Source organism: Leisingera sp. M658 (assembly GCF_025144145.1).
Classification (GTDB): domain Bacteria; phylum Pseudomonadota; class Alphaproteobacteria; order Rhodobacterales; family Rhodobacteraceae; genus Leisingera.
On record NZ_CP083546.1, the window covers coordinates 1,165,876 to 1,387,904 of the forward strand.

The 222,029-nt window shown below is 62.2% G+C and carries 219 protein-coding genes, 1 other RNA gene, 3 pseudogenes and 1 riboswitch (1 of these 224 running past the window's edge); of the genes and pseudogenes, 122 read left to right on the forward strand and 101 right to left on the reverse strand.

Annotated features, from left to right (window positions below; genetic code table 11):
• On the forward strand, positions 1-361 hold the final stretch of the coding sequence (locus K3724_RS05830) for a 50S ribosomal protein L11 methyltransferase (protein ID WP_409201402.1). The gene continues 872 nt to the left of window position 1, outside the view; the window shows 361 of its 1,233 coding nt (coding positions 873-1,233); its start codon lies beyond the left edge, outside the window; its stop codon occupies positions 359-361.
• A gap of 71 nt (positions 362-432) precedes the next feature.
• Here the strand turns inward: K3724_RS05830 and K3724_RS05835 are convergent, their stop codons facing one another.
• From K3724_RS05835 to trxB, 5 genes are all read right to left on the reverse strand, one after another.
• On the reverse strand, positions 433-2,508 hold the full coding sequence (locus K3724_RS05835; protein ID WP_259990909.1) for a bifunctional sulfate adenylyltransferase/adenylylsulfate kinase: 2,076 nt from the start codon (positions 2,506-2,508) through the stop codon (positions 433-435).
• A 220-nt stretch (positions 2,509-2,728) separates the two neighbouring features.
• Positions 2,729-4,408, reverse strand: a complete 1,680-nt coding sequence (locus K3724_RS05840; RefSeq protein ID WP_259990911.1) for an adenylate/guanylate cyclase domain-containing protein — start codon at positions 4,406-4,408, stop codon at positions 2,729-2,731.
• 75 nt (positions 4,409-4,483) lie between these two features.
• Positions 4,484-5,542, reverse strand: a complete 1,059-nt coding sequence (locus K3724_RS05845) for a Hint domain-containing protein (RefSeq protein ID WP_259990913.1) — start codon at positions 5,540-5,542, stop codon at positions 4,484-4,486.
• A gap of 318 nt (positions 5,543-5,860) precedes the next feature.
• Complete coding sequence (locus K3724_RS05850; protein WP_259990915.1) at positions 5,861-6,199, reverse strand: ribonuclease E inhibitor RraB; 339 nt, start codon at positions 6,197-6,199, stop codon at positions 5,861-5,863.
• A gap of 6 nt (positions 6,200-6,205) precedes the next feature.
• The gene (gene trxB / locus K3724_RS05855) at positions 6,206-7,147 is read right to left on the reverse strand and encodes a thioredoxin-disulfide reductase (protein WP_259990917.1); all 942 of its coding nucleotides are present in this window, start codon (positions 7,145-7,147) and stop codon (positions 6,206-6,208) included.
• A 240-nt stretch (positions 7,148-7,387) separates the two neighbouring features.
• On the opposite strand from trxB, the gene K3724_RS05860 reads away from it, so the two are divergent.
• Positions 7,388-7,888, forward strand: a complete 501-nt coding sequence (locus tag K3724_RS05860) for an Lrp/AsnC family transcriptional regulator (protein WP_027258143.1) — start codon at positions 7,388-7,390, stop codon at positions 7,886-7,888.
• Between the two features lie 89 nt (positions 7,889-7,977).
• Here the strand turns inward: K3724_RS05860 and K3724_RS05865 are convergent, their stop codons facing one another.
• From K3724_RS05865 to lgt, 5 genes are all read right to left on the reverse strand, one after another.
• Positions 7,978-8,757 (reverse strand): Hint domain-containing protein, encoded by a 780-nt coding sequence (locus K3724_RS05865; RefSeq protein ID WP_259990919.1) that lies wholly within the window; start codon positions 8,755-8,757, stop codon positions 7,978-7,980.
• Between the two features lie 328 nt (positions 8,758-9,085).
• Complete coding sequence (locus K3724_RS05870) at positions 9,086-9,232, reverse strand: hypothetical protein (RefSeq protein ID WP_259990921.1); 147 nt, start codon at positions 9,230-9,232, stop codon at positions 9,086-9,088.
• A gap of 289 nt (positions 9,233-9,521) precedes the next feature.
• Positions 9,522-10,277 carry a peptidoglycan editing factor PgeF gene (pgeF, locus tag K3724_RS05875; RefSeq protein ID WP_259990923.1) on the reverse strand — a complete coding sequence of 252 codons (756 nt, stop codon included), beginning with the start codon at positions 10,275-10,277 and terminating at the stop codon, positions 9,522-9,524.
• Positions 10,274-11,341: a class I SAM-dependent methyltransferase gene (locus K3724_RS05880; protein ID WP_259990925.1), complete on the reverse strand. Its 1,068-nt coding sequence runs from the start codon at positions 11,339-11,341 to the stop codon at positions 10,274-10,276. Before K3724_RS05880 ends, pgeF begins: the two co-directional genes overlap by 4 nt.
• Positions 11,338-12,237 (reverse strand): prolipoprotein diacylglyceryl transferase, encoded by a 900-nt coding sequence (gene lgt / locus K3724_RS05885; protein ID WP_259990927.1) that lies wholly within the window; start codon positions 12,235-12,237, stop codon positions 11,338-11,340. Before lgt ends, K3724_RS05880 begins: the two co-directional genes overlap by 4 nt.
• A gap of 97 nt (positions 12,238-12,334) precedes the next feature.
• Between lgt and K3724_RS05890 the strand changes: the two genes are divergently transcribed.
• Positions 12,335-12,580, forward strand: coding sequence for an accessory factor UbiK family protein (locus K3724_RS05890; RefSeq protein ID WP_259990929.1), 246 nt, complete (start codon positions 12,335-12,337; stop codon positions 12,578-12,580).
• A gap of 200 nt (positions 12,581-12,780) precedes the next feature.
• Positions 12,781-13,332, forward strand: coding sequence for a 2OG-Fe(II) oxygenase (locus K3724_RS05895; protein ID WP_259990932.1), 552 nt, complete (start codon positions 12,781-12,783; stop codon positions 13,330-13,332).
• 113 nt (positions 13,333-13,445) lie between these two features.
• On the opposite strand, the gene K3724_RS05900 is transcribed toward K3724_RS05895, so the two are convergent.
• Positions 13,446-13,601, reverse strand: coding sequence for a hypothetical protein (locus K3724_RS05900; protein ID WP_169730796.1), 156 nt, complete (start codon positions 13,599-13,601; stop codon positions 13,446-13,448).
• Between the two features lie 383 nt (positions 13,602-13,984).
• Here K3724_RS05900 and K3724_RS05905 point away from each other — a divergent pair, with 383 nt between their 5' ends.
• The 4 genes from K3724_RS05905 to K3724_RS05920 are packed head-to-tail and all read left to right on the forward strand — an operon-like array spanning position 13,985 to position 16,626.
• Complete coding sequence (locus tag K3724_RS05905) at positions 13,985-14,485, forward strand: YbjN domain-containing protein (protein ID WP_129370222.1); 501 nt, start codon at positions 13,985-13,987, stop codon at positions 14,483-14,485.
• 39 nt (positions 14,486-14,524) lie between these two features.
• The gene (gene proC / locus K3724_RS05910; RefSeq protein ID WP_259990936.1) at positions 14,525-15,340 is read left to right on the forward strand and encodes a pyrroline-5-carboxylate reductase; all 816 of its coding nucleotides are present in this window, start codon (positions 14,525-14,527) and stop codon (positions 15,338-15,340) included.
• Positions 15,333-15,671 carry a tRNA-binding protein gene (locus tag K3724_RS05915; RefSeq protein ID WP_259990937.1) on the forward strand — a complete coding sequence of 113 codons (339 nt, stop codon included), beginning with the start codon at positions 15,333-15,335 and terminating at the stop codon, positions 15,669-15,671. Before proC ends, K3724_RS05915 begins: the two co-directional genes overlap by 8 nt.
• A 1-nt stretch (position 15,672) precedes the next feature.
• Complete coding sequence (locus K3724_RS05920; protein ID WP_259990939.1) at positions 15,673-16,626, forward strand: D-glycerate dehydrogenase; 954 nt, start codon at positions 15,673-15,675, stop codon at positions 16,624-16,626.
• A 28-nt stretch (positions 16,627-16,654) separates the two neighbouring features.
• On the opposite strand, the gene K3724_RS05925 is transcribed toward K3724_RS05920, so the two are convergent.
• Both K3724_RS05925 and K3724_RS05930 read right to left on the reverse strand, forming a co-directional pair.
• Positions 16,655-16,912 carry a hypothetical protein gene (locus K3724_RS05925; protein WP_237456217.1) on the reverse strand — a complete coding sequence of 86 codons (258 nt, stop codon included), beginning with the start codon at positions 16,910-16,912 and terminating at the stop codon, positions 16,655-16,657.
• A gap of 80 nt (positions 16,913-16,992) precedes the next feature.
• Positions 16,993-17,595, reverse strand: a complete 603-nt coding sequence (locus K3724_RS05930; protein ID WP_259990942.1) for a thymidine kinase — start codon at positions 17,593-17,595, stop codon at positions 16,993-16,995.
• Positions 17,596-17,968: 373 nt separating this feature from the next.
• Between K3724_RS05930 and K3724_RS05935 the strand changes: the two genes are divergently transcribed.
• The 3 genes from K3724_RS05935 (at position 17,969) to K3724_RS05945 (ending at position 20,513) form a co-directional block, all read left to right on the forward strand.
• Positions 17,969-18,433 (forward strand): hypothetical protein, encoded by a 465-nt coding sequence (locus K3724_RS05935; RefSeq protein ID WP_129370227.1) that lies wholly within the window; start codon positions 17,969-17,971, stop codon positions 18,431-18,433.
• A complete protein-coding gene (arsH, locus tag K3724_RS05940) occupies positions 18,426-19,154 on the forward strand; it encodes an arsenical resistance protein ArsH (RefSeq protein ID WP_311200211.1) in 729 nt (242 codons plus the stop codon). The genes K3724_RS05935 and arsH overlap by 8 nt, the downstream gene beginning before the upstream one ends.
• A 648-nt stretch (positions 19,155-19,802) precedes the next feature.
• Positions 19,803-20,513 carry a serine protease gene (locus K3724_RS05945; protein WP_259990944.1) on the forward strand — a complete coding sequence of 237 codons (711 nt, stop codon included), beginning with the start codon at positions 19,803-19,805 and terminating at the stop codon, positions 20,511-20,513.
• A 113-nt stretch (positions 20,514-20,626) separates the two neighbouring features.
• On the opposite strand, the gene K3724_RS05950 is transcribed toward K3724_RS05945, so the two are convergent.
• Both K3724_RS05950 and carB read right to left on the reverse strand, forming a co-directional pair.
• Complete coding sequence (locus tag K3724_RS05950) at positions 20,627-21,202, reverse strand: cytochrome P460 family protein (RefSeq protein WP_259990946.1); 576 nt, start codon at positions 21,200-21,202, stop codon at positions 20,627-20,629.
• Between the two features lie 181 nt (positions 21,203-21,383).
• Positions 21,384-24,731, reverse strand: coding sequence for a carbamoyl-phosphate synthase large subunit (gene carB, locus K3724_RS05955; RefSeq protein WP_259990948.1), 3,348 nt, complete (start codon positions 24,729-24,731; stop codon positions 21,384-21,386).
• A 199-nt stretch (positions 24,732-24,930) separates the two neighbouring features.
• On the opposite strand from carB, the gene K3724_RS05960 reads away from it, so the two are divergent.
• The 5 genes from K3724_RS05960 to K3724_RS05980 all read left to right on the forward strand — a co-directional run bounded on the left by K3724_RS05960 (position 24,931) and on the right by K3724_RS05980 (position 31,800).
• On the forward strand, positions 24,931-26,136 hold the full coding sequence (locus tag K3724_RS05960; protein WP_259990950.1) for an aminodeoxychorismate synthase component I: 1,206 nt from the start codon (positions 24,931-24,933) through the stop codon (positions 26,134-26,136).
• Entirely contained in the window at positions 26,079-26,732 is a 654-nt protein-coding gene (locus tag K3724_RS05965) for an aminotransferase class IV family protein (protein WP_259990952.1), read from the forward strand. Before K3724_RS05960 ends, K3724_RS05965 begins: the two co-directional genes overlap by 58 nt.
• A gap of 370 nt (positions 26,733-27,102) precedes the next feature.
• On the forward strand, positions 27,103-28,956 hold the full coding sequence (gene aspS, locus K3724_RS05970) for an aspartate--tRNA ligase (RefSeq protein WP_259992573.1): 1,854 nt from the start codon (positions 27,103-27,105) through the stop codon (positions 28,954-28,956).
• 234 nt (positions 28,957-29,190) lie between these two features.
• Positions 29,191-30,576, forward strand: coding sequence for a DUF1800 family protein (locus tag K3724_RS05975; protein WP_259990954.1), 1,386 nt, complete (start codon positions 29,191-29,193; stop codon positions 30,574-30,576).
• A 15-nt stretch (positions 30,577-30,591) separates the two neighbouring features.
• Entirely contained in the window at positions 30,592-31,800 is a 1,209-nt protein-coding gene (locus tag K3724_RS05980) for a DUF1501 domain-containing protein (protein ID WP_259990955.1), read from the forward strand.
• Between the two features lie 428 nt (positions 31,801-32,228).
• Here K3724_RS05980 and K3724_RS05985 read toward each other — a convergent pair whose 3' ends face one another.
• Together K3724_RS05985 and K3724_RS05990 are read right to left on the reverse strand one after the other, a co-directional pair.
• Positions 32,229-32,369 (reverse strand): hypothetical protein, encoded by a 141-nt coding sequence (locus tag K3724_RS05985; protein WP_259990957.1) that lies wholly within the window; start codon positions 32,367-32,369, stop codon positions 32,229-32,231.
• Between the two features lies 1 nt (position 32,370).
• Positions 32,371-33,090 (reverse strand): response regulator, encoded by a 720-nt coding sequence (locus K3724_RS05990; protein ID WP_259990959.1) that lies wholly within the window; start codon positions 33,088-33,090, stop codon positions 32,371-32,373.
• Positions 33,091-33,266: 176 nt separating this feature from the next.
• Between K3724_RS05990 and mce the strand changes: the two genes are divergently transcribed.
• Positions 33,267-33,671 carry a methylmalonyl-CoA epimerase gene (gene mce, locus K3724_RS05995; RefSeq protein ID WP_134830280.1) on the forward strand — a complete coding sequence of 135 codons (405 nt, stop codon included), beginning with the start codon at positions 33,267-33,269 and terminating at the stop codon, positions 33,669-33,671.
• A gap of 56 nt (positions 33,672-33,727) precedes the next feature.
• Positions 33,728-34,003, forward strand: coding sequence for a DUF1467 family protein (locus tag K3724_RS06000; protein WP_259990962.1), 276 nt, complete (start codon positions 33,728-33,730; stop codon positions 34,001-34,003).
• A 323-nt stretch (positions 34,004-34,326) separates the two neighbouring features.
• On the opposite strand, the gene K3724_RS06005 is transcribed toward K3724_RS06000, so the two are convergent.
• From K3724_RS06005 to K3724_RS06065, 14 genes and pseudogenes are all read right to left on the reverse strand, one after another.
• Positions 34,327-35,016, reverse strand: coding sequence for an EI24 domain-containing protein (locus K3724_RS06005; protein ID WP_259990964.1), 690 nt, complete (start codon positions 35,014-35,016; stop codon positions 34,327-34,329).
• Positions 35,013-35,591: a nitroreductase family protein gene (locus K3724_RS06010; RefSeq protein WP_259990966.1), complete on the reverse strand. Its 579-nt coding sequence runs from the start codon at positions 35,589-35,591 to the stop codon at positions 35,013-35,015. The genes K3724_RS06005 and K3724_RS06010 overlap by 4 nt, the downstream gene beginning before the upstream one ends.
• Positions 35,592-36,209: 618 nt before the next feature.
• On the reverse strand, positions 36,210-37,721 hold the full coding sequence (locus tag K3724_RS06015; RefSeq protein ID WP_259990968.1) for a triacylglycerol lipase: 1,512 nt from the start codon (positions 37,719-37,721) through the stop codon (positions 36,210-36,212).
• Between the two features lie 272 nt (positions 37,722-37,993).
• The gene (locus K3724_RS06020; protein WP_259992730.1) at positions 37,994-38,323 is read right to left on the reverse strand and encodes a hypothetical protein; all 330 of its coding nucleotides are present in this window, start codon (positions 38,321-38,323) and stop codon (positions 37,994-37,996) included.
• Between the two features lie 88 nt (positions 38,324-38,411).
• A pseudogene (locus K3724_RS06025) lies at positions 38,412-38,906 on the reverse strand (DNA cytosine methyltransferase); the annotation flags it as partial.
• Positions 38,851-39,066: a Com family DNA-binding transcriptional regulator gene (locus tag K3724_RS23965; protein ID WP_409201403.1), complete on the reverse strand. Its 216-nt coding sequence runs from the start codon at positions 39,064-39,066 to the stop codon at positions 38,851-38,853. The pseudogene K3724_RS06025 and the gene K3724_RS23965, both read right to left, overlap by 56 nt.
• A 151-nt stretch (positions 39,067-39,217) precedes the next feature.
• Positions 39,218-39,640 carry a DUF4376 domain-containing protein gene (locus K3724_RS06030; protein ID WP_259990970.1) on the reverse strand — a complete coding sequence of 141 codons (423 nt, stop codon included), beginning with the start codon at positions 39,638-39,640 and terminating at the stop codon, positions 39,218-39,220.
• Positions 39,637-39,969: a hypothetical protein gene (locus K3724_RS06035; protein WP_259990972.1), complete on the reverse strand. Its 333-nt coding sequence runs from the start codon at positions 39,967-39,969 to the stop codon at positions 39,637-39,639. Before K3724_RS06035 ends, K3724_RS06030 begins: the two co-directional genes overlap by 4 nt.
• An 11-nt stretch (positions 39,970-39,980) precedes the next feature.
• Positions 39,981-41,042 (reverse strand): pyocin knob domain-containing protein, encoded by a 1,062-nt coding sequence (locus K3724_RS06040; protein WP_259990974.1) that lies wholly within the window; start codon positions 41,040-41,042, stop codon positions 39,981-39,983.
• Between the two features lie 13 nt (positions 41,043-41,055).
• A complete protein-coding gene (locus tag K3724_RS06045; protein WP_259990976.1) occupies positions 41,056-45,234 on the reverse strand; it encodes a DUF1983 domain-containing protein in 4,179 nt (1,392 codons plus the stop codon).
• Complete coding sequence (locus K3724_RS06050; RefSeq protein WP_259990977.1) at positions 45,231-45,647, reverse strand: DUF6950 family protein; 417 nt, start codon at positions 45,645-45,647, stop codon at positions 45,231-45,233. The genes K3724_RS06045 and K3724_RS06050 overlap by 4 nt, the downstream gene beginning before the upstream one ends.
• Positions 45,635-46,228 (reverse strand): hypothetical protein, encoded by a 594-nt coding sequence (locus K3724_RS06055; protein ID WP_259990979.1) that lies wholly within the window; start codon positions 46,226-46,228, stop codon positions 45,635-45,637. Before K3724_RS06055 ends, K3724_RS06050 begins: the two co-directional genes overlap by 13 nt.
• A 2-nt stretch (positions 46,229-46,230) precedes the next feature.
• Positions 46,231-46,884, reverse strand: coding sequence for a hypothetical protein (locus K3724_RS06060; protein WP_259990981.1), 654 nt, complete (start codon positions 46,882-46,884; stop codon positions 46,231-46,233).
• A gap of 242 nt (positions 46,885-47,126) precedes the next feature.
• A pseudogene (locus tag K3724_RS06065) lies at positions 47,127-47,620 on the reverse strand (transposase); the annotation flags it as partial.
• A 2-nt stretch (positions 47,621-47,622) separates the two neighbouring features.
• Here K3724_RS06065 and K3724_RS06070 point away from each other — a divergent pair.
• The 3 genes and pseudogenes from K3724_RS06070 (at position 47,623) to K3724_RS06080 (ending at position 50,708) form a co-directional block, all read left to right on the forward strand.
• On the forward strand, positions 47,623-48,075 hold the full coding sequence (locus tag K3724_RS06070; RefSeq protein ID WP_259990984.1) for a DUF4145 domain-containing protein: 453 nt from the start codon (positions 47,623-47,625) through the stop codon (positions 48,073-48,075).
• Between the two features lie 1,010 nt (positions 48,076-49,085).
• Positions 49,086-50,221, forward strand: a pseudogene (locus K3724_RS06075) (IS5 family transposase).
• A gap of 205 nt (positions 50,222-50,426) precedes the next feature.
• Positions 50,427-50,708: a DUF167 domain-containing protein gene (locus tag K3724_RS06080; protein ID WP_259990986.1), complete on the forward strand. Its 282-nt coding sequence runs from the start codon at positions 50,427-50,429 to the stop codon at positions 50,706-50,708.
• A 3-nt stretch (positions 50,709-50,711) separates the two neighbouring features.
• Here K3724_RS06080 and K3724_RS06085 read toward each other — a convergent pair whose 3' ends face one another.
• Positions 50,712-50,951, reverse strand: a complete 240-nt coding sequence (locus K3724_RS06085) for a hypothetical protein (protein WP_129370243.1) — start codon at positions 50,949-50,951, stop codon at positions 50,712-50,714.
• A 149-nt stretch (positions 50,952-51,100) separates the two neighbouring features.
• On the opposite strand from K3724_RS06085, the gene K3724_RS06090 reads away from it, so the two are divergent.
• The 5 genes from K3724_RS06090 (at position 51,101) to K3724_RS06110 (ending at position 53,137) form a co-directional block, all read left to right on the forward strand.
• Complete coding sequence (locus K3724_RS06090; protein ID WP_259990989.1) at positions 51,101-51,814, forward strand: M48 family metalloprotease; 714 nt, start codon at positions 51,101-51,103, stop codon at positions 51,812-51,814.
• A gap of 2 nt (positions 51,815-51,816) precedes the next feature.
• Entirely contained in the window at positions 51,817-52,209 is a 393-nt protein-coding gene (locus K3724_RS06095) for a YigZ family protein (RefSeq protein ID WP_237457217.1), read from the forward strand.
• Positions 52,210-52,297: 88 nt separating this feature from the next.
• Positions 52,298-52,561 (forward strand): DUF6455 family protein, encoded by a 264-nt coding sequence (locus tag K3724_RS06100; protein ID WP_027258172.1) that lies wholly within the window; start codon positions 52,298-52,300, stop codon positions 52,559-52,561.
• Positions 52,562-52,601: 40 nt separating this feature from the next.
• Positions 52,602-52,862, forward strand: coding sequence for a DUF6455 family protein (locus tag K3724_RS06105; RefSeq protein ID WP_259990994.1), 261 nt, complete (start codon positions 52,602-52,604; stop codon positions 52,860-52,862).
• A 5-nt stretch (positions 52,863-52,867) separates the two neighbouring features.
• The gene (locus K3724_RS06110) at positions 52,868-53,137 is read left to right on the forward strand and encodes a DUF6455 family protein (RefSeq protein ID WP_259992574.1); all 270 of its coding nucleotides are present in this window, start codon (positions 52,868-52,870) and stop codon (positions 53,135-53,137) included.
• A 78-nt stretch (positions 53,138-53,215) separates the two neighbouring features.
• Here the strand turns inward: K3724_RS06110 and K3724_RS06115 are convergent, their stop codons facing one another.
• Positions 53,216-53,458: a CDGSH iron-sulfur domain-containing protein gene (locus K3724_RS06115; RefSeq protein ID WP_259990996.1), complete on the reverse strand. Its 243-nt coding sequence runs from the start codon at positions 53,456-53,458 to the stop codon at positions 53,216-53,218.
• A 198-nt stretch (positions 53,459-53,656) separates the two neighbouring features.
• Between K3724_RS06115 and K3724_RS06120 the strand changes: the two genes are divergently transcribed.
• Positions 53,657-55,009 carry a hypothetical protein gene (locus tag K3724_RS06120; protein ID WP_259990998.1) on the forward strand — a complete coding sequence of 451 codons (1,353 nt, stop codon included), beginning with the start codon at positions 53,657-53,659 and terminating at the stop codon, positions 55,007-55,009.
• Positions 55,010-55,028: 19 nt separating this feature from the next.
• Here the strand turns inward: K3724_RS06120 and rimO are convergent, their stop codons facing one another.
• Positions 55,029-56,447: a 30S ribosomal protein S12 methylthiotransferase RimO gene (rimO, locus tag K3724_RS06125; RefSeq protein WP_259991000.1), complete on the reverse strand. Its 1,419-nt coding sequence runs from the start codon at positions 56,445-56,447 to the stop codon at positions 55,029-55,031.
• Positions 56,448-57,095: 648 nt separating this feature from the next.
• On the opposite strand from rimO, the gene K3724_RS06130 reads away from it, so the two are divergent.
• Positions 57,096-59,006, forward strand: coding sequence for an AsmA family protein (locus K3724_RS06130; protein ID WP_259991002.1), 1,911 nt, complete (start codon positions 57,096-57,098; stop codon positions 59,004-59,006).
• A gap of 251 nt (positions 59,007-59,257) precedes the next feature.
• Here the strand turns inward: K3724_RS06130 and K3724_RS06135 are convergent, their stop codons facing one another.
• Genes K3724_RS06135 through K3724_RS06150 form a run of 4 tightly spaced genes read right to left on the reverse strand, consistent with a single transcriptional unit; the run spans position 59,258 to position 63,986 of the window.
• Positions 59,258-60,754 (reverse strand): phosphomannomutase/phosphoglucomutase, encoded by a 1,497-nt coding sequence (locus tag K3724_RS06135; RefSeq protein WP_259991004.1) that lies wholly within the window; start codon positions 60,752-60,754, stop codon positions 59,258-59,260.
• 21 nt (positions 60,755-60,775) lie between these two features.
• Positions 60,776-61,609, reverse strand: a complete 834-nt coding sequence (gene kdsA / locus K3724_RS06140) for a 3-deoxy-8-phosphooctulonate synthase (RefSeq protein WP_129370252.1) — start codon at positions 61,607-61,609, stop codon at positions 60,776-60,778.
• 15 nt (positions 61,610-61,624) lie between these two features.
• Positions 61,625-63,349, reverse strand: a complete 1,725-nt coding sequence (locus tag K3724_RS06145) for a capsule biosynthesis protein (RefSeq protein ID WP_259991006.1) — start codon at positions 63,347-63,349, stop codon at positions 61,625-61,627.
• On the reverse strand, positions 63,327-63,986 hold the full coding sequence (locus K3724_RS06150) for an ABC transporter ATP-binding protein (RefSeq protein WP_129370254.1): 660 nt from the start codon (positions 63,984-63,986) through the stop codon (positions 63,327-63,329). Before K3724_RS06150 ends, K3724_RS06145 begins: the two co-directional genes overlap by 23 nt.
• 242 nt (positions 63,987-64,228) lie before the next feature.
• Here K3724_RS06150 and K3724_RS06155 point away from each other — a divergent pair, with 242 nt between their 5' ends.
• The gene (locus tag K3724_RS06155; protein WP_409201404.1) at positions 64,229-64,846 is read left to right on the forward strand and encodes a uracil-DNA glycosylase family protein; all 618 of its coding nucleotides are present in this window, start codon (positions 64,229-64,231) and stop codon (positions 64,844-64,846) included.
• A complete protein-coding gene (locus tag K3724_RS06160; protein ID WP_259991010.1) occupies positions 64,843-65,634 on the forward strand; it encodes an SseB family protein in 792 nt (263 codons plus the stop codon). The genes K3724_RS06155 and K3724_RS06160 overlap by 4 nt, the downstream gene beginning before the upstream one ends.
• A gap of 298 nt (positions 65,635-65,932) precedes the next feature.
• Here the strand turns inward: K3724_RS06160 and yghU are convergent, their stop codons facing one another.
• Positions 65,933-66,808, reverse strand: a complete 876-nt coding sequence (gene yghU, locus K3724_RS06165) for a glutathione-dependent disulfide-bond oxidoreductase (protein ID WP_259991012.1) — start codon at positions 66,806-66,808, stop codon at positions 65,933-65,935.
• 272 nt (positions 66,809-67,080) lie between these two features.
• Here yghU and K3724_RS06170 point away from each other — a divergent pair, with 272 nt between their 5' ends.
• Positions 67,081-67,599 carry a YHS domain-containing (seleno)protein gene (locus K3724_RS06170; protein WP_259991014.1) on the forward strand — a complete coding sequence of 173 codons (519 nt, stop codon included), beginning with the start codon at positions 67,081-67,083 and terminating at the stop codon, positions 67,597-67,599.
• Positions 67,600-67,741: 142 nt separating this feature from the next.
• Here the strand turns inward: K3724_RS06170 and K3724_RS06175 are convergent, their stop codons facing one another.
• Positions 67,742-68,341: a GcrA family cell cycle regulator gene (locus tag K3724_RS06175; RefSeq protein ID WP_259991016.1), complete on the reverse strand. Its 600-nt coding sequence runs from the start codon at positions 68,339-68,341 to the stop codon at positions 67,742-67,744.
• Between the two features lie 160 nt (positions 68,342-68,501).
• On the opposite strand from K3724_RS06175, the gene K3724_RS06180 reads away from it, so the two are divergent.
• Positions 68,502-69,314, forward strand: a complete 813-nt coding sequence (locus K3724_RS06180) for an ABC transporter permease (RefSeq protein WP_259991018.1) — start codon at positions 68,502-68,504, stop codon at positions 69,312-69,314.
• Between the two features lie 5 nt (positions 69,315-69,319).
• Here the strand turns inward: K3724_RS06180 and K3724_RS06185 are convergent, their stop codons facing one another.
• Both K3724_RS06185 and K3724_RS06190 read right to left on the reverse strand, forming a co-directional pair.
• Positions 69,320-70,558 (reverse strand): MFS transporter, encoded by a 1,239-nt coding sequence (locus tag K3724_RS06185; RefSeq protein WP_259991020.1) that lies wholly within the window; start codon positions 70,556-70,558, stop codon positions 69,320-69,322.
• A 124-nt stretch (positions 70,559-70,682) separates the two neighbouring features.
• Entirely contained in the window at positions 70,683-71,600 is a 918-nt protein-coding gene (locus tag K3724_RS06190) for a DMT family transporter (RefSeq protein WP_259991022.1), read from the reverse strand.
• Between the two features lie 403 nt (positions 71,601-72,003).
• On the opposite strand from K3724_RS06190, the gene K3724_RS06195 reads away from it, so the two are divergent.
• From K3724_RS06195 to K3724_RS06210, 4 genes are all read left to right on the forward strand, one after another.
• Positions 72,004-73,179, forward strand: a complete 1,176-nt coding sequence (locus K3724_RS06195) for an aspartate aminotransferase family protein (RefSeq protein WP_259991024.1) — start codon at positions 72,004-72,006, stop codon at positions 73,177-73,179.
• Positions 73,180-73,256: 77 nt separating this feature from the next.
• Positions 73,257-74,183, forward strand: a complete 927-nt coding sequence (argF, locus tag K3724_RS06200; protein WP_259991026.1) for an ornithine carbamoyltransferase — start codon at positions 73,257-73,259, stop codon at positions 74,181-74,183.
• Between the two features lie 216 nt (positions 74,184-74,399).
• Positions 74,400-74,975: an isochorismatase family protein gene (locus K3724_RS06205; protein ID WP_259991028.1), complete on the forward strand. Its 576-nt coding sequence runs from the start codon at positions 74,400-74,402 to the stop codon at positions 74,973-74,975.
• 101 nt (positions 74,976-75,076) lie between these two features.
• The gene (locus tag K3724_RS06210; protein ID WP_259991030.1) at positions 75,077-75,796 is read left to right on the forward strand and encodes an SDR family NAD(P)-dependent oxidoreductase; all 720 of its coding nucleotides are present in this window, start codon (positions 75,077-75,079) and stop codon (positions 75,794-75,796) included.
• Positions 75,797-75,862: 66 nt separating this feature from the next.
• Here K3724_RS06210 and K3724_RS06215 read toward each other — a convergent pair whose 3' ends face one another.
• The 3 genes from K3724_RS06215 to hrpB all read right to left on the reverse strand — a co-directional run bounded on the left by K3724_RS06215 (position 75,863) and on the right by hrpB (position 80,662).
• The gene (locus K3724_RS06215) at positions 75,863-77,344 is read right to left on the reverse strand and encodes an inorganic phosphate transporter (RefSeq protein ID WP_129370266.1); all 1,482 of its coding nucleotides are present in this window, start codon (positions 77,342-77,344) and stop codon (positions 75,863-75,865) included.
• Positions 77,345-77,434: 90 nt separating this feature from the next.
• Positions 77,435-77,893 carry an NUDIX hydrolase gene (locus K3724_RS06220; RefSeq protein ID WP_259991032.1) on the reverse strand — a complete coding sequence of 153 codons (459 nt, stop codon included), beginning with the start codon at positions 77,891-77,893 and terminating at the stop codon, positions 77,435-77,437.
• Positions 77,894-78,184: 291 nt separating this feature from the next.
• Positions 78,185-80,662: an ATP-dependent helicase HrpB gene (gene hrpB / locus K3724_RS06225; RefSeq protein WP_259991034.1), complete on the reverse strand. Its 2,478-nt coding sequence runs from the start codon at positions 80,660-80,662 to the stop codon at positions 78,185-78,187.
• 199 nt (positions 80,663-80,861) lie between these two features.
• Here hrpB and meaB point away from each other — a divergent pair, with 199 nt between their 5' ends.
• The 5 genes from meaB to K3724_RS06250 all read left to right on the forward strand — a co-directional run bounded on the left by meaB (position 80,862) and on the right by K3724_RS06250 (position 84,122).
• Entirely contained in the window at positions 80,862-81,839 is a 978-nt protein-coding gene (meaB, locus tag K3724_RS06230; RefSeq protein ID WP_259991036.1) for a methylmalonyl Co-A mutase-associated GTPase MeaB, read from the forward strand.
• Between the two features lie 5 nt (positions 81,840-81,844).
• The gene (locus tag K3724_RS06235) at positions 81,845-82,648 is read left to right on the forward strand and encodes an alpha/beta hydrolase (protein ID WP_259991038.1); all 804 of its coding nucleotides are present in this window, start codon (positions 81,845-81,847) and stop codon (positions 82,646-82,648) included.
• A 150-nt stretch (positions 82,649-82,798) separates the two neighbouring features.
• The gene (gene rpmB / locus K3724_RS06240) at positions 82,799-83,089 is read left to right on the forward strand and encodes a 50S ribosomal protein L28 (protein ID WP_129370271.1); all 291 of its coding nucleotides are present in this window, start codon (positions 82,799-82,801) and stop codon (positions 83,087-83,089) included.
• 153 nt (positions 83,090-83,242) lie between these two features.
• Entirely contained in the window at positions 83,243-83,590 is a 348-nt protein-coding gene (locus K3724_RS06245; RefSeq protein WP_259991041.1) for a hypothetical protein, read from the forward strand.
• 55 nt (positions 83,591-83,645) lie between these two features.
• The gene (locus tag K3724_RS06250) at positions 83,646-84,122 is read left to right on the forward strand and encodes a copper chaperone PCu(A)C (protein WP_259991043.1); all 477 of its coding nucleotides are present in this window, start codon (positions 83,646-83,648) and stop codon (positions 84,120-84,122) included.
• Between the two features lie 101 nt (positions 84,123-84,223).
• Here the strand turns inward: K3724_RS06250 and K3724_RS06255 are convergent, their stop codons facing one another.
• Positions 84,224-84,922, reverse strand: a complete 699-nt coding sequence (locus tag K3724_RS06255; protein ID WP_259991045.1) for an NAD-dependent deacylase — start codon at positions 84,920-84,922, stop codon at positions 84,224-84,226.
• 49 nt (positions 84,923-84,971) lie between these two features.
• Between K3724_RS06255 and K3724_RS06260 the strand changes: the two genes are divergently transcribed.
• On the forward strand, positions 84,972-85,409 hold the full coding sequence (locus K3724_RS06260; RefSeq protein ID WP_259991047.1) for a low molecular weight protein-tyrosine-phosphatase: 438 nt from the start codon (positions 84,972-84,974) through the stop codon (positions 85,407-85,409).
• On the opposite strand, the gene K3724_RS06265 is transcribed toward K3724_RS06260, so the two are convergent.
• The 4 genes from K3724_RS06265 to K3724_RS06280 all read right to left on the reverse strand — a co-directional run bounded on the left by K3724_RS06265 (position 85,410) and on the right by K3724_RS06280 (position 88,594).
• The gene (locus tag K3724_RS06265) at positions 85,410-86,375 is read right to left on the reverse strand and encodes a LysR family transcriptional regulator (protein ID WP_259991049.1); all 966 of its coding nucleotides are present in this window, start codon (positions 86,373-86,375) and stop codon (positions 85,410-85,412) included.
• A 175-nt stretch (positions 86,376-86,550) separates the two neighbouring features.
• The gene (locus K3724_RS06270) at positions 86,551-86,862 is read right to left on the reverse strand and encodes a hypothetical protein (RefSeq protein ID WP_259991051.1); all 312 of its coding nucleotides are present in this window, start codon (positions 86,860-86,862) and stop codon (positions 86,551-86,553) included.
• 166 nt (positions 86,863-87,028) lie between these two features.
• On the reverse strand, positions 87,029-87,211 hold the full coding sequence (locus tag K3724_RS06275) for a hypothetical protein (protein ID WP_259991053.1): 183 nt from the start codon (positions 87,209-87,211) through the stop codon (positions 87,029-87,031).
• A 252-nt stretch (positions 87,212-87,463) separates the two neighbouring features.
• Positions 87,464-88,594, reverse strand: coding sequence for a hypothetical protein (locus K3724_RS06280; protein ID WP_259991055.1), 1,131 nt, complete (start codon positions 88,592-88,594; stop codon positions 87,464-87,466).
• 237 nt (positions 88,595-88,831) lie between these two features.
• Here K3724_RS06280 and lepA point away from each other — a divergent pair, with 237 nt between their 5' ends.
• Positions 88,832-90,631 carry a translation elongation factor 4 gene (gene lepA / locus K3724_RS06285; protein WP_259991056.1) on the forward strand — a complete coding sequence of 600 codons (1,800 nt, stop codon included), beginning with the start codon at positions 88,832-88,834 and terminating at the stop codon, positions 90,629-90,631.
• Positions 90,632-91,093: 462 nt separating this feature from the next.
• Positions 91,094-91,351 (forward strand): hypothetical protein, encoded by a 258-nt coding sequence (locus K3724_RS06290; RefSeq protein ID WP_259991058.1) that lies wholly within the window; start codon positions 91,094-91,096, stop codon positions 91,349-91,351.
• A gap of 59 nt (positions 91,352-91,410) precedes the next feature.
• Here K3724_RS06290 and K3724_RS06295 read toward each other — a convergent pair whose 3' ends face one another.
• Entirely contained in the window at positions 91,411-91,548 is a 138-nt protein-coding gene (locus K3724_RS06295) for an entericidin A/B family lipoprotein (protein ID WP_134830252.1), read from the reverse strand.
• A gap of 234 nt (positions 91,549-91,782) precedes the next feature.
• Here K3724_RS06295 and K3724_RS06300 point away from each other — a divergent pair, with 234 nt between their 5' ends.
• The 4 genes from K3724_RS06300 to K3724_RS06315 all read left to right on the forward strand — a co-directional run bounded on the left by K3724_RS06300 (position 91,783) and on the right by K3724_RS06315 (position 95,769).
• Positions 91,783-92,091, forward strand: a complete 309-nt coding sequence (locus K3724_RS06300) for a TraR/DksA C4-type zinc finger protein (RefSeq protein WP_259991061.1) — start codon at positions 91,783-91,785, stop codon at positions 92,089-92,091.
• A gap of 236 nt (positions 92,092-92,327) precedes the next feature.
• Positions 92,328-92,981 (forward strand): protein-L-isoaspartate O-methyltransferase, encoded by a 654-nt coding sequence (locus K3724_RS06305; RefSeq protein WP_259991063.1) that lies wholly within the window; start codon positions 92,328-92,330, stop codon positions 92,979-92,981.
• A gap of 136 nt (positions 92,982-93,117) precedes the next feature.
• The gene (locus K3724_RS06310; protein ID WP_259991065.1) at positions 93,118-94,542 is read left to right on the forward strand and encodes a TolC family outer membrane protein; all 1,425 of its coding nucleotides are present in this window, start codon (positions 93,118-93,120) and stop codon (positions 94,540-94,542) included.
• 75 nt (positions 94,543-94,617) lie between these two features.
• Positions 94,618-95,769 (forward strand): hypothetical protein, encoded by a 1,152-nt coding sequence (locus K3724_RS06315; RefSeq protein WP_259991067.1) that lies wholly within the window; start codon positions 94,618-94,620, stop codon positions 95,767-95,769.
• Between the two features lie 284 nt (positions 95,770-96,053).
• Here K3724_RS06315 and K3724_RS06320 read toward each other — a convergent pair whose 3' ends face one another.
• Positions 96,054-97,514, reverse strand: coding sequence for a cobyric acid synthase (locus tag K3724_RS06320; protein ID WP_259991069.1), 1,461 nt, complete (start codon positions 97,512-97,514; stop codon positions 96,054-96,056).
• A gap of 199 nt (positions 97,515-97,713) precedes the next feature.
• Complete coding sequence (locus K3724_RS06325; RefSeq protein WP_008556013.1) at positions 97,714-98,031, reverse strand: DUF6280 family protein; 318 nt, start codon at positions 98,029-98,031, stop codon at positions 97,714-97,716.
• Between the two features lie 219 nt (positions 98,032-98,250).
• Between K3724_RS06325 and efp the strand changes: the two genes are divergently transcribed.
• Positions 98,251-98,814, forward strand: coding sequence for an elongation factor P (gene efp, locus K3724_RS06330; RefSeq protein WP_129370286.1), 564 nt, complete (start codon positions 98,251-98,253; stop codon positions 98,812-98,814).
• Positions 98,815-98,958: 144 nt separating this feature from the next.
• On the opposite strand, the gene K3724_RS06335 is transcribed toward efp, so the two are convergent.
• The 3 genes from K3724_RS06335 to K3724_RS06345 form a co-directional block, all read right to left on the reverse strand.
• A complete protein-coding gene (locus tag K3724_RS06335; RefSeq protein WP_259991071.1) occupies positions 98,959-99,504 on the reverse strand; it encodes a hypothetical protein in 546 nt (181 codons plus the stop codon).
• 60 nt (positions 99,505-99,564) lie between these two features.
• Entirely contained in the window at positions 99,565-99,756 is a 192-nt protein-coding gene (locus K3724_RS06340) for a fructosamine kinase family protein (RefSeq protein WP_259991073.1), read from the reverse strand.
• Positions 99,757-100,170: 414 nt separating this feature from the next.
• Positions 100,171-100,905, reverse strand: a complete 735-nt coding sequence (locus K3724_RS06345) for a folate-binding protein YgfZ (RefSeq protein ID WP_259991075.1) — start codon at positions 100,903-100,905, stop codon at positions 100,171-100,173.
• Between the two features lie 88 nt (positions 100,906-100,993).
• Here K3724_RS06345 and K3724_RS06350 point away from each other — a divergent pair, with 88 nt between their 5' ends.
• A complete protein-coding gene (locus K3724_RS06350; RefSeq protein ID WP_259991077.1) occupies positions 100,994-101,674 on the forward strand; it encodes a TIGR04283 family arsenosugar biosynthesis glycosyltransferase in 681 nt (226 codons plus the stop codon).
• A gap of 79 nt (positions 101,675-101,753) precedes the next feature.
• On the opposite strand, the gene K3724_RS06355 is transcribed toward K3724_RS06350, so the two are convergent.
• Positions 101,754-103,613 carry an ABC transporter ATP-binding protein gene (locus tag K3724_RS06355; RefSeq protein ID WP_259991078.1) on the reverse strand — a complete coding sequence of 620 codons (1,860 nt, stop codon included), beginning with the start codon at positions 103,611-103,613 and terminating at the stop codon, positions 101,754-101,756.
• Positions 103,614-103,817: 204 nt separating this feature from the next.
• On the opposite strand from K3724_RS06355, the gene K3724_RS06360 reads away from it, so the two are divergent.
• A complete protein-coding gene (locus K3724_RS06360; protein WP_259991081.1) occupies positions 103,818-105,026 on the forward strand; it encodes an alanine--glyoxylate aminotransferase family protein in 1,209 nt (402 codons plus the stop codon).
• A gap of 30 nt (positions 105,027-105,056) precedes the next feature.
• On the opposite strand, the gene K3724_RS06365 is transcribed toward K3724_RS06360, so the two are convergent.
• Both K3724_RS06365 and K3724_RS06370 read right to left on the reverse strand, forming a co-directional pair.
• Positions 105,057-105,251 carry a histidinol phosphate aminotransferase gene (locus K3724_RS06365; RefSeq protein WP_129370291.1) on the reverse strand — a complete coding sequence of 65 codons (195 nt, stop codon included), beginning with the start codon at positions 105,249-105,251 and terminating at the stop codon, positions 105,057-105,059.
• A gap of 90 nt (positions 105,252-105,341) precedes the next feature.
• Complete coding sequence (locus tag K3724_RS06370; protein WP_259991083.1) at positions 105,342-106,451, reverse strand: pyridoxal phosphate-dependent aminotransferase; 1,110 nt, start codon at positions 106,449-106,451, stop codon at positions 105,342-105,344.
• Between the two features lie 94 nt (positions 106,452-106,545).
• Between K3724_RS06370 and K3724_RS06375 the strand changes: the two genes are divergently transcribed.
• The 4 genes from K3724_RS06375 to K3724_RS06390 all read left to right on the forward strand — a co-directional run bounded on the left by K3724_RS06375 (position 106,546) and on the right by K3724_RS06390 (position 109,380).
• Positions 106,546-107,610 carry an SMP-30/gluconolactonase/LRE family protein gene (locus K3724_RS06375; protein ID WP_259991085.1) on the forward strand — a complete coding sequence of 355 codons (1,065 nt, stop codon included), beginning with the start codon at positions 106,546-106,548 and terminating at the stop codon, positions 107,608-107,610.
• Positions 107,611-107,687: 77 nt separating this feature from the next.
• Complete coding sequence (locus K3724_RS06380) at positions 107,688-108,473, forward strand: crotonase/enoyl-CoA hydratase family protein (RefSeq protein WP_259991087.1); 786 nt, start codon at positions 107,688-107,690, stop codon at positions 108,471-108,473.
• Positions 108,474-108,919: 446 nt separating this feature from the next.
• Positions 108,920-109,117, forward strand: a complete 198-nt coding sequence (locus K3724_RS06385; RefSeq protein ID WP_259991089.1) for a hypothetical protein — start codon at positions 108,920-108,922, stop codon at positions 109,115-109,117.
• Positions 109,118-109,164: 47 nt separating this feature from the next.
• Positions 109,165-109,380 carry a hypothetical protein gene (locus K3724_RS06390; RefSeq protein ID WP_259991091.1) on the forward strand — a complete coding sequence of 72 codons (216 nt, stop codon included), beginning with the start codon at positions 109,165-109,167 and terminating at the stop codon, positions 109,378-109,380.
• Positions 109,381-109,500: 120 nt separating this feature from the next.
• On the opposite strand, the gene K3724_RS06395 is transcribed toward K3724_RS06390, so the two are convergent.
• The 3 genes from K3724_RS06395 to K3724_RS06405 form a co-directional block, all read right to left on the reverse strand.
• Positions 109,501-110,403: a fructose bisphosphate aldolase gene (locus K3724_RS06395; protein WP_259991093.1), complete on the reverse strand. Its 903-nt coding sequence runs from the start codon at positions 110,401-110,403 to the stop codon at positions 109,501-109,503.
• An 80-nt stretch (positions 110,404-110,483) separates the two neighbouring features.
• Positions 110,484-110,816, reverse strand: a complete 333-nt coding sequence (locus K3724_RS06400; RefSeq protein ID WP_259991095.1) for a DUF1992 domain-containing protein — start codon at positions 110,814-110,816, stop codon at positions 110,484-110,486.
• A gap of 41 nt (positions 110,817-110,857) precedes the next feature.
• Complete coding sequence (locus K3724_RS06405; protein ID WP_259992576.1) at positions 110,858-112,228, reverse strand: PLP-dependent aminotransferase family protein; 1,371 nt, start codon at positions 112,226-112,228, stop codon at positions 110,858-110,860.
• A gap of 145 nt (positions 112,229-112,373) precedes the next feature.
• On the opposite strand from K3724_RS06405, the gene K3724_RS06410 reads away from it, so the two are divergent.
• Complete coding sequence (locus tag K3724_RS06410; protein WP_259991097.1) at positions 112,374-112,754, forward strand: DUF983 domain-containing protein; 381 nt, start codon at positions 112,374-112,376, stop codon at positions 112,752-112,754.
• 174 nt (positions 112,755-112,928) lie between these two features.
• Here the strand turns inward: K3724_RS06410 and K3724_RS06415 are convergent, their stop codons facing one another.
• Positions 112,929-114,572: a CTP synthase gene (locus K3724_RS06415; protein ID WP_129370301.1), complete on the reverse strand. Its 1,644-nt coding sequence runs from the start codon at positions 114,570-114,572 to the stop codon at positions 112,929-112,931.
• A 172-nt stretch (positions 114,573-114,744) separates the two neighbouring features.
• Positions 114,745-115,107 (reverse strand): preprotein translocase subunit SecG, encoded by a 363-nt coding sequence (secG, locus tag K3724_RS06420; RefSeq protein ID WP_129370302.1) that lies wholly within the window; start codon positions 115,105-115,107, stop codon positions 114,745-114,747.
• A gap of 172 nt (positions 115,108-115,279) precedes the next feature.
• Here secG and nthA point away from each other — a divergent pair, with 172 nt between their 5' ends.
• From nthA to K3724_RS06445, 5 genes are all read left to right on the forward strand, one after another.
• Entirely contained in the window at positions 115,280-115,906 is a 627-nt protein-coding gene (gene nthA, locus K3724_RS06425) for a nitrile hydratase subunit alpha (protein WP_259991102.1), read from the forward strand.
• Positions 115,903-116,580, forward strand: coding sequence for a nitrile hydratase subunit beta (gene nthB / locus K3724_RS06430; protein ID WP_259991104.1), 678 nt, complete (start codon positions 115,903-115,905; stop codon positions 116,578-116,580). Before nthA ends, nthB begins: the two co-directional genes overlap by 4 nt.
• Positions 116,577-116,909 carry a nitrile hydratase accessory protein gene (locus tag K3724_RS06435; RefSeq protein ID WP_259991106.1) on the forward strand — a complete coding sequence of 111 codons (333 nt, stop codon included), beginning with the start codon at positions 116,577-116,579 and terminating at the stop codon, positions 116,907-116,909. Before nthB ends, K3724_RS06435 begins: the two co-directional genes overlap by 4 nt.
• A 661-nt stretch (positions 116,910-117,570) precedes the next feature.
• The gene (locus tag K3724_RS06440; RefSeq protein WP_259991108.1) at positions 117,571-118,884 is read left to right on the forward strand and encodes an adenylosuccinate synthase; all 1,314 of its coding nucleotides are present in this window, start codon (positions 117,571-117,573) and stop codon (positions 118,882-118,884) included.
• Positions 118,884-119,120 (forward strand): DUF2842 domain-containing protein, encoded by a 237-nt coding sequence (locus tag K3724_RS06445; RefSeq protein WP_259991110.1) that lies wholly within the window; start codon positions 118,884-118,886, stop codon positions 119,118-119,120. The genes K3724_RS06440 and K3724_RS06445 overlap by 1 nt, the downstream gene beginning before the upstream one ends.
• A gap of 136 nt (positions 119,121-119,256) precedes the next feature.
• On the opposite strand, the gene K3724_RS06450 is transcribed toward K3724_RS06445, so the two are convergent.
• Positions 119,257-121,422, reverse strand: coding sequence for a chemotaxis protein CheA (locus K3724_RS06450; RefSeq protein WP_259991112.1), 2,166 nt, complete (start codon positions 121,420-121,422; stop codon positions 119,257-119,259).
• Between the two features lie 119 nt (positions 121,423-121,541).
• On the opposite strand from K3724_RS06450, the gene K3724_RS06455 reads away from it, so the two are divergent.
• Positions 121,542-122,204, forward strand: a complete 663-nt coding sequence (locus K3724_RS06455; RefSeq protein WP_259991114.1) for a thiamine diphosphokinase — start codon at positions 121,542-121,544, stop codon at positions 122,202-122,204.
• Here the strand turns inward: K3724_RS06455 and K3724_RS06460 are convergent.
• The 4 genes from K3724_RS06460 to K3724_RS06475 form a co-directional block, all read right to left on the reverse strand.
• A complete protein-coding gene (locus tag K3724_RS06460; protein ID WP_259991116.1) occupies positions 122,191-123,105 on the reverse strand; it encodes a DMT family transporter in 915 nt (304 codons plus the stop codon). The two genes, K3724_RS06455 and K3724_RS06460, sit on opposite strands and share 14 nt — an antisense overlap.
• Positions 123,106-123,274: 169 nt before the next feature.
• Positions 123,275-124,648 carry an L-serine ammonia-lyase gene (locus tag K3724_RS06465; protein ID WP_259991118.1) on the reverse strand — a complete coding sequence of 458 codons (1,374 nt, stop codon included), beginning with the start codon at positions 124,646-124,648 and terminating at the stop codon, positions 123,275-123,277.
• Entirely contained in the window at positions 124,648-125,355 is a 708-nt protein-coding gene (locus tag K3724_RS06470; protein ID WP_259991119.1) for a glutathione S-transferase family protein, read from the reverse strand. The genes K3724_RS06465 and K3724_RS06470 overlap by 1 nt, the downstream gene beginning before the upstream one ends.
• A gap of 132 nt (positions 125,356-125,487) precedes the next feature.
• A complete protein-coding gene (locus tag K3724_RS06475) occupies positions 125,488-126,264 on the reverse strand; it encodes a methyltransferase domain-containing protein (protein ID WP_259991121.1) in 777 nt (258 codons plus the stop codon).
• 143 nt (positions 126,265-126,407) lie between these two features.
• On the opposite strand from K3724_RS06475, the gene rpiA reads away from it, so the two are divergent.
• From rpiA to K3724_RS06505, 6 genes are all read left to right on the forward strand, one after another.
• Positions 126,408-127,196 (forward strand): ribose-5-phosphate isomerase RpiA, encoded by a 789-nt coding sequence (gene rpiA, locus K3724_RS06480; RefSeq protein WP_027259609.1) that lies wholly within the window; start codon positions 126,408-126,410, stop codon positions 127,194-127,196.
• A 184-nt stretch (positions 127,197-127,380) separates the two neighbouring features.
• The gene (gene gor, locus K3724_RS06485; RefSeq protein ID WP_259991124.1) at positions 127,381-128,736 is read left to right on the forward strand and encodes a glutathione-disulfide reductase; all 1,356 of its coding nucleotides are present in this window, start codon (positions 127,381-127,383) and stop codon (positions 128,734-128,736) included.
• Between the two features lie 80 nt (positions 128,737-128,816).
• The gene (gene hflK, locus K3724_RS06490; protein WP_259991125.1) at positions 128,817-129,971 is read left to right on the forward strand and encodes an FtsH protease activity modulator HflK; all 1,155 of its coding nucleotides are present in this window, start codon (positions 128,817-128,819) and stop codon (positions 129,969-129,971) included.
• Positions 129,971-130,855 carry a protease modulator HflC gene (hflC, locus tag K3724_RS06495; RefSeq protein ID WP_259991127.1) on the forward strand — a complete coding sequence of 295 codons (885 nt, stop codon included), beginning with the start codon at positions 129,971-129,973 and terminating at the stop codon, positions 130,853-130,855. The genes hflK and hflC overlap by 1 nt, the downstream gene beginning before the upstream one ends.
• Positions 130,855-131,049, forward strand: a complete 195-nt coding sequence (locus K3724_RS06500; RefSeq protein ID WP_259991129.1) for a DUF2065 domain-containing protein — start codon at positions 130,855-130,857, stop codon at positions 131,047-131,049. The genes hflC and K3724_RS06500 overlap by 1 nt, the downstream gene beginning before the upstream one ends.
• Positions 131,050-131,347: 298 nt before the next feature.
• Positions 131,348-132,790, forward strand: a complete 1,443-nt coding sequence (locus K3724_RS06505; protein WP_259992577.1) for a Do family serine endopeptidase — start codon at positions 131,348-131,350, stop codon at positions 132,788-132,790.
• A gap of 76 nt (positions 132,791-132,866) precedes the next feature.
• Here K3724_RS06505 and K3724_RS06510 read toward each other — a convergent pair whose 3' ends face one another.
• From K3724_RS06510 to K3724_RS06525, 4 genes are all read right to left on the reverse strand, one after another.
• A complete protein-coding gene (locus tag K3724_RS06510) occupies positions 132,867-133,379 on the reverse strand; it encodes a bifunctional 2-polyprenyl-6-hydroxyphenol methylase/3-demethylubiquinol 3-O-methyltransferase UbiG (protein ID WP_259991131.1) in 513 nt (170 codons plus the stop codon).
• 343 nt (positions 133,380-133,722) lie between these two features.
• Positions 133,723-134,391 carry a Crp/Fnr family transcriptional regulator gene (locus K3724_RS06515; protein ID WP_259991132.1) on the reverse strand — a complete coding sequence of 223 codons (669 nt, stop codon included), beginning with the start codon at positions 134,389-134,391 and terminating at the stop codon, positions 133,723-133,725.
• Between the two features lie 88 nt (positions 134,392-134,479).
• Positions 134,480-135,001: a peptidoglycan-binding protein gene (locus K3724_RS06520; protein ID WP_259991134.1), complete on the reverse strand. Its 522-nt coding sequence runs from the start codon at positions 134,999-135,001 to the stop codon at positions 134,480-134,482.
• A 73-nt stretch (positions 135,002-135,074) separates the two neighbouring features.
• Positions 135,075-135,539 (reverse strand): OB-fold nucleic acid binding domain-containing protein, encoded by a 465-nt coding sequence (locus K3724_RS06525; RefSeq protein ID WP_259991136.1) that lies wholly within the window; start codon positions 135,537-135,539, stop codon positions 135,075-135,077.
• Between the two features lie 165 nt (positions 135,540-135,704).
• Here K3724_RS06525 and K3724_RS06530 point away from each other — a divergent pair, with 165 nt between their 5' ends.
• The 3 genes from K3724_RS06530 to K3724_RS06540 all read left to right on the forward strand — a co-directional run bounded on the left by K3724_RS06530 (position 135,705) and on the right by K3724_RS06540 (position 138,841).
• Positions 135,705-136,028, forward strand: coding sequence for a 2Fe-2S iron-sulfur cluster-binding protein (locus tag K3724_RS06530; RefSeq protein ID WP_259991138.1), 324 nt, complete (start codon positions 135,705-135,707; stop codon positions 136,026-136,028).
• The gene (locus K3724_RS06535) at positions 136,028-136,834 is read left to right on the forward strand and encodes a VCBS repeat-containing protein (RefSeq protein WP_259991140.1); all 807 of its coding nucleotides are present in this window, start codon (positions 136,028-136,030) and stop codon (positions 136,832-136,834) included. Before K3724_RS06530 ends, K3724_RS06535 begins: the two co-directional genes overlap by 1 nt.
• A gap of 84 nt (positions 136,835-136,918) precedes the next feature.
• Positions 136,919-138,841: a DUF1217 domain-containing protein gene (locus tag K3724_RS06540; RefSeq protein ID WP_259991142.1), complete on the forward strand. Its 1,923-nt coding sequence runs from the start codon at positions 136,919-136,921 to the stop codon at positions 138,839-138,841.
• 62 nt (positions 138,842-138,903) lie between these two features.
• Here the strand turns inward: K3724_RS06540 and K3724_RS06545 are convergent, their stop codons facing one another.
• Together K3724_RS06545 and purD are read right to left on the reverse strand one after the other, a co-directional pair.
• Positions 138,904-139,341 carry a GNAT family N-acetyltransferase gene (locus tag K3724_RS06545; protein WP_259991144.1) on the reverse strand — a complete coding sequence of 146 codons (438 nt, stop codon included), beginning with the start codon at positions 139,339-139,341 and terminating at the stop codon, positions 138,904-138,906.
• A 362-nt stretch (positions 139,342-139,703) separates the two neighbouring features.
• A complete protein-coding gene (gene purD, locus K3724_RS06550) occupies positions 139,704-140,969 on the reverse strand; it encodes a phosphoribosylamine--glycine ligase (protein WP_259991146.1) in 1,266 nt (421 codons plus the stop codon).
• 135 nt (positions 140,970-141,104) lie between these two features.
• Here purD and xseA point away from each other — a divergent pair, with 135 nt between their 5' ends.
• The gene (gene xseA, locus K3724_RS06555) at positions 141,105-142,598 is read left to right on the forward strand and encodes an exodeoxyribonuclease VII large subunit (protein WP_259991148.1); all 1,494 of its coding nucleotides are present in this window, start codon (positions 141,105-141,107) and stop codon (positions 142,596-142,598) included.
• Positions 142,599-142,629: 31 nt separating this feature from the next.
• Here xseA and K3724_RS06560 read toward each other — a convergent pair whose 3' ends face one another.
• Positions 142,630-143,016 (reverse strand): hypothetical protein, encoded by a 387-nt coding sequence (locus K3724_RS06560; protein ID WP_409201405.1) that lies wholly within the window; start codon positions 143,014-143,016, stop codon positions 142,630-142,632.
• Positions 143,017-143,207: 191 nt separating this feature from the next.
• On the opposite strand from K3724_RS06560, the gene K3724_RS06565 reads away from it, so the two are divergent.
• From K3724_RS06565 to K3724_RS06580, 4 genes are all read left to right on the forward strand, one after another.
• Positions 143,208-143,840, forward strand: coding sequence for a lysoplasmalogenase (locus K3724_RS06565; RefSeq protein WP_409201415.1), 633 nt, complete (start codon positions 143,208-143,210; stop codon positions 143,838-143,840).
• A 77-nt stretch (positions 143,841-143,917) separates the two neighbouring features.
• Positions 143,918-145,108 (forward strand): signal recognition particle-docking protein FtsY, encoded by a 1,191-nt coding sequence (gene ftsY, locus K3724_RS06570; RefSeq protein ID WP_259991152.1) that lies wholly within the window; start codon positions 143,918-143,920, stop codon positions 145,106-145,108.
• 86 nt (positions 145,109-145,194) lie between these two features.
• Positions 145,195-146,097, forward strand: coding sequence for a DMT family transporter (locus K3724_RS06575; protein ID WP_259991154.1), 903 nt, complete (start codon positions 145,195-145,197; stop codon positions 146,095-146,097).
• Between the two features lie 29 nt (positions 146,098-146,126).
• Complete coding sequence (locus tag K3724_RS06580; RefSeq protein ID WP_259991156.1) at positions 146,127-146,738, forward strand: inner membrane-spanning protein YciB; 612 nt, start codon at positions 146,127-146,129, stop codon at positions 146,736-146,738.
• Positions 146,739-146,885: 147 nt separating this feature from the next.
• Here K3724_RS06580 and K3724_RS06585 read toward each other — a convergent pair whose 3' ends face one another.
• Positions 146,886-147,569, reverse strand: a complete 684-nt coding sequence (locus tag K3724_RS06585; protein ID WP_259991158.1) for a glutathione S-transferase N-terminal domain-containing protein — start codon at positions 147,567-147,569, stop codon at positions 146,886-146,888.
• A gap of 136 nt (positions 147,570-147,705) precedes the next feature.
• Positions 147,706-147,784, forward strand: a riboswitch (SAM riboswitch).
• Positions 147,785-147,843: 59 nt separating this feature from the next.
• Between K3724_RS06585 and metZ the strand changes: the two genes are divergently transcribed.
• Complete coding sequence (gene metZ / locus K3724_RS06590; RefSeq protein WP_259991160.1) at positions 147,844-149,034, forward strand: O-succinylhomoserine sulfhydrylase; 1,191 nt, start codon at positions 147,844-147,846, stop codon at positions 149,032-149,034.
• Between the two features lie 514 nt (positions 149,035-149,548).
• Here metZ and K3724_RS06595 read toward each other — a convergent pair.
• From K3724_RS06595 to dctP (K3724_RS06620), 6 genes are all read right to left on the reverse strand, one after another.
• A complete protein-coding gene (locus tag K3724_RS06595) occupies positions 149,549-149,962 on the reverse strand; it encodes a universal stress protein (RefSeq protein WP_259991162.1) in 414 nt (137 codons plus the stop codon).
• 71 nt (positions 149,963-150,033) lie between these two features.
• Positions 150,034-151,548 carry a malonyl-CoA synthase gene (locus K3724_RS06600; RefSeq protein WP_259991164.1) on the reverse strand — a complete coding sequence of 505 codons (1,515 nt, stop codon included), beginning with the start codon at positions 151,546-151,548 and terminating at the stop codon, positions 150,034-150,036.
• A 15-nt stretch (positions 151,549-151,563) separates the two neighbouring features.
• Positions 151,564-152,808 (reverse strand): malonyl-CoA decarboxylase, encoded by a 1,245-nt coding sequence (locus tag K3724_RS06605; RefSeq protein ID WP_259991166.1) that lies wholly within the window; start codon positions 152,806-152,808, stop codon positions 151,564-151,566.
• On the reverse strand, positions 152,805-154,121 hold the full coding sequence (locus K3724_RS06610; protein ID WP_259991168.1) for a TRAP transporter large permease: 1,317 nt from the start codon (positions 154,119-154,121) through the stop codon (positions 152,805-152,807). The genes K3724_RS06605 and K3724_RS06610 overlap by 4 nt, the downstream gene beginning before the upstream one ends.
• A gap of 5 nt (positions 154,122-154,126) precedes the next feature.
• A complete protein-coding gene (locus K3724_RS06615) occupies positions 154,127-154,669 on the reverse strand; it encodes a TRAP transporter small permease (protein ID WP_259992580.1) in 543 nt (180 codons plus the stop codon).
• A 79-nt stretch (positions 154,670-154,748) separates the two neighbouring features.
• Positions 154,749-155,735, reverse strand: a complete 987-nt coding sequence (gene dctP, locus K3724_RS06620) for a TRAP transporter substrate-binding protein DctP (protein WP_259991170.1) — start codon at positions 155,733-155,735, stop codon at positions 154,749-154,751.
• 137 nt (positions 155,736-155,872) lie between these two features.
• On the opposite strand from dctP (K3724_RS06620), the gene K3724_RS06625 reads away from it, so the two are divergent.
• A complete protein-coding gene (locus K3724_RS06625) occupies positions 155,873-156,529 on the forward strand; it encodes a GntR family transcriptional regulator (RefSeq protein WP_259991172.1) in 657 nt (218 codons plus the stop codon).
• A gap of 598 nt (positions 156,530-157,127) precedes the next feature.
• Here the strand turns inward: K3724_RS06625 and K3724_RS06630 are convergent.
• Positions 157,128-158,561: an FAD-binding oxidoreductase gene (locus tag K3724_RS06630; RefSeq protein WP_259991173.1), complete on the reverse strand. Its 1,434-nt coding sequence runs from the start codon at positions 158,559-158,561 to the stop codon at positions 157,128-157,130.
• A 578-nt stretch (positions 158,562-159,139) separates the two neighbouring features.
• Here K3724_RS06630 and dctP (K3724_RS06635) point away from each other — a divergent pair.
• The 15 genes from dctP (K3724_RS06635) to K3724_RS06705 all read left to right on the forward strand — a co-directional run bounded on the left by dctP (K3724_RS06635) (position 159,140) and on the right by K3724_RS06705 (position 174,120).
• Positions 159,140-160,138, forward strand: coding sequence for a TRAP transporter substrate-binding protein DctP (gene dctP / locus K3724_RS06635; RefSeq protein ID WP_259991175.1), 999 nt, complete (start codon positions 159,140-159,142; stop codon positions 160,136-160,138).
• Positions 160,139-160,270: 132 nt separating this feature from the next.
• Positions 160,271-160,786 (forward strand): TRAP transporter small permease, encoded by a 516-nt coding sequence (locus K3724_RS06640; protein ID WP_259991177.1) that lies wholly within the window; start codon positions 160,271-160,273, stop codon positions 160,784-160,786.
• The gene (locus K3724_RS06645) at positions 160,783-162,072 is read left to right on the forward strand and encodes a TRAP transporter large permease (protein WP_102848410.1); all 1,290 of its coding nucleotides are present in this window, start codon (positions 160,783-160,785) and stop codon (positions 162,070-162,072) included. The genes K3724_RS06640 and K3724_RS06645 overlap by 4 nt, the downstream gene beginning before the upstream one ends.
• A gap of 792 nt (positions 162,073-162,864) precedes the next feature.
• Complete coding sequence (locus K3724_RS06650) at positions 162,865-163,986, forward strand: Xaa-Pro peptidase family protein (RefSeq protein ID WP_259991181.1); 1,122 nt, start codon at positions 162,865-162,867, stop codon at positions 163,984-163,986.
• Positions 163,987-164,024: 38 nt separating this feature from the next.
• Positions 164,025-165,023 (forward strand): TRAP transporter substrate-binding protein, encoded by a 999-nt coding sequence (locus K3724_RS06655; protein WP_259991183.1) that lies wholly within the window; start codon positions 164,025-164,027, stop codon positions 165,021-165,023.
• Between the two features lie 54 nt (positions 165,024-165,077).
• A complete protein-coding gene (locus K3724_RS06660) occupies positions 165,078-165,572 on the forward strand; it encodes a TRAP transporter small permease (protein ID WP_076618349.1) in 495 nt (164 codons plus the stop codon).
• A gap of 2 nt (positions 165,573-165,574) precedes the next feature.
• Positions 165,575-166,885 (forward strand): TRAP transporter large permease, encoded by a 1,311-nt coding sequence (locus K3724_RS06665; RefSeq protein ID WP_259991187.1) that lies wholly within the window; start codon positions 165,575-165,577, stop codon positions 166,883-166,885.
• Positions 166,886-166,888: 3 nt separating this feature from the next.
• Positions 166,889-167,515 (forward strand): TetR/AcrR family transcriptional regulator, encoded by a 627-nt coding sequence (locus K3724_RS06670; protein ID WP_259991189.1) that lies wholly within the window; start codon positions 166,889-166,891, stop codon positions 167,513-167,515.
• A 125-nt stretch (positions 167,516-167,640) separates the two neighbouring features.
• On the forward strand, positions 167,641-168,996 hold the full coding sequence (locus K3724_RS06675) for an aminotransferase class III-fold pyridoxal phosphate-dependent enzyme (protein WP_102873405.1): 1,356 nt from the start codon (positions 167,641-167,643) through the stop codon (positions 168,994-168,996).
• Between the two features lie 3 nt (positions 168,997-168,999).
• On the forward strand, positions 169,000-169,722 hold the full coding sequence (locus K3724_RS06680) for a haloacid dehalogenase type II (RefSeq protein ID WP_102848402.1): 723 nt from the start codon (positions 169,000-169,002) through the stop codon (positions 169,720-169,722).
• Positions 169,723-169,740: 18 nt separating this feature from the next.
• A complete protein-coding gene (locus K3724_RS06685; RefSeq protein WP_014873171.1) occupies positions 169,741-170,232 on the forward strand; it encodes an Lrp/AsnC family transcriptional regulator in 492 nt (163 codons plus the stop codon).
• Positions 170,233-170,354: 122 nt separating this feature from the next.
• Complete coding sequence (locus tag K3724_RS06690; RefSeq protein ID WP_259991195.1) at positions 170,355-171,809, forward strand: NAD-dependent succinate-semialdehyde dehydrogenase; 1,455 nt, start codon at positions 170,355-170,357, stop codon at positions 171,807-171,809.
• 12 nt (positions 171,810-171,821) lie between these two features.
• Positions 171,822-172,886, forward strand: coding sequence for a tartrate dehydrogenase (locus tag K3724_RS06695; RefSeq protein WP_259991197.1), 1,065 nt, complete (start codon positions 171,822-171,824; stop codon positions 172,884-172,886).
• Between the two features lie 11 nt (positions 172,887-172,897).
• Positions 172,898-173,236: a tRNA-binding protein gene (locus tag K3724_RS06700; protein ID WP_014873168.1), complete on the forward strand. Its 339-nt coding sequence runs from the start codon at positions 172,898-172,900 to the stop codon at positions 173,234-173,236.
• Positions 173,237-173,265: 29 nt separating this feature from the next.
• A complete protein-coding gene (locus K3724_RS06705; protein WP_259991199.1) occupies positions 173,266-174,120 on the forward strand; it encodes a DMT family transporter in 855 nt (284 codons plus the stop codon).
• A 718-nt stretch (positions 174,121-174,838) separates the two neighbouring features.
• Here K3724_RS06705 and K3724_RS06710 read toward each other — a convergent pair.
• On the reverse strand, positions 174,839-175,651 hold the full coding sequence (locus K3724_RS06710; RefSeq protein ID WP_259992583.1) for an IS110 family transposase: 813 nt from the start codon (positions 175,649-175,651) through the stop codon (positions 174,839-174,841).
• Positions 175,652-176,115: 464 nt separating this feature from the next.
• Between K3724_RS06710 and rnpB the strand changes: the two genes are divergently transcribed.
• From rnpB to K3724_RS06725, 3 genes are all read left to right on the forward strand, one after another.
• Positions 176,116-176,543, forward strand: an RNA gene (rnpB, locus tag K3724_RS06715) — RNase P RNA component class A.
• Between the two features lie 107 nt (positions 176,544-176,650).
• Positions 176,651-176,818, forward strand: a complete 168-nt coding sequence (gene rpmG, locus K3724_RS06720; RefSeq protein WP_008554190.1) for a 50S ribosomal protein L33 — start codon at positions 176,651-176,653, stop codon at positions 176,816-176,818.
• Between the two features lie 256 nt (positions 176,819-177,074).
• Positions 177,075-177,476 carry a hypothetical protein gene (locus K3724_RS06725; protein ID WP_259991202.1) on the forward strand — a complete coding sequence of 134 codons (402 nt, stop codon included), beginning with the start codon at positions 177,075-177,077 and terminating at the stop codon, positions 177,474-177,476.
• 15 nt (positions 177,477-177,491) lie between these two features.
• Here K3724_RS06725 and K3724_RS06730 read toward each other — a convergent pair whose 3' ends face one another.
• From K3724_RS06730 to K3724_RS06740, 3 genes are all read right to left on the reverse strand, one after another.
• A complete protein-coding gene (locus K3724_RS06730; RefSeq protein WP_259991204.1) occupies positions 177,492-177,953 on the reverse strand; it encodes a GNAT family N-acetyltransferase in 462 nt (153 codons plus the stop codon).
• Positions 177,954-178,039: 86 nt separating this feature from the next.
• Positions 178,040-178,816: a Bax inhibitor-1/YccA family protein gene (locus K3724_RS06735; protein ID WP_259991206.1), complete on the reverse strand. Its 777-nt coding sequence runs from the start codon at positions 178,814-178,816 to the stop codon at positions 178,040-178,042.
• 197 nt (positions 178,817-179,013) lie between these two features.
• Complete coding sequence (locus tag K3724_RS06740) at positions 179,014-179,235, reverse strand: DUF1127 domain-containing protein (RefSeq protein ID WP_259991208.1); 222 nt, start codon at positions 179,233-179,235, stop codon at positions 179,014-179,016.
• Positions 179,236-179,360: 125 nt separating this feature from the next.
• Here K3724_RS06740 and K3724_RS06745 point away from each other — a divergent pair, with 125 nt between their 5' ends.
• Positions 179,361-180,242 carry a LysR family transcriptional regulator gene (locus K3724_RS06745; RefSeq protein WP_129370384.1) on the forward strand — a complete coding sequence of 294 codons (882 nt, stop codon included), beginning with the start codon at positions 179,361-179,363 and terminating at the stop codon, positions 180,240-180,242.
• Positions 180,243-180,292: 50 nt separating this feature from the next.
• On the opposite strand, the gene K3724_RS06750 is transcribed toward K3724_RS06745, so the two are convergent.
• Positions 180,293-181,261, reverse strand: a complete 969-nt coding sequence (locus tag K3724_RS06750; RefSeq protein WP_259991211.1) for an NADPH:quinone oxidoreductase family protein — start codon at positions 181,259-181,261, stop codon at positions 180,293-180,295.
• Between the two features lie 352 nt (positions 181,262-181,613).
• On the opposite strand from K3724_RS06750, the gene K3724_RS06755 reads away from it, so the two are divergent.
• From K3724_RS06755 to K3724_RS06765, 3 genes are all read left to right on the forward strand, one after another.
• Positions 181,614-181,985 (forward strand): helix-turn-helix domain-containing protein, encoded by a 372-nt coding sequence (locus K3724_RS06755; protein ID WP_259991212.1) that lies wholly within the window; start codon positions 181,614-181,616, stop codon positions 181,983-181,985.
• A gap of 97 nt (positions 181,986-182,082) precedes the next feature.
• The gene (hisN, locus tag K3724_RS06760; protein ID WP_259991214.1) at positions 182,083-182,874 is read left to right on the forward strand and encodes a histidinol-phosphatase; all 792 of its coding nucleotides are present in this window, start codon (positions 182,083-182,085) and stop codon (positions 182,872-182,874) included.
• Positions 182,875-182,992: 118 nt separating this feature from the next.
• Positions 182,993-184,333 (forward strand): 8-oxoguanine deaminase, encoded by a 1,341-nt coding sequence (locus tag K3724_RS06765; protein ID WP_259991216.1) that lies wholly within the window; start codon positions 182,993-182,995, stop codon positions 184,331-184,333.
• Positions 184,334-184,355: 22 nt separating this feature from the next.
• Here K3724_RS06765 and guaD read toward each other — a convergent pair whose 3' ends face one another.
• Positions 184,356-185,654 (reverse strand): guanine deaminase, encoded by a 1,299-nt coding sequence (gene guaD / locus K3724_RS06770; protein WP_259991218.1) that lies wholly within the window; start codon positions 185,652-185,654, stop codon positions 184,356-184,358.
• A 144-nt stretch (positions 185,655-185,798) separates the two neighbouring features.
• On the opposite strand from guaD, the gene mgtE reads away from it, so the two are divergent.
• The 4 genes from mgtE (at position 185,799) to K3724_RS06790 (ending at position 190,678) form a co-directional block, all read left to right on the forward strand.
• Positions 185,799-187,187, forward strand: coding sequence for a magnesium transporter (mgtE, locus tag K3724_RS06775; RefSeq protein ID WP_259991220.1), 1,389 nt, complete (start codon positions 185,799-185,801; stop codon positions 187,185-187,187).
• Positions 187,188-187,196: 9 nt separating this feature from the next.
• Positions 187,197-187,760, forward strand: coding sequence for a 5-formyltetrahydrofolate cyclo-ligase (locus K3724_RS06780; RefSeq protein ID WP_259991222.1), 564 nt, complete (start codon positions 187,197-187,199; stop codon positions 187,758-187,760).
• A gap of 113 nt (positions 187,761-187,873) precedes the next feature.
• Positions 187,874-188,686 carry a TIGR00282 family metallophosphoesterase gene (locus tag K3724_RS06785; protein WP_129370392.1) on the forward strand — a complete coding sequence of 271 codons (813 nt, stop codon included), beginning with the start codon at positions 187,874-187,876 and terminating at the stop codon, positions 188,684-188,686.
• Positions 188,687-188,899: 213 nt separating this feature from the next.
• Complete coding sequence (locus K3724_RS06790) at positions 188,900-190,678, forward strand: SLC13 family permease (RefSeq protein WP_259991224.1); 1,779 nt, start codon at positions 188,900-188,902, stop codon at positions 190,676-190,678.
• Between the two features lie 286 nt (positions 190,679-190,964).
• Here the strand turns inward: K3724_RS06790 and K3724_RS06795 are convergent, their stop codons facing one another.
• Positions 190,965-192,740, reverse strand: a complete 1,776-nt coding sequence (locus tag K3724_RS06795) for an SLC13 family permease (RefSeq protein WP_259991226.1) — start codon at positions 192,738-192,740, stop codon at positions 190,965-190,967.
• Between the two features lie 122 nt (positions 192,741-192,862).
• On the opposite strand from K3724_RS06795, the gene K3724_RS06800 reads away from it, so the two are divergent.
• Entirely contained in the window at positions 192,863-193,603 is a 741-nt protein-coding gene (locus tag K3724_RS06800; protein ID WP_259991228.1) for a YebC/PmpR family DNA-binding transcriptional regulator, read from the forward strand.
• 321 nt (positions 193,604-193,924) lie between these two features.
• Here K3724_RS06800 and K3724_RS06805 read toward each other — a convergent pair whose 3' ends face one another.
• The 4 genes from K3724_RS06805 to K3724_RS06820 all read right to left on the reverse strand — a co-directional run bounded on the left by K3724_RS06805 (position 193,925) and on the right by K3724_RS06820 (position 196,690).
• Positions 193,925-194,086: a DUF1036 domain-containing protein gene (locus K3724_RS06805; protein ID WP_259991230.1), complete on the reverse strand. Its 162-nt coding sequence runs from the start codon at positions 194,084-194,086 to the stop codon at positions 193,925-193,927.
• Between the two features lie 85 nt (positions 194,087-194,171).
• The gene (locus tag K3724_RS06810; RefSeq protein WP_259991232.1) at positions 194,172-195,008 is read right to left on the reverse strand and encodes a hypothetical protein; all 837 of its coding nucleotides are present in this window, start codon (positions 195,006-195,008) and stop codon (positions 194,172-194,174) included.
• Between the two features lie 88 nt (positions 195,009-195,096).
• The gene (locus K3724_RS06815; RefSeq protein WP_259991234.1) at positions 195,097-195,789 is read right to left on the reverse strand and encodes a nitroreductase family protein; all 693 of its coding nucleotides are present in this window, start codon (positions 195,787-195,789) and stop codon (positions 195,097-195,099) included.
• A gap of 16 nt (positions 195,790-195,805) precedes the next feature.
• Entirely contained in the window at positions 195,806-196,690 is an 885-nt protein-coding gene (locus tag K3724_RS06820) for a LysR family transcriptional regulator ArgP (protein WP_259991236.1), read from the reverse strand.
• Between the two features lie 89 nt (positions 196,691-196,779).
• On the opposite strand from K3724_RS06820, the gene K3724_RS06825 reads away from it, so the two are divergent.
• From K3724_RS06825 to K3724_RS06840, 4 genes are all read left to right on the forward strand, one after another.
• Complete coding sequence (locus K3724_RS06825; protein ID WP_259991237.1) at positions 196,780-197,382, forward strand: LysE/ArgO family amino acid transporter; 603 nt, start codon at positions 196,780-196,782, stop codon at positions 197,380-197,382.
• An 84-nt stretch (positions 197,383-197,466) separates the two neighbouring features.
• Positions 197,467-198,411, forward strand: a complete 945-nt coding sequence (locus K3724_RS06830; RefSeq protein WP_259991239.1) for a pirin family protein — start codon at positions 197,467-197,469, stop codon at positions 198,409-198,411.
• 50 nt (positions 198,412-198,461) lie between these two features.
• The gene (locus tag K3724_RS06835; RefSeq protein WP_259991241.1) at positions 198,462-199,382 is read left to right on the forward strand and encodes a DMT family transporter; all 921 of its coding nucleotides are present in this window, start codon (positions 198,462-198,464) and stop codon (positions 199,380-199,382) included.
• Positions 199,383-199,448: 66 nt separating this feature from the next.
• Positions 199,449-200,477, forward strand: coding sequence for a DUF1036 domain-containing protein (locus K3724_RS06840; RefSeq protein WP_259991243.1), 1,029 nt, complete (start codon positions 199,449-199,451; stop codon positions 200,475-200,477).
• Positions 200,478-200,480: 3 nt separating this feature from the next.
• Here the strand turns inward: K3724_RS06840 and betI are convergent, their stop codons facing one another.
• Complete coding sequence (gene betI, locus K3724_RS06845) at positions 200,481-201,056, reverse strand: choline-responsive transcriptional repressor BetI (protein WP_259991245.1); 576 nt, start codon at positions 201,054-201,056, stop codon at positions 200,481-200,483.
• 159 nt (positions 201,057-201,215) lie between these two features.
• Here betI and K3724_RS06850 point away from each other — a divergent pair, with 159 nt between their 5' ends.
• From K3724_RS06850 to K3724_RS06870, 5 genes are all read left to right on the forward strand, one after another.
• Entirely contained in the window at positions 201,216-202,424 is a 1,209-nt protein-coding gene (locus K3724_RS06850) for a BCCT family transporter (RefSeq protein ID WP_259991247.1), read from the forward strand.
• A 126-nt stretch (positions 202,425-202,550) separates the two neighbouring features.
• The gene (gene betC, locus K3724_RS06855; protein WP_259991249.1) at positions 202,551-204,059 is read left to right on the forward strand and encodes a choline-sulfatase; all 1,509 of its coding nucleotides are present in this window, start codon (positions 202,551-202,553) and stop codon (positions 204,057-204,059) included.
• Between the two features lie 62 nt (positions 204,060-204,121).
• Positions 204,122-205,579: a betaine-aldehyde dehydrogenase gene (betB, locus tag K3724_RS06860; protein ID WP_259991251.1), complete on the forward strand. Its 1,458-nt coding sequence runs from the start codon at positions 204,122-204,124 to the stop codon at positions 205,577-205,579.
• Between the two features lie 210 nt (positions 205,580-205,789).
• The gene (gene betA / locus K3724_RS06865) at positions 205,790-207,445 is read left to right on the forward strand and encodes a choline dehydrogenase (RefSeq protein ID WP_259991253.1); all 1,656 of its coding nucleotides are present in this window, start codon (positions 205,790-205,792) and stop codon (positions 207,443-207,445) included.
• Between the two features lie 208 nt (positions 207,446-207,653).
• A complete protein-coding gene (locus tag K3724_RS06870; RefSeq protein WP_259991255.1) occupies positions 207,654-207,893 on the forward strand; it encodes a YdcH family protein in 240 nt (79 codons plus the stop codon).
• Positions 207,894-207,983: 90 nt separating this feature from the next.
• Here K3724_RS06870 and K3724_RS06875 read toward each other — a convergent pair whose 3' ends face one another.
• The 4 genes from K3724_RS06875 to K3724_RS06890 all read right to left on the reverse strand — a co-directional run bounded on the left by K3724_RS06875 (position 207,984) and on the right by K3724_RS06890 (position 212,056).
• A complete protein-coding gene (locus tag K3724_RS06875; RefSeq protein WP_259991257.1) occupies positions 207,984-208,592 on the reverse strand; it encodes a class I SAM-dependent methyltransferase in 609 nt (202 codons plus the stop codon).
• A 155-nt stretch (positions 208,593-208,747) separates the two neighbouring features.
• Positions 208,748-209,173 carry a patatin-like phospholipase family protein gene (locus K3724_RS06880; RefSeq protein WP_311200214.1) on the reverse strand — a complete coding sequence of 142 codons (426 nt, stop codon included), beginning with the start codon at positions 209,171-209,173 and terminating at the stop codon, positions 208,748-208,750.
• Positions 209,174-209,380: 207 nt separating this feature from the next.
• Positions 209,381-210,769, reverse strand: coding sequence for a short-chain fatty acyl-CoA regulator family protein (locus K3724_RS06885; protein WP_259991259.1), 1,389 nt, complete (start codon positions 210,767-210,769; stop codon positions 209,381-209,383).
• A 75-nt stretch (positions 210,770-210,844) separates the two neighbouring features.
• Positions 210,845-212,056, reverse strand: a complete 1,212-nt coding sequence (locus K3724_RS06890; RefSeq protein ID WP_259991261.1) for a multidrug effflux MFS transporter — start codon at positions 212,054-212,056, stop codon at positions 210,845-210,847.
• Positions 212,057-212,238: 182 nt separating this feature from the next.
• Between K3724_RS06890 and K3724_RS06895 the strand changes: the two genes are divergently transcribed.
• The 8 genes from K3724_RS06895 (at position 212,239) to K3724_RS06930 (ending at position 220,132) form a co-directional block, all read left to right on the forward strand.
• On the forward strand, positions 212,239-215,013 hold the full coding sequence (locus K3724_RS06895) for a hypothetical protein (protein ID WP_259991263.1): 2,775 nt from the start codon (positions 212,239-212,241) through the stop codon (positions 215,011-215,013).
• Positions 215,010-215,393 (forward strand): hypothetical protein, encoded by a 384-nt coding sequence (locus K3724_RS06900; RefSeq protein ID WP_259991265.1) that lies wholly within the window; start codon positions 215,010-215,012, stop codon positions 215,391-215,393. The genes K3724_RS06895 and K3724_RS06900 overlap by 4 nt, the downstream gene beginning before the upstream one ends.
• A 22-nt stretch (positions 215,394-215,415) precedes the next feature.
• Positions 215,416-216,651, forward strand: a complete 1,236-nt coding sequence (locus K3724_RS06905) for a hypothetical protein (protein WP_259991267.1) — start codon at positions 215,416-215,418, stop codon at positions 216,649-216,651.
• A gap of 167 nt (positions 216,652-216,818) precedes the next feature.
• Positions 216,819-218,351: an acyl-CoA carboxylase subunit beta gene (locus K3724_RS06910; protein WP_259991269.1), complete on the forward strand. Its 1,533-nt coding sequence runs from the start codon at positions 216,819-216,821 to the stop codon at positions 218,349-218,351.
• Between the two features lie 80 nt (positions 218,352-218,431).
• Complete coding sequence (locus K3724_RS06915) at positions 218,432-218,872, forward strand: hypothetical protein (protein ID WP_259991271.1); 441 nt, start codon at positions 218,432-218,434, stop codon at positions 218,870-218,872.
• Positions 218,873-218,985: 113 nt separating this feature from the next.
• A complete protein-coding gene (locus K3724_RS06920) occupies positions 218,986-219,363 on the forward strand; it encodes a DUF6497 family protein (RefSeq protein WP_259991273.1) in 378 nt (125 codons plus the stop codon).
• A gap of 214 nt (positions 219,364-219,577) precedes the next feature.
• Positions 219,578-219,718, forward strand: coding sequence for a hypothetical protein (locus tag K3724_RS06925; RefSeq protein WP_024089507.1), 141 nt, complete (start codon positions 219,578-219,580; stop codon positions 219,716-219,718).
• A 69-nt stretch (positions 219,719-219,787) separates the two neighbouring features.
• Entirely contained in the window at positions 219,788-220,132 is a 345-nt protein-coding gene (locus K3724_RS06930) for a hypothetical protein (protein ID WP_259991276.1), read from the forward strand.
• 95 nt (positions 220,133-220,227) lie between these two features.
• On the opposite strand, the gene K3724_RS06935 is transcribed toward K3724_RS06930, so the two are convergent.
• Complete coding sequence (locus tag K3724_RS06935) at positions 220,228-221,370, reverse strand: DcaP family trimeric outer membrane transporter (RefSeq protein ID WP_259991278.1); 1,143 nt, start codon at positions 221,368-221,370, stop codon at positions 220,228-220,230.
• Between the last annotated feature and the right edge of the window lie 659 nt (positions 221,371-222,029).

A 222,029-nucleotide genomic window follows, 5' to 3' on the forward strand; every position in this document is an offset into this window, starting at 1 on the left:
CATTCATGCGGTCTTTGTCAGTTTTGAGATGGAACTGGCCCCCGGCATTCTGGTGGCAAACGGTTTGCAGTCCGGCGGCCATTGGGGGCGGACGGCGTTTCTGCTGGATCAGCCGGTGATTGCGGAGGCCGGCGCGCAGTTGCGGGTGACCGCGCAGCATGACGCGTCGCAGCTGAGCCTGTCGGTGCACGGATTGGCACCCCGCGCCGGGGATGCGGAATCCGCTGCCCTGTGGATGACCGGGGCACGCAAAGGCGGGTACACTCTGCGTGTCCGCGACCGGCTTACTCCAGTGGAAAGCGCGGTCTGGGCTCCGCAGATTGCCAAAGGTTCCGGCAATCAGGCGCAGTCTTTCCACTAAGCAGGCTGACGGGAAACGGAAGCGGCCCGCCAAATGGCGGGCCGCTTTCTTGTTTCTTTAGGCTGTCCGGATCAGCCGGAGATCAGACCCATGCTTTCCAGCTTGAGCAGCACCTGGTGGGCGCAGTTGTCGACGTCGACGTTTTCAGTCTCGACCGACAGTTCGGGGTTCTGCGGCACGTCGTAGGGGTCGGAAATGCCGGTGAACTCCTTGATCTTGCCTTCGCGGGCCAGCTTGTACAGGCCCTTGCGGTCGCGGCGTTCGCATTCCTCGATCGTGGTGGCGACATGCACTTCGACAAAGGCGCCGAAGCTTTCCACGTCTTCGCGCACGGCGCGGCGGGTGGTGGCATAAGGCGCGATCGGGGCACAGATTGCGATGCCGCCGTTCTTGGTGATCTCAGACGCCACATAGCCGATGCGGCGGATGTTGAGATCGCGGTGCTCTTTCGAGAAACCCAGCTCAGACGACAGGTTTTTCCGCACGATGTCGCCATCCAGCAGGGTCACGGGACGGCCGCCCATTTCCATCAGTTTGACCATCAGCGCGTTGGCGATGGTGGATTTGCCGGAGCCGGAGAAGCCGGTGAAGAACACCGTGAAACCCTGCTTGGAGCGCGGCGGCTTGGTGCGGCGCAGTTCCTTGACCACCTCGGGGAAGGAGAACCACTCGGGGATTTCCAGGCCTTCGGCCAGGCGGCGGCGCAGTTCGGTGCCGGAGATGTTCAGGATGGTGACGTTGTCGCGGTCTTCGATCTCATCGTTCGGCTCGTACTGGGCGCGCTCCTGCACATAGACCATGTGCTTGAAATCAACCATTTCGCAGCCGATTTCGGACTGGTTGGCGCGGTACAGCTCCTGGGCGTCGTAGGGGCCGTAGAAGTCTTCACCAGCCGAGTTTTTGCCGGGGCCTGCGTGGTCGCGGCCAACGATGAAATGGGTGCAGCCGTGGTTGGCGCGGATCAGACCGTGCCAGACAGCCTCGCGCGGGCCGGCCATGCGCATGGCAAGGTTCAACAGCGACATCGAGGTGGTCGCGGCCGGGTATTTGTCCAGCACCGCCTCGTAGCAGCGCACGCGGGTGAAGTGGTCGACGTCGCCCGGTTTGGTCATGCCGACAACCGGGTGGATCAGCAGGTTGGCCTGGGCTTCCTTGGCGGCGCGGAAGGTCAGCTCCTGGTGGGCGCGGTGCAGCGGGTTGCGGGTCTGGAACGCAACCACTTTGCGCCAGCCGACTTTGCGGAAATAGGCGCGCAGCTCGTTCGGGGTGTCGCGGCGGCCGCGGAAGTCATAATGCACGGGCTGCTGGATGCCGGTGACCGGACCGCCGAGATAGATCTTGCCGGCCTGGTTGTGCAGGTAGTTGACAGCCGGGTGCGCGTCGTCATCGGCGCCGAACACCTTTTCCGCTTCGCGCGATTTGTTCGGCTCCCAGCGGTCAGTGACGGTCATGGTGCCCAGGATCACGCCTTCCTGGTCGCGCAGGGCGATGTCCTGGCCGATTTCGATGCTGCCGGCAAAATCTTCGGACACATCCAGGGTGACCGGCATCGGCCACAAAGAGCCGTCGGCCAGGCGCATGTTTTCGACAACACCGTTGTAGTCGTCTTCCGACAGGAAGCCTTTGAGCGGGTTGAAGCCGCCGTTCATCAAAAGTTCCAGGTCGCAGATCTGGCGCGGGGACAGATCCCAGCTGGTCAGGCCGGCTGCTTCGATCTTCAGTTTCTGCGCGCTTTCGTAGGAAACATAGAGCTCTGGAATGGGAGCCAGGTTGCTTTGCATAGGATGAGTCCTGTGTTTGAGAGGGGGCAGGCCGCTTGCCGCGCCTGTAAGTTCCGCGTGCAGCGCGTTGTATTCTGCGAGCTTGCGGGCGAGGAATTGATCGGTGAGACGCATTTTTTCCACCGCGCCCCGGGTGGTCAGCGAATAGGCAAACCGCTGGCGCTTGTCGGGGCCGGAACGGCTGCTGATGGTGATCAGTCCGGTCTCTGCGGCACTGCGCAATTGCGTGTTCAGCCCGCCTAGGGAAATTCCGAGCGCCGCAGCCGTGGCCCGCTGCGACGCATCCGGCGCCGCATCAAGCTGGCGCAGGAGCCGGAAGAGCAGGTCTTCCTCGTCAGGGGTGGATATGGTCTGGGTTTCTGGCACGGCTCAACGGATCAAAGTGTGTTCACGCGTGAACGCATTGCATGGTTTGTCGGCAAAGCAAAGTGCAAATTCCGAAGGATTGGCGATTTTCTGCTGCGTTGTTTTGCTGCAACGGGGCAGGGCGGGCGGCAGGTTATCCGCCTTCGGCTGGCCGATACGGGCAGTCTGTCCGGCAGGGCAGACAGTGAAGGACAGGTGTTTTGCGCAGGGCGCGGCGGGCTTAACGCTGTTCTGCGGCCAGGGTCCGCGGCAGAGCAGCAGCAAAGGCCACGGGCAGGGCCCGGAGCGGTTCGGCAACGCCGCGCAGCTCAAAGGTCTCAAGCGCCAGATGGCCGGAATCGTATCCGGCGGCCTCCAGCACGCGGGCCGAGATCAGCAGTTCGACGCCCAGGTCCTTGGTCTTGGCCTCCAGCCGGCTGGCGGTGTTGACACTGCCGCCGATGATGGTGCGCGGGGCATGGCCGGCGCTGCCGATTTCGCCCAGAACCAGCTCGCCCAGGTGGATGCCGATACCAATGCGGATCTCGGGTTCGCCATCCGCTGCCAGCTGGGCATTGAAGTCCTGAAGCGCATGGCCGATGGCGGTTGCGGCATCCAATGCCGCCCGGGCCGAGCGGGCGGGGGAGCGGGCCTCGAACAAGGCCAGCAGGCCGTCGCCAAGGTATTTGTCCACGGTGCCGCCCGCGCCAGTGACGGCGGGCACGATAGCGTCAAAGAAGCGGTTCAGCAGGAACACCACATCATAGGGCAGCTGGCCGGCGGTGCGGGCGGTAAATCCGCGCATGTCCAGAAACAGGATGGCAAGCTGCTGCTCACTGCCCTGGCTGGCATGGGCGCGGCCCTTTTGCCCGTCGGGGCGGAACATGCGGGTGACGGTCAGCGGCGCCTCTGGCCGGATCTGGCAGGCCAGCCGCATGTTGGCGGGGGCCTTGACCCGTTCCAGGCTGCGGGCCTCGGGCGGGGCGGGCGGCGGCAGGTGATCGCCGCCTTCGTCCACCACCACCCGGCAAGTGGTGCAGCGCCCCTTGCCGCCGCAGAGCGAAGTATGCTGGATCCCGTTGGCCTGGGACATCTGCAGCAGGGTCAGGCCGCGCTCGGCGCGGATTTCGGGACCGAAGGCATAGCGGATCTGCACCGCCCGGCGGCGGCGCAGCAGCCGGGCCAGAAGATGGGCCGCCGCAGTCAGCCCCAAAAGGATGAGGAAACCGGTGAACCAGCGGTTGTCAGTCTGGAACAGTTCGGCAAAAACCTCGCGGCTGGGCCAGTTGAAATCCGCCATCAGTTCGGCACGCCGGCTGCCTTCGACAAACAAGTCATAGATACGGCGGCCTTCGGTCAGGAGGCCGGCCAGGGCAAAGCCGGGAATAAAGACCGCCAGCCCGGCCATCCAGGGGATCAGCGGCCGCCACCAGCGGGTGAGGCGCAGCCAGTAGTGCAGGCCCATGCAGCCGTGGATCCACACCGCCAGCAGCAGCGCGCTTTGCTGCCAGACCTCGGGCGAGGCCCACATCAGCACGATCTGATAGGGGTATTCATCATTAACGCCATAGATTTCGTGCGAATAGCGGGTGAATACCAGATGGCTGAGCAGCTGCAGCGGGATCAACAGGCCCAGCAGGGTTTGCAACCCCTCGCCAAAACGCATCTTGAGGCTGCGGCGGCGGGCCAGGTTCCACAGGGCAAGGCCCGCGTGCAGGATCAGCGAGGTATAAAGGATCAGGCCGCCGGCCCGGCTGCGGGTGATCAGCTGGCGGATGTCCTGGAAGTCATCCATCCATTCGGGCGACAACAGCCCCAGGCCGATGTTTATGAAATGGAAGAAGGCATAGGTAAGCAGCACCAGCCCGGTGATGATCCGGGTGCGGCTGATCCAATTGCCTTGCCAGAGTGCGCTTGCCACCCCGGTCCTCCTGTTTCGCGGTTTCCGGGGTGCAGACTGCGGCGGGCAGGCGCGCCGGTCAAGGCAGCACGGCGTTTACGCCAGGGGCCGGTCTGCCAGCAGGCGGCTTTCCTTTTGTTTCAAAACCCTGCGGGCGGCAGGGTAGCCGCTGCCGTCGTCCAGTGCGAGACCGGGGAACAGCTCCAGGATTTCCTGCCGGGCGGCGGCACCGCCGCCGTCCAGAAGCTGGCTGCCAGGCTGGAAGCTTTCGGTCCAGAGACCATTGGAGAACACCGCCTGATGGCGCTCGAACAGCAGGTGCACATAGGTGGTCCGGGAAACCGGCTGCCGGGTCACGCCGGGATGCGCCTGCAGGTGGGCGGCGGCAGAGAGCACTTCGGGTTCCTCAAACAGCATCTGGCAGGCGGCGCCTTTCAGCAGCAGCCGGTGCTGCGGCGAGATCCAAAGGTCCTGGGCCGGCTGGCCGGGACCAAAGGCATCGGCCGCAACCCGCACCGGCTGCAGATGCGGACAGGCCTGCAACCAGTCAGGCCCGACCTGACGGATGCCAACCCAAAGAACCGGTTGAAAACCGTTGTCGCGGGTCAGCACCCGGTCGCCGGGGCGCAGCCGTTCCACCGGGCGCAGGCCCTGATCGGTGCAGATGGCGGTGCCGGTCACGAAACAAGGCACAAAGCTGTCGTATTGAGAGGTGCCGGTATTGCTGCCGGAGGTTTTCTGGTACCGCGCGCCGTCCTTCAGCGGGGTATCGGTGGAAAACCCCCAGACATCCTGTGTGACGCCGTTCCGGGAAAACACGGTGATGGTGATGACCGGGCCGAACGGATTGCCGCCGGCATCAAGCTGTTGCACGTAGTGGTGCGATTCGGCCTCGACCGGGGTGCCGCTGGCCACCATGGAGCCGCCATCGACGATGGTATGGCCGCCTGACTGGTCATCCTCCATCGTATCAGCATCGCCGGCAGTGTCGTCGAGGGTGACCTGTTCAATGGCGTAACTGGAATCGTAGGTAAAGATTGTGCCGGCCGGGGTGTCCGAATTGTTGATGATCGAACTGCCCGCAGTCATATGGGGGGAGCCGTCATCGACGGTAAAAGCGGCCGCATTGAGCGCGCTTAAAGTTCGTATCGCCATTTCGGCCCCCCGGCAGAACGATCTGATGTGCAGTCGCTTTCGCGAGGGTTTTGCGGTGTTTTGTCTAATGCCGGGTTAAGGCGCCGCAGAATGGCGGATGAATTTTTTCGGATGCCTGTTTGGCAAAGTGCAGCCGCATGTGAAGTGCCGTTTAAATGATGTATTTCAGAGGTTTGACTGATTGGTGGTGGCCTGCGGCGAACCAGCGCAGAGGCACAGGCGGCCCCGCCGCACGGCTGCGCCGGGCCTGCGGTCCTGATTGCCGGCCAAAGGTAAAACAAAACGGGTTGGTTGAGTTTCAGCCTTGCGCAGGCAGGCTCAGCCCTCCAGCCCCCAGCCGTCCGGTGCGAACCCGTGGGACAGGGCTGCGCGGGTGGCCACTTCCTCGCCGATCCAGATGCCGGTGGCGGAAATGATCTGCTCGGGCAGGGTGGCGATCAGAAAGGGCGCGCCGTCTTCGCTGTCCTCTGCGCTGACCCAGCTGCAGAGGTAGCCCTCGCGGCTGAGTTCCTTGGCCAGGGGCTGCCAGTCGGCGCCGTCGCGGGCGGGGACAAAGAAGTAATCAACGTCCGCCGCCTCGGGCAGGCCGTGTTCGGCCTGCAGATCGTTGAATGCCGCAACAGTTCCGGCCCGCTGGGTTTCGAAATCATGCGGCATCCGGGATCAGTCCTGCTCAGCCAGGAAACGTTCGGCGTCGAGTGCAGCCATACAGCCCATACCGGCCGACGTCACCGCCTGGCGGTACTTGTGGTCGGTGAGGTCCCCCGCGGCAAAAATACCGGGAACCGAGGTCTCAGTCGAGCCGGGTTTGACTTGGACATAGCCGCCGTTGTGCAGCTCCAGCACATCCTTGACCAGTTCATTGGCGGGCGCGTGGCCGATGGCGACAAAGACGCCTTTGCAGGGGATTTCCTTCAACTCGCCGGTTTGGACGTTCTTGACCACGATGCCCTCAACCCCCAGCGGGTTTTCGGTGCCCACGACCTCTTCCAGCGTGTGGAACCACAGCGGCTCGATCTTGTCGTTCTTCATCAGGCGGTCGATCAGGATCTTCTCGGCGCGCAGCTCATCCCGGCGGTGAACCAGGGTCACCTTGGAGGCGAAATTGGTCAGAAACAGCGCCTCTTCCACGGCGGTGTTGCCGCCGCCGATCACCACGATCTCCTGGCCGCGGTAGAAAAATCCGTCGCAGGTGGCGCAGGCGGAGACGCCGAAACCTTTGAATTTTTCTTCCGATTCCAGACCCAGCCATTTGGCACGGGCACCTGTCGCCAGGATCACCGCATCGGCAGTGAAGGTTGTACCGCTGTCGGCCTTGGCCACAACCGGGCGCGCGGAAGTGTCGAGCGAGGTGATATAGTCGCCGATGACCTCACAGCCCATCGCCTGGGCGTGCTCCTGCATCTTGATCATCAGGTCGGGGCCCTGCACCTCGGTGAAGCCGGGGTAATTCTCGACCTCGGTGGTAGTGGTCAGCTGGCCGCCGGGCTCAATGCCCTGAACCAGAACCGGCTCCAGCATGGCACGGGCGGCATAAACCCCTGCGGTATAGCCTGCAGGCCCGGAGCCGATGATCAGAACCTTAGTGTGGCGCGTCTCGCTCATGTGTGTTCCCCACGTAATGCAGCCTGGCGGGCGTGCCGCCGTCAGGCAATGCATATAGCGTCAGGACCCGCGGGCTTAAACCCCCAAGGCTTGGCATGCGGCAGGGTGCAAATCTGCCGGGGAGGCGCGCATTGCGGCTTGCGCCCTTGGGGCGCAAAGAATATTGCGCGGCGATGAAACATTATTGCGCGGCCCGGCGGCGGTGCTATAAGAAACGCAAATTCCACAGGAGCATTGAACATGGTCACAACCCGCCTTGATCCGATCGATCGCAAGATTTTGTCGGAGCTTCAGGCCGATGGGCGGATGACCAATGTGGAGCTGGCCAAGCGGGTCGGCATTTCGGCGCCGCCCTGTCTGCGCCGGGTGCGCGCATTGGAGGAGGCCGGGCTGATTCACGGCTACCACGCCGATGTGAATTCCCGCGAGCTGGGGTTTGAGGTGCAGGTCTTTGCCATGGTGGGGCTGGAAAGCCAGGCCGAGGTGGAGCTGAGCGCGTTCGAGGAGAAATGCCGCAGCTGGCCGCTGGTGCGCGAGTGCCATATGCTGAACGGCGAGGTGGATTTCATCCTGAAATGCGTTTCTCCGGATCTCAGCACCTTCCAAAGCTTCCTGACCGGCGATCTGCTGACCACGCCGAATGTGGCCAGCGTCAAGACCTCGCTGGTGATCCGCGGCGCTAAGGATGAGCCGGGCGTGCCGTTTGAGGTGCTGGAAGAGCGGCTGGCCCGCGAGGCATAAGGCGCGAACACGCAGCGGTTTGACATGAAAAAGCCGGGCAAAGGCGTGCCCGGCTTAGGTGTATATGCGGGGCTGGGTGCCCCTTCAGCTTACAGAATGGCCGGGCTGGACCTGTTGCTGCCGGCCCTGGAATAAGCCAGCGGGCCAAAGTCCCGGATGCTGTCGGCATGGGCAAACATGTTCAGAAACAATGTCTTGATCGCGTAACTGGCCAGTTTCAGCGCATCCGGTCCCGGATGGTAGGTCTCAAATTCCAGCCCGCCGATGGTGATTGCTGCGTGGCGCGGCAGGCAGAGGTGGTACATGTCCACCGGCGTCGGCGGGGCGGTTTCAAAGATGCTCATACCGTCCTGAAACTCCGCAACCGGGGTCAGCAGCTGTCCGCTGTCCGCGCTCTGCAGATGCGGCGGGGTGCGCAGCAGCCGTGCTGCAGGTCCGGCCACAAGGCTGGAGGCCGGTTTTTGCAGGCCCAGGCTGTCGGCCATGAAACTGGTCAGGCGGTGGCTGCGGCCGCGGCTGCCGGGGCGTGCGGGTAGAATGCTGGTGCGGCCGATCCAGACCAGCGGCTGACTGCCGCCGCCCTGGGTCAGGATGTCATCGCCGGGCAACAGGTCTTCGATGGCAACCGGGCCGTTGGCGGTTTCAACCAATGAGCCGCGGGAAAATGCGCAAAAGGCGTCTTCGAACAACGGCAGGGCAGGCGCAATGTGGCGGGTTTCGGAAATCGCACCGCTGGGCAGGAGGCTGCTGACCTCATAGCGCCGCAATTGCGGCTTGGTTGCACTGCGCAGCGCTGCTGGATCCTGTAGGAACGCATTGGCTTCAATTGCATTGGCTGCAGCTTTCTGCAGCGAGTGGGCGATGGTCATGCTGCCACCTTTCCTTTCAAACTGCCCGTTTGCATCGGCCCCCACCGGCAACACAGACGTGCTTGAACGTTATGTATGTGCTCTAAATGGCGGGATTTAATTCTAATTGTCAAAAAATCTGAAGCAAACTGGTTAACATCAGGCCGGTCCTGAAACCGTTGCGGGCGGGTTCCGGCGGCAGGCCGGAACGGAGTTAAGACGATTCGGCTAAGGAAGCGTCAAGCGGCCGCTGGAGTTTGCATAGACCGGTTGGATGCCCTGACGGCGGCTGGCCGGGCTGGCGCGTTTGCACCAGGGGAGGCCGCCGGCAGGGCACCCGTCCCCGGCGTTAACCCAGTTTCTGCTTTGCGGCCTGGCGGCGGGGCTGGCTGCAGGTCTGGCCATCGCGGCGGCGCGCGGCGGCCCAAGGCAGAGTCACGGTCTCGCTCTTGGCGGAGCGGATGATGGAGGCAATAAAACGCTTGTTCATCTTCATGGTCTGGTCTGTCCTTCGCCCGGCAGCCGGCCTGGATGCGGGGCCGCTGCTGTTTGTGTTTTTCTGATCTGTTTATGGGTAACATTTGCGCCGCGAATATGACCGGATACGGGCAATTTTACCCTGGCACCGCAGCGGCGCACGGCAGGGGGCCGCCTGGTGAGGTTTTGGTTAAGATATTGGAAAGGCTGACAAGATTTCCATCTTGCTGCGGGGGTGCCGCAGCGGAAGGTAAGAAATGCGGCGGAATTTAATAAAATTCGCCACAATTTCCCTGGTTAACGGGGCCTTAAAGCCGAATGCAGGAGATCAGGCGGCCGTAGTCGGCCTCTTTCGCGTGGGTCGCGCGGCGGTAGGAGTAGAATTTCTCAGGCTCGGAATAAGTGCAGTGACGGGTCCATTCGGCCACGCCTACACCGGCCTGGCGCAGCTTGTGCAGGCCCAGGCCCGGCAGGTCGAACAGGTAGCGGCCGCCTTCGCCATTGGCAAAGAACCGGGCGTAGCCGTCGTCCTGCATCACGAAATCTTCAAAGAACTCCGGGCCGACCTCGTAAGCGCGCTGCGAGATCGCGGGGCCGATCACTGCCGCCGTGTCCTCGCGCCGTGCGCCGAGGCCCTCCATCGCGTCCAGCGTGGCCTCCAGCACCCCGTCCAGAGTGCCGCGCCAGCCCGCATGGGCGGCGCCGATGACGCCGGCCTCCGGGTCGCAAAACAGCACCGGCTGGCAGTCAGCGGTCAGTATGGACAGCGCCAAACCCGGTATATTGGTGACCATGGCATCGGCGCGAGGGCGGTCCTGCGAGGGTTCTGTGACCACCAGCACATCGGCGCTGTGAACCTGATGCACGGCGCTGAGGTTTCCGGCGGGCACGTCCATCGCGGCGGCCACGCGGGCGCGGTTGATCTGCACTGCTTCGCGCTGATCGGTGGAGCCCAGGCCGCAGTTCAGCCCGTGGTAGATACCCGAGGAGGCGCCGCCTCTGCGGGTGAAAAAGCCGTGCCGCACCGGGCCAAGCAGATCGGACGTGAGAATTTCAAGCGTCATGGGTTCAATCCTGGCAAAGGAGCGGCCGTCGAGGGATAGAGGCCGAGCACTTTGAACAGGTTTCCCATTTCATCGGGGTGCGTCAACCGCCGATGTGCAGCGATCAGGGAGTCCAGCGGCTCCCCCTGCAGCGGCGCGGCCAGGGCGCGGGCGCGGTCAGTGATGCCGAGACGCTCCAGAAACACTCCCTGCGGGGTGAGGCGTGTATAGGCGCAACCGGCGGTTTTGGCGGCTGTTGCCAGCACCTCGAAATCCACATGGGCGGTCAGGTCGGCCTCGCCGGGGGCCTGCAGCGGATCAGCGGGTTTATGCGCGTGCAAGGCTTGCAGGGTATCGCCAAGGGCGCGCCAGTCGCCATAATCCACGATCAGAGCCGCGCCGCCATGGGCAGCGATTCGGGATGCGATGGCCTGGGTGACAGGGGCGGCGGCGTCGCAGATCTCAACCAGATCGCCCTCCTGGGTGTCTGGCAGGCGGTGATCCAGGGCGGGCTGCGGCGCGGCGGGGCTGAGGCCGAAGGCCAGCCTGCCGTCTGTCAGGCCGATGCGGCGTTCGCTCCAGTGACCGCCGCTGCGGATGAATTGGCGGATAGGCAGGGCATCGAAAAACTCATTTGCCACCAGCAGCAGCGGCTGATCGGGGAGGGCGTCCACCGTGTCCAGCCACTCGGGGGCGTATGCCTCCAGTGTATTGGCTTGGGTGCGGCGCAGTTTCGGTGAGGCCTCGATCAGTTTGATTTGCATCGCCGCATGGAACCCCGGCACGCCGCGGGTGGCACGCAGCAGATCCGCCATCAGGGTGCCGCGGCCCGGTCCCAGTTCAGCAAGCGTGAACGGGGCCGGGGCGCCTTGGTCAAGCCAGCATTGGGCCAGGGCGAGGCCGATCAGTTCGCCGAACATCTGGCTGATTTCCGGCGCGGTGATGAAATCTCCCTGTGCGCCCAGCGGGTCACGGGTGGTGTAATAGCCATACTGCGGGTGCAGCAGACACTCCCCCATATAGGCGGCAACAGACATCGGGCCATCCGCCTGGATGCGGGCGGCAAGGTGATCTGCCAGGCTCATGCCGGGCTCCGGGCGGCATGGCGGGCGCGCAGCAGGAACCAGAGGCCGATGGCGATCATCGGCAGCGACAGCGCTTGACCCTGAGTGATCCCGAAGCTGTCGATATGCCAAGCAAGCCCCAGCGGGTTGCCGGGAGAGACGAACTGCGCATCCGGCTGGCGGAAGAACTCAACTATGAAACGGGCGAGGCCGTAGCCCGCGAGGAACACGCCCAGCAGGCGGCCCGGGGTGTGAAACGCATTGCGGCGCCAAGCGAGGTACAAGAGCAGGGCGCCGAGGATCAGCCCCTCCATCAGTGCCTCATACAGCTGCGAGGGGTGGCGGGCGCAGAGTTCCCCCAGCGCCTGGCCGCAGTCCTGTGCGGCGGGGCCGGGAAAGGCGACGCCCCAGGGCAGGTCTGTCGGGCGGCCCCATAGTTCGGCATTGATGAAATTCGAAAGCCGCCCCAGCAGCAGGCCCGGCGCCACGGTATGGGCAACCAGATCGGCGATCTGCAGTTTCGGGATATTGTGGCGCGCGGCATAGATCAGCGTCGCCAGAACCACGCCGAGCAGGCCGCCGTGAAAGGCCATGCCGCCCTGCCAGATCTTCAGGATTTCGGCGGGGTTCGCCAGATAATAGGCGGGCTGGTAGAACAGCACAAAACCCAAGCGCCCGCCCAGGATCACGCCGAGGATGATCCAGGTCAGCAGATCCTCGACCTGATCGGGCCGCATCGGCGGCTGCTGCGCGGGCCAAAGTGCCGGACGGCGCAGGGCGGCCACCGCCAGCCGCCAGGCGATGACGATGCCTGCAATATAGGCCAGCGCATACCAGCGCAGGGCGAACTCAAATGAGCCGAGGGAGATCGAGAAAATCTCGGGCGAAAGGTCGGGGAATTGGATCATGGCCTGCATATGCGTCTGAATGCCTCTGGTCTTCGGGAGAAGTCAACGGCTTGCAGCCGCGCGCGCGCTTCCCCATATAGGAGTCAGCCCCGAGACGGAGAAGAGCATGCAGACCCGCAACAAGATCCTGGACGATATTTCCCAGCTGATGACCAATGCGATGGGCGTGGCCCAGGGCGCCAAGGACGAGGCGGACACCGCGCTGAAAAGCATGATCGACCGCTGGCTGGCGGACCGCGATTTTGTCACCCGCGAGGAGTTTGACGCGGTGCGCGCCATGGCACAGAAAGCGCGCGAAGAGAATGAGGCGCTGAAGGCGCGGCTGGATGCGCTGGAGACCGCGCAGAAATAACCCGGCGGCGCTGGCCTGAGAATGAGCCTGCTGCGGCGAGATACTGCGGCGGGTTTTTTTTGCCATGGTGTGAGCGCATGGCAGCATTGCGGTGCCGCAGGGGGAAATACGTCGCTTTCCGCATACCAAGTCGAAAACCGCGCAGTGTTTGCTGCTGCGGTCTGCGCATGCTGCCGCTGCTGCAACAAAAGGATGGTGGCATGGTGTCGGTTTTTTCAGTTCCCAATGCGTTCAGTACACAGGAATGTGCGGAGATTTTGCGGAAATTGAAGGACGAGCCGGACAGCGAAGCACGGCTGGTGGGACGGGCCCGGGATCACAACCTGCGCCGGGCCAGTGTTGTCTGGCTGGACGATGTGCCGGGGACCGGCTGGGTGATGGAACGGCTGATCTCGCTGGTGCGCCGGGCCAACAAGGAACGCTTCGGATTTGATGTCCGTGAGTTCGGCGAGAGCCCGCAGACAGCCAGTTACAAGGCGCACGACGGCGGTCATTTCGCCTGGCATTCAGACATCGGCGACGGGCCGGTGGCGGGTAAGCGCAAGCTGACCTTGACTGTCCAGCTAAGCAAGCCGGGTGCCTATGACGGCGGCGATCTGGAGATCATGCCGGGGGCCCATGTGGTGGCCGCCAGCCGGGCGCAGGGCAGCGCCGCAGTATTTCCCAGCTTCCTGTTGCATCAGGTGACGCCGGTTACCCGCGGCGAGCGCCAGTCGCTGACCGTTTGGGCGCATGGGCCCGCGTTTAGGTAAACATTCGGCCGGGCCGCGGGTGAAGCGGTTTTTGATGCTTCGCGTTCTGCGGCCCGGTCATATTGGACACAGAAAACCGGCGGCGTGTTCACGATATACCGCGTGCGGCGCGATCAGACCGCAATGATCCAGACAGCAATCAGGCTGACGGTCAGGTAGACAAGCGTATTGACCATCCAGCGTATCAGGCCGGCTTCGCCCTCCGGGTCGACGCCCAGGCGTTCACAGACTTTGGTTCCAGGCCATAGAAAAGCTTCTGACAGTGTCATAGGGCGGCTCCTTGATGGGTAGGCGGGGTGCATTGGAAGACACGTAAATGATAAAATGCGCATTGTAAATGCTTAATTGAGGCTTTAGGCTGGAAGCGCCGGTATGACCCGCGCATTGGTGTCAGGATGACAACCGGTGACAGTGCAGGAAGCGGTTTCAATGCCGGGCTGCAAATGCTACGCAGGGGCCGGCATCTAGGGGGCTGTGGATAGTTCATCCACAAGTTATTGCAGATATCCCCAAAATAAAGGTTGCCAGATCATCAATTCAGCCCCACCATATCTTGTATGGGAGCGGGGATGCGTCCCCGGCCCGTAGCAAAGTACGCTAGCTATAGGGAGACTCTGCGCCCGGTAAGCTAGGCAAAGAGAGAGGTGGCAAAATGGCACTATCCGAGCTTCACTTGGAAGAAGACATCCACCCCATCGACATCGTCGAGCATTTGGCGTCGCATCATGATTGGGACTTTGACCGGGTTGGCGATGATCAGATTGCCATGTCGGTCGAAGGGCAGTGGCGCACCTATTCGCTGACGCTGGCCTGGTCGGGCTATGAGGAATGCCTGCGGCTGGTCTGCAGCTTTGAGATGGAACCGCCGGAGGCTGAGCTGCCGCGGCTGTATGAGCTGATCAACAGCATGAACGATCAGTGCTGGGAAGGCTCCTTTACCTATTGGGCGGATCACAAGCTGATGCTGTTCCGCTATGGGCTGATGCTGTCCGGCGGCCAGATGGCCAGCCCGCAGCAGATTGATGCGATGCTGAAAGCCGCCGTCGCCAATGCCGAGCGTTACTACCCGGCGATCCAGCTGGCGGTCTGGGGAAAGCGCAGCACCCAGGACGCGATGCAGGTCGCCATTGCAGAGGCATACGGGCGGGCGTAAACCTTGCCCTGAACCTGGGATTTAGGGGAGGGGCTTAAGATGGATATGCAAGAGATTGCCGCGCGCGGGCTGGTGCTGCTGGGCTGCGGCAAGATGGGATCGGCGATGCTGGCCGGATGGCTGGAGGGCGGATTGCCCGCGGCGTCGGTCTGGGTGATTGACCCGCATCCTTCGGACTGGCTGCAGGGCACCGGCGTTCAGATCAACGCAGAACTGCCCGCGGCGCCGGGCATCGTGCTGATTGCCGTCAAGCCGCAGATGATGGGCGCGACGCTTCCCACGCTGCAAAGCTACGGCAACGGCGCCACCCTGTTCATTTCCGTGGCCGCCGGCACTTCGATTGCCACCTTTGAGGATGTTCTGGGCGCGCAATCGCCGATCGTGCGGGCGATGCCGAATACACCGGCAGCAGTCGGGCGCGGTATCACTGCGATTATTGGCAATACCCATACCAGCGATGAGGATCTGGACCGTGCCGAGGGGCTGCTGCAAGCCGTCGGGCAGGTTGTGCGGCTGGACAACGAGGGCCAGATGGATGCCGTCACCGGCGTCAGCGGCTCGGGCCCCGCCTATGTGTTCCACCTGATCGAGACTTTGGCAGTCGCGGGCGAGGCGCAGGGGCTGCCGGCGGAACTGGCGATGCAGCTGGCCAAGGCGACTGTTGCGGGCGCCGGTGCGCTGGCGGAGGCGGCAGAGGAAAGCCCCGGCCAGCTGCGCATCAATGTAACCAGCCCCAATGGCACCACCCAGGCTGCTTTGGAGGTGCTGATGGATGATGATGATGGCTTCCCGGCGCTGCTGAACCGGGCTGTGGCTGCGGCCACGGAACGTTCAAAGGAGTTGTCGCGTGGCTGAGATCACTTTTGACGACTTCCTGAAGGTCGACGTCCGCGCCGGTGAAATCATCCGTGCAGAGCCGTTTCCCGAGGCGCGCAAGCCGGCAATCAAGCTTTGGGTCGATTTCGGGCCGGAAATCGGCGTAAAAAAGAGCTCAGCGCAGATTACGGCGCATTACATGCCGGAAACGCTGGTGGGCAAGCAGGTTCTGGCCGTCGTAAACTTCCCGCCGCGGCAGATCGGCACGTTCATGTCAGAGATCCTGGTTCTGGGCCTGCCGGATGAAAACGGAGAGATATTCCTGGCCGGGCCTGATGGAAAGGTCCCGCTGGGCGGGAGGATGCACTGAAATGAAAATCTGGATTGCGCGGCCGATGACGGCAGCGGTCACGGCGCGGGCGCGGGAGGCCTTTGCTGATCTGGAAATCCGTGAGACCAACGCGGTGATGAATGAGGCGGAGATGCTGCGCGCGCTCCAGGAGTTCGACATCGTCGTGCCGACGCTGGGCGACAGGTTCTCGGCTGAGATCTTTGCCAAGGCGGGCACGCCCCGCTGCAAGCTGCTGGCTAATTTCGGTGTTGGCTACAACCATATCGACGTGGCGGCCGCGCGCGCCGCGGGTGTCGAGGTGACCAACACGCCGGGGGCAGTGACTGACGCCACCGCCGATATCGCGATGACACTGATCCTGATGTCGGCGCGCCGTGCCTCGGAAGGCGAGCGGATGCTGCGCAAGGGTGATTGGGCAGGCTGGCACCCGACCCAGATGCTGGGGCTGCATGCCACCGGCAAGCGGGTTGGCATCGCGGGCATGGGCCGTATCGGCCAGGCGATTGCGCGGCGCTGCCATTTCGGCTTTGGCATGGATGTGTCTTATGTGGCGCGTTCAGCGAAGGATCTGGACTTTCCGGCGGACCGGGCCGGCAGCCTGATTGATCTGGCGGGGCAGGTGGATTTCCTAGTGGTGGCGGTGCCGGGCGGCGCCGAGACCACGCATCTGATCAACGCCGAGGTTCTGGGTGCGATGCAATCCCATGCGCATCTGATCAACATCGCCCGCGGCGAGGTGGTCGAGGAGGCGGCGCTGATCAACGCGCTGCAGAACCGCCAAATCGGCGGTGCCGGGCTGGATGTATATGAGTTCGAACCCAAAGTGCCGCAGGCGCTGATCGATCTGAATAACGCCACTCTGCTGCCGCATCTGGGCACCGCCACCGAGGAAGTGCGCAGCGATATGGGCCATATGGCGCTGGACAATGTCGCAGCCTATCTGAGTGGCGCGGCGCTGCCCAACCGGGTCTGAAACATGTCAGCCTGAGCCGTGCCCCGGCTCAGGCGTCTTTGGGCTTGTCCCGGCGGTGGTCCCAGGCGGGATCGTCGCGCTTGATCCTGCGGGTGGCATAGGTGCCTGCCGGCCAGGCTAGGATTGCACCAATGGCGGCGCAGACCAGAATGGCCCTGACTGAGTAGTACCCCAGCACAAATGCGGTGATGACGGCTGCTCCGGCGATGCAGGCGCCAATCATGATGGACAGGTGAAAGCGCAGCTTGCCGGCCAGCGGGTCGCCCAGAGGGGCGTGGTTTGTCATGACGGCCTCCTTTGGAAGTGGTCCAAAGGAGTATAGCACAAATCGCGGTGGATTGTTTCAGCCGGATTGTTCGGGGCGGCTTACTCTGCCGTCTTACCGCTGCGCAGATCGCCTGCCGCCTCGCGCCAGTGGCGGCGGCACAGCGACACATAGGTCTCATTGCCGCCGATCTGCACCTGGTCGCCCTCGGTCAGCACCCGGCCCTGATTGTCCTGGCGGACCACCATGGTGGCTTTCTTGCCACAGTGGCAGATGGTGCGCACCTCGCGCATTTCATCCGCCAGCGCCAGCAGGGTGGCGGAGCCGGGGAACAGTTTGCCCTGGAAATCCACCCTGAGGCCGTAGGCCAGCACCGGCACCCGCAGATCATCGACAACGCGGGCCAGCTGCCAGACCTGATCGGGCGTCAGGAACTGCGCTTCATCGACAAAGATCGCCGCCACCGGGCCGCGCGCCAGACGCTGTTCAATGCGGCCATAAAGGTCGTCGCCCGCGGCAAACATATCCGCCGCTTCGCCGATGCCGATGCGCGAGGCGATTCTGCCGGTCCCGGCGCGGTCATCCAGCCGGGCGGTCAGCAGGTAGGTATCCATATGATTTTCGCGGTAGTTATGCGACGCCTGCAACAGCACCGTCGATTTGCCCGCGTTCATGGTGGAGTAGTTGAAATAGAGCTTGGCCATGGGGCCGGGGTTTATCCGTCCCGGCCTGCGGGGAAAACCGGATTCGTGTTGGTTTTTCGAGGTGGAGGCAAAGCCGTGCCGGGAAGGCTCACCGGGGCGGGTATGGCCAGGGAGGAACAAATCCCTAAAACGGCCACGCCGAATGCCCCGGAGAACCCAAGTGCCGGGCAGACCAATTACCCAAACCGCCGAACGTCACTCACCCCGTTCCGCATTGCACTGGACAACAGATGCCAATTGCATCATTCCACTCGCTAAATCCCTGAAAACCTGAGGGATGGATAAGGTATCGCAATTCCTCTACAAGTCAGAAATGGGAAATTAACCGGTTCGTTCCCCCATGGGGGCGGCGGTCAAGCCAGGTAGGATATAAATGGCTGAAATCGGGTCGTATCTGAAGAAACACACCGAAGCGCTGGTCAAGGATGTCGGCATCGAAGCCGCCTGCCAGATCACGGGGAAGTCCAAGGCAACACTGGGGCGCTATTACTCCGACAATGCCGAGCACACGGACCGGTTCATGCCGGTGGATGCAGTGGCCAAGCTGGAAAGTGCTGCGTCCTATCCGCATGTGACCTCGGCGCTGGCGGAGCTGAAGAACATCACCCTGTCTTACAACGGCAACGGCTCTGCCGAGGAGACCGGGCGCAGCGGCGGTGTGAATGCGGATGTGATTGCGCTGAGCCAGCGGTTTGCCCAGCTGATGAGCGAATACCAGGAAGCGATGGAAGATGGCATTATCACCGTGAACGAGGCCAAGCGGCTGCTCAGGGAAACGGTGCTGTTGCAGCAGGTTCTGCTGGATATGAAACTGCACCTGGAGGAAGACAGTGCCTGAGACCGGTGACGGGGGCAGCCTGCCTGCCATTGCGGAAGCTGAATTGCATCCAATTGATGTGGACGCGCTGGCGGCACCTGGCGATCCGCGCCACGCGCCGCGCATTCTGCTGCTGTACGGCTCCCTGCGCGAGGTGAGCTATTCCCGCAAGGCGGCTGAGGAGGCGGCGCAGGTGCTGCGCGCCCTGGGCTGCGAGACGCGGATCTTTGATCCCTCCGGCTTACCGTTGCCTGATGATACAGGTGCGGCGGAGCACCCCAAGGTGGCAGAGCTGCGCAAGCTGGCAGTCTGGTCCGAGGGCATGGTCTGGTCCAGCCCGGAGCGCCATGGCGCGATGACCGGCATCATGAAGCTGCAGATCGACTGGCTGCCGCTGTCGCTGCAGGGCGGCATCCGCACCACGCAAGGCAAGACGCTGGCGGTAATGCAGGTCTCGGGCGGCTCGCAAAGCTTTAACGCAGTCAACCAGATGCGGATCCTGGGCCGCTGGATGCGGATGGTGACGATTCCGAACCAAAGCTCGATTCCCAGGGCCTGGCTGGAATTCGGGGAGGGCGGGCGCCTGCCCGAAGGCCCGTTTTACCGACGTCTGGTGGATGTGATGGAAGAGCTGGTGAAATTCACCTGGCTGGTGCGGGGCCGCAAGGCATATCTGACCGACCGCTATTCGGAGCGGCTGGAGAGCGCCGAAGAAGTGCATCAGCGGGTCTCGCAGAAGTAGCCTTGGCGGGGCGGCGCCCCTTGCACACAGTAGAAAACTCAATCCCAAGCCTCGGCACTTCCGCCGGGGCTTTTTGTTTCAGATCAGCGGTATCACCGGCACGTCGCAAGCAGCCAGGGTCAGAAGGGCAGTCAGAAACAGCGTCAGGCGCATTCAACGGCTCCAGTGTCAGCAATCGGGCCGGGCCACCCTGCAGTGGCAAAGCTGCCGCTGCAAGTCTTAACGATTGCAGGCAATGCGGTTATTGGGAAATGAACTTCCCGCAATGGGTGTGGCGCACAGTTAAACAATTGGGCGGCCTCCAACCCGGTGTTTAGGCGTTTGTTAAGGCTCATTTCCGCCGTAATTGAGCCGCGAAGTTACCGCCAAAGCTGGCTTTTGCGCGGAAACAGCGGGAATCCTGAATTTTTTTCCTAACGAAACCCGGCGGATTTTCCCTTGTTTTTAAGGGGTTTTTTCGAAAATCGCAGGGGTCCGTTAAGAAAATAAGGGGTTTGAGTGCCTCAGCCCAGACAGAACTGCCTCGCGTTAAGGTTTTGTTAATTCTGTCTCATTCTGCCCATGTTTCCGCCTGCGCGGCACCGCAGCAAGCCGCATTCCAGCCTCAGGGCTCACCGACCATAGCAGTGTGGGAACATGGAGTGGGTTATGAGACGATTACTGGCAATTGCAGCTTCCGTATTCATCGGCATAGGCGCCGGACCCGGTTCAGCCGGGCAGCCTGCGCCTGCGCAGTCGGTGCAAGGATGGGAGGCGGTAGGACGCCTGAACATAGGCGGCAGGGCCATGTGCACAGCCAGTCTGATCGCACCGGATCTGGTGCTGACGGCGGCCCATTGCATGTATGACATCCGCAATGGCCGGGCCGTGAACCCGCGGAGTATCAAATTTGAAGCAGGGCTGAACGGCCGCCGCGCCAAGGCGTCGCGCCAAGTGGTCAAGGCTGTTGTCCATCCGGGCTACCGGCATGGCCTGACCGGACAGTTTCAGACCGGAACAGACATTGCTGTGTTGCGCCTGGACAGCCCGATCAGTGCAAATGTGATCCGCCCGCTGGTGCTGGCCGCGGCGCCGGAGCGCGGCATGCGGGTGGATGTGATGTCTTACTCGCACCGCAATGCGACATCGCCCCGGCTGCAAAGCGCCTGCCAGGTGATTGCGGCGCGGCAAAGCTCGCTGATCACCACCTGCCGGGTCGATTTCGGGGCGTCCGGTTCACCTGTGCTGCAAAAGCGTCCGGGCAGGGCGCCGCAGCTGGTCTCGGTGATCTCTTCCAAGGCCCGGATGGGGGGCAGGGGGGTGTCGCTGGCCGCACCGCTGGGGGATGCGCTGCAGGCGCTGATGCGGCAGGCGGGGTGACCGCAGCCGCCGCTGCGGCCCTATAGCCTGCTGCTGAATAAGAGCGGCAGGACGCGAAGCAGCCCCGTTTAGTTCCCCGGGGCTGTTTCCTTTTGCAGCACGCCGTCCTGCGGTTACTGGTTGCTGAGGCGGACCTCTTCTAACGGATAGGCCAGGCTGTCCTGGTCTTCCCAATTCATGTGGCAGCCTGCGCAGAAGCTTTGCTTGATCTTCATTTCCTTGCCGCTTGGCAGAAGGGCTGCATAGAACCAGTCACCGGCCTCGGGCGCGCCGCCATCGGCCAGCTTGGTCATGATGAACAGCGGACCGGGAACGGCGTTGCCCTTCTTGACCTTGAAACTTTCCTTGGCCAGAACCGACCCCGCGGGCATCACAAAGCCTTCTTCGGCGAACTTCAGATATTGTTCAGCGGCAATGCCGTTTGCAAAGGTCTGCAGGAACCGCTCGCCATGCGGGCCGGCAAGGGCCGGGCGGGTTGATGTCACCTGCCAGGAGCGGAAGTCAGACCCCGTTGGATCGCCGTTCTTAGCGTAGCCTTCGGCCATTTTGGCCTCGATGCATTCGTAGACCTTAACAACGGCCTCTGCTGCCAGTTCAGAGGGATCGCCATCCACAGGGCAGTCCTGGGCAATTGCGCCGGCCGGGACAAGCGCCAAAAGTCCTGCGGCAATCTTTGTCGGTAATTTCATGGCCTTTCTCCCTGAGTTGCAAAGCTGCGGGTCGTGTTGTGGCGTTCACGGTCGCACATTTCCGGAATTTGCCGGGTCACAACTCTACACGGCTGTGTGAAAGCACAGCACGCAAAGGAAAAGCCCCGGGCGTTGCCGGGGCTTTAAGAACATAGCGTTGAAACGTCCGGGCAGAGGGCGCTTAGCCCTGGAGCGACTTCACCTCAACATCCCCCTCGGCCTGGGCCTTGATCGCCCGTGCAGCGGCATTGGCGCCGGCTGCGGTGGTGAAATAGGGGATCTTGTCATAGAGCGCGACAGAGCGCATTTCCTTGCTGTCCTCAACGGCTTGCGCGCCCTCAGTCGTGTTCATCAGCAGCTGGACGCCGCCGTCCTTGAGCATGTCCACAACGTGGGGGCGGCCTTCATAGACCTTGTTCACCAGCGCGCACGCCACGCCTTGGGCCTCCAGCCAGGTCTGGGTGCCGCGGGTGGCGACCAGGGTAAAGCCCTGCTCCACCAGGATCTGCGCCGCTTCCAGCATCAGCCGGCCCTTGTCGGCATCCTTGATCGAGACGAAAGCGCGGCCCTGGGACGGCAGTACCATGCCGGCCCCCATCTGCGCCTTGAGGAAGGCGCGGGCAAAGGAACGGTCCCAGCCCATGACTTCGCCGGTGGAACGCATTTCCGGGCCAAGGATGGTATCGACGCCGGGGAAACGGGCAAAGGGCAGCACCGCTTCCTTGACCGAGAACCAGGGCATATCCGGGTCGGCCAGGGTCATCGGGTCGGCCATCGGGGTATTCACGTCATAGCCCGCGTCCGGCTTATAGGGCGCGCGCATCGGGAAGTTCGACAGCGGTTCGCCGGCCATCACACGGGCCGAGATCGAGGCAATGGCGCTGTCGGTGGCCTTGGCCACAAACGGCACCGTGCGCGACGCGCGCGGGTTCACCTCGATCAGATAGATTTCCTCCTCGCCGGCGTCATTGGGTTTGATCGCAAACTGGATGTTCATCAGGCCAACCACATTCAGCGCTTTGGCCAATGCGAATGTCTGTTCCTTGATCTGTTCGATCACCGGTTTGTCGAGCGAGTAGGGCGGCAGGCTGCAGGCACTGTCGCCCGAATGCACGCCGGCCTCCTCAATGTGCTGCATGATGCCTGCCACATGCACGTCTTTGCCGTCGCAGATCGCGTCCACGTCCAGCTCAACCGCGCCGGCCAGGTAGCTGTCGAGCAGCACCGGACTGTCGCCGGAAACCACAACAGCCTCGGCGATGTAGCGCTTCAGCTGGTCCATGTCGCGGACAATTTCCATCGCCCGGCCACCCAGCACATAAGACGGGCGGATCACCAGCGGGAAACCGATTTTCCCTGCGATTTCCAGCGCTTGCGCGTCGGTGGAGGCGATGCCGTTGTTCGGCTGCTTAAGGCCCAGATTGTTGACCAGCGCCTGGAAGCGTTCGCGGTCTTCGGCCAGGTCGATGGCGTCGGGCGAGGTGCCGAGGATCGGGATGCCTTCCTCTTCCAGCGCGTTTGCCAGCTTCAGCGGTGTCTGGCCGCCGAACTGAACGATGACGCCGTGCAGGGTGCCGTTGTCCTGCTCGACCCGCAGGATTTCCATCACATGTTCAAACGTCAGCGGTTCGAAATACAGCCGGTCCGAGGTGTCATAGTCGGTCGACACGGTCTCAGGGTTGCAGTTGATCATGATGGTTTCATAGCCCGCATCGGTCAGCGCAAAGCAGGCGTGGCAGCAGCAGTAGTCGAACTCGATGCCCTGGCCGATCCGGTTCGGGCCGCCGCCAAGGATAACCACTTTCTTGCGGTCAGAGGGGCGCGCCTCGCATTCCACGTCGCCAAAGGCGGGCGCTTCATAGGTCGAGTACATATAGGGGGTCTGCGCCTCGAATTCGGCGGCGCAGGTGTCGATCCGCTTGAAAACGGCGTTGACGCCGGCGGCGCGGCGGGCTTTGCGGATCTCGGCCTCTTTCCGGCCGGTCAGCTTGGCAAGGCGGGCATCGGTGAAGCCCAGCATCTTGAGCGCGCGCAGGCCTTTTTCGTCCGTGGGCAGGCCGCCGTCGCGGACTTCATCTTCGGCCTCGACGATTTCGCGGATGCGGGCCAGGAACCAGGGGTCGAATTTGGTGACGCCAAAGATTTCATCATCCGTCAGCCCGTGGCGCATCGCCTGGGCTATGGTGCGCATCCGGTCGGGGGTCTGCAGGCTGATCGCCTTGAACACTGCGGCCTTGTCGGGCGCGCCGGGGATCTCCACCTCATCAAAGCCGGTGAGGCCGGATTCCATCGACGCCAGCGCTTTTTGCAATGACTCATGGATGGTGCGGCCGATCGCCATGGCCTCGCCCACCGATTTCATCGCGGTGGTCAGGTAGGGTTCAGAGCCGGGGAATTTCTCAAACGCGAATTTCGGAATTTTTGTTACGACATAGTCGATGCTCGGTTCAAACGATGCAGGCGTCACCTTGGTGATGTCGTTGTCCAGCTCGTCCAGGGTGTAACCCACCGCCAGCTTGGCGGCGATCTTGGCAATCGGGAAGCCGGTCGCCTTGGACGCCAGTGCGGACGACCGCGACACCCGCGGGTTCATCTCGATCACCACCATACGGCCGTCAGCGGGGTTCACCGCCCATTGCACGTTGGAGCCGCCGGTTTCCACGCCGATCTCGCGCAAAACGTTGATCGAGTGGGTGCGCATGATCTGGTATTCTTTGTCGGTCAGCGTCAGCGCCGGGGCCACGGTGATCGAATCGCCAGTGTGGACGCCCATCGGGTCGATGTTCTCAATCGAGCAGACGATGATCGCATTGTCCGCCTTGTCGCGGACCACTTCCATTTCGAACTCTTTCCAGCCCAGCAGGCTTTCATCCACCAGGATTTGGTTCACTGGGGACGCGTCCATGCCGGTGCGGCAGAAGTGGATGTAATCTTCGCGGTTGTACGCGACGCCGCCGCCGGTGCCGCCCATGGTAAAGGCCGGGCGGATGATCGCGGGCAGGCCGATGTCGTCCAGTGCCTCCAGCGCGATGCGGATGCCTTCGTCCAGGTCTGCCTTGCCGTCTTCCAGCTTGGGTGCGGTGACGATTGTGGCGCGCGGGTTTTCAATCCCAAGGCGGTCCATCGCTTCGCGGAACAGCTTGCGGTCTTCAGCCATTTCAATGGCATCGCGGGTGGCACCGATCATCTCGACACCAAATTTCTCCAGCACGCCCATTTCTTCCAGCGCCAGCGAAGTGTTGAGTCCGGTCTGCCCGCCCATGGTCGGCAGCAGTGCGTCGGGGCGTTCTTTCTCGATGATCTTGGCGACCACTTCCGGGGTAATCGGTTCGATATAGGTGGCATCGGCCAGGCCCGGATCGGTCATGATGGTGGCGGGGTTGGAGTTCACCAGGATCACCCGGTAACCCTCTTCGCGCAAGGCTTTGCAGGCCTGGGCGCCGGAGTAGTCGAACTCGCAGGCCTGCCCGATGACGATCGGACCGGCTCCGATGATCATGATCGACTGGATGTCGGTTCTTTTGGGCATGGCCATATTCCTTTGATTGACGTGCGGGCAGCTTTGAATCAGGGGCACTGGCGAGTGCCCAAATTGTCCTGCGTTATAGGGACCGCGCTGAAAGGTTCAAGGGGGATCGGAAACGGAATTGGAAATGCCGCATCCACCCCTTTTGTTCGCATAGCGAACGGATATATGTGGAGGCCAAGACCTCGGGGAGTCAATTCCGGTGCGTATTCGCTTTGATCAGGGGCCCAAGGGGGCCGGCACATGTTTCGACCAGCCGCTGCGCGTGATCCGCGCGGACGGGGCCGAAGAGGTGCCTGCTGCGCTGGCGGCGCTGGATGCGGCGCGGGGCGCGGGGCATTGGCTGGCGGGCTATGCCTCTTATGAGCTGGGCTACGCGCTAGAGCCGAAGCTGGCGGGGCGGATGCCAAAGGCGCGGCGGCTGCCGCTGATCTGCTTTGGGGTTTATGACGAACCGCTGCCGCAAGACGCAGAGGGCAGCGTCCGGCCCTGGGAAGGAGCGAAAGCGCCCTCCCGTGGGGAGGGCCGGGCGCTGCCCGGCCTTCAGCCGGACGGCGCAGGTTTGGAAGGCATTACCCCGCGCTGGACCTCTGAGCGCTACACTGAGGCGTTCACTGAGGTGAACCGCAATATCGGCAAGGGCGACATCTATCAGGCCAACCTGACCTTCCCGATTGATGCCGGGGCCTATGGCACCGCAGAAGAACTCTATGCCGCCTTGCAGGCCAAACAGGCGGTGGGCCATGGCGTTCTGGTCGAACAGGACGGCCTGCCGGACCTTCTGTCGCGCTCGCCGGAGCTATTTTTTCGCACCGATGCAGACGGCATGATTGAGACCCGCCCGATGAAAGGCACCCAGCCGCGCAGCGATGACCCGGTCGAGGACGCCCGCCGCCGCGATTTCCTGCGCCAGGATGAAAAGAACCGCGCCGAGAACCTGATGATCGTGGATTTGTTGCGCAACGACATCTCCCGCGTGGCGCAGACCGGTTCGGTGCATGTGCCGGAGCTGTTTGCCGTCGAAAGCTATGCCACGGTGCACCAGATGGTTTCCACGGTGCGGGCAAGGCTGCGGCCTGATGCCGGGCTGGCAGAGGTGTTTGCGGCGCTGTTTCCCTGCGGCTCCATAACCGGCGCGCCCAAGATCCGGTCGATGGAGATCCTGGCGGATCTGGAACCCTGGCCGCGCGACATCTATTGCGGCACCATCGGCTGGGCGGCACCGGACGGGTCGTCGGAATTCAACGTGGCGATCCGCACGCTGATGCTGGAAACGGGCCGCGCGACGCTTAACGTTGGCGGCGGCGTGGTCTGGGACAGCACCGCGGAGTCTGAATATGAGGAAGCGCTATGGAAAGCTCGGTTCGCCCGCGTGACACCCTCCAGAACGATCCCGCTTTCCGCCTGATCGAGACGCTGGGCTGGCACCCGGGAGAGGGGTTCCGGCATCTGGAGCAGCATCTGGCCCGGATGGCGCGCAGCGCGGCTGAATTTGGTATTCCCTTTGAGCCAGAGCAGGCGCGGCGTGTGCTGGTGGCGGCTGCTGGCGACATACCGCTGCGCTGCCGCCTCACTTTGGATGCGGGCGGGCAGCTGGAGCTGACGGCGCCGCCGCTGGGCAGCAGCCCTGCGCAATGGCGGCTGGGCATCGCTGAAACAAGGCTGGATCCGGCGGATGTCTGGCTGCAGCACAAGACCACCCGCCGCGCGGTGTATGACACGGCGCGCGCCAAAATGCCCGGCGGCGTGGATGAGCTGCTGTTTCTGAACCAGCGCGGGGAGCTGTGCGAGGGCACCATTACCAATTTGTTTGTGACCCGCGCGGACGGGCAGGTGGTGACGCCGCCGCTGTCCTGCGGTCTGCTGCCGGGCATTCTGCGGCAAGTGCTGCTGGAGCGGGGGGATTGCTGCGAGGCGGTTCTTGGCTTGCAGGATCTGAAGGCGGCGCAGGCCGTCCGCATGGGCAATTCGCTGCGCGGTTTGATCCCGGCAAGGCTGGTGTGACAGGCAGCACTCCCGCGCGCAAGCGCCCTCTGGCTGACGCCAACCGGCGCTTGCCCTTGGGTCCCGCAGCGCGCCACTGGCGCGCTGCGGCGGCGTCCGGATGCCACCCGCGCCGCGCCGTAGGCGGGGCGCCCGGCCCACTGCTTGCCGTCCTCTCGCGTCAGCGGCGGGGTGGGGAAGGGGCGGGAGCCTGTCTGCACAGGGCGCAGCCTGCGGAAAGGGAGGGTGTGAGGCGCTGAAATTGCCCTGTTTGCTTGACAACCACGCTGCAAACTTGTGTACCACCCCGGACGAATTCCGCGCTTATCTGGCGCATCTCCCGAATGACGGTCCACCCGGACAGACGACCCGAAACACGAAAGGTCCCGCCATGCACGCCTATCGCAGCCACACCTGCGCCGAACTGAACAAATCCAATGTCGGTGATACCGTCCGCTTGTCGGGCTGGGTTCACCGTGTGCGCGACCACGGCGGATTGCTGTTCATCGACCTGCGCGACCACTACGGCGTCACGCAAGTTATGGCCGACCCGGACAGCCCGGTCTTTGCCGAGATTGAAAAGGTCCGCAGCGAGTGGTGCATCCGCATTGACGGAAACGTCAAGGCGCGCGATGAGGCCCTGGTGAACGCCAAAATCCCGACCGGCGAGATCGAAGTCTTCATCCGTGATATCGAAGTGCTTGGTAAATCCGAAGAGCTGCCGCTGATGGTGTTTGGCGAGCAGGAATACCCGGAAGAAACCCGCCTGCGCTACCGCTATTTGGACCTGCGCCGCGAGAAGATGCAGCGCAATATGCTGCTGCGTTCCAACATGATCCAGTCGATCCGCAAGCGCATGTGGGACAAGGGCTTCAACGAATACCAGACCCCGATCATCACCGCGTCGTCGCCCGAAGGCGCGCGCGATTTCCTGGTGCCGTCGCGTCTGCATCCGGGCAAGTTCTACGCCCTGCCGCAGGCGCCGCAGCAGTTCAAGCAGCTGATGATGGTGTCGGGTTTTGACAAATATTTCCAGATCGCGCCCTGTTTCCGCGATGAGGACCCGCGCGCCGACCGCTCGCCCACCGATTTCTATCAGCTCGACCTGGAGATGTCCTTTGTCACCCAGCAGGATGTGTTCGACACCATCCAGCCGGTGATGCAGGGCGTGTTTGAGGAATTCGGGAAGGGCCGCAAGGTCGACAGCGAATGGCCGCAGATTTCCTATAAGGATGCCGCCAAATGGTACGGCACCGACAAGCCGGACCTGCGCAACCCGATCAAGATGCAGGATTGCTCCGAGCATTTCCGTGGCTCCGGCTTTGCCATCTTCGCCAGCCTGCTGGAGAACGAAGGCACCGAAATCCGCGCCATCCCGGCGCCGTCTGGCGGCAGCCGCAAGTTCTGCGACCGGATGAACAAATTTGCCCAGGGCGAAGGCTTGCCGGGTATGGGGTACATCTTCTGGCGCAAGCAATCGGCGGATTCCATCGCTCAGGAGCGCGGGATCACCGTTAAAGACGTCAACGCCATGATCAAATCGGGCGAGATTGTCCTTGGCAATGAGGCCGCTGGCCCGCTGGCCAAGAACATCGGCCCCGAGCGCACCGAGGCGATCCGCCAGCAGCTGGACCTGGGCGTCGGCGATGCGGCCTTCTTCCTTGGCGGCAAGCCGAAGGCGTTTGAAAGCGTTGCAGGCCGCGCCCGCACCGTGATCGGCGAAGAGCTGGGCCTTACCGACAAAGACCGCTTTGCCTTCTGCTGGATCGTGGATTTCCCGATCTACGAGAAGGACGAGGAAACCGGCAAGATCGATTTCGAGCACAACCCCTTCTCGATGCCGCAGGGCGGCATGGACGCGCTGCTGTCCGATCCGCTGGCCGTCAAAGGCTACCAATACGACCTTGCCTGCAACGGCTATGAGCTGGTCTCGGGCGCGATCCGGAACCACAAGCCGGAGATCATGTTCAAGGCCTTTGAGATTGCAGGTTATGGCAAGGAAGAGGTCGAAAAACGCTTTGGCGGTATGGTCAATGCGTTCCAGTACGGCGCCCCGCCGCACGGCGGTTGTGCTGCCGGCATCGACCGCATGGTGATGCTGCTGGCGGATGAGGCCAACATCCGCGAGGTCATCATGTTCCCGATGAACCAGCGCGCCGAGGACCTGATGATGTCGGCCCCCTCCGAGCCGATGAGCGATCAGCTTATGGAACTGGGCCTGCGCGTGATCCCGCAGGATCAGTAATCCGCATTTTGATGTCGAAAGAAGGCCCGGGCGACTGTCCGGGCTTTTTTCGTTGGGGCGAAGGCGGAATTTTTGCAGGGTAACGGTGGTCCGAAAATCTGCAGAACAGGCGACGGAACGCGCGGAGATCTGCGTATTACTTGAAAATCAGCTGTGGACCCGGGCGTGGATGATCTAATCTGCAACCAAGCCAGGCCGTCCGGGGAGATCAGGCCGTCCAGGGAGAACAGGGCGATGCAGTTTGACGGAGATTTGGCGGAGATCCGCTTTGGGGCAGGGTTGTCGCCGCTGGTGCCGCCGCCAGCTTCGGCAGAGGCAATGCTGAGCCGCCTGCAAGGCGCCGATGAGATGGCTCTTAGATTTCCGGTCAGCGGTTTTGACGAAGCCTTTGCACGCGCCAAGGAATTCCGGCGGCTGAGGCGGAACCGCAAGCGGCAGGAAGGCGGGCAAGGGTACGAGGTCGCGGACAAGGCCTTTAAATCGTATCGCCGCGCGCATAATACGGCCCGCTATAAGTGGCACGGCCAAAGACTGCTGCGTCACGTCTTTACCGGCGATGCCTTTCGCGAACGGCTGGTGCTGTTCTGGGCCGATCATTTTACCGCGCAAGGTAAAAACGGTGCGCTGCGCATTCTGTCAGCCCCCTATGCCGAGAGTGTCATCCGGCCGCTTGTGGCGGGCCGTTTCGAGGATATGCTGATCGCCGCAGCCACCAGCCCCTTGATGCTGCATTACCTGGATCAGAACCGCTCGGCCGGGCCGGGCAGCCGGGCGGTGAAGCGGCGCAAGCGGCTGAGCGGGCTGAATGAAAACCTCGCCCGCGAAGTGCTGGAACTGCATACGCTGGGCGTCGATGGGCCTTATGGTCAGGCGGATGTGCGGCAATTGGCCGAGCTGTTCACCGGCTTGACCGCCGCGCAGGACAAGGGCTTTGTGTTCCGCCCAGGAATGGCTGAGCCGGGGGCGGAAACCGTGCTTGGGCAAACCTATGGCGGCGGCAAGCCGGAGCTGGGCCAGGTGCTGGCGGCATTGCGTGATCTGGCACGCCATCCTGCCACTGCGCAGCATCTGGCGTGGAAGCTTGCGGTGCATTTCACCTCTGATCAGCCGGAGCCGGGGTTGGTGTCGCATCTGGCGGCACGCTATCAGGACAGCGGCGGCGATCTGGTGCAGGTCTATGCCGCACTGCTGGAACACCCCGCGGCCTGGCAGCCGGATTTGCAAAATGTTAAACCGCCGTTTGATTATGTGGCTTCTGCCTGCCGCGCACTTGCGGTGCCTGAGGCGCGGTTTTCCGCATTGAAGCCAGGGCAGCTGAACCGGCTGCTGCTGGCACCGCTGACGCCGATGGGTCAACGCTGGGAATTCTCCGGCGGGCCGGATGGCTGGCCGGAAGAGGATATGTCCTGGATCACGCCGCAAGCGCTGGCCGCGCGGCTGCGCTGGGCAATGGCGGCGCCGCGGCGGCTGGCGCAGCCGCTGCCGGATCCGCGTGTCTTTGCCATCGCGGCGCTGGGCCGGTTTGCCAATGAACGGGTCCGGTTTGCGGCCCGCGCCGCTGAAACCCAGCCAGAGGCGGTCGGGCTGATCCTGACCTCTCCGGCCTTTCAGCGCCGCTAACAGGAGGTTTGCTTCATGCAGCTGACACGCCGATCCCTGCTGACCCGTTCTGCCATGCTGGGCTGTTCTCTGGCGGCCAGCCCGCTGGTCACGCCAGTCAGCTTAGCCGCGGCCCCCTGGGACACGCGGCTGGTGGTGATCATTCTGCGCGGCGGCATGGATGCGCTGGATGCGGTGCAGCCTTACGGCGATCCCGCATTGGCCGGCTTGCGGCAGACCCTGTCGGGCGGACCGCAGGCCGGAGCGGCCGATCTTGACGGGTTCTATGCCCTGCATCCAGGCTTGGCGCCGTTGCTGCCGTTGTGGCGTGCAGGTGAATTGGGGTTTGTGCAGGCGGTGTCCACCCCCTACCGCGACCGGCGCAGCCATTTTGACGGCCAGGACATTCTGGAAGCGGGCACCGCGGCATTGGGCGACGCAAGAGGCGGCTGGTTGAACCGTCTGCTGCAGCAGATGCCCGGAGTGGAGGCGCGCACCGCCTTTGCCATCGGTCAGGAGCGGATGCTGCTGCTGGACGGGGCTGCGCCGGTCTCGCAATGGGCGCCGGGGACGGGGCTGGCGCTGAGCCTGCAGGCCGAGCGGCTGGCGGGCTTGCTGATGGAAGAGGATCCGCTGTTCCACAGGGCATTGAATGAGGCGCTGGAGCTGACCCGGCAGGATCTGTCTTTGGGGTCCGAAGAGGCCGGCGGCGGGGACGGCGGCATGATGCAGGCCGCGCCGAAGGGGAGAGCACATACCGAGATTGCCGCTTATGCTGCGGAGCAGCTGCGCGGCGATACCAGGATTGCGGCGTTTTCGATCAATGGCTGGGATACGCATTACCGCCAGGCAAACGGCCTGAAGTCCGCGCTGGGGCGGCTGTCGGAGACCGTCCTGAAGCTGCGCAGCGGCCTGGGGGACGGGATCTGGGGCAAGACGGCGGTGGCGGCTGTGACCGAGTTCGGGCGCACTGTGCGCGAGAACGGCACTGGCGGCACTGATCATGGCACCGGCGGTGCGATGCTGCTGGCAGGCGGGGCGATCCGCGGCGGCAGGGTGCTGGGGCGCTGGCCGGGACTGGCGGAGGCTGATCTTTATGACCGCCGGGATCTGATGCCGACAGCGGATGTGCGCCGGCATCTTGCCTGGCTCATGCATGGATTGGCAGGTGCCCGGAAAAGCGATCTGGAAACAAGCGTGTTTCCAGGACTGGCGATGGCAGAGGATCCCGGTTTGCTATTGTAAGAGCTGTGGCTCTCCCGCCCGCTCAACCCGTTCAGGTAACGGTCTGAGCCGTTGGGCCCGGCACCGCCTGAAAGGCGGTGCCGGGCCCAAGGCCGCCAAGCGGTGCGGCGCAAGCCGCTGAGCTGCGGGCGCGGGAGAACGCCCGAAGAATGTGCGGTATGGGGGAGATTTGCTGATCCGGCTTAGTAAGACGCCGATTGCCGCCCGGCTGGTCCGCAGACGCTTAGCGGGCTGGCATTTCCCAAACTGCAAACAGCGCGTTGTTGCCCGCCGGGGGAAACACATCCTCCGGCTGGGTTCAGCTGGACAAGCGGAGTACCGTCAGCTTTCCGCAGAAGGAGTGCGGGCGGTTATGTCATCAGTGGCAGGCCATCCTGTCCCAGCGGATGCGGCCAAAACCGGCAGGCGGCTATGGGGGCGCGCAGGGCCTACTGATTGCGTGATGAAAGGATCAATGCCCGGCTGCCAGTGCCCCCGCGGTTGCGGCGGATAGCGCGGGCTTCCAGGCGGGTTTGGCCGTAAAGCACAATGACGAGCGTGGCGAGGGCGATGAGAAAAGCTTCGGCCATGTCAGATCGCCGCGCGGCGTTCCAGCCGTTCCTGTACAAGGCCGGCCAGGGTTGCAGCATCCTGGGTCAGCGGTTTGCCCTTGCGCCGGGAACGGGCCAGGCGGTCGGCGGCCTCGGCAAGCGGGTTGTCGCCGGCGCTGCGGGCAACGCCGCCCAGAAACTGCGCCAGGTAAGCCAGGGTCTTTTCTTCCTGGTTCATGTTCAGGACATCGGCGGCATGGGCCATGTCATCGCGGTATGCAAGGAAATCGGGTTCCACTGTTTCGTCATCCAGCGCGCGCGGGCCGGACAATTGGCGGTCGGGCGGCAGATTTGACAGGATTTTCTGCTGGAAAGCGGCAAGCGAGGTAATCGGTTTCTCCAGAAAACCGCCAGCCCCTGCTTCAAGCGCGGCCTCTTCAAGTGTTGGATCGCCTGAGGTGGCCAGAATCACGCCGGGGCGCGGGCTGGCCTCAGCCAGTTCGCGGATCAGATCGAGGCCGGAACCATCCGGCAGGCCGACATCGGCAATCAGCACCGATGGGCGGTAGACCTGCAAATGGCGGCGGGCGGATTTCAGGCAATCGGCCCGGCGGATGCGGGCACCGCTGCGCAGACAGAGCAGGCGCAGCGCCTCGCAGGCAAAGCGGCTGTCCTCGACCACCAGGATAGTCAGCCCCAATAGCGGGCGCCGGGTGGTGGGCAGGCGTTGAGCGGCAGCAAACAGTTCCGAATCGTCCATAACGTATCCTCCTTGCGGGATATGCTCCGACGCTAGGGATTCGAGGCTAATTACTCGTTAACAGCGCGTGCTCTGCCGTTGTGGCAGGCTGCCGTGCGGATTGGCGCACTTGCCGCGGCGCAGCGTCCATCCCATAAGCGGGGCGGAGGAATGTCTGTGAGAGGAGCACATCCGATATGATTGGCCGCTTGAACCATGTTGCCATTGCCGTCCCCGATCTGGAGGCCGCATCCGCCCAGTACCGCAACGCGCTGGGCGCCAAAGTGGGCGAGCCGCAGGACGAGCCGGATCACGGCGTCACTGTGGTGTTTATCGAATTGCCCAATACCAAGATCGAGCTGCTGTATCCCTTGGGGGAGAACTCGCCGATCAACGGCTTCCTGGAGAAGAACCCGGCCGGCGGCATCCACCATGTCTGCTATGAGGTGGAGGACATCCTGGCGGCACGTGACCACCTGCTGGCCGAAGGCGCCCGGGTGCTGGGGTCAGGCGAGCCGAAGACTGGCGCCCATGGCAAGCCGGTGCTGTTCCTGCACCCCAAGGATTTCAACGGCTGCCTGGTGGAACTCGAAGAAGTTTGACGTTATGAGCACCCTGCCCCGGATCCGGGGCAGGGCAAAAACGGAAGGCCGGAGCTATGGGCGTTACATCTGCAATCGTGCTTTATGCAGTAATCTGGTTTCTGACCTTTCTGGTGATCATCCCGATCCGGCTGGAGACCCAGGGCGACAAGGGCGATGTGGTGCCCGGCACCCACGCGGGCGCGCCGGAAAAGCATTTTCTGAAGCAGAAGGCCTGGATCACCACCGGCGTGGCTGCGGTGATTTGGGGCATTACTGCCGGGATTATCCTGTCCGAGCTGATCAGCGTGCGTGATTTCGACTGGATGGGGATGCTGCCTGAGCAGGACTGAACCGCGGGTATCTGTTTCAACAGCACAGGTTCTCCCGCCCGGCTGGGACGCATTGAAATGCGCCGCAGCCCGTTGGGCATGGCGCCGCGCTGATGCGTGGCGCGGTGGCGGCCAGCCCTTGCCGGGCTGGAGCAGGCCGCAACGCGTTGCGAAAATAGGAAGAGACTATTGGAAGTGTTTTTGCTGAGAAGCGCTTGAAAGGCAGGTCTGCCTCTCAAGATGACATTTCCATATCTCAACCCGCGGCAACCGCATTAAGGCTGAACCACGCTGCCGCGCGGCGGCTGCGCCGGCCTTGACCCGGCTGCCGCGGGGGCGGCTGCCTATCTGCGGGACAGCGCGTGGTAGATATGGGTGAAAGTGGCGGCGCCCAGGATTGGGATCACCAGGTTCACCAGCGGCACCGACAGCGGCATCGCCATCAGCGTGCCGGCGGCCCAGATCGTGGTGGCATGTTTACGACGCAGTTTCTTGGCCTCTGCCGTGCCAATGCGGCGGGCGGCGGCGAGGGTAAAGTATTCGCGGCCCAAGAGGAACCCGTTGAGGCCCCAGAAGATGAACAGTGCTGCGGGCGGGAACAGCACATAAAGAAACAGCGCCAGGATGTTGGCGGCAATCAGCAGGCCGAGGAAATTCACCGTGTCCCTGACCGCATCCCAGAACGGCACCTTGGCGGCCGGGGGCAGGGCGGGGTAGTGTTTGTCCTCTACCGCCTGGGCGACCTCCTCCAGGAACATCGAGGTGATGGCTGAGGCAACCGGCACCATCAGGAATACCGACAGCACCAGCATGAAGAACAGGGAGCCGATAGACAGCAGATCATCGACCCAGGTGACGTCACCCAGCAGCGGCAGGGTGGCTTCGGGGCCGACCAGCCATTGGATCAGCATCAAAAAGCCTGCATAGGCGGCAATCAGCAGGGCAATGGTGAGGCCAAGCCCCAGAAACAGCACCTTGCGGAAGCGCGGGTCGCCGGTCTGGCCAAGCGTTTTGAAGAAGGCGGTGAAGATCATGCGCTCACCCAGGTTGTAATGGAGTCCAGGTCAGGGCGCGGGCGCTCGGGCGGGGCGGAGCGTTCGGTGGCGATATGGATGATGCCGGCGATGTGCTCGTTTTCCGCCAGATCAAAAGCCGCCTGGCAGAAACCGCGGTCATGGCTGGCCCAGCCGCTGAGCCAATTGGCGCCCCAGCCCGAGGCCAGGGCGGCATTCAGCAGCGCCAGGCAGACAGCACCGGCGGAGTAGATCTGTTCCCGCGCCGGGATCTTGGTGCTGTGTTTTTGCACCTCGACCACCACCACGGCCAGCTGGCCCAGGTCGAATTGGCTGCGGCCCTTGGCGATGTCCTCTGCAGTTTTGCCCAAGTGCGCACCTGCTGTTTCGGTAAGGGCGGCCAGCCGGGCCATGGCGGATTTCTCTACCACGATGAAACGCCAGGGTTCCAGCTTGCCATGATCAGGCGTGCGGGCGGCGGCGGTCAGGATCGGCAGCAGCTCTTCGCGCGACGGCGCAGGCGCCACCAGCGTTTTGGCCGGGCGAGAGCGGCGCGACAGCAGGAATTCAAGGGCAGCGTCATTGCGTGCGGGCATATGTGAAACCTTTTTACATCTATTGCCGCCTATTTCGGCAAGCAGTGGCGTTTTTTCAAGATCCAACGGGTGTAGCGGGACACTTCGCGTTGCAGTGCGGGACACTTCCCGTTGCAGCAACTCATTTTCGCGAATTCCCTGATTTTTAGGCGCAAAACCGGGGTTTAGCCAGCCCGGATTTGCGCCGGTCCCGCGTTTCGGCGCCGGAATTTTGGGACACTTCGCATTGCAGTACGGGACACTTCCCGTTGCAATACCCGGAAATCCGCCACCCAAAACCGCAAAAAAACGGGGGCGGAGGAGGGTTTTTAAGGGGTGTTTAAAGGGTGTTTTAGGGAAGGCACGGGACCTGTCCACCCTTCGTCACACGGTTTGTCGCTTCATTGCAGCTTCACCAGACCCGCCGTTCGCGCTTTGCGCAGAACTTTCGATAGGCGAGTGACGGCTCCGCGGGACATTCCCGACGTTCCCCCTATCACTGTGAGCAACTGCAAGTTCCTCACTGCGGACGTCCGCGCGACGTGTCGGAAACCGAGTGCGGGAGCAACATCGAACGAGACGACCTTCGATATCGTCAAAGCTCCGTTTCCGGAAACACTCATCAGTTTCTGGAATCACTCAGCAGTCTGATTGCAGCAACTTCCGAACCACGTCCTTGAAGTTAGCCTCAAACTCGCCTCTTTGCTCTTCATTCTTGATAACAGAGGAAACTGACAGCATCCTCGGACAATCTGACTCAAAATATGCCTCTCGAATAGGCCTCAGCTTTTTATCAGGTATCTTGCCCCGGTTCGTGTCCGGGTAGAATCGGTATCCAGGAGATCCGTCAGCTTTCACAACGTCCTGCGAACTAGCTCCAACGAATGCTTTGGAAAAAAAGACAACTTTCGTTCCAGTCGGTATCAGTGAATTGAGGAATTCGGCGTTGTCCCAATACCGCTCATACCAACCTACTTCATCTTCAGCTCCCTCTTGGAAGCAAGAATAGTGCAATACCAGAATTGAAGGTTCTGAATTACCTGAAGGCCAAAGGTAATCTAAATATGGATCGCGCCAATCTTCCGGTAATACCCTAGAAAACCTCACTCTGGATGAATTTGAACCGGAAAGGTCGCTCAGATATTCCTGCATTAGTGCATACTCGTGGTCCGCATAAAAGTCCGTGCTGCATTGAACCAACACGACATCTCCCGGCCTCTCAGCTTCTAGTTCTTGGCCAAGATCAGGAAAAGCATCCAAGTACCAACTGATCAGCAACGATTGACCCAGCCAACCATCTGCAGGCTTGACAATATAGTTGTGCGCTCCCCACAACGGATTAGTGCGATTACAAAGAACCAGTGCATCACGTTCTTCTACCACAATTTTTCCGAAACCTAACGCCTCAGTCGGAAGTGTTTCATACGCACAATAGCTCTTAATAGTTTCCAGATATCCACTTGCCCTCCAACCTTTCCGCAAATCGTGCAGGAAAGAACTTGAAACCGCCTCGGGCACGCCTTCGTCATTGAGCCTGTATTGAAGTTGAAACTCGCGCTTTAAGTCATCAAGTGATTGGCTGCTTGATAGTATCGATAGCCAGTTTGCAAGCTGACTTCCGCCGGTTGGGGTGGCGAAAGTAAAAAGGGCCTTGGTGCGTTGCGCCAGTTCCTCGTCCTCGAGCAATGCTTGTCTGACGATTAGCCCACCCATACTGTGAGCGACGAACAAAACGTCTTGGTATCTATCGGCACCGTTCCCGTCTTTGCTCAGTGCTTTGTTTTCTCGAATCTCAGCCGCAAATCCCGAAGCCAACTCAGTGATATCGGGGCTTTGCCCCCACTTCGTCGAAAAGTAATCTGACACGAAGATGTCGGCATCCTTAAACAAACCGTCGCTTGCAATGAGTTCAGGCCAGGTGACCTGCTGCCCTTCGATGACGCCGTCCCAAGTCTCCTTGCCGCTTCCGTCAATTCCGTGAACGAAGACGATTAGCTTTGACGAAGAGGCCTCTAATCTGATCCAGCAGCTCTCCGCATAACTGTTGTCAATGCACCTTTCTGCAAAGGCGGCAGCTGAAGTAGAAAGAAAAACAGTGCCTAATGCAAACTGAACGATAACACCAATTATCACTTTAAGCTTGAGCGCCATCTTTTACACCTACAAACTGCTGAAGACGTCAATATATGCTCCATGGTAGCCACGCGCTCGCAACAACGCAACAAGCGTGAAAGGGGCTCCTCTCGCTCGCTTGTGTCGTTGGACACCAAGGACCGCTTCATCGGCATTCTATCAGTTCGTGCAGAACGCAGAACCTGACAAAGTGGGCTCATTGCAACCCTTCTCTGCATGAAGGATCAAAGACTGGTTTAAGGTTCCTACTGGGAAAGGGGGAGCCCCGGACTAAGCCGGGAACTCCTTCTTCAATTCGAGATACGCGCGTGCTGCAGCCATTGGGACCACCCCGTTACCGGCTGCAGCGGATCGGTCCACCCCGCAGGCCAGCCCATTATCCAGTCGGTGAAGGCAGGGTTCTGCTGCAGCAGGGCCGCCCCCTTCGAGTGCGCGTCCCCAGCCAGCAAGGTCACCAGGCATCGGGGGGAAGAGGCCAGCGGCCCCGGCGTCCAGCCGGTGGCCTTCATCAGATCCCACATCACCGTCCAGCACAGCCCCGCTGTTCTTAGCGAGACCTGGCCCCCGGCCGGTTTCTGATCCGCCACAAACAGGAAGCTGCCGGGCCCCATCCGGATCAAGGTCCGGTTGCCGCCCTGCTTGTACGTCGGCGTGGGCCAGAATGAAGAGCCTTTGCCTGATATGAGACCCGCCGACTTCAGCCGCCGATTGCACGCGCGCTGCAACCCGGTAGCCCATGCCTTGAAGGTCGCCGACGACGTCCTGCAGGCCAAGGGTGAGATGGCCGGCGACGTTCTCAAAGAAGCACCATTCCGGCTGCACTTCGCTGATAATGCGGGCGGCGTCCGGCCAGAGGTGCCGGGGGTCCTGGTCGCCCTTGCGGTCTCCGCAGAAGGTAAAGGGCTGGCAGGGATAACCGGCAGAGAGGAGATGAACGCGGCCGCGCCACGGTTTGCCGTCGAAGGATTTGATATCGTCCCAGACAGGAGCCGCAGCCAGGGACGTGTCCGCCATCCGCGCCACGAGAGCGGCCGCGGAGAAACTGTTCCGCTCGACATAACACACAGTTCGGTATCCGGGTTCAGCGAGGTGAAGGCCAAGGTCAAGTCCTCCGACACCGGCGCAAAGGCTGATGCCGAGAAGGCCGTTAGATCGGTTGGGGGTACAAAGAGCCACACTGTGGGTCCTTTCCATCGCGCTCATTGGATTGATCCGGGCGCTTTGGTGAAGGGCTCTGCGGCCTCAGGGAATTATGTGCCTTGCATCTTGGGCACTTGATGGCGAGCGTGCCGCTGAGGGCGCCAGGCTCAATTTTGAATAACAATCTGCGGCATTCACCGCAACGCTGGTCTTGCAGCTTCAAGTGGAATCACTCCAAAGAGGCCGGGTCCTCGAGGACAGGGAGCGGCCAAGAGTGTTGTGTGGTCGGCGGGGTCAGGTGTGAGAACGTTGGCCCCGAGTTTGGGGGGTGATGGTACACCCCCCGGCCTCCCGTTACCGGGAGGCGGGTTGTTTCAGGCTTCAGCCGCAGGGGCGGCCATGGCGGCATCAAAAGCAGCCCGCACATCAAACGCGGCCAGATCCGCATCGCTGAGTGCGGCGATCTGCGCCTCCACGGCTTCTTCCGCATCAAAGCAGCTCTGCACATGGGCCGCGACGGCCGCGGTGATCTGCTCCAGGTCTGCGCGTTTCAGCTTGATCCAGCCGTCGGGGGCCTTCCAGGAGAACGGCTCGCTCTTGATGCCCAGTTGCAGAGCAAACAGCGCCTCAGTGAGGTCTTCGCGGGTTGTGCGGTCGGTGCGGGCGTGGAACCCGCTGGGCAGCGTGATGCCGCCGTTTTGGATCTGCCACCGGGTTCCGGCCAGATCGGCCAGGAGCGCCGCGCGGGCCGCCGCTGCGACCTGCTCAGCCGTGGTGATTTTCAGGGAGAACGTCATGCTTTGGCCTCGCTGGTCTGGGGTTTGCGGACAATCGGGTCAGGCACGGGGCCGCTGGCGACGGTGAACGTCGGCGGAACAGCAGGCTGGTCCGGCTCTGCGGTTACCTTGAAAAAGAACCACCGCAGCTGAACATGCAGCTCCCCATTGATCCGCTCGATGCGCCCTATGAACGGATGGTTTTCGCCTTCTGGTTCTGCAAAGCCGCCATCGGGCACATCGGACAGATCAAAGGACACGCCGCCCACAGTGATCACATCGCCGCTCACGCTGGCGGTGGTTTCAGGCTGGCCGGGCAGACCGGCCACGCAGATGCAAGTTACTTTCATGATGATCCCCTTTAATACCAGCGGCCTTCGGCCCTGAGGCTGCAAGGCGTTGCAGTTCGCACGCCAGCAGTGTCGTGTGCGTTCCAGGACACGGCCAAAACAGACGGCGCCCGTGCGCCACCAATGATGGCATTTGCAGAGGACCGGGCAGTGATATGAACGGTAAGATTTGTCGTCGTAGAGAAAGCTGCCGGGAAGTCCCAAACAGAGTCAGCGCCACTGTCCGCAGTGATGGCCTTAGTGCAGATCTGCGTCCCATCGGGGAAGCGCACATACTCGCCATTAGGGCCGCTGCCACGATCCGGATCCATCCGCCGCCAAGCCTCGAAGGAGACCGGACCCGCCCCGTCCTGAACGCGGATCCACATCTCGCCGTTGTTGCCGAACGCAATCTGAACCATGCCACCGGCAGCACTGCTGGGGATCCGGTTCAGATGCATCACCACGCCCGCGGTGCTGGGCGCATCGGTGTGCGTGCTGGCATACCGGTAAAGGCCGGTGACAGTGATCGCCGAAAGCTCTGTGCCCGCAGCCAAGTTTGCCGATCCATTGGCGGCATCGTGACCCCAGCCGAAAGCGCCGGCAGTCAACAGCTTTCCAATTGCCGCATCGAGCCAATGGTCCTGCACCGCCGCGCCGCTGGCCTTGCTATCCTTGAGGCGGAGCTGCCAATCGCCCCCGGCTTTCAGCGCCACCTCATTGCTGGACGGCCAGCCGAGGCCGGTGTCTTCATCGCCCAGCTTGACCACATCGGTGCTGAATTTGCCCTGTCCGGGGCCGTCTGCAATCGCCTGGAACGTGCCGGTCAGCGCCTGCACGCTGGCCACCACATCATGCGCCAGCGACATAGTGGGGAACAGCGCATAGATCTGCCCGGCCGCCGTGGCGCCCTGGTAGGCGGGGGTGATTGTCAGGAGCGTGCCGCTGCTGACCGCCAGCACCTCATAGACCCGCCCGTCCGGGCCGACAAAGCCCCAGCCCGCCTGCGCGCTGCCAAAGAAGCTGGTGCCGGTTCCGGTGACGATTGCGCTGCCGTTCACAACGCTGACTGTTCCTGCCTTTGGCCATGCCATAGGGCTGCTCTCCTTATGTTACCTGGAACACTGTCCATTCGATTTTCGGGTTGTTGAAATAGACGCCGCCCTGGGCCTCCAGATCGATTGCCAGGAACACCCGCTGATCGCTGCCGCTGGCCCAATGCGGATCCACCAGGGCGGAAGGGTCCTTGCTCCAAGACGCTGCCGGAGCGGGGTTGGCGCCGCCGAAACCATTCCAGCGCGCCCCTGGCTGGATCGATGTATTGAGGGTCCAGAATGTGTTGTTGGGGTCCATGCCGCCCGGTGCGGTGCCGGTGGTGGTGACCGATGCGGCAGCGGCCAGGGCAAACCGCTGCGCCTGCCAGACGTCCAGTTTGCCGACCCGGATGCCGGTATTCACAAAGGCCCAGCGGGCGCCGTTGCCAACCGCCCCCGAAACCGTGAACGAGCCTTGCGCCAGGACCATGGGCCGGGACAGAACCACCCCCGCCGCCTTGATCCGCCCGGTGTCAAAGTTGATCTTTATTCCAGCGGTCGGAATGCCGTTGCCGTCTTGTGCGTAATCGTCGCTCTTGATCACATCCGCGATTTCAGCGCGCCCGATGGATGCCGCCCCAAGGAAGGCATTTTCCATGTAGGCACCCGCCGGATACACACGGCCATTGATCGTGCGCTCCTGAGTGTAGAGCGTGAACGGCACAGTTTCGTTTGACCCGTCCGGCGAGACAATTGCGAACATGTCAGCCTGAAACGCAATCCGCGCAATCGGCGCGTCGTCCTCGTCGAGTTCAGACCGCACCACCATGCCCGCCACATGGCCGTTGTTGTCGATGCGCAGGGTGTATTCGCCCATCACGCCGTCCACAGTGTTGGCGGTCGTTTCGATGGTGGTCTTTTTGCCCTCGAACTCGCTCGCTAGCGCCATGTGCGCCTGCACCAGTGCCGAGGTGCTGGACACATCCACCGTGTTCAACTGAGTGATTTCCCCACGAGCCGCCACCAGCCCCGTATCAGGATCGTTGACGGTGCCCTCCAGGTTGAGGTGGGATTGCACCAGCGCCGAGCCGCTGGACACATCCACCGTGTTCAGCTGGGTGATCTCCCCGTGAGCCGCTGCCAGCCCCGTATCAGGATCGTTGACCGTTCCCTCCAGGTTGAGGTGGGACTGCACCAGCGCCGAGGTGCTGGACACATCCACAGTGTTCATCTGGGTGATCTCCCCGTGCGCCGCCGCCAGCCCCGTATCAGGATCGTTGACGGCGCCCTCCAGATTGAGGTGGGACTGCACCAGCGCCGAGGTACTGGAAACGTCCACTTTGTTCACCTGAGTGAGGTCGCCCTCTGCGCTTTCCACCCGTCCGCTCAACTGCTCATAGGACTGAGACAGGGCAGAGGTCGCATCTGCGCGCACCAGCTTTTCTGATTCAATCAGCGCCACGCTGTTTTCAATCGCCACACCAAGGCTTGCAGTGATGGCCGCTGTTGCGCTGCGGTCATCATCCACCCGCGCCCGGATGTCCTGAGTGGCATAGGCAATCTGGGTTTTCAGGGCTTCGCGCTGTTCATAAGCCAGCAGCAATTGCTCCAGGGTGGCAACATCCTGCAGCGCCATCTGATCATGCAGGTTGCGCACGTCGCTCACCGACTGGGTGATTGCCGGGCCGTCCAGGGTGCTGATCTGCACCTCTGCCGAGGACAGGCGGCTTTCGGCGGCGTCAAAATCCGCCTGATCCACCTTCAGGGTGATGGCCTCTTGTGCAGCGTCGATATCCACTTCCGCCGAACTCAGGCGGGCGTCCATCCCGTCCACTTCGGTTTGCGTGGCCTTGAGGGCGATTGCCGCCTCCGCCGCGTCCAGATCCGCCTCAACCTGATTGACCCGCACCTGCAGCCCTTCAAACACCGGGAACTGGCTTGGATCTGTCAGCGCAATAGAAACCTGCTGGTTGACGTAGGCCTCTGTGGCAGTCAGGGAAATGCGGGCTTCTGCGGCGGACAGCCGGATTTCCGCCTCGCTGATCCGTTCCGCTTCCGCAACCACGCCATAGATCCGCACCGTGCCGGTGTCCGGGTCCTGATAAATCCCGGCGTCTGCCATGCGGGCGTCGATTTCAGACAGCCTGGTCAGCGCCCAAAGCACTTTATCCCCGATGACCCCCAGCGCTTCGGCAGCATGGAAACTCTGCACGTCGCGGATTTCCAGATCCCGCTTCACCGCGCCTTCCAGCGGCGCGATCTTGTCCAGGACAAGCTGGTCATCCAGCGCGGCAGCGGCGGCATTGGCATCATCGGAAATTGCCTGCCAGGTCTCATCGGCCAGCATGTCCGGCTGCAGCTTGAACGCGGGCGTGGTGACCGGCAGCCAGGCGGTCCACTTGGTGTCCCTGGTCTTTGAGATTGCCTTGCCGCGGGCCTCGTATTCGGTGCCGCCCTGCATCGGCTCCAGGCGGAAGGTGCCCAGCTCCAGATCGGCGGTGCTGGCGCTGAAGCGCTCGTCGTCGCCGTCCTTGACCCGGACCTGGAAAGAAACGCCGTCCGCCGTGAAGGCAAGGGAAGGGGTCCAGACGGCGCGGATACCAACGCCGCGGACAATGCCGTTTGCGTCCTTGATTTCAATGCCGGAGACGCCAAAGCCCGGCACCCCGGCGTCCTGGGTGACGATGGGCGCGGTGACCTGCGGCAGGTCCGGGGTTTCCAGCGCCAGGTCCGGATCAAAATCGCTGTGGTCCCATTCCCGCAGGCTGACCGAAACATTCAGCTTCAGCAGGTCAAAGGCCATTTCAGTGATGGTGAAGGTCTTGCCTTCATAACCGTACCAGGCAGAAGTGAAACGGGTCTTCTGCAGAGGCCGCAGATTGGAATACTCCGGCGGCAGCGGCAGCCGGTGGGTACGGAAGCGGCGGTTTTCCTTCAGCAGCGCATTGCCGATCTGGCGCGCTTGCGGGGTGTTGAACACCATCGGCAGCTTCAGATCGAAGACACGCTCGCCGCCGTCTTCCGCTTCCCATTCCGGCCGGGTCAGCGTGACCGGCGCGGACGGGTTCCAAAGCGCATTGGGGGACGGATGGGTGATTGTGACGGCGTTGAAGGCTTTTTCCAGGCCGGGAAAAGGGTCATGCTTCCAGCCTTCAGAGACCAGCAGGTCGTCTTCGGTCAGATCGGCCGCATAGGTATCGACTGATCCCACCAGCGGATACCAATAGCCGCCCAGCTCGACAATCTCGGCATTTGCGGCGGCAAAGATCTCCTCAAGGAAATCAGCCGGCGGTTCTTCAAAGCGGATCTCCATGCCGCCGCGGAACTGAGGCCGGTTGTTGCTGCCCACGCCCAGGTCGCAGGCGTCCAGTGCGGCCGCCCATTCGGTGTAAGGCATGTCCCCGGCCGGAAAGCCGCCGCCCCAGACAGAACCGCAGGGCAGGGTAATGCCGCGCATGACGGTATAGGCCATGGCCATCAGGTTCTCGGTGGGCTGCCAGGTGGTTTGATCGTCCCAGCGCTGAGGCCCGTTGCCCCCGGCGGTGCTGTCCTGGCGCACGTCATAAAAGCCCGGTCCGTTCAGCTCAAAGCGGACCTGCGGCCTGCCGTTCGGATATTGCTTGTCGCTGCGGTAGAAGGTCAGAACCGCATAGTTAAGGCCGGTCAGGATGTGGTCTTCGGTCCAGGACCGGTCCGGGTCCGCGCCATACAGCGCCACCAGGCGCGGATCTGCCGCCAGTTGGCTGCCGTCATAAAACCGGATCCAGCCGTATCCCCAGCCGTCATCCGCGACTTTGTTCAGGATCTGGTAGCCGACGTTCGGGTCCCAGTCGGTGCCGATCTCCGAGTATTCGCCGTCGATGATCAGGCGGCGCAGGCTTGCGCCGGGGAGGTCGCCCAGCTCAATCACATGGGTCAGATAAACCCGGTTGCCGCCATGGCTGTTCTGATAGACCAGATGGCCTGCAGTGGCGAAACGGCCAACAACCGAGCCTTGCGGGTCCGTCCCGCCGGTCGTGGTCGCCGAGGTCTGAATGCCGGGGCGGCGCTGTTTGCGCTGCTGGAACTTCTTCAGCAGCAGCGAAATGCCGGTGGAAACCAGCGTCCGCAGCGCAAAGGCCGCGATTGCATTGGCGGCAACATAGGCCTTGAAGGCGGTGCCAAGTGCCACCAGGACAGCCCCGACCGAGGCGGCTTCGGCGGGCTGGCACAGCACCAGCAGGAGCAGCAGGGCATAAGACAGCAGCTTCATGGCCGGAACACCCGTTTCGCCCGGTCAAGGTGCAGGTAGTCCAGCCCTTTGAGGCCCAGAACATGGATCTGCGGGCCGCCGATGATCCCCAGCGCCGTGTGGCCGCCTTCGCTGATTGCGGCAATGTCGCCCGGCCGGGAACTGCCCCAGCCGTCGATTTCCGCCAAATGGGCCGCGGCCAGGTCGTCCAGATCCCGGTAGCCGGCGCCCTTCAGCATGGCGCGGCCTTTATCAAGGCTGCGGTACTGGCCGCGCCAGGCGCTGGCCGGATCAACGCCCGTGCAGGCTTTCACCCAGCCTGCCGCAAAGAACGCGCAGTCGAATTGCGACGGCTTCAGCACGCGCTTGGCGACCCGGATGTCGCTCAGATAATCCAGCAGGAGTTCCGCCCGGTTCTGCATCAGGTTCCCCATGGCACCGGCCATTCACCGGCCACATCGCTGTATTCGCGGCCCCGGTCATCTGCGTTGCGGCGCTGCAGTTCGGCGTTTGAACGCTTCAGCGGCAGGCCCTGAGTCAGCTTGCGGGCGGGGGAAACCAGAACTAGCTGGGTAAAGCTGGGTCTGCCCTTGCCGCCCAGCTCCTCCGGCGCCTCGTTTAAAACGCCCTTAAATATGCGTTTAACGGGGGGCATCAGATTGCCGGTGTCCAGGTCGAAGACAGCGGAATGGATCTGCACTTCAGCGTGGCGGGGGTCATACTGCTGCAGGAGCTGCTTCACCTCGTCCAGCATCGGCGGCAGCTTGACCCGGTACTGCCGCACCTGGAACCCCGGCGCCGCGATGATCGGGGGCACATCGATCACGGCACCCGCGCCGTAATAGGTGCGGATCCCGCCGTCGATCAGGAATTCCTGATGATCATCGCCGGTCCAGAACCCCAGGGTTTCCGGGGCGCCGGTGGTGCGGTTCCTGGCCTGAAACCACAGAAGGACGCGGGCGTCGGTGCCGCGGCGTTCTGCGAGCTGCTGCTGTGCCTGTGCGGAATAGCTCATGGTTACCTCAGCGTCTGCAGCCAGTTGAACGAGCCGCCTTCGGTCACAGCCGAACGGCCCTCGCCGTACTGGGCGGTGGTGAGGGTGGCCTTCAGAACCGGGTTGCCCAGCGTGACGGCGGTGCCAAGGGCAGCGCCCGGCCGGATGAACGGGGTGACCTCGATGTCTGCGGCAACACCGGCACCAGAGGCCACCGCGCCGGTCGCAATGCGGTGGTAGGCGTAGCGGGTTGGATTGGCGCCATAGGTGAAGCCCAGCAGGTCGCCGCGGCTGAGGATGTAACCCGCAGGCAGGCCGGAAATATCCAACTCGCGGTTGTTCGGGTTCAGCGCCTCGATGACAGGCGTGGAGCTGCCAAGGATGAATTTCTCCGGGTCGGCCGCCGGGTGCGGCTGGCGGGTGTCCCACAGCAGAAAGGACGCGCCGGGTTCGTCCAGCAGCGACAGGCGCGCCTCGATGGCGGCAATGGCGCTGTGGTGGTCCTTGTCCAGGACAATGCGCCCGCCCCACAGGCGGCTGCCGAGCCGGTGCTTGATCACGTCGCCGCCGTGGGTTTCCGACGTGGTATTGGCGGCACCCGGCCGGGAGGTGATCCGGGCGATGGGCAGGGTGTCAAAAAACTCGCTGAGGGGGAGGGGCCAGGCCAGTGCCATCATCAAACCTTGTATGGATCTTCAAGAGTGTCTTTCACGGTCGAGCGGGCGGGGCCTTGGTCATAGTCCCGGACCACCTCGACGCTGATTTCCGAGGCGCGTTCTTCCACCACCGCCTCGAACATCGGTGAGGGCAGAAGGCGGACTGTCATGGTCGGGCGGGCTTGCCCGGCCGCCGCCAACGGAGGCGCACTGGCGGCGGCGCCGGGAACAATTCCGCTCGCAAAACCGGGGATTTCCACGCCGTCATTCATCGCCTGCAGGATCGGGCGGTAGCCGTATCGGCCGTATTGACGTGTCAGCTCGATCATATCGGCGACCAGGCGTTCCTCATCAGCACGCCCTTGAGGCAATTGCCGCTGTGTGGACCGGTGCTGGCCCAGAACGCGGCAAACGCGACGCTCGGAAACCTTCATTTGGCTGCGCACATGATCAATGCAGGACCAGCGGCGGGAGGGGCTCAGAAGTTTCCCTTTGCGGCCTCGGACAGGATCAATTTGTCCAGTGTCAGGTCCGAAACCGCCCGGCGAAGCCGCTCGTTTTCCTTCTGCAGCCGCTTTAGTTCTTTAAGCTGTTCCGTGCCCATTCCGCCGTACTTCTTCTTCCAGCGATAGTAGGTCTGTTCCGTAACGCCGATCTGACGGATCGCGTCTATGCGGGGCATGCCTTGCCCCATCAAGACTTCAACCTGCCGTAACTTCACGACAATCTCTTCAGGCTTGGGCCTCTTGGTCGCCATCTATGGTCCTCCGTTTCCTAATCATAGGGGCGGACCACTTCTTTGGGGGAGACTCATTTCCCACAAGTGTTCAGGAAGAACTTAAGCTTGCGTTCCAGCTCTATTGGGCAGACCTATCAGCTTCAACATCAAGGCTGCGCACGAGTTTGGAGCGTGTCCTCGATGAAGAGGGCATTCCGAGGCACGTTAAGGACAACAAAGGAAAAGAAAAGCGATGCTCGCTGTTTCAGCGAATAGATATCTTCGAGCAGACAAAGAAAGATGCCGATATTGCAGAGTCTATGAATGCTTTACGCGTCGTGGGAAATCTCGGGACACATGGTGATGCTGTAACTGCCGACGACTATTTTGATCTATTGGATGTTTATGAAGACGCGCTGGCAGAGATATATGATAAGAAAACTGAAGCACTCAAAGCCAAGAAGGCTGGGCTTATAGCTTTGGGTAAAAAGTAAAAATGTTCAGCGTCTAGCATTTCTTGGGAAGATCAAGTCACTTGGGATACGGGCCAACGGTGCGGTCACTCAGTACAAAATTTTGTAAGCAGGTATGCCAGTTCAAATTCCGTTCCAAGTTCGAAACTCGCCTTCCAAGCCTAAGTTTTGTCTAAAATATTGATTTTTCTCATGGAATGCGGTTCTAAGAAGCGCCCGTGAGTTTTTGGGACTAGTTCCAAGTTCGGGAATGCGATTTCAGGTGGTTGCCCGACGCCGGCACTGCTTTAAAGCCCTGTTTTAAGGGTCTTTCAGGGCCGTTGGAGAGTTTGCAACAGGAAGTGTCCCAAAATCTGCTGAGCGCGCTGTAGGGGCCATTTTTCCGGGTATTGAAGGACAAACGCCCCAAGCCACTTTCCAGGTTTAGACCTTCCAGAATGCCCTTTTTTATATGGCTCCATCCGGGTTCTTCCGGCTTTGTCCGGCCTCTTCCGGTTACTGCAATATCAAGTGTCTCCTAACAGCGGGACACTTCGCGTTGCAGTGCGGGACACTTCCCGTTGCAGCAACTCATTTTCGCGATTTCCCTGATTTTTAAGCCTGAAACGGGGGTTTAGCCAGTCCGGATCTGCGCCGGTTCCGTGATTTGACGCCGGAATTTTGGGACACTTCGCGTTGCAGTACGGGACACTTTCCGTTGCAATACCCGGCAATCCGCCGCCCAAAACGTAAAAAAACGTCGGGCGGCAGAGGGTTTTAAAGGGTGTTTAAAGGGCTGTTGTAGGGGCTGGCGGGACCAACCGGACTTTCGCCGCGGATGCAAGTTTGCCGCCCGACACTGCAACTTACCTTGTTGCTCAACGTCCGCATTTTAAGAGGCGGACGGATAGCCATTGCTGATCCGAATTCATCAAAAGTTAAATGCCGCAATCTAGACGAGGCACTTTAGTAATTTAGGTTGGAGTGGCATTGTTGCAGAACTCTGACCGCTAAGGATTCACATCACGAATCCATGCGGTTAGACGGGTTAGATGAGCAAGCCCGCACCTGCCCGCTACCGCACGACGAATTGGTCCAGCTACAACGATGCGCTCAGGAAGCGCGGGTCGCTTCTGATCCGGTTGGACAAAGAGATGACCTGGCTCGCGCCGCATGAAGGGCGACCGGGGCGTCCACCAGTCTTCTCGAACTCGGCGATCCAGTTCTGCCTGTCGATCAAGGTTCTGTTCAAGTTGCCACTCCGGCAGACCGCCGGGATGGTCGCCAGCCTTTTGCACCTGGCGGGGTTGGACTGGCCCGTTCCCGATTTCTCTACACTGTGCCGCCGGCAGAGTGAGATGGGACCGTGGCCCCAGTGGGGCCGCGTAAGCCCATAGAACGCTGGCCGTCCAGATCCCGTATCGCCGCGCCGATGGTCCGCTGAACCTGCGTCCCCTCTCGGGACATTGCTATGCAATGCCCTGCCGGGCAACGGACAGCACCGGGATCAAGTTCCTTGGCGATGGTGAGTGGCAGGCCCGCAAGCACGGCGTTCAGGGGCGACGCCAATCGCTGCCCGGCAGTTGATTGCAGAGCAATCAATGAGAGGGGCGCAAGGTGCATCTTGCGATGGATGCTGCCACGTCTGACATCCGTGCTGTCCCTTGTCCGGCAGGCGATTTGCAAAGCAAATCTGACGAGAGGGAATTCACCCCCAGCCGCGACGGCCCCTCTCGTGGTTATGCTGCGCAAACCACTGCCGGGCAGTGGACAGCCCGGTCCTGCCGGAACTGCGCGACCAGAGTCCGAAGGACGAAGAGATCGGCAGCGTGACTGCAGACGGGGCCTATGACACGCGCCGTTGCCACTCCGCCATCATCAAGCGTGGGCCGTCCCGATTATCCCTATCCGCAAGAATGGCCAGCCGTGGAAAGAAAACTGCCCGGCGGCACAGGTCAGAAACGAAACCTTGCGCGCCACCCGGCACTACGGCCGGGCCTTCTGGAAACGCTGGACAGGATACCACGCCCGGAGCCGGGTCGAGGCAAAGATGCGCTGCTTGAAGGCATTCGGCGAACGCATCGCCGCAAGAGACCCTGGTAGCCAAACCGCTGAAATCCACATCCGCATCGCCCTCATCAATCGCTTCAATGCACTCGGCACCGCCGAGATCGTCCGCGTCGCCTAAGTTCAGAGGGGAAAGGGGTAGTCAGGCCTCAAGAGGGAGTTTTGCAACAACGCCGATACTGCAACCCGAAGTGTCCCCTAACACTGCTGCACCTGTGCTGCAAAGGCAGCAGGCGGCGGGGCTGGGCTTCGTTGACCCGGTGGTAGCTGCGGGGCAGCGGAAAAGTCTATGGTTTTTGCCGCCCGCACAGGGCAAATGTGGTGCTATGGGAAAGCCGAAAAAGAAAGACCTGCCGGATCTGAGCCAACTGTGTGTTCCGGGGATGGAAATCGCGGTGCGGGCCGCGCCCAAGGCGGCGCGCAATGCGATTGTGCCGGCAGAGGGCGTGCTTAAGATTTCGGTTACCGCGGCACCGGAGAACGGCAAGGCCAACGACGCCGTCCGCAGCCTGCTGGCCGCGGCAATGGGCACTGCGGCGTCCAATCTGGTCCTGCGCCGCGGTGCAACCTCGCGCGGCAAGGCTTTTGTCTACAACGGCCCGGCCTGACGCCTAGTCATCACCTGGCACAAGCCTGTAGACGCCTTCCGGCAGGTCCAGCGCTGCGGCCAGATCCCGCACCTGCAAATGGGACAGGGTGATTGTCTGCACTTTGTCGGTGCGCGGGTCGTATTGTTCGACCGTCACGCATTCGGTGAAGGAATTGATGGTCACATCCTCGGTGAGCGGGGTTCCGTCCTCATCCACCAGGGTAATAACCGTCGAGTCGAATTCATGCTCTATGGTAAACATAAGTCCAGCCTGCACTGCCGCCTGGCTGCTGGCAAGGCCTTGCAATCACAGACTATCACATGGATCTGGCAGCAAGGTTCCGCTGCCGGGCGATTGCCTTCCGACATCCTTGCGCGATAAAGTAGCCCGGAACTGCAAAAGGAAGTGCCATGCGCCGTTTACTGTGTCTCATTGCTCTTGCCGTCGGCGCCTGTGATGTGGCGATTGAGCCTGCGCCGCAATCTGCGCCGGTTGCTCGGACACCGCGGGTGCAGGGGATGGCGCCAGGGGAGGCGCGCACCGCCTTTGCGTCGGTGTCCCGGCGGGTGGAGCCGGTGGCTGAACGCGCGTGCCGCAGCCGGACCCAGGGGCTGAACTGCGATTTTCTGATCCGCATCGACCCGAACCCCAACGCGGCCCCCAATGCTTATCAAAGCCTCGACCGTTCCGGCCGGCCCATCATAACCTTCACACAGCGGATGCTGGGGCAGATCGCCAACCAGGACGAGCTGGCCTTTGTGATGTCGCATGAGGCCGCCCACCATATTCGCGGCCATCTGGCGCGGCAGGCGCAGAACTCGGCGCTGGTCAGCGCCGGTGCAGGGCTGATCACAGCCCTTGCGGGCGGCAGCGCGGCAACAGTTTCCACCGCACAGGATGTGGGCGGTTATGTCGGCGCGCGCACCTATTCCAAGGATTTTGAGCTGGAGGCCGATGAGCTGGGCACCCTTATTACCCATCAGTCCGGTTTCCGGCCCAGCATCGGCGTGCGCTTCTTCAACCGGCTGCCGGATCCCGGCGACCGTTTCCTGGGCACCCATCCCGCCAACCCGGACCGGGTGCGGGTGGTGCAGGCCACCATCGACCGCCACGGGCTGAACTGAGCATGACTGCCAAGGATCAGGCTGCGCCCGCGCTGGAGATGCTGGGTGTGGTGCTGACCGACCGCGGCTCGCGCTATGCAGTGACGGGGGCGCGGGTTGCCTCACGCGCGGAGGTCGACGCGGTGCTGGCTGAGCTGAAGTCTGACCGCGCCTATGCCAAAGCGACCCACAACACCTGGGCTGCGATGCTGCCCGCGGGCGGGCTTAAGGCTGATGACGGCGAGAGCGGCGCGGGCATGGTGATCCTGCGGATGATGGAGCGCGAAGGCCTGAAGGATCATGTGATCATCGTTACCCGCTGGTATGGCGGCAAGAAACTGGGCGGCGACCGGTTCCGCCGGGTGCAGGATGCGGTGCGCGCGTATCTCGGCCACCTGGGCGGGAAATCCGCCTGAACCCGGTCCCGTTTGACCTGCATCAAATCGGCACCTGCGCCCTGCCGCTAAGCTGTACCCGAAATGAATGATTCCGGGGGACTGCGCGATGACCACCCATGCCGATTTGAAAAAGCACGCCGAGCTGTTTGACCGGATGGCCGGCACCGTCGGGCTGGATCTTGAGGAAGAGGCGGTTGCCGGAACTCTGCGCTTTGACGAGATCGCCGAGGCAGTGCTGCGCTGCAGCCGTTGCGGCGGCGTCGGGGCTTGCCGCAAGTGGCTGGCCGAAGGGCCGCGCCCCGGTGCCGAGGCGCCTGATTTCTGCCGCAACCGCGACCTGCTTGGCTATTTGAACGAGCAGCAGGCCTGATGGCTCCGGATTTCTTCCGGTCTCTTTAAGGAGTTCGAACATGCAGCCATTGGGGGACCCCTTGTATCATTTCCGGCTGATGGCCCGGATGGGCCAGGCTGTGGGGGCGGATCTTACATCTGCCTTTGCCGCGGGGGATATCAGCCACGCGGACTGGGCCGAGATGATCACCCGCTGCCGCGGCTGCGGCGCGACGGATCAATGCGAGGCTTTTCTGTCCGCCCATGACCACGCTGAAGCACCGATGCCCGGCTGCCGCAATGCGGATGTGCTGATGCAGTTGAAGGGCCGCAGCGCGTGAAGGACATGGATGCGGAGGCCCGGAGCCTCGGCAATATCTTCCGCCACCTGTGGCTGTTGCGCGCCGTGGCCAAGGCCGCGGGCGTCGATCTCGATCATGCGGTGAAAACCGGGCAGCTCAACGGTTTGGACTATGCCCGGATGGTGACCGCCTGCCGCGGTGCGGGCTGCAGCCAGTCCTGCGCGCTGTGGATCTCCACCCGCCGCGATGACGGCACCCCTGCGGTTCCAGAGTTTTGTCCCACCGGGGATGTATTCCAACGGCTGATGCCTTAGGCCGCAGCATGGCCTGCCAGGCGTGATCTGCCCGGCGGGCTTGGCAGGCCTGGCGTGCTTGGCGTGCGGGATGGTCTGTTACAGCTTTGAGTGGCTGCCGTCGCATAAGGGCTTTTTGCCAGAGTGCTTGCAGCCGCAAAAGAACAGCTTGCCGTCCTTTTCTGCTTTGTATTTCACCGGCTCGAACGCCGTGCCCTTGTGCGAGGCATCGCAGAACGGCTGCTTTTGCGACTTGCCGCAGGCGCACCAGAAATAGGTCTTTCCCTCAGTCACTTCGACGGGGAAGGGGGCTTTCTGGGCGATTTCCGGAGTGTCTGTCATGGCTGGGGGCTCTCCCTGGCTGGTTGCGGTTGGGGGAGAGCGTAGCAGACAGGGAGCGAAATGTTAGCTGGTAGACTTCGGCAATGATGATCCGTGCTGCTTCAACCTTTGCAATGTCTTATAAGTTGTGCAAAATCATTCTAGGATTGTATATCCATAGGGCTTTACTGAATTTGCGAGAGGGGCTTGGAGGGCATCATGGACAGACCAGAATATCTAAAGCAGGGGGAGCCTGCGCGCCTTTTTCCGGTGTTGTCCAATAACTCCAAAGAGGGACGGACGACCTCAATTCTTTTGGCGTGCCTTTCCAAAGTTGAGGAACTTGCATCAGAGTTGTTAGCGTCATTGGGGCAACGAACCGGGAAGCGCACAACCGTGGAGACATTCACAGAAGTAGTCTTTGACGGTCAGAAAGAGGGAGGCAAAGATCGCCCTGACGGGCTGATTGTCGTGGGAAACGGCTCTCGAGAATGGCGCGCCATGGTGGAGGCCAAGATTGGCAATAATCCCCTGACTGCAGAGCAAATAGAAAAATACCGCAGCCTGGCAAAGGACAACAGGATTGACTGCGTCATTACAATTTCCAACCAATTTGCGACATTGCCCGCCAGCCATCCGCTGGAGGATGTCCGTAGAAGCCGCTCGAAGGTCCCAGTTTTCCACTGGTCATGGATGTTCGTCCTGACAACGGTTGACTTACTGATCAGCAACGACGGTGTTGCCGACGATGATCAGCGTGTGTTGCTGAATGAATTGAGGCGCTTTTTAACGCATGAAAGCGCAGGTATTCGCGGTTTCGACCGCATGCCGCCAGATTGGGGCGAACTGAACAAGCTTGTTTCGGCAGGAGGCAAGATACTTGCTAAGTCTCCAGAAGCGATTGCGGTATTGGAAGCTTGGCATCAGGAAACCAAAGATTTGTCATTAATCTTGAGCAGGCAGACGGAAACAAACGTAAGAGAGCGTTTAAACCGGAAACATGCAAAGAATCCTGCTGACCGGCACAAAGATGAACTGAACCAACTAAGGGAAGATCACCAACTGCAGGTCAGCTTTGAAATACCAGATGCTGCGGCAAATTTGGAGATCGTGGCGGATCTAAATCGCCGGACGATTGAAGCAGGTATGACGCTCAGAGCACCCGAAGACAAGAAGTCTTCTAAGGCACGATTGAATTGGCTGCTTCGCCAATTGAAGAGCGAAGTCAATGATGATCTCTTTGTTCGAATGACTTGGCCCGGCCGCAGTGAAGACACTCAATTCTCTTTGGTGGAACTGTTCGCTGATCCTGATCTCTGTGAAAAAGACAAAAACGGGCTCCAAGTCGTCAGTTTTCATATCTATGTGGCAAAGCGGTTGGGGGCAAAATTCACTCAGCAAACGAACTTTATTGCGGAACTTGAAGAGATTGTTCCAAAGTTCTATCGCGAGATTGGCCAAGACCTTTCTTCTTGGAGGAAACCTGCACCAAGAATCCGAGAGCCACAGACGGACGCCAGTGTCCAATCAATAGAAGAGGAAGCTGAGGTAGAGGCGCTGCGGGCGCAGTGAAAATGCTGCGCGTTGTGCCTTAGGCGGTTCTCACACCCCAAAGGTCGTACTCCCCGGCCTCATCAACCTCAACGGTGACCATATCGCCGACTTTCAACTCTTCAACCCCATCATCAATGAACAGGTTGCCGTCGATCTCCGGCGCGTCGGCTTTGGTGCGGCAGGTGGCGATGCCGTCTTCGTCGATGTCGTCGACAATGACCTGCATCGTCTGGCCGACTTTCGCCTCAAGTTTCGCCTCGGAGATCGCCTGGGCCTTCTCCATGAAGCGTTCCCAGCGTTCCTGCTTCACTTCTTCCGGTACATGGTCCGGAAGGTCGTTCGAGCGCGCACCATCGACGTTTTCGTATTTGAAACAGCCAACACGATCCAGCTGCGCCTCGTCCATCCAGTCGAGCAGGTGCTGGAACTCACCCTCGGTCTCGCCGGGGAAGCCAACGATGAAGGTGGAGCGCAGGGTGATATCCGGGCAGGCCGCGCGCCAGGCGCGGATTTCGTCCAGCGTCTTGGCTGCCGCCGCGGGGCGGGCCATGCGGCGCAGCACATCCGGGTGAGCGTGCTGGAAGGGGATGTCCAGATAGGGCAGCAGCGCGTTGTCCGGGTCCGCCATCAGCGGGATCAGGTCGCGCACAAAGGGGTAGGGGTAGACATAGTGCAGCCGCACCCACAGGTCCTCTGCCGGGGCCAGCCTGCCCAGCTCGCGGCTGAGGTCGAGGATATGGCTGCGCACCTCCTCCCCCTTCCAGGGGTGGCTGGAATACTTGCGGTCCAGCCCATAGGCAGAGGTGTCCTGGCTGATCACCAGCAGTTCACGGACCCCGGCCCCGACCAGCTTTTCCGCCTCGCGCAGCACCGCGTGGACGGGGCGGGAGGCCAGCTTGCCGCGCATATCCGGGATGATGCAGAACTTGCACTTGTGGTTGCAGCCCTCGGAAATCTTCAGATAGCTGAAGTGCCGCGGGGTGAGCTTGACGCCGGCCGCAGGCAGCAGGTCCACGTAAGGGTTCGGGGAAGGCGGCACTGCGGAATGCACCGCGTCCAGCACCTGTTCGTACTGATGCGGGCCGGTGACCGCGTGGATGCGCGGGTGGTGCTCGCGGATATAGTCCGGCTCGGCGCCGAGGCAGCCGGTGACGATGACTTTGCCGTTTTCCTTCAGCGCCTCACCGATCGCCTCAAGGCTTTCCGCCTTGGCGCTGTCCAGGAAGCCGCAAGTGTTGACGATTACGGCGTCGGCGCCGGCGTAGTCGGGCGAGATGCCGTAGCCTTCGGCGCGCAGCCGGGTCAGGATGCGCTCACTGTCCACCAGCGCTTTGGGGCAGCCGAGCGACACCATGCCGAGCGTCGGCTGGTCCGGGCGCGGCGCATCACCGAACTGCGGGCGGGGGGCAAGGTCGGGGCGGAGGCTGGGCGGGTTGCTGGACGGGGTACTGGTCATTCGCGCGCATATATCAGGAATGCGGTAAGAGGCAAGGAAAACGGGGGTGTCAGGTGTGACCCCCCTCTGCACACCTCCTGTGCACCCGGCGGCTGCATTTTCCCTTTGCACGGCCGCAAGGCCGGGCAACGCCTGCCCTTCGTTTGGTGTTGAAGGCGGAGCGCCAAAGCCCGTAGCCAGCGGGCGCAAAATTCTGCAACGACGCCAATGTAGCGTTTGAAGGTGCCGCCGGTTTTCGGGGTTTTGTGTGTCCTAGTGCATATCCGGTGTCTTCTGGAACTGTGTCTGCCAAGGTTGCTCTCTTCACCGCTGAGGCGAAGAAATGGCGGTCTCAAGCCAAGCAGATGCCTCTAACCGCGCGCGAAGCCTGAACCACCGTCCGCCATATCCTCGCCAAACAAGGCCTCCCCGTAGACGAGCACTTCTTTTTCCGCCGGGAGATGCATTTTGCCGGAAAGATCGGCTCCATCTGGCAGCGGCTGCCCTATCTGCTGTTCGGCCTGTTCTCCGGAAACGGCTATCCTGCGGTCAAAACGCGCGAAGCTTTGATGCAGGAAGCGGCTTCCTGCATTGCACCCGCTCCACCAGACGGTAAGCTGGCAAAAAGACCCTTGGACTACAGGGGGGCAAGACATGAGGAGTGGGCTGATGAAGCTGATAATCCGGGTTGTGACCGCGCTGGTGCTGACGGTGGTGGTGCTGGCGGGGCTGGTGCTGCTGCTGCCGGGCGAGAAAATCGCGCGGCTGGCGGCTGATCAGCTGGAGACGCAGACGGGCCGCAAGCTGGCGTTCGGCGGCAAGGTGCGCTTTACCTTCTGGCCGACGCTGGGGGTCAAGGCGGACGCGGTGACGCTGTCCAATGCAGACTGGGCGGGACCCGAGCCGATGCTGCAGGCCGAGCGTCTGACCATCGGCGTGGCGGCGGCAGAGCTGTTGCAGGGCGATGTGCGGGTCACGGAAATTTCGGCGATCCTGCCGCATCTGAACCTGGCCACCAACGAGGACGGCATCGGCAACTGGGTCTTTGGCAGCGGCGCCCCAGCCTCTGGCGGTCCGGCCGCAAGCAGCAGCGGTGCGCTGCCGCTCAGGATTGAAGCGGTCGATCTGACCGGGGCCTCGCTGCGCTACGCCGCATATGGCGAAGCGCCGGTGGAGATGAAAAACATCGACCTTAGCCTGCTGTGGCCGGAACCCGATGGCACCGTGAACGCCAGGGCGACCCTGCGCCCGGCGGGGGAGCCGGTGGAGGTGGATGCCGAGATCGGCACCTTTGCAGCGTTTCTGGCCGGTAAGGTGTCCTCGATCGGGGCAACGGTGACGGCACCGGGCGGCAAGGGGCGGTTTGACGGCCATGCCGATATCAACGGCGAGGCCAGCGGGCGGCTGACCTTTGGCGCTGATGATGCGTTGCAAACGGGTGTCGCGCTGGGGCTGGCCCTGCCGGATGCCTTGGCGCAAAAGACCGTGTTCGGCGCCGATGTGACCTATACCGCCGACGGACGGCTGTCGATGCGTGATCTGGCGGTTGAGCTGGGCGGCAACAAGCTGACCGGCGCCGCGGATGCAGAATTCAACAAGCGGCCGGAGATTACTGCGCAACTGCGCGGCGGCGCGCTGGATTTCTCCGCGTTGGCTGGCGGGACGGGCAGCTCTGGCAGCGGCGGGGCAGCCGCGGCGGGCTGGCCGAAGGGCGCGATTGATGCCTCGGCGCTGGGGCTGGCGGATGCTGTCATTGACCTGTCCTTTGACAGCTTGAATACCGGCGGTGTGATCCTGGGAGCCAGCACGCTGAACCTGACGGTTGAGCGCAGCCGCGCGGTGCTGAAGTTCCTGCCGGCCTCCATGTTCGGCGGCCAGGTGCGGGGGCAGCTGGTTGCCAACAACCGCAATGGCCTGTCGGTGGGCGGCAAGCTCTCGTTCAACGGCATCAGGCTGGAGCGGGCCCTGGGCGAAACCGCGGGCTACAGCCGGCTGAACGGCGAGGCGCTGGGGGAGCTGGAGTTCCTGGGGGCCGGAAACTCAGCAGACGCTATCATGCGCTCGCTCAACGGCAAGGGCTGGCTGGAAGCGGGCAAAGGGTTCTTTACCGGTTTCGATCTGGAGCAGCTGATGCGCTCGGGCGGTAATGGCGGCAGCACCGTGTTTGATCAGATGACGGCCAGTTACATAATTGACGGCGGCAACCTGCGCAACCAGGATCTTCTGGTTCTGCTCAAGGGGTTCCGCGCCGAAGGCAAGGGCCGGATCGGGCTGGGCGCGCGGGATCTGGATTATCTGTTTATTCCCCAGTTGGTGCGGGCAGGCAGTGATCAGGTGCTGACCATCCCGGTGCGGATCACCGGTCCTTGGGAAAACCCGGATATCCGTCCGGACCTGAGCCAGGCGCTGCAGCCGAAAATCGACGAGATCGAGCAGGAAGCCAAGGACCGCGTGCGCCAGAAGCTGAGTGAAGAGCTGAACACCGAAATTGCGCCGGAGCAGGACCTGAACGACGTGCTGAAACAGCGCATCGAACAAGAAGCGCGGGACCAGTTGCTGAAACTCCTGGGCGGCGATTGATCTGCCCCGCCGGAGGCCGGGTCAAGGAGGACCGCAGCCCGGCCTGTCCTTGACGCGGCTGCAGGCGCCTTACACTTGGTATGGCGCAGCTAAGGGCAGGGCTTCGCCCATTCGGGCCTGAATTGATCACCCGGATCAATTCCAAGACGGCCTTCACCCCTTACACCGCTTCTCAGCAGAAAGAAGCGCCCGCCGAAGGCGGGCGCCGGTCGCCTGCGTCAGCAGGCGAAACCACTCAAGTGCCTCTGGGATCAGATTGTTTGGTCGTAATCGCCGACCTGCGGCTCGGTGCGGATCACCGCGTCGATATCCGCGAAAATCGCCCGCATCTCGTCTTCGCTTTCGGAGCTTTCGCAGACCACCACCAGGTTCGGCGTGTTGGACGACGCGCGCACCAGCCCCCAGGAGCCATTGTCCAGGATCACCCGCGCACCATTCACGGTGACAACTTCTTTGATCGCCCGGCCGGCAAGGCTGTCGCCCGCCTCATGCTTGGCCACCAGTTTCTGCACCAGCCGCTCCAAAACGCCGTATTTTTCGGTATCTGCGCAATAGGGCGACATGGTCGGGGTGGACCAGGTCTTGGGCAGGGCCTTGCGCAGGTCCGACATCGACTGATCCGGATTGCGGTCCAGCATCTTGCAGACTTCAACCGCCACCCGCATGCCGCAGTCATAGCCACGGCCGATGGGTTCAGCCAGGAAGTAGTGGCCGGATTTCTCGAACCCGGCCAGGGCGCCGATTTCCTTGACCCGCCGCTTCATGTGGCTGTGGCCGGTTTTCCAGTAATCCGCCGTCACACCGTTCTTTTGCAGCTCGGGGTCAGAGGCAAACAACCCGGTGGATTTCACATCCGCCACAAAGGTGGAGTTCGGATAGATTTTGGACAGATCGCGCGCCATGATCACACCCACCTTGTCGGCAAAGATCTCCTCGCCCTCGTCATCCACCACGCCGCAACGGTCGCCGTCGCCGTCAAAGCCAAGCGCCAGATCGGCGCCCGAGGCTTTCACCGATGCCGACATGTCATGCAGCATTTCCATGGCTTCGGGGTTGGGGTTGTAATGCGGGAAGGTGTAGTCCAGCTCGTTGTGGCTCTCAACCACCTCAACCCCCAAACGCTTGAACAACTCGGGCGCAAAGGCCGAGGCGGTGCCGTTGCCGGTGGCGCAAACCACCTTCAGCGGGCGGGACATTTTGAAATCTCCTACCAGATCGTCAAGGTAGGCCTCTTTCACGCCATCCACGAACTCGTAAGAGCCGCCCGGAGCGGGCTGGCCTTCGCCGTTCAGCACGATGTCACGCAGCTCGTCCATCTCGTCCGGGCCGTGGGTCAGCGGGCGCTCAAAGCCCATCTTGACGCCGGTCCAGCCGTTGGGGTTGTGCGAGGCGGTGACCATGGCGACGGCAGGCACATCCAGGTGGAACTGCGCGAAATAGGCCATTGGCGACACGGCGGGTCCAATGTCCTTCACTTGGATACCGGCCTGCATCAGGCCGAGGATCAGGGCGTTTTTGATCGCCAGCGAATAATCCCGGTAATCGTTGCCGACCGCAATCACCGGCTCGATCCCGCGTTTGCGCATCTGGGTGCCCAGCCCCAGGCCCAGGGCGGTCATGCCGGGCAGGTTGATCTCCTCCGGGTACTTCCAGCGTGCGTCATATTCGCGGAAACCCGTGGGCTTGATCATCGCGTCGCGCAGAAAGCTCCAGGTGTTCGGGGTCACCTCGGACTGGGGTTTTGTCATCTCTGAAATCTCTTTGCTGGTTCAAATACGGATGGGATCGGCCTTGGCCAGCGCATCAAAGCGCATCAGGCTGCCGATAAGCTGCGGCATCTGATCCAGATAGATCATGTTCGGCCCGTCGGACGGCGCGGTGTCCGGGTCCTCATGGGTTTCGATGAACACCGCTGAAATACCGAGAGAGACAGCCGCGCGCGCCATCAGCGGGGCAAACTCGCGCTGGCCGCCGGTGGAGCCGCCCTTGCCGCCGGGCTGCTGAACCGAATGGGTGGCGTCCATCACCACCGGGTAGCCGCCCTGCGCCATCTGCGGCAGCGACCGCATGTCGGCGACCAGGGTGTTGTAGCCAAAGGAGGTGCCGCGTTCGGTCAGCAGGATATTGGTGTTGCCGGTGCTTTCCACCTTGGCAACCACATTGGCCATGTCCCAGGGTGCCAGGAACTGGCCCTTTTTGATGTTCACCGCCTTGCCGGTATTGCCTGCCGCCAGCAGCATGTCGGTCTGGCGGCACAGAAAGGCGGGAATTTGCAGGATATCAACGGCCTCGGCCGCCACCGCGCATTGCGCTTCGGTGTGCACATCGGTCAGCACCGGCACGCCGAATTCGCGGCGGATGGTGTCCAGCACCTTCAGTCCTTCGTCCAGCCCCAGGCCGCGCTTGCCGGACAGCGAGGTCCGGTTGGCCTTGTCATAGGAGGCTTTGAACACAAACTGGGCGCCGGCCTTGTCGCAGGCCTCTTTCAGCTGCCCGGCAATCATCCGGGCATGGTCTGCGGTTTCCAGCTGGCAGGGGCCGGCGATGAATGTCAGCGGACAATCATTGCCGATAGTGAGGCCGGCGATATCGATGTTTTTCATGAGCTTCCGATGGCTTTATGATGAGACCTGTTCCCGCAGGATAGACGCGGTAAGCGAGCACATCAGATAAATACCGGAAAAGATCAGGAAAGCCAAAACGGTATTCTCGAACTTGCGCGGATAAGACGGTTCCTGGCTGGGAACAGGCTCCACCGCGGTGGTCAGATAGCGGACCTGGCGATTGGCCTCCAGACGGGTGGTTTCCACTTGCTGCAAGGCCGATTGCAGCATCAGATCGCGGGTCGCCAGATCGGCCTGGGCCATCTGAATCTGGATCCGCAGATTGGCCAGCGAGTTTTCGCCGGCCGAGGCGTCGACCATCCGGTTGTTGAGGCTTGCGATCACTGCTTGCAGCCGCCGGATGTCGGCCTCGGCGCCGGACACCTTTGCCCGGTTGGGCCGGGCATTGTCCTGAAGGGCGGCCAGTTCCAGCCGTTTTTCCTCCAGCTGGATTTCAAAGGTGCTGATCTGCTGGCGCAGCGATACCACCACCCCTTCGGGGTCCAGAACCGAACCTTGCTGCTGCAGCAGCACAAGCTGTTCCTGCGCTGCCCGGCGCTGGCCTTCGGCGTCTGACAGGGCGGATGCGGCTTCCGACATCTGGTCGGCACGCTTTTGCTGCGACAGGTTGTTCACCTTCTCCTGCGCATAGGAAATCAGCTTGCTCGAAAACTCTGCCGCGGCTTCGGGATCGGCGGCAGAGACTTCCATCCGCACCACGCCCTCGGTCGGGTCATAGCCGATCTTCACGTTGCGGCTGTAGGTGGCATAGGCTTCCTCGTTTGTCGGGTCGCTCTGCAGCCGCTGGATCGGGTCCAGCCAGGCTTGGGTGAAATGCGCCTTGAAACCTGCCTCGCGGTCCAGCCGCAGCATCGCCTCCTTGGACATCAGGTAGCTTTGCACTGCAATCGAGTCCTGGCTGGTGGCGAACTGAGTGCCCGACAGCAAGCCGCCGACACCGCCGCCCGCGCTGTCGGCCTTAAGCACCAGGAACTCGGATTTGGAGGAATACATCGGCGTCGCCACCGAATAGAAGTAAAACCCCGCGGCCAGTGTCGGCAGCAGCACGAAAAAGGCCAGCCGGGCTGCCAGCAAGGTCAGTTTGCGGCGGCGGCGGCGGGCGATATCGCGCTGGATTTCCTGGATTTCACGGGTGCGCCGCTCTGCCGGGCTCAGCTCGGTCGAGGGCAGGGTGGTTTTGCCCGCGGGCACTGTTTGCGGCAGCTGGACCGAACCGGGTGCAGGCGGGGTGCCTGCGGGCTGCGCCTTGTTTTGCGGCACCACCAGTTCCAGCATATTGGCGCGCTTGAACGGGTCGATGCCGCGTTCGCGCAGCATCTGCACGGCTTCAAAATCCGAGGTAGGGGCAAGATTGTGTTTCTGCGCCATCCGGCGGGCCAGGCGCAATTGACGGCCGGTCAGGCCTTCGTGGCGGATCGCATTGATATCGGTTTCCTGCTGGGTCTCGCGGGCCGAGCTGACCATGCCGGACAGCGGCGCGGCGCGGGTCTGCGTTTCAGCCGGATGTGCTGCGCCCGGATTTGCCGGGGCTGCCTGGGCTGCCGATGCTGCTGCAGGCGCCGCGGGCCGGGCGGCAGCGGCTGTTCGGGGCTGGGAATGCCCGGCCGCCGGGCTTGCAGCTGCGCCGGCCGCCTGAGGCTGATCCCCGGCGCCGCTGGCTCCGGCTGCAGCGGGACTGCGGCGGATGCGGAACTTTTTAGCTCTCGGTTTCGTAGTCATAGAGCTGTTTCGCTTCTTCCAAAGTGTCAAAAATGTGCAACTGGCCCTGCAGCAGGACCGCAGCTGAACGGGCAAATTTCTCCAGCGTCTTGGCTTGGTGGGAGACGATGATGATTGTGGTTGTCTCCAGCCGCTCCTGCAGGATTTCGCCGGCCTTGCGGTTGAACTCCACATCCGTGGTGCTGGGCATGCCTTCATCGATCAAGTAGATGTCAAAGTCCAGCGCCAGCATCAGCGAGAAGCTGAACCGTGCCCGCATCCCCGAAGAATAAGTGCCGATCGGCTGGTCGAAATATTCGCCCAGACCGCACAGCCAGCGGCAATAGGCCTCCACATAGTCGGGATCCAGGCCATACAGTTTGGCGATGTAGCGGCAGTTTTCCATTGCGGACAGGCGGCTGATCACCCCGCCCATGAATCCCAGCGGAAAGGAAATCTTGCAATTGCGGCGGATCTCACCCTCATCCGGTTTTTCCAGGCCGGCCATCATGTTGATCAGCGTAGTCTTGCCGGTGCCGTTCGGAGCCAGCACGCCCAGCGATTTGCCCGGCTCGACGCGGAACGACACGCGGTCAAGGATCACCTTGCGCTGGGTCCCTGTCCAGAAGGACTTGCTGACGTTTTCAAACTCAAGCATTGCTGGTTCCGGTGCTGCTCGTGCGGCCCTCTTGCGGGCTCTGTCTGCCTCGTGTTCACAATGGCGCACTGACGCGCCCGTGGCTCTTTGGTATCAAAAGAGTGTTAATGGCCTACGCCGCGAATTTGGCTTTATTATGTCGAATTGTACCATAATTGATCAATGAAGTTTTAACCAATTCAGCCCCGATCCGGGGTGCGGGACGGGTTTTTTGGCGGCAGGATGGCAAGGCGGGGCGAGAGATGACTGTTTCCAAGGGCGGGACAATGAAGTCCGGGCAGCAATTGAAGGCGGAGATTCGGGGCTGCCGGATCTGTTCGGACCGCTTTGCCGCCACCGCCACCGCGCATGAGCCGCGCCCGGTTGTGTGGTTCCGCCCCTCAGCGCGGATCCTGATTGCCGGCCAGGCGCCGGGTGCGCGGGTACATGAAAGCGGCCGGCCCTTTACTGACCCGTCCGGTGACCGGCTGCGGGCCTGGCTGGGCCTCACTGAGGCGGAATTCTATGACAAGGACCGGGTGGCGGTGGTGCCGATGGGGTTCTGTTTTCCCGGCTACAACGGCAAAAAGGCGGATCTGCCACCGCCTGCCATTTGCAGTAAAACCTGGCATGCCCAAGTGATGGCGCAGCTGCCGGATGTCCGCCTCAAGGTGCTGGTCGGCGCGCATGCGCAGCGCTATCACCTGGGGGTGAAGGGGCCGCTGACACCGCTGGTTCAGGGCTGGCGGGATCATGCGCCGCAGGTCTTCCCCTTGCCGCATCCGTCCTGGCGTAATACCGGATGGCTGAAGAAAAACCCCTGGTTCGAGGCCGAACTGCTGCCAGTGCTGCAGGCCCGGGTGAAGGAGCTGATGCGATGACAGAAGAAACCCCGCTGGATCTGGCCCATGCGGCGATGGAGGCGGCCCCTGCAGACGATGCTGCCCGGCTGCGGTTCTACGAGCGGCTGGCTGACAGCGAACTGTTCCTGATGCTGACCGAAGAAGCCGCCGGCGGGCAGATCTCGCCTGAGCTGTTTGAGACACCTGAGGGTGCCTTTGTGCTGGTGTTCGACCGCGAAGAGCGCTTGGCGCAGTTTGCGGGCCGGGCGGTGCCTTATGCGGGGCTTTCCGGCCGCGTCATCACGCAGATGCTCGCCGGGCAGGGGATCGGGCTGGGCCTGAACCTGGAGGTGGCGCCCTCTGCCATTCTGATCCCTGCCGGCGCGGTCGGCTGGTTGCATCAGACCCTTGGCCACACCCCGGACGAGGTGGAAGCCGGCATTGCGGAGTTTACGCCGCCAACCGGGTTGCCGGAGGTGCTGCTGACGTCGCTGGACGCCAAGCTGGCTACTGCCGGCGGGCTGGCGGCTGCGGCCTATCTGGCGGGGGTGCGGTATGCCGGCGGGGGGCAGGGGCATCTCCTGGGGTTTGTCGGCGCCAAGGAGGCTGCGCAACCGTCGCTGGCCAAGGCCGCGGGCGAAGCGCTGACCTTTTCCGGAATTGAGGCGGGGGCGATGGATGTGGCCTTTTTTGCGGCAGAGGATCCGGTCGCGGCCAGCCTGGCCCGGGTCGGGTTGCGGTTCGATCTGCCGCAGCCGCCGGAACCGGACGCCCTCCAGCCGGAGATCCCGGGCAGCAACCCGGACAAGCCGCCGCGGTTGGTCTGACTGCAGCTGTCACGGTAGGCTCCCGCCTGCTCCGGCACATTTTGCAAATGTGCCTCACAGTTGGGCGTGGCGCTGTGCTGTGCACAGCGCGGCCCTTTCTGCTGAGAAGCGCTTACAGAGAAATTTGCCCCGTTAAGCGCTTGTTCGAGAATGTGCCAGCCCTTGACCCGGCAAAGGTTGAAAGGCTGCTTGCAATCGGTGGCGCGCCGCGCGTCAGCGCGGCGCCGGGCCCAAGGCCGCAAAAGGAAGCCCAGGCATTGCCTGGGCTATCGCGGGCGCGGGAGGGCTTGGCAGGCGGTTACTCCGCTGCCGGTTCCAGCTTGTCCTGGGTGCGGGTGGCGAAATCGCTTGCGTCGTGGCGCTCGTGCAGCTGCATGTGCAAATCGCCGAATGACCGGTTCACCATGCGGCCGCGCTGCACTGCCGGGCGGGCGTCGATCGCCTTGGCCCAGCGGACCACATTGGTGTAGCTTTCCACGTCCAGGAACTCTGCCGCATCATAAAGACGGCCCAGAACCAGCTGGCCGTACCAGGACCAGATTGCCATATCGGCAATGGTGTATTCCTCACCCGCAATGTAAGTCCGCTCCGCCAGCTGCCGGTCCAGCACGTCAAGCTGGCGTTTGCTCTCCATCGCAAAGCGGTCGATCGGATACTGCCACTTTTCCGGCGCATAGGCATAGAAATGGCCAAAGCCGCCACCCAAATACGGGGCGCTGCCCATCTGCCAGAACAGCCAGCTCAGGGTCTCGGTGCGCGCAGTGCCGTCCTTGGGCAGGAATTCTCCGAATTTCTCGGCCAGATGCATCAGGATCGAACCGCTTTCGAACACCCGCACCGGTTCATCGCCGCTGCGGTCCAGCAGCGCCGGGATCTTGGAGTTCGGGTTGATCCCAACAAAGCCGGAACCGAACTGGTCGCCGTCGCCGATCTTGATAATCCAGGCGTCATATTCGGCGCCCGCATGGCCCTTGGCCAGAAGCTCCTCCAGCATCACTGTGACCTTTACCCCGTTCGGGGTCGCCAGAGAGTAAAGCTGCAGCGGGTGCTTGCCAGCCGGCAGTTCCTTGTCATGCGTCGCACCGGCAACGGGGCGGTTGGTGGAGGCAAACTCGCCGCCGTTTTCTTGCTCCCACTTCCAGACTTTCGGCGGGGTATAGAGGGTGTCGCTCATCTGTCGGGCCTTGCTTTGATTGTTTCCGTTTTGCGGTCAATCGCACGCGCTGCGGCAATTGGCTGTGGCAGAGATAAGAGGGGATTTGGAAATTCCAATGACTGGAAGGTACGGAGGCGGAAATTTTACAAAATGCTCACGGGGTCTCGTCTGTGCACACAGCCGCGTGAACCCCCCTTCGCATTTGCGCCGGGACCTATAGTGTCTGACACGAAGCCGGTTAAGATGCCGGTGCCCGAATTGAAGCGATCACCGATGAAAGGGATGATTTCATGAAGCGTTTTGCATTTGCTGCCGTGGCAGCGCTGTCCTTTGCCCTGCCGGCCTTTGCAGGCGAGCAATATGTCGATGGAACCGGATTTGCCGTCTCCGGCTATGACGTGGTGGCCTACCGCAGCCTGGACATGAACCCGGTGGGCACCGCGCAGCCTGAACCGGTCCGGGGGCACGCGGATTTTACAGCCGAACACAACGGCGCGACCTGGGCGTTTTCAACCGCGGCCAACCGCGACGCGTTTTTGGAAAATCCGGCCCATTATGCGCCGCAATATGACGGCCACTGCGCCTATGGTGTGTCGCGCGGCGGTAAAGTGCCCGCTAATCCGAACCTGTGGCGCATTGTGGATGACAAGCTGTATCTGAACATCACTGACGTTGTCGTCGGTTTCTGGGAAGAGGACATTCCGGAAAACATCAACCTGGCCGAAGGCAACTGGCCGGGGATTGAGCCGGACGCGGCCTCGGGCAGTGTGATCCCGAAATTCACCTCCGAAGGTCCGGTGGCAAACTGATTTAGCGCTCAGTTACCCGGTGCCCTGCTCCTGAGCCGTCTACCGGGCAAACGGACCGCAGAAATGAAAAACCCGCGCGGCAAGGCGCGGGTTTGATTTGATGCAGAAGCGTTCGCGCAGGCAGCGAGTGCTTGCCCGATCCTCAGCGGCGGCGGTCGCGGCGCGAGGACATCGGCTGGAACGCCACGCCCACATGCGCTTCGCAATAGGGTTTGCCTTGCTGGGAAGGCAGGCCGCAGAACCAGAAATCCTCGGTCGCGGGATCGCCCACCGGCCATTTGCAGGTGCGTTCGGTCAGATCCATCAGGCTCAGCTTCTTGGCCTTCTTTTCGATCTCGTTGACCTTGGCCAGTGCTTCGGGGCTGATTTCATTGGCCGAAGGCTGCGGCGGCAATGGCTGGCCGGCCGGGATGATCTGGCGGCGTGCAGGCGTCGCGGGCCGGGCTTCGGCTGCCGCGGGCTGGACCGCTGCGGGGCGGGCCGGCTCGGTCTTGGGCTGCGGCTTGGGTTTGGCTGCGGCCGCAGGTTTCGGTGCCGCAGCGGCGGGGGCTGCTGCGGGCTTTTCCTTGGGCTCGGCGGCCTTGGTTGTGCCGCTGTTGCGGTTGGACAGGCCGAGGCGGTGCACCTTGCCGATCACCGCGTTGCGGGTGACGCCGCCCAGTTCTTTGGCGATCTGGCTGGCCGACTGACCCTCGCCCCACATTTTCTTGAGCAGTTCGACGCGCTCGTCTGTCCAGGACATCTGTTGCCTTTCCAAGCTAATAGCGGCCCCAGGGATTCTGCGGCCGCCATCATATTCCGTGTGATCGCCCTATTCTAATCACTGCTGGCGGAGTTACAAGGCATCTTGCGCCCCTTGCCGCAGCCGTTATGCAGGCAAAGCAGCGAAAAACGGGGGCAGCATGGCGGATCAGGGGTATCAGGTTGAATTGGGCGCACGCCGGTTCGGGCGGGTGAACTGGCTGGGGCTTAAGGCGCTGGCCTGGCGCGAGGTGAAGCGGTTTCTGGCGGTCTGGACCCAGACTCTGCTGGCGCCGCTGATGACCGCGGCGCTGTTTCTGATGATCTTCAACATTGCCATCGGCCCTCAGCGCGGTGATGTGATGGGGGTGCCGTTCCTGACCTTCCTGGCGCCGGGCATCATGATGATGACGGTGATTCAGAACGCTTTTGCAAACACGTCCTCTTCCATCGTGATTGCCAAGGTGCAGGGTAACATTGTCGACACGCTGATGCCGCCCTTGTCAGGGCTGGAGATCCTGCTGGGCTATTTGGCCGGGGCGGTGGCGCGCGGCACGCTGGTGGCGCTGGCCATCGGGCTGGGGCTGATGGCAGTGCTGCAGATCGTGCCGGCGCATCCGCTGACAGCGCTGGTGTTCATCGTGCTGGGTGCGGCGTTTCTGGGCGGCTTGGGCATCGTTGCGGGCGTCTTTGCTGACAAATTCGATCAGATGGCGGCGATCACCAATTTCATCGTCACTCCGCTCGCCTTTCTGTCGGGCACCTTCTATTCGGTTGAGGCATTGCCGCCGGTTCTGAAGGTGATTTCGCATCTGAACCCGGTCTTCTACCTGATCGACGGCGTGCGATTCGGGGTGATCGGCACCTCCGACAGTCCGCCGCTGCTGGGGCTGGCGGTTTGCAGCGGTGCCACCTTTGTGGTGTGCCTGTTGGCCTGGGCCATGCTGCGCTCCGGCTACCGGCTGAAACCCTGACGCTGCTATTCTGCCGGAACCGGATCTTCGCCTGACGGCTGAACTTGTTTCCTGCGTCCAAGCCGCGGGTGCAGGTTTCCGGCCAGCAGTACCGCCCCCGCGGTGGCTGCCGCACCTGCCGCAAAAATCCCCGCAACCGGCGCAGCCAGCAGAACCAGCCAGGCAACGCCAGGGGTCAGAATGCCGGAAATGTCGCGGTAGCTGGAGTAAACCGCCGACATCTCAGTGCGCTCGGATGGTTTCACCGCCATCAGAAACGGCAGACCCGCACAGATATCCAACAGGATCAGTGCGGCCGAACCAGCCACCAGCAAGGTGATCGACACAGCAGGCCAGCCCTGGGCAACACATGCGGCGCCAAAACAGGCGGTTACCCCCAAAAAGCCGGCCTGCACCGCAAGCCGGATCGAATGCTGTTGCACCCAGCGCTGCAGCAGCGGTGCGCCGAACAGGGCGGCATTGGTAACGGACAGCAAGATACCGCCCAGCTCCTCGCCCAGGCCCTTTTCGATGGCAAAGATCGGCAGGTAGACCACATAGATCCACCACCCGGCCGAGCGGATCACCGCAAACAGCCAGCCAGCGACCAAACGCGGCTGTGCCAGAAAACGCGGCACGTAGGTCAAGGGATTAGAGGCCGGGCCGCGGGCGCGGGCGATCTGCTTGCCGTTGCCCATGCGCATCCACCAGAAGGCCGCCAGCATCACCAGTGCCGCAGCGCCAGAGATCAGAAACGGGGCGGGCGCCCAGACCTCCAGCAGCAGCACGCCCGCCACTGGCCCGGCGGTCCAGCCAAGGGCCGAATAGAACATCCGCGAGGTTTCGCATTGCCCGAGTTCCATCCGGGAGATGTAGTCCAGCACATAAGCGTTGAAGCAGATGAAAGTGGTCACCGCCGCCACTGTGTTCAGTGCAAGGGCAGCAAGCACCGAAACCGGGCTGCCCTCGATGGCAAAGCCGGCAGAGGCAACAAACATCAGCGCCCCAAGCGAATAGGCCCAGCGGCGCGGCACCGCCTGGATCAGGGCAGGGACCATCAGCCCGGCCAGCAGCGATAGGATGCCGACCGCGAAATAGGAGGCGGAAACCATCCCGGCATCACCCAATGCCCGGTACATGATCAGCGGAAAGACAGAGATCAAAGTGCCGCGCACCACGGCCTCCAGCCCGGCCAGAACGCCAAAGTCCCGCACCGAAGGCACCGGCGCATGGCGCAGCCATTCGGGAATTCGCCTCTCGTGCATCTGCGTCCTCCTGTTCTGTCAAAGGACAGCGTGGCGCGGAAGATGCAGGGAAAATGCCGTTTTTCGACGCAAGGGTCGCATGCGGGCCTGGCGCCGGAAATAACTTCTCGTGATGGCCGGGCGGCTAAGGCTTGTGCGCCGCTGCAGCCGCGCGGCCCGCCGGGGGACTGGGCCGCCCTTCCCGCCAGGCAAGGATGGCGGCGCCCGCCAGAATGATAAAGGCGCCAAGGAAAGAAATGGCATCCGGCACCACGCCAAAGCCAATAAAGTCATAAAGGGCTGCAAAGACAAGCGTTGCATAGCTGAACGGCGCCACAAAAGAGGCATCAGCACGGGCCATGCCATTGATGAAACAGGCCTGGGCACAGGCCATCAGCAGCCCCAGTGCGGCCAGCGCGCCCCATTGTGCAAGGCTGGGCATTTGCCAGACCGGCAGCACGGCGCAGCTGGCAATCATCACGCCCAGCAGGTTGTTGAACCACAGAACTTGCAAAGGCCCTTCGCGGCCCGCGAGCTTTTTGATGAATATCAGCTCCAGCCCCATGATCGCTGCTGCCCCAAGTGCGAGCAGCGCCGCAGGCTGAAAGCTGGCAGGTGCCGGCCGCAGCAGGATCATCGCGCCGATCATGGCAATCAGCGCCGCGCCCCAACGCCAGGGACCGACCCGCTCGCCCAGCAGCGGGATCGCCAGCAGCATGCCGAAAACCGGGTTCAGGAAGGCTATCGCGGTAGCATCGGCCAGCGGGATATAGGCAACCGAGGCAAACATCAGCGTTACCCCGGCCCAGCCAAAGGAGGTGCGCCCGATGTGATAGCCCCAATGCGGCCGGATGAACCTGGGCCGCAGGATCAGCACGGCGGTTGAAATGCCCATGAAGGCAAACAGGAAGCGCCCATGGCTGATCTGCAACGGGTGCAGCGGCGCCCCCAGGCTCCCGGTCCCCAGTGCCTTGGCCAGCAGAGTGGTGCCAGCGATGAAGGTTGTCGCCGCCAGGATCAGGGCGGCAGCCAGAGCCGGGTTCTGCGGGGTGTAACGGGTCATGGCAAAGCGGTGCGGCAAGCCGCCGCGGGATGCAAGAGAAAACGCTCTGCAATCGGCAGCAGTCTTGCGCAGGAAGGGGCGCTGCCCCTCTTGGCCTGGCGGCCAATTCACCCCGGAGTATTTCGGCAAAGGTGAAGGGACGCGCGGCGCGCTGCGGCGGATTGGCGGGCAGCGTTGTGCAAAAGGGGTTTTCTTTCGCTCAATCCTCCACTATGGAACCCACCCATGATCAAACGTGCAGATATCACCGTTTCGCGACGCCGACGCCGCCTGGCGTGACCGGCCCTTTGATCTGTTGTGTCCTTTCATGGCGCATCCCATTCCAAAATCATTGACCTACCGTTGACCCAAGGCCCCAGCTGTTGCACAGCTTTGGCTTCAACCTTTGAAAAGGATGATCCTGATGATCCCGTCCGTTCTGCCGACCTACAACCGTGCACCGCTTGAGTTCGTCAAAGGCGAAGGCGCCTGGCTGACCGCGGCGGACGGGCGACGCTTTCTGGATCTGGGCTCGGGCATTGCCGTGAATGCGCTGGGCCATGCCCATCCGGCGCTGGTGGAGGCGCTGACGACCCAGGCGCAAGCCTTATGGCATGTCTCCAACCTGTACCACATTCCGCAGCAGCAGGCGCTGGCGGACAAGCTGGTGGAGCATACCTTCGCCGATACCGTGTTCTTCACCAACTCCGGCACCGAGGCCTGCGAGCTGGCAGTGAAAATGGCGCGCAAGTATTTCTATGACAAGGGCCGGCAGGAGCGGGTGGAGATTATCACTTTTGACGGTTCCTTTCATGGCCGGTCCTCGGCCGGCATCGCCGCCGCAGGGTCTGAAAAAATGGTCAAGGGCTTTGGTCCGCTGCTACCCGGATTTGTTCATCTGACCTTCGGCGATCTGGATGGCGTCACCAATGCCATTTCGGACAGCACTGCCGCGATCCTGATCGAGCCGGTGCAGGGCGAGGGCGGCATCCGTCCGGTGCCCGATGCCGAGCTGAAGGCGCTGCGCGCAATCTGTGATGAGCACGGCCTGCTGCTGATCCTGGATGAGGTGCAATGCGGGGTGGGGCGGACCGGCAAGCTGTTTGCCCATGAATGGGCAGGCATCACCCCCGACATCATGATGGTGGCCAAGGGTATTGGCGGCGGCTTCCCGCTGGGGGCGGTGCTCGCCACCGAAGACGCGGCCAGCGGCATGACTGCGGGCACCCATGGCTCCACCTATGGCGGCAACCCGTTGGGCTGCGCGGTGGGCTGCGCGGTGATGGATCATGTGGCTGACCCGGACTTCCTGGCTGAGGTGAACCGCAAGGCGGGCCTCATGCGGCAGAAGCTGGAGGGGCTTGTTGCCGATCATCCTGACGTCTTCGGGGAAGTCCGCGGTTCCGGCCTGATGCTGGGGCTCAAGTGCAAGGCGGTGAACGCGGATGTGGTCCAGGCCGGCTATGATAACGAACTGATCACCGTCCCCGCAGCGGACAACGTGATCCGCCTCCTGCCGCCGCTGACCCTCACTGACGAGGACATCGCCGAGGCCGTCAGCCGCCTGGAGAAAACCGCCGCCCAGGTTGCAGCCGCATAAGCTTCCTCTTGCAGAAAATATCCCGGGGGTCCGGGGGCAGCGCCCCCGGGCCTTCGCCAGAATAAAGCGATACAGTCATGAACCATTTTCTCGACATTCACAAAACCGACCCCTCCGACCTGCGCGCAATCATCGATCAGGCCAAAGCCACCAAGCAAGCGCGCCTTGGCCAGCCCAAGGCCGCCTTGGATGATGAGCTGCCGCTGAAGGACCGGATGGTGGCGCTGATCTTTGAAAAACCCTCGACCCGGACCCGGGTGTCCTTTGACGCCGGCGTGCGCCAGATGGGCGGCCAGACAATGGTGCTGTCGGGCAAGGACATGCAGCTGGGTCACGGCGAAACCATCGCCGACACTGCCCGTGTACTGTCGCGCTACGTCGACATGATCATGATCCGCACCTTTGACGAAACTGTGCTGACCGAGATGGCGGAATACTCCGACGTGCCGGTGATCAACGGCCTGACGGACCGTACCCACCCCTGCCAGATCATGGCGGACGTGCTGACCTATGAGGAGCACCGCGGGTCGATCAAGGGCAAGAAAGTGGTCTGGGCCGGCGATGGCAACAACGTCTGTGCCTCCTTCCTGCATGCCGCTGGGCAGTTCGGGTTCGACCTCACTTTCACCGGCCCGGCGCAACTGGATCCGGAGGAGGAATTCATCGGCCTGGCGCGCAAGGCGGGCTCCAAGGTGACCGTTGAGCGGGACGCGTTCAAAGCCGTTGAAGGGGCCGATCTTATTGTGGCCGATACCTGGGTATCGATGCATGACAGCCAGTCCTCCAAGGAGCGCCGCCACAACATGCTGCGCCCCTATCAGGTGAATGACGATCTGATGGCTGCTGCCAAACCTGACGCGCTGTTCATGCACTGCCTGCCAGCCCACCGCGAGGAAGAGGTGACAAGCGCCGTGATGGATGGGCCGCAATCGGTGATCTTTGACGAGGCGGAAAACCGGCTGCATGCGCAAAAGGCTGTCATGCGCTGGTGTATCGGCGGCTGACGTCTGCTGGTTTCGCGGAGCGCGGGCGCTCCCGCCTGTCGCGGTGCATTCAATAGAATGAACCTTGCCAGTTGGGCGTGGCGCCGGGCCAAAGGCCCGGCGCCACGCGTCTGACAGGACCGTTCGTTTTGACCTAAACGGAACGGGGGATTGCGCTGGCCTATTCCGTTCTGCTCTGCAATCCTCGCGCCTGTATTCAAGCGCGAGGGATTTTTCATGGATCAAAACACCGCTTTGCTGATTGTCGACATGCAGCAAGAGATGGCAAATGTGACCGCCTCCGGCCGCCAGCGGGCTAATCCGAAGGCCGAAGAGAAGATTGCCGGTCTGGCTGCCGCCTTCCGCGCAGCCGGCCGGCCGGTTGTGCATGTGATGCATGACGACCCGCGCCCCGAAAGCGGGTTTCGCCGCGATCTGCCCAGCGGCCAGCCTATGGAATGCGCCATGCCGGCGGACGGCGAGGCGGTGTTCTGGAAAACCGGCTCTTCCGGGTTTGTTGGCACCGGGCTGGAACAGCATCTGCGCGACGGCGGCATCTCCCGGCTGGTGATTGCAGGCGGGGTTGCGGCCTTCTGCGTCAACTCGACCGCCCGTTCCGCAGCCAACCTGGGGTTTGAAATCCAGGTTGTTGAGGATGCGCTGATCGCTTTCTCGCTGCCGGCACGCAAGGGCGGCGAGCTAGACGCCGGGCAGGTGCTGGAGGTGACGCTGTCGGCGCTGCATGCCGGCTTTGGCACGGTGCTGCCCGCTTCGGAGATCCTTGCGCAATTGCCGGCAGCCGCGCCCGCCTGACACATGTCCGTGAAGTGACGCGGTGATCCGCAGCTGCGGCCTCTTGCGCGCAGTCCGTGTTGACGCCAGCATCCTCCCGGACATGAACGGGAGGTCCAGCGATGGCAAACAAATTACCGAAACCGGCTGCATTGATTATCGGCGCAGGGACGGGACTGTCGGAGTCCTTTGCCCGGGCGATGTCCCGCGACGGCTACGAGCTGCATCTTGCAGCGCGCAACATAGCCAAGCTGGAGGCGCTCGCGTCGGAGACCGGCGCCGAGCTGCATCAGCTGGACGGCACGGACGCATTGGGTGTGGCTGCGCTGGTGGACGGCTTGCAGGGCGATCTGCGGGTCGCCTGCTACAATCCTTCCGCGCTGCAAAGGGGGAGCATTGCGGACCTTGATCCGGAAACTGTGCGGAAATCCGTGGAGATAACCGCTTTCGGCTCATTTCTGCTGGGGCAAGCCGCCGCCCGGCGGATGCTGGCCCAGCAGATGAGAAAGGGTTGCCGCGGCACCATTTTGTTCACCGGGGCTTCCGCCGGGGTAAAGGGATTTGCAAACTCGGCTGCATTTGCGATGGGGAAGTTCGCGCAGAGAGGGCTTGCACAGTCCATGGCGCGGGAATTGCATCCTAAAGGTATTCATGTGGCCTGGATCAATGTCGATGGCGCGATCCGTACCGCAGAACGGGAAGAAAAGGCTGCTGCGGAGGGGAAGACCGGCAGCATGCTTGATCCGGACGCGATTGCCCGGGAATACATGCATCTGATCAATCAGGACCGTACAGCCTGGAGCGACGAGCTGGTGCTGCGGCCCTGGGTCGAGACGTTCTGAACCGCGAAAGGAAAAGCCCCCGCAGCCGGCTGGCGCGGGGGCTTTTAAATGCCGCGGCAGTGCGGATCAGCCGACGATGGCGTTCAGCAGCAGGAAGATCACCGCTGACAGCAGTGCGGCAGCTGGCACGGTAATCACCCAGGCGGCCACGATGGTCATAAAGTGGCTGCGGCGCACCAGCTTGCGGCGGCGGCGTTCTTCGGGGGCGATACGCTTTGCTGCCGGGCGCCCTTCGACGGTTTTCTTCAGGCGGCGCTCCATGTGCCATTCGCGGAAAAACCCGACGCCGAACACCGCCCCCACCGCGATATGGGTGGAGGATACCGGCAGGCCCAGCCAGCTGGCCACAATCACGGTGATGGCGGCGGACAGGGACACGCAGAATGCGCGCATCGGGTTCAGCTTGGTGATCTGGCTGCCGACCATGCGGATTAGCTTGGGGCCGAACAGGAACAGGCCGAACGAGATGCCGAAGGCGCCGATCACCATTACCCATGTGGGAATAGTGACCTTGGAGGCGAAGTCGCCGAACTCGGTTGCATGCACGATGGCCGCCAGCGGACCGACCGCATTGGCGACATCATTGGCGCCATGGGCAAAGGACAGAAGCGCGGCGGAAATCACCAGCGGCAGGCCGAACAGCGCCTTCAGCGATTTGTTGCGGTTTTCCATGCCCTCGGACTGGCGTTTGATCAGCGGCGCGGTGATGACATAAGACAGCGCCCCGGCGCCTGCACCGATCAGCAGTGCGGTCTGCAGGTCGATCTTGACGATCCGCTTCAGGCCCTTCAGCGCCAGATAGGCGGCAAAGGCGCCTGCCATGATGCCCACCAGTACCGGCACCCAGCGCCGGGCGGCGGCGATCTTGTCGTCCTGGTAGATGATCTTGGCCTTGATGAAGGCCAGAAACAGCGCGGCAACCACCCCGCCCAAAACGGGCGAAATCACCCAGCTGGCGGCGATCTTGCCCATGGTGGGCCAGTTCACCGCGGCAATGCCTGCGGCAGCCACACCGGCGCCCAGCACGCCGCCCACCACCGAATGGGTGGTGGAGACCGGCGCGCCGACCCAGGTGGCCAGGTTCACCCACAGCGCCGAGGAAATGAGGGCTGCCATCATCGCCCAGATGAACACGCTGCTGCTGGAAACCGCAGCGGGGTCGATGATGCCCTTGGAGATGGTTGAAACCACGTCGCCGCCCGCCAGCAGCGCACCGGCGCTTTCGGCAATGGCGGCAATCACAATGGCGCCGCCCATGGTCAGCGCATTGGCGCCGACCGCCGGCCCCATGTTGTTGGCAACGTCATTGGCGCCGATATTGATCGCCATATAGGCGCCGAATGCGGCGGCGGCGATCACCACCATATTCATCGCCGAGCCGCCGAAGAACACGCCGGCCGCCAGGCCGGCCACTACGATAAAGGCCAGTGCGATGCCGGGCCCTACCAGAGGCCGGGAGGCATAGGCTGTCGCCAGTTCGAGCTGGGAGATCCTGTTCAGATCCTTGTCCAGCGTGTTCCATTGCGTGCGCTGATCTTGATCGCTCATCGTCGCATTCCTGATTCCGGGGTCTGCGCACGCGCCTAACGCTGCTCCGGTCACGGATCAAGCGTTAGGCATGAAAATGTCACATAACTTTTACAATTGACGCAAAAGCTCCTGCAGTTGCGGCTCCTGCACCAGCGTTGCGGCCTGTTCCGGGCGCATCCATTGGCGGTTGCGCTCAGCGGATTCAGGATAGTCGTCGGTCAGCTGTTCTACCTCGGCGGAGAAAATCAGCGTCGTCACCGGTTCCTCGGTGCCGTTGTCGTGGTATTTGGTGTAGTTGTACTCACCGATCGGCTTTGGCGAGATGCGGGCCTCGCGGACGCCAGCTTCTTCCCAGGCTTCCTGCAGGGCGGAATCCGGTCCGTCCTTGCCCTCGACCGGCCAGCCTTTGGGCAGGATCCAGCGGCCGGTGCCACGGCTGGTGATCATCAGCACTTCTTTGCCGTCCTCGCCGGTGCGGCAGCACAGCGCGGCGACTTGCAGGCGGTTTGGTCGTTTCAGCATCGGCTTGAGAATTTCTTCCCAGGCGCGGATCAGAGTGCTTGTCATATCTGCTAAGCCTTTGTGGTTGGGTTGGTCCCGTGTTTTGTGTGGAATTGTGGGAAAGTAAGCCTGAATGCCCGGAGTTTCAAGGCCGCGGCCTGAGATATGCCGCCGGGGGCGGCGCGCAGGCTGCCGCATTTATGCACCGTTTGCGTTTGCCGCGAAGCGTCGCAGTGCCGCCGCTTCGGGTGCCGGGCAGCACCGGAGGGGCAGGGCTCCCGCCGCCAGGACAGCGCATCACAGATGCGCCGCCAGCCGTTGGGCCGCGCAGCGCGCCTTGCGGCGCGCTGCGGGTGGCTATTTGCGCCGTTTTGCCCGCAATGTCGGGTCTTCCTGTGTGGGATCCTCGGGCCAGGGATGCCTGGGGTATTGCGCGCGCATGTCCTTGCGGACGTCCGCGTATGACCCCGCCCAAAAACCTGGCAGGTCGCGGGTGATTTGAATCGGGCGCTGTGCCGGCGACAAAAGGGCTATCTTCAGCGGCACGCCGCCCACGCATGGGTGGCGGCTGACGCCGAACAGCTCCTGCAGACGGACCGAGATTTCCGGCACCTCACCGTCATAGCTGATCGGGATCTTGCGCCCCAGCGGCGTGATGAAACTACCCGGCGCCTCGCGGTCCAGAAGCTGCGTCTGCTCCCAGTTGAGGGCGGCGCGCAGCGCGGGCAGCAGGTCGAAACGTTTCCAGTCCCCGGCAGATTTCACCCCGTCCAGCATCGGCAGCAGCCAGTCTTCCAGCGTATCCGTCAGGCCGGGGAGGGAGAAATCCGGCAAATCATGTCCTTCGCCGCGCACCAGCTCCACCCGTGCCGCCAGCCGTGCTCCAGCCCCTGACAGCCGCAGGCCGAGGTCGCGCACGCCGTCCAGCATCGCCCGCGCCACCGCGTCCGGCGGCACGTCCTTCCAGATCCGGTCATCCAGCACGACGGCACCCAGCCGCTCCTGCTGGCGGGCCGCCACCCGGCGGTCACGCTTGGACCACTCGCACATTTCATCCCAAGCGATCTGATCCGCAAACAGCTCGCGGATTTCGCTTTGGGAGATCTGCGCCGCCATCCGGATCCTCGCCTCACGCGGGTTGCCGTCGGTGTCCAGCGCCACGATGAAAGGCGCCCCCGCCAGCGTGTCGCTGCTTTCCAGCACCGCGCCCTTGCCGCCGGACAGCACAAAACGCGGCGCGTCGCCCTTGCGCCGCTGTCCGATGCGGTCGGGATAGGCCAGCGCGGCCATTGCTGCCGGGGACAGCGTGCCAGTACCTGTAACAGTAGCGGTGCCGCGCCCGGCCTGCCGTTCCAGCCGCCTAGCCTCGCTTTTGATCCGCTCCACCACCGGGCGGTTCAGCTGATAGGGGCGGGCGCGTTCAAACCCCTTGGGGTCCTTTAGCGCCTTCAGCCGCAATAGCAGATCGGCAGGGGCGCCGCGCAGCGGGTCGCGCTCGCCCAAGAGGGCTGCCAGCGGCGCCGCAGCCGGGCCGGCGGTCAGCAGCATATGGCCAAGGCGGGGATGCAGCGGCAGGGATGAGAGCGCCTTGCCGTGTTTGGTGATCCGCCCCTGCGCAGTCAACGCGCCCAGCATCTGCAGCAGCGCTTGCGCTTCGCTCAGCGCGCCGGCAGGCGGCGGGCTGAGGAATGACAGATCCTCCGGTGCTGCGCCCCACAATGCCAGTTCCAGCGCCAGATCCGTAAGGTCGGCGCTTTCAATCTCGGCCGGGGCGAAACCCATCAGCGCGCCTTCCTCGCCCCTGGTCCACAGCCGGTAGCAGACGCCCTTGGCCACCCGGCCTGCACGGCCCTGGCGCTGGGTGGCCTCGGCGCGGGTGGCCTTTTCGGTGACCAGCCGCGACATGCCGGAGCCGGGATCAAACCGCGCCCGCCTGGACTGCCCCATATCCACCACCACCCGGATGTCCTGAATGGTCAGCGAGGTTTCGGCAATCGAGGTTGCCAGAACCACCTTGCGCCCGCCCTTTTCGGGCTGAATGGCGGCGCGCTGCTCGGCAAAGGGCAGGGCGCCGAACAGCGGGCGGATATGGCAATGGCCGGGCAGGCGTTTGGCCAAGGCACCGGCAGCGCGGCGGATTTCGCCCTCACCCGGCAGAAACACCAGAATGCCGCCGCCCTGATCCCTGTCTGCGCTGCGGGTGTCCCTTTCCGCCTGCACCACCAGATCCGCCAATGCATCGCCGCGCCGGGCCTGGGCAGGCAGGGGGCGTTCCAGCCAGCGCGTCTCCACCGGATAGCTACGCCCCTCGGAGGTGACCATCGGCGCCTCCATCAGCGCCGCCACCGGTTCCGCGTCCAGCGTTGCCGACATCGCCATCAGGATCAGGTCATCGCGCAGCGCCCCGGCCACTTCGAGACACAGGGCAAGCCCCAGGTCGGCGTTCAGGGAGCGTTCGTGGAATTCATCAAAGATCACAGCGCCGACGCCGGGCAGGTCCGGGTCCGACTGCAGCATCCGGGTCAGGATGCCCTCGGTCACCACCTCGATCCGGGTGGACTTCGAGACCTTGGCATCGCCGCGCACCCTATAGCCGACGGTCTGGCCGGGTTTCTCGCCCAGCGTTTCCGCCATCCGCTCGGCGGCGGCGCGGGCGGCCAGGCGGCGGGGTTCCAGCATCACAATGCGGCCCTGGGTCAGGCCCGCCTCCAGCATCGCCAGCGGCACCCGGGTGGTCTTGCCCGCGCCGGGCGGCGCCTGCAGCACAGCACGGCGATGGCCGCGCAGGGCGTCCAGCAGTTCGGGGAGGGCGTCTTCGATCGGCAATCTGGTCATGCCGCCTTATCGCCAAAGCCGGCGGTCAGGTCCAGCGGCCAGTCTGCCGGGGTAGAGCTTGCGCAAACCGGATCAAGCGCGGCGGATTTGCCGCCTTTTCTGCGGCATCGGCTGATGTAGGTTGCGCGGCAAACGGCAGGGACTGGACTTTGCAGCCACGCTTGCGCCAAGGTCCGCCCATCACGACAGGAAGACACGCATGGATACCGAACAGCTGAAGCAGAAGATCCTGGCCGGCGACCGCCGGGCCTTGGCGCGCGCCATCACCCTGGTGGAAAGCGGCCGCGACGATCACCGAACCAAGGCGCAGGAACTGCTGTCGGAGCTGGCAAAACACAAACGCCAGTCGCTGCGCATCGGCCTGTCGGGCACACCGGGGGTGGGTAAGTCCACCTTCATCGAAAGCTTCGGCATGATGCTGACAGCGCTGGGTCTGCGCGTCGCGGTGCTGGCGGTGGACCCCAGCTCGGCACGCTCCGGCGGTTCAATCCTGGGCGACAAGACCCGGATGGAGCGCCTCAGCCGCGACAAGAACGCTTTTATCCGCCCGTCCCCCAGCCAGACCCACCTGGGCGGCGTCGCCCGCCGCTCGCGTGAGGCGGTGGCCCTGTGCGAGGCGGCAGGGTTTGACGTGGTGCTGGTTGAAACCGTCGGCGTCGGCCAGTCGGAAACCGTGGTGGCCGAGATGTCGGACCTGTTCCTGCTGCTGCTGGCACCCGCCGGCGGCGATGAACTGCAGGGCGTGAAGCGCGGTATCATGGAAATGGCCGACCTCATCCTGGTCAACAAGGCAGACGGCCCTCTGAAACCCGTCGCCACCCGCACCTGCGCTGACTACGCGGGTGCCCTGCGCCTGTTGCGCAAGCGCCCGCAGGACCCCGAGGGCTTCCCCAAGGCGCTGATGGTCTCGGCAGTCGAGGAACACGGGCTGGAACAAGCCTGGGAAGAGATGCAGGCGCTGACCGTCTGGCGCCGCGACAACGGCCATTGGGAGCGGCGGCGCGCGGATCAATCCTGCTACTGGTTCGATCAGGAAGTGCGCCAGGCATTGCTGGCGCGGCTGCATACCGCCAGTGCCCAATCCGCCATGGCAGAGCTGTCCGGCCAGGTGGCCAAGGGTGCGCTGACCCCGGCGGCGGCGGCGCAGCAGATGCTGCAGGACCATCTGAAGGGCTGACCGCCATGCAGGAGATCCGGGTCTTTGACGGCGAAAAGCTGCGCGCCTCGCTGTTCAACGCGGGGGCAAAGCGCCTGTTTGCGACCTTTCGCCAGCGGGTCGCTGTGGCGGGCGAATTCGAAGACCGCGGCCCGGTGAAAAACATGACCCGGCACGGCTATGCGCATCTGCATATCCAGTGCCGCAACAATGATTGGTATGTGAACAGCGAAACCCAGGCGCTGTCGCGCAGCCTGAAAAACCTGACCAAAGGCTATAGGGACGCGGCGGCCATGGGGTTTTCCATGGGCGGCTACGGGGCGTTGCGGTTTTCTTCGGCGCTGAACCTGAAGCGGCTGATCGCCGTCTCGCCGCAATACACCATTGCGCAAGGTGCGGTGCCGCATGACCGCCGCCGCAAGGAAGCGGCCGCTTTCGATGAGGCGCTGGGCGACCTGATCTGTTATGGCCGCCACGGCGTTCAGGGGGTGGTACTGTTCGATCCGTTCCGCAAGATGGACCTGAACCACGCGCTGTACATACAGGCGGTGTTTCCCGACCTGCAGCTGTGCCGGCTGTCCTGCGGCGGCCACCCGGCCAGCCAGGTGATCCGCGAGGGCGGCAGTTTCTGGGATCTGCAGTCCATGCTGCACACGGGGCCGCTGACTGCGGCGCGGGTTCTGGGTCTGCACAGAGAGCGGCGCAGGCGCTCGCAGACCTATTGGCAGCGCCTGGCGCGGGTCGCGCGCCAGCGCGGCAGGCCGCAGCTTGGCGCCGCTGCGGACGCCCGGCTTGAAAGGCTTGCAGCCGAACAGGAAAACGGGCAGTAAGCGCCTCAAGAAAGCTGAGTTGAATCACTTGACGCTGTTGCTGGTTGATCGTATGAGCAGCGGACCAGTTTTCGGGCGCAGCCAATGGCAGCGCCCCTTGTGATTTGGTCCGGATCTGCTCCGGACCTCCGAAAAACGAAGGATGATGATATGTCGCGCCGTTGCGAACTGACCGGAAAAGGCCCGATGACTGGCAACAATGTCAGCCACGCGAAAAACAGAACCCGCCGCCGGTTTCTGCCGAACCTGAATGATGTGACCCTGCAGTCCGAGACCCTGGGCCGCGGTGTCAAGCTGAAGATCTCCGCAGCAGCCCTGCGCTCGGTTGATCACCGTGGCGGTCTGGACGCCTTCCTGGCAAAAGCCAAGAACGAAGAGCTGTCCGACACCGCCCTGAAAGTGAAAAAAGAGATCGCCAAGGCACAAGCCGCCGAAGCCTGATAGGCTTGGCTTGGCCGAACTGGCCTGATCCTTTCACCGGATTACAGTTACAGGCACCGCGCCGGGGAAACCCGGCGCGGTGTTTGCGTTTGCGCAATCTGCCGCGGTGATGGCTCTTGCGGCGGCGGCACAGGGCGGGCATATCAGCCTGTGATGAAACACATTCTGCGCCTTAACCTTGGCCTGTTCCTGGCCCTTGCGGTTGCCCTGACAGGCCATAGCGCTGCTGCACGGCAGGGTGCGCGCGATGCGGCCGGGCAGATGGTGATCTGCACAGGTCTGGGGCCGGAAGTTATCTATGTGGACAGCGAAGGCCAGCCGGTCCAGCCGCCGCACAGCTGCCCCGATTGCGTGATGCATCTGCTGGACGCCGTGGCGCCGCCTGCCACGCTGCCGGTTCCCGGGCAGCCAGCGGGCCGTGTGCACGCGGTTTCGCATAAGGCCGCCATTGGCAGCTATTTCAAACCAAGGGCCACCGCGCGTTCGCCGCCTGCGGCCTGATTGCAGACAAGCCCATTACCCCAAAATTCAATCGTTTCTTATGAGGAGGCATAAAATGTCCCTGAAATCTGTATTCCTTGCCGCCGCTGCAGCAGCCGCTTTGGCCGGATCCGCTTATGCAGACGGTGCCCACAAGATCATGGTCCATGACCAATACGCGCGGGTGTCCTCGCCCACCGCCAAGGCCGGTGCTGCTTTCATGGCGATCATGAACCAGACCCATGCCGATGACCGGCTGATCGATGTCCGCTCGGATGTGGCCGCCAGGGTGCAGCTGCACACCCACAAGGAAGGTGATGACGGCGTCATGAAGATGATGCATGTCGAAGAAGGCTTTGCCATTGCCGAGGGCGATACCCATATGCTGAAGCGCGGCGGCGATCACATCATGTTCATGGGGCTGAACCAGGCGCTGAACCACGGCGATGTGGTGAAAGTCACGCTGGTGTTCGAAAACGCCGGCGAGGTCGAAATCGAAGTGCCTGTGGATTTGGAGCGCAAGGCAGAAGGCCACGGCGGCCACTCCAACTGAACCCGGGCAGGATAAGGCAGGGCGGGCGCGGCGTCAGGCTGCGCTGCAGCCCTCCTTCGCGCCCAAAGCCCGCCGGATGGCGGGCTTTTTGCCGTTTGGGGCTAGCCCAGCTGCTCAGCGACCCAGACTGGAGCGGTTTCGCTGGCCGGACCAAAGCGACGCTCGGCAAAGCGGGAGGCTGCGGAGGACGGCTCCAGATTCAGCTCAACCGTATGGGCACCCGCCAGATGCGCCTCATCGACAAAGGCCGCCGCCGGGTAGACTTCGCCCGAGGTGCCGATGGCGGCAAAGACATCTGCCTGCGCCAGATGGGCATAGATCTCCTCCATGAAATGGGGGATCTCGCCGAACCAGACCACGTCGGGCCGGCCCGCAGGCGCCGTGCAGGCGGGGCAGGGCGTGCCTGTGTGCATCTGCAGCGGCGCGGGCCAGCGGTGGCCGCAATCAGCGCAAAGCGCGCCCGCCAGCGTGCCGTGCATATGCAGCACCTCCGCCGCACCGCCGGCCTCGTGCAGCCCGTCCACGTTCTGGGTGATAATGACCACCTCGCCCGGGTGGTCCCTTTGCAGCCCTGCAAGCGCCCGATGCGCCGCATTGGGCCGGGCTTTAGCCGCCTGGGCGCGGCGGGCGTTGTAAAAGCGATGCACCAGATCCGGGTTGCGGGCAAAACCTTCCGGGGTTGCCACATCCTCGATCCGGTGCTGCGCCCACAGGCCCCCTTCGTCGCGGAATGTACCCAGCCCGCTTTCGGCGGAAATCCCGGCGCCGGTCAGAATGACAATCTTCGCGCTCTTTCTCATCGCCGCGGAACCTCCTATCACTGACCCTATTCACAGGAGCCTTAGACGCATGCCTACCCGTATTCTGTTTGTCTGCCTAGGAAACATCTGCCGCTCTCCGGCCGCCGAGGGCGTGTTCCGCGCGCTCAGCCCCGGAGCTGAGACCGACAGCGCCGGCACCGCGTCCTATCACGCAGGCGAGCCGCCTTACGGCCCGATGCAGGCAGCAGCGCGGGCACGGGGGCTGGATATCTCGGACTTGCGGGCGCGGCAGTTCCACCGCGATGATTTTGCAGACTTCGATCTGATTATCGCAATGGATGCCAGAAATCTGGACAACATCGAGGCGTTGCGCCCAGCAGGCAATGGTACCCCCGTGCGCCTGTTCACAGCTTACGCACCCGAAACCGGCGCGGACCATGTGCCCGATCCCTATTACACCCGCGACTTCGATGGTTGCCTGGATCTGATCGAGGCCGCCGCCAAAGGGCTGAAAGCGGCCCTGTAGTTATGCACCGATCACCCGGAACCCGCCCGCCAGAAACGGCAGCTGCTGCACCGCCGGGTCGATCATCTGGGTCTGCACCAGGCGGCGCAGGGTCTCTGCCACGTCGCGCGGCACCCGGTCGGCCCAATCGGCGGCCGTGAACAGCGAGATTGTCCGCGACATCTCGCCAAAGGGCAGCGGGAACGCATCAATCTGATCGTGGAACCGTGCTGCCCGCATATATCCCAGCGGCGTGGTCACCGCCCAGCCGATCCGCCGCGCCACCATCGCCATCAGCGCCAGATGCGAGCCGACCTCGAACCGGTCCTCAAACTCCAGCTTCTGGCGCACCAGCAGCCCCTCGATCTGCTGCGAGATCAGCTGCTCGCGCGCATAGCGCAGGAACGGCAAATCCTGCAGCTGCTCCGCCGCCTGTGCCGCATCGGACAATGCGCCGCGCGGCGCCACCAGAATGAAGGGATCGCGCACCAGCGGGTATTCCACCAGCCCCTCATGCAGCCCGCCGGCGGTGGCGGCAACGGCGATATGCAGCTCGCGGGCCTCAATTGCCTGCACAATGTCATGGCTGGAGGCGGTGATCATCTTGAACCGGCACTGGGTCAGGCTGTCCGCTAGAATAGTAGCCAGCCGCGGGGTCAGGTCATTGTCGAAATCATCGATCAGACCGATCGACAGCGCTTGCAAGTGGCTGAGATCCATCACCGTCAGCTCGCTTTGCGCCAGCCGCAGCTCCGACAAGACCGCCTCGGTCCGGGCCAGGAAACTGCGCCCGGCGGCGGTCAGCACCATCGGGCGGCGGCCATGGTCGATCAGCTCGCTGTCCAGTGCCTTTTCCAAGTTGCGCATCTGCTGGCTGACGGCGGGCTGGCTGAGGCCGGTCATCTCTGCCGCCTGCGCCACCGATCCGGTCTTGGCCAGCGCCTCGAACACTTCCAGCCCGCGCAGGGTAACACCTTTGATCAACATGCAATCGCTCCAATACCTTACGCCGTTTGTTCCGCGTTGCAGCAGCCCGGTCAAGGGGGGCAAAGGCGCAGCCTTTCCCCCTTGCGAAAATGCCGCAGCACAGATGTATCAAAACGGGCAAAGGCATTCGTTGGGACGCCTTTACTGTGCAGGTCAGGGAGTGGAGACGGCAGGCTCAGCCGCAGTTGCGCGCCGCATGATCGCCAAAGGCCTTGTAGCGCAGCCACAGCCGTTCGTCCGTGCGGTTGGAGGACTGGCGCACCACCTGGGCCTGGTGCGGGTCGGAAAACCATTTCGAGACGGTCTTGCGCTCGGATCGTGTCAGGCTGCGGTTGGCCACCTTCTGAATGCAGTTGCACAGGCCGGGCGAGGCGGCGGTGCGGTCCGACTGGCGGCAGGCGCGTTCAATCGCGCCAGCCTCGGCCTCTGAAGGGGTAAATGCTGCAAGAAACCCGGCGCAAAGCGCGGCGGTCAGGAAAAATTTCATCTGGCTCGTGCCCCGTTTTTTGGCAAGCGGATCTGATGCCCGCGGAATTGCCCGCAGTATGCCAAAAGCCAAGGCGCGTTTCAATCATGGTAAACGGGGTGTTGAGAAGGCCAGTGTTCAGCAGGGCTGGAGCGCCGGCTGCCCGGCACTCCAGCGGCTGCCGGTCTCAGGTCTGGTTTGGTCCGCGCATTGCGCGGATCGCCTGGCGCACGGCTTTCCAGTCCGCCGCCTCATCGTCTTTGCCGGCTGCTTCGCAGCGGCGCATCTTCTGCGCGGCTTCCAGCTCGGCCTTGTCGCCATGCGCGCTATAGAGCGCGCGGGCATATTCGGTCGCTTTGATTGCATCCATACGGGTCGTCCTCCTTGCTGCGGCTCCCACCAGAGGTCTGCGCGTTTCGCGGAATGAGGCGAGTATAGCGCATTTTGCCGCCGCGCGCAGGGAGAGCGAAGAATTTGACGGGGTTTGTGCTGCGGGGGAGGGATGTGCCCGCGCCCAAGCATTAGTCTTAGAGGCAAAATGCGAAGGGGCACGGCTGGCCTTGGGAACGTGCAACGCGCCTTCCCGTTTTGCCGCAGGCAAACCTGCCGTTTGACGGGAAGGTCAGGCGCGGCCCGGCCTTGCGGCCGGGCGGAGCGATTTCTCAACCTGTGTCTGCGGCAGCCCGTCCCGCATCAAAAGACCGCGGATTTGCTCTTTTCTTTCGATCAGGCTTTCATAGCGTTTGCGCAGGTCGGCATCTTCTCCGCTCAGCATCCAAAGCCCGCCAGCAAGACTGCCCCACAGCGCTGTTTGGGCAAGCAGATGCAAAATGCCCTTGTGCTCTGACTTGGGCAGGCTTGCGATTACGGCCTCAAGCCCGGAGATTTTGCCCTCCAGCTCAGCGACCTTGGCATTGAGACGGCCAACCTCAGCTCTCAGTTGATCTTCCGTTTCGCTCGCAATGGTTTCGCTGCTCAGCGCATTCTGGATGGCGGAGGTTACTGCCAGCAGCAAGGCCGGCAAAGCCGTGAGCGGTTCCAAGGCATCAGGAAGCGCATTGGCGCCGGTTTCTGCGTGGAAGCGGTCAATGCTGTGAGTGACCTGCGCGGCCAGCCCTTGCAGGCTTGCGGAGGAGATGATCCGGTTTTCGATCAAGTGGCTCACGGACTTCGGTTCGTGTTTGGGAAAGCGTTCCTTGCCTGCTCGCGGTGCGCTGAACTCAGCCCTGATGCGTTCGATTTCGGCTGCGACGGCTTCGGGGCCTGCGTCCCAGACCGCATCGCCAATCAGGGCAATCCGGCGCTGGAGGTCCCAGTCTATCGGTTGTCCTTCTAGGAAGCCTTGGTACCAGGCGCGCCAGAAAGTCCAACAGTCATGCGACAGTTTTTCTTTCCAGTTCAAAGCGCCAAACGAACTTACGAACTTTCGATAGTGTAGCTGCCGTGGATTGTTAGGAAGCTGCTCTAGGTCTTGCCTGATCCGCTGCATTTCACGTTGGTACGGCCCAGCTGCAAAAAATGACAAGTAGTGTCCAAGGATATCAGCCGCCGATGGTTGGGAAGTGTGTGCCGACAGTCTTAAAGCGATGTCTTGCGCCAAAGTCGTGACGTTGCCGTTTGGCAGCCAAATGCCCAGTCGTTTTGAAGTTCCCTTCGCCTGCGCAATTGCCGCCTCGATTGAAGACGTCAAAGCCAGATCATCTGAAGCGCCGATGTGACAGCACTGCGTGATGAGGCTGCGAAGATGCGACAAAAAAAATATAAGTTGGCTTCAGCGCCTTCTTCTGGAGAGGGCAACCCTGCGGCTAGTAGCGGTAGCGCGCTGAGCGCTGTTCGAACTAGAAGCACGTTGTGGAATGGTTCAGCAGCGTGTGTATCTAGTTCAGCGGTCAACAGCTGAAACAATGTCTCTAGCTCATTACTAGACTGGTCTTCTTTATGCATTCAATCAGCCTTGACCAAACCCCGATTCCAAATCATATCCCCTTGCATGACAGAGCTCTCAAAGATCCGCAATTTCTCCATCGTCGCCCATATCGACCATGGCAAATCCACCCTCGCTGACCGGCTCATCCAGGAGACCGGCACGGTGAAGGACCGCGATATGAAGGAACAGCTGCTCGACTCGATGGATATCGAGCGCGAGCGCGGGATCACCATCAAGGCCAATACCGTCCGCATCGACTACAAGGCCGATGACGGCGAGACATATGTGCTGAACCTGATCGACACCCCCGGCCACGTCGATTTCGCCTATGAGGTCTCCCGCTCCATGCGTGCGGTCGAAGGCTCGCTGCTGGTGGTCGACAGCTCGCAAGGGGTCGAGGCGCAGACCCTGGCCAATGTCTATCACGCGATGGAGGCCGACCACGAGATCGTGCCGGTGCTGAACAAGATCGACCTGCCGGCCTCTGACTGTGATCGCGTCGCTGAACAGATCGAGGATGTGATCGGCATCGACGCCTCGGGCGCCATCCGGGTTTCGGCCAAAACAGGCCAGGGCATCCGCGAAACGCTGGAAGCCATCGTGCAGCATTTGCCCGCCCCCAAAGGCACCCGCGACGCGCCGCTGAAGGCGATGCTGGTGGATTCGTGGTACGACGCCTATCTTGGCGTCATCGTGCTGGTACGGGTGATGGATGGCACCCTGAAAAAGGGCATGCGGGTCAAATTCATGTCCAACGACACCCTGCACCACGTGGACCGCATCGGCGTGTTCCGCCCCGAGATGCAGATGATCGAGTCTCTGGGCCCCGGCGAGATCGGCTTCCTCACCGCTTCGATCAAACAGGTGCGCGACACCCGCGTCGGCGATACCATCACCAACGACCGCAACGGCACCGAGGTCGCGCTGCCGGGCTTCAAACCGGCCCAGCCGGTGGTGTTCTGCGGCCTCTTCCCGGTCGATTCCGCCGAGTTTGAAGACCTGCGTGATGCCATCGACAAGCTGGCCCTGAACGACGCGTCTTTCAGTTTCGAGATGGAAACCTCCGCAGCACTTGGCTTTGGCTTCCGCTGCGGCTTCCTGGGTCTGTTGCACCTCGAAGTGATCCGCGACCGGATTGAACGCGAATACAATATTGAGCTGATCACCACCGCGCCCAGCGTGATCTACCACGTCTACATGAAAGACGGCGAGAAGACCGACCTGCACAACCCCGCCGACATGCCCGACATGTCCAAGGTCGACCACATCCAGGAGCCGCGCATCAAGGCGACGATCCTGGTGCCCGATGACTATCTGGGCGACGTGCTGAAACTGTGCCAGGAGCGCCGCGGCATTCAGGAGGACCTGACCTACGCCGGCTCCCGCGCCATGGTGGTCTATGACCTGCCGCTGAACGAGGTGGTGTTCGACTTCTACGACCGGCTGAAATCGGTGACCAAGGGCTATGCCTCCTTTGACTACCAGATGACCGGCTACCGCGAGGATGCGCTGGTCAAGATGTCGGTGCTGGTCAACGACGAGCCGGTGGATGCGCTGTCGATGATGGTGCACCGCGACCGGGCTGAGATGCGCGGACGTGCGATGTGCGAAAAGCTGAAAGAACTGATCCCGCGCCACATGTTCAAGATCCCGATCCAGGCGGCCATCGGCGGCAAGGTCATCGCGCGCGAGACCCTGTCCGCCCTGCGCAAGGACGTGACCGCCAAATGCTATGGCGGCGACGCCACCCGGAAGCGGAAACTGCTGGATAAGCAGAAAGCCGGCAAGAAGAAGATGCGCCAGTTCGGCAAGGTGGATATCCCGCAGGAAGCGTTTATTTCCGCCCTCAAAATGGACAGCTAAGGCTGTCCCTTTTCGAGGGCGCGCGGGCGAAAGCGGTTGGCGCAGCCTATTGCGTGCCCGCACCTCAGTGTTCTGCGGTGACAACGCTACATTTCTAAACAAAGCAACACGGGGCCACGGCCCCGTTTTTCGTATCCACGACCCCCAAGAGCCCCGCCCAGCCGAAAGGCCGGGCAACGCCCGACCCTCCCGTCAAACCACAGGTTTGCCTCTGGCAAAACGGGGAGGGCGCTTCGCACCCACCCAGGGCCGGGCGCTGCCCTCCGCGTTCAGATCGAATCTTACCGAATTCGGGTATTCGGCCGGCCAGTACTGACTGCACCAGCTTGACCGCCCCGGCCAAAACCCGCCCAGCCCCATGCGCCAACCTCCGCCGGTTCCACCCTCTCATCACCCCCGCGGCTGAAAGTCCGCCGCAATACTGCTATCCTCCCATCAGCCAAACTTTCGGAGGATGGCCCCATGACCACCAAAACAGTGAAACTCACCACCCTGGCCGCGGCGCTGTGCCTGTTGGCGGCGCCGGCGTTTTCCGGCCAGTGCCCGGCGGATATCGCCAAGATCGACGCGGCGATTGCGGCGGGAACCGCCCTCAGCGAGGATGACCTGGCCGATGTTCAGGACATGCGCGACGAGGGGCAAAGCCTGCATGACGGCGGCGATCATGCGGCCTCGGTCGCCATTCTGGCCGAAGCCAAGGCGCTGCTGGGGATCGAATAGCCCTGCAATAAAAAACGCCCGGCCTGGGGCCGGGCGGTCCTGTCTCAAATCCGACGGGCTTACAGCGCGTCTTGCACATCCTGCGCGGCGCCGCTGATCGCCTGGCCGGCTTTGGAGATGTCGCGTCCCGCGCCCTTGGTGGTCTCGCAGGCGGCCAGCCCCAGCAGCATCAGCACACACGCAAAAATCCTGATCATCGTCTAAGGCTCCTTATCTCTGCCCGGTTCTTTGCGTGGATATCTAGCAAGCCGCCCCGGCGCAGGCCAGCGGTATTGCCGGGGGCAGGTCGGTGCCTGCAACGCAGTTTACCAAAAATTGCAACTTATAAGGTAGTGCAATCCCCGAAAATCGCGAGTAGCTTGACCTGGATCAAGGCTGTAGCTTTGACCCCGCGGCAAGTTATGCGAAATTTGAGCTGGAGGGCATGTACTATGGACTTTTCCACCAGAAAACAAACGCTTGAGGTGCGCCGGATGCAGCTGGCAGGCACCCTGGCAAATGCCGGTCTTGCACCGGACGCGATGCAGATGGGGTCTGCCCGGCAAGCCGGGGCAGGCCATGCCGGCTCTATCGCGTTCCCCGCCAAGGCCGGCCTGGAAGAGCTGCGCCGCATCGATGCCGCTTTGGCCCGCCTGCGCGAAGGGTCTTACGGCTATTGCCGGATTTGCGGTGACAATATTGCCGATGACTGGCTGGACCTGCGCCCGGCCTCGCCCTTTTGCAAAAGCTGCGCGCTCTGACAGCCCGTGCGCGGCTGAACCATGGGGGCGGCTGCTGTGCGGCAATCCATAGACAGATCCGGGATCTGCATCAGCCAGGGGGCAGCCGCCCCGCTGGCTGAAACCGGTTCTGAACCGCAGCCGTTGTCCTGCTGCAGCGCTGCACTACTTTAGGGCTTGGCGCAAAAGGCCCCGTTGCCGTGCCGGCCGGGATATGTCACAACCTGCCTGACCGACTGAACAAATGAGTTTAGCAGATGCCAGATTTCACTGAGCGCCGCCGCATGATGGTGGACACCCAGATCCGTCCGTCGGATGTCACCAAATACCCGATCATCGAGGCGATGCTAGAAGTCCCGCGGGAACAGTTTGTCCCGGACTCGCAGCGCGAGGCGGCTTATGCGGATCAGAACGTGAAACTGGGCGGCACCCGGGTGCTGATGGAACCGCGCACCCTGGCCAAGATGCTGGATGCGGTGGATCTGCAGAACGACGAACTGGTGCTCGATGTGGCCTGCGGGCTGGGCTACTCCACTGCTGTGGCAGCCCGTGTGGCGCAGATGGTGATCGGCGTCGAAGAAGACGCGGACATGGCCGCTGACGCGCAGGAGCTTTTGTCGGAAACCGGCGCGGACAATGCGATCGTGCATACCGGCCCGCTGGCCGGGGGCGCGGCAGAGCACGGCCCCTATGACGTGATCCTGGTTGAGGGCGGCGCCGAGGAGCTGCCTGCGGGTTTGCTGGACCAGCTTAAGGACGGCGGCCGGATCGCGGCTCTGATGATGACCGGCGCGCTTGGCGAGGTGAAGATCGGCTACAAAAGCGGCGCCCGGATTTCCTGGCGGTTTGCCTTCAATGCCAGCGCCCCGGTGCTTCCGGGGTTTGCGGCGGCGCGTGAATTCGCGCTCTGACCCGCAGGGCGCGGCATTGCGTCCCAAGGGCCGCTGCCGTTAGACTGAACAAGAGGCCGGGCGCCGTGCAAAGGAGCGCCCGGAGTGCAGATAAAAACCACCGCGGCTGGCGGCGCGGCAAAAGATAAGGCAACCGATGCGAATGAAATTTCCGGCGAGTGTGTTTAAGGCTTTTGTATTTGCCGGCGGCGTGACAGCCACGGCGCTGCTGCCGCTGAAGGCCGCGGCGGACAACCTGTCCGACGCGATGATTGGCGCCTATAAGACCAGCGGCCTGCTGGAACAGAACCGGGCGCTGCTGCGGGCTGCGGATGAGGACGTGGCCATTGCCGTGTCCCGGCTGCGCCCGCTGATCCAATGGACACTCACCGCCAGCCATACCTATTCCCGCAGCGTCAACCAGTTCGGCAACTTCAACGAGTTCACCAACAACGATCTCGGCACCCAGATCCAGCTGACCCAGCTTCTGTATGACGGCGGCGAAACACGGTTGCGCAAACAGGCAGCCCAGGAACTGGTGCTCGCTACGCGCCAGCAGCTGCTGAGTGTTGAGCAATCGGTGCTGATATCTGCCGTTCAGGCCTATGTGGGGGTCCTGCAGGGGCAGGAAAATGTCGCCCTGCGCCGCAACAACCTGCGTCTGCTGCTGGAAGAGCTGAAGGCGGCGCAAGACAGGTTTGAAGTGGGCGAAGTGACCCGCACCGACGTCGCCTTGGCTGAAAGCCAGGTGGCCGCGGCCCGCGCCAACCTGACGGGTGCCGAGGGAAACCTGCTGACGGCCCGCGCCACCTATCTGCAAATTGTCGGCCACGCGCCGGGCGCGATTGCCGGCCAGCCCCGGCTGCCGTCGCGGGCTGTGTCCATCGAACGGGCGCAGTCCATTGCGGGGCGCAACCAGCCGGACCTGCTGGCACAGCAGCATTCGGTCAAATCCGCCGACATTCTGGTCCGGGCCGCAACGAAAGCCTTGGGTCCAAGCGTCAGCTTCAGGGCCACTGCGGGCCTTAGCGAAGACTTGAATGACAGCACCGGCACCGACTCGGATGCTTCGGCTTCGGTGACGCTGACACAAGATCTCTATGCCGGCGGCCGCAACGCGGCGACCCGGCGGCGAGCCATTGCGGGGGCCGACGCTGAACGCGGTGCCCTGATCAATACCCAGCGCGCGGTGCGCCAGAATGTCAGCTCGGCGTTTTTCAATGTGGAAACGGCGCGGGCGACCCTGGTGTCCTCAAATGAACGGGTGCGCGCGTCCAAGGTTGCTTTTGACGGCATCCGCGAAGAGGCCACCCTTGGGGCACGGACGACGCTGGACGTGCTGCAGGCTGAGCAAGAATATCTCGATGCTCAGACAGGCGAAGTGAATGCGCGCGCCGACCAGGCAATCGCGGCTTATCAGCTGTTGCAGGCGCAGGGGCTGCTCACCGCCGAGCATCTGGGGCTGGCTGTTGAGATTTACGACCCGACGCTCTACTACAATCTGGTCAAGGGCGCGCCTGCGCAATACAGCAAGCGCGGCAAGGATCTGGACCGGGTGCTCAAGGCCTTGGGACGTAACTGACAATTCATCCTATCGGTTGTGCGGTGACGGGAAGGCCGCTACACTCTGTTTCAAGAGGCAAGAGTGGTTTATAAAATGTCCGACCCAGTTACCCATGCTGAGATCGAAGATGTATTGTCCTCAATCCGCCGCTTGGTGAGTGATGACAGCCGCAGCGGGCCTGCGGCCCCGGAACCTGCAGCCCGGCTGGTCCTGACGCCCGCGCTGCGGGTGCAGGAGGACGGTCCTGACTGCCCCCCGGTAACTGATCCGGCAACGGCAGAACCTAAGGCTGTTGTGTCCGGGGACCCGGAGCAGGTCGGGGGCACCGCGCCGGATCTGGAAGCGGAAGCACCGATAGCCTTCCGGCACCGCAACAGCGTAGCTGAAATCGCATCGCCCTTGGATGACTGGCAGGCAGAAGCGGAGCAGGACACTGGTTTGCAGGCCGTCCAGCCTGAACCGGGCCAATTGGACACGGGATGCTTGGAGGCAGACCGCTTGGATGCGGATCACCTGAATTCAGACCCGGATGCAGGATCGGAACACCAGAAACCGCAAGACACGCCGGGTGCCGTGACAGATGCCCCCTGGGGGGACCCCAATGCCACGCTGTTTGCCGCCGCCGCAGATGCGGAGCAGCCGGCGGACGCCACCGGCAATCTTGATGCCGAAACTCCAGCGGACAGTCAGGCCCCGGAAGACAGTCAAGCCCTGCAAGACAGTCAAGTCATTGAAACTGCCGGGGCCCGTGCGGCGTCAGTTGTGCGCAAAATTGCCGAGCTTGAGGCCCGCAGTGCGCGCGGGCAGGCGCAGGAACCGCAGCAATGGGAGCCGGACAGCCAGACGGAGGCTCCGTTTGCCAGTACTGTCACCGACACCATCGAATGGCGTGACGAACCGCTTTCCGCCCGCCGTGCCGCACCGCAAGACGAGGACGGTGCATCCGCCGCTGCTGATACGCCCCGGGACGCGGGAGCGGAAGTTTTGCCGGGACCTGGCGTCAACGACGGCAGCGCGGTCGCGAAAGCAGAAACGCTGGCCGAAGCTGCTATGGCCGGGGCTGCGCTGGAAACTCTGGCCGAGGCTGGTGACGGCTATCTGGACGAGGACAGCCTGCGCGATCTGGTGGCCAGTATCGTGCGCGAGGAGCTGCAGGGTCCGCTGGGCGAACGCATCACCCGCAATGTGCGCAAACTGGTCCGCCGCGAAATCCACCGCGCGCTTGCCGCGCATGATCTGCTCTAAACCCGGCGGCGGCCCGCGGAAGGGATGAAGGTTTGAAAGGCGCGCTCTGCTGCGCCTTTTTCATTGGCGGCTGTTGAGCAACCCTAGGGCAGCCCGCCCCGGGTGCCGCCCTGCACCTGATTAAGGGGATTGCTTCCGCCCGGCGTCTGGCTTTTGGCAAAGCCCTCCGCCCGTTGGGCCCGGCGCCGCGCCACGCGCGGCGCCGGGCCCAAGACCGCAGACGGGTCTGGCCGTGGCCAGGGCTGGCTGCGGACGCGGGAGGGCTTGCCCTGCCCGCAGGAGTCTTAGAACGTCACCGGCCGGGACAGCTTCAGCAGCTGGTCCAGATCCATATGGCGTTCCAGATGGTCCGCCAGCGCATCCAGCGTCTCCTCGACACCGTCTTCATACCCCGTCTGGCTTTCATGCCCGAGCCCCGCCAGCACGCTGGCGCGGAAGGCATCCGAGGAAAACAGCCCGTGCAAATAGGACCCCTTCACCCGCCCGTCAGCCGAGGCTGCGCCTTCGGCCCGGCCATCAATGCTGAGCCAGGCCCTTGCGCAATCCGAGCCGGTTGTGCGGCCCATGTGGATCTCGTATCCGCTCACCGGAAGATTGCCGTCGCGGGTCACAGCCTCGGTCAGGGTGACACGCTTTTCGCCCGCCATCACCGTATGCACATCCAAGAGGCCCAGCCCCTCGACCTTGCCGGGGCGTCCGTCGACACCCTCGGGGTCGTCGATGGTCTTGCCCAGCATCTGATAGCCGCCGCACAAGCCCAGCACATGGCCGCCGCGGCGGTAATGCGCCTGGATGTCGATGTCCCAGCCCTGGCGGCGCAGATAGGCCAGATCGCCAATGGTCGACTTGCTGCCGGGCAGGATCACCAGATCCGCATCGCCGGGCAGGGCGCGGCCCGGCGGCACGATCTCCACCGTCACCTCCGGCTCCGCTGCCAGCGGGTCCAGATCGTCGAAATTCGCCATCCGCTCCAGCTGCGGCACCACCACCTTGCAGGCGCCGCCCTGGCGCGAGGCGATGTCCATCATGTCTTCGGCCGGCAGTTTCCAGGCGTCCCAGAACCACGGCACCACTCCCAAGGACGGCCAGCCGGTGCGCGCGGCAATATCGTCACGGCCTGCATCAAACAGGCTGAGGTCGCCGCGGAACCGGTTCACCATGAAGCCCACGACCCGCTCCAGGTCCTGCGGCTCCAGCACCGCTTGGGTGCCGACGATCTGCGCAATCACCCCGCCGCGGTGAATGTCGCCTGCAATCACCACCGGCACCTCTGCAGCACAGGCAAAGCCCATATTGGCAATGTCATTCTTGCGCAGGTTGGTCTCGGCAGGCGATCCCGCGCCCTCGATCAGCACCAGATCGGCGTCCTTCGCCAGCCGACGGTAGCTCTCCAGGGCAGCTTCCAGCAGGCCCGATTTGTCGCGCATGAAGGACCCGGCCCCTTGGGTGCCGCGGCGCTTGCCCTGCACGATCACTTGCGCGCCGGTGTCGGTTTCCGGCTTCAGCAGCACCGGGTTCATGTCGGTATGGGGGCTGCGTTTGGCGGCGCGCGCCTGCAGTGCCTGCGCCCGGCCGATCTCGCCGCCCTCGGGCGTCACCGCGGCGTTGTTGGACATGTTCTGCGGCTTGAACGGTGCCACCTTCAGCCCGCGCCGCACATAGGCGCGCGCCAGCCCCGCCACGATAAGCGACTTGCCGACATTGCTGCCGGTGCCCTGGATCATGATCGAACGCGCCCGTGTCATTTTCGCTGCCATCTCCCTGCTTGCGCCCCTGTGTCAGGGGTCTGCATAACAGCTTAGGCAGCGCCGTCTATGGGCGCTGTGCCGCAAGCGTCCCGCGGCAGCTGCCACGCGACAGGTTGACCCTGCGGAAACCTTGGTGCGCAAAAGAAAAACGCGCCCCCAAAGGGCGCGCTTTTCGGCAATGCGGGGCAGAGGCCTTTTAGGCGGCTTCTGCCTGCGCAGCGTTGCGGCGTTCGCTTTCTTCACGCGATAGTGCAACCGAGGTCCGCACACCGCGGCCCACGAAGTCCATCAGGCCTTCCACAACCCGTTCGTTCGGGTCGATACCGGCGCAGGACAGCACTTCGCGGCCATCGCGCGAGCGTGCCCAGCGGGCGATCTGTTCCGGACCATTGCCGTATTTCTTGTCGTCGGCGATGGCATCATCCAGTGCGGCCAGGACAACGGCTGCAAACAGTTTGCGGGCGCGGTTGCCTTGCTCGTTATTATAAGCGGTGCCGTCTACGAAATCTCGCATCTCGTATCCCTTGTTGTTCTTGCTATTGCAATTTTCGGCGTAGCGCTGCTTATGGCGGAATTGTGACGATTCGGATAGAGCGCAGATGCATAGCTTTCATGCAAATTGCGCATACCTTATTCACACAGTCTCCATACCATATCCTTGTCTTGCCAGCGATCAGCCTGCCAGATATAGGGTCTTGCAAGTTTTCAACAACCATCCGAAAGGCATTTTCCCATGCCCAAGATCAACGGTAACGAAATCCGTCCCGGAAACGTCCTGGAACATAATGGCGGTTTGTGGGCAGCGGTGAAGGTCGATCACGTCAAGCCCGGCAAGGGCGGCGCCTTTGCCCAGGTCGAAATGCGCAACCTGCGCAACGGCTCCAAGCTGAACGAGCGCTTCCGCTCGGCGGACAAGGTCGAGAAAGTCCGTCTGGAACAGAAGGACCAGCAGTTCCTTTATGAAAGCGACGGCATGCTGGTGTTCATGGACACCGAAACTTATGAGCAGATCGAACTGCCGGCAGAGCTCTTGGGCGACCGCCGCCCGTTCCTGCAGGACGGCATGACCATTGTGGTGGAGTTCCACGAAGCCGAAGCGCTGAACGCCACCGTGCCGCAGAAAGTGACCTGCCAGATCGTCGAGACCGAGCCGGTTGTCAAAGGCCAGACCGCGGCGAACTCCTTCAAGCCGGCGATCCTGGACAATGGCGTCAAGGTCATGGTGCCGCCCTTTGTCGGCCAGGACGAGATGATCGTGGTCAACACCGAGACCATGGAATACTCCGAACGCGCCTGATCCAGGCCGCGTCCCGGAAAAGCGAAGGCTGCCCTCCCTCGGGGGCGGCTTTTTCAGGTCTTCGGGCGGATCCCAAGACTTTTGCAAAAGTCTTGGCAAAAGTTTTCGAAAACTTTTGCGCCGCCAGTCGGTGGGACGGGTGGATCACTCAACAGGCAGCGACAGGTTGAAGCCGCATTCATCCATCATCCTGCCATAGGCCGCGGTAAATCCGCTCAACGACGCCTCATAGAACATGTCGTTCCCGGCCCAGATCTCTACCCAGCTTCCCTGTTTCATCGCTTGCAGCATCGGCAGGTGATCCGGGAACTGCAGCGCGCTTTCAGCTTCGGCCAGGCCTTCTTCGTTGATCCAGGAATTGATCCCGGCAGATACTGAGAAGCTGCGGTCAAAGTCAAAGATGAAATCCACAGTGCCGCCCCGCTGCATCAGCGTCGGGTAATGGCGCGGCGCATATTCCTGCACCTTGGCCATCGGGTAAAAATCCGGCGGGCCGCCGTCGCCGGAAAACACCTCCAACGCCAGGATCGGGTCGCCATCGCCGCCGGTCCAGGCGCGGCAGGTCAGGTAGCTGTCTTGCTCGGTCTCATTCGGTTCAGTGGCGGCATGCCAGTCCTTGTAATTCCAGTAGTCCGCCCAGGCGGGGGAGGCCGCCAGCGCAGCCAGGCAAGCACCAAGGATCAGTCGCATCAAATACCCTTTCAGCAATCCTGACGGCGACCCTAACCCAATCAGGTGAACAGAGGCTTGTCAGACCCTCAGCGCGTCCAGCCGCGTCTCCACCATGCTGCGGTAACTGGCACCGAACAGCCGCAGATGCACCAGCGCAGGCCACAGTTGAAAGATGGCCCGGCGCACCTCATGCCCCGGCTCCGGCGCGCCATAGCTTTCGTGAAACGCTTCAGGGCGTGCACCGAACAGATGCAGCATCGCCAGATCCACCTCTCCATCCCCTTAGTAACACGCAGGGTCGATCAGATAGGCGGAGCTGCCGCGGAACAATACGATGGCGGCCCACAGATTGCCATTCAGCAGAGAGATTGGCGGGCAGCAGGCAGCGGATCCGGCAGCCTGTCGCAAAGGGTCTTAAACCGCGATCGCAGATCCTGGGGCAGGGCGTCGGGAGCGGCCAGCAGGCGGCACTGACGCCCAGAACCTCCGGGGCAGGCGCGCCAGCGGCGCAAATGGCCTGAAGCATAGCCTCTTCCGCGGCAACCAGCGGCCCGGTCTTGGCCACCACCCGGCGGCTACCCGTCAGCTCCAGCAGCTGCACCTCGGACAAATTACCGCCATGCAGCGGGCGGGCGCGTGCGACTTCAGCGCCCAATAGGGAATGAAACGTTTCCTCCAGCCCGCTCACACCTGCCAGATAACACGGGCCTCTCCGGCCAGCATCCGCTCCTTGGCGCGGTCGAACCGCAGATAGGCAATGCCTTTGCCGCCGGACTGGGTGAACAGCGTGCCCACGGGTTTACCGCCCGAGGTGATCTCAGTGCCAACCGGTGCCGTGCCCTCAACCTCCACCGTGCGGAACCCCTTGCGCAGCTCGGTCTTGTGTTTCATCCGCGCGGTGACCTCCTGGCCCACATAGCAGCCCTTGCGGAAATCCACCCCGTTCAGCGCTTCGAACCCGGCTTCCAGAATATAACTTTCCGTTCCCAGCTCGACGCTGGTCTCAGGGATGCAATGGGCGACCCGGACCGCGTCCCAATCACTGCCGTCATCGCCGCCTTCAGCGCCATAGAGCCGCCAGCCCATCGCCGCATGGCGCGGATCACTTAGGGCGCCCTCAGGCGCTGGACCTGTACCGCGTTTCACTTGCAGATCCGTCAGTTCCACCTGCACGTCAGCGCGCAGCCGGTACATGTTCAGCCGCTTCAGCAGGCCCTCGGCCAGTGACGCCTCCACATCCAAGAGCACCGCATCGCCATCAGCGGCCAGAAAGAAATCCGCCAGATACTTGCCCTGCGGCGTCAATAGCGCTGCATAGACCAGCCCATCGTCCAGCCGGTCGACATTGTTGGTCACCAGTCCCTGCAGAAAACTGCGGGCGTCGGCACCACTCAGGCGCAGGATGCGGCGGTCGTTCATTTCATGTCTCCGGTGTTTCTCAGAGGACGTTTCATAGTTCCGCCCAGTGATATAGGAAGCAGGGCGGAAGAAAACAGGAAAACCACCCATGCCCGCGCCGGTCAGCATCGTGATCCCCGCCTTGAACGCAAGCGAAGAGCTGCCCGCCACGCTCGAACATCTGATGGAGGGGCTGGCAGCAGGTCTGATCCGCGAACTGGTGATCACTGATGGCGGCTCCGCCGACGCCACCCGCGCCATCGCTGAGGGTGCCGGCGCAGAATGGATCAGCGGTGCGCCGTCGCGCGGCGGCCAGCTGCGCCGTGGCTGTGCGGCTGCCAAGGGGGACTGGCTGCTGATACTGCACGCCGACACCCGTCTGGAACCGGGCTGGGCCAAAGCCGTGGCGCAGCATCTGCAGACGGGGCAGGGCAGCCCCGCCTGTTTTCACCTGCGCTTCCGGGCGCGCGGGTTGATGCCGGCCTGGGTCGCGGGCTGGGCCAACCTGCGCACACGGCTGTTCGGGCTGCCCTATGGCGATCAGGGCCTGCTGATCCAGCGCGCGGCGTATGAGGCCGCAGGCGGTTATCCCGACCAGCCGCTGATGGAGGACGTGGCCCTGGTGCGCCGCCTGCAGGGCATGACGATTCTGCCAAGCGCGGCGCTGACCAGCGCCGCGCGCTACCAGCGCGCGGGCTGGCTCAGGCGAGGGGCACGCAACCTATGGACGCTGATGCAGTATTTTCTGGGGCGGGATACGAGAAAGCTGGCTGCTTCTTACCGGAAATAGAAGAGAGGGCAGGGTTCCTCCGTGGGCGGAAGCAAAGCGCCCGCCCATGGGGGCGGACGGGCGAAACATTCAAAGATACTCAGCCGAACACCTTGCGCGAGAACCGGCGGAACCAGCGTTCCTTGCCGCTTGCAGCGCCACCCGGCACCTGTTCCGCCTGGGCGGCAATGCCGGCAGTATCCACCACCGTCTTGCCGTCCTGAAATTGCAGCCGGTAAAGGTCGGCATAGGTGCCGCCGCGCGCCAGCAGCTCTTCGTGGGTGCCCTGATCCAGCACCCGGCCGCGGTCCATTACCACGATCTTGTCGGCGTTGCGGATGGTCGACAGCCGGTGCGCGATCACCAGCGTGGTGCGCCCGCCCGACAACTTATCCAGCGCCTGCTGCACCACCTTCTCGGATTGCGCATCCAAGGCCGAGGTGGCCTCGTCCAGCAGCAGCACCGGCGTATTGCGCAGCAAGGCGCGGGCAATCACCACCCGCTGGCGCTGGCCGCCCGACAGGGCTGATCCGCGCGGCCCGACACGTGTCTCCAGCCCATGCTCCAGCTTGGGCAGGAAATCCGCCACATGCGAGGCCTCAAGCGCGGCTTGCAGCTCTGCGTCGGGTACATCGGTGCGGCCTAGCACGATATTTTCAAGCAGGGTCTCGTCAAACAGCATCGCATCCTGCGTCACCACCGAAAACAGGCTGCGCAGATCGGCGGTATTCAGATTGGTGACCTCAACCCCGCCCACGGTCACGGATCCCGCCTGCGGATCCACCATCCGGGTCAGCAGGTTGAAGATCGTCGATTTGCCAGCCCCCGAGGCCCCCACCAGCGCGGTGGTCTTGCCGGCTTCGGCCTCAAGTGTCAGCCCGTGCAGGATCTGTGCGTCGCCGTAATTCAGCTCAACTCCGCTCAGGTTGATGGCGGGAAGGCCCTGCGGCGCGGCCTGCGGATGTTCTGGCTCGCTCAGCAGGATCGGCGCATCCAGCAGCTCCTTGATCCGCTCCAGCGCTGCCGCCGCGCCCTGCCAAACACCGGAGATATTCGCCAGCCGCCGCATCGGTTCGAAACTCAGCCCGATTGAGGTGAAAAAACTCATGAACTGGCCCACGGATTTTTCGCCGGCGATGATCTCGTTGCCGCCATAAAGCAGCACCGCCATGAAACCGACACCGGCCATGATGTCGGTCATGCCCGAAATCGACGAAGTGCCAAAGGCTGCCTTCACTTCCGAGCGGACAAAGTCATCGGTGCGTTCGGAAAACCTGTGGACCTGATATTCTTCCAGACGGTTCAGCTTGACCGGCACGATGCCGTGGAAAATCTCGTCCAGCCGGGTTGCCAGATCGGCGCCCAGATCCCGCGCCCGCGACGCCTTTTTGCGCACATAGCGCTGGATGGTCGAGATCGGCAGCAAGAGAACCGGCACCCCGACCAGCAGGATCAGCGTCCAGCGCCAATCGATGCTGAAGGCAACACCCAGCACCGCCACCAGCGCCACCAGGTCGCGCCCGGCGCCGGTGATCACCGCCTGCCAGACCGCGTTGATGGCATAGACATCCGACTGGATCCGCTGAATCAGCAGCCCCGGAGGGTGCTGCTGGTGAAACGCCGGGTCCTGGCGGATCAGCCGCGCCAGCATGTCCTTGCGCAGATGTGCGGCCGAGGTCTGCGAAACCTTGCTCAGCAGCACCTTCTGGGTGACGCTGGACACGCCGCGCAATGTGAAGATCGCCAGAAACGCCAGGCTGACCCAGACCAGTGCGTTTGAATTGCCCGCAACAAACACCAGATCGAACATCGGCTGCATCATATAGCCAAGCGCGCCCATGGTGGCGCCTTCCAGCAGCATAAAGATCGCGGCAATGCCCAATAGGCCGATGTAATGGCGCAGGTAACCGCGCCACAGCCAGCCAAACAGCTCGCGCGAGGATTTGTGAGGCTGGCTCATACGGGGAGGGTCCGGCAGGGAGTTCGGGTCATTTCGCGCCTTTTCTGACATGCCGCAACCATTTAAGCAGCTCGGCTGCAGGGCGCAAGCAATTCGCCGTGACGCTGCGGACTGTGGAATTGACCCTGCGGGATCGCCGGCTACTGTGCCGCAAAGGATCAACCGCGGCGCGCGATGGCGTCTGCGCTGCAAGGAACATTGCCCATGAGCGGATCAGTGAACATATCGGCAGGCCGGTCTTACCTGGCCATTCCGGGCCCATCGGTGGTGCCGGACCAGGTGCTGCAGGCGATGCACCGGGCCTCTCCCAACATTTATGCCGGTGATCTGGTTGAAATGACCGCCACCCTGATCCCGGACCTGCAGCGGATCGCCCGCACCCGGCATCAGGTTGCGATCTATATCTCCAACGGCCACGGCGCCTGGGAGGCGGCACTGCAGAACACGCTGCAGCCGGGCGACCTGGTGCTGGTGCCTTCCTCGGGCCGTTTTGCGATCGGCTGGTCGGAAATGGCCGAAGGGCTGGGTATCGAGGCTGAGGTTCTCGATTTCGGCAATCACGCGCCCTGGGACCTGGACCGGATTGCCGAACGGATCGCCGCGGACAGGGACCACCGCATCAAGGCGGTGCTGGGCGTGCATGTGGATACATCCAGTTCGATCCGCAACGATGTGGCCGCCCTGCGCGGCATTCTGGATGCGGCGGGCCATCCGGCATTGCTGATGGCCGATTGCATCGCCTCATTGGGCTGTGAGCGGTTCGAGATGGATGCCTGGGGCGTCGATGTGATGGTCTCCGCCTGCCAGAAGGGGCTAATGGTGCCGCCGGGCCTTGGCTTTGTCTTCTTCAATGACCGGGCCGCCGCTGCCCGCAAAGCCCTGCCGCGGATCAGCCGCTACTGGGACTGGGTGCCGCGCGCCAACCCGGCTGAGTTCTATCAGTATTTCGGCGGCACCGCGCCCACCCATCACCTTTATGGTCTGCGCGCCGCGCTGGACATGATCCACGCCGAGGGGATCGAAAATGTCTGGAACCGCCACGCCCGACTGGCCCGCACCATTTGGGCCGCCTGCGAGGCCTGGAGCAGCGCAGGCCCGCTGCGCATGAACGTGCCGGACCGGACCTTGCGCTCAAATGCGGTCACGGCGCTGCATATCGGGTCGCCGCTGGGCACCGAACTGCGCATGTGGCTGGAACAGCACCTGGGCCTGACGCTGGGCATCGGCCTTGGCATGGCGGCGCCAAACAGCCCGGACTGGCACGGGTTTTTCCGGCTGGGCCATATGGGTCATGTGAACGGCCATATGGCGATGGGCCTGCTGGGCGGCATCGACACCGGTTTCAAGGCGCTGGGCATTCCGCACGGGCCGGGCGCGCTGGACGCGGCTGCAACAGCCCTGGCCGCACGCTAGCAGCCGTTCAGAAACAGGCAGAAGGCGGGGTTACGCCTTCCGTGCATTCAGGCGGATATCCAGCCTGGTGATTAGATGGTTGATCAGCACCGCCAGCACCAGAACAGGCACCATTCCGTACATCACCCAGACCACAAAGAAGATCCACATCAGGTTGATTCCGGCAAAGGTGATTGCGGCAGTGAAGAAATCCGGCATGTTGGCCGGCAGTTCAGGGTCACGCATGACAATTCTCCCGGTTCTACTCCAAAATGGTAGTCCAGGAGTGGTGAATGTCCGGTAAAACTGCCGCGATCCGGCGGCGGTTGGCAAAATTCAGCCACCCCGTGCCGATGCTAAAGCCCGCGGCAGGGCCGCGGCAAAGCCATCCAGCTCCGCTTCCGGCCCGCAGCTCACCCGGATGCAGCGGTTTTGCGGCGCGGCAAAGGGCATCCGCACAAAGATCCCGTGATCCACCAGACCATCCAGAACCGCCTTGGCAAACACCCCGTCCTTGCCGCAATCAATCGCCACAAAATTGGTGGCCGAGGGCAGGGCGCTCAGCCCGTTTCCCACCGCAATCTTCGCAATCCGGCGCCGTGCGCCCGCGATCTGCCCCAGCACCTGCGCCAGCCAGTCCTGATCCTGCAAGGCCGCCAATGCGCCGGCCTGTGCCGCCCGGTTCATGCCGAAATGATTGCGCACCTTGTTGAAGGCAGAGATCAGCTCCGGATGCGCCATCGCATAACCCGCCCGTGCACCGGCCATGCCATAGGCCTTCGAGAACGTCCGCATCCGGATCACCCGCATATCATCCGCACTGATGGGGGCCGCGGTGCCCACGGGCGCGCATTCCACATAAGCCTCGTCCAGCAGCAGCAGGCAGCCCTCCGGAAGGTGGTCCAGCGCTGCGGCAATATCGGCGCCCCGGTGCCAGCTGCCCATCGGATTGTCCGGATTGGCCAGATAGACGATCTTGGCATCCACCTCCGCCGCCCTGTTAAACAATGCCTCAAAATCCTCGCGGTCATTCTTGTAGGGCACCGTGTGCAGCACCCCGCCAAACCCCGCGACATGGTAATTGAACGTCGGATAGGCCCCCAGCGAGGTCACAACCGCATCGCCCGGCCCGATCAGCAGCCGCACCAGATAGCCGAGCAACCCGTCGATACCTTCACCGACAATGATATGCTCAGGGTTCACCCCATGATGTGCCGATAGCGCCTGACGCAGATCATGGCTTTGCGCATCGCCGTATTTCCAGATCTCCGCCGCCGCTTTGGCCATTGCCTCAACTGCTTTGGGCGAGGGGCCGAATATGTTCTCATTCGCCCCCAGCCGCGCCGCAAAAGGCGCGCCGCGCTCACGCTCCTGCGTTTCGGGGCCGACAAACGGCACGGCGGCGGGCAGGGAAAGCGAAAGCGGGGTGTAGCGGGGACCAGTCATGGCCGCAGATAACCCCAAGCCCGCAAACGGGGCAAGGCTTGCGTCACCGTTCCCTGCCGCGCAGATTACACCCGGATTTCCAGAGGATTCTTTCATGCGCATTGTTCTGGCCGTGCTGGCCGCCGCCCTGGGCTACCTGCTGTTCTGGCCTGTCCCGGTGGACCCGGTCGCCTATGACCTGCCCGCAGCGCCGGGCTTTACCGGTGCCTACGCTGAAAACCGCGCCCTGGATGCGGCAGAGCTGATCACACTGCCCGATGGCGAAGCAGGCCCCGAAGACCTGGCCGAACTCCCGGACGGTGCGGTCTACACCACCAGCCTGTCCGGAAATCTCTACCGGATTGACGGGGCAGAACCTGTGCTGGCCGACCGCTTGGGCGGCCGCCCGCTGGGGCTGAAGGCCGGGCCGGACGGCGCGCTCTACATCGCTGACAGCTTCCGCGGCATCCTGCGCTGGTCTGGGCCCGGCACCCTGGAAGTGCTGGCAGACAGCGTGGGCGGCGCCCCCATCATCTATGCCAACCAGCTTGATGTGGCACGGGACGGCACCGTCTATTTCTCTAACTCTTCCGACCGCTTCGACCCGGAAACCATGGGCGGCACCAAACCCACCTCGATCCTCACTATCTGGGAACATTCGGACAGCGGCTATGTCGCCCGCTTGGCGCCTGACGGCAGCGTAGAAAAGCTCGCCGCAGGCTTTGTCTACACCAATGGTATCGCCCTGTCCCCGGACGAAGACTTCCTCTTGATCAACGAAACCGGCCGCGCCCGTATCCACCGGCTTTGGCTCAAGGGGGACAGGGCGGGCCAGCAAGAGGTCTTTCTTGATAATCTCCCCGGCTATCCCGACAACCTTGAAGGCCAGGGCGACGGTACCTATTGGCTCGCCTTTGCCAGCCCGCGCCTGCCGTCGGAAAAGCTGATGCCATACCCGGCATTGCGCAAACTGATCTGGCGGCTGGGACCGATGGTGCGCCCGGCGCCGGTGCATCGCGGCATGCTGATGCAGTTCGACGGGCAGGGGAAGACCTTGCGCACGCTGCAGGACCCGGACGGGCGCCTTGGCGTCACCACCGGCGGCAAGCTGGCAGGCGGGCAGCTTTACGTGATGACACTCGATTCGCCCTGGTTCGCCCGAATGCCATTGCAGCCCTGACCTTTCCCCCACGTTGGGCTGGCATCCCGTCCGTTGCCGGGGCAGGCTGGCGGCAGATCAGCAGCGGGGAACAAACCATGGCACGCGTCACCACCGGCTACAAGGACCACATCGCCTATGTCACGCTTGCCCGCCCGGACAAGCACAACGCCCTGGACGAGGAGATGATCGAGGCAATCATCACCGCCGGCCAGGAGGTGGCGGAATCGGACGCCCGCGCTGTGGTGCTGGCAGGCAGCGGCAACAGCTTCTGCGCCGGTCTCGACATGGCCGCTCTGGCCGGCTTTGCGCAGCGCGACCTCAGCACCCTGATTATGGAGCGCACCCACCACGACGCCAACGCGTTCCAGGAGGTGGCGATGGTCTGGCGCCGGATGCCGGTGCCGGTGATCGCCGCCATTCACGGCGCCTGTTTCGGCGGCGGGCTGCAGATCGCGCTGGGCGCCGACATCCGCATTGCCCACCCCGAGGCGCAGCTGTCGGTGATGGAGATGAAATGGGGGCTGATCCCGGATATGGGCGGCATGGCGCTGCTGCCGCGGCTGCTGCGCTCGGACGTTTTGCGCCGGCTCACTTACACGGCTGAAAAAATCGCCGCCCCGCAGGCGATGGACTGGGGGCTGGTGAGCGAACTGGCAGACAGTCCGCTTGCCCGCGCCCAGGAACTGGCCACCGTGATCGCAGCAAAAAGCCCCTCCGCCATCCGGGCCGCCAAACGTATGATCGCTTTTGCCGAAAGCGGTGCCGCCCAGGCCGATGTGCTGCTGGCCGAAAGCGCCGGACAGCTGGACCTGATCGGAAAGCCGGATCAGATGGAGGCCGTCGCGGCGCAGTTGCAAAAACGCCCGCCGGATTTCGGCTGAGCCCTGCCAGGGAGGATTCTTCTCCGCCACGTGCCGCCGTCCGCGTGGTGCTGAACCGGAATTCCAAAAGCTTCTTCTGGCGGTAAATATCCCCGCCGGAGGCAGCGCCCGGAACGGGCGCTTCGCTGCCGGCGGGCCTTCAGAAACCGCAACAGCGGTTTTTCGCCAATTTTTCCGAAAATCCGCCGATGCCAGCGGGAATCCGCTGCCCGCCGGCAGAATAACGCCGCGTAAAATCAACAGAAACACCTGTTAACCTTTTGGCAATATTTGCGGGCGAATTCTGCCTTCAGCAGGGCGCAAAACAGGCCAATCCAGCATTTGGAAATCTGCTGCCGGGCGGCCCGCACGGGCACCGGATGGCTGTTTGCACCCTGATGAAATGCAGTAGAACCGGCTGGCGCAGGAAATGCTCCATAGCCGGGCTTCAGAAAGGAGTGAGGCTGATGCAACTGGTGCGTAAGAAGTGGTTTATTCTGTTCGAAAGCGGCGCCCTGCTGTCCCGGACCGGCGACCGGATCACCTATTTTTATGACGAGGCCCTGTGCTTCGGGGACCGCGAGGAGGCGCAGCGCTACTTGGCGGCCAATGAAAACAAGGTCAGCTGCACCGGCCTGCACCCGTCGCTGACCGAGGCAGCGTGAGCGGATGGCTCGCCGCCAGCCGCAGGCCCCCAGCAGCGGAGGGTGCGATGCCTAGCTCTGCCCGCTGGCTGCTCGCCTTCAGCGGGGTGATGATCTCGGCCTCGGCGCTGGTGTTCTGGGCCTGGCTCGGCGGCGCAGGCCAGCCGGCCGAGGATCAGCCCGGCTGGTTCACCCTGGCGGCATTGCGGTTTTTCTGGCTGCCCTTCCTCAGCGGCGCCGGGCTGGTGCTGGCGGTCTGCTGCGCCGGGCGCACCGGTCTCTGATCCGGGTCCTTGATCCGGGTCGTTGATCTTGCCCTCTGATCCGGCCTCTGACCCTCCGTCCATGAAAAAAGCCGCGCCCGGTGCTGGCGCGGCTTTCCATTCAACAGATCTGCGGCGGGCTTACAGCGACGCGTCGTAGATCTTGGAGATATTCGCACCCAGAGCGGCGTCATAGTCCGCGTCAGACATAGCAACGTTCAGGCCCTCGGTCAGCGCGCGGCTGAAGGAGGCGATCATCTTGGCATTCTGCGACAGGCGCGCGCAGGCGTCATCGGTGGTATAGCCGCCCGACAGCGCCACAACGCGAACAACATTGGCGTGGTCGGCCAGATCATCGTACAGGCCAGCCTGGCTCGGGATGGTCAGTTTCAGCGCTACTTTGGTGCCTTCGGGCAGGGCGTCCAGCTGGGCCTTGATCTCTGCCTTCAGGATGTCTTCGGCTTCGGCCTTGGTGGCAGAGTTGATGTCCACTTCCGGCTCGATGATCGGCACCAGACCGGCTGCAACGATCTGCTGGCCGACTTCGAACTGCTGCGCGACAACCGCCTTGATGCCCGCGGCATTGGCGTCTTTGACCACCGACCGCATCTTGGTGCCGAAGATACCCTTGGTGTTGGCCCGCGCCAGCAACGCGTCCAGCTCCGGCATCGGCTTCATCATCTGCACGCCGTCCGCTTCATCCGCCAGGCCCTTGTCGACCTTCAGGAACGGCACCACACCGCAGCTGTTCCAGAGGAAGTCCGCAGTGGGGGTGCCGTCGATCTCGCCATCCATCGTCTTCTCAAACAGGATCGCACCCAGGATACGCTCCTTGCCAAAGCTCGGCGAGGTGATGATGCGGGTGCGCATCTTGTGGATCTCGGCGAACATCTCGTCGTCGTTTGAAAAGGCGTCCCCGGTCACGCCATACAGCGCCAGCGCCTTCGGGGTCGAGCCGCCGGATTGGTCCAGCGCCGCAATGAAGCCTTTGCCGGCTGCGATACGGTCGAGTTGTGCCTGCTGTACGGAAGCGTCTTTTGCCATAATGCGTCACTCTTCTTGGGAATGGTCTGTCTTGGCGCTGTCTATACCGCGAATCCGGCAGGAAACAACGGGGTGTTGCGCTAACGGAAGAAGGATTTCCGCGCATCCCGCGCCATATTATAGCGCATTTCCAGATCCGAGATCCGCGCCATCGCCGCCTTGCGTGCCGCCGCATCCGTCAGAGCCGCATAATCCTTGCGGGCCGCGGCCAGTTGTTCTTTCAATGTGAATTCCTCAGGCACCACGCCGGCCTGCGCCATGATCCGCATTCCTGCCGCCAGCCCCGCATCCACATGCGCCTCGCCGCTGCGGCCGGGCAGCGGCTTGCCTTCGCCCGCCAGTCCCTGCAGCTGCCCTTCGGCCTGGGCCTTGGCCAGCTGCCGTTCAATCAGATTGCGGAAGGCGCGGATCATCGGGGCCTCTTGGGTTGCCGCGCCAGCGTACCACCCGCGGGTCAGCCCAGCCAGTCCTTGCGGGTGACTGCGTCATTCAGCGCTATCAGATCCTCGTGCAATTCGCCCATTGCAATGGGGCCGCCCAGGCAGACCCTAACCGCTTCCTCCGGCAGGCCGGTCACGGTGAAAGCATCGCTTGGCATGATGCCGATCTGGCGGCCTGCCATGCGGCCCATTACCTCGGCCCGGCTGGTGCCGCGGGGCAGGGTCAGCCACAGGTTGAAGGCCAGCGGATCCGCAACGGTAAAGCACTCCTGCAGCACCTCAGCCGCCAGCGCCTGCCGCATCGCTGCGGCCTTGCGGACAAAACCCTGGATTTCTGCCGCGGTGCCATCCTCGATCCAGCGGCCCAGCAGCGCCAGGTTCAGCGGCGAAACCATCACATGCATCGACCGCATCGCTTGTGAGAACTGCCCCATCAGGCCGCGCTTGGGCACCGTGGTATAAGCCAGCCGCAACCCGGCGCCGAAACATTTGGACAGGCCCGCGATATGCCAGCTCAGATCCGGGATCAGGCTGCTGATGGCGGCAGGCGCATCCTCGGCAACAAAGCAATAAGCGTCGTCTTCGATCAGCGGCAGATCATGTTTTTGCAGCACTGCCGCCACCTCCTGACGCCGGTGGCTGGGCATGGTGCGGGTGGTCGGGTTCTGCAGCGTCGGGTTCAGGTACAGCGCTGCCGGCCAGTGGTCGGTGACCGCTTTTTCCAGCGCCTCCGGCAGGATGCCGTCACGGTCGCCGGCCAGTCCGATCAGCCGGATCCCCAGCCGCGCCGCAATCGAGCGCAGCCCGGGATAGGTCACATCTTCGCACAACACGGTTGAACCCGGCTCGCACAGCACCGTCAGAATTGCATAAAGACTGGCATGAGAACCCGGCGTGACCGCCAGCCGCTCCGGTGCGCAGGGCAGGCCGTTTGCCTGCATCCAATCCGCCGCAATGGCCCGGTCTTGCGGGCTGCCGGTGACCGATTGATAGCGCAACAGCGGCAGCAGATTGGCCGAGACATGCTCCAGCCCCTTTTGCATCCGCGCCAGCAAGGCCGGGTCATCCGGCTCCGGCGGCATGTTCATCATCGGGTCTTCTTCCAGCGCCCGGCGCGGATCGGGGCGTGCCGGCAGCGCGTCCGGCGCCTTCACAAAAGTGCCGCGGCCGACAAAGCTTTCGATATAGCCGCGCCGCACCGCCTCGGCATAGCCGCGCGATACGGTTGAGAAATCCACCCCCAGATCCTGCGCCACCCGCCGCTGCGGCGGCAGCCGGTCGCCGGGCGCCAGCACGCCGGTGTCGATGTCGGATTTGATCGCCTCGGCCAGCTCCAGATAGCGGGGCTTTGCATTGGCCAGACGGGCCGGGGTCCACTGCTTCATCGGCGGAAACTCCTGGGGTGATTGTTCCATCATTGATTGGTTCAATGATGGAGTGCGTCAATAAATGCAATGTCAATGTTTGCAAATTGATTGCAATCAATCCCGGAATCGCAGTATCAGGCCGCAAACCCCAAGGAGACGTGCGATGACCGGGATGGATGTTTTGCAACAGGACCAGCGGGAGATGAAACCCGCCTTGCTGAAGGGGCTGCGGCTGCGCTGCCCGAACTGCGGCGAGGGCAAGCTCTTGCACAGCTATCTCAAGGTAAACGACAGCTGCAGCGAATGCGGCCAGGAGCTGCACCACCAGCGCGCTGATGACGGGCCGGCCTATCTGACTATTCTGGTGGTGGGCCACATTCTCGGCTTTGCGCTGCACATTGTTTACACTCAGCTGCGCCCGGATCCCTGGACCTTGGCGATCATCATGTCGGTGATTACGGTAGGGGCCTCGCTGTTGATGCTGCCGCGGATGAAGGGGCTGGTGGTGGCTTATCAATGGGCCAAGCGGATGCACGGGTTCTGAATCCGGCCGGAAACCAACCTGAAACCAACCAGTTAAAATGCAAAAGGCGGGCCGATGGCCCGCCTTTTTCCGGTTTCGCCCTGCGCCGCGCAGCGGCGCCGGGCCCAACTGGTGTGGCTCATTTGTCATGAGCCAAGCAACAGGCGGGAGAACACCCGCCTGCCGCGCTACAGCTCAGACCAGACGCGAGGTGTCTTTGGCTGCGCGGACGAAATCGTCAAACAGCGGGTGCGGCGCAAAAGGTTTGGATTTCAGCTCCGGGTGGAATTGCACGCCGATAAACCACGGATGGTCTTTCCATTCCACGATCTCCGGCAGGCGGCCGTCGGGCGACATGCCCGAGAAGTTCAGACCGCATTCTTCCAGCTTCTCGCGGTATTTGATGTCCACCTCGTAGCGGTGGCGGTGGCGCTCCTCGATGTGGGTGCTGCCATAGGCGGCGGCGACCTTGGAGCCTTCGGTCAGTGCCGCGTCATAGGCGCCCAGGCGCATGGTGCCGCCCTTGTCGTCATCCGCCTTGCGGCTGATCTTGTGGTTGCCCTGCACCCATTCCTTCAGGTGATAGACCACCGGCTCGAACCGTTTCTTGCCGGCTTCATGGTCGAATTCTTCCGAACCAGCCTCGGTAATGCCCGCCACATTGCGCGCGGCTTCGATCACTGCCATCTGCATGCCCAGGCAGATGCCCAGGTAGGGGACGTCGTTTTCGCGGGCATATTGCGCCGCTTTGATCTTGCCCTCGGTGCCGCGCTCGCCAAAACCGCCGGGGACCAGGATCGCGTGGTAGCCCTGCAGATACGGGGCGGCGTCTTCCTTGTCGAACAGCTCGGCGTCGACCCATTCGATCTTGACCTTGACCCGGTTCGACATGCCGCCATGGGTCAGCGCCTCGGCGATGGATTTATAGGCGTCTTCCAGCTGGGTGTATTTGCCGACAATGGCCACCTTCACTTCGCCTTCGGGGTTGTAGATGCGGTCGGCCACATCTTCCCAGCGGGCCAGGTTCGGCTTGGGGGCAGGGGAGATGCCGAACGCATCCAGAACCGCCTGATCCATGCCTTCGCGGTGATAGGCCAGCGGTGCCTCGTAGATTGATTTCAGATCCTGCGCGGCGATCACCGAATCCGGGCGCACGTTGCAGAACAGCGCCAGCTTTTCGCGCTCTTTCTTCGGAATCGGGCCTTCGGAACGGCAGACCAGAATGTCAGGCGCCAGACCGATAGAGCGCAGTTCCTTGACCGAGTGCTGGGTCGGTTTGGTTTTCAGCTCGCCGGACGCCTTGATATAGGGCAGCAGGGTCAGGTGCATGAACAGGCACTGGCCGCGCGGCTTGTCCTGGGCGAACTGGCGGATCGCTTCAAAGAAGGGCAGGCCTTCGATGTCGCCGACGGTGCCGCCGATTTCACAGAGCATGAAGTCGACCTCATCCTCGCCGATCGAGATGAAATCCTTGATTTCGTTGGTGACGTGGGGAATGACCTGGATGGTCTTGCCCAGATAGTCGCCGCGGCGCTCTTTTTCCAGCACGTTGGTGTAGATCCGCCCCGACGAAATCGAGTCGGTCTTGCGCGCCGGCACCCCGGTGAACCGTTCGTAATGGCCGAGATCCAGATCGGTCTCGGCGCCATCGTCCGTAACAAAGACCTCGCCGTGTTCAAACGGGCTCATCGTGCCCGGATCGACGTTCAGATAGGGGTCCAGCTTGCGCAGGCGGACCGAGTAGCCCCGCGCCTGCAGAAGGGCGCCAAGCGCGGCCGAAGCCAGGCCTTTGCCCAAGGATGAAACAACACCGCCGGTGATGAAGATAAAACGCGCCATATGTATTCGGCTGCCCCCGTGAGAAGTCAGATTTCAGCTGCCCGGCGGTGATTGGAATCACCCCAAAAACCGCAGCATCACGGGACTTCATATATAAAGGATTCGCGCAAACAACGCAAGGGAACCGCAAGATGCTGTTGCGGTTCCTAAAACCCTCTCAAGGTGTAGTGTGTCAGTCTGCGCTGGGAACCAGCGGAGCGTTGTCGCCCTCAGAAGGCGGCAGAAGATCGCTGCCCAGCGGGGCTGCCGGAGCGTCGCCCTGCTCTTCGGCCTGCGGCACTGCCAGACGGTCGGTGACCGAGGCGCCTGCGGATTTCTGCGCGGCCATGATGGTCAGGGTGATCGAAGTGCATATAAAGGCAATGGCCAGGATCCAGGTCAGCCGGCTAAGCGCAGTGGCTGCCGCGCGGCCGGAGACAGCACCGCCGCCGCCGCCGCCCATGCCAAGGCCGCCGCCTTCGGAGCGCTGCAGCAGAACAACTGCAATCAGGCCGAGAGCCAAAAGAAGATGGATGATGAGAACAACGTTTTCCATGGGCCCCTGCGGCGGTTGGCTGAGTATCGGGCGGTAAATAGGCAAGATTGACCGGGGGGGCAAGGGCGGAGTTGCAGCCCCTGCCGTGAACCGTCCCGGACGTCACGCTACGTGAATGTTTGCATCATGAAACATGACTGGACAGGCCCCCTGCAGCGGCGCAGCATGGGGTATGCCTCATGATCACCCCGACCACCCGCATGCCCTTTTGCCGCCTGACCCTGCTTTGCGGGTCAAGGCGCTGGAAACGATTCTCACTCAGAAGGGGCTGATTGATCCCGCCGCACTGGAGGAGATCATTGATACCTATCAAAACAGGATCGGCCCGCAGAACGGCGCCCGGGTGGTGGCGCGCGCCTGGAGCGATCCGGAGTTCAAGGCAGCGCTGCTGGCAGATGCTGATCCGGTGCTGGCGGACCTTGGGTTTTGTGGCCGCCAAGGCGAGCATATGGTGGTGGTGGAGAATACGGCCCTGCAGCACAATATGGTCGTCTGTACGCTGTGCAGCTGTTACCCGTGGCCTTTGCTGGGTATTCCGCCGGGCTGGTATAAGTCCGACGCCTATCGCGCCCGCGCGGTGCGCGAGCCGCGGAAAGTTCTGGCGGATTTCGGCGTGACCTTGCCTGAGGGCACGGCTGTGCGGGTCAGGGATTCGACGGCTGAGGTCCGCTATCTGGTGCTGCCGATGCAGCCCGAAGGCACGGACGGGCTGAATGAAGATGATCTGGCCGCGCTGGTGACCCGCGACAGCATGATCGGCACCGGCCTGGCGCGGCAGCCGGGGGAGGTGCCGGCATGACCCGTGTGCATGACATGGGCGGGCGATTCGGTGACGGGCCGGTGGTGCCGGAGGCGGAGGACGCGCCGGTTTTTGCCGAGGACTGGCATGCCCGCGCCCTGGCAGTGACGCTGGCCTGCGGAGCCTTGGGGCAGTGGAATATCGACACCTCGCGCCACGCGCGGGAGAAGCTGTCGCCGCAGGATTACACGCGGTTTTCCTATTACGAGAAATGGATCTCGGCGCTGGCGGATCTGCTGGTGGAGAAAGGCGTGCTGACGCACGAAGACCTGCAAGGGCAGGGGGCTGCGGGGCTGCACGGGCTGGCGGAGCGGGCGTTGAAGGCGGACGCGGTGGCTGCTGCGCTGGCCAGGGGAGGGCCGGCAAACCGGGAGGGCGGGCCGAAGCCGCGGTTTCATCCGGGGCAGGCGGTGCGGGTGCGAATCCCTGCTGACAGTGTGCTGGTGGAGGGCGGCCACACCCGGCTGCCGCAATATGCCGCCGGGGCGCATGGCTATGTCCTGCGGCTGCATGGCACCCATGTGCTGCCTGACAGCAACGCGCATGGATTGGGCGAGGCACCGGAGCCGCTGTATGCGGTGCGGTTTTCGGCGCGCGCCTTGTGGGCACATCCCGAACACCCCGAGGACGAGGTGGTGCTGGACCTGTGGCAAAGCTATCTGGAGGCACTATGAGCGGGTGTCCTGAGGTGGCCGCGCCGGAGCCGGTCTTTGCCGAGCCATGGCATGCGCAGGTCTTTGCATTGACGGTGCATTTGAACGAAGCCGGGCGGTTTACCTGGGGCGCATGGGTCGAACGGTTCTCGGCCACTTTGCAGCGCCATGGCGTCAGCCGCGATCTGGACGGCGGCGAGGATTATTTTCGCGCCTGGCTGGAAACGCTGGAGCTGTTTCTGGCCGAAGAGGGCGCGGCATCGCGCGCGGAGGCCGAGGTGATGCGCAGCCGCTGGGAGGCGGCCTATCTGTCGACCCCGCACGGGGAGTCGGTCCGGCTAAGCGATTGACCGCGCAGCAGGTTCGGCCACCGGGACCATCCAGGCGGGCGGTTTCAGGTTTCTTCTTTCGTCGGTCTGAGCGCTGATCCGGTTAAGGATGGCGGCACCACCGGGTGGAATAGGACAGACCCTGCGGGGGCCTGTTCGGGCAGGGTTTCCTGAACGACCCCTTTTTATCGGGGCTGGTCTTCGGGGGCTACGCAGACAGCGCCATAGATGCCAGCGCCTTGTATCATGGCCCGTGCGCGGGGCCATGGCAGGTGATCCCGATCACATGGCAGTCGGGCACCGCGGCGTGAGGATTGCGTCAAGGCGGCGTACGGCGGGTGCGCAACACCCTGTGGCTGGGCGCAATCCCGCCTGGAGAATCCGCCCGGAGTAAAGGTGCGCAACACCGCCGGGCAGAGCCTGTCCGCCCCATCGGGCGGGCTCTTTTGACAGGTAAGCCCACCAACTGAATTCTTGCAGATCCGGCACGATAAGCTGCCTTGCAGGTCTGTTTCGCCGCCAGCCCGCGGACGGGTTTTGCCCGGCTGAGAGCAGGTTTCGCGGCGAAGATGGTACCGCGCGCCGTGAATTAGCGTCTGACTACGGCGAATTTGCGGTTCCCCTGCCGGCGCAGCATCGCTATACGAGCGTGGGTTTGAACCAAGACTGTAAAGGACCGGATATGGCCAATGTCGTCGTAGTCGGCGCCCAGTGGGGCGACGAAGGGAAAGGCAAGATCGTGGATTGGCTGAGCGAGCGTGCAGACGTGATCGCCCGCTTCCAGGGCGGCCATAACGCCGGCCATACGCTGGTCATTGACGGCAAGGTCTACAAGCTGCACGCGCTGCCCTCGGGCGTGGTGCGCGGCGGCAAGCTGAGCGTCATCGGCAACGGTGTGGTGCTGGATCCCTGGCACCTGATGAAAGAAATCGCCACGGTCCAGGCGCAGGGTGTTGAGATCACCCCGGATACGCTGATGGTAGCGGAAAACACGCCGCTGATCCTGCCGCTGCATGGTGAATTGGACCGGGCGCGCGAAGAGGCGGCCAGTAAAGGCACCAAGATCGGCACCACCGGCCGCGGCATTGGCCCGTGTTACGAGGACAAAGTGGGCCGCCGGGCGATCCGCGTGGCCGATCTGGCCGATGAGGCGACGCTGATTGCCCGCGTTGACCGGGCGCTGCAGCATCATGATCCGCTGCGCAAGGGGCTGGGCGTTGACGCGGTTGACCGCGACGCGCTGATTGAACAGCTGAAAGAGATCGCACCGAAGATCCTGCCCTATGCGGCGCCGGTCTGGAAAGTGCTGAACGAGAAACGCAAGGCGGGCAAGCGGATCCTGTTTGAAGGGGCGCAAGGCGCGTTGCTGGACATTGATTTCGGCACCTATCCGTTTGTGACCTCGTCGAATGTGATTGCAGGCCAGGCGGCAACTGGTGTGGGCATCGGCCCCGGCTCGATCGATTATGTGCTGGGCATTGTGAAGGCCTATACCACACGGGTTGGCGAAGGCCCGTTCCCGACTGAGCTGTTGCAGGCCGATGGCACGCCGGATGCGGACGGCCAGCGTCTGGGTGAGCGCGGCCATGAGTTCGGCACCACCACCGGACGCCAGCGCCGTTGCGGCTGGTTTGATGCCTGTCTGGTGCGCCAGACCTGCGCCACCTCCGGCATCAACGGTATTTCGCTGACCAAGCTGGATGTGCTGGACGGGTTCGAGACCCTGAAGATCTGTGTGGGCTATGATCTGGACGGCGAGCGCCTGGATTACCTGCCGACGGCTGCCGACAGCCAGGCCCGTTGCACCCCGATCTACGAGGAAATGCCGGGCTGGAGCGAAAGCACCGAAGGCGCGCGCAGCTGGAACGACCTGCCGGCCAATGCGATCAAATACGTGAAACGCGTGGAAGAGCTGATTGATTGCCCGGTGGCATTGCTGTCCACCAGCCCGGAGCGGGACGACACCATTCTGGTGACCGATCCCTTTGCCGACTGATGGCTGAGGAAACAGGCCTGAGCTATAAGGCCCGGCGGCGCTGGGCACTGGTTATCCTGCTGGTCGGGATGCCGGTTTACATCGTGGCTGCGGTGACGGTGATGAATATGCTGGACCGGCCGCCGTTGTGGCTGGAGCTGCTGATTTATGTAGCGCTGGGGGTTGTCTGGGTGCTGCCGTTCAAATTTGTGTTCCGCGGTGTCGGCAAGGAAGATCCGGGCGCGGAACAGGAATAAGGTGAGGGGCGCTGCCCCTTTTGGCCTCCGGCCAATTCACCCCGGAGTATTTCGGCAAAGATGAAGCAGGATCCGGTTCGGAAACTGAAAAGGCGGCCCGCAATGGCCGCCTTTTTTGGTCTGTTTGCCGGGGCGTTCAGCCTGCGGCGCGTTTGCCGGGCTTGAAGCCGATGTCGCCGGAGGCGGTGAACTGGCCGTTGCCGGAGCGTTCGATCTTGCCGTCGCGCAACAGCTGGCCGAAAGAACGCAGCCCGTCTTCGCGGTTGAAGTCGCTGCTGCCGGCGCTGCGCACCTTGTTCATCAGCTGCGGGCGCGAGAAGTGGTCGCGGCCTTCGACAAAGCTCATGTAGGCGGCGGCCGCTTCCAGCAGCTCATGCAGCTCGGCGGCGCCGCGTTCGGCGGCGTAGGAGGCAAAACCGCTGTTGCCTTCGGTCTCGTCGCCCAGAACCGCAGCCGAGACCCGGCGCGGGCGCACCGGCTGCTGCGGAGTGCTGCCTTCGTCAATGCGCTGTTCAGCCACCAGTTTCAGCGGGGCCGGGCGGGAGGCCGGGCCGGCCGGACGTTCCGAGGCGTTCGGGCGGGACTCCGGGCGGCGCGGGCGGACCACGCTGGCCAGGTCTTCGCGGTAAGGCTTGGCGCCATCGCTGCCTGTGGTGCCGGCGGCAGAGCCTTCGGCCTTGGTGGCGGCGACAGCGCCGCGCAACTGGCTGTAAGCCTCGCGGGAAGAGGCGGTGTCAGGGTCTTCGAGTTTTTCGTCGGCGGCGGCCATCAGCCGGGAGACATCGCTGTCCGCCAGGCTGGCTGCTGCGGACTGGTCCGTGGGCTGGGCTGGGGACTGGACGGGGGAATCCCCGGCGTCCTGATCTTCGGAAGCGGCCAGGATCTCGGCCTCCACCACAGCCAGTTCGCGCATCAGGTCGGCTTCGTCTTCCTGCGACAGCGGCGGCTGCCCGGGTGCGGGGTCTTCGCTGGCTTTGGCTTCTTCCAGCCGGCCGGACGCGACCGCCTTGTCAAAGTCGGCGCGCTTCACCTTGGTGATGCGTACCCGCGCCGGGCGGGCGGGGGCAGGTTTGGCAGCGGCGGCTTCGTCTTCGGCGTTGCCGGCCAGGAGGTTTTCGGCGCCGCGGCTGTCTGTGGTTTCGCTGGCGTCCGCTGCAGCCGGCGCATTGTCTTTATCCTGCAGGCCGGCAAACAGGCTGTCGCTGTCTTGTGCCGGGTCATCGCTTGCAGAGGCGGCCCCGGTGTCCAGGTCCAGGCGGTCCAGTGCCTTGGCGATTGCATCGTTGTCTTCATCATCGAAGCCCTGTGCGCCGTCGACGTCATCCTCCAGCAGCGCGTTTGAGATGTCCTCGGCGGCGCTTTCCAGCACGTCGTCGGCATGTTCGTCTTCGGTGAAGTCTTCGTCCGGGGTCTGTGCCACCACGGCACGGATGCGCTGCAGTTTGGCGGCGATGCTGTCTGCGGCCGGCACGGTGTCTTCGCCGGTGTCCTTTCCGGCGCGCGGAGCGGCTTCGGCCTTTGCTTCCCTGGGGGCGTTAACCTCAGCGGCAGCGGCTTCATTGACTTCGAGCAGTTCGACTTCGGGGGCACTGTCTTCGACGGCCTGCACATCTTCGCTTGCGGTTCCCAGCACAGCGGCGATGGTTTCTTCGGCTTCGGCTTCGGCTTCGGCTTCGGCTTCGGCTTCGGCTTCGGCTTCGGCTTCGGCTTCGGCTTCGGCTTCGGCTTCGGCTTCGGCTTCCTCAATCTCTGCTGCTTCGGATTGGGCTTCCTCTGCAACGGCCTCGGCGGCAGAATCGGAGGCTTCGGCAGCAATCGTGTCTGCTGCTGTGCTTTCTTCTGCGGCGGCCTCGGTCACGGCAGTTTCTGCAGGTTCCTCTGCCGGGGCGGGTTGTTCTGCAACCGGTTCCGCAGCAGGTGCCGGTGCGGGGACAGTCTGTGCCGGAGCTGCCTTAGACGGAACAGCCTGTGCCGGGGCAGCCTGTGCCGGAGCAGGGGGTTCAACTGCAGCGGTGCCAAGCGCCGGGGTGGCGGCGCGCAGGTGGATACCGCCGTCGCTGGTGCGGGCCTCGACCTGGCGGGCAATCTCGCGTTGGGCGATGCGGGCCAGCATGTCGGCGTCGGGCTGGGGCGGCTCGGCCCCGAAATACCTGTCGTCCGACGCAAGGTCGCGGAAATACTCGGCAATCGCCTTCATGGTGCCGAAGGAATCCTCAAACCCTTCCAAAGTGCAGGAAAAGGTTCCATAGGATACGGTCAAGACTTTGTTGTTATGTACCATCAGCTCGCTCGTCTTCGTCACATTTGTTGCCATTCACCATATTGGCAGAAGGGACCAATTTTGCTCGAATCCGTGCAATTGATCGTATCATTTTGTGTTCAGAATGTGACCTGTTTCCAAAACTGCCAGGAATGCGCCCCATGAACCGTCTGATTGTTGAGGAATTGGAACCAATCACCCTGGTTGGCGGCGGTGCGCTTGGGGCTGATGATCTGGCGGCGGCGCTGGCGCTGGCACCGGTGCTGGTGGCGGCCGATGGCGGGGCTGCTGCGGTGCTGGCGGCGGGCTGTGTGCCAAGTGCGGTGATCGGCGATTTTGACTCGCTGCCGCAGGATGTGCGGGATCGTCTGCCGCCGGAGTGCCTGCATCCGGTGGCCGAGCAGGACAGCACCGATTTTGACAAGGCGCTGCGGGGGATTGCGGCGCCGGTGGTGCTGGCGGTGGGGTTTCTGGGTGCGCGGGTGGATCACCAGCTGGCGGCGTTCAATACGCTGGTGCAGGGGCATCAGACCCCTTGTGTGCTGATTGGTGAGACCGAAGTGATTTTTCACCTGATCCATGCGGTGGACCTGCCGGCGGCGGCGGGGGAGGTTATTTCGCTGTTTCCGATGCAAGCGGTGCAGGGGCGGTCCGAGGGGCTGGAGTGGCCCATTGATGGCTTGCAGATGTCGCCGATGGGGCGGATCGGCACGTCGAACCGGGCCACCGGGCCGCTGCGGCTGGTGCCGGAGGGGCCGGGGCTCTTGGTGATCGTGCCGCGGCGGCTGCTGGCTGCGGTGGCGGCGGCGGTCAGGCGGGATTGATCCGTTCTGCGATCTCGGCGGCTTTGCGTTCGCGCAGCACTGCATAGAGACCGGCACTGATGGTCAGCAGGATGCCAAAGGCCGCGAGGGTGTTCGGGAGTTCATAGAAGAACAGCCAGCCGAAGAACACGGCCACCGGGATCTCCAAGTATTGCATTGAGGCGAGGGTGGAGGTCGGGGCAAACCGCAGGCTCCAGGTCATCATCAGATGCGCGACGGTGCCCAGGGCGCCGGCGGCGGCCAGCAGCGCCCAGGTGTCCTGCGGCGGCGCGGTGATGGAGAGGGCGGCCAGGCCGGCGGCATCACCGATCAGGAACACTGGCGCCAGCAGCACCGTGCCCATGGCACCGGACACGGCCTGAAGGGAAATGGGATCGGTCTCCTTGGCGATCTTGCGGGTGACCAGCATGAACAGGGCAAAGATCACCGCCACCAGCAGCGGCCAAAGCGCGTTCCAGCCGACCGCGGCAAAGCTGGGCTGGATCACCAGAAGCGTGCCGGCAAAGCCCACCACGCAGGCGCCGAGGCGGCGCAGGCCGACCTGTTCGTGCAGCACGTATTTGCCAAGGAGCAGCATCAGGAACGGCATCACAAAGGCAATTGCCACCGCATCAGCCAAGGGCAGGTAGCGAAAGGCGGTGAACATGGCGGCGATGCCGCCCATCTGCAGCAGGGTGCGCAAAAGCAGCAGCGGTGCCACCCTGCGCGACAGGCTGAGCGGCAGCCGCATCGCCAGTGCCAGCGGCAGCAGGAGCGCGGCCTGGGCAGCAAAGCGGAAAAAGACGATCTGGGCGACCGGCACCCGGTTGGTCAGCAGTTTTGCGATGGCATCCCCCAGCGGGATAACCATGCAAAAGCCCAGCATCAGGGCGATGCCGAGGAGGGGGCGGTCCTGTGTCATGGCGCCACGCTAGGCCTGCACGGTGTACGGCGCAAGCTGGAGTTGCGGGGAAAGGAGGGGCGTGGCCCCCTTTGGGACGTGGCGCGCAGCGATATGGCCCGCGCCTGACCTTACCCCCGGTCAGGCGCGGGCCTTGTGGTTCGCTAGCCTTGCAGGAAACGCCGTTGCCTCAGCAGTTGGGCACGTTCACGGCGAGGCCGCCGAGCGAGGTTTCCTTATACTTGTCGTGCATGTCGGCGCCGGTCTGGCGCATGGTCTCGATGCAGGCGTCCAGCGGTACGAAATGCTGGCCGTCGCCACGCAGGGCAAGGGATGCGGCAGAGACCGCTTTGATTGCCGCCAGCCCGTTGCGTTCGATACAGGGGACCTGCACCAGGCCCTTCACGGGGTCGCAGGTCATGCCCAGGTGATGCTCCAGCGCGATTTCAGCGGCGTTTTCCACCTGTTCCGGCGTGCCGCCCATGACGGCGCAGAGGCCCGCGGCGGACATCGCGGCGGCCGAGCCGACCTCAGCCTGGCAGCCTGCCTCGGCGCCGGAAATCGACGCGTTGAATTTCACCAGGCCGGCAATGGCGGCGGCGGTCAGCAGGAAGTCCTCAATGTGGGTCTCAGACGCGCCAGGCACATGGTCTAGGTAATAGCGGATCACCGCGGGCAGGGTGCCGGCAGCGCCATTGGTCGGCGCAGTCACAACCTGGCCGCCGGCCGCGTTTTCCTCGTTCACCGCCATCGCATAGACGCTCATCCAGTCGTTGATGGTGTGCGGCGCAGTCAGGTTCATGCCGCGTTCGGCCATCAGCGCGTCATAGATGCCCTTGGCGCGGCGGCGGACTTTCAATCCGCCGGGCAGGATGCCGTCACGCTCCAGACCGCGGTTGATGCAGTCGTTCATCACCTGCCAGATGCGGGCGGTGCCTTTGGCGAGGCTGACTTCGCAGCCGCGGGCGATTTCATTGGCGCGTTTCATGCCGGCAATGGATTTGCCGCTGGATTTCGCCATCTCCAGCATCTCAGCCGCGGATTTGAACGGGAAGGGGACGGGATCGCCTTCGTCGGTCGCCTTGCCCTGGGCGTGTTCCTCCTCGGTGACGACAAAGCCGCCGCCGATCGAATAGTAGACCTGCTTCAGGATCACGTCGCCTTGGGCGTCGGTGGCCATCAGGATCATGCCGTTGGAATGGCCCGGCAGCGCGTGATCGTAGTCAAAGATCATGTCGGCCTTGGGATCAAAGTGCAGCTCCCCAAGGCCTTCGGGCTGCATGGTGTGCGTCTTGTCCAGCTCCGCCAGGAAGGCCGTGGCCTTGGCGTCATCATAGTCATGGGCGACAAAGCCGCCAAGCCCGAGGATGGTGGCGCGGTCGGTGGCGTGGCCGACGCCGGTAAAGGCGAGCGAGCCATGCAGCGAGGCGCGCAGCCCGTGGAATTCAAACGGCGAGGCGCGCATCAAATCGAGGAAGCGCGCGGCGGCGACCATCGGCCCCATGGTGTGCGAGGAGGACGGGCCGATGCCCACTTTGAACATGTCGAAAACGGAGAGGAACATCAGGTGGCTGATCCTTCTGGGGGATTGGCATAGGCAGGGGATATGAAGGGGGTGGCGCCGAGGCCCTCGGCCTCGCGCGCGATGGTAACGGCGGAGCGGTGCTCCAGCCCGGCGCAAAGGCGCTGCAGGCTGGGGTATGCGGCGATGCGGAACCAGGATCTGTCCGCATCGGCAGGATACAGCCCCATCCAGCGCATCTGGCAGGCCAGGTAATAGTCCAGAACCGAGGGCTGGGGGGCTGCCAGCCAGGCAGGCCGTTCTGCGGCGGCGCGGTCAAGGCTGGTCAGATGCTGATGCAGCCGCTGGCGGATGACGGACTGCAGCTGCGCCTGCTGGGCAGGGTCATCGCCGATGTATTTTTGCGGATAGAACAGCATCCGCAGATCAGCATGCAGGGTGTTGGAGGCAAAGAACAGCCATTTCAGGAACGGTGCGTAGTCCGCAGTGCCTGCCGCCGGGGCCATCGCCCCGTGCCGTCCGGCCAGCCACAGCAGGATGGCGGCGGTTTCAAACAGCGCACCATCGGGCGTTTCCAGCACCGGGATCAGCCCGCCGGGATTGAGCGCCAGATACTCCGCGCTGCGCTGCGCCTTTGCCTTGCGGTCGACGAGGACGGCGTCAAACGGCAGGCCAAGCTCCTCCAGCACCAGCCGGATGACCAGTGAAGCATTGTCGGGGGCGTAGTGCAGGCGGTATTCGGGTTTCATGACGCAATATTATGACGCAGACGCCCGGAATATGTGTCCGTTTCCGGCGTTTCCAATAGGAAACCCGCCTTTGTGATGCAGGTTTTGCTGCCGGGGCGCCGGGTGGCGGTTTCCTGCCTGCGATTCAGGCGGCTATTGCCGACGGGCGGTGCAGACAAAATGGGTGAGCGACATGAAGAATCTGCCCTCGGCGGCCAGTTCCTGCTGTTCCTGCGCCCAGGCGGCGGCGTCATCGTGGTCGGTGGCGCCGATATCCACCGCAAAGGCGCGGATCAGCTGGATCATCATTGCCGCCAGCCCGTCCGGGCGCAAGGTGGTGTCGCAGACTGCAAGCGGCTGCATCCGCTGCATTTCAAATCCGCAGCTGCGCAGTTCGGAGGGCAGTTTTGCAGGCAGGTCGCGCACCGCCATGTGGCGGCTCCAGGCCTCCAGCATCCGGTTCATGCGGGTGGTATTGTCGCTGTGCCAGGCCAGGGTGTCCCAATGCATGTCGCCAACCACCAGCAGCCCGCCGGGCTTCAGCACCTTGTGCAAGGCGCGCAGGGCAAGGCGGCGGTCGGTCAAATATTCGAACACTTGCAGCGAAACGGCTTTGTCAAAGCTTTCCGTCTGAAACGGCAGCGGAGCCGCATCGCCCTCGGCCAGGGTGGTATTGGCGCGCGCCTCCAGCCGGTTGCGGGCGGCGGCCAGCATGTCGGGGCTGGTGTCCAAGCCAGTCACGTGGCCGGTGGGGCCGACAGCGCGGGCCAGTTCCAGTGTCAGCAGCCCGTTGCCGCAGCCCAGATCCAGAATGCGGTCGCCCGGTTCGGGCGTCAGCGCGTCGAAACTGGCCCGCCGCCGCTGCGACACATCGGCGCCCTGATAGGCGTCTTCCAGCACGCGGGCGGTTTCCTCGTCGAATTGCAACATGGTTTTGATCCCCCAAGTTGAAAATCAATAGCCCGGCTGCGGTGCATTTCCAGCCGCGGTGCCGGAATCCGCTGCAAGCCCCCTCGCACAGAGGCGGCAAACCGCCTATAACCGCGGCAAATGCGTATTCATGGAGTCACCTGATGACCGGAGAGCTGTCGCCCATCGACAAGGCGAAATTCGTTGCTGCCAAACGAGCGGCTGAAATGGTTGAGGATGGCATGCGTGTCGGCCTTGGCACCGGTTCCACCGCGGCCTGGCTGGTGCGTTGCCTGGGCGAGATGGTGAGCCGCGACGGGCTGAAGATCACTGCAGTGCCGACCTCCAGCCGCACCGCTGCGCTGGCGCGGGATGTGGGCATCAACGTGGTGTCGCTGGACGAGGCCAAATGGCTGGATATGACCATTGACGGCGCCGATGAGTTCGACGCCGATCTGAACCTGATCAAGGGCGGCGGCGGTGCGCATCTGCAGGAAAAGATCGTGGCCACCGCCTCGGACCAGATGGTGGTGATTGCCGATGCCAGCAAGTCGGTTGAGACCCTGGGCGCCTTCCCGCTGCCGGTTGAAGTGCTGCCGTTCGGCTGGCAGAGCAGCCAGGCGCTGATTGAGGAAACCCTGGTATCGATGGATGTGATGGGCCGCACCACGACGCTGCGGATGAACGGCGATGCGCCGTTTGTGACCGATGAGGGCAATTACATCCTGGATCTGCATCTGAAGCGCATCGGCAATGCCCGCCAGCTGGCGCTGGTGATGAACCAGATCCCCGGTGTGATCGAGAACGGGCTGTTCATCGACATCTGCGACACCGTGGTGATCGGTTTCGGCGACGGAAGGGTCGAGGTGCGCGACATCAACGAAGGCACGGTTGAGAAGGACAAGCTGGACTTTGTCGAGAACGACAACCTGTTCACCGATCTGCAGGATTGAGTTGCACCCGGCCGGCAGGCCGGGCGCTGCCCTGCGCTTTCTGTGTGGGGCCTTTCGCCTCACAACCCTGTGCAAATTCAATGCAAAAGGTTGAATGCGCCGCAGGAACGCCCACTTGGGCATATGGCGTTTGGTGGTCCGTTATGGGATACACCTGATCAAGAAATGCAAAGGGCGGGATTTCATGAGCTTTGATTACGATCTGTTTGTCATCGGCGGCGGCTCGGGCGGGGTGCGGGCGGCGCGTGTTGCGGCGCAGGAAGGCGCCAAGGTGGCGCTGGCCGAGGAAGACCGCTATGGCGGCACCTGTGTGATCCGCGGCTGTGTGCCGAAGAAGCTGATGGTTTTTGCCTCTGAGTATTCCGGGATGGTCGAGGATGCCCAGGCCTATGGGTGGGACGTCAAAGCAGGTGATTTCAGCTGGGATGCCTTCAAGGGCAAGCTGCATGCGGAACTGGACCGGCTGGAAGGCATCTACCGCAACATCCTGAAAAACAACGGTGTCGAGAGCTTTGATCAGCGTGCCAAGCTGGCGGATGCCCACACCGTTGAGCTGGCTGACGGCACCCGCAAGACGGCCAAGCACATTCTGGTGGCAACCGGCGGCTGGCCGACCGTGCCGGAATTTCCGGGCGCGGAGCTGGCGATCACGTCGAACGAGATTTTCCACCTGGATAAGCTGCCCGAAAGCCTGCTGATTGTCGGCGGCGGTTACATCGCGTCTGAATTTGCCGGCATCATGAACGGGCTGGGCGTCAAGACGACGCAATTCTACCGCGGCCCGCAGATCCTGCGCGGCTTTGACGAGGAAGCGCGCGGCGTGATTGCCGAGGGCATGGCCGAAGCGGGCATCGACCTGCAATTGAACACCAATGTCACCGAAATGCAGGCCGAGGGCGATAAGATCCGGGTGACCGATACCCATGGCAACACCCATCTGTTCGACAAGGTGATGTACGCCACAGGCCGCGCCCCCAATGCGGACAATCTGGGGCTTGAGGAAATCGGTGTTGAACGCGGCAAGGGCGGCGCCATTGTGGTCGATGCCTACAGCCAGACCGGCGTGCCGTCGGTCTTTGCCGTTGGCGATGTGACCGACCGGGTGAACCTGACACCGGTGGCGATCCGCGAAGGCATGGCCTTTGTCGAGACCGTGTTCAAAGGCAACCCGACCAGCCCCGACCACGAGCTGATCCCGACGGCGATCTTCACCCAGCCGGAAATGGGCACCGTGGGTCTGAGCGAAGAAGACGCGGCCAAGCAGGAAGCGATCGAGGTTTACTCGACCTCCTTCAAACCGATGCAGCAGGCCTTTGCAGGGCGGGCCCAGAAAGTGCTGATGAAACTGGTGGTGTCCAAGGCCACGCGCAAGGTGCTGGGCTGCCATATCGTGGCGCCCGGTGCCGGAGAGATGATCCAGCTGGCCGGAATTGCCGTAAAGATGGGTGCAACCAAGGAAGATTTCGACCGTACGGTTGCGGTCCACCCGACAATGTCGGAAGAGTTGGTAACGCTGAAGACTCCGGTACGCTCGACCTGATCGGGCAGACCGGCAATAATTTAGACCTCATGCCGGCCAGTGTGAAAAATCATCGGCGGCAGCATACGGATAGGAGACAAATGGCGGGCAATAGCGGTGGCCCATGGGGGGGCGGTGGCTCCTCTGGCGGCGGAGGAGGCAACCGGGGCAATAACGGCGGCAACAATGGCGGCGGCGGCGGCCGCAAGCCGGAGGACCCCCAGATCCCCGAGATTGACGAGCTGGTCAAGAAAGGCCAGGAGCAGCTGCGCGTCCTGATGGGCGGGCGCGGCGGGTCCGGCGGACGGGGCGGCCGCGGCGGCGGTTCCGGCGGCGGCGGACCGCTTTTCACCAAGGGCACGCTGGGGCTGGCCGTTGTTGCTGCAGCCGTGCTGTGGGGCTTTGCCAGCTTCTATACCGTAAAGCCGGAAGAACAGTCGGTTGAGCTGTTCCTGGGGGAATACTCCTCGACCGGACAGCCGGGCCTGAATTTTGCGCCTTGGCCGCTGGTGACCAAGGAAATCCTGCCGGTCACCCGTGAACAGACCGAAGACATCGGTGTTGGCGGCGGCCGCAGCTCGGAAGCGGGGCTGATGCTGACCGGCGACGAAAACATCGTCGATATTGACTTTCAGGTGGTCTGGAACATCAACGATCCGGCGAAGTTCCTGTTCAACCTGCGCGATGCCCGCACCACCATCCGCGCTGTATCGGAATCGGCGATGCGCGAGATTATCGCCCAGTCCGAACTGGCGCCGATCCTGAACCGCGACCGTGGCTCGATCGCCTCGCGGCTGCAGGAGCTGATCCAGTTCACGCTGGATGATTATGACAGCGGCATCAACATCATCCGCGTCAACTTTGACAAGGCGGATCCGCCTGCGTCGGTGATTGCCGCCTTCCGCGATGTTCAGGCTGCTGAACAGGAACGCGACAGGCGCCAGAACGAAGCCGACGCCTATGCCAACAATGCGCTGGCTGAGGCCCGAGGTCAGGCGGCTGAGCTGCTGGAACGGGCCGAAGGCTACCGTGCGCGCGTTGTCAACGAAGCCCAGGGTGAGGCGAGCCGCTTTAGCGCGGTTCTGACCGAATACCAGAAGGCGCCTGAGGTGACACGCAAGCGGCTGTATATTGAAACCATGGAAAAGGTGCTGAGCCGGGTCGACAAGATCATCCTCGATGAGCAATCCGGCGAAGGCCAGGGCGTCGTGCCTTACCTGCCGCTGAATGAACTGCGCCGCGGAGGAAGCAACTGATGCGTAAGACAACTCTTTTGCTGCCGGTGCTGGTGATCGCTGCGATTGCCGCGCTGTCGTCGGTGTTCATTGTGGACGAGCGCGAAAAAGCTCTGGTGCTGCAGTTCGGCCGGGTGGTCTCGGTCAAGGAAGATCCGGGCCTGGCGTTCAAGATCCCGGTGATCCAGGAGGTGGTGCGCTATGACGACCGCATCCTGAGCCGCGACATTGACCCGCTGGAAATCACCCCGTCGGACGACCGCCGCCTGGTGGTTGACGCCTTTGCACGCTACCGGATTGTGGACGTGAACCGCTTCCGTCAGGCGGTTGGTGCCGGCGGTATCGCCACTGCGGAAAACCGACTGGATTCGATCCTGCGGGCGCAAACCCGCGAGATCCTCGGCTCGGTCAGCTCCAACGACATCCTGTCGTCGGACCGTGCCGCGCTGATGCTGCGGATCCGCAATGGCGCCATCGCCGATGCGCGCGCTTTGGGCATTGCCATCATCGACGTGCGTCTGAAGCGCACTGACCTGCCGTCGGAAAACCTGGATGCGACGTTTGAGCGGATGCGGGCCGAGCGTGTGCGCGAAGCCACCGACGAGCGCGCCCGCGGCAACGAAGCCGCACAGCGGATCCGGGCGCAGGCCGACCGGACCGTGGTTGAGCTGGTGTCGGAAGCGCAGCGCGAGGCGGAGATCATCCGCGGTGAATCGGATGCCGAACGCAACGCGATCTTTGCCCAGGCTTATGGTGCGGACCCGGAATTCTTTGAATTCTACCGCAGCCTGAACGCCTATGCGAATTCGCTGTTGGCGGGGAATTCGACCATGGTGCTGTCGCCGGACAACGAGTTTTTCAACTACTTGAAATCCTCGGACGGCAAGCGGCCGGCAGGGCAGTAATGGGGTTCATCCTCCTGGCCCTGGGGCTGGTACTGATTGCAGAGGGGCTGGTGTACGCACTGGCCCCTTCGCTTGTGGAGCGCCTGCTGGAGATGCTGCGCGAGCTCTCTGAAGATCAACGCCGCAATGCCGGGCTGGCGGCGTTGGCGCTGGGGCTGATCCTGGTCTGGCTGGCGTTCTGGTTCGGGGTTTGAAGACGCCGTTTTCCCCCTAGATTTTCAGCGAAAATGCAGACTTTCCCTGCTAGAATAACCTGCAGCAGGACGCGCGCGTGCCGTTGCGGGCTGAAAACCCGGTCACAGCGGCTTTATTCCTTGCAACATTTGTTGCGGGGCGGGCGGAAGTTCCTACATTGGAGCCATAAGACTCTGCCCGGCTATCCTGGTGTTTACGCCGGTCCGTGGCGGACAAGAAGAATTAGAAGTGACAAGGAGTAGATCCGTGCAGCCACAGGCAATTGCAATTTCCGGCCGGGCAGGCGGCAGCAGCGCGATGATGCGCATGATCTGGCTTGCGGTGCTGGCCATGGCGGTCCTGCTGATGCAGGCGGTATCCGCGATGGCGCGCCCCGAAAGCCTGGCGCCGCTGGCCGATCAGGTCAGTCCGGCAGTGGTCAACATCACCACCACAACCGTGGTCGAGGGCCGCACCGGCCCGCAAGGCATTGTCCCCGAAGGCTCGCCGTTTGAGGATTTCTTCCGTGAATTCCAGGACCGCAACGGCAATGGCAATGGCAACCGTCCGCGCCGGTCCTCGGCGCTGGGGTCAGGGTTTGTGATTTCCGAGGACGGTTACATCGTCACCAACAACCATGTGATTGAAGGTGCGGATGAGATCGAGATCGAGTTTTTCCCCGGCGACGGCCAGCCCAAGGAGCTGCTGCCGGCCAAGGTGATCGGCACCGATCCCAACACAGATATCGCGCTGCTCAAGGTGCAGGCGCCCGCACCGCTGAAATTCGTCAAATTCGGCGACAGCGACACCGCCCGCGTAGGTGACTGGGTGGTCGCCATGGGCAACCCTCTGGGGCAGGGGTTCTCAGTCTCCGCCGGCATCGTGTCAGCGCGCAACCGCGAGCTGTCGGGGTCTTATGACGATTACATCCAGACCGATGCGGCGATCAACCGGGGCAATTCGGGCGGGCCGCTGTTCAACATGGATGGCGATGTGGTCGGTGTGAACACTGCGATCCTGTCGCCCAATGGCGGCTCCATCGGCATTGGCTTTTCGATGGCCTCCAATGTGGTGGTCAAAGTTGTCGACCAGCTGAAGAAATTCGGCGAGACCCGCCGCGGCTGGCTGGGTGTGAAGATCCAGGATGTGGATGCGGATCTGGCTGAGGCGATCGGCCTGGACAAGGCCCGCGGCGCGCTGGTGACGGACGTGCCCGAAGGCCCCGCCAAAGAGGCCGGTGTGCTGGCCGGCGACGTGATTGTCAGCTTTGACGGCGGCGATGTGAAGGACACCCGCGGGTTGGTGCGCCAGGTCGGCAATGCCGAGGTCGGCAAGACCGTGCGGCTGGTGGTGTACCGCGAGGGCAAGACAGAAACGCTGCGGGTGACTCTGGGCCGCCGCGAAGATGCCGAGCGCAGCCCCACCGGTCAGCAGAACGGTGACGGTGAACCCGGGCAGACCGAAAAGGAGCTGCTGGGCCTGTCGGTCGGAGTTCTGACGGACCAGATGCGCGGTGAGCTGAATGTGGGCGAAGATGTCGAAGGGCTGGCCATTCTGTCCGTGGATGAGACATCGGAGGCTTGGGAAAAGGGCCTGCGCGCCGGCGATGTGATCACCGAGGCAGGCCAGCAGAAGGTCACCTCGATCAGCGAGCTGGAAAGCCGCGTAGCCGAAGCCAAGGAGGCGGGCCGCAAGTCGCTGCTTCTGCTGGTGCGCCGCGGCGGCGAGCCGCGTTTTGTGGCGCTGAACCTGGCGAAGTAACCGCCTGAAGACAAGTCTTGTCCAAATCGTCAAAGGCCGGGCTCTCTGCCCGGCCTTTGATCATTGCGGCAAGGGGTTATGCCCGTTTCATGAGCAACAGGCCGCGGCTGTCCTGTTCGGTGCGCCATCCCTTTGGGTCGGCAGCAAAAATCCGGCGGAAATCTTCAAGGTTGGGTTTTTCGTCGGATATCAGCACCCAGCCGCCCGGCCGCAGATGCGGCAGGCAGCGGGTCAGGACCGCCCGCCGGTCCGGCGCGGCCAGCATGTGCAGGGTCCGGTCGAACAGCAGGATGTCGTAGTCCTCCTTTGGCGCCCAGTCCGTGAGGTCGGCGGCAGCGCCGGTAATGTCCAGGTCTTCCTTTGCCGCAGCATCCAGCATATCCCGGATGCCATGCGGCGACAGGTCGACGCCTGTGACCCGGTGGCCCAGGCGGGCTATGAACAGCGCGTCCCGCCCCTGGCCGCAGCCGGCATCCAGAACATGCAGGCCTTGCGCCTTAAGCCCTGTGAAAAAGGCAGTGATTTCCGGAGAGGGAGCGCCGAGGGCGTCCGGGGTTTCGCGGTAGAGTTTGTCATAATTGTAAGCCATGCGCGGCACCGTAGCGGCCCGGTTGCGGAATGGCTAAGTGAAATATTCCGTGAGCGGAAGGCGGGCCCGGCGCAAGACTTTTCTGAAAAGTCTTGGCAAAAGTTTTTGGAAAACTTTTACGCCCCGTCGCTGACGGGCCGCGGCTGCCAACGAGCGCGCGGAGTGGGGAAGAGCCATGCGCTGGCGGGCGCATGGCTCTTTTGGGACAGGCAGCCATTGGGATGGAACGGATAATGGCTGTCTGTATCCGGTTATTGCCGGATGCAGCCCAGCGTTCTGTAACCGGGATTACAGAGCAGGGTTTTCTTGCGGTTTTTCCGGAAAAATACTGCCGCTGGTGCTGTCAGATCGAGTCCGGTTCGGCCAGCACCGCCAGTTCTGTGCGGTCAAGGATCTGCACGCCGCCGCGGCTGATGCTGACCAGGCCGGTGCGCTTCCAGGCGGCCAGGGTTTTTGAAACCGCTTCGCGGGTGGCACCGACAAATTCCGCCAGCTCGGCTTGCGACAGGGCGATGCGGCCGTCGCTGTTTTCAGGTGCCAGATACAGCAGTTTGCGCGCCAGCCGCACCGGCATTGGCAGGAACACCTGCTCGTTCAGCTGGGTGTTCATCCAGCGCATCCGCTGCCCGGCCAGCCGCAGCAGGTCGGCGGCCAGGTCCGGATACTGGCGGATCTGATCCAGCACGTCGCCGCTGCGCAGGCGCAGCACCCGGCTTGGCTCGGCGGCGATGGCGGTGGCGGTGCGCTCGCCCGGGTCGAACAGGGTGATCTCGCCGAACACCGCGCCGGGGCGCATCATGTCCAGCGACAGCTTGCGGCCCGAAGCAGACAGCACCGAAAATTCCAGCGCGCCCTCGGCAATTGCATAAAGCGCATCGCCCTGATCGCCCTGTTCAAACAGTACTTCGCCCTGGCGCAGGCGCACTTCAGCCGCCTGGCTTTCGAGCATCCGCCTAAGCGGGCCGGAGGCGGCCGAGAGAAAGCCGGTATCGGGCAGGCGGGTTGTCAGCATGGCCAAATCTCTTTGCGTCAGGTGCCCAGTCCGGCGGACCTTAGCAGAGGCGTGGACACCGGGGAACCGGGGAACTGAACCGGTTGGTTCAGCCCGCCACGGCGACCAGTCCCAGCTTGCGGGCGGAGGTGAGTGTCAGGGTGCCGCTGTCCAGTCCCAGTGGTGCCTGATAGCGTTGCACAGCCTTGCGGGTGGCGGCGTCCATCTGTCCGTGAACGGGCCCGCGGTAGACCCCGCGGACGGCCAGGGCGCGCTGGATTGACCGGATAAAGCCGGGCGTCATCATCGCGGGGCAGGGGATTTCTATCCAGCGCTTCTGCCGCGGCTGCACGATCTGCTGGCGGGTCTCGGTGCGGAAGATGGCGGGGCGGATGACCTGGCCGCTGCTGTTGGTTTGCGCCGGTTGTGCTAGCACCTGGCTGGTGATGGTCTCAACGACGGCGGGCGAGGTGTGCGTGCTCCAGCAGGTATCGGGCGGAGCGCCGGGCGGGGCATAGCGGCCGGCGCGGGAGACATCGCCGCCGGGCGGCGGCTGGACGCAGGCCGCCAGCAGCGCCAGCAGCAGCCCGGGCCAGAACCGGCGGCTGGTTTCGATTATGCTCGGCGTCATGCCCGGATGCCTTTGTCACTGTGCCTCTGCCGGCGCCCCTGTCAGTTCCGGGCGCCGGTGCTTTGACGGCAGGTTAGCCCAGTTCCGGCCCTTGCGCAAAGGCGGGATCATTCCGGCGGCTTTGTTCCGCCAGCAACAGGTCAAGCATCGGCGAAATATCCTCAACCGTTTCGGCAATCACATGGGTGACGGAATGCGCCCGCTGCAGCCGCCCGGTGATGCGCAAGAGCCGGCCTGAGATCACCGCACGGCGGAAAGCCTCGTAGATCTTGCGCCAGATGATCACGTTGACGATGCCGGTCTCGTCCTCAAGCGTGACAAAGATTACGCCCTTGGCGGTGCCGGGGCGCTGGCGCAGGATCACCAGCCCGGCGACGGTGATGCAGGCGTTCTGAGGCGGTTCCTGCAGCCGGGCCGCAGGCAGGCAGTGCGGCGGGTGCGGCCAGGGCTGGGATCCGTGCCCGCCTGCTGCGCAGGCTGCGGCAGGGGGGAGAACTGAGGCAGGGGTTGATGCGGGGGGTGAGGCGGGGGCTGGCATGAGGAAAACGGCCTTGCGGTTGAAAAATATCCGACGTGAACAAACATAGAACATTGACGCGAAAAGTCCAGCTGCGGCAGGGCGGGGTCGCAATTGGGGGTGGCACCGGCGCAGGGGCTTGGCTACACAGTCGCGCAAGTACCGGAAAAGGGAAGAGAGCTGACAATGGCAAAGATCACTTACATCGAGCACAACGGCACCAGCCATGTGGTGGACGTCGCCAACGGGCTGACCGTGATGGAAGGCGCGCGCGACAACAATATTCCGGGTATCGAGGCCGATTGCGGCGGCGCCTGCGCCTGCTCGACCTGCCACGTGTACATTGCGCCGGACTGGGTTGAGAAGCTGCCCGCCAAGGACGACATGGAAGAGGACATGCTGGATTTCGCCTATGAGCCCGATCCGGCCCGCTCGCGCTTGACCTGCCAGATCAAGGTGAGCGATGCGATGGACGGGCTGGTGGTGCATATGCCCGAAAAACAGATCTGATGAGCGCAGGGGCAGCGGCGCGGCGTTTTCCGTTGCGCGTGCGGCCCCGTTCCGTCCGCCGCGTTTGGCGGGCGATGTGTTTGGGGCTGGCATTGGCCGGCCCGTCTGTTCTGGCGGCTGAGGGCAGGGTGGTCTCGGCGCGTTACGGCGAGCCCACCACACGCTATGGCCATGCAGTGCTGGGCGATGATGCGGAATACGGCGCGCTGGTACTGAAGGTGGAAAACACCGGCTCCGGCGGGTTGTCCGCCAAGGCAGTCTACCAGAAGTCCGAAATCCTGATCCGCCTGCCGCTGGATCATGTGTTCGAGGACATCGCACCGCGGCTGGCGGATATCGATGGCGATGGCCGCCCCGAGGTGCTGGTGGTCGAGACCGATGTGGCAGAGGGCGCCCAGCTGGCCATCTATGATGCCCGCGGCGAAAAGATTGCCGCCACCCCGCATATCGGCACCCGCAACCGCTGGCTGGCACCCATTGGCGCGGCGGATCTGGATGGCGACGGGCATGTGGAAATTGCCTATATCGACCGGCCGCATCTGGCCAAAACTCTGCGTATCTGGCGGTTCAGGAACGGTGCGCTGACTGAAGCCGCCAGCACGCCCGGGCTGACCAATCACCAGATCGGCCATGACTTCATCACCTCCGGCATTCGCGATTGCGGGCAAGGACCGGAACTGGTGACCGCCAGTGGCGATTGGCGCAGGATCATTGCATCCCGTCTGCAGAACGGCAAAATCACCAGCCGGGACATCGGCGGGTTCCGGCAGGGCACGGGACTGCAGGCCGCAATGGCCTGCCGCTAAGCGCTGCCTGCGACGCGCACTGCGCGGCGCCGCGCCCAACTGGGAAGGGCATCCGCAAGGATGGGCTGGAACAGGCGGGAGTGCTTGCCGCCGCTGCCGCCCGGAAAGACAGGCCTGTTGCGCCGCGTCCAACCCGGTTTTTGCACGGTGTTTCATATTTATTCATCACCTTTGGTTACCTTGCCCCTGACGAGCGGCGCCAGGCGGCTACCTGTCTGGGCCGGTTTTACAGGAGACAGGCGCGTGAGCTTTACACCCTATGTGTTGGGCACCGGCATCAGCGGGTGGACCTTCCTGCAGCGGACCCGCGACCAGCAGCAGGAAATTTATGAGAAGTCGCCGGTCATCGACCGGACGGTGCAGGACTTCAATGAAAAAATCACCGGCATTCAGACGTCGGACCAGTTGCTGGATGACTACAACCTGCTGACCGTCACGCTCGGTGCCTTTGGCCTGGACGAGGATATCGGCAACAGGGCGTTCATCAAAAAGGTGCTTGAGTCCGATGTCAGCGACTCGGGGTCATTTGTGAACCGGCTCAACGACGTCCGGTATCAGGCGCTGGCGGAAACCTTTGGCTTCAACAGTCCGGATGGTCCAACGCTTCCCACCGCCAAGGCGGGCGCTGAATTTGCCAGTGTCGCCTCGCCGGATGATTTGCTGGCAAACGGCACCCTGCTGCGCAAGGCGCTCGGCAATGTTGGCCTTGAAGGCCTCGAAAATAACCAGTTCTTTCTGCAGAAAGTTCTGGAATCCGACTTGGAAGACCCGGACTCCTTTGTCAACAAGCTGAGCAATCCCAAATATACCGAGTTTGCCCAGCAGTTCAGTTTCAACAAGCCGCCGGTGTATGAAAACAGCATTCAGGCGTTGGTTGGGGAATTCAACGAGCACACCGAAGGCCTGCAAAGTGCGGATGATCTGCTGGAGGATAAGCATCTTCTGCAAGCCGTCATCGAGGCCTTTGGCCTGGAAAGTTCCAATCCCGTTTTTCTGCGGCGCGTTCTGGAATCGGATACCACCGACCCTGACTCCTTTGTGAACCAGCTGGAAGATAAAAGATATCTTGCCGCGTCCGAAGCATTTGGATTCGGCTGGCCCGATATCAATGAGTTCACCGATCCAGACCAGCTTCTGTCCAATCCGCCGCTGCTGGAAAGCGCGCTGGACACATTCGGGCTTTTTGGCAGGGACGAAGCCGAGCTGCGCCAGATTCTGGAATCCGATCTGTCAGACCCGAACTCCTATGTGAACCAGCCGGAAAATGCTGCTTACTATGACTTTGCTGATGCGTTCCAGAACGGCTGGCCGGATCATGTCAGCAAGATGCAGGTGTTTTCTGATGACATCACGGACAAGCTGGGCACCTTCTCCGATCCAAGGCAGCTGGTCTTTGATATAAGCTTGTTTAATGCGACGCTGGATATCTTTGGCCAGAGCAAGCGGAGCCTGGATTTTGACACCGTGATCCGCGCCTTTGAATCTGACCTGTCGTCCAGCACGTCATATGCAAACTTGCATTACGACACCGGCCTGAAGGCCATGGCTCATGCCTTTTCCTTCAATGGGGGGGAAACTGACCGGGAGTATCCCGAAGGCTTTGCCGAGCAAATTTCTGAGCTTTACACCACCCGCCAGTTTGAAATTGAGATCGGTGAGAGCGATCAGAACATGCGCTTGGCGCTGGCCTTTGAGCGCGAGCTGCAAACCGTTGCTGATGCAGGCGGCAGCGAAAACGCCCATTGGTACGGCATTATCGGTTCGCCGCCGCTGAAAACGATTTTTGAAAGCGCGCTGGCGCTGCCATCAAGTTTTGGCCAGCTGGATGTGGACAGGCAGGTGGAGGAAATGAAGGAGCGCTCGTTTGCTGCATTTGGGACCACCCATCCTGCGGATTTCCTCGAAGCCGGAAAACTGGATGAATTCCGCAATAGGTTCCTGATGCTGGCAGATCTCAACGCACCTTTTAACACTGGCGTCAGCGATCCGATTTTGTCGCTGTTCTGACCCGCCGGGTGCGCTTTGGCCTGTGGAGCAGCAGTTGTTTCGCCCGGCTCAGAAAACTGGCGCTATAGCGTCACGCGCATGGTGATGCCGGTCACCCTGCTGCAGCCGGGATAAGCGCCTTCTGCGGTCTTGATACATCCCAGCCGGGCGAACCTGCGGTGGTTTTCCACAAGTTCGACCCTCGTCTGCAACTCAAGCGCCGGCAGGCCAAGATCCCTGGCTCGCTCTGCCGCCAGGTCCACCCTCTGCCTTGCCTGGCCCGATCCGCGTTGGGCCGGATCGATTGCCAGTTTGCCCAGATACAGGCAGTCCGTCTGTGATGTCAGGAATATGCAAGCCGCAGGCAGGCTGCCGGCGGCCCGGATCTTGCTGCCGGCCAGATAGCGATCCTTCATTCGATCCACCGTCAGCCGGTGCATGGAAGACGGCGGATCATTGCGCCCGTTGATATAGGCAAAGCTGCGCCGGATCAGGGCCTGCACGCCGCGGATCGTCAGCATTGACCCGGCGGGGCTGTTTCACAGCTGGGCCACTCAGCGGGCGGGCCGGAAATACTTCCGGCTGGCCAATGGCAGAAGGCAAGCGGTGTAGACGGCATGAGAAGCCGCAGAGAGGGAATGGCACGGCATGCTGCTTTCTCCTGCAGATACTGGCCTTTGCCGCCTTGGACAGTTCTCATTGCTTCGCTGCATCCCGCTTTTGGCTGAAGTCCAGAGTACCGCAATGCTCCGGTCAGGAAGACTGCCTGCTGGTGGAACAATACCGCCGCACCGGGCGCATTTGCGCCCGGCCACGCCCAACTGAGACTGTCAATCTGCGATTGACTGGAAACAGGCGGGAGAGCCGCTGCCGGGACAGATGCTCAACCCAGCGCGCGCCAGCCGATGTCGCGGCGGAAAAACCCCAGCGGCCAATCAACCCCGTCAACCATCGCATAGGCGCGGTCGCGGGCCTCCTTCAGGGTTTCACCGCGGGCGGTCACGTTCAAAACCCGGCCGCCGGCTGCCAGCACCTTGCCGTTTTCAGCCTTGGTACCGGCGTGAAAGACCATGTTGCTGCTGTCCTCGGGCAAGGCCTTCAGCCCCTTGATTTCCGACCCTTTTTGGTAAGACCCGGGATAGCCCTCAGCCGCCATCACCACCGTGATCGCATGATCGTCGCCCCAGTTCACCTGCGCCTCGGCCAGGCGGCCCTCAGCCGCAGCGTGCATCAGGTCCAGCGCCTGCGCGCCCAGCCGCATCATCAGCACCTGGCATTCCGGATCGCCAAAGCGGACGTTGTATTCCACCAGCCGCGGTTGCCCGTCCTTGATCATCAGACCGGCATAAAGCACGCCCTGATATGGCATGCCGCGCTCAGCCATCACCCGCATTGTGGGCTTGACGATCTCGTCCATCGCGCGGGCTTCGATCTCGGCGGTCAGCACCGGTGCCGGGGAATAGGCCCCCATGCCGCCGGTGTTGGGGCCGGTGTCGCCTTCACCCACGCGCTTGTGGTCCTGGGCAGAGCCGATCGCCAGCACGTCCTCACCGTCCACCAGCACAAACAAGGACGCCTCTTCGCCTTCCATGAACTCCTCGATCACCACCTCGGCGCCGGCCCCGCCAAAGGCGCCGCCGAACATGTCGTCGATGGCGGCGATGGCTTCTTCTTCGTTCATGGCGATGATCACGCCTTTGCCGGCGGCCAGCCCGTCGGCCTTGACCACAGTGGGCGCGCCGTGTTTGCGCACATGCGCCTTGGCGGCTTCTGCATCAGTGAAATGGCCATAGCCAGCGGTGGGCGCATTGGCTGCATCGCAAACTTCCTTGGTGAAGCTTTTGGAGGCTTCCAGCCTGGCCGCCGCTTCCGAGGGGCCAAAGACCAGCAATCCCGCCTCGCGCAGACGGTCGGCCACCCCTGCGGCCAGCGGCGCCTCCGGGCCGATGATCACGAAATCGATGGCGTTCTCTTCGGCGAAACCGGCGACCGCGCCGCCATCCTCGATGTCGAACGACGCGCAATCGGCGATTTGCGCGATCCCTGCATTGCCCGGCGCCACGATCAGCTTGTCGCATTTGGGGTTTTGCATCACTGCCCAGGCCAATGCGTGTTCGCGCCCGCCGCTGCCAAGGATAAGGATGTTCATCTGCGTCTACTCCGATCTGACTGAGCCGAGAGGCGCCCCGGTCCTGTCCGGGGCTTGCCTTGCCTGCGGCGGGTTCTATGCTGCGCGCGAATTCAAAACAAGACCAGCCGCAAGCCGCAGGAGAGCAGCCCCGCAATGTCCGACCTGTTTGATGATCCAAAACCGGGGCAGAACGCGCCCGAATTCACCGTTTCGGAACTCTCCGGCGAGGTGAAGCGCACGCTGGAGGGCACCTTCGGCCGCATCCGGGTCAAGGGTGAGGTAGGGCGGGTGTTCAAGGCGCGCTCCGGGCATTTGTACTACGACATCAAGGACGACCGCTCGGTGCTGGCCTGCACCACCTGGAAAGGGCAGGTTTCCAGCCTGTCGGTGGTGCCCGAGGAGGGGCTGGAGGTGGTCGTCACCGGCCGGCTGACCGCATTCGGCGCCCAGTCCAAATACAACATGAATGTGGACGAGGTTGCGGTTGCGGGCCAGGGCGCGCTGATGGCGCTGCTGGAAAAGCGCAAAAAACAGCTGGAGGCAGAGGGGCTGTTTGCCCCGGAACGCAAGACGCCGTTGCCTTACCTTCCGCAGATCATCGGCGTGGTGACTTCGCCGTCGGGCGCGGTGATCCGCGATATCCTGCACCGGCTGCGCGACCGTTTCCCGCGCAAGGTGCTGGTCTGGCCGGTGGCTGTGCAGGGGCAGAATTGCGCGCCCGAGGTGGCCCGCGCCATCGAAGGATTCAACCGCCTGACGCCCGGCGGCGCGCTGCCGCGGCCCGATCTGATCATCGTCGCCCGCGGCGGCGGCTCGATCGAGGATCTGTGGGGATTCAACGAGGAGATCGTGGCCCGCGCCGCCGCCGCCTCGCAGATCCCGCTGATCTCTGCTGTCGGGCATGAGACGGACACGACGCTGATTGATTTTGTCTCGGATCGGCGGGCGCCGACCCCGACTGCGGCGGCGGAACTGGCGGTGCCGGTGCGGTTGGAACTGATGGCCTGGGCCGAGACCCAGGGCGCGCGGCTGACCCGCGCCGCAGGCCAGGCGGTGCAGCAGCGGCGCCAGCGGCTGAATGATCTGGCCCGTGCGTTGCCCAAGCCCGACACGCTGCTGGAAACCCCGCGCCAGCGGCTTGACCGGATTTCCGACCGGCTGCCGGGCGCGCTGATCTCCGGTGTGCAGCGCCGCCGGGTGCATCTCAGCGAAACTGCCGCCTCCCTGCGCCCCTCCACCCTGCGCCAACTGGTGCAAGGACGCCGCGACCGATTGCAGAACCTGTCCTCGCGCCTGACCCTGCGCCCGATCCAGCGCGAGATCACAGCCCGCAAGGACGCGCTGGGCCGACTGGCGCAGCGGCTGGATGCGGCGCAGTCGCTGCGTCTTGACCGCCAGCGCCAAAACCTAACCGCCGCTGGCCGCCAGCTGGAGATCCTCAGCTACAAGGCCACGCTGGAGCGCGGCTATGCGGTGGTGCGTTCGGGCGCCGAGATCCTCACAACCAGGGCCGCCGCGGCCAAGGCCGGCCCGTTGCAGATCGAATTTGCCGACGGCATGCTGGACCTAGAGGAGGGCATCGCGGATCCTGGTTCCCAGACCGTTGCTGCGAAACCGTCCGGCGGCGGTCAGGGCTCGCTGTTCTAGCTTCTTTCTGGTCTGAAATACCCAGCCCGCCTCAGACGCCAACGTCCGGGCCGTAGCACAGCATGTCCTCGCCGATGTCTTCGGCCTCGTACAATTCCGTCGAGGCCGGGTCATCCTCAAACCGGGCGGTCAGCCCGCCGGGGGTGAGCTCAAAGCTCCAGCACTGCGGATCGCCCCGGTTTTCATAGACAAAACAGATCCGGCCTGCGTCCTCGTACCAGCTGCCCTCCTGGCATCTGCCGTCCAGAAAGGACCAGATCACCCGGCGTCCGGGCAAATAGCGTTCCACCCCGTACATGCTGCCGCCAAAGCCGTAAAACAGAGTGCGGCCCTGGGTGTAGCGGTCGAATTGCTCGGCGTTCAGCGGCTCGGCAGCACGCAGCGGCCCATTGAGGGCGGCAACCAGGGGAATCAGCATCGGACAGCGCATGGGTTCACTGTGCCAGAGTGTCCGGGTCCGGGCCAAGGGAAACACGCAGGCTGCAAAAACGGGCAGCAAACGGGCCGTAAAGCGGAGCGGCGCTGCCAGGCTCCCGCTTGGTCACCTTTGACCCGGCGCCTGTCTTGCAGCCAACTGGTGCAAACGGGCAGGGAGGTAGGGCTTTGATGATGCAATTGACGGCGGCAGGGGCAGCGCTCTGCGCCGCCGGGTATTTGGGCCTGACCTCCCAGCCGCCCGGTATTCTGCGCAGTCTGGCAAAAACTGCAGCGGTTGCGCTGCTGGCGCTTGGCGCCGGGCTGGCGGGGATGCCGCTGCTGCTGGTACTGGCACTTGGCCTTTGCGCGCTGGGTGACCTGTTCCTGTCGCGCGGCGGCGAACGCGCCTTTATGGCGGGCGTGGGGGCTTTCGCCGCTGGGCATCTGGCTTATGCGGCGTTGTTCCTGACCCGGCCGGACAGCGATCCTGCCCGGCTCATGCACATGCCGTCTGCGGGGATTGCTGCCGGGCTGCTGGTTTCGGGCCTGATCATGGCGCGCGTTCTGGCGCCGCGGGCGGGCGCGCTGAAGGGGCCGGTGCTGGCCTATATCCCGGTCATCCTGGGCATGGGTGCCGCGGCGCTGACCCTACCGTTTGGCACCTGGGTCTTTGCCGCGGCTTGTGCCTTCATGCTGTCGGACATGATCCTGGCGGCGGAAACCTTTGTCCTGAGCGCAGAGCACCCGCTGCGGCGGATCACGCCATATGCGGTCTGGGTGCTGTATTGGGGGGCGCAAGCCGGGTTTCTGGCTGCATTTTCCTGAACCTGGCGGTGCCTTGCGCTTTGCACTCCGGGTAAATCCGCATTAGGTGGGGGGCAGACCCTTTTGCGGAGACCAAGATGGCGTTTTTCTCAAAGCTCAAGGAGCGGCTGTTCAAATCCTCCTCCAAGCTCGAGCAGGGGCTCGATGCGATTGTCGAGGAGGGGGCGGACAGCAGCGCGGAGGAGGCCGGGGAGGCCCAAGTTGAGGCCCTGGCGGTAACGCCGGAGCAGCCTGCACCCGCACCGGTTCCGCAACCGGACCCTGTGGCCGAGCCGGAACCTGCGCCCGAAGCCGCACCTGAACCCGCGCCTGCACCGAAGCCGGTTGCTGCTTCTAAACCTGCCCCCGCGCCGCAGCCGGCATCGGAGCCTGAGAAAAAATCCCCGGGCCTCTTGGGCCGCCTGATGGGCCGCACCGTTGCTGCTGAACCGCGCCGGGCGCTGGATGACGGCATGCTGGAGCAGCTGGAAGAGCTGCTGATCGCTGCTGACATGGGGGTGGATACGGCACTCCGCGTGACCGCTAACCTGGCCGAGGGGCGGATGGGCAAGAAGGTTTCCAGCCGCGAGATCAAGGAGCTGCTGGCGCAGGAAGTCGCCCGCATCATGGAGCCGGTGGCCAAACCGCTGCCGATCTACGCCAAACGGCCGCAGGTGGTGCTGGTGGTGGGGGTCAATGGCTCTGGCAAGACCACCACCATCGGCAAGCTGGCCAGCCAGTTCAAAGGTGCCGGCAAGAAGGTGGTGATTGCCGCAGGCGACACATTCCGCGCCGCGGCTGTCGAACAGTTGCAGGTCTGGGGCGACCGTGCGGGCGTGCCGGTGCTGACAGCACCCGAAGGCTCCGACCCGGCCTCGCTGGCGTTTGATGCGATGACCAAGGCGCAGGAAGACGGCGCAGACCTCCTGATGATCGACACCGCGGGCCGGCTGCAGAACCGCGCCGATCTGATGGAAGAGCTGTCGAAAATTGTCCGGGTGATCCGCAAGAAGGACGAAACAGCACCGCATAACACTCTGCTGGTGCTCGATGCGACAACTGGCCAGAACGCGCTGAGCCAAGTGGGCACATTCCAGAAGCTGGCGGATGTCTCAGGCCTGGTGATGACCAAGCTGGACGGCACCGCCAAGGGTGGCGTGCTGGTGGCGCTGGCGGACAAGTTCGGCCTGCCGATCCACGCCATTGGCGTGGGCGAGCAGATTGACGATCTCGCTCCTTTCGATCCGGAGGAATTTGCCGCAGCGCTAACGGGCTTGGAGAAATCCTGATCCGCCCTTCATCTGGCTAGAAGTATCCCCGGGGGTCCGGGGGCAGGCAGCCCCCGGCACTCCCGTTCCGCGCAAAGGCATTTGATTTGAGCGATTGGCTGATTTCCCTGGAAGGCACCGAGGCCGGGCATCAGACGGCACTGTTTCTGGCTATCTGGGCCGCGTTCCTGCATGCGGTCTTCGGCGCGCTGCAGAAGGGGCGGCATGACCCCTGGCTGTCGCGCGGGGCGATTGATTTTTCCTACTGTGTGATGGCGGCGCCCTTTGCGCTGTTCGTGGTGCCTTGGCCGGAGCCGCATATGTGGCTGATCTTTGCCGTCGCCTGGGGGATCCACGTCTTTTACAAGCTGTTCCAGGCGCTGGCCTATACCAAGGGCAGCTATACTGTGGTCTACCCGGTGGTGCGAGGGACCGGGCCGCTGTTCACGGTGATCGGCTCCTTTTTCCTGTTCGGCGAAGTGTTCACCCCGGTGCAGTGGCTGGGTGTGGCGGTGCTGCTGGCCGGAATCTTCGGCCTGGCGGGGTACAACTACCGCTACCTGACGGTGAACCGCGACACGCTGGTGCCGGCGCTGGTGCTGGCGGTGATCACCGGGTTGTTTGTGGCGGGCTACACCACATATGACGCCTATGGCATCCGGGCGACCGCTGATCCGTTCACCTTTCTGGCGTGGTTCTTTATGATCGACGGGCTGGTGTTTCCGGTGATTGCCTTGACCCGCTTGCGCAGAATGCCCGCGCCGCCAGCACCTGGGCCGCTGATGGTCCGTGGTTTCTTTGGCGGGCTGGTCGCCTTTGCGTCCTTTGGTGCGATCATGCTGGCCACAAGGCTGGACAAGGTCGGAGAGGCGGCGGTGCTGCGCGAGACCTCCACCGTGTTTGCCGCCCTCATCGGCTGGCTGGTGCTGAAAGAAACCGTGGGGCCGCGGCGGATTGCCTTGATGGCTTTGATCGCGCTGGGCGCCGTGATAGTGGAAATTGGCGGCTGAGACCGCGCGCAGAACTGACAGGAGGCCCCATGGCCGCAAAGAAGATCAACCCGACCCTGAAGATGCTATTGGAATTGGGCCCGATTGTTCTCTTTTTCATTGGCTATCTGAAGCTGAAGGATGAGGTGTTTCTGATCGGCGGCCATGAGTACAAGGGCTTCATCGTGATCACCGCTGCGTTTATCCCGCTGATGGTGGCGTCCACGCTCGCCCTGTGGAAGCTGACCGGGCATCTGTCGAAGATGCAGTTTGCGACCCTGGTGCTGGTGGTGCTGTTCGGCGGCATGTCGGTGTGGTTCAACGACGACCGGTTCATCAAGATGAAGCCGACGATGCTGTATCTTCTGTTCGGCGGGTTGCTGGGCATCGGGCTTATGCGCGGGCAAAGCTGGCTGAAGGTGGTGATGGAGGAAGTCATGCCGCTGCAGCAGGAGGGCTGGATGATCCTGACCCGGCGGCTGTGCGTTTTTTTCTTTGGCCTGGCGGTGGCAAACGAGCTGATCTGGCGGACCCAAAGCACCGACACCTGGGTTTATTTCAAGACCTTCGGCCTGCCGGTGGCGATGTTTGCCTTCTTCATGATGCAAGGGCAGCTGTTGCAGAAATTCGGGATCGAGGAAGAGGCCGGACCGGCGGAGTAATCTGCGGCTGACAGGGGGGCTCCCGCACCTTTGCCCCTCATCCAAGATGAGGCACAAAGCCTTGGGCCGGGCAGCGCACCTGCGGTGCGCTGCGGCATCGCTTCTTTCTGGTCTTAAATACCCGCGCCGCAGGCGTCCTTTTTTGCATCAATTGCCAAACAACACCTGCTGCGCCTTGGTGTCCGAGCGGTCGCCGCGCAGCTCCGCATGCAGCGCCCGGCCCGCAACCACACCAGGGCGGGACCACATCAGCTCCAGCCAGCGGGCGAGATGCGGTTTGTCCTCCACTACCTGCTGCTGGCCTTCCCACAGCGAGGCCCAGGGCCAGATCGCCATATCAGAAATTGTGCAGTCCGGTCCTGTCACATACTCATTCTCCGCCAGCTGCCGGTCCAGAACGCCGTAAAGACGGGCCACCTCGTTCCGGTAGCGGTCTTTGGCATAGGGCAGATCCTCGGGCGCGTATTTCAGAAAATGATGCGCCTGGCCCGCCATTGGCCCGACTCCGCCCATCTGCCACATCAGCCATTGATCCACTACCAGCCGGGCGCGTTCATCCGCGCCATAGAACTGCCCGGTCTTGCGGGCGAGATACTGCAGGATGGCGCCGCTTTCGAACAGGGAAACAGGCGTGCCGCCGGGGCCGCCCGGGTCGATGATTGCGGGCATCCGGTTGTTGGGGGAGATGTTCAGGAACTCCGGCGCGAACTGATCGCCATTTGTGATGTCGACCAGAGAGACATCATAGGGCAGGCCCATCTCCTCCAGTGCAATGGAGATCTTCCAGCCGTTCGGTGTGGGCCAGTAAAAAAGCTGGATCGGCTCCCGCATGGTCGTCCTCCGTCAGAATGCCCGGCCACAGGAGCACGGGCTGCGGCGGTAAGGCAAGAGGCGGCGCCGCTCACATCCGTGTGACTGGCGAAGACGCTGCCGCTTGACCGAATCCCGCAATATGCGTAAAGCCCGGACATCACATCGTGGCGATTTGTTACCGGATTGCGGGCCACGTTAAACACTCCCGCTAAAGAGGTCAGGACGTGAAGGACCCCCTTTCGCTTGGCCGATTGGGGTTTTTTTATGCGCGACAGGCGCGAGGAGACAGAAGATGAGCGACAACTGGAACAGCCGCACCAAGCTGGTTCACGCAGGCACCCGCCGCAGCCAGTACAACGAGGTGAGCGAAGCGATCTTCCTGACCCAGGGCTTTGTCTACGAGAGTGCCGAACAGGCCGAGGCGCGGTTCATCGAGACCGGCCCGGATGAGTTCATCTATGCCCGTTACGGCAATCCGACCGTCGACATGTTCGAAAAGCGCATCGCGGCGCTGGAAGGGGCGGAGGATGCCTTCGCCACCGCCTCCGGCATGGCGGCTGTCAACGGCGCGCTGACCGCGCTGGTGAAAGCGGGCGATCACATCGTGTCGGCCAAGGCGTTGTTTGGATCCTGCAACTACATCCTGGCGGATGTGCTTGGCCGCTTCGGGGTCGAGGTAACCTTTATTGACGGCACCGATCTGGATGCCTGGCGGCAGGCCGTGCGCCCGGACACCAAGGCGGTGTTTTTTGAGTCCATGTCGAACCCGACGCTGGAGGTGATCGACATTGCCGCGGTTGCAAAGATCGCCCACACAGCGGGCGCCACGGTGGTGGTGGACAACGTGTTCTCGACCCCGGTGTTTTCCCGCGCGATCGAACAGGGCGCCGATGTGGTGATCTATTCCGCAACCAAGCATATCGACGGCCAGGGCCGGGCGCTGGGCGGGGTGGTGCTGGGCACCAAAGATTTTATCCGCGGCACGCTGGAACCCTATATGAAGCACACCGGCGGCAGTCTCAGCCCGTTTAATGCCTGGGTGATGCTGAAGGGGCTGGAAACCATCGACCTGCGGGTCAACGCCCAGGCGGACAGCGCCCTGAAAATCGCCGAAGCGCTGGACGGCCATGCAGCGCTGGAGCGTACCATCTATCCGGGTCTGAAATGTCACGCGCAGAACGCATTGGTGCAGGCTCAGCTGGGCGGCAAGGGCGGCACCGTGCTGTCGCTGGACCTGAAGGGCGGCAAGGACGCGGCGTTCAAGTTCCTGAACGCAATGACCATCCCGGTGATCTCCAACAATCTGGGCGATGCCAAATCCATCGCCACCCACCCGGCCACCACCACCCACCAGCGCCTCAGCGATGAGCTGAAGGCGGAACTGGGCATCACGCCCGGCCTGGTGCGCTTTTCGGTCGGGCTGGAGGACGCAGACGACCTGATCGCCGACCTGAAAGCGGCGCTGGAGGCGGCGCAGGGCTGAGGCCCGCACCGGCCGTCTGTTTCTTTCTGGTGGGAAAAATCTACCGTGTTGCTTTGGTCGATACTTAGCCTCCACGTTAGCATGGGCAAAGAGCGTAGGGACGTCAAATACCGGAACGCTCTTTAGCCCATGCGATTTTCAGCAGAGCAGAAGTTCGTCTTTCGCGCAGCGGAATCAACGAGAGAGCCCTCACCAGTCGTTGCCATTTTGTGCTGCATGCGCTCGCAGCTAAGATATTTTTGCACGCGCGCAAATTCTCATGTTGCGGTGCAGCGGCCATTCCGGCCGTTCGCGCACCACGCAGCATTCTTTATGGTGGGAATTTACAGGTCGCCGGACCTTCCAGTCATTCGCCGCGTGCGCAACATCGTTTCATTAGAGCGTCAGCTTTGAGCACGAAGGCAACCATTGCAAACTCGCATTCACCGTTCCGGGTTAAATGGCTCGACCTGTCCGACACCGACCGGCGACCGAAATGACGCGTCACAATGCAGCTTCCCCGAAAGGCAGGCCTTCACCGAACTACGTGAACTAAACACCGTGCCTGGCGCACGACGCGTGCGGCTGTGGAACCAAGGAAAAGATCCTGCATTCCTGGCCGATGGCTGGCCAGGACGATGCAATCCTTCGCGTTCTCCTCGGCGTAATCGAGGAGAACGCGGGCGCTGTGGCCTTCCACCACCACGATCTCCGCATCCGGCAGGTCTCTTGCGAGGGGGGTAAGTTTTCCAGTGACGGTCGAGCGCGCGATTTCCATGTGGTCCGCCGGAAGCTGGTCGCTGGCATACTGCGGCAGCTGTTCCAGCACGTGCAGCACGGTGATCCGCCCGCCGCTGGCGCGGATGGCGTCGGCAATTTCCAAGGCCTGGGCGGCATTACAGTCGGCTTCAAAGGAAACCGGGACTAGGATGTTGTTGTATTTTGGCATTGTATCTTTCTCCGGCAAAAAAGGCGGCAGGCGCTCCACGGGGCGGAGGCGCCTTCCCAGGGAGAGGAGGGTCAGGACGCGAACATGTCCTTGTAAGTGTCGCGCAGGATGTTTTTCTGGACCTTGCCCATGGTGTTGCGGGGCAGCTCATCCAGCAGGATCAGCTGGCGCGGGTGCTTGAAGCGGGCGAGGGCCTGGCGCACCGCCTCCATCATGGCGTCCAGATCGGGGGACTGGCTGGGTTCAGCGATGACAACACCCAGCACGGTCTCGCCAAAGTCCGGGTGCGGCACACCGATGACTGCGCTTTCCAGAACCCCGGGCTGGTCGTCCAGCACCAGCTCAATCTCCTTCGGATAGATGTTGTAGCCGCCCGAGATGATCAGATCCTTGTTGCGGCCGACGATATGGACATATCCGTCTTCGTCGATCTTGCCGAGGTCGCCGGTAATGAAGAACCCGTCTTCGCGCAGTTCGGCAGCGGTTTTCTCCGGCATCTGCCAATAGCCTTTGAACACATTGGGGCCGCGCACCTCGATCTGGCCGACCTCGCCCTGCGGCAGGGGTTCGCCGCTGGCCGGGTCGGTGATTTTCAGCTCCACCCCCGGCAGCGGGAAGCCGACAGTGCCGGCGCGGCGGTCGCCTTCAAACGGGTTGGAGGTGTTCATGTTGGTTTCGGTCATGCCGTAGCGTTCGAGGATGCGGTGGCCGGTGCGCTCTTCGAACTGGACATGGGTTTCTGCCAGCAGCGGCGCCGAACCGGAGACGAACAGCCGCACATGGCCGGTCAGCTCGTGGGTGAAGCGATCGTCGCTCAAAAGCCGTGTGTAGAAGGTCGGCACGCCCATCAGGCTGGTGGCCTGCGGCATGTGCTTCAGCACCGCGTCGAGATCGAATTTCGGCATGAAGATCAGGCTGCCGCCCGCCGCCAGGGTCACGTTGGTGGCCACGAACAACCCGTGGGTGTGGAAGATCGGCAGAGCGTGCAGCAGCACGTCGTCCGCCGTAAAGCGCCACTCCTGCGCCAGGGTCTCGGCGTTTGACAGCAGATTGCTCTGGGTCAGCATCGCCCCCTTGGAACGGCCGGTGGTGCCGGAGGTGTAGAGGAAGGCGGCGAGGTCATCGCCGTCGCGCTCAACCGTGGCAAAGGAGACCGGCATGGCGGCGGCCTGGTCCATCAGGGTGCCGGAGCCGTCGGCGTTCAGCGTCTCGATTCCAGCGCCAAGCTGTTTGGCAATCGAGGCCAAGGTGGCCTCGCTGCGGGCATCGCAGATCACCACCGAGGCGCCACTGTTTTCGATGAAATAGGTGAGCTCTTCCGCCGTGTAGGCGGTGTTCAGCGGCAGGAAGATCAGCCCGGCCTGGGCGCAGGCTGCATAAAGCGCCAGAGCTTCCGGGGATTTTTCCACTTGCGCCGCCACCCGGTCGCCTGGTTTCAGCCCGGTCTGGGCCAGCACATTGGCGATCTGCGCGGCGGTGCAGAGGAAGTCCTGATGGGTGATCACCTCGCCGTTCAGCAGATGCAGGAAGGGAGTGGCCTTACCGGCGTGGATGCCGAAAAGGCGGTCAAACAATGGATTTGCCATGGGGTTTTGCCTTTCTTAAGCCTGTGGGCTGGCGGATGCCGCACGGGATTGCACCTCGGCGGAGGCCACAACCTGTTGGGTGGCGGCGAAGTGCTCGTGGTTTTGGGCGGTTTTCGTGAGGTCGTAGAGGTAGTTGACCATGGCGCCGCCGGACTGGGCGCGACCTTTGTCCGAGGTATCCGCGTCGGCGTGGACCGCATGCACGATGGCGCCGTTGCCCAGGTGGAAGCGGGCGACCGGGTCATAGGGCAGCCCGCCCTTGCCCTTGGCCGTCAGCAGGTAGCGGGCGGCGGTGGCGCGCATCTCCTCGGGGTTTTCCTCATCCCAAGCGAGGCCCTTCTGTTTCAGCCATTTGGTCAGTCCGGGGATGGGCGAGAGGGTGACGAAAGTATCAAGCCCCGACAGCTCGGCCGCCAGATCGCTGGCCACCTGCTTGATCAGCGAGTTGCCGAAAGAGATGCTGGCCAGCCCGGCCTGGCAGTTGGAAATCGAATAGAACACAGCGGTGGTGGCGTCTTCCGCGGGCATCGCCTCACGATCTTCGGCCAATAGGGCCTGGACCGAGCCGGGAATACCCTTGGTCAGGGCCACCTCGACAAAGATCAGCGGCTCGTCCGGCATTGATGGGTGGAAGAAGGCAAAGCAGCGCCGGTCGGTGGGCTCCAGCCTGCGGCGCAGGTCATCCCAGCTGCCGATGGCATGCACCGCCTCGTAGGCGATGATTTTTTCCAGGATATGCGCCGGGCTCTCCCAGCTGATCGGGCGCAGCACTAGGAAACCACGGTTGAACCAGCTAGCAAACAGGTGGCGGAAGTCGAGATCCAGCGCCTCCAGCTCCGGCTCGCCCCGGCCCAGTCGCAGCAGGTCCGCCCGCATCCGCACCAGTGCGCCGGTGGCATTGGGCACCCGGTTCAGACGGCGGATTAGCTCCTGCCGGCGCGGCTCGGAAGCCTCCATGAAGGCGCGGTAGGTGGCCTTGGATGGGTTCTTCTCGTAGGCCTCCAGCGTCTTGCGGACGGTTTCGGGGTCGATGTTCATGCCAGTGGCGAGCTGGCGGAAAAAGGTGCGTTCGCCTTCGTCCTCCAGCGTTGCAAAGCGGGTCAGGATCTCTTCGGCCAAGGCGAGGCCGGAGGTTTCCCCGGTGGAGCCGACCAGCGCGCTGGCCAGCTCCTCCAGCGGGCGGCCGTCCGGCTCCGCGGCGGCCTCGCGGCGCTGGCGCCGCTCGAACACCGTGGACAGGAGCTCAGCCAAGAGGCTCATAGCGCCGCTCCCATCACCAGGTCGGGCAGCCACGTGGCCAGACCCGGGAACAGGCACAGGAGGACAATCGCCACCACCATGCAGGCCACGAAGGGCAGCGAGCCGGTGAGGATGGTCTTCAGCGAGATGTCCGGAGCAATGCCGTTGATCACATAGAGGTTGAGGCCAACCGGCGGCGAGATCAGGCCGATTTCCATGTTGATGGTCAGCACCACGGCAAACCAGATCGGATCAAAGCCGGCGGTGGTGATGATCGGCAAGAGGATCGGCGCCGCCATCAGGATCACCGCAACCGGCGGCAGGAAGAAACCGGCGATCAGCAGGAACACATTGACCGCCCCCATCAGCACCCAGCGGTTCACATCCAGCGTGCCGATCCACTCGGCAATCGCCTGGGTGATGAACAGCGATGACAGCATGTAGGAGAACACACCGGCGGCGGCGATGATGAAGAGAATCATCACGCTTTCCTTGGTGCTGTCGCGCAGCACCACCCACAGATCGCGCGGGTTCCACAGCTTGTAGATGATCATCGCGATCATCAGGCAGAGGAGTGCGCCGACTGCAGCGGTCTCGGACGGCGTGGCGATACCGCCGTACATGGCGTAGAGCACGCCGAGGATGATCGCCAGGAAGGGCAGAACGCGGGGCAGGATCTCAAACCGTTGGCTCCAGGTGTAGCTGCCCGAGCCAAGGCGGGTGGCATCGCCCGAACGCCAGGTCGAGTAGAGCGACCAGGCCATGAACAGGCCCACCAGCATCAAGCCCGGGATCACACCGGCCAGGAACAGGCGGCCGATCGAGGTCTCAGTCGCGATGCCGTAGACGATCATGGTGACCGAGGGCGGGATCAGGATGCCGAGCGTGCCGCCTGCAGCGATGGAGCCTGCGGCGACGCCATCAGGATAACCGCGCTTGCGCATCTCGGGGATGCCCATCTTGCCAATGGCTGCACATGTTGCGGGCGAGGAGCCGGACATGGCGGCAAACAAAGCGCAGGCGCCGAGGTTGGAAACCACCAGCCCGCCGGGAATGCGGGTCAGCCAGCGTTCCAGCACCTCATAGAGATCGGCGCCGGCCCGGGTGGAGGCAATCGATGCCCCCATGATGATGAACATCGGGATCGACAGCAGGGCAAAGTTGTCGAGCTTGCCGAACAGGATTTCCGGCATCAGCTCCAGCGAACGGGGGCCGTCAAAGATGATCAGGAAACCGGCGGAGACAATCAGCAGGCCAATGGCCACGGAGACGCCGGAGAACAGTACGAGAATGGTGGCCAGCGCCACGATTCCGCCAAGCAGAAGCGGGTCCATCGGCTTTACTCCAGTCCAAAGGGTTTATCGATGCCGGTCAGCACGGCCACCAGATCTGCAACCAGTTGCAGTAGCAGCAGGCCGAAGCCGACGGGGATCGCAAGGTAGGGGATCCACAGGCGCACGCCCCAGACGGTGTCCGACCGCCAGCCGCGCTCCCAGGCGAAATGCCAGTATTCAAAGCCGTACCAGAGCATGATCGCGACGATGACGATCGACAGCCCCGCGGTCAGCACCGCCAGGGCAAAACGCCCGCGGGGCGCCAGCGATAGCGGGATCAAGTCGACATTCACATGGCCGCGCAGGTGCTGCACATAAGGCAGCCCCACCAGGGTGGCTGCGATGATCAAATAGATTACGGCCTCTGTCTGCCAGATGGTGGAGCCGTTCAGCACAAAACGCACCACGATCATCTGGCAAGTGATTGCGACCGCCGAGACGATCATGCCGGCCGAGCACCAGCCCGCAAGGGTCGAAAGCGCTGCGGCCAGGCGGAGAAAGGGATTGTTACCGGCGTGGGCTACAGCAGCATTGCTATGGCTGGCCATCATCGCCTCCCGTTGTTGAAGAAGTTGAGGGGGAGCGGAGCGGCACAAGGGCCGCTCAGGTGGCAGTCAGGCGAGGGGGTCACTCAACTGCCAGCGCCAGGTCGAGCAGTGTCTGCCCGTCCGGAACCTCATCGACGAACTTCTGATAAGAGGTCTCCACCGCCAGCTTGCGCCAGGCTTCGAAATCCTCCGCCGTCATCTCGGCGATCTCGACACCGGCATCGGCAAAAATCTTGGCCGAGGCGGCGTCCTGCTTCTTGGCTTCCTCCAGATAGAAGGCCTGCGCCTTTTCCGAGGCCGTCAGCAGGGTGTTCTGCTGCTCTTCGCTGAGGCCGTCAAAGGTGCGCTTGTTCATCAAGAGCGGCTGATACATGAACCACAGCGCCACATCGCCCGCGGGGGTGTAGCAGCTGACCTGCTCGAAGATTCGGTAGGAAACAAACGACGAGGAGGATGTATTCGCGGCCTGCAGGACGCCGGTCTGCATGGCGTTGTAGATCTCAGACGAGGCCATTGAAGCAATCGATGCGTTTGCACCGGCCAGCATCTGTTCAAACGACTTGCCGGCGGCCCGGGTTTGCAACCCTTTCACGTCCTCGGGCTTGGTGATGCACTTGTCCTTGCCGGCAAAACCGCCGGCAAGGTAGCCATGCACCAGCACCATCACATCATCCTCGGCCATCTTGGCCTCCAGCGCCTCCATGAAGGGCGAGTCGCTCAGGCGCGCGGCGTGGTCGTGGTTCTTCACCAGCCCCGGCATCAGGGTGAGGTTATAGGCGGGCTGCTGGCCGCCTGCATAAGAGAGCGGCAGCACCGTCATATCCAGCTGGCCGCGGCTCAGCGGCTTATACTGCTCGCGCGGCTTGAATAGCGATTTCGAGCCGAAGATCTTGATGTTCAGATCCACATCCGCAGCAGCCACCTCATCGGCGACGATCTGGGCAACCTGATGACGGATGTCCTTGTTGGACCATTGATGCGACAGGCGCAGCTCAGTTGCGTTTGCCAGGCTGCCCGCAGCAGCCAGCGCCAGTCCCGCCACGGCGGCCTTCAAAACAGATTTCATTTTTTCCTCCCTTAATATTCTCCTGGCGGACCAGGGGATGGCAAAAGGGTAAGCGTTTTTTGTTTTTCAAATCAACATTTTTGTATACAAAAATACCATGCTTGAATTTCAATTACACCGAAAGTAAACCTAGAGGCATGGAACAACGCCGCGCCGACAACATCGCCGAGCAGCTGGAGGAGCTGATTTTCAACGGGACTTTTCCCGATGGCGAACGGCTGGACGAAGTCCGGCTAGCAGAGCAGTTCGGCGTCTCGCGCACGCCGCTTCGCGAAGCCTTTCAACGGCTTGCCCTGTCTGGCCTGGTCGAACTGATCCCGCGCCGCGGCGCCTTTGTGCGCCAGCCCGGACCGGTGGAGCTAATGGAGATGTTCGAGGTGATGGCAGAGCTGGAGGCGGTTTGCGGCCGACTGGCTGCTCTACGGATCTCGGAAGCGGCGCTAGAGGAGCTGAGGGAGGCCAATTCGAACTGCCAAGCCGCAGTCGATGCTCGTGACTCAGATGCCTATTATGCCGAGAACGAGCGGTTTCACAGAATCATCTACCAGCAGTCGGGCAACGGTTTCTTGACCCAGGAAGCTACTAAACTGCACAAACGGCTGAAACCGTTCCGTCGCCAGCAGCTGCGTTTCCGCGGCCGGATGGCACAGTCAATGGCCGAACATGAACATATCGTTCGGGCGCTGGAAATGGGTACGTCAGACCTTGCTGCCAATACACTGCGGGAGCACGTGGCCGTCCAAGGTGAGAAGTTCCATCAGCTGATGGCCACTTTAAAGAATGCCGCTGAATAGATTGCCACCAAAGTTCCTCCCGAGGTCAATGTCTGCTTGACGCTGTTGAAGAGGTGCTACATTTGCAAAGCTTCGCGCTGAAACCAATGACTGCTGAGGGCTCACTGCCGCCGAATGCCAACGCAGCAAGATCCTTGTTGTGCGTGGACAGGAACCGGCCATCGACAGCTCTGGCCAAGAGATTGATCCTGCGGCGTTTCCGATGATGTGCTGCCATCCGTGTCCCAAAATCCAAGGCTCGGCCTGGTGGCGGCGAAATCTTGGTGAGAGCCCGAAACTACGAAATGCTGCACTAGACAGTAACGGGAAGGAAGCGCGTAAAGCCGCCATTGGCCAAAGCAAGTTCGGAGCAAAGGAAACGCCCACCGATCGTAGAAAAAGCCGATTCGCCTCCCCTTAAACCGGTCGTTCGAAGATGATGCAGTAGTTTAGGAAATGAATGTATGGATCAGACCGAATTCTCACGTCATCTGTACTAGTGGCGTCCCTCTCAGAGATAGGCGGCCGACATATCTCAAGTGCCAATTATTGGACTGTGTGGCTTACATTTTCGTACACACAGCCCGATAAGGTTAGCCATTTTCGTCAAAAAGCAGCTTTACTTCAAATGAGTACCTGTGTGACCATTAACCACTTTGCCTGGGTTCATGACACTTAGAGGGTCAAAGGCATTCTTCAATGCGTTCATGAATTGCCGTTTGATCGGGTCTCCATAGATTTGATCAAGTGGCAGCTTGTCCTGCCCAAGTCCGTATTCAGCGCTGAATGAGCCGTCGAGTTTTGCGACGAGGTCATAAATGCAGGGGGAAACCTTTGCACTCACTTCATCGAGGTAGGCTGGAGACTCGGCACCTTCCGGGGCAAGCACGTTGAAGTGTACATTGCCATCCCCAACATGGCCGTAAACAGAAAGGCGGGCTCCCTGCCCGTACCGATGGACGAGATCGGAGCCAAGTTCAATGAACCTGGCCATATCAGAGATACGAACAGAAACATCATGCTTCACTGAGCCGCCGTTGAGCACTTCACCTTCGGGGATGTGTTCACGCAGGTTCCAAAAGTCCTGTCTTTGCTGTTCGCTTGTTGCAATGACACCGTCCACGATTGTTTCGCCGGACATTCCATCCTCAAAAAACGCTTCGATGGCCTGGTCGAGGCCCAGAATCGGGGAGGACGATGCGGCCTCGATCAGCACAAAATGTTCGGAAGGAGTTTGAATGGGGCGGCGCAATTCAGGTTTGCCGGCAAAGAGAAGGTCGAGAGATGCACCAGAGATGTATTCGAACGACGTGACCGCCTCACCTGTATACCGCTGAGCTTTTGCCAAGAGCGGCATCAAATCACTGATCTCATTGATCGCCAGAAAGGCAGTGACGCGACTCGCCGCGGGCAAAAACAGACGCAAAGAGGCTCCTGTAACGATACCGAGCGAGCCTTCAGCGCCAATCAGAAGCTGGTGCAACGCATACCCTCGATTGTCCTTCCGCAGCGGGGACAGGTTGCTGAGCACTTGGCCATCCGGCAGCACGACCTCGAGGCCCAGAACCAGGTCCCGGGTAATCCCGTAGCGAACTGCCGAAACCCCTCCGGCATTTGTCGAAATGTTCCCGCCAATTTGGCACGATTGCTGAGAGCCAAGCGACAAGGGGAACATCAAGTTCTCCTGTTCCGCCGCTTCATGGATCTCAGAGAGAATGCATCCCGCATCAACAGTGATCGAGAGGTTGTCGGCATCCACCTCCCGGATCTTGTTCATGCGCTGCAAGCTGATCAGCAGTTGCTGGCCGCTTACGTCCGGGGTCGCGCCGCCGCAATATCCTGTGTTGCCGCCGACCGGGACAAGGGCGACGCTGTGCAGATTGCAAAGTTTGACAATTGAGGCCACTTCCTCTGTCGAACGGGGTCGCAGCAGTGCGGGGCTTTCGCCGGTATACTTCTTCCGGAAGTCAGTTGTGTAACCGTTGATTATGTCTTTGTCGTTCACCACGATCTCTGCCGGCAGCTCCGCCAGCACTTGTTCATATGGAGTCATCACGCACCCTCTTGTGTTTGATCGGCATGGTAATGGGCGCTCGCTTCATGAAATTTTGTTTTCCTGTCCGGAAAAGGCATTCTGTGCCGCCTTGGCAGAAGTTTGGGCCATCAAACTGTTTGCCGTCTCATAGATCGCTGAACGAACGCCCCGCCAAGATCACGAGATGCAGGCACCAAGCCGCAACCCGCCAAAGGCAGGCCGTAAGTAAAAAATGAGCGTTAGAATCGACAAACTGACGGCACGCGGCGCAGCGCAAAAGATGGCACTGAAGGACCTGATTAAGCCCACAGATTCTGCCGTTTCACTGCAGCCTTCAGCATAATCAGGATTTGCCGTGCTCCTACTCTGATTGAACCAAAGAGGAGGAGGGGAACCTTTGGTGATGCCGGAAACACCACAGTTTTTTGACCCTGCGGACACAGGCGATTGGCTGGCGGTGGTCTCGGCAGGCTCGCCCGCAAAACGCTGCAGACCTTGTTCGCTCTGCTGACGCTCTCACAGCAGAGCACGACGAGGACGCGCGCGGGAACACCCTCGACCACGAAAACCTTCGGTCATGAGGAGAGATACTGAAGATGAAAACATTCCTGAAATATCTGGCAGCTGGATCTGTTGCATTGCAGCTTGCCGCGCCCGCATTTGCCGCCGATATGCGGCTGAAGTTCGCCGGGGTTTTCCCGGTAGATCACCAGGGTTCCAAAATGATGGAACAGGTCAAAGCAGACATTGAGGCCGCTAACGTGGGCCTGAAAATCTCCGTTTTCCCGGCCAACCAGCTCGGATCCGGCGAAGCCCTGCTCGAAGATGTCGCGCGCGGGAACATCGATTTTGCCGCTGCATTTCTGTATGCAGACACCGACCCGCGTCTTGAAATCCTGTCCATGCCGTTTCTTGTGAGCGATTGGGACGAGATGAACTCGGTTATGCGCGACCTGGATTCCGAGTTCAACACCATCATTCAAGAAACCCTTTCTGACCATGGTGTGCGCCTGCTCGGTCAAAACCCGGAAGGTTTTGTCGGCATCGTGGCCACTGAAGAACCGGCCAACTGGAACAACTTCGACGCCAAAAACATGAACATTCGTGTTTGGTCCTCAAATGTCGTGAAGTCGATGGTCGAGACCCTGGGCTACCAAGCGACAACCATGTCTTGGGGCGACATCTTCCCTGCAATCCAGTCTGGCATTGTTGATGGCGCAATCTGCTGCACGAAGACAGCAACTTACTCGATCTTTGCAAAGAGCGACGTGGGTTCGCATTTCGTCCAGTACAATTCGATCCCCGAGAACACCTCCTACTACGTTTCGGAAAAGACCTGGGAAGAGCTGAACGAAGCGCAGCGTGATGTCGTGCAAACGGCCTTCACCAAGGCTTCGGATGACTTCTTCGCTTACAACCGTGAAAACGATGCGGTCTTCGAGCAGAAGCTGGTCGAAAGCGGCTACACCATTCTGAAGTTGTCCCCGGAAGAGCAGGAGGCCATGGCCAGCAAGGTACGCACCGAAATCTGGCCCATGCTTGAAGACAGCGTCGGTAAGGATAACATCGATCGCCTTCTGTCCAGCCTGAACTAAAACACTGAAAACACAAGAAGGGCCGGCCGTCACAGGTCGGCCCAAGTGTATGCATACAGGGGGAAATCTATGGCGCATATAGCCGAGATATTACCAAAGGGTATCGCAACGCCTCTTCAGGGCTCCCTGAGGATGATGCGCTGGATCGTGATCCTCAGCGGATTTCTGATGTCAGTCACGTTTTTTCTGGTCGTGATCATCAGATATGGTTTCAACGGTGATCTGTTCGCCTATGAGGAATGGCTGCTGACAGCCTGTTTCTGGGGGTTCTTTGCTGGATCAGCTTTGGCCTCCGAACGCGGACACCACATCAATGCAGACATCCTCGGGATCATTATCACAAACCCCAGGCTGCGATGGTGGCGCCGACTGATCGTGCTGACCATTGAATTGGTGGTGACCGCAGCCATTCTCTACTGGGGGTATCTGATGCTGGCCGAGGAACTGGCCAAATACCCGATCTGGAAAACCACCCCGGCCCTGAAGATCCCATACTTCGCTTGGCGGGTCTCAATCTTCCTTGGCTTCTTCTTCATGACGATTTTTGCCGCGGCGTATCTCTACGCGCACATCAGAGGCATCGAAATTGACTACGGGGACGACACGGACGCCGAAGACATGAACAAGAAAGAGGAGGCTGATCAATGATCATTGCAGGCAGTCTGGTCATTATCTGCGGCATGCTGCTGCTGGGTGTTAGCGTTTATGTGGCATTTGGTGCGGTTCTTCTTTTCCTTGCGGCCATGGGAGGGCACGAAGTTTCGGGCTACCTGCCGTCGGGTTCGACGAAACTGCGATCCCTGGTTCTGCTGGCGATCCCTCTCTTTATGATTGCCGGGACAATCATGGAGCGCGGCAAAATCGCGGCTCCGCTTGTCAGCCTTGCCGAACTGTTCATCGGCCACCTGAAAGGCGGGTTGAGCGCAGCAACCGTTCTGGCATGCGGGATCTTCGGATCCATTTCCGGTGCCGCCAATGCGACGCTGACCTGTATCGGCAGCATCATGATGCCGCATCTTCGCCGCGCGAATTACCCCGAAGGGCAATCGGCCGCGCTGATCGTATGCGCAAGCCCCTTGGGCCTTCTGATCCCGCCCAGCGGAAACCATATTCTCTATGGCTGGGTGGCGCAGCAATCGGTGCTCAAGTGCTTTCTGTCGACAGTCGTCCCTGCGCTTATTCTGATAACTCTGCTTATCGCTGTGAACCAGTTCATGCTGCGCAAATATGATGATATCGAATTGCTGGAGCGCCCGCAGGAATTTGGCATGGCATTCCGGCAAAAGGCGACTCTGGCCTTTCCAGCTTTGCTGATGCCGCTCATTATTCTGGGGGGCATCTACGGCGGTATCATGACACCGACAGAAGCCGCCGGCGTTGCGGTCGTCTACGCTATTCCTGTGGCAATCTATGTCTACCGCGGCCTGACTTGGCGGGCTCTGGTTGAAGCGTTGACGGATTCAGGTGTGATCATCGGCGTCGTCATGGTGATGATCTTCATGGTGCTGATTGTCAGCAAGTTCCTGATCTTTGAGGATATCCCGAACATCGCAAAGGATCTGGTCTACTCTGTGTCAGACAACCCGATTGTGATCCTGCTGATGGTCAACCTGGTCATGATCCTGATCGGTATGCTGATGGACGACATTTCTGGCCTGCTGCTGTCGACACCGATCCTGCTGCCGATTGTGCAGGGAGTTGGAATGGACCCGATCCATTTTGCCGCTGTGCTGGGGGTCAACCTTGGAATGGCGAACATTACGCCGCCTACTGCCCCCTTGCTGTACCTCGGCGCGAAAATCACCAAGACACCAGTTTCCAGCATGCTGCTGCCGACGCTGATTTTCATCATCTTCGCGTGGCTTCCAACCCTGGCTCTGACGACATTTGTTCCGGAGATCGCTCTTTGGTTGCCCGAGCTGCTTTTGGGGTGATCCCAAAATCCGGTTCTTCAGCAGCTGGAACTGAGTTTTGAAGAAAGAACAGGCCGCACCTTCGCAGGTGCGGCCTGTGTGTCTTCTCCGCCTTAAGCCTCTGCCATTGACGGCAGCGATTCCCGGAAACGCTTTTTTGAGTTCAGGAGTGCTTCAAATCGCCCCTGACGGAGAGCTGCAGCAGAATTTGCTTCCTGCCAACGCCGCAGCAGCACAAAATTCCGCCAAAGGAGAGTGGTGCGAAATTCACTCTCTCAAGGCATGCGCAGCTGGCATACCGGGGATGATGACTTGGTGGTTTATTGAGTAAAAGCAGTGTCTTAAAAGTTATCTCAAGCTCAACAACAGAGCTTGCCAACATCATTCACAGGAGACGAAAATGACCAAAGACCTCAAGAACACCGCCGAGCTTTTCGGGTTTGTTGCAACTGGCCTCGCCGTCATCGGAGCAATGGTTGTCGCTTCGCTGGCATGAGTTCTTCCGCGGAGTGTACCAGCACTGAAATTCCAAGACATACCTTTTGAAAGCCGGCCTAACCGTCGGCTTTCATCGTTTTGGAGGAACAAGTTTTGGCACGAACGAGCTAAACTCACACTTAAGCCTTAGACTAAGGCAGAGTTCGGTCACGAGCTGCCAATTTCTCCGCCCGCCGGGGTGAAAACAGATTATGCTGGCAGCCGCCGCCCCCAAAGCATCCTATGCTGAATCCCGGCCGAGAAGAGCAGAAAACGCCGGGCAGAACAGGCCTCAATAAAGAAACAGTCAGTCCTGATTGTTAGTTGAGGAAGACCATGCTCGAACACCAAACCCGCTTCTCCGCTCTCGAAGAGAAAATCAAGAAGGCAGGCCTGGACGCCTTTCTGATTTCGACGAAAGACAGCATCTTTTACTTCACTGGTTTCCGCTACGAACCCTTTGAACGGCCTTTCTTCATTGTCGTCCGTCCGGGTAACCAACCGGTCTTTCTGACACCCCGGATCGAAGCCGAGAACATGGCGACCATCGCTGTGCCGCATCTGATCGTCGAATACATCGACTACCCCGCACCGGCCGGGGGCAGCTATATCGAAGCGCTGCAAACGGTGCTGTCCGCTGATGCAAACATTGGCGTCGAGATGTCGATCACCGGTGAGTTGATGGTCGCGCTGTCCAGCTGGTCGCCTCAGGTCCTGCCTTATGTCGAACAGCTCCGCATGGTCAAAAGCCCTTACGAGGTTGCTGCCATCCGTAAGGCGGCGAAGTATTCAGACCGTGGCCTGAAGCTAGCGATGGATTTGGCCCGCCACGGTGGCCGTATCGCGGACACCGACAAGGCGAACAGTCTGTTGCGAGAGGAAATCGCGCAACAAGAAGGGTATCTTGACCCTTATATTTCAAACATCTGGCAGGGCATTTGGTCCGCACCCTTCAGTGCCCAGCCGCACCGCTTTCCAGAGCCCTCGGACACCCTGATAGAAGGGCCGAATGTCGGTCTCTCTTTCCTGCGTGTGAATGGGTATTCCGCGGAAACTGAACGCACCTTCTTTGTGACCTCTCCCCGCAAAGAAGATGCCGAAGTTTTCAACACCATGGTCGAAGCCGGAAAGATTGGCTTCGCAGCTTTGCGCCCAGGCGTCAGCTGCCACGATGTCGACCACAAGGTGATGGAGTTTCTTCGCGCCGAGGGCTTTGGGAACAATCTCCTGCATCGCACTGGCCATGGGATCGGCATGGGAGGTCACGAAGGCCCCTGGGTTGCCGAAGGCAGTGACGACGTCCTGCAGGAGAACATGGTGATCAGCATCGAGCCAGGCATCTACTGGCGCGGCCAGGGCGGGTTCCGCCACTCGGACACCGTTCTGATCACCAATGACGGCTACGAGATGCTGACCGACATGCCCCATGACATTGCCTCAATGACACTGGGCAGCTGACGTCCAAATCCAAACCAAACCAACAAGGAGAACCCAAAATGAAACACATGCTTCTCGCAAGCGTGGCGGCACTTTCGTTCGCTGTCACCGGCGCCGTAGTAAATGCGGCTGATGTCACCCTGAACCTTTCCAACGAGTATTCGGCCACTTCCATCCATGGGGTTGGCGATGCGCGCTTTGCCTCATTGGTCGCCGAAAAGACCGGCGGGTCCGTCGAGGTCGTGGTCCATTACGGCGGTGCCTTGGGCTACAAGTCGGCTGATCACTTTGACGCCGTCGGCGAGGGAGCCCTGGAAATCGCCGACACCTACGGCGGCGCGCTTGGCGGCATTGATCCGCTGTTCCTGATCTCTTCGCTGCCTTTCTTCGTGACCACAGTGGAAGAGGCCGAATTGCTCTACAAGGTGGCTGAACCCGAGTTCAAAAGGGTCTTTGAAGAAAACGACCAGATCCTGCTCTACGCCTCTCCCTGGCCGCCGTCAGGCATCTGGGCCACTGATGCGAAGAACTCGACCGATGCATTGGCGGGACTGAAAATCCGCACCTATGACAAAAACGGCACCACCGCTCTGAACGAACTGGGCGCAGCCGCGGTTCGCTTGTCCTGGGCCGACGTTGTTCCTTCTATCTCGACCGGCGCAATTGATGCGGTCCTGACATCTGCCGAGGGCGGAGTTTCAGGCAGCTTCTGGGAACACTTCACCACGTTCACCGAGATCTACAACTATGCGATCCCTCTGAATTTCGTCCACATCTCGAAAAGCACTTTCGATGGTCTCAGCGCAGAGCAGCAGGCTGCTGTCCTCGAAGCCGCCGCCGAAACCCGCGATCAGAACTGGGCTGCGATCCCGGATCGTCTTGCCGCAACCTACGGTCAGCTGGCTGAAAACAAAGTGTCTGTGGTCACATCGGACAACGACACCTACCGGGCCGCCCTGCAAGCCGCCGGCAAAGCTGCACTGAACGACTGGCTGGAGACCACCGGCGCCCGGGGGCAAGCCCTGATCGACGCCTTCAATGCAGCGAAAGCTCAATAACACCCCACAAGTCGGTGGCGTCTCCTGAAGCCACCGACGATCCCGGAGAATACCATGCGACTTCTTCTGCGTGCGATTGATGCTGTGTCCTATTGCGCCCTGATTTGCGCGGCTGCCATTCTCATCTACGCCGTTTCACACATCCTGCTGGAAACCGTCATGAGGACTTTGTTCGATACCTCGACCCATGTCCTGGATGAGTTCATTGGCTTTGCGGTTCTGTCGATCACCTTCCTATCGCTGTCCTGGACACTGCGGGACGGAGGCATGATCCAGGTAAACTTGCTTACACTCAGGCTCCCGCGCAGAATTAAGCAAGCGGTCGAATTCATCGTGGCTGCCTGCGCAACTGGTCTGGGGGCCTACTTCTGCACATTCCTGTGGCGCAACTTGATCAAGAACTGGAAGCGCGGCGCAGTCAGCGAAAGCGTGGCCGAAGTCCCATTGTGGATACCGGATGCCATTGTCTTTGCCGGCGCTTGCCTGCTGGTGCTGCAACTATCGGCCCTTGCCATCCGCCCATTTATTCCAAAGACACAGGAGGGCTAATCATGGACCCCGTTACAACAGCACTCGCCGTTTTCATTCTGATGCTCGCTGTTTTGGCGACTGGTATGTGGGTATTTCTTGCTCTCGCCACCGCTGCGGCAGTTTCGCTGTTCGCCTTCATGGGTTTCCCGCCTGACAAGATCGGAGCAATTGCCAGCCGGATCATTGTGCGAAGCGCCTCCTCCTGGGAACTTGCCGCTGTTCCAATGTTCATCTGGATGGGAGAAATCATGTTCCGGACGGATATTTCCGAACGGCTCTACAAAGGTCTCTCTCCGCTCGTATCAAAAATTCCTGGAGGGTTGCTGCATACCAATGTTTTGGGATCAGCTCTCTTTGCCGCCGTTTCCGGGTCCAGCGCGGCGACAACTGCCACTGTCGGCCGGATCACCACGAGTGAGTTGAACCAACGCGGGTATTCCCAAAGCCTTGCGCTTGGCTCCCTTGCCGGAGCCGGCAGTCTTGGGCTTCTCATTCCGCCATCCATTGTCCTGATCATCTACGGGGTTCTGGCCGAGGTTTCAATTGCAAAGCTTTTCATCGCTGGTGTGGTTCCCGGCCTCATGATCGCAGCATTTTATGCGGCCTATCTGGCCGCAAGATGCGCAATTACACCAGCACTTGCACCCAAGGACGCAATCAGCAAGGAAGACGCCCGGCCAAGTGCTATTCTGGGCAACCTTGCTCCGGTTTTTGGCCTTATCCTTGTGGTTATTGGGTCAATCTACACCGGATGGGCCACGCCGTCCGAAGCAGCAGCTATCGGTGTCTTTGCCGCACTCTGTTTCGCGGCATTCAGCCGGCAATTGTCGCGCGCCATGCTGGCGGAGTCGCTGATCAATGCGCTCAAAACCTCCTGCATGGTCTGTTCAATCCTGATGTGCGCAGCCTTTCTGTCGTCCGCCATCGGCTACATGCACATCCCGCGCAACATCGCCGTAGCGATCGATGCTCTCGACCTGTCCCCTTATGTGCTGATTGCTTCTCTGGCGATCTTCTACATTCTGCTCGGGTTTTTCCTGGATGGCATTTCGATCATCGTGATGAGCCTGCCGATCACTTTGCCTGTCGTCGTCGCCGCTGGGTTCGACCCGATCTGGTACGGTATTTTTCTGGTGATAATGATCGAGCTGGGCCAGATGACACCGCCTGTTGGATTTAATCTGTTTGTCATTCAGGGCTTCTCCGGTGTGCCGATCCACAAGGTGGCGGTCTATGCGATACCTTTCTTCCTTTTGATGTGTTTCGCCGTACTGCTGATGGTCGTCTTTCCGCAAATTGCGCTTTGGCTTCCAGCCTATCTGGCAGGCTAAGACATGACGGCATCCAGCAAGCCACGGCGCACACAGGCCGAAAGATCCGCGGCGACCCAGGCCCGGATATTGGAAGCAGCACAGTTCCTGATCGTTGATCGGGGACTGGCGCATACGTCGACACAAGACATCGCACGCCAAGCCAACGTGTCGCGGGGAGCGATGCTGCACCATTTCCCGTCACGCAAGGACCTCATTCAGGCGGCCTATGCTGAGATGCTTTGCCGCGAGGCGGATCTGCTGCGCAGTTTCACCCGGACACTGCAACCAGGCCAGAACCGCCTGAAAGCCCTGACCGAATACATCTGGGAAAGATATCAAAGCGGAATCTTTCAGGTGTCCATGGATTACCTGTCCGAAGCCCGCGTGAATGAGACAGAACTGGTCTATGTCGCTGCAGAATCCCAAAAATTCAACGAGGCGCTCAATGACGTCTGGCACGTCGAACTCGCGGCGTTCGGCTGTAGCGCAGACATACGGCAAGCCATGATGAATGAATTCATGTGCCTCGTTCGCGGCATGGCATTCCAAAGCCAATGGCGCGATGATCCGCCATACTTTCAGAATATGCTGCAAAACTGGCTTCTCAGAGCACGATCCACTTTAATTCCGGCAAAGTCAGTCAGGTAGATGCAGCATAAAATGCTGTCAAAGGAAAAACGACGGCCGAAAATGCCGTTCCCGGCTGTAAAACGCACTTTCCTTCCGGCAGTTTCCCTTACCCTCGATTGAAAGCTCATACGGGAAAGAAACCGATGCGATCCAACTCTCTTATCGAAAAAGACCGGGCCCACTATTTCCATCCTGTGGTTCCAATCCGCGCCCACGAAAAACGGGGTGTAACTGTTATGCAATCGGGGCAGGGTGTCTTCCTGACTGACTCCGAGGGCAATGAACTGCTCGACGGCTTTGCAGGTCTGTGGTGCGTCAACGCAGGATACGGCCACGAGAATGTTGTTGCCGCCGCCACTGAGCAAATGCAGCGCTTGCCCTATGCAACCGGGTATTTCCACTTTGGCAGCGAGCCGGCAATTGAATTGGCGGCCAAGCTCGCCGAGTTGTCTCCTGGCGATCTGGACCACGTGTTCTTCACCCTGGGCGGTTCGGATGCGGTGGATACCGTGATCCGCATGGTTCGCTACTACTTCAACGCCCGCGGCGAAAGCTCCAAGAAGCACTTCATCGCGCTGGAAAAGGGCTACCATGGCTCCAGCTCAAACGGTGCCGGGCTGACCGCGCTGCCGGTGTTTCACGACAAGTTCGATCTGCCGATGCAATGGCAGCACCACATTGCATCGCCCTATCCGTATCGCAACGAAGCAATCTCAGATGAGGAAATCATCGCGCAGGGCGTCGCCAACCTGAAAGCCAAAGTTGCAGAGCTTGGTGCTGAAAACACTGCTGCGTTCATCATGGAACTGGTCCAGGGCTCAGGTGGTGTGATCGTACCGCCGGAGGGTTATGCCAAGGCTATGCAGGACACCTGCCGCGAACTGGGCATCCTCTTCATTGTGGATGAAGTCATCACGGGCTTTGGCCGGACCGGGCCGATGTTTGGCTGCGAGCATGAAGGGCTGACGCCTGATTTCCTGACAACCGCCAAAGGCCTGACCTCGGGCTATGCGCCTATGGGTGCGGTGTTTGTGTCGGACGGTGTCTATCAGACCATTGCCGATGCCGCGCCGGAAGGCGTGCCGTTTGGGCATGGTTTCACCTATTCGGGGCATCCTGTCAGCGCAGCTGTCGCTCTCGAGGTCATCAAGCTCTACGAGGGCGGTATGATCGAAAATTCGAAGACGGTTGGCGCCTACTTCGAGGCACAGCTGAAAACCCTGCTGGATCATCCGCTGGTCGGTGATGTCCGGGCCAAGGGACTGCTGGCAGCTGTGGAAATCGTCACTGACAAATCCACCAAGGCGAAACCAGCCAAGGAAATGAACGTTGCCGCCCGCCTTGCCAAAGCCGGGTACGAGAACGGCGTCATTTTCCGCGCATTTGCGGATGACGTGATCGGCCTTGCCCCGCCCATCTGCATCACTGAGACTGAGGTGGATCTGTTGATTACCCGTCTCCGTGCGACCCTGAACACCCTTCTGGATCTGAAAGGATAAGACATGAAACTGAGCGATTTCAAAGCACTGACCTTTGACGTCTATGGCACCTTGCTCGACTGGGAAACCGGCATGGTCACCGGGTTGAAACCCCTGACAGACCGGGTGAGCCGCAGCCTGTCGCGCGACGACATTCTTGAAGCCCACGCCTTCTACGAAAGCACAACGCAGCGCTATACGCCGTCGAAGAAATACTACGAACTGCTGCCCGTAGTGTACCGCCGACTGGCTGAGGAATGGAACGTTGAGGTCACCTGGGAGGAATGCGAAGCCTATGGCCGTTCCGCACGTCACTGGCCCGCGTTCGACGACACAATCGAGGCTCTGACCTACCTGAAGAAACACTTCAAACTGGTGGTTCTGACCAACACCGATAACCTCACCTTCTCGGGCGCCAACACCCGCCTGGGTGTGCATTTCGACGGTGTCTACACCGCCGAGGACGTTGGCAGCTATAAGCCGTTCGACCGTAACTTCGACTACATGATCGAAATGATGGCGCGTCAGGGCATTCAGAAGCATGAAATTCTGCACACCGCTGAAAGCATGTTCCACGACCACGCACCGGCCAACAAATACGGGCTGTCCAATTGCTGGATCTACCGCCGCCACGACAAGTCGGGCTTTGGCGCCACCATGAACCCTGGCGAAATGCCGAAATATGACTTCCAATTCAACAGCATGATGGACATGGCAAAGGCCCATCAGGCAGAGTTGGCGAGCTAAGCAACGGGAGGAAAGAATATGGTGGGGACGCCGAAACTCGACCGGATCGACATCAATATTCTTTCCACCCTGCAGACGCAGGGCAACATAACCAACGTGAATTTGGCAGAGGCTGTGGGCTTATCCCCCAGCCCCTGCCTGCAAAGGGTGAAGAGGCTTGAGAAAGCCGGTTACATCCAGAATTACCGGGCCGTTATCAACCTCAAGAAACTGGCTGAACACGTAACGGTTTTCACCGAAGTCACACTTGCGGACCACCGCCGCAAGGACTTCGTTCGGTTCGAGAATGAAATCCGCAAGCATGACAATGTGGTGGATTGCTACTTGTTGAGCGGGGGGTACGACTACCTGTTGAAGTTTGTCGCGCGCGGTGTGTCCCAGTATCAGGAGATCATGGAGGATCTTCTGGAGCGGAACCTCGGCATCGATAAGTACTTCTCATACATCGTGATTAAGCCGGTTGTAGAAAAGCACAGCGTGCCGATCCAGGATCTGGTCGACCGCGACTAAGCTGCGGCACAAAATGTTGAAGCCGGGCCAATTGCGGCACAGGATGCTACCGGACTGGCAAATTCAAGATTTCCCCTCGCGCAAACCCGATAGGATTTTCCTAACTGCTGGAGTTGGAAATTATGAACCTTCAAGATACCTCTCTGTTTCGTCAGCAAAACCTGGTCGCGGGCGAATGGATCAACGCCGACAACCGCGCGACGATCGAAGTTGACAACCCCTCAACACTTTCTGTTGTCGGCACTGTGCCGAACTGCGGTTCCGACGAAACGGATCGCGCAATTGCTGCCGCCGAGGCTTGCTTTGCGACCTTCCGCAAAACCACTGCAGCTCATCGTGGCGCGCTGCTGGAGAAGTGGTTCAACCTGATCATGGAAGCTCAGGATGACCTGGCTACGCTCATGACCCTGGAGCAGGGCAAACCTTTCGCGGAAGCCAAAGGCGAAATCGCCTATGCCGCGTCTTTCGTGAAATGGTTCGCCGAGGAGGGTAAGCGCGTCTATGGCGAAACTATCCCCAGCCCGGTTCAGGACCGCCGCATCATTGTGCAGAAACAACCCGTCGGCGTCTGCGCCATCATCACGCCCTGGAATTTCCCGGCGGCGATGATTACCCGGAAAATCGCTCCGGCGCTGGCCGCAGGCTGCCCGGTCGTCATCAAACCTTCGGAGTTCACGCCATTCACTGCCCTCGCACTCGGCGTGCTGGCGGAACGCGCGGGCTTTCCGTCCGGGGCGGTCAACATTGTCACAGGGGACCCTGCTGGTGTCGGTGGAGCACTGACCGGCAGTCCTGCGGTGCGCAAGCTGTCTTTCACCGGCTCCACCCGTGTGGGCAAACTGCTGATGGAGCAATGCGCGGGCACCATGAAACGCCTCAGCCTGGAGCTGGGCGGCAACGCTCCTTTCATTATCTTCGACGATGCCGATCTGGATCTTGCTGTCGAAGGTGTCATGGCCTCGAAGTTCCGCAATGCGGGGCAAACTTGCGTCTGTGCTAACCGCATCTTTGTTCAGGCCGGTGTTTACGACGCCTTCGCTGAGAAGCTGGCAGCCGTTGTTGGAAACATGAAGTTGGGCGACGGGTTTGAGGACGGTGTGGAAATTGGTCCTATGATCAACGACGCTGCCATTGCTAAGATCAAGTCACATCTGGACGATGCCACTGCCAAGGGTGGAACCGTCATTGTTGGCGGCACCCAGGATGACAGCAGCAAGCGCTTCATCAGCCCGGCGGTTGTCACAGGTGTGACCACCGATATGATCGTGGCGGACGAAGAGACCTTTGGCCCCGTCGCGCCGCTCTTCAAGTTCGACACCGAGGAAGAAGCGCTGGCCGCAGCCAATGCCACGCCTTACGGGCTGGCAGCCTATTTCTACACCAACGATCTGACCCGCACATTCCGTGTCAGCGAAGAGCTGGAAACCGGCATGATCGGTATCAATGTGGGCGGCTTCGCCACTGAAGTCGCGCCCTTCGGCGGCATCAAGGAAAGCGGTCTGGGCCGTGAAGGTGCGCGTCAGGGTATCGATGAATACCTGGAAGTCAAAACCCTGCATATCGGCGGCATCGCGTAAGGAATCCCGGCTATGACAAAAACATATCGTATCGCAGCCATCCCCGGAGACGGGATCGGCAAAGAGGTTCTGCCGGTCGGTCAGCGCGTCATTGACCTTGTGGCGCAAAAGCACAACTTCACTGTGGACTGGACCGAATTTGACTGGTCCTGCGAACGCTATCACGACACGGGCAGGATGATGCCCGAAGATGGCATCGAGCAGATGAAGGCGTTTGACAGCATCTATCTGGGGGCTGTCGGCTTCCCCGGTGTTCCGGATCACGTGTCGCTTTGGGGGCTGCTGATCCCGCTGCGCCGCGAATTGGATCAATATGCCAATGTCCGTCCCGTGCGCCTGTTGAAGGGCATTAACTCGCCCCTGGCAGGACGTGGTGCGGATGACATCGACATGATCATCGTGCGCGAAAACGTCGAGGGGGAATACTCCGAGATCGGCGGGCGCGTCTATCAGGGCACGGAACACGAGGCCGCCATTCAGGAAAGCATCCTGACCCGGCGCGGCACGGACCGGATCATGGACTATGCGTTCAACGTAGCCAAAACCCGCAAGCGCAAACATGTGTCTTCGGCCACCAAATCCAACGGCATCATTCACACCATGCCGTTCTGGGACGAACGATTTGCCGCCGCCGCAGAGCGTCATCCGGGTATCGGTACGGCCCAGTTCCATATCGACATCATGACCGCGAATTTTGTCCTGCATCCGGATTGGTTTGACGTGGTTGTGGCCTCGAACCTCTTTGGCGACATCCTGTCCGACCTGGGTCCGGCTGTCGCTGGCTCAATCGGTATCGCGCCCTCGGCCAACATCAACCCGGAGGGCAAGTACCCCTCAATGTTTGAACCGGTCCATGGCTCGGCGCCTGATATCGCAGGCAAAGGCGTCGCCAACCCGGTTGCTGCTGTCTGGACCGCTGCCATGATGCTGGAGCATCTGGGCGAGCCCGGGGCTGCCGCAGAAATCGAACGCGCAATCGAAACCTCGCTGGAGCGCGCCGACACTAAAACCCGCGACCTCGGCGGCACTGCCGATACTGCAGGGTCGGAAGCCGCCATTCTGGCCGGACTGTCGTAAGGAACAATGACATGAACAAAGCAGAGATCGTCTATGACGACTTCGCCAAGGTGGAAATGCGCCTTGGCAAGATCGTCGAGGTCAAGGATTTCACCCGCGCGCGCAACCCCTCCTATAAGGTCTGCGTTGATTTTGGTGACCTAGGCCAGCGCTGGTCCAGCGCCCAGATCAAGAACTATTCCGAAGAAGAGCTGCTTGGACGGCCCGTCGTTTGCGTGGTGAATATGCCGCCTCGCAACATTGCCGGTTTCAAATCTGAAGTCCTGGTCATGGGAGTCCCGAACGAGGCTGGCGAGACTATCCTGCTGCAACCCTCGCATGATGCGGTTCTGGGAAGCGAAGTCTTCTGATGTCATCCCGGCACACAGGATTGGGCGCTTTGGCCATTCTGTCCTGGGGCACATTGGGGGTTCTTGGAGCCTTTTCAGCCTCCCTGCCGCCCTATCTGGTCCTGACGTTCTGCTTTGCGATCGCGGCGGGCATGGGGCTTGCAATTTGTGCCGCAACAGGCCGGAAGCCAGTGCCTCTGCTGGACCGGCGCACCATCCTGTTTGCCGGGCTTTTGACAGCTTACCACTTGTCATATCTGGAAGCCTTCCATCATGCAGATCCCATCTCAGTGTCGCTGATCAACTACCTCTGGCCTGCTTGCCTGATCATTCTTGGCAACTTGTTCTTCCAGCTGCGCAGCGGGTTCCCGGGTTACCTTGGAGCCGCGCTTGGTTTTGCCGGAGTGTTAATCCTGATCGGCAAAGATGGGTTTGCGCTCCAGCTATCTGAGACATTCGGCTACGGTCTTGCCTTTGTTGGAGCACTCCTATGGGCGCTGTTCTCAAACCTGCGCCGCCATGATCCGTCAGACGCTATCTCTGCCATGACGACAATCTGCTTTGCGTCGTCTCTGATTTGCGGGCTTTGGTGGATGACAAAGGGTGCGAACCTGCCGGCGCTGACCGCCTCGGATGTTTGGGTCATCGCCGCGCTGGGTTTGGGCCCTGCCGGAGGTGCGTTCTTTCTCTGGGATCTGGGAATGCGCCAAGGTCACGTTGCTCTGCTTGGTGTCTTGGGATACTCAGCCCCCGTTTTCTCCACCATGCTCATGCTTGTACTTGGCTTAGGCCAACCAGGCTGGGAAGTCTTCGCCGCGATAGCCTTTATCACTTTGGGTGGTATCGTCGTTCACTCCGGATCAAAAGGCCCGACGAAGTGCGTGGCTAATGCTGAAACAAGGTAGAAGGAAAATGGAACGACGTCCGCTGTTGCCTCTGAACAAGCCGCTCGTCTCACGCAGATCGAAAATGCTGCTTTTTTGGAGCTTTTGCGTTTTCGTTCTGATTTCTGTGGGCACCGCAGTTGTGCTTATCTGAGATTACCCACTGACTGCCGCTCGGATTTCTGCGGTTTGCTGAAAGCTAACAACGCTGCAGCGCGGTTAGTCGAAGCTGCCGTTACTGCTCAATGCAGCGAACATCCGTTTCCTGCTCTTCTAGTGGGTTGCCGTAGACAAAAGTGCAGTTTCCCGTCATCGAGGCAGTTTGCAGCGAAAATTCACTTTGTCCCGCCCCTCGCTAGTCGGTCCTGACTGCAGCGAAAGAGCGGTCTGAATCTCACGCCTCAGACTGGCTTTCAATGACTACTTTGGCGACATCGGCTGCAACGCAGCGATCAGTGTGCCGCGCCTGCGAGCGGATGCTGCGTCTGCAACCGCCCGGAAGGGCGAAGGTCGGCTACGTCCCGCTCTTCGTTAGCAGGTCCTGGCTGCAGCGAAAGAACGGTCTGAATTCCGCGTCTCAGAGTGGCTTTGAATGGTCGGTCTCGCGACATCGGCTGCAACGCAGCGATGAGCGTGCCGCACCTGCAACCGAATGCTGCGTCAGCAAACACCTGTAGCGACAATGTCCGCAGAGTCCCGCACATTGCCAATTCCGACACCTTGCCGTGAAAGGCAGCAGTCACGACTTTGCGGCACCGTAGCGAATTGACACCTGCCCTTCCTTCAGCCCCGCATTCATGATGACGATGAGCTTGCGCATGAGTGCCGTGATCGCGACCTTTGCGGGCTTGCCACGTTCACGTAAGCGTCGCGCGCATGATTGCATCATGGGATCGTATCGCTGCGTTGACAGAGCGGCCATGTAGAGCGTGGATCTGACGTCGCGCCTGCCCCCGGAAATGCGGCGGTGGCCTTTCAACGTCCCTGAATCTTGGGCCTGCGGCGCAAGTCCAACGATGGCGGCTGCTTTACCCTTGGCCAGTGAGCCAAGCTCAGGCACATATGCTAAGCACGCCGCAGCCGTTTCGGGGCCAACACCGACCACGGATTTCAGCAAGTCCGACTTGCTCCGAAATCCGGGTGTCGATGATATCAACTTGCCGGTTTGTTCATCCAGCTCGTTCATATCTTTCGTCAGGGCGCGGATATGGCGTTTCAAGGAGCGCTCAACGGCCCTGATTTGTGGATGTTCCAGCCGGTTCTGTTCCTTGCGGATCATCTGGGCAAGGCCATCGCGACGCCGCCGTAGCCCACGTAGCTCGGCTGTTTCCGTGCCAGGCGGCTGCCAAAGGCGCAGATCCTCTGATTTTGCGGCAAAGAGTGCGAGCATTCTTGCGTCCACCTGGTCTGTCTTGGCTGACAATCCGGGATACTTCGCAAAGTTCCGTGTCCGTGTGCCATGTGCGCGATGGACAGGCAGCTCCAGATCGACACAGGACTGAAGAACGTGCCGTTCATAGCCTCCAGATGCCTCGCAAACGACAAATGGGATGCCGCCTTTCCTCTTGTCTTGAGAAACCGTTTGATGGCCGTGACGCTGTTGGGACTTGTCACCTGCCGATCATCGGGCAACCTATGCACCGTCAGACTGGCCTTCGAGACTTCGAATGCAATGACGTTGGTGCGGTCTGCCTCGCTGAAGTTACTGCTCCTGTCGTTATCCTTGATTAGGCTCGGCCGCGAAGGCCCTTCTTCCGTTCGGATGGCCGGACAGATGTGACGGGCGGCAAGATATTTTGCGACCGTTGAGCAGGTCTTCCTCGGGTTGGCCTGCCCGCCACCAGCTTCCCGAAAAGCCATCCGGGAAACCGACCGGCTTCATCTTCTCAGAAGAGAAAATAGAGGCAATGTCTTACGCATAACCCTGGGGTGAGGCCGGAAGGCCAAGAGGGCAGCGCCCCTGCGTCTGCACTATCTGCTTGACGCCGCGCGCCGATGTTCCTAGGCATCCGGCGCGCAGAAGGCTGGACGGCCGCGTGGGGTTCAAGCCCCGCGAGGAAAGTCCGGACTCCATGAAGCAACGGTGCCGGGTAACGCCCGGGCGGGGAAACCCGACGGAAAGCGCCACAGAAAACAGACCGCCCGCCGGACCAGAGGTTCGCCAACGGAGCATTCGGCGGGTAAGGGTGAAACGGTGGGGTAAGAGCCCACCGCGCCGCTGGCAACAGGGGCGGCACGGCAAGCCCCACCGGGAGCAATGCCAAATAGGGCCCCCGCGCAGGCAGGTCCCGGAAACGGGAAACCGCTGCTAGGCACGCTTCAGCCGAGAGGGGCCGGGTTGGCAGCTAGAGGCACGCAGCAATGCGCGCCCCAGATGAATGGCCGTCGAGCCCGGGATTACGGTCCCGGGGGGACAGGATCCGGCTTACAGGCCTTCTGCGCATAATTACCCCCGAATCCTATTGACTTGGGGGCTGGGGCAGGTAAAAGCCGGACTTCAGATAGGAATTTACCGAGAGGCCCCTGCCTTTTCGGACGCAGGAGAAGCACCATGGCGAAGCCGACCACAATCAAGATCCGCCTGAACTCGAGCGCGGGCACCGGCCACTTCTATGTGACCAAGAAAAACGCTCGCACCATGACCGAAAAAATGGTTGTGCGGAAGTACGACCCGGTTGTGCGCAAGCATGTCGAGTACAAAGAAGGCAAAATCAAGTAAGCCTTTCCTTTGGAAGGATTTCCGGAAACGGGTCGCGCCTGGCGCGGCCCGTTTTCTTTTGGGCTGGCCTGACACTTCGGTTAGCCTGACACTTCGGCTGGTCTGACACCTCGCGCGGCTGCTTCAAATTCTTGGAAAATGCCGGGCTGATTCCGCCGCATGGCCACCTGCCGCGGCACGTTTGTGCCCCAATTCCCGCCTAGCCTTAAATCCGTAGGTTAATGAACAAACGGGTGGATGTGCTGTGAGGGTTTACATGATTGCGGCTGCACTGGCAGCGAGTGGGGCGCCGGTCTCCAGTTCTTTTGATGCTGGGATGGCGGTGCCGCCGCCGCCTGCAGTCGAGGCACGGCATTTGCAGGCAGCGTCGCCGGCCCCTTCCGGCGGACAGCGGGCTGTGGTGGACAAAATCGTGCACCTGCAGGGGCGCAGGCTGGCATTGTGCCTGGTCCGCTCAGGCAGTGCTGGAATGGCGGTTCTAAGTGTCCCGGAGGACAGTGCGGTGCCCAGCCTGCCAGAGATCCCAGCGGCTGAGTTCCTTGGTTTGGTCACAGAAGCTTCCGGCTGCCGCCCGGACGGAGAAGTGCGCAAAGTGTCGAGCCGCCGGGGTACAATCGCCGTCTCCACCGGGCTGGACTGCGCCGGTCCAGGATCCTGACGCCACAGATCTGAACTAGGCGCGCCACTCGGCCATAGTCAGCACCGGATCCATTCCCATCCCCTGCATCAGCGCGGCTGAGGCGGTGTTGAAGGGGGCATAAGTGGCTGCAACCACTGTGGCGCCCGCCGCCAGTGCCTGTGCCCTCATCGCCTCGACCAGCGCCTTGCCAACCCCCATCCGGCGCCAGGCTTCGGTCACCGAAATATGGTGCAGCATGGCGCGGGTCTCAGCCGCGCGGATCGGCAGCGCTGGCCGGTTCTGCAGCTCATAGATCAGATAGCCCAGCAGCGCCCCTTGCGGGCTTTCTGCGGCCAGCGCAAAGATGGTCTCTTCCCGCAGCCACTCCTGCAGCCATGCGGCCAGACCTGTGCTGTCAGGGGCTGGCGTGTGGTGCGCTGCGTGAAGCGCATGCAAGTCCTGCAACAGCGGCAGCAGACGGTCTGCCTCCACTGCGGGAATCTCGATAATCTTCATGGGGTCATCCCTCTTGTTATTTTTGAAATGAAAAGGGGCGGATCATTGTGACCCGCCCCTCGCTGACTTTGGAATGTGTTGTACGCTTATTCGCGGTTTCCAAGCAGCTGGAGCAGCATCATGAACATGTTGATGAAGTCCAGATAAAGGCTGAGCGCGCCCATGATGGCGGACTTTGCCAGCCATTCCTGGTCGCCCGAATGAGCCATCTGCAGGTAGTCGTTCTTGATCCGCTGAGTGTCATAGGCGGTGAGGCCTGCAAAGATCAGCACGCCGATCACCGAGATCGCAAAGGCCATTGCCGACGACGCCAGGAAGATATTGACGATCGAGGCCACGATCAGGCCGATCAGGCCCATGATCAGGAAAGCGCCCATGCCGGACAGGTCTTTCTTGGTGGTGTAACCAACCAGCGACAGGCCCGCAAAGGCGACGGAGGTGATCAGGAACACCTGCACGATGCTCTCGCCGGTGAACACCAGGAAGATCGAGCTGATCGACAGGCCCATCACGGTGGCGAAGACATAGAACAGCAGCTGAACGCCGGCTGCAGACATGCGGTTTGCGGCAGCGCCGATGCCAAAGACAAAGGCCAGCGGTGCAAACATGATGACCCATTTCAGCGGCGAAGCATAAAGCGCATGGCCGATATTGGTCAGGTATTTATCCGCGCTCAGCTGCGCCACGGCATTGGCCGGGTCCGCAGTGACGGCCAGGCCGGAAATGGCCCAGGCTGCAAGGAAAGTGATGAACGTGCCTGCGGCCATGGTGCCGTAGACCTTGTTCATATGGGCGCGCAGGCCCTCATCAATCTGCGCGGCGCGGGCGCCGGCGGCAGACCGGATGGTGTCGAATTGTGCCATCTTGGGTGGTCTCCGTAAATTACTCCCTTGCTGCCGGCGCACGAACCGGGCCGCGGCCGGCAGCATTCCCGCTAAATATCGGGGGAAGTGCGTTCCGGTTCAAGTATTTCAGGGCAATAAATACATGAAAAACGAGGAAACGGGCCGCCGGCTGGCGGCCCGTCTCAAATGCGGGCGTCAAATCGGGCTGCAGAGGCTCAGCGGGACCAGTGATCCGGCGCGCTCCAGAACCCGCGCCGGGCCTCGGCGTCTGCTTCGGCGCGGGTCACGCCGATGTCGTCCAATGCGCGGGCGTCCAGCTTGGCCAGCTGGCGGCGCTGCGTCCAGACCTTCAGGTGCAAGCGCAGGCGGGCAGCCAGCGAAAGCTGCGGCTTTGCGGCAGGGCGGGGTGTGCAGCGGGAGGAGGTTGCAGGGGTCATAGCGCGGATCCTTCAGTTACGTTTGTGATGCGTCCCTTTTGGGTGATCAATTGTGTTGATGAATATGGCGTCTTGTGGCACATTTTAAAAACGAATGTTTTTGATCTAATACATCAGGTGCTGTGATGATAAGAAATCTCGATATCACCACGCTCCGCTCTTTTGTGGCGGTGGCGGACAATGGCGGCGTGACCCGGGCGGCCGGTTTTCTGCATCTCACCCAATCGGCGGTGTCGATGCAGATGAAGCGGCTGGAGGAGCTTTTGGGTTTAAGCCTTCTGGACCGCTCCGGGCGCACTATTGCGCTGACAGCGGAAGGCGAGCAGATGCTTGGCTATGCCCGCAGGATGGTGGCGCTGAATGACGAGGTGATCGGCAGGCTGACAGACCAGGCCTTTGAGGGCGAGGTGCTGCTGGGGGTGCCGCATGACGTGGTGCATCCGGTCATTCCGCAGGTGCTGAAGCGGTTCAATCTCAGCTACCCGCGGGTGAATGTGAACCTTTGCACATCCAACACCCGCGACTTGAAAACCGAATTCTCGCGCGGTGCGTTCGACCTGATCCTGACCACGGAAAACGGATCAGGCGAGGGCGGTGAGACGATCCACAGCATGCCGTTGCGCTGGGTCGGCGCGCCCGACGGATCGGTCTGGCGGCAGCGTCCCCTGCGGCTCGGCTTCTGCCGCAACTGCAGTTTCCGCCCCGTGGCCACCGCGGCGCTGGATAAGGCGGGTATCGAATGGGAGATGGCGCTCGACAGCGATTCCGACCGCACCGTCGAGGCAACGGTCAGTGCCGACCTGGCCATCGGCGTGCTGCTGGAGGGCACCCAGCCAGGCTATCAGGAGCTGGTTGAACAGGGCTGCGGTCTGCCGGACCTTCCGATGCAGCACATCAACCTCTATGGGGCCGAGCGCGTGCGTGCGCCCTATGTCGAGGAGCTGGCCGAGTTTATCCGTCAGGCCTTTCAAGGGCTGTGGTCCGCGCCGTTGCGCGCTGCCAGTTGACGCCCTGATGCTCCGGCACCGGGCGGGAAGGGCCCGGACGCGCTATCTGGTCAGCGGTTGCCGCCCATGGTGATCACCACCTTGCCGGTGGACTTGCGGCTGCGCAGCAGGTCCAGCCCCTCGGCCGCGCGGTCCAGCGGCAGGGCGTGGCTGATATGCGGCTTGATGCGGCCTTGGCCGTGCCAGGCAAACAGCGTCTCAAAGGACCGGCGTACTGCTTCGGGCCGGAATTTCATGTAGCCGCCCAGGTAAAACCCGATCACCGTCAGGTTTTTCACCAGCAAGTGGTTGGCCGGGATTTGCGGCACCTCGCCGCCGGCAAACCCCACCGGCAGCAGCCGAGCGCCGGGATTGGCAGAGCGGAAAGCGGCTTTCCACACATCTCCGCCCACAGCGTCATAAACCACATCTGCGCCGCCCAGTGCTTTCACAGTGCTGCGCAGGTCTTCACCGGCATCGATCAGGTGATCGGCTCCGGCAGCGGCAGCCACTTCCAGCTTCTCCAGCCCGCGGGCCTGGGCAATGACTGTCGCGCCCATCAGCTTGCCGATTTCAACAGCCGTCAGCCCGACGCCGCCGGCGGCGCCTGTTACCAGCAGTGTCTCGCCCGGCTGCAGGCGGGCGCAATGATCCAGTGCCATGTGGCTGGTGCCATAGGCGATCTGCATCGCCGCGGCGTGCTCGAAACTCATCGCATCCGGGATCCGGATCAGCTGGGCTGCGTCAAAAACCCCGGCTTCAGCCAGCCCGCCGGAGCCGCCGAACACCGCGACCCGGTCGCCCGGAGCAAACCCCTTTGTGCCATCGCCCAGTTCCGTCACCACGCCTGCCGCTTCCAGTCCCAGGGTAAAGGGGGGCTCGGGCGTGTCCTGATAGCTGCCCTTCATCATCAGCAGATCGGCAAAGTTCAAACCGCAGGCCCGCAGCGCAACGGCTGCTTGGCCGGGGCCCGGGGGCGGGACGTCTGTTTCCGTCAGCGACGCCGGACGGTCAAAGGCCGGAACTTGGAAAGCTTGCATGTTTTTTCCTCACCTTCTGCGGGAATCTGTGTGATTCGCCACCTCACACTGGCGAGGTGCTGCGCCTGCCTGCACCTCGCTATTTCTGGGGAGGTACGTGATCGGCAGCCGCTTGGCAACAAAACCTTTAGAAAAATGATACATGAAATCATGCGCTTGAACGTGCGGTCCGCGCACGGGGCGACGGCAGCCTTGCAATCAATCGCAAGGGTTGTACACTTTTGCTCAGAGGTTGAGCGTAGATCGCTCTGATGGGGAACCGTGTTCGGGCAAAGAATTGAAGCCGCCAGAACAGGTTATAGGAACGCAGCGGTCCGGGTTGCAGCCGGATTTTTGAACTTAGGAGAAACGCATGGCTCATCCAGTTGACGTGCATGTGGGAAAGCGCATCCGCCACCGCCGGTGGCTGATCGGCATGACACAGCAGCAACTCGCCGAGCAGGTCGGCATTAAATTTCAGCAAATTCAGAAATACGAGACCGGTGCCAACCGGGTCAGCGCCTCCCGGCTCTGGGATATCTCCGACGCCCTTGAGGTGCCGGTAAGCTTCTTCTTCGAAGGTCTTCAGGAAGAAGGCAAATCCTCGGCGGATAAAGCCTCCGTTCCGGAAGACCTGATGGGCGACAAGGAAGCCCTGGACCTGGTGCGCTCCTACTACGCGATCCCGGAAAACCAGCGCCGCCGCCTGTTTGAACTGGCGCGCGTGCTGAGCGACGTCGCCTGAAATCCAGACGGCGAATGAAGGATAATTGCAAGCGCAAAACCTGCGATGACAGGGTTTGCGCTTGCAATAATGCCGGGTGAGTGGCACCCGTATTGGTATGACACAGGCCGCTTTTCCCGATCTTGACGTTGCACACAGGATGGCAGACGCAGCCCGCGCTGCCATCCTGCCGCATTTCCGCACATCTTCGCTGACCGCTGAGAACAAACTCGACGGCGGGTTTGATCCGGTCACGGTTGCGGACCGCGCCGCCGAGCGGGCGATGCGGGCAGTCCTGGCGGAGTTGCGCCCCGATGACGGAATTCTGGGCGAAGAGTTCGGCACCAAGCCAGGCACCACGGGCCGCACCTGGGTGCTGGATCCGATTGACGGCACCCGCGGGTTCATCAGCGGTACGCCAACCTGGGGCGTGCTGATTGCGCTGTCGGATGAAAACGGCCCGTTCCTGGGGGTGATCGACCAGCCCTATACCGGCGAGCGTTTCTGCGGCGGGCCGGAAATTGCTTCCATGACCGGCCCGTTAGGCGAAAGACCTTTGCAGACCCGCGCCACTGCGGCGCTGGAAGACGCCATCCTGTTCACCACTTTTCCGGAAGTCGGTACGCCAGAGGACCGCGCTGCGTTCGAACGGGTCTCGGCCCGCGCCAAGCTGACCCGCTATGGCACCGACTGTTATGCCTATGCGCTGGTGGCAGCGGGGCAAGTGGATCTGGTGATCGAGGCCGGTCTCAACGCTTATGACATTCAGGCGCCGATTGCGCTGATCCAGGCGGCAGGCGGTATGGTCACTGACTGGCAGGGCAACCCGGCCCACAACGGCGGCCGTGCCCTGGCCGCGGCCAACGCGGAAATCCACGCGGCTGCGCTGGAACTGTTGCAACAGACGTAAACGGGTTGATAATGGCGCCCCCGGCCTGTAGTTTTCCCGGCAGGCCGGTTCTTCGCCCGTTTTCCATCGGCTAATCACACATTCCTCTGAAGCGGGCTGTCTTTTGGAGTGTGTGTAAATGACAGAGATCCTGATACAAAATGCCGATACCATCCTGACCATGGATGACACGCGCCGTGTGCTGCACGGCGCCGATGTGCTGATCCGCGGCGGTAAGATTGCCGCCGTGGGGCAGGGGCTGCAAACCAGCGGAGACATTGTCTCCGGCCGCGGATGCGTGGTGACCCCGGGGCTGGTCAACACCCATCACCACCTCTACCAGAACCTGACCCGCGCGGTGCCGGGCGCGCAGGACGCGCTGCTGTTCGGCTGGCTGCAGCGGCTCTATCCCATTTGGGCGCAGTTCACCCCGGACGAGATGTTCGTCTCTGCGCAGCTGGGCCTGGCAGAGCTGGCGTTGTCCGGCTGCACCCTCAGTTCCGACCATCTGTATCTCTATCCCAATGGCTCGCGGCTGGAGGACACCATCCACGCCGCCCGCGAGGTGGGCCTGCGCTTTCACCCGACCCGCGGCGCGATGAGCATCGGCGAAAGCGACGGTGGATTGCCGCCTGACAGCCTGGTCGAGAAAGAGCAGGCCATTCTCGACGACATGATCCGCGTTGTTGATGGCTTCCACGATGCAGGTGAAGGGTCCATGTGCCGCGTCGGCCTGGCGCCATGCTCGCCGTTTTCGGTCAGCCGCGAGCTGATGCGCGATGCCGCCCTGTTGGCCCGTGACAAAGGCGTGATGCTGCACACCCATCTGGCCGAAAACGACGAGGACATCGCCTATTCCGAGGCCAAATTCGGCTGCCGCCCCGGCCAGTATGCCGAAGAACTGGGATGGACTGGCGACGACGTCTGGCATGCCCACTGCGTTAAGCTCGACGTGCAAGAGATTGACCTTTTTGCCAGAACCCGCACCGGGGTTGCCCATTGCCCCTGTTCCAACTGCCGTCTGGGCAGCGGCATAGCGCCTGTGCGCGCAATGCGGGACGCCGGGGTTCCTGTGGGGCTGGGCGTGGACGGCTCCGCCAGCAACGACATGGCCAGCCTGGCGTCAGAGGCGCGGCAGGCCATGCTGCTGCAGCGGGTTGCCAATGGCGCCGACGCGATGAGCGCTTATGAAACGCTGGAGATCGCCACCCGTGGCGGCGCCGATGTGCTGGGCCGCCCGGATTGCGGCCGTCTGGCACCGGGCAAGCGCGCCGACATCGCGGTTTGGGACACCAAAGGCATTGCCTCCAGCGGCAGCTGGGATGCCGCAGCCCTGCTGCTGGCCGGTCCGACCCAGGTGAAACACCTGTTTGTCGAAGGCAAGCAGGTCATCCGCAGCGGCGGGATCACAACGCTCGACCTGCCGCAGCTGATCGAACGCCACGGGAAACTGGCGCGGGCGCTGGCTTCATCTTTCTGAAAATACTCAAGGCCGAGGCGCGTCAGCGCCTCTGCTCAACCGGTCGCCCGCCAATCCAGACCTCGGAAATGGCGCGGTCGTCGCCCATCATGATGGTGGGGAACACCGCCTCCCACAGATCCCCGGCGCGCGCTGACCGCTGCGCGATCGCCGGGGCCGAGGCCAGATCCAGCACCACTAGATCCGCCTCCATGCCGCGGGCGATGTTGCCGATCTTTGCCTCCATCCGCAGCGCCGTGGCGGATCCTTGGGTCGCCAGCCACAACAGCTGCGCTGCATGCAGCGGCGTGCCGCGCAGCTGGCCGATCTCATAGGCCGCCGCCATGGTGCGCAGCATAGAAAAGCTGGACCCGCCGCCGGTGTCAGTGGCAAGCCCGATCCGGTGCCCCTCAGCCATCAGACCGGCCATGTCAAAGAGGCCGGAGCCGATAAATGTGTTCGACGTCGGGCAATGGATCAACGCCGCGCCATAGTCCCGCAGCCGGTGCCGTTCACGCTCCTCCAGATGGATCGCATGACCGTAAAGCCCCCGGGCGCCCAGCAGTCCGAACTCCTCGTAGGTGTCCAGATAATCGCGCGCCTGCGGGAACAGCGATTTCACCCACTCGATTTCATCCGTCTGCTCGCTCAGATGCGTCTGCATCAAGCATTCCGGGTGCTTGGCCCAAAGCGCCCCCATCGCCTCCAGCTGTTCCGGCGTCGATGTGGGGGAAAACCGCGGGGTAATGGCATATTCCAGCCGGTCCGCGCCGTGCCAGCGTTCAATCAGCGCGTCTGAATCGTCATAAGCCGACTGCGCGGTATCCCGCAGCTCCTCCGGCGCGTTGCGGTCCATGCAGGTCTTGCCAGCAACCACCCGCTGCCCGCGCGATTGCGCGGCCGTGAAAAACGCATCCACGCTTTCGGGATGAATTGTGCAATAGCTGCAGACCGTGGTGGTGCCATGCGCGGCAGTCAGGTCCAGATACCTGTTGGCAATCCCGTCTGCATAGGCGCGGTCGCCGAACCGCATCTCCTCCGGGAAGGTATAGCTGTTCAGCCAGTCGATCAGCCGCTTGCCCCAGCTGGCGATAATCGCGGTCTGCGGATAATGCACATGGGCGTCCACAAATCCGGCCATGATCAGCTTGCCGCTGTGATCCACGGTTTCCGCCGCAGGCAGCAGCGCCTGCATTTCTGCCAGCGGCCCTGCACCCGCGACCTTGCCGTTCTGCACCGCCACCGCGTCCAGCAGACGGGCCGCGTCTTCGGGCTGCTCCGCGGCAAAAGGAGAGCCGGTAAAAGACAGTACGTGCCCTTTCAGGATGTAATCGGTGCCCATTCTTCCAACCCTTTCCTTGCAAAATGGCTCTTGGCAGGATACCCGCCGCATCAGCTCCGGTAAATTATGCCGATGTCATTGTTTTCCGGTAGCCGCTTCTTCTATTTTGCAGGCAGACACTCATAAAATACCCGGGGGCATCACATGAGCAGCGGCGACAACATCACCGGCGATCTGTCTCAGGACGACTCCTATGACCTGGACCGCAAATTGGTTGCCCGGATTCTGGGTGCGGTGGAGCAGGGCGATCAGCAGGCGCTGACGGATCTGCTGGAAGACCTGCACGCAGCCGACATCGCCGACCTTCTGGAACAGATCGATGCCAGCGACCGGGCACGGCTGATCCGGCTTTACGACCGTGAGTTCGACGGCGAGATCCTGTCCGAACTGGACGAGTCGATCCGCGAAGAAGTCATCGAGACGCTGAACCCGCTGGTTCTGGCCGACGCGGTCCGGGAGATGGAAAGCGACGACGTCGTCGACCTTCTCGAAGACCTTGAGGTGCCGCAGCAGGAAGCCATCCTTGAGGCGCTTGAAGATGCCGACCGGGTCGCGGTTGAGCAGTCGCTGAGCTATCCGGAAAACTCGGCCGGCCGCTTGATGCAGCGCGAAGTGGTGATGGCGCCTGAGCATTGGAATGTCGGGCAGGCCATTGATTTCATGCGCAATTCGGATGATCTGCCAGAGCAGTTCTATCACGTGGTCCTGGTTGATCCGCGTCTGCATCCGATTGGCAATGTCACCCTTGGCCGGATCATGGCCACCAAACGCGAAGTGCCGCTGACCGAACTGGTCGAGGACACCTTTCAGGTGATCCCCGCCGATCAGGACGAGGAAGACGTGGCCTATGCCTTCAACCAGTACCACCTGATCTCGGCGCCCGTGACTGACGCTGAGGGGCGTCTGGTCGGTGTGATCACCATCGACGACGCGATGATTGTGCAGGACGAGGAGCACGAGGAAGATATCCTGCGTCTGGCGGGTGTGGGCGAGGAAAGCTCGCTGGCGGACCGGGTGATCGAAACAACCAAACGCCGGTTCCCCTGGCTGGCCGTGAACCTGGTCACCGCGATACTGGCCTCGCTGGTGATTGCGCAGTTTGAAGCAACCATTACGCAGTTCGTGGCCCTTGCGGTGCTGATGCCGATTGTCGCCTCGATGGGCGGCAATGCCGGCACCCAGTCGCTGACGGTTGCGGTGCGCGCGATTGCGACCCGCGACCTGACCGGCTCCAACGTCTGGCGGGTGATCCGGCGGGAAGTGCTGGTGGGGCTGGTCAACGGGGTGATCTTTGCCATTGTGATGGGTCTGGTGGGCCTCGCTTGGTTCGGCTCGCCGATGCTGGGGGTCGTGATTGCCGTCGCTATGGTGATCAATCTGGTCGTGGCGGGGCTGGCGGGCACGGTGATCCCGGTTCTATTGGAGAAAGCCGGAATTGACCCGGCGCTGGCCTCAGGCGCATTTGTGACCACTGTGACCGATGTGGTCGGGTTCTTTGCCTTCCTCGGGCTTGCCGCCACCGTTTTGCTGTAGGAGACCGCGATGACGGATCTGACTGAAATCAAAGCCGCCGCACGCAAGGCGGCTTTTGCCCGCCGCAAAGACGCGCACGCCCGCAACATCCCCGGTGCCGCAGGCCATCTGTCCGAGGTGCTGGCCGGTTACCGCGGTGTGCCGCTGTCGGGTTTTCTGCCGATCCGCACCGAGATCGACCCGGTGCCCGCAATGGCCGAAGCGGCAGCGCACGGGCCTGTCGGCGTGCCGGTTATCATGGGGGCGGGCCAGCCGCTGAGATTCAGCCGCTGGCAGCCCGAAGGCCCGCTGCGCGACGGCCCCTTTGGCGCCATGGTTCCTGAAACCGACGACTTTTTTGAACCTGAGATCCTGGTGGTGCCGCTTGTTGCCTTTGATGCAAAGGGGGGGCGTCTGGGGTATGGCGGCGGCTTTTATGACCGCACGCTAGAATTGCTGCGCGGCAAGCGGGCGACGCTGGCGATCGGCTTTGCCTTTGACGCGCAAGAGGCCGAGGACCTGCCGCTGGAACCCACAGATCAACCGCTGGACATGCTGATTACCGAAAGCCGGATCCTGCAATTCAGCCGCTGACGCTGGCCGCGCGACCAAGATTTTTCGAAAAATCTTGGCAAAACTTTTCAGAAAAGTTTTACGCGCTTGCTGCAGGCCTTGTTCTGCCGTCCGCATGCGCGTACCACGCCCGCATGCGAATTCTGTTTCTAGGCGATGTGATGGGCCGCGCGGGGCGCAGTGCCATTACCGAAAATCTGCGGCGGCTGCGCCAGGACTGGCGGCTCGATTTTGTTGTGGTGAACGGCGAAAACGCCTCCAACGGCATGGGGCTGAGCGGCGAGCACGCCAAGCTGCTGCTGGAGGCCGGCGTTGATTGCCTGACCCTGGGCGACCATGCCTTTGATCAAAAGGACATGCTGCAGTTCATTGAGAAGGAACAGCGCATTATCCGGCCGCTGAACTTTGCCAAAGGTGCGCCGGGCCGCGGCTTCCGGCTGTTCCAGGCTCCGGGCGGACGTAAGGTGCTGGTGGTGCAGGTGCTGGGCCAAGTGTTCATGAAGCGCGCTTTCGATGATCCCTTCGGCGCGGTTGAGGCGGTGCTGAAATCGCACCCCCGGGGCGGGCTGGCACAGGCCATCATTGTGGATGTGCATTGCGAAGCCACCTCCGAGAAGATGGCGATGGGCCATTTCTGCAACGGGCGTGCCTCGCTGGTGGTCGGGACCCATACCCATGTTCCAACGGCTGACGCGCAGATCCTGTCCGAAGGCACCGGCTATCTGACCGATGCCGGCATGTGCGGCGATTACAATTCGGTCATCGGCATGGACAAGGCCGAGCCGATGCGCCGCTTCCTGACCGGAATGCCGAAGGCGCGCTTTACCCCTGCAAACGGCGCGGCCACCCTGTCCGGCGTGTTTGTCGAGACAGACGACCGCACAGGGGCTGCCAAGCAGATTCGCATGGTGCGCAACGGCGGCCTGCTGCAGGAGGCGGCCCCCTAACGGAGTGCTTTTCCGCCACGCGGTGCAGCTTGTGGCGGGATGAATTGCCGGTGCGGCCGCGATTTTCCGCATAAATTCCCGAATCCAGGCCTCCGCAGCGGGGCGGGCGCGGAAATTCTTGCTCAGGCCAAGGGTTTCAGGGAAACTGCGCGATGGCGGAGCGTGCAGCAGCGCGCTAAACCCGCCTGAAACAATAAGGCATCGTCACGGTATATGCAGTTTTTCCAACTAGGTGATTCCGGCAGCGCGGTCCTGGCACTAGCCATTGTCCTGGCCATGTTCGTGGCTTTTCTGCGCGAAACCTATCCCACCGAAGTTGTGGCGCTGACCGGCGTTGCAGCAATGCTGGCCACCGGCGTTTTGCCCTACAATGAGGCGCTGCCGGTGCTGTCCAACCCGGCGCCTTGGACCATTGCGGCGATGTTCATCATCATGGGTGCCCTGGTGCGGACCGGTGCGCTGGATGCCTTCACTCAAATCGCCAAAAAGCAGGCCGAGGTGAGCCCCAAGCTTGCGGTTGCCTTGCTGATGGCCTTTGTGGTTGCAGCCTCAGCCGTGGTGTCAAACACGCCGGTGGTGGTGGTGATGATCCCGGTGTTCATCCAGATCTCCCGCACCCTGAAGGTTTCCGCATCCAAGATGCTGATTCCGCTCAGCTATGCGGCGATCCTGGGCGGCACGCTGACACTGATCGGCACCTCGACCAACCTGCTGGTGGATGGTGTTGCGCGGGCGCAGGGCCTGCAGCCTTTCACTATTTTTGAGGTCACGCCGCTGGGCGTGATCCTGGTCATCTATGGCATGATCTACCTGCGCTTTGTCGCACCGCGGCTGCTGCCGGACCGTGACAGCATGGCCATGCTGCTGAGCGACAAATCCAAGATGAAGTTCTTCACCGAAGCGGTGATCCCGCCCGAAAGCAACCTGATCGGTCGCGAAGTCACCGGTGTGCAGCTGTTCAAACGTCCTGGCGTGCGGCTGATCGACGTGATCCGCGGCGATGACTCTTTGCGCCGCAACCTCATGGGGGTGGAGCTGCAGGTCGGCGACCGGGTGGTGCTGCGCACCCGAATGACCGAGCTGTTAAGCCTGCAAACCAACAAAGAGCTCAAGCGGGTGGATCAGGTTTCCGCCGTCGAGACTGAAACCGTCGAAGTGCTGATCACCCCGGGTTGCCGCATGGTCGGCCGCAGCCTTGGCGCCATGCGCCTGCGCCGCCGCTACGGCGTCTATACCCTGGCGGTGCACCGCCGGAACCAGAACATCGGCGTGCAGCTGGATGACCTCGTGGTGCGGATCGGCGACACCCTGCTGCTGGAGGGGGCGCCCGCCGATATCCAGCGTCTGGCTTCCGATATGGATCTGGCCGATGTCTCGCAGCCGACCCAGCGCGCCTACCGCCGCAGTCACGCGCCGATTGCTGTTGTTGCCCTTCTGGGGATCGTTCTGCTGGCGGCCTTTGGCGTGGCGCCAATCCTGATGCTGTCTCTGCTGATGGTGTCGCTGGTGTTCGTGACCCGCTGCATTGACGCGGATGAGGCGTTCTCCTTTGTGGACGGGCGGCTCTTGGCGTTGATTTTTTCGATGCTGGCCATCGGGGCCGCGCTGGAAAGCTCTGGGGCGGTTGCCCTGATTGTCAATGCCATCGCCCCCGGCCTGTCGATGCTGCCGCCGTTCCTGCTGGTCTGGGCGGTCTATTTGCTGACCTCTGTGTTGACCGAGCTGGTCTCAAACAACGCTGTGGCTGTTGTCGTCACCCCGATTGCCATTGGCCTGGCTCAGGCCATGGGGGTGGATCCGCGCCCCTTGGTGGTGGCTGTCATGGTAGCTGCCTCGGCCTCATTTGCCACCCCGATCGGCTACCAGACCAACACGCTGGTTTACGGTCCTGGCGGTTACAAGTTCACCGATTTTCTGCGTGTCGGCATCCCGCTGAACCTGACGGTCGGCATGGTTGCGTCCTTGATTATTCCGTTTTTCTGGCCGCTCTGACATCACCGGATGCCCTTGATGATGGCGGTTTTCCGCTTCGCCAGCATTTGTTTACGTGAAATTGTTAAAGCCGGGCCCATATGAAACAGAGAGTATTTCATGGGGTGGCAAAGTGGATTTCAAAAAACTGTTCCTGATCGCGGTCCTGGGCGGATCAACAGCCATTGTGCTGATGTCGCAGGCCTGGGCGGACCGGCACCCACAGTCTTTAAAAGTCTCCGCGCAGGCCGCAAAATCCTTGTGAAAGGATTTTGGCAAAACTTTTTCTCAAAAGTTTTGGTCCCCGCTACAATGGCCAAAACACCAGGATTGCCGGAATAGAGACTGCAATGACCAGAACCTCAAGCGGCAATCCCATCCGCCAGTAATCGCCAAAGCGGTATCCGCCGGGACCCAGCACAAGCGTGTTGTTCTTATGTCCGATCGGCGTCAGGAACGCCGCCGAGGCGGCAACTGCCACCGCCATCAGGAACGGGTCCGGAGATACCCCGAGGGACTCCGCCATCTGAATGCCCACAGGTGCCGCGACAATGGCTGTGGCGGTATTGTTCAGCACATCAGACAACGTCATGGTCACCACCATCAGCACCGTCAGCACTACCCAGGCGGGCAGGCCTTCGGTCAGGCCTGTCAGCGCATTGGCAATCAATGCGGTGCCGCCTGAACTGTCCAGTGCCGCCCCCAACGGGATCATCGACCCCAGCAGCACCACAACCGGCCATTCCACATGATCATAGATCTCCGCCACAGGCAGGATCTTGAAAAGAACATAACCGATTGCCACCAGTCCCAGAGCCACCGGCAGGTAGATCAGCCCGACGGAGGCCGCCAGAACGGCGGCGGCAAACAGACCGATGGCGGCCCAGGTCTTGTCATTTGCCGTTACCGCCAGCCCGCGCTGCGCCAGCGGCAGACAGCCCAGCCAGTCGGTCACATCGGCACTGCGCCCGCGCGGGCAAAGCAGCAGCAGAATGTCCCCTGCCTCGATCTCTGCCTGCCGGATATGTTTGGTGATCCGCCGGCCTTGACGGGAAATCCCCAGCAGCACCGCGCTTTGCCGCCAGGCCAGGCCGATGGACTGGGCGCTGCGCCCGTGCACGCGGGCCGCTTCCGGCACCACGACCTCAACCAGCTCCAGCCCGTCGCCTGCAGCGGTCAGCTTTTCCTGCCGGGCGGCGTCGGCAAAATCCAGTTTCAGGGCGCTGCGGAACTCATCCAATGCCTCCGGTTCGGCCTCGATCACCAGCGTATCCCCGTCCCGCAGCATCGCAGCGCTGGCGCGGCCATAGCGGCGCTTGCCGTCCCGGATCAACCCAATGATCGCCACATCCGCCTTTTCGGCCTCTTCGTCCAATTCGCCCAGCCGCTTGCCGGTCAGCTCTGACCCTTCGCCTACAGTCAGCTCAGCAATATAGGGCGCCAGCTGCGCCTCGGACGCTCCCGCTGCATTCTCCCGCGCCGGGATCAGCCGCCAGCCGACCAGTGCCACAAAGGTAAGCCCCGCCAGCGCCGCCACGCCGCCCACCGGGGCAAAATCGAACATCCGGAACGGCTCTCCCAGCCGCTCCTCCCGGATCGCCGCAATGATGATGTTGGGCGGCGTGCCGATAAGGGTCGCCATGCCGCCCAGAATAGTGGCAAAGGACAGCGGCATCAGGCTCAACCCCGGCGCCCGGCCTGCCTTGCGCGCGGTCTGGATGTCCACCGGCATCAGCAGCGCCAGCGCCGCCACATTGTTCATGAACGCCGACAAGACGGCGCCAACCCCGCCCATCAGCGCAATATGGCCGCCAAGGCCGCGCGCGGAATCCACCAATGTGCGGGTGATCAGAAACACCGCGCCTGAGCGCACCAGCCCGGCAGAAACGATCAGCACCAGCGCCACCACCAGCGTTGCCGGATGGCCAAACCCGCCAAAGGCATCGCCAGCAGGCACCACCCCCAGCACGACCCCCGCCATCAGCGCCGCAAAGGCCACCAGATCATAGCGGTAACGCCCCCATAACAGCAGGGCAAAAACGGCAGCAAATAACGCAAATAAAACAGCTTGATCATATGTCATCGGGCCAGCTTAACCGCGAAACCCCGCGGAGCAAGGGCCAAGCCGGGGCAGGGTGCTTGAAACCCGGTGCCGGCACGGGCTATATGGGCGCCAATTCAGATATTCAGCAGCAAGGATGCACCATGGCAGGCCATTCAAAATGGGCAAACATTCAGCACCGCAAAGGCCGTCAGGACGCGGCGCGGTCGAAACTGTTTTCCAAGCTGGCCAAGGAGATCACCGTGGCCGCCAAAATGGGCGACCCTGATCCCGACAAGAACCCGCGCCTGCGCCTGGCGGTCAAGGAAGCCAAAAGCCAGTCCGTCCCCAAGGACGTGATCGACCGCGCGATCAAAAAGGCCGTGGGCGGCGACGCTGAAAACTACGATGAAATCCGTTATGAAGGGTATGGACCCAGTGGCGTGGCTGTCATCGTCGAGGCAATGACCGACAACAAGAACCGCACCGCCTCCAATGTACGCTCCACCTTCTCCAAGAACGGCGGCAACCTGGGAGAGACCGGGTCAGTCGGTTTCATGTTCGAACGCAAGGGCGAAGTCACCTATCCGGCCTCTGTTGGCGATGCCGACACTGTGATGATGGCAGCAATCGAAGCCGGCGCCGAAGATGTCGAAAGCTCGGAGGATGGCCATATTATCTACTGCGCCGACACCGACCTCAACGACGTGTCGAACGCATTGGAAGCTGAACTAGGCGAGTCCGAGAGCACTAAGCTGGTCTGGAAACCGGGCACCACCACCGAGCTGGATCTCGAAGGCATGCAAAAGCTGATGAAGCTGGTTGATGCGCTGGAGGATGACGACGACGTACAGCGTGTCACCACCAACTTCGAAGCGTCCGACGAGGTCATGGCGCAGCTCTAAGCTGCAGCAATCGCGCAACGTTGAAAGCCCGCCGCGCCACCGGCGGGCTTTTCTTTTGGCGCACAGACCACCTGTATGGGGGCCACCCGTATGAGGCCACCCATATGGCTCCGGGCTGCTGCTTCTTTCTGGTCGAAAGTACCCCGGGGGTAAGGCCGCAAGGCCGAGGGGGCAGCGCCCCTCCGTGCCGCCGCGAATGGTACAGGGCTCAGAGGATGTGCAATAGGTGTAACCGCCGCTGGCAAAAGCCTTGCCCGATACATTTGCCTGGCAATAATTTTGGCTTTTCTTTAAATCGCCGCCGACCGGCGTTTTGCACGCTTAGACCGGCATGTTCCACCAGCCTTCCGAGACCCAATCCCCGCCGCCAAAATAGCCGATGACCAGGCTCAGGCTTTGCCCGCCATTGTTGCAGATCTCCAGCCCGGCAATGGCAGGCGGCGCTGCCAGCCCCAGGCCCGCAGCAAGTAGAATATGCTTCATGCAAAACTCCCTCCGGCTGATCTCTGAAACGTTAGGGGGGATGGTGGAGGCGGCAAGAAAACCCGGTTGCACGGCGGCTGGCCGGTCATTCGGTCACGACACCGCCAATTCGCAGGGCCGTGGCATCCGGTATCCATATCTCCCGGTGGGGGATGGCGAAGACCCTGTTTGCAAACTCGGCGCTCACCCCTTGCTGCAACAGAAAGGCGCGGTCCTTTTCCTGCTCCTTTTCCAGGTTTATCTGCGGCAGGCCGCTTTCGAACTGCAAAGCATAGCTGTGAAAGCCAAGCTGCCCGTTTCCGCCGAGGCTGCGCCGGAGGCCGGCTGCGAACATCAATGTGCAGGCTGAAGCACACAATCCCTCTGCACGGGTGGAAAATCCCTGTTCGCGGATCAGTCTGGCGGCGCCACGGGCTTCGGCAATCAGACCGCCGGGACTGGTCAGGGTAATTCGCTGCAGCCCAGGGTGCTGGAGGATCATCTGCTCAATCCGCCGTGTCAGGCCAAAGGTGATTTCACCTGCAAAGATCAGCGCGCGGCCGTCATTGGAAACTGTCAGCCTGTAAAGCGCTTCGCGCGCCTGCCGCCGCTGTTCGGCATAGACGGGTTCTTCCTTCGCCCTGGCAATCAACTGGGCATCCCACCACAGGGTGACCGCCGCAAAACCCGCAAACAGCAGCACCAGATAACCGCCCCAGACCGGCGCCATCGCACCGGTGCTGCGTACATGCGCGTCGGCACTGTGCTGAAAAATGCGGGCCTGCCACAGCAGAAACAGCCCGTCCGCCGCCATCAGAACAAAGACCAGCGGTACTGGCAGGCTGACCCATTGGTTCAGCGCCAGCCAGATCACCACAACCCCCGCGCGCGGCAGCAGCACCTGCAGGCCCAGGCTGCGGCGCAAGGAGGCGGGCGCCGGCATCAACCGTACCGCCGGCCGCAGGCGGCACAATTTTCTTGCAAGAAAATTGGCCGGAAAATTCGAATTTTCCGGGTGCCGGCCGCGAGGGCTATTCTACAAATGCTGCAATCTCCTCCAGCGGTTTTTTCAGCTTGGCAACGGAGGGCACCATGGCGTTCTCTGCGGGATGGCCCACGGCGATGATCATCGTCGGTTTTTCCGATGCCGGGCGGCCCAGGGCGCCATTCAGGAACTTCATCGGGTTCGGCGTGTGGGTGAGAGTGCACAGGCCCGCCGTATGCAAAGCTGTCAGCAATACGCCGGTGGCAATGTTCACGCTTTCCGGCACGTAATAGTTTTTGTAGCGGCTGCCGTCCTCAAAAGCGCCCCAGCGCTGGGCAAAAACCACAATCAGCCAGGGCGCGGTGGTCAGATGCGGCTTGTCCGCATTGGTGCCGATCGGCTCCAGCGCCGTGATCCATTCATCGCCCGCACCCCCGGCATAGAACTTCTTTTCCTCTTCTTCAGCCTCGGCGCGGATCTGCGCCTTCAGCTCCGGATTGGAGATCGCAGCAAAGAACCAGGGCTGGTGGTTGGCCCCCGAGGGTGCCGTCCCGGCTGCACGGATACAGGTCTCGATCACCTGCCGCGGTACCGGCTGGCCGGTAAAGTCCCGCACCGTGTGCCGCCGCCTCATATGGGCCAGGAACTCTGCTGCTTTCTCCTGCATTTCAGCGTCGGAGTACTCGGCTCGGTCCGGCAAGGGCAGGGGATCATAGCTGAGGGTGTCTTTTGAAAACATCGGCGGGCTTTCCTGTTTAGCTTTGGGTCAAATACTGCCTAGCAGATTTCTGCACGGCGCGGGTCACCTCCGCAAGGGCAGGGGCCATCACCCGCGCCACCTGCCAGGTCAAGGGCACCGGCAGCGTGGTCTCAGGGATCAGCGGCACCAGCCGCCCACTGCGGATATCGCCGGCGACCATTGCCAACGGATTCATGCCCCAGCCCAGGCCGACCGCGGCGGCATCAATGAAGGCCTGGGTCGAGGGCAGGTAATGGGCAGGCGGCGCCAGCTGCGGCGCCACATTCCGCTCCAGCCACAGCCGCTGCAGATTGTCCTTGGCATTGAAGATCAGGCAGGGCGCGCGGGCGGCAGCCTCCGGCGTCACCCCTACCGGAAACCAGCGCGCCATGAAATCCGGGCTGGTGGTTGCGACATAGTCCAGCGTACCCAGCGGATGGGCGTCAAACCCGGTGACCGGCTTGGCGCTGGCCGTCACCGCAGCAGAAACCTCGCCGCGCTTCAGCCATTCCGCGCTGTGGTCCTGATCATCCACCAGCAGATCGAACAGCACCCCATCCACCTCTGCCATTGCGTCAATGAACCAGCTGGCCAGGCTGTCGGCATTGACCGCAATCCGCAGCCGCACCGGGCCATGATCCGCTGTCAGAGCCAGTTCCCGCGCCAGCTGCGCTTCCAGCAGGCCGATGTCCTCGGCATGTTTGGCAATCCTCAGACCCGCCGCCGTCCCGGTGCAGGGCGTGCCGCGCAGCACCAGCGCGGTGCCGATGCGGTCTTCCAGCGCCTTGATCCGCTGCGAAACCGCCGATGGCGTCACCCGCAAGGAATGCGCCGCGGCCTCAAATGTGCCAAGACGCAGCACCGCGCTCAACGCCGCCATCTGGCTGGGATCCATCTGCATTAGCAACTCTAATCTGACATAAGTCTCTTTAACTGGATTAATGGCGCGGCAGTCTCTAGTCAAACCCCAGCACAACGATGGAGACCACAATGCCCCCCAGCCTGCTTGCCGGATTTGCCCTTGGCCTTAGCCTGATTGCGGCGATTGGCGCCCAAAACGCCTTTGTTCTGCGCCAGGGGCTGCGGCGCCAGCATGTGTTCTGGATCTGCTTCACCTGTGCGGGATCCGATGCGGTGCTGATCACTGCGGGTGTTTTCGGCTTCGGCTCGCTTGCGCTGGCAGTTCCGTGGTTTGAACAGGCGATGCGGCTTGGCGGCGCGGCTTTTCTGATCTGGTACGGCGCCCGCGCTCTGCGCAGCGCCTGGCGCGGCGGCGAATCCCTGGACACGGCGGGCGAAGGTGCAGGCGCTGCCCTGGCGCCGTTGCTGGCCACGGTTCTGGCACTGACCTGGCTGAACCCGCATGTCTACCTCGATACAGTGGTTCTCCTTGGTTCGATCTCGGCCCAATACCCCGAGCCGCTGGTGTTTGCGGCCGGCGCTGCCATTGCCAGCTTCACCTTCTTCTTCACGCTCGGCTATGGCGCCAGCCTGCTGGCTCCGGTCTTTGCCCGCCCGCGCGCCTGGCAAGTGCTGGATGCCATTGTCGGCCTCACCATGTGGGCGATTGCGCTTAAGCTGCTGATGATGTGACGAACAGCATCTGTGCGCAGGCCGCCCTAACGCCTGCGCTGAAATGCGCTACCTTCCTCCTGAAGCCGCCAACAGGAGGGAAGGATGAGCTGGAACCCGGCACTGGAACCGCAATGCCCCGAAGCGGGCAGCCTTGATGCAATTGAAACGGTGATCATCCCGCGCGCCCGCGACCTCGGCGGCTTTGAGGTCCGCCGCGCCTTGCCCGCACCGCGCCGCCAGATGGTCGGCCCGTTCATCTTCTTCGATCAGGCCGGGCCGGCTGAATTCCTGACCGGGCAGGGCATCGACGTGCGCCCGCATCCGCATATCGGCCTTGGCACCGTGACCTACCTCTATCAGGGCGAATTCGAACATCGCGATTCCTTAGGCACTCACCAGATGATCTATCCGGGCGAGGTGAACTGGATGGTGGCAGGCCAGGGCGTCACCCATTCCGAACGCACCTCGGCCACGACCCGCGCAGGTCCAAGCAGCCTGTTCGGCATCCAGACCTGGATCGCTCTGCCCGACAGCCACGAGGACATGCCCGCCGCCTTTGAACACCACGGCAAGGACGCACTGCCGCTGCTGGAGGGCGAGGGCAAGGCCGTGCGGCTGATCCTCGGCACTGCCTGGGGTGAGAAAGCCCCTGCAACGCTTTATTCTGAAACCTTTTATGCCGATGCAGTATTGCAAGCCGGCGCCAAGCTGCCGCTGCCTTTGGATCACGAGGACCGCGGGCTGTATGTCACGCAAGGGTCGGTGGAAATCGCCGGCGAAACATTTGAGGCCGGCCGCATGATGGTGTTCCGCCCAGGGGATGAGATCACCGTGACCGCAGGCGCCCAGGGCGCACGGCTGATGGCGCTGGGCGGTGCGACGCTGAGCGGGCCGCGCTATATCTGGTGGAACTTCGTCGCCTCCTCCCGCGACCGGATCGAGGACGCCAAGTCCGCCTGGGCCGCTGGCGACTGGCAGCAGGGCCGCTTCCAGCTGCCGCCTGGCGATGAGGAGGAATTCACCCCGCTGCCGGAGAAGCGGAAATAATTCACATGTGAAGCCTTGCGCCGCCGCCCGAACGGGTGTTCTGTCCGGCCATGTCCCAAACCGTCAAATCCGCCCAAACCGCGCAAAACCCTCTTCGGGGCGTGTTCTGGATGGTTGTCACCGGCCTCTGTTTTGTGGCGGTCACAGCGCTGGTCAAGCACCTCGGCACCCGCATCCCGCCCGCCGAAAGCGCCTTTTTGCGGTACTTGCTGGGGCTGGTGTTTCTGATCCCGATGGCCGGGGCCTTGCGCCGGGCGCAACTGACCCCGCGGCTTTGGGCATTGTTTGCAGGCCGCGGCGTGGTGCATTCTGCCGGCGTGATCCTGTGGTTCTATGCCATGACCCAGATCCCCCTGGCCGAGGTTACGGCAATGAACTACCTGTCGCCGGTCTATGTCACCTTGGGGGCCGCGCTGTTTCTGGGAGAGAAGCTGGCGGTGCGCCGGATATCGGCGATTGCTGTCGCTTTGATCGGCGCGATGATCATCCTGCGGCCGGGCTTCCGCGAGGTCTCGCCCGGCCATATCGCCATGTTGTTCACCGCCGTGTCCTTCGGCGCCTCTTACCTGATCGCCAAGTTTACTGTCGGCAGCAACAGCCCGGCGGTTGTGGTCGGCATGCTGTCGATCTTTGTCACCCTGGGCCTGGCCCCCTTTGCCCTGGCAGTCTGGGTGACGCCCACGCTGGCCGAGCTTGCAATTCTGTTCGGTGTCGCCTGCTTTGCCACCGCAGGCCACTACACCATGACGCTGGCCTTTGCCGCAGCACCCGTGGCGGTGACCCAGCCGGTCACGTTCCTGCAGCTGGTCTGGGCTACCCTGCTGGGCGCGCTGGCGTTTGGTGAACCGGCTGACATCTGGGTAATGTCCGGCGGCGGGCTGATCCTGGCTGCGGTCAGTTTTATCTCATGGCGTGAAGCCAGGGTTAAAAAGAAGGCTCTTACACCTTCCGGTAATGCGACTGGTGTTTGATCGCCTTATGGATGTTACAAACCCGAAGTAATCTTCCGCTCTTACCGATGCAGGCGGAGACCGCGCATGGCAAACTGGCTTTGGCCCACGGCGTTGCTGTTGGCGGCCCTTTTTGATCTGCCGGCCGCCCAGGCCGGGCCCAGTATCTGCAACGATACGGAGGCCTTGCATCATTTGGCCATCAGCTTGCGGATTGACGGCCGCTGGGTGGTGCAGGGCTGGCAGCCGCTCATGCCGGGAGATTGCACCGAACCGGTGCCGGCCGGCTATCAGGGCCGGTTTCTCTACTTCCGCGCCAAAAGCCCCGGATACCGTTTTCGCGATGACAGCGTCCGGTTTTGCACCGCCCAGGGCCGGTTCCGGATTGAGCATGACAGCGGTTGCACCGCACAAGGCTATGCAATGCAGGGGTTTGCCAAAACCCTTACGGCACCAACAGGACCGCAGGTTCTGCTCAGTTCCCGGTCACAGTCCGAACGCCGGCAGGCTGCGGTTGCCGCCGCTGAAGACGGGCATGACGCGACAGAAGACCAATTGCATTACGCGGCGGAGGTGGTCTTTCAAGGCTGCAAGCAGCAGAAAAGCACGGGCGCGGTCACCTGCAGTTTTGTTGGCGGCGGCATGGAGTTCGGTGCTGTGGGCAAGGTCCGGATCTCCGATCCGGTCTTCACATTCCTGCTGGGGCTGGTGCGCGGCACCCCGCTGGCAATTGATGGTGAGATAGTCACCCGTTTCGGCTCTTTTGCAGAGCTGGAGCTGCACAGCGTCACGCCGCGCGTGCCGAACCGGTTCGACAAGATGCTGCAGAACATGCAGGGAGAGTGGCAGTCCGTGCAAAACCCAAAAGACCAGTTTGCCATTTCCGGTGCCGTGCGCCAAGTCCGTTACGGCGGCAGGCAAATGACCCCGGAGTTTGTCACGATCCAGCAAAGCTGCCGCGGCATAGGGTTTACGGCTGACTTCCTGATGGCCTGGGACAGCCAGAGCGGCACCAGACTGTGTTATCAGATCAATTCTCTGACCCGCGACGGAATGACCCTTATTTATTTGCCGCGCGGAACCCGGCTGGACTACGAACGGCTGCCTGGCGGCTAGGCCTTATGGGATGACAAGATCCACAACCAGATGCGCCGCAGCTCGCGCGGCATTGGGATTCAGCGGATCTTCCGACTGCGCGGCCTGCAGCCAGACCCCGTCCATATAGCATTGCAGCGCCTGGCGCGCGGTTTCCAACTGTCCGCCTGGCAGCAGCGCCCGCAGCTCGGCCAGGACATGGCTGCGCACCCGGGCACGGTTGATTCGGTGCAGGCGGCTGAGGCGCGGCGAATAGGGGGCATTTGCCCAGAACTGCATCCAGATACTGCACTGGGGAACGGTGAACAGGTCGTCGGCAAAGTTCGCGTCCATCACCGCATACAGCCGTTCGCGCGGGGTGCGCGCTGTGGCATAGCCATCCGCCATGGCCCGCCGCAGCTTGCCCAGAAGATGCAGCATAGTGGCTTCCATCAGCCCTTCCTTGGAGCCGAAATAGTAGTTTATCGAGGCCGCCGAAGCACCGGCCTCCTTGGCGATTTCCGCCATGGTTACAACACCGTAACCGCGCTCATGCACCGCAACGATGGTGGCTTCGATCAGCTCTTCGTTGCGGATATCCCGGATGCGTTTCCTGCTCATGAATAAGTTGTGCGGCAATTGGGCCGGCGTTTCAACTGTTGTTCGAGGGAATTCAAATCTTGAATGACCATTCAAAAAACTATTTGGCCGATCAGCCTGCTGTGTTATGTACCCGACCCATGTCTTAGGGCGGGAACCGCCTGGAAATGGGAGGGACATATGACTTCAATCATTTCATTCGGGATTCTGCTGGCCTTTGCGCTGGTGGTGTTCTGCGTGATCAAGTGGTGGAACGTCCGCAACGTCGGCGTGACTCCGGTCCACTTGTTCACCTTCATCGCAATTCTCTTCACCTCGGGCCTGGACGTCGGCCTGATCATGTTCCCGCTGGCCTGGGACTTTCCGCTTTATGCCGACACCGCGGCAGAGCCCGCCTATGGGTTCACCAACCCGCTGGCGCTGGAATTCGGCTTCTGGGGCTTCCTGATCTGGGGCTTCTACTTCCTGACCACCTTCTACTTCTGCGTGGTTGAGCCGCGGGTGAAGTTCTTTGAGATCCCGCTGGTGAAATGGCTCAACAACATTGTGATCATCGGCACCTGCGCCTTTACCGGCGCCTTGTTCCTGATCTACCTGCCGTATTATGCCACCTTCATGGGCGACGGCGAGAGCGTGATCCCGGCCTTCTATGTCATTACCTTCCTGGTGATCCTGTTTGCCGCCTTCTCCTCGACCGACATCAAATACGTGCGCATCCTGTCGGTCGGCTCCACCGTGTTGTTCCTGTCGCTGATCCTCGGCATGTGGGCTTATTCCGGTATGGGGCTGAGCGCCTTCGGCGATACCGCCTCCAACATCGGCGGCTATTTTGCCAACATCCACAAATTCGTGCTGCCGCTGACCGACTATCACGAATTCTACCTGTTCTGGTGGTTCGCATGGTCGATCATGATCGGCCAGTTCACCTCGCGCTTTGTCGGCGGGCTGCGCACCTGGCAGGTTCTGGCAGCGCTGCTGATCTTCCCGTCGATCCCGCTGGGTGTGTGGTTCTCGGTGCTGTACTATTACCACCTCAACAGCATCGAGACGACGCTGCTGATCAACGTCTCCATGGTCGCGGTGGGCATCATCTTTGTGGTCAACTCCTTTGACTCGCTGATCCGCCTTTACACCGACAACCTGAACCTGACGGCCAAGCGTTTCGGCACCATTCCTTATGTGCTGGGCAACGCGGTTGTGCTTTTCGCCCTGACCCTGGCCTTCCAAAGCCAGTGGCTGCAGATCCAGTGGATCGGCACCGCGGTGATCGGCATCTATGTCGCCTGCCTGGCCTATATCGTGCTGTTCAAACGCAGCGAAGTGATGAGCATCACTGCTTCGCCCGAGGAAAACACGCTCGACTTCGACAAGATCAAGACAGCCCATTAAGGGCGGTCTCCCGGCTGGCCCCCAAGTTTCCCCGAATGACGGGACCAGCCACCAAACTGCCTGGCAGCGCCTTTGGGCCTGCCAGGCGCCTTTCGAAGAAACATCGCCTTATCTGGGAGGTCCGCGATGAGTGCCCCGAATATTCTGATCCTGATGGTTGACCAATTGAATGGGACACTTTTCCCGGACGGCCCCGCCGACTGGCTGCATGCTCCGAACCTGAAGAAACTGGCGGAACGCTCGACCCGTTTCGCCAACGCCTATACTGCGTCGCCCTTGTGCGCGCCGGGCCGCGCCTCCTTCATGTCCGGCCAGCTGCCGTCGCGCTCCGGCGTCTATGACAACGCGGCTGAGTTCCGCAGCGACATTCCGACCTACGCCCACCACCTGCGCCGCGCGGGCTACTACACCTGCCTTTCAGGCAAGATGCATTTTGTCGGCCCCGACCAGATGCACGGGTTCGAGGACCGCCTGACCACCGACATTTACCCGGCTGATTTCGGCTGGACCCCGGACTACCGCAAACCCGGTGAACGCATTGACTGGTGGTATCACAACATGGGGAGCGTCACCGGGGCAGGGGTGGCGGAAACCTCCAACCAGATGGAATACGACGACGAGGTCGCCTATAATGCCACTGCCAAGCTTTATGAGCTGTCGCGCGGGCTGGACGACCGTCCCTGGGCGCTGACCGTCAGCTTCACCCACCCGCATGACCCCTATGTGGCGCGCAAGAAATACTGGGATCTGTATGAGGACTGCGAGCATCTGCTGCCGCAGGTCCCGGCAATGGATTACGACGACCACGACCCGCACGCCCAGCGGATCTTTGACGCCAACGACTGGCGCAGCTTCGACATCTCTGAGGAAGACATCAAACGCTCCCGCCGTGCCTATTTCGCCAATATCTCCTATCTGGATGACAAGATCGGCGAGATCCTGAATGTGCTGGAAACCACAAGGCAAGAGGCGATCATCCTGTTTGTCTCCGACCACGGCGACATGCTGGGCGAGCGGGGCCTTTGGTTCAAGATGAGCTTCTATGACGGCTCCTCCCGCGTGCCGCTGATGATCTCGGCACCGGATCTGCCCGCGGGATTGATCGAAACCCCGGTTTCCACACTGGATGTGACCCCGACGCTGGGCGCGCTGGCCGGTGTCGACATGGCTGAAATCGAACCCTGGACCGACGGCCAGAACCTGGTGCCGCTGGCCACCGGCACGGAACGGACCGAACCGGTTGCCATCGAATATGCTGCCGAAGCCTCATATGCGCCGCTGGTGTCGCTCCGCTATGGCAAGTGGAAGTACAACCGCTGCGCGCTGGACCCCGATCAGCTGTTCGATCTGGAGGCCGACCCGCACGAGCTGACCAACCTGGCTGCCGACCCGGCCCATGCCGGAACACTGGAAACCTTGCGCGCCAAATCAGACGCCCGCTGGAACCTGGAGGTCTTCGACGCAGAAGTGCGCGCCAGCCAGGCCCGCCGCTGGGTTGTCTACGAGGCCCTGCGCCAGGGCGGCTACTATCCCTGGGATTACCAGCCGCTGCAAAAGGCCTCCGAGCGTTACATGCGCAACCACATGGATCTCAACACCCTCGAGGAAAACAAACGTTTTCCCCGCGGCGAATAACCCGAAATCAGCACCCCGCCAGTTCATCTGGCTCCAAATATCCCCGCCGGAGGCATAAACTCATGACTCATCCCGCTCAACCCAAAGCCAGCCACTTCATCAACGGCGAATACGTCGAAGATACCGCAGGCACCCCGATCCCGGTGATCTATGCCGCGACCGGCGAACAGATCGCCACCGTCCACGCCGCCACCCCGGCGATTGTCGAACAGGCGCTGTCCACCGCCAAAGAAGCCCAAAAGGAATGGGCGAAAATGACTGGCACCGAGCGTGGCCGCGTGCTGCGCCGCGCCGCCGATATCATGCGCGAACGCAACCACGACCTCAGCGTTCTGGAAACCTATGACACCGGCAAGCCGCTGCAGGAAACCCTGGTCGCCGACGCCACCTCCGGCGCCGACGCGCTGGAGTATTTCGGCGGCCTCGCGGCCTCGCTGACCGGCGAGCACATCCCGCTGGGCGAGGATTGGGTCTATACCAAACGCGAGGCTCTTGGCCTGTGTGTCGGCATCGGTGCGTGGAACTACCCCACGCAGATCGCCTGCTGGAAAGGCGCGCCTGCCTTGGCCTGCGGCAACTCGATGGTGTTCAAACCGTCGGAAACCACCCCGCTCTGCGCCCTGAAAGTGGCCGAAATCCTGATTGAGGCCGGCGCGCCGGCGGGCGTCTTCAACGTCGTCCAGGGCATGGGCGAGGTCGGCGGCGCGCTGGTCACCGACCCGCGCGTTGACAAGGTTTCGCTGACCGGATCGGTGCCGACTGGCAAGAAGGTCTATGCCGCCGCCGCCGCAGGCATGAAACACGTCACCATGGAACTGGGCGGCAAGTCGCCCTTGATCATCTTTGACGACGCAGATGTGGACAACGCCGTCGGCGGCGCCATCAACGGCAACTTCTACTCCTCCGGCCAGGTCTGCTCGAACGGCACCCGCGTGTTTGTGCAGAAAGGCATCAAGGAAAAATTCCTCGCCCGTCTCGCCGAACGCACCGGCAATGCCATTATCGGCGACCCGATGGATGAGGCCACCAGCTTTGGCCCGATGGTGACCGAAAACCAGATGAACATCGTCTTGGGCTATATCGAGAAGGGCAAGGCCGAGGGTGCCCGCCTGATCTGCGGCGGCACCCGCGCCGACAAGGACGGCTACTTTATCGAGCCGACCGTCTTTGCCGATGTGACCGACGATATGACCATCGCCCGCGAAGAAATCTTTGGCCCGGTCATGTCCGTCCTGGACTTCGACACCGAAGAAGAAGTCGTGGCCCGCGCCAATGATACCGAATTCGGCCTGTCGGCAGGAGTGTTCACCAAGGACTTCACCCGCGCCCACCGGGTGATCGGCAATCTTGAGGCCGGCAGCTGCTTCATCAACTCTTACAACGACGCGCCGGTCGAGGCGCCGTTCGGCGGTGTGAAGGCATCCGGCGTTGGTCGCGAGAACTCGAAAGAGGCGATCAAGCACTTCAGCCAGGTGAAATCCGTCTACGTCCGCATGGGTGACGTCGAAGCGGCATTCTGATTGCCCTTTTGGGCAACGCCCACCCACCCGCCCCGTTGCCCAAAAGGGCAAGAGGGAAGGGGTTGCTGAGAGGTCGCTGAGGGCGCTTTGCGTCCTCAGCAGACCAGAACAATGATGAGGCAGATTCGGGATGCCTCAAGGACAAGCCGCGCCAAGGCGCGGTGCCAAAGGCATCCTTGACCCAACCCGGATCCGCAATGGAGAGAAGAAATGAACGCGGATTATGTGATTGTCGGGGCCGGGTCTGCCGGTTGTGCAATAGCCTACCGGCTGTCTGAGGCCGGCAAAAAGGTTCTGGTGATCGAACACGGCGGTACCGATGCCGGGCCGTTCATCCAGATGCCGGGCGCGCTCAGCTACCCGATGAACATGCCGCTTTACGATTGGGGCTACAAATCCCAGCCCGAGCCGCATCTGGGCGGCCGCGAACTGGTCTGCCCGCGCGGCAAAGTGATCGGCGGCTCTTCCTCGATCAACGGTATGGTCTATGTGCGCGGCCACGCCGGCGACTACAACCACTGGGCCGAGACGGGTGCGGCGGGCTGGTCCTACGCCGACGTGCTGCCGTACTTCAAACGTATGGAAACCTGGAACGACCGCGGCCATGGCGGCGATCCGGACTGGCGCGGCACCGACGGCCCGCTGCATGTGACCCGCGGCCCCCGCGACAACCCGCTGCACGACGCCTTTGTCAACGCAGGCGCGCAGGCGGGCTACCCGGTCACATCCGACTACAACGGCGAGCAGCAGGAAGGCTTCGGCCCGATGGAGATGACGGTCTACAAGGGCCGCCGCTGGTCCGCCGCCAACGCCTATCTGAAGCCCGCGCTCAAGCGTGACAACTGCAATCTGATCCGTGCCTTCGCCCGCAAGGTGGTGATCGAGGACGGCCGCGCTGTCGGGGTCGAAGTTGAACGCGGCGGCAAGGTCGAAGTGATCCGCGCCAATACCGAAGTGATCCTGGCCGCCTCCTCGCTGAATTCCCCCAAGATGCTGATGCTGTCCGGTATCGGCCCGGCGAAACATCTGGCGGAACACGGCATCGACGTGGTCGCCGACCGTCCCGGCGTGGGCCAGAACCTGCAGGACCACCTGGAATTCTACTTCCAGTTCGCCTGTAAACAGCCGATCACCCTGTTCAAATACTGGAACCTGTTCGGCAAGGCGCTGGTGGGGGCGCAGTGGCTGTTCACCAAGACCGGCCTTGGCGCCTCGAACCAGTTCGAAAGCGCCGCCTTTGTCCGCTCCGGCAAGGGGGTGGACTACCCGGATATCATGTATCACTTCCTGCCGATTGCAGTCCGCTATGACGGTCAGGCCGCGGCTGAGGGCCATGGTTTCCAGGCCCATGTCGGCCCCATGCGCTCCGGCTCGCGCGGCGAGGTCACGCTGAACTCTGCCGATCCGAAAGACGCGCCAAACATCCTGTTCAACTACATGTCGACCGAACAGGACTGGGAGGATTTCCGCAAATGCATCCGTCTGACCCGCGAGATCTTCGGCCAGGAGGCAATGAAACCCTTCCTCAAGCATGAGATCCAGCCCGGCGATGCGCTGCAATCGGACGAGGAACTGAACGGTTTCATCCGCGAGCACGTGGAAAGCGCCTATCATCCCTGCGGCACCTGCAAGATGGGCGCAGTTGATGACCCGATGTCGGTAGTCGATCCGGAATGCCGGGTGATTGGCGTCGAGGGTCTGCGGGTTGCCGACAGCTCGATCTTCCCGCGCATCACCAACGGCAACCTCAACGGCCCCTCGATCATGACCGGCGAGAAGGCCTCGGACCACATCCTGGGACGCCGCCTGCCGTCCTCGAACGCTGAACCGTGGTTCAACCCGGACTGGCGCCAGGCGCAACGCTGATCCTGTTGCGCTGCCAGCAAGCCGCCCGCCACCTCCCCGTTGTGCGGGCGGCTTATTTTCTGAAATCCCGGCCTGGAACCGGGCCTGGGACCGGGCCTGAAATCAGACCGAAAATCAGCGTGTTTGCCGCATCTTTTGATCCGCGTCAAAGCGGGCGCGCAGCGCTGCGGATAACCTGCAACCGACCCTAGAAAAAAGGAGCGGGCAGATGTCCAATACCCCCCATGAACTGGCCGAAGAATTCCCCGAAAAGGCCGCGCAGATCAGTCAGCTGAAACAGGCGGATGCCCATTTCGCCAAGCTGTCGGACGAATACCACGAAGTGAATCGCGCTGTGCACCGGGCGGAAACCAACGTGGAACCGGTGAGTGCTGAGGCCGAAACCGGCCTGCGCAAACAACGCGCCGCGCTGAAGGACGAGATCTGGGGGATCCTGTCCAAGGCGTGAGGGAAAAGCGTGTTGAAGGCAGAACGGGGTATCACTGAAGCCCCGTTCTGTTTTTTGAACCTGTTCGGCCCTGACTGGCGTACACCCGTTTCAGGGCCGGTCTGCGTTGCGGGTGCCCAAGCCCATCAAGACCGGCATGGATTGCCCGCCGGTGTCCAGCGCAAAGACCTGCTTCACCCGAATGGAGCCAAGCCCCGCAGCCTCGAGTGCTGCGCGCATCTGCTGTTCTGTCAGCCCGAACTCGCCGCTGTCCTGGCCTTGCCAATCCCATTGCACAAACTGGCCGCCCCGCTGAAGCAAGCCTGACAGTAGCTTCACTGCAGCTGCATAGTCCGGCAGGAAGCCGCAAACGGAAGATGCGCAGATCAGATCGAAACCGGAAAGCCGGTCTTTGTCGCCCGCAGCTGCACCGCCTAGGATGTCCGCGTGGACGGGCGTCACGTTGGGCAGATTCTTGTCCTTCAGGACCGCAATCATCCTGTCCGAGGTGTCAACGGCAATCACCTCTTTAACATGCGGTGCAATCAGTTCCGTCAGCAGCCCGGTTCCGCATCCAAAGTCAAGAACACGTTTCGATTGCCAGGCCTCACCGCTTACTCCGGCATGCGAGTAGAGCGCGGAAAACGCTTTGGCCGCAAAAAGCCTGACATCGCTGTTGCCGTCCCAGCCGTCCGCATAGTCATTCCAGTCGTCTGTCATTTTGCGTGCATTCCCTCAGTATTGGCTACGGCGCCGGTCCGCTGAAAATGCGATCGTGCATACCGCGGAAACACCCGACATTGGCTGGGCCGGGCGCGGCAGTCAATAAGGCAGACAATACGGGGGGCAGGTCTTGTTTTCAGACGTGCTGGGTCTCAATCCCCGGTGTCAGGGATCACCCCTGCCGCTCTTTCCCGCAGGAACGTTTCCCCAGCCGCCAGGCCTGCGTCCCAGGTCGCCTGGATCTTCTCTGGATCGGTGAAGTCGATCTTATCCGCGGGCACCTCTTCCTCTGGCCAGACGTACAACCGCCCGGCGACCTCCGGCAGGCGCTTGTACGGGCGCGTCAGCAGTACCAGCGTGCGCCCCTTGTTGGGGTCCGGCATCGGCGCCTGATCGGCCATGCCGCCGTCTATCACTGCCTGCCCGTTCCAGCGGGGCGGGTCGAACACCGGCGGGATGGTGGCCGCAAACCGCACCAGATCGGCCAGCTTCCCCTCCTGCGCTGCGGCGCGGGCGTCCACCAGGCTGGAGCCGACACCCAGCCGCTCTGCCCAGTTGAAATGCGGCGAGCCGACCATGTACAGCTCTGCCTCATAGGCCAGCGTCAGGGCGCCGCCAGAAACCCCGGTTACGCGGGCGGGGCGCAGAGGCAGTTCATCCTAAACCACGTGCAGAAAACCGCCTTGCCAGAAGCAGCGGCAGCCGCCGCCGGACAGGACCAATTGTTCAAAAGCTGCCATGAATCCTACCCTAAAGCGCGCCGGGTACGCAGGCCAACCGGTGCATCAGCTCACCTCATACGGCAGCACGCCGCGCTGATCGGTGTTGATGGTCAGCCGCCGTTCCAGCGGCGGGACCGAACGCTGGTGGCAGTCCTTGCGCTCGCAAATGCGGCAGGAAATGCCGATCGGCTCATAGGCGCTGTCCTGGTTCACATCCATCCCGTCTGCATAGACCAGCGCCTCCGCGTGGCGCACCTCGCAGCCCAGCGCAATGGCATAGCGCCGCACCGGGGATCCGAATGAGCCGCCCGGTTTCGACACATCCCGCGCGAGCGAGATGTAGCGCACCCCGTCCGGCGTCTCTGCCAGCTGGCGCAGGAACCGGCCCGGGGTCTCAAACGCCCGGTGCACGTTCCACAGCGGGCAGGCGCCGCCGAACCGGGCAAACTGCAGCCGTGTCGCCGAATGCCGCTTGGTGATCGTGCCTGCCTGATCCACCCGCACAAAGAAAAACGGCACTCCCTTGGCGCCGGGACGCTGCATGGTCGACAGCCGGTGCGATATTTGCTCGATCGAGGCGCCAAATCGGATCGACAGCAGCTCCAGATCATGGCGGCAGGCTTGCGCCGCCTCCAAAAACCTTGTGTAGGGCATCAGGGCGGCACCAGCGAAATAGTTGGCAAGGCCGATCTTGGCGATGGCGCGGGCCTCCTCGCTTTGGAACTTTGCAAAATCCAGCGTCGCTTCCAGCAGCGCGTTCTGCCGCAAAAGCGCCACCTGCAGCAGCATCTGAAACAGCTGTGTTTGCGGCGCCGAGCGGTTGGACAGATGCAGCACGCCTGTCTCCGCATCAAAACTGCGCAAGCCTTCCATTTCGGACTGGCGCACGGTCACGCCGCCGCGCTCCAGCGCGGCCACGGCTGCTGCGCGGATGTCATTGGCGGCGGCAAAATGCTCGGCTGCATGGTCCACTGCATCGATGTAGTTGTCGCAGTAGTGGAAGAAATCGCGCACCTCTTCCCAGGGGGAGGCCTGAATGCGCGCGTCCTCGCGCCCCAGTGCCTCGTCCAGCGAGGCCAGCCGTTCATGCGTCTGCCTATACGCCCGGTGCAGCGACAGAAACGCCCGCGCCAGAGCCGGGGCGTTCGATGCGGTCAGCCGCAGATCCGCCAAGGGCGGCGGGTCATCAGCAAACACCGGATCCGCCATCGCCTCGCGCATGTCGCTGACCAGCCGTTCGCTGTCCCCTGCAGACAGTTCGGTCACATCCATGCCGAATTCCTGCGCCAGCGCCAGCACCACCGTGGTCGATACCGGGCGGTTGTTGTTCTCCATCTGGTTCAGATAGGGCAGGGACACCCCCAGCTTGGCGGCGAAATCCTTCTGCGTAAGCTCCAGCCGCTGCCGCATTTCACGCAGCTTGGCGCCGGCGTAAAGTTTCTGGGTGGCCATAGGGCGTGCCTTTGCAAATCCAATTCTTGCGAATGGTATAATTGCAAATCCAGACCTGCAAGCCGACCGCAGGCGTTATGCGCCGATCTGCCGCTCCCGCCGGACCACCAGCAGGATCGCAACCAGCCCGCACATTGCGGTGCCGAACATGATCGCCAGCAGGGGCACCGCCGTGGATCCCGGTACCAGCAGCATTCCGGCAAAGGCGCTGAGTGCTGCCCCCGCGCCGATCATGATCGCACCGCTAAGACCGGACGCGGTGCCGGCCAGATGCGGGCGGACAGAGATGGCGCCCGCAGTGGCGTTGGGGATCGCCATGCCGTTGCCCAGGCCCACGAAACACATCAGCCCGAAGAAGGTGAACACGCTGTCAGCGCCCGCCATCGCGATCAGCAGCGACAGCAGCACCCCGCCGCCGTTGATAACACAGCCCCACAGAACCATGCTGTTGACCCCGATCCGGGTGGAAAACCGCCCCGAGATGAAGTTGCCGGCAAAATACCCCACCGCCGGGGTGGAGAAATAGACCCCCAGCTCTGCCGTGCTGAGGCCATAGACCTCGGTGCCGACAAAAGGCGCGCCGCCCAAGTAAGCAAAGAAGGCGCCTGAGGCGAGGCCCGAGGACAGTGAATACCCCCAGAACCGGGGCGAGCGCAGCAGTTCCGGGTATTCGCGGAACTGCGCCATCAGCGTCTTGCCGCTTTTGTGGGCTGTTTCGCCGAAATCGGTAAAGGTGATGGCCAGCGTCGCCGCACCGACCAGGAACAACAGCCAGAAGTTGGCTTGCCAGCCCATCCACTGATCCAGGAAACCGCCGATTGCGGGGCCGATCATCGGCACGATTGCCATGCCCATGGTGACATAGCCGATCATGCTGGCGGCTTGGTTGGTGTCATACATGTCGCGTACTGCCGCCCGGCTCAGCACCATGGTGGCCGCCACCGCCGTCTGCGCCACCCGGAACAGCAGGAACGCCTCGGCCGTCGGCGCATAGATGCAGCCCAATGTCGCCAGCAGGAACAGCACAATGCTGACCAGGATCACCGGCCGCCGCCCCATCTGGTCCGAGATCGGCCCGACAAAGATCTGCACCACCGCATTGCCCGCCAGATACAGCGCCACTGACAGCTGCATCACCCGGTAATCGACCGCATAATACTCGGACATCCCCGCCAGCGACGGCAGATGCAGGTTCATGCCAAGCGCCGACAGCCCGGCAAGCAGGATCAGGGTGAAAATGCGCGGAGGTGTCCGCTGGCCGGATACGCGGGAATTATATGTGGACATACCATCCGGTTAGAGCAGTCGGCCCGTCTTGTCCATCAGCCCCGGCCTGGCAGGGCGTAAGGTTGCCGTTGCGTCAAAAGACTCTTGCGCCGAATTCAATGCCTCCCCTATGGTTGCTTAAGCATTCCATCAAATCGCGCGTTCCCCAAGGCCCGTCCTTTTAAGTTCTGTTGAGGTGACCCATGGCCAATACCCCTGATCCGCTTGCCAACAATCCGGCCATCCGGCAATGGGCCGAACGGTTTTACAAGCTCAAGGCCTGGACCATGCCGGACTTTCCCGATCCGGTGAATGAGGAGGTGGACAACAGGCGTTCGGCGGCCCTGACGGAGCTGAACAAGATCACCATTCCCGCCGAACTCAGCTCAGGCGCGCGGCGCAGCCTGGCGGGCGGGCGCAAGGCGCTGAAAAAGGAAATCCTCAGCGCGGATGAGGCCGGCGCCTTTGACAAGATCGACAGCGATATTTCCGATCTGTCCAGCCAGATCGCCGCGCAGCTGGCAGTTGCCGCCGCGCGTGACAAGGCGCAGACCGCCCTGGCCGCGGCTGAGGATAAATTCGCCTCGGTGCGCAACAGTCTGGACCAGGGCGCATTTACCTTTGTGGAGGGTCTGATCAAGGCGGCGCACAAGACCATGGCCGCCGCCGTGACCGACAAGGACTTTGAAGCGGTGGAGGCCGCGGCCAAGGATGCCTCGTCCAAGGCGGAAGACGCCAATACCTATGGTCTCTTCTTCGACAATTGGACCAGCGCCACGCTGGCGCTGATCAACCCGATGACAGGCGTTACCAAGGATACCGCCGAAGCCGCCCGCGGAACCCAGATGAAAGCCGCCGCCGTCCATTCCAAGGCCGGGGATTTCGGCGCCGCCAAGTTGGCGCTGGAGGCTTGGAAATCCAATCTGAGCGATGAGGGTGATCTGGCCGAAGGTCTTAGCTTTGCTGCGTTGATGGACGATTACATGGCAAACTCCCACAAGCGCTGCGAGCTTATCCTCGCCAGCGCTGTACCGGCCGCCAAGGATTTTCGAAATCACCTGAAAAACGCCAAGAAAAAGGGCTACAAGGAGCAAAAGTTCAATGAGGCCAAGGGGCTGCTGCAGGAGCTGATAGACTACAGCTCTAAGGACCGCGGCAAGCTCGCCCGCTATATGCGCGGCTTTGACGGCTCCCTCAGAGCGGATGAGGGGTTCCGCAACGCATTGGCGGCGGCGGATACCAAACAGAAATTCAAGGGCAACAATGATCCCGCTGGCGCGCTGGCGGATCTGAAGGTCTGGGAAAAGGCCAACCGCGCGTTGATGCGCAAAAGCCATTCCAAACAGATCGTCAAGGCGCTTGAGGCGAAATACGACACCCTGAAAAAAGTTCTGGCTGAGCCGGAACTCAGCGACCTGACCACGACCTGGGACGCGCATAAACTTCTGGCGGATGCCGACAACTTCGACAAAAAAACCGGCGCGCCGCAATATCATGTCAAGCTGAACCATCTGTTCCAGCTGGAAAAGGTTGTGGATGACCGAAGCGAAATGGCCCGGATCCTGACGCAATTCCCCGAGGCCGCCAGCTATGATTTTCACAAACCGGTTGCAGACAATATCACGGCGCAGAAATACCCGGATGCTGTCAGCGCTGTGCCCGCGGCACTGGCGCTTTTGCGTGCAATGCCGGGCTATCTGACCGCCAAAAAGGCCGCCGAAGACCTGCTCGCGGTGCTGCCCGGCGATGCGGATGTTCTGAAGAGCACGCTGGATGACGCGATCAAGGCTGCGGAGCTCACTGCCCGCGGCGGTGATCCGGGCAAGGCCGCAGGTGATCTGCAGACGGTGCTGGACAATGCCGATTACATGGATCTGGTGCTGGCCATGGCGGATTACCGCGCCAAGCTGGCCAAGGTCGAAAAGGAACACGCCCGGACCAAGAAATACCTCAAGCTGCCAGCCGCCGAGAGCAAACTGGACGAAGCCTTGGAGGCGGCCAAGGACCGGGCCGGAACGGACAAGGAATACGGCGACGCCTTCCTGATGCTGGACACCCATGAAAAACTGCTGAAGACGGTCAAACCGATGGCCACGGCCCGTTTCCAGGTGCAGGGCATTGTCGCTGCACTGAAACGGGCAAGCGTGCCTTCAGACGAGCTGGACCCCTTAGAGGTCAAAGTTGCAGCGGCTGAGGATGAAGCCAAAAAACCGGATTTCGATAAGGCCAAGACCGCCTTTGATAAGGTCCGCAATGAGCTTGAAAAACTCAGCGCCGAGGCGGCCGAAGCCTATGAGATGATGGACGGTGCCGGCAGCAACGCAGGCCATTCGCTGGACCGCCACGGCCCGGACGTCAGCGACGAGGATCTGATCACCCGGCTGAAAACCGGCAAGCCGCCCAATGCGCATGACGACGACGAACGTTCCTACACCGGTGCGTCTTCCAAGTTCCACAGCCCGCAGGACTGGCTGGCAGGCCGCGAGATTGCTGCCGAGGCCGCATTGGCCAAAGGTGTCGATATCACTGAAACCGAAATGACCTTTACCGGTGATCCGCTGACCGATCCCGATGAGAGTGCCGACTTCACCGTCGAACACGGCCGCCCGATCGACAAAGCCTATATCGGCCACAAGAAACACGTGCGCTCCGATGACAACGGCGAGCCGATTTCCGATAAGACCTATGAAAGCTTCGAGGAGGTTGAGGGGCTGACCCGCGCCTATGTGAACTTCATCTGGGAGCCGGAACTGCTGCCGGCGGAAACCACAGACAATCCCGATCCTGCAACGGACTATCCCGAGGAAAAAGCGCAGGATAACGCTGACTATGTGGCGAAATACACCACCCGGCATGGCGCCGCTCCGGCCAAAATACCGGGCCGCTGGGTGATGATGCAGCAATACCCGGTCGCTGACGGCTGGGATAACGAGACCAAGACCTACACCAATGGCAATCCGGGGAACATGATCCCATGAAAATCCGCAAGGAACTGATCGCGGGCTACACGCGGCTTCTGACCATGGGCCGGGCGGTGAACGCGCCTGATCCGATGGCCGATCTGGCCCAGTTCGACGCCGACATCCGCAGCATGCACAAACGCGCCCATAAAGAGGGCAACCTCGATTGGCTGCGGCTGGCGCTGGACTCGCTGATCGCCAGCCCGGCTGGACGCATCAGCCTGTTTGCAGGCCAGCAGTACCCGTTCGACGACGCCGAGCTGCAGGCGCTGTTTCGCCGTGCCTACGGGATGATCTGGCCCGACCAGCCGCTGTCCGAGCCGGGCGACGAGGCCGATCTCGATTTTGTGGAAATGAGCGCTGAGGACTGGAACGCCTTCACCGGCAACGCCAGCTAGGAACCAGCTTAGGAGACCTGCCATGCCTGATCAGGCTTTTGATGCGGACGCCGTCCTGAAACTTCTGAAAAAGGCCAAGGCCTCCGGCAAGGAGCTGCCTTTTGCCTTTGGCCTTGCCGGCAAGTCCGAAGACTGCGGGCTGATGATCGACCTGCGCAAACCCGGCAAGGTGCTGCGCGGCGACATGAAAAAGGCGCCGGGGATCAAGAAATCCTGTTTCGGCACCCTGCGGGTTGAGGAAAACGAGGTTCTTTTGCAGCCGGAGAAGCCGCTGAAGGGCATCGTCAAACAGTTGAAGAAAAAGTTCATGAAGGAGGGCATGGTCAAGTTCAAGCCGGTGCTTGTCGGCCCCGATGGCAGCATCATCGATGAGGACAGCCTGCCGGATGACGACGGCGAAGCTTCGGAAACCGGCCCCGAAACCCGCCTCGCCGAAGACAGCACCGCTGATGCAGGGGCTGCTGCAGCGTTGAAAACCCGCATCGCAGCCGCGGCTGAGGCGGTCAAGGCGCTGGGCAAACCGGACTTGGCAGGCAAGCTTGCCCCGGAAATCAAAGCCAGCGTGAAACTGCTGGGGCAGGGCGATCACGACGCCTGCGCGGCCCGGCTCGACCGGCTTGAAGCAGCGCTTGCCAAACTGGGCGGCCAGCCCAAGCCTGCGCCCGCGGACCCGGCCCAATCGGAACAGGCCGCAAAACTGGGCAAGCTGCTGACTGCGCAGGCGGCCAAGCTCAAATCCCTGCCGCCGGAACAGGCCGCGCCCTTGGCAGAACAGGCCCGCGCTATCGCGGCCAATCTGAAATCAGGCGCGCTGACCGAGGCCGCCGACGGGCTCAAAGCGCTGATCAAAGCGATTGAGACACCGGCAGAGACGGGCCAGCCCGCGGCGGACCCAATGGAAATCTGGCAGGCCGCCAAGGAGGATGTGGACCGCGGCGTCTCCAGCCTGCAGGACGCGCTGAAATCCCAGAACCACCCGGTGCTGGCGCAAATCGCTGATGCCGGCCTTGCCGGTGTCACGGACGGCAACCAGACAGCGCTGATGAAGGCCTTGTTCGAGATGAAATCGGCCACTGGCGACGCCCGCAAAAAAGCCGCACAGGCACTGCTGGCCCAGATCGCCGCCTATCTCAAGTTCCTTAAGGACGATCCGGCGATCGGCATGGTCGAAGACAATCCTTTCGGCGTCAAAGCCCCGGTTAAAACACCGCTGACAAACGCCTTGCGGCAAATGGCCGAAATCGCCAAGGCGGCCTGAGGCTGCCTTCCCGGCCCTGGACAGGGGCTGGAACCCGAATACAAACTTTGCTGATTTACAGCTTTGCATCCTGCGTATGCAAACGATTTGCAAATTTGCGATAATGTCCTTTGGCTTCGCTGCCGCGCAATATATGGTCCCGGTGAAATCTACAGGGGACATGTGCCATGAAAGACATCCTTTCCGAGCTGGAAGACCGCCGCCAGGACGCACGGCTGGGCGGCGGCCAGCGCCGCATTGACGCGCAGCACGGCCGCGGCAAGCTGACGGCCCGCGAACGGATCGAACTGTTGCTGGACGAGGACAGCTTTGAAGAGTTCGACATGTTCATCAGCCACCGTTGCACCGATTTTGGCATGGAAGACAACAAACCGGCAGGCGACGGCGTGGTCACCGGCTGGGGCACCATCAATGGCCGCCAGGTCTATGTCTTCTCCCAGGATTTCACCGTCCTGGGCGGTTCGGTCTCGGCGACCCATGCCCAGAAGATCTGCAAAATCATGGACATGGCGATGCAGAACGGCGCGCCAGTGATCGGCATAAACGATTCCGGCGGTGCCCGCATCCAGGAAGGCGTTGACGCCCTTGCCGGCTACGCCGAGATCTTCCAGCGCAACATCATGGCCTCCGGCGTGATCCCGCAGATTTCCGTCATCATGGGGCCTTGTGCAGGCGGCGCGGTCTATTCCCCGGCGATGACCGATTTTATCTTCATGGTCAAAGACTCGTCCTACATGTTTGTGACCGGCCCGGATGTTGTGAAAACCGTGACCAACGAGGTGGTGACAGCCGAGGAGCTGGGTGGTGCCTCCACCCACACCAAGAAATCCTCGGTTGCTGACGGCGCCTTTGAAAACGACGTCGAAGCACTGGCCGAAGTCCGCCGCCTGGTTGATTTCCTGCCGCTCAACAACCGTGAAAAACCCCCGGTGCGCCCGTTCTTTGACGAACCGGGCCGGATTGAGACCAGCCTCGATACCCTGATCCCGGAAAATCCCAACAGCCCCTACGACATGAAGGAGCTGATCGCCAAGGTCGCGGACGAGGGCGATTTCTACGAGATCCAGGAAGATTTCGCCAAGAACATCATCACCGGCTTCATCCGCCTTGAGGGCCAGACCGTGGGCATCGTCGCCAACCAGCCGATGGTGCTGGCAGGCTGCCTCGACATCGACTCCAGCCGCAAGGCCGCGCGTTTCGTACGCTTTTGCGACTGTTTCGAGATCCCGATCCTGACCTTTGTCGACGTGCCGGGCTTCCTGCCGGGCACCTCCCAGGAATATGGCGGCGTCATCAAACACGGCGCCAAGCTGCTGTTTGCTTACGGCGAAGCCACCGTGCCCAAGGTCACCGTGATCACCCGCAAGGCCTACGGCGGCGCCTATGACGTGATGGCCTCCAAGCACCTGCGCGGCGATTTCAATTATGCCTGGCCGACGGCGGAAATCGCGGTGATGGGCGCCAAGGGCGCGACCGAAATCATCCACCGCGCTGACCTGAAAGACGCGGATAAGATCGCGGCCCACGCCAAGGACTATGAGGACCGTTTCGCCAACCCCTTTGTGGCGGCAGAACGCGGCTTTATCGACGAGGTGATCATGCCCCAATCCACCCGGCGCCGCGTCTCCCGCGCGTTTGCCTCCTTGCGCGGCAAACAGCTGAAGAACCCGTGGAAAAAACACGACAACATTCCGCTGTAATTGCGGATGTTGAGCGGGGGCTGTCTGCCCCCGCACCCCCGAGGATATTTTCGACCAGAAAGAAGAGGGAGTCTTCGGATTTGTCCAGCAACCGTTGGCATATCATCCGCACGGACAGCAGCCTGACGCTGTCGCGCCGCCTGCCTGCGCAGTTCGACGTGGCGGCGGAGACCGTGCTGACGTCGGGCGACCCGCTGCGGCTGGCGCATCAGATCCGCCAGGACATGTGGCGCAAGCTGCAAGGCATGCGGGGCTTCTCTCCGGTGGTGGAAATCACCGCCACAGGGCCGGGGTCGGGGCAGGGGCTGCACATCCGGGCCGGCGGGCAGGTGATGGGCCGGGTGCCCTCCAATGCCGCCGGGCTGATTGCCGACGTTCTGGAAAATCCCGCTAACCGGGGCCGCTGGCTGCGCCATGCGGTGCGGCGCCGGGACAAGATATGCCTGGGAACAGGCTCGAATACGAATAATCCGCCCGAAATTGCGGCAAAATTTGACAAGGGAAACGAATCAGTCTCATGATCCGCCTCAGCCAGATACCAACAGCGCGCGCTTTATGCGCTGCGCCAGCAGCCCCGGCCGGAGGAGCCTGGGAAACCGGGGGCCGGGGCTGCGGATATCTGGCTGTTATCCCTTTGGCATTGTCCGTCCTGTCCGCCTCTGCCGCGGAACCGGTTGCGGTTCCGTCGGGCCAGCCCGTGACCCTGGCCGAGGTGCTGCTGGACGAAGCACCCGGACAGGCGGGCGAAACCTGGGCCCGGTTCCGCTTCCTGGCGCCGGAAATCGCCCGGGAAACCGGTTCCGTCAGCTATGAGGCGGCGGCGCCCGACATGGACCATCTCTGCGAGACCTTGGCGGTGCCCTATCTGGCCGGTCACGGGCTGACCGCAGCCCGGGTGGTGATTTCGCTCTCGGACCGAATGGTGCCTTTTGGGGCGCAGGACCCGGCGGCCACCCAGTTTTTCGAGGCCTACCGCCCCGTGGCCGCAGGCTGTATGTGGGAGGCTTTCTGATGCATCCACAACATCTTGCGGGGCAAACTTCAGACCGGCGGATTCTTGCGGCATTGCAGCCACAGCGCTGCCAATTGCCGCGATTCACATGTGACTCGGTTGCAAACCCCGCTATCCTTGGCGCGGGCAGCCCGCGGGCTGCCTTCACATTGAGGTTGAGGCAGGCGGCGGGCCAAGCCCCCGCAGGTTTCGCGTTTTTTATCAGGAGACAGAAATGTCCAAGAGCATCAAGCTTATCGCCCTGGCAGGCCTGCTGGCCGCCGTCACTGCCTGCGCCCAGCAGGAAGAAGAATTTGTCGTGGTCGAGCCCGAGCCGATCTCGCAAGAGCCGGAATTCACCGGCAAGTACAAGTAACGACCACAAGGGTCCGGCCCTGCGGCCGGCCCTTACCCGCCCGCAGGGTGCCGGACAGGAGGCACCCAAATGCTGAAACACCGCGGGTTCCCGGGCCGTATGCCCGGCACCGATTTTCAATTCACCGTCCGCCGCCCCAATCCCAAAGGGGTCACGCCGCTGACCCGGCGCGAGCGTTTTGCCGACCGCAAGAACGTCGACCGGCGCGTCGATGCCACCTTTATGCGGGCTTTGTGGGAGCAGTTCGGCGACCAGCCGTTCGAGCGTGGCAATCTGGACGCCGGCCGTCTCAGTTGGCTGTTCGGCCGCGAAGTGGTCGCCGCTGAAGATCCGTTTAATCCGGCCAGCTACGAGGCGCTGCTGGTCATTAACGTGGCCGTGGCGCAGGCGTCTTTCCCGGACGCGTTTGACTGATGGCACCGTCCCGGACGCATATCACGCAACGGGCACCGCGGATCTCTCCGCGATGCCTGCCGCTGCGTCCGGGGCGCCGCCCGTCTGCTGTTTCGTCAGAAGTTCAGCTGAACCGCCAGCTGCACCCGGTCGCCGTCAAATGTATTGCCGGAGATCGTGTCGTTGCGCTCGCCAAAGATGTATTCAGCGCTGAAGGTCAGGTTGTCGGTGGGGCTGTAGAAGGCATTCACGTGAATGGTCTCCAGCTCGGTGAAGGACAGCGTGCCGGTCGAGGTCGGCAGGTCGTAATCCTCGCGTCCGTAGGCGATGCCGACATTCCATTGGTCGGTGATGTCCTGGCGGAATTCGACGGTATAACCCTTCACATCGTTGGCCTGGCCGCCGACCACCGCATCCCCGAGGCCGATCAGCAACGGCCCCAGGGCCTCGCCGTCAACATAGGTGGCCTGGAACAACCCGCCGTCCCAGGGCGTGATGGAGCCGGATACGGTAACACCGGTCTGATCAACGTCAACGCCGCCGCTTTGGATGGTGCCGGCAAGGCCGGCAATCCGCGCGGTGAACAGATCATTGCTGTACTGGAACGCTGCCGTGGCGACCGGATCGCTGGAGGCGGCGGTGTTTTCCTCCAGCGACAGGCTGTAGTCGAAACCGTCGCCAAAGCTGTTGCTGTAGCGGACCTGCGGCACCCGGGCAAAGGCGATGCCGACCGGGCCGTTGAATTCCACACTGGCGGGGTACTGCCCCAGCGGCATGAAGTTGGTCCAGGTTTGGCCGATCAGCCAGTGATCGCCGATCTGCACATTGGCGTGGCGCAGCCGCAGCTCGGAGGTGCCGCCCGAGGCGAACAGGTCGAACTCGAGCTGGCCCTGAATGGTGCCGATGCCGGTCTCGGTGGTGGTGCGAATGCCCAGCCGCGACTGGCGCACGGTGGCGCCGAAGTCGCCGTCGGTGGCATTCACCGGCTCGCCGATATTGTTGACAAAGGCCGTGTCGCCCTGGACGAAATCGAAATCATAAAAGAAATCGGCCTTGACGTAGCCGTAGATGTCGACCGCGGTATTGCCCAGGCGGAAGTCGCCGGGCGCGCCGGTCACCTGCTGGCTTTCCGCTTCCAGCACCTCGACCCGGTTGCGCAGTTCCTGCAGCTCGGACTGTGTATCCGCGTGGGCCAGGCCAGCGCTGCCGGCAAGTGCAGCAGCAGCCAGGGCGAAGCGCCCTCTATGCACTTTGGTCATGGGGTTATCCCTCCTCCTTATGTGTCGTGCAGCCAGACTCCCACGTGCGCAAACGGGGGGGAAATGACTTCAAAGAGAGCCGCCGTGAGGATTTGCGCCAGAAAAAGTGCGAAATTTTCACGGTCTGTTCACGCTGCAGTGTTTGCGCAGGCCAAGGTGCTGGCAGGGCTGCAAATCCCGGCGCCGGTCCGGCGCTGCCGTTCACAGCGCTTTGACAACCGCTTGTCCGGCCGGCCAGCACAGCGTCAGGGTTGTAACGGCGATGTGACAGGGCTGACGCGGCCCTGCGCCACTGCCCGGCCGGTAGTGCGTGATTTCGGCGTGAAATCGCACAGCTGCCGCTTGGGTCAGCAGGAATCTGCCCAAATCCGCACCCTTGCATTTCAGGGGCTTACAGCAGCGCCGGGGCTGTGCATCGTGGGTCAAGCAGCGCAGCCACGCTGCTGTGCCGAGCATCTGTTCCGGCCCCTTCGCCTGAACGGGCAGGTACGCGCCCCCATCCGCGTCCTGCCCGTCTTTTCTCCCCTTCAGGCACCGGCGGAAGCTTGCCGTATACTCCCCCCCATGCGGCAAGCCTCCGCCCAACTGAAGGGCGGGTTCGGCACAGCGTTGCGCGCGGCTGTCCAGCCTGCAAATTCCGCAGGGACACTGACGTCCCC

Bases quoted from the DNA above. Each gene is read 5' to 3' on its own strand.
- K3724_RS05845 (WP_259990913.1), bottom strand. From the start codon at position 5,542: ATGGCGATACGAACTTTAAGCGCGCTCAATGCGGCCGCTTTTACCGTC.
- K3724_RS05850 (WP_259990915.1), bottom strand. From the start codon at position 6,199: ATGCCGCATGATTTCGAAACCCAGCGGGCCGGAACTGTTGCGGCATTC.
- trxB (WP_259990917.1), bottom strand. From the start codon at position 7,147: ATGAGCGAGACGCGCCACACTAAGGTTCTGATCATCGGCTCCGGGCCT.
- K3724_RS05860 (WP_027258143.1), top strand. From the start codon at position 7,388: ATGGTCACAACCCGCCTTGATCCGATCGATCGCAAGATTTTGTCGGAG.
- K3724_RS05865 (WP_259990919.1), bottom strand. From the start codon at position 8,757: ATGACCATCGCCCACTCGCTGCAGAAAGCTGCAGCCAATGCAATTGAA.
- K3724_RS05870 (WP_259990921.1), bottom strand. From the start codon at position 9,232: ATGAAGATGAACAAGCGTTTTATTGCCTCCATCATCCGCTCCGCCAAG.
- pgeF (WP_259990923.1), bottom strand. From the start codon at position 10,277: ATGACGCTTGAAATTCTCACGTCCGATCTGCTTGGCCCGGTGCGGCAC.
- K3724_RS05880 (WP_259990925.1), bottom strand. From the start codon at position 11,341: ATGAGCCTGGCAGATCACCTTGCCGCCCGCATCCAGGCGGATGGCCCG.
- lgt (WP_259990927.1), bottom strand. From the start codon at position 12,237: ATGCAGGCCATGATCCAATTCCCCGACCTTTCGCCCGAGATTTTCTCG.
- K3724_RS05890 (WP_259990929.1), top strand. From the start codon at position 12,335: ATGCAGACCCGCAACAAGATCCTGGACGATATTTCCCAGCTGATGACC.
- K3724_RS05895 (WP_259990932.1), top strand. From the start codon at position 12,781: ATGGTGTCGGTTTTTTCAGTTCCCAATGCGTTCAGTACACAGGAATGT.
- K3724_RS05900 (WP_169730796.1), bottom strand. From the start codon at position 13,601: ATGACACTGTCAGAAGCTTTTCTATGGCCTGGAACCAAAGTCTGTGAA.
- K3724_RS05905 (WP_129370222.1), top strand. From the start codon at position 13,985: ATGGCACTATCCGAGCTTCACTTGGAAGAAGACATCCACCCCATCGAC.
- proC (WP_259990936.1), top strand. From the start codon at position 14,525: ATGGATATGCAAGAGATTGCCGCGCGCGGGCTGGTGCTGCTGGGCTGC.
- K3724_RS05920 (WP_259990939.1), top strand. From the start codon at position 15,673: ATGAAAATCTGGATTGCGCGGCCGATGACGGCAGCGGTCACGGCGCGG.
- K3724_RS05925 (WP_237456217.1), bottom strand. From the start codon at position 16,912: ATGACAAACCACGCCCCTCTGGGCGACCCGCTGGCCGGCAAGCTGCGC.
- K3724_RS05930 (WP_259990942.1), bottom strand. From the start codon at position 17,595: ATGGCCAAGCTCTATTTCAACTACTCCACCATGAACGCGGGCAAATCG.
- K3724_RS05935 (WP_129370227.1), top strand. From the start codon at position 17,969: ATGGCTGAAATCGGGTCGTATCTGAAGAAACACACCGAAGCGCTGGTC.
- K3724_RS05945 (WP_259990944.1), top strand. From the start codon at position 19,803: ATGAGACGATTACTGGCAATTGCAGCTTCCGTATTCATCGGCATAGGC.
- K3724_RS05950 (WP_259990946.1), bottom strand. From the start codon at position 21,202: ATGAAATTACCGACAAAGATTGCCGCAGGACTTTTGGCGCTTGTCCCG.
- carB (WP_259990948.1), bottom strand. From the start codon at position 24,731: ATGCCCAAAAGAACCGACATCCAGTCGATCATGATCATCGGAGCCGGT.
- K3724_RS05965 (WP_259990952.1), top strand. From the start codon at position 26,079: ATGGAAAGCTCGGTTCGCCCGCGTGACACCCTCCAGAACGATCCCGCT.
- aspS (WP_259992573.1), top strand. From the start codon at position 27,103: ATGCACGCCTATCGCAGCCACACCTGCGCCGAACTGAACAAATCCAAT.
- K3724_RS05975 (WP_259990954.1), top strand. From the start codon at position 29,191: ATGCAGTTTGACGGAGATTTGGCGGAGATCCGCTTTGGGGCAGGGTTG.
- K3724_RS05980 (WP_259990955.1), top strand. From the start codon at position 30,592: ATGCAGCTGACACGCCGATCCCTGCTGACCCGTTCTGCCATGCTGGGC.
- K3724_RS05985 (WP_259990957.1), bottom strand. From the start codon at position 32,369: ATGGCCGAAGCTTTTCTCATCGCCCTCGCCACGCTCGTCATTGTGCTT.
- K3724_RS05990 (WP_259990959.1), bottom strand. From the start codon at position 33,090: ATGGACGATTCGGAACTGTTTGCTGCCGCTCAACGCCTGCCCACCACC.
- mce (WP_134830280.1), top strand. From the start codon at position 33,267: ATGATTGGCCGCTTGAACCATGTTGCCATTGCCGTCCCCGATCTGGAG.
- K3724_RS06000 (WP_259990962.1), top strand. From the start codon at position 33,728: ATGGGCGTTACATCTGCAATCGTGCTTTATGCAGTAATCTGGTTTCTG.
- K3724_RS06005 (WP_259990964.1), bottom strand. From the start codon at position 35,016: ATGATCTTCACCGCCTTCTTCAAAACGCTTGGCCAGACCGGCGACCCG.
- K3724_RS06010 (WP_259990966.1), bottom strand. From the start codon at position 35,591: ATGCCCGCACGCAATGACGCTGCCCTTGAATTCCTGCTGTCGCGCCGC.
- K3724_RS06015 (WP_259990968.1), bottom strand. From the start codon at position 37,721: ATGGCGCTCAAGCTTAAAGTGATAATTGGTGTTATCGTTCAGTTTGCA.
- K3724_RS06030 (WP_259990970.1), bottom strand. From the start codon at position 39,640: ATGACGTTCTCCCTGAAAATCACCACGGCTGAGCAGGTCGCAGCGGCG.
- K3724_RS06035 (WP_259990972.1), bottom strand. From the start codon at position 39,969: ATGAAAGTAACTTGCATCTGCGTGGCCGGTCTGCCCGGCCAGCCTGAA.
- K3724_RS06040 (WP_259990974.1), bottom strand. From the start codon at position 41,042: ATGGCATGGCCAAAGGCAGGAACAGTCAGCGTTGTGAACGGCAGCGCA.
- K3724_RS06045 (WP_259990976.1), bottom strand. From the start codon at position 45,234: ATGAAGCTGCTGTCTTATGCCCTGCTGCTCCTGCTGGTGCTGTGCCAG.
- K3724_RS06050 (WP_259990977.1), bottom strand. From the start codon at position 45,647: ATGGGGAACCTGATGCAGAACCGGGCGGAACTCCTGCTGGATTATCTG.
- K3724_RS06055 (WP_259990979.1), bottom strand. From the start codon at position 46,228: ATGAGCTATTCCGCACAGGCACAGCAGCAGCTCGCAGAACGCCGCGGC.
- K3724_RS06060 (WP_259990981.1), bottom strand. From the start codon at position 46,884: ATGATGGCACTGGCCTGGCCCCTCCCCCTCAGCGAGTTTTTTGACACC.
- K3724_RS06070 (WP_259990984.1), top strand. From the start codon at position 47,623: ATGGTCCTCCGTTTCCTAATCATAGGGGCGGACCACTTCTTTGGGGGA.
- K3724_RS06080 (WP_259990986.1), top strand. From the start codon at position 50,427: ATGGGAAAGCCGAAAAAGAAAGACCTGCCGGATCTGAGCCAACTGTGT.
- K3724_RS06085 (WP_129370243.1), bottom strand. From the start codon at position 50,951: ATGTTTACCATAGAGCATGAATTCGACTCGACGGTTATTACCCTGGTG.
- K3724_RS06090 (WP_259990989.1), top strand. From the start codon at position 51,101: ATGCGCCGTTTACTGTGTCTCATTGCTCTTGCCGTCGGCGCCTGTGAT.
- K3724_RS06095 (WP_237457217.1), top strand. From the start codon at position 51,817: ATGACTGCCAAGGATCAGGCTGCGCCCGCGCTGGAGATGCTGGGTGTG.
- K3724_RS06100 (WP_027258172.1), top strand. From the start codon at position 52,298: ATGACCACCCATGCCGATTTGAAAAAGCACGCCGAGCTGTTTGACCGG.
- K3724_RS06105 (WP_259990994.1), top strand. From the start codon at position 52,602: ATGCAGCCATTGGGGGACCCCTTGTATCATTTCCGGCTGATGGCCCGG.
- K3724_RS06110 (WP_259992574.1), top strand. From the start codon at position 52,868: ATGGATGCGGAGGCCCGGAGCCTCGGCAATATCTTCCGCCACCTGTGG.
- K3724_RS06115 (WP_259990996.1), bottom strand. From the start codon at position 53,458: ATGACAGACACTCCGGAAATCGCCCAGAAAGCCCCCTTCCCCGTCGAA.
- K3724_RS06120 (WP_259990998.1), top strand. From the start codon at position 53,657: ATGGACAGACCAGAATATCTAAAGCAGGGGGAGCCTGCGCGCCTTTTT.
- rimO (WP_259991000.1), bottom strand. From the start codon at position 56,447: ATGACCAGTACCCCGTCCAGCAACCCGCCCAGCCTCCGCCCCGACCTT.
- K3724_RS06130 (WP_259991002.1), top strand. From the start codon at position 57,096: ATGAAGCTGATAATCCGGGTTGTGACCGCGCTGGTGCTGACGGTGGTG.
- K3724_RS06135 (WP_259991004.1), bottom strand. From the start codon at position 60,754: ATGACAAAACCCCAGTCCGAGGTGACCCCGAACACCTGGAGCTTTCTG.
- kdsA (WP_129370252.1), bottom strand. From the start codon at position 61,609: ATGAAAAACATCGATATCGCCGGCCTCACTATCGGCAATGATTGTCCG.
- K3724_RS06145 (WP_259991006.1), bottom strand. From the start codon at position 63,349: ATGACTACGAAACCGAGAGCTAAAAAGTTCCGCATCCGCCGCAGTCCC.
- K3724_RS06150 (WP_129370254.1), bottom strand. From the start codon at position 63,986: ATGCTTGAGTTTGAAAACGTCAGCAAGTCCTTCTGGACAGGGACCCAG.
- K3724_RS06155 (WP_409201404.1), top strand. From the start codon at position 64,229: ATGACTGTTTCCAAGGGCGGGACAATGAAGTCCGGGCAGCAATTGAAG.
- K3724_RS06160 (WP_259991010.1), top strand. From the start codon at position 64,843: ATGACAGAAGAAACCCCGCTGGATCTGGCCCATGCGGCGATGGAGGCG.
- yghU (WP_259991012.1), bottom strand. From the start codon at position 66,808: ATGAGCGACACCCTCTATACCCCGCCGAAAGTCTGGAAGTGGGAGCAA.
- K3724_RS06170 (WP_259991014.1), top strand. From the start codon at position 67,081: ATGAAGCGTTTTGCATTTGCTGCCGTGGCAGCGCTGTCCTTTGCCCTG.
- K3724_RS06175 (WP_259991016.1), bottom strand. From the start codon at position 68,341: ATGTCCTGGACAGACGAGCGCGTCGAACTGCTCAAGAAAATGTGGGGC.
- K3724_RS06180 (WP_259991018.1), top strand. From the start codon at position 68,502: ATGGCGGATCAGGGGTATCAGGTTGAATTGGGCGCACGCCGGTTCGGG.
- K3724_RS06185 (WP_259991020.1), bottom strand. From the start codon at position 70,558: ATGCACGAGAGGCGAATTCCCGAATGGCTGCGCCATGCGCCGGTGCCT.
- K3724_RS06190 (WP_259991022.1), bottom strand. From the start codon at position 71,600: ATGACCCGTTACACCCCGCAGAACCCGGCTCTGGCTGCCGCCCTGATC.
- K3724_RS06195 (WP_259991024.1), top strand. From the start codon at position 72,004: ATGATCCCGTCCGTTCTGCCGACCTACAACCGTGCACCGCTTGAGTTC.
- argF (WP_259991026.1), top strand. From the start codon at position 73,257: ATGAACCATTTTCTCGACATTCACAAAACCGACCCCTCCGACCTGCGC.
- K3724_RS06205 (WP_259991028.1), top strand. From the start codon at position 74,400: ATGGATCAAAACACCGCTTTGCTGATTGTCGACATGCAGCAAGAGATG.
- K3724_RS06210 (WP_259991030.1), top strand. From the start codon at position 75,077: ATGGCAAACAAATTACCGAAACCGGCTGCATTGATTATCGGCGCAGGG.
- K3724_RS06215 (WP_129370266.1), bottom strand. From the start codon at position 77,344: ATGAGCGATCAAGATCAGCGCACGCAATGGAACACGCTGGACAAGGAT.
- K3724_RS06220 (WP_259991032.1), bottom strand. From the start codon at position 77,893: ATGACAAGCACTCTGATCCGCGCCTGGGAAGAAATTCTCAAGCCGATG.
- hrpB (WP_259991034.1), bottom strand. From the start codon at position 80,662: ATGACCAGATTGCCGATCGAAGACGCCCTCCCCGAACTGCTGGACGCC.
- meaB (WP_259991036.1), top strand. From the start codon at position 80,862: ATGGATACCGAACAGCTGAAGCAGAAGATCCTGGCCGGCGACCGCCGG.
- K3724_RS06235 (WP_259991038.1), top strand. From the start codon at position 81,845: ATGCAGGAGATCCGGGTCTTTGACGGCGAAAAGCTGCGCGCCTCGCTG.
- rpmB (WP_129370271.1), top strand. From the start codon at position 82,799: ATGTCGCGCCGTTGCGAACTGACCGGAAAAGGCCCGATGACTGGCAAC.
- K3724_RS06245 (WP_259991041.1), top strand. From the start codon at position 83,243: ATGAAACACATTCTGCGCCTTAACCTTGGCCTGTTCCTGGCCCTTGCG.
- K3724_RS06250 (WP_259991043.1), top strand. From the start codon at position 83,646: ATGTCCCTGAAATCTGTATTCCTTGCCGCCGCTGCAGCAGCCGCTTTG.
- K3724_RS06255 (WP_259991045.1), bottom strand. From the start codon at position 84,922: ATGAGAAAGAGCGCGAAGATTGTCATTCTGACCGGCGCCGGGATTTCC.
- K3724_RS06260 (WP_259991047.1), top strand. From the start codon at position 84,972: ATGCCTACCCGTATTCTGTTTGTCTGCCTAGGAAACATCTGCCGCTCT.
- K3724_RS06265 (WP_259991049.1), bottom strand. From the start codon at position 86,375: ATGTTGATCAAAGGTGTTACCCTGCGCGGGCTGGAAGTGTTCGAGGCG.
- K3724_RS06270 (WP_259991051.1), bottom strand. From the start codon at position 86,862: ATGAAATTTTTCCTGACCGCCGCGCTTTGCGCCGGGTTTCTTGCAGCA.
- K3724_RS06275 (WP_259991053.1), bottom strand. From the start codon at position 87,211: ATGGATGCAATCAAAGCGACCGAATATGCCCGCGCGCTCTATAGCGCG.
- lepA (WP_259991056.1), top strand. From the start codon at position 88,832: ATGACAGAGCTCTCAAAGATCCGCAATTTCTCCATCGTCGCCCATATC.
- K3724_RS06290 (WP_259991058.1), top strand. From the start codon at position 91,094: ATGACCACCAAAACAGTGAAACTCACCACCCTGGCCGCGGCGCTGTGC.
- K3724_RS06295 (WP_134830252.1), bottom strand. From the start codon at position 91,548: ATGATCAGGATTTTTGCGTGTGTGCTGATGCTGCTGGGGCTGGCCGCC.
- K3724_RS06300 (WP_259991061.1), top strand. From the start codon at position 91,783: ATGGACTTTTCCACCAGAAAACAAACGCTTGAGGTGCGCCGGATGCAG.
- K3724_RS06305 (WP_259991063.1), top strand. From the start codon at position 92,328: ATGCCAGATTTCACTGAGCGCCGCCGCATGATGGTGGACACCCAGATC.
- K3724_RS06310 (WP_259991065.1), top strand. From the start codon at position 93,118: ATGCGAATGAAATTTCCGGCGAGTGTGTTTAAGGCTTTTGTATTTGCC.
- K3724_RS06315 (WP_259991067.1), top strand. From the start codon at position 94,618: ATGTCCGACCCAGTTACCCATGCTGAGATCGAAGATGTATTGTCCTCA.
- K3724_RS06320 (WP_259991069.1), bottom strand. From the start codon at position 97,514: ATGACACGGGCGCGTTCGATCATGATCCAGGGCACCGGCAGCAATGTC.
- K3724_RS06325 (WP_008556013.1), bottom strand. From the start codon at position 98,031: ATGCGAGATTTCGTAGACGGCACCGCTTATAATAACGAGCAAGGCAAC.
- efp (WP_129370286.1), top strand. From the start codon at position 98,251: ATGCCCAAGATCAACGGTAACGAAATCCGTCCCGGAAACGTCCTGGAA.
- K3724_RS06335 (WP_259991071.1), bottom strand. From the start codon at position 99,504: ATGCGACTGATCCTTGGTGCTTGCCTGGCTGCGCTGGCGGCCTCCCCC.
- K3724_RS06345 (WP_259991075.1), bottom strand. From the start codon at position 100,905: ATGAACGACCGCCGCATCCTGCGCCTGAGTGGTGCCGACGCCCGCAGT.
- K3724_RS06350 (WP_259991077.1), top strand. From the start codon at position 100,994: ATGCCCGCGCCGGTCAGCATCGTGATCCCCGCCTTGAACGCAAGCGAA.
- K3724_RS06355 (WP_259991078.1), bottom strand. From the start codon at position 103,613: ATGAGCCAGCCTCACAAATCCTCGCGCGAGCTGTTTGGCTGGCTGTGG.
- K3724_RS06360 (WP_259991081.1), top strand. From the start codon at position 103,818: ATGAGCGGATCAGTGAACATATCGGCAGGCCGGTCTTACCTGGCCATT.
- K3724_RS06365 (WP_129370291.1), bottom strand. From the start codon at position 105,251: ATGCGTGACCCTGAACTGCCGGCCAACATGCCGGATTTCTTCACTGCC.
- K3724_RS06370 (WP_259991083.1), bottom strand. From the start codon at position 106,451: ATGACTGGTCCCCGCTACACCCCGCTTTCGCTTTCCCTGCCCGCCGCC.
- K3724_RS06375 (WP_259991085.1), top strand. From the start codon at position 106,546: ATGCGCATTGTTCTGGCCGTGCTGGCCGCCGCCCTGGGCTACCTGCTG.
- K3724_RS06380 (WP_259991087.1), top strand. From the start codon at position 107,688: ATGGCACGCGTCACCACCGGCTACAAGGACCACATCGCCTATGTCACG.
- K3724_RS06385 (WP_259991089.1), top strand. From the start codon at position 108,920: ATGCAACTGGTGCGTAAGAAGTGGTTTATTCTGTTCGAAAGCGGCGCC.
- K3724_RS06390 (WP_259991091.1), top strand. From the start codon at position 109,165: ATGCCTAGCTCTGCCCGCTGGCTGCTCGCCTTCAGCGGGGTGATGATC.
- K3724_RS06395 (WP_259991093.1), bottom strand. From the start codon at position 110,403: ATGGCAAAAGACGCTTCCGTACAGCAGGCACAACTCGACCGTATCGCA.
- K3724_RS06400 (WP_259991095.1), bottom strand. From the start codon at position 110,816: ATGATCCGCGCCTTCCGCAATCTGATTGAACGGCAGCTGGCCAAGGCC.
- K3724_RS06405 (WP_259992576.1), bottom strand. From the start codon at position 112,228: ATGAAGCAGTGGACCCCGGCCCGTCTGGCCAATGCAAAGCCCCGCTAT.
- K3724_RS06410 (WP_259991097.1), top strand. From the start codon at position 112,374: ATGACCGGGATGGATGTTTTGCAACAGGACCAGCGGGAGATGAAACCC.
- K3724_RS06415 (WP_129370301.1), bottom strand. From the start codon at position 114,572: ATGGCGCGTTTTATCTTCATCACCGGCGGTGTTGTTTCATCCTTGGGC.
- secG (WP_129370302.1), bottom strand. From the start codon at position 115,107: ATGGAAAACGTTGTTCTCATCATCCATCTTCTTTTGGCTCTCGGCCTG.
- nthA (WP_259991102.1), top strand. From the start codon at position 115,280: ATGCCTCATGATCACCCCGACCACCCGCATGCCCTTTTGCCGCCTGAC.
- nthB (WP_259991104.1), top strand. From the start codon at position 115,903: ATGACCCGTGTGCATGACATGGGCGGGCGATTCGGTGACGGGCCGGTG.
- K3724_RS06435 (WP_259991106.1), top strand. From the start codon at position 116,577: ATGAGCGGGTGTCCTGAGGTGGCCGCGCCGGAGCCGGTCTTTGCCGAG.
- K3724_RS06440 (WP_259991108.1), top strand. From the start codon at position 117,571: ATGGCCAATGTCGTCGTAGTCGGCGCCCAGTGGGGCGACGAAGGGAAA.
- K3724_RS06445 (WP_259991110.1), top strand. From the start codon at position 118,884: ATGGCTGAGGAAACAGGCCTGAGCTATAAGGCCCGGCGGCGCTGGGCA.
- K3724_RS06455 (WP_259991114.1), top strand. From the start codon at position 121,542: ATGAACCGTCTGATTGTTGAGGAATTGGAACCAATCACCCTGGTTGGC.
- K3724_RS06460 (WP_259991116.1), bottom strand. From the start codon at position 123,105: ATGACACAGGACCGCCCCCTCCTCGGCATCGCCCTGATGCTGGGCTTT.
- K3724_RS06465 (WP_259991118.1), bottom strand. From the start codon at position 124,648: ATGTTCCTCTCCGTTTTCGACATGTTCAAAGTGGGCATCGGCCCGTCC.
- K3724_RS06470 (WP_259991119.1), bottom strand. From the start codon at position 125,355: ATGAAACCCGAATACCGCCTGCACTACGCCCCCGACAATGCTTCACTG.
- K3724_RS06475 (WP_259991121.1), bottom strand. From the start codon at position 126,264: ATGTTGCAATTCGACGAGGAAACCGCCCGCGTGCTGGAAGACGCCTAT.
- rpiA (WP_027259609.1), top strand. From the start codon at position 126,408: ATGACCGGAGAGCTGTCGCCCATCGACAAGGCGAAATTCGTTGCTGCC.
- gor (WP_259991124.1), top strand. From the start codon at position 127,381: ATGAGCTTTGATTACGATCTGTTTGTCATCGGCGGCGGCTCGGGCGGG.
- hflK (WP_259991125.1), top strand. From the start codon at position 128,817: ATGGCGGGCAATAGCGGTGGCCCATGGGGGGGCGGTGGCTCCTCTGGC.
- hflC (WP_259991127.1), top strand. From the start codon at position 129,971: ATGCGTAAGACAACTCTTTTGCTGCCGGTGCTGGTGATCGCTGCGATT.
- K3724_RS06500 (WP_259991129.1), top strand. From the start codon at position 130,855: ATGGGGTTCATCCTCCTGGCCCTGGGGCTGGTACTGATTGCAGAGGGG.
- K3724_RS06505 (WP_259992577.1), top strand. From the start codon at position 131,348: ATGATGCGCATGATCTGGCTTGCGGTGCTGGCCATGGCGGTCCTGCTG.
- K3724_RS06510 (WP_259991131.1), bottom strand. From the start codon at position 133,379: ATGGCTTACAATTATGACAAACTCTACCGCGAAACCCCGGACGCCCTC.
- K3724_RS06515 (WP_259991132.1), bottom strand. From the start codon at position 134,391: ATGCTGACAACCCGCCTGCCCGATACCGGCTTTCTCTCGGCCGCCTCC.
- K3724_RS06520 (WP_259991134.1), bottom strand. From the start codon at position 135,001: ATGACGCCGAGCATAATCGAAACCAGCCGCCGGTTCTGGCCCGGGCTG.
- K3724_RS06525 (WP_259991136.1), bottom strand. From the start codon at position 135,539: ATGCCAGCCCCCGCCTCACCCCCCGCATCAACCCCTGCCTCAGTTCTC.
- K3724_RS06530 (WP_259991138.1), top strand. From the start codon at position 135,705: ATGGCAAAGATCACTTACATCGAGCACAACGGCACCAGCCATGTGGTG.
- K3724_RS06535 (WP_259991140.1), top strand. From the start codon at position 136,028: ATGAGCGCAGGGGCAGCGGCGCGGCGTTTTCCGTTGCGCGTGCGGCCC.
- K3724_RS06545 (WP_259991144.1), bottom strand. From the start codon at position 139,341: ATGCTGACGATCCGCGGCGTGCAGGCCCTGATCCGGCGCAGCTTTGCC.
- purD (WP_259991146.1), bottom strand. From the start codon at position 140,969: ATGAACATCCTTATCCTTGGCAGCGGCGGGCGCGAACACGCATTGGCC.
- xseA (WP_259991148.1), top strand. From the start codon at position 141,105: ATGTCCGACCTGTTTGATGATCCAAAACCGGGGCAGAACGCGCCCGAA.
- K3724_RS06560 (WP_409201405.1), bottom strand. From the start codon at position 143,016: ATGCTGATTCCCCTGGTTGCCGCCCTCAATGGGCCGCTGCGTGCTGCC.
- K3724_RS06565 (WP_409201415.1), top strand. From the start codon at position 143,208: ATGCAATTGACGGCGGCAGGGGCAGCGCTCTGCGCCGCCGGGTATTTG.
- ftsY (WP_259991152.1), top strand. From the start codon at position 143,918: ATGGCGTTTTTCTCAAAGCTCAAGGAGCGGCTGTTCAAATCCTCCTCC.
- K3724_RS06580 (WP_259991156.1), top strand. From the start codon at position 146,127: ATGGCCGCAAAGAAGATCAACCCGACCCTGAAGATGCTATTGGAATTG.
- K3724_RS06585 (WP_259991158.1), bottom strand. From the start codon at position 147,569: ATGCGGGAGCCGATCCAGCTTTTTTACTGGCCCACACCGAACGGCTGG.
- metZ (WP_259991160.1), top strand. From the start codon at position 147,844: ATGAGCGACAACTGGAACAGCCGCACCAAGCTGGTTCACGCAGGCACC.
- K3724_RS06595 (WP_259991162.1), bottom strand. From the start codon at position 149,962: ATGCCAAAATACAACAACATCCTAGTCCCGGTTTCCTTTGAAGCCGAC.
- K3724_RS06600 (WP_259991164.1), bottom strand. From the start codon at position 151,548: ATGGCAAATCCATTGTTTGACCGCCTTTTCGGCATCCACGCCGGTAAG.
- K3724_RS06605 (WP_259991166.1), bottom strand. From the start codon at position 152,808: ATGAGCCTCTTGGCTGAGCTCCTGTCCACGGTGTTCGAGCGGCGCCAG.
- K3724_RS06610 (WP_259991168.1), bottom strand. From the start codon at position 154,121: ATGGACCCGCTTCTGCTTGGCGGAATCGTGGCGCTGGCCACCATTCTC.
- K3724_RS06615 (WP_259992580.1), bottom strand. From the start codon at position 154,669: ATGGCCAGCCATAGCAATGCTGCTGTAGCCCACGCCGGTAACAATCCC.
- dctP (WP_259991170.1), bottom strand. From the start codon at position 155,735: ATGAAATCTGTTTTGAAGGCCGCCGTGGCGGGACTGGCGCTGGCTGCT.
- K3724_RS06625 (WP_259991172.1), top strand. From the start codon at position 155,873: ATGGAACAACGCCGCGCCGACAACATCGCCGAGCAGCTGGAGGAGCTG.
- K3724_RS06630 (WP_259991173.1), bottom strand. From the start codon at position 158,561: ATGACTCCATATGAACAAGTGCTGGCGGAGCTGCCGGCAGAGATCGTG.
- dctP (WP_259991175.1), top strand. From the start codon at position 159,140: ATGAAAACATTCCTGAAATATCTGGCAGCTGGATCTGTTGCATTGCAG.
- K3724_RS06640 (WP_259991177.1), top strand. From the start codon at position 160,271: ATGATGCGCTGGATCGTGATCCTCAGCGGATTTCTGATGTCAGTCACG.
- K3724_RS06645 (WP_102848410.1), top strand. From the start codon at position 160,783: ATGATCATTGCAGGCAGTCTGGTCATTATCTGCGGCATGCTGCTGCTG.
- K3724_RS06650 (WP_259991181.1), top strand. From the start codon at position 162,865: ATGCTCGAACACCAAACCCGCTTCTCCGCTCTCGAAGAGAAAATCAAG.
- K3724_RS06655 (WP_259991183.1), top strand. From the start codon at position 164,025: ATGAAACACATGCTTCTCGCAAGCGTGGCGGCACTTTCGTTCGCTGTC.
- K3724_RS06660 (WP_076618349.1), top strand. From the start codon at position 165,078: ATGCGACTTCTTCTGCGTGCGATTGATGCTGTGTCCTATTGCGCCCTG.
- K3724_RS06665 (WP_259991187.1), top strand. From the start codon at position 165,575: ATGGACCCCGTTACAACAGCACTCGCCGTTTTCATTCTGATGCTCGCT.
- K3724_RS06670 (WP_259991189.1), top strand. From the start codon at position 166,889: ATGACGGCATCCAGCAAGCCACGGCGCACACAGGCCGAAAGATCCGCG.
- K3724_RS06675 (WP_102873405.1), top strand. From the start codon at position 167,641: ATGCGATCCAACTCTCTTATCGAAAAAGACCGGGCCCACTATTTCCAT.
- K3724_RS06680 (WP_102848402.1), top strand. From the start codon at position 169,000: ATGAAACTGAGCGATTTCAAAGCACTGACCTTTGACGTCTATGGCACC.
- K3724_RS06685 (WP_014873171.1), top strand. From the start codon at position 169,741: ATGGTGGGGACGCCGAAACTCGACCGGATCGACATCAATATTCTTTCC.
- K3724_RS06690 (WP_259991195.1), top strand. From the start codon at position 170,355: ATGAACCTTCAAGATACCTCTCTGTTTCGTCAGCAAAACCTGGTCGCG.
- K3724_RS06695 (WP_259991197.1), top strand. From the start codon at position 171,822: ATGACAAAAACATATCGTATCGCAGCCATCCCCGGAGACGGGATCGGC.
- K3724_RS06700 (WP_014873168.1), top strand. From the start codon at position 172,898: ATGAACAAAGCAGAGATCGTCTATGACGACTTCGCCAAGGTGGAAATG.
- rpmG (WP_008554190.1), top strand. From the start codon at position 176,651: ATGGCGAAGCCGACCACAATCAAGATCCGCCTGAACTCGAGCGCGGGC.
- K3724_RS06725 (WP_259991202.1), top strand. From the start codon at position 177,075: ATGATTGCGGCTGCACTGGCAGCGAGTGGGGCGCCGGTCTCCAGTTCT.
- K3724_RS06730 (WP_259991204.1), bottom strand. From the start codon at position 177,953: ATGAAGATTATCGAGATTCCCGCAGTGGAGGCAGACCGTCTGCTGCCG.
- K3724_RS06735 (WP_259991206.1), bottom strand. From the start codon at position 178,816: ATGGCACAATTCGACACCATCCGGTCTGCCGCCGGCGCCCGCGCCGCG.
- K3724_RS06740 (WP_259991208.1), bottom strand. From the start codon at position 179,235: ATGACCCCTGCAACCTCCTCCCGCTGCACACCCCGCCCTGCCGCAAAG.
- K3724_RS06745 (WP_129370384.1), top strand. From the start codon at position 179,361: ATGATAAGAAATCTCGATATCACCACGCTCCGCTCTTTTGTGGCGGTG.
- K3724_RS06750 (WP_259991211.1), bottom strand. From the start codon at position 181,261: ATGCAAGCTTTCCAAGTTCCGGCCTTTGACCGTCCGGCGTCGCTGACG.
- K3724_RS06755 (WP_259991212.1), top strand. From the start codon at position 181,614: ATGGCTCATCCAGTTGACGTGCATGTGGGAAAGCGCATCCGCCACCGC.
- hisN (WP_259991214.1), top strand. From the start codon at position 182,083: ATGACACAGGCCGCTTTTCCCGATCTTGACGTTGCACACAGGATGGCA.
- K3724_RS06765 (WP_259991216.1), top strand. From the start codon at position 182,993: ATGACAGAGATCCTGATACAAAATGCCGATACCATCCTGACCATGGAT.
- guaD (WP_259991218.1), bottom strand. From the start codon at position 185,654: ATGGGCACCGATTACATCCTGAAAGGGCACGTACTGTCTTTTACCGGC.
- mgtE (WP_259991220.1), top strand. From the start codon at position 185,799: ATGAGCAGCGGCGACAACATCACCGGCGATCTGTCTCAGGACGACTCC.
- K3724_RS06780 (WP_259991222.1), top strand. From the start codon at position 187,197: ATGACGGATCTGACTGAAATCAAAGCCGCCGCACGCAAGGCGGCTTTT.
- K3724_RS06785 (WP_129370392.1), top strand. From the start codon at position 187,874: ATGCGAATTCTGTTTCTAGGCGATGTGATGGGCCGCGCGGGGCGCAGT.
- K3724_RS06790 (WP_259991224.1), top strand. From the start codon at position 188,900: ATGCAGTTTTTCCAACTAGGTGATTCCGGCAGCGCGGTCCTGGCACTA.
- K3724_RS06795 (WP_259991226.1), bottom strand. From the start codon at position 192,740: ATGACATATGATCAAGCTGTTTTATTTGCGTTATTTGCTGCCGTTTTT.
- K3724_RS06800 (WP_259991228.1), top strand. From the start codon at position 192,863: ATGGCAGGCCATTCAAAATGGGCAAACATTCAGCACCGCAAAGGCCGT.
- K3724_RS06805 (WP_259991230.1), bottom strand. From the start codon at position 194,086: ATGAAGCATATTCTACTTGCTGCGGGCCTGGGGCTGGCAGCGCCGCCT.
- K3724_RS06810 (WP_259991232.1), bottom strand. From the start codon at position 195,008: ATGCCGGCGCCCGCCTCCTTGCGCCGCAGCCTGGGCCTGCAGGTGCTG.
- K3724_RS06815 (WP_259991234.1), bottom strand. From the start codon at position 195,789: ATGTTTTCAAAAGACACCCTCAGCTATGATCCCCTGCCCTTGCCGGAC.
- K3724_RS06820 (WP_259991236.1), bottom strand. From the start codon at position 196,690: ATGCAGATGGATCCCAGCCAGATGGCGGCGTTGAGCGCGGTGCTGCGT.
- K3724_RS06825 (WP_259991237.1), top strand. From the start codon at position 196,780: ATGCCCCCCAGCCTGCTTGCCGGATTTGCCCTTGGCCTTAGCCTGATT.
- K3724_RS06830 (WP_259991239.1), top strand. From the start codon at position 197,467: ATGAGCTGGAACCCGGCACTGGAACCGCAATGCCCCGAAGCGGGCAGC.
- K3724_RS06835 (WP_259991241.1), top strand. From the start codon at position 198,462: ATGTCCCAAACCGTCAAATCCGCCCAAACCGCGCAAAACCCTCTTCGG.
- K3724_RS06840 (WP_259991243.1), top strand. From the start codon at position 199,449: ATGGCAAACTGGCTTTGGCCCACGGCGTTGCTGTTGGCGGCCCTTTTT.
- betI (WP_259991245.1), bottom strand. From the start codon at position 201,056: ATGAGCAGGAAACGCATCCGGGATATCCGCAACGAAGAGCTGATCGAA.
- K3724_RS06850 (WP_259991247.1), top strand. From the start codon at position 201,216: ATGACTTCAATCATTTCATTCGGGATTCTGCTGGCCTTTGCGCTGGTG.
- betC (WP_259991249.1), top strand. From the start codon at position 202,551: ATGAGTGCCCCGAATATTCTGATCCTGATGGTTGACCAATTGAATGGG.
- betB (WP_259991251.1), top strand. From the start codon at position 204,122: ATGACTCATCCCGCTCAACCCAAAGCCAGCCACTTCATCAACGGCGAA.
- betA (WP_259991253.1), top strand. From the start codon at position 205,790: ATGAACGCGGATTATGTGATTGTCGGGGCCGGGTCTGCCGGTTGTGCA.
- K3724_RS06870 (WP_259991255.1), top strand. From the start codon at position 207,654: ATGTCCAATACCCCCCATGAACTGGCCGAAGAATTCCCCGAAAAGGCC.
- K3724_RS06875 (WP_259991257.1), bottom strand. From the start codon at position 208,592: ATGACAGACGACTGGAATGACTATGCGGACGGCTGGGACGGCAACAGC.
- K3724_RS06880 (WP_311200214.1), bottom strand. From the start codon at position 209,173: ATGGTCGGCTCGCCGCATTTCAACTGGGCAGAGCGGCTGGGTGTCGGC.
- K3724_RS06885 (WP_259991259.1), bottom strand. From the start codon at position 210,769: ATGGCCACCCAGAAACTTTACGCCGGCGCCAAGCTGCGTGAAATGCGG.
- K3724_RS06890 (WP_259991261.1), bottom strand. From the start codon at position 212,056: ATGTCCACATATAATTCCCGCGTATCCGGCCAGCGGACACCTCCGCGC.
- K3724_RS06895 (WP_259991263.1), top strand. From the start codon at position 212,239: ATGGCCAATACCCCTGATCCGCTTGCCAACAATCCGGCCATCCGGCAA.
- K3724_RS06900 (WP_259991265.1), top strand. From the start codon at position 215,010: ATGAAAATCCGCAAGGAACTGATCGCGGGCTACACGCGGCTTCTGACC.
- K3724_RS06905 (WP_259991267.1), top strand. From the start codon at position 215,416: ATGCCTGATCAGGCTTTTGATGCGGACGCCGTCCTGAAACTTCTGAAA.
- K3724_RS06910 (WP_259991269.1), top strand. From the start codon at position 216,819: ATGAAAGACATCCTTTCCGAGCTGGAAGACCGCCGCCAGGACGCACGG.
- K3724_RS06925 (WP_024089507.1), top strand. From the start codon at position 219,578: ATGTCCAAGAGCATCAAGCTTATCGCCCTGGCAGGCCTGCTGGCCGCC.
- K3724_RS06930 (WP_259991276.1), top strand. From the start codon at position 219,788: ATGCTGAAACACCGCGGGTTCCCGGGCCGTATGCCCGGCACCGATTTT.
- K3724_RS06935 (WP_259991278.1), bottom strand. From the start codon at position 221,370: ATGACCAAAGTGCATAGAGGGCGCTTCGCCCTGGCTGCTGCTGCACTT.